Genomic DNA, 189,934 nt, shown 5'->3' with positions numbered 1-189,934 from the left:
AGCGAGGCGCAGGCCATGAGTGAGCGAAGCGAGCGAATCATGGACACAGCTGCCACAGCAGTCATGCCGGAGGCGAGCGCCAGCGAGGCGCAGGCCATGAGTGAGCGAAGCGAGCGAATCATGGACACAGCTGCCACAGCAGTCATGCCGGAGGCGAGCGCCAGCGAGGCGCAGGCATGAGTGCTGAGATGGACGCGTTGGTTGCCAACGCGACGGCGAAACTGGAAGCCCTCGAGGCCGCACTGTACGGCCTCAAGCAGGTGCATGGCCGGTTCCGGACCGAGGACGGGACGGTCAGCGTCGAGGTGAACAGCGACGGCGCGCTGGTCGCCCTGAGCCTGTCGGAGTCGGTCACTTCGCTGCCGCCTGCCGAGGTCGGTCAGCTGATCGTATGGGCCTGTCGGCAGGCCGCTGAGGACGCCGGCACGCAGCGATCGAAGGTCGTTGCGACACTGAACGAGTCGTTCGCGGTCGCGCCGGAGGGTGATTCGGGAAGAGTTGGGGGCGGGCCGGATAGTCACTGACTCGGAAGGTCGATAGGCTTCCGCACATGGCTTCTGGAGACATCGTCCCGATCGAGCTCGGCCTGACCGACGGCGATCTCGTCACCCTGTGGGCACCGCGCTGGCGCGACGGTGATGACGAGTGGGAGGCGTTCCTCGGACATGAGGACTCCCTCTACGGTTTCGAGACCGTCGCGGAGCTGGCCGCGTTCATCCGGACCAACTCCGATAACGATCTCGTGGACCATCCGGCGTGGAAGGTCGTGGCCGGGCTGTCGGCGGCCGAACTGGAGCCGGAGGAGAACTTCACCTTCGATCTGGTCGGGGTGCCGGAGCTGGTCGCGGGCGATCCCGACGTGGACACCATCGCCGAGCTCGACGACACGCTCAGCATGGTGCGCAATATCGGTGAGGTGTGCGAGCTGGAGACGGTGACCAAGTTCTTCGGCTCCCATCCGGTGGTCGGCGCGCTGGCCAGCGGCGTGAGCGCCTTCGTCGGGCGCGACGGCGAGGAGCTGTGGGATCAGATCGGCGCTGCCATCGCCAAGGGCTGGGACGACGTCCTCGACGCCATCGACTCTGTGGTGCAGACCCCCGAGGTCGATGCCGAGGCGGTCGCGGTCGCGGAGGCCGAGTTGCTCGCCGCGGAGGAGAACGTCGTCGACGCCGATGACGCGGCCGACAGCGAGGAGGACGAGGAGTTCGAATCCGTCGACCTCGATGCGGAGGACGAGGAGGAGGACGAAGAGGGGGAGGACGAGGAAGACGAGTCGTTCTGGCATGAGGTCGGCATCGACCCGGTCAAGATTGTCACCTCCGACGGCACCTACTTCACGCTGCGCTGCTACCTCGACGACGAGCCGATCTTCCTCGGCAAGGACGGCTCCATCACCGTTTTCGGCTCCGAGCGCGCGCTGGCCCGCTACCTGGCCGATGACCATGAGCACGAGCTGGCGCGGGTGAGCACCTACACCGATGTGCAGACCGCCGCCGTCGACGGTTCGCTCGAGGTCGAGGTGACCGACGAGAACGTCTACGTGCTGCCCGGTCTCGCCGACGACCTGGCCGAGGGCCCGGAGGCGGTCGATATCGAACAGCTCGATCTTGCGGTCGAATTGTTCACCGACGCAGCCGATTACGCCGACGACGACACGGTGGAGCAGGCGCTGGCGCAGTCCACCCCGCTCGGTTGGTATGTCTCCTACCTGCTGAACCCGGACCCGACCCGCCTGGCCCCCAACCCGCCGTTCGCCGCGGAGGCCCAGAGCTGGCGGGACCTGGAGCGCAACTTCGAGTCCCGGCTCACGCAGGAGAAGTAACTAGCCGAGCAGCACGGCATAACCGGGTTTGATGATGTCGTCGATGATGCGCAGGCGTTCGGGGAACGGGATGAACGCGGACTTCATCGCGTTGATGGTGAAGCGTTCGAGGTCGCTCCAGCCATAGCCGAAGGTGTCGACCAGCTTGAGCATCTCCTGGCTCATGCTGGTGTCACTCATCAGGCGGTTGTCGGTATTGACGGTGACGCGGAAGCGCAGCCGCGCCAGCAGATCGAACGGATGCTTGTCGAGTGAGGGAACCGCGCCGGTCTGCACATTCGAGGATGGACAGAGCTCGAGCGGAATTCGCGCATCCCGCACATAGTTCGCGACCAGGCCGAGCTGCGCGTCTTCGATCGCGCCGGAAACGGTGATGTCATCGGTGATCCGCACACCGTGGCCGAGCCGGTCACATCCACAGAATGCCAGCGCCTCGTGGATGGACGGCAGCCCGAACGCTTCACCCGCGTGAATGGTGAAGTGCGCGCTATTGGCACGCATGTATTCGAAGGCGTCCAGGTGGCGGCTGGGCGGGAAGCCCGCTTCCGCGCCCGCGATATCGAAACCGCCGACGCCACGATCGCGCCACCGCACCGCGAGTTCGGCGATCTCGCGGGAACGTGCCGCATGCCGCATGGCGGTGAGCAGGCAGATCACCACGATCGGGTGACCGTCTCGGGCCGCGGCTGCCGCGCCCTCGCGGAATCCGGCGAGAGTGTGCTGGACCACCTCGTCCAGGGTGAGGCCGTCCTCGAGATGCTGTTCGGGAGCGAAGCGCACTTCGGCATAGACCACACCGTCGGCGGCGAGGTCTTCCGCACATTCCCGAGCCACGCGGCGCAGGCCCTCGGGGGTCTGCATTACCGCGACGGTATGCGCGAAGGTCTCCAGATAAAGTTCGAGCGAGCCGCTGTCGGCCGCATCGCGGAACCACGCCGCCAGCTCGGTCTCATTGTCGGCGGGTAGGTCGTCATAACCGCAATCGGCGGCGAGCTCCAAAACCGTCGCGGGCCGCAGACCACCGTCGAGATGATCATGCAACAACGCCTTGGGAGCTTGGCGGATCGAGGCAAGGGTCAAAGGCATCGGTCCTGTCATGACCACACGTTAGCCGCACCAACCCATTCATGCGGCTGTGATTGCGCTCTCCGCCATCCCCACTCGAGACATAATCGGCAACTTCCCTGCTCGAGTAGCCGATTGCCACACCTCGAGTACCGGAAAGCCCCTTTGACCAGCCAAGAATTAACGTAGCGGTCGGTTTCCTGCCTGCTTGCCGCAAACCTTTGCCCACCACCTCGGTGCGTTCGAACCCCCCGGGCAAGTCCGTCCGCAGCAGCCGAGTCCGAGTCCGAGTCCGCCGAGCAAAAGTTCGTGTGTGCCGGACGGGTTCACGCGCGCCGGGGATTCGGGCGTGCCATGCGAATTCGCGCGCCGACGAAATTGCGCGCCGGGCGAACTCGGGTGCGGTGGTGTCAGGGGGCGATGCGGTCCAAGATCAAGGGGGCTTGCGGTGGGGGCGCGGTCCCGATGGTGAAGGAGTTCTCGAGGGCGGCGAGGGCGCCGGGGAAGGCTTGCGTGGTGTCGGTGTGCAGGGTGAGAAGGCGTTGGCCTGTGGTCACGAAATCGCCTGGCTTGGCGTGCATTTCGATGCCTGCGCCGAATTGGACGGGATCGCCCTGGCGGGCTCGGCCCGCGCCGAGTCGCCAGGCGGCCATGCCGACGGCCATCGCATCGAGGCGGGTCAGCACACCGTCGTGTGCGGCCCACACGGTCTCGGTGTGCTTCGCACGCGGCAGGGGCGCGTCCGGATCGCCGCCTTGGGCTTGAACCATGGCGCGCCAATGGTCCATTGCGCGACCATCGGCGAGGGCGTCGGCCGGGTCGATATCGAGTCCGGCCTGAGCGACCATCTCGCGGGCGAGGGTGAGTGTCAGCTCGACGATATCGGCGGGGCCACCGCCGGCGAGCACCTCCACCGATTCGGCGACCTCTAGTGCATTGCCCGCGGTGCGTCCGAGCGGAGTGTCCATCGCGGTCAGCAATGCCACCGTCCGCACCCCGGCATCGGTGCCGAGTTCGACCATGGCCGTTGCCAATTCGCGCGCACCGTCCAGGGTTTTCAGGAAAGCGCCGGAGCCGACCTTCACATCGAGTACGAGCGCGGCGGTCCCTTCGGCGATCTTCTTGCTCATGATCGAGCTGGCGATCAGCGGTATAGATTCGACGGTCCCGGTGACATCACGCAACGCGTACAGCCGCTTATCGGCGGGGGCGAGATCGGCACCCGCCGCGCACACCACCGCGCCGATGCCGGGATCGGACAGGATCTCCCGCATCCGCGCCACCGGCACATCGGCCCGCCACCCCGGGATCGCCTCCAACTTGTCCAATGTCCCGCCGGTATGTCCCAACCCGCGCCCGGAAAGCTGCGGCACGGCAGCCCCACACGCCGCGACCAAGGGCGCCAACGGCAACGTGATCTTGTCGCCCACCCCACCAGTCGAATGCTTGTCCACCGTCGGCCGCGGCAGATCCGTGAAGTCCATCCGCCGCCCCGACGCGATCATCGCATTCGTCCACCGCGCTGTCTCTCGACGCGTCATCCCCCGCCACACGATCGCCATCGCCAACGCCGCCATCTGCTCGTCGGCCACCACCCCCTTGGTGAATCCATCCACCACCCAATCGATCTGCGCATCCGACAGCTCTCCGCCGTCCCGCTTGGCCGTAATGATCGAAACCGCGTCCACTGCCGTCACACCGGCAAGTCTGGCACGTGGCACGCTCGCCGCCTGGAACTTGTCGGTGCTCTCCGATAGCCTCTGCGCATCATCGAGTCGACGATTGGGGGAGCGACGTTTTGGGGGAGAAATGACGCATGCACACCTGGACCGCCGCGCGACGGATCTCGAGGCCCGCATCCGCCAGGCCGACGAGCGCTTCGGCGAATCCCAGTTGAAGCTGACGCGACGAGTCACAGGACTGGATGGGGCTCCCACCGACTCAGCTCGCGGACGTCGAGAGGTCGACGGAAGCCGAAATCGTCGAAGAGAATTGCTGAGGACAACCTAGGTCTGTCCGGCATCCAGATCGTCAGGTCCGAAGGCGTCGGGGAGCAGGGTTCGAAGCGGAACCGGTCCGGTCTTGTGGTCCACCAGAAGATCGGCCCCGCCGTGTTCGTAGAGCAACTGTCGGCAACGCCCACAGGGCATCAGGATTTCGCCCCGGGAATCGGTGACCGAGAGCGCGAGCAACCGGCCACCGCCGCCCGCGAACAGGTTCCCGATCAGTACGCATTCGGCGCACAGCCCTAATCCATAGGAGACATTTTCCACATTGCACCCGACGACCACTCGCCCGTCGACCAGCCCGGCCGCCCCGACCGGGAATCGAGAATACGGCGCGTACGCCCGCTGCATGACCTCATATGCGCTGGTCCGCAATAGTTTCCAGTCGATATCCACGTGTTCGCTACCTTCCATGGTCTTGGGGCGGTTTCGGTATGGCGGGCGACTCGGCTGGTCGAATTCTCCCGGCCATGCTCGATGTCGCCCGGTTCGCCCCACACCTGATCGTCGGCCTGACCAGATCTCGATGCGCGGCAACAGATTTCGGATATCATCGAATTCCCTTCAGCCCCTCCGGAAGGTGGCATCGGTGTCCAGCCCGATCAGCGACGGCCTGTGGAATTCGCACGTCACGCCAGAAAGCTATGCGGGCCGGTACCAGGACGCGGTGCTCGAACAGTACAAGCTGTATGTCGAGATGGCCGACCGGATCAGCGCCCGCCGCAGCCTGACCAACAGCTTCTTCCTCACTCTCAACACCAGCGCCTTCACGATCATCGGCGTGATGCTGCAACTCCATCCGAGCCGCGCGGTGTGGACGCTGGTGTGCCCGACAGTGGCGCTGGTCGTGCAGTGCGGGGCCTGGTACTACCTGCTGCGGTCCTACCGTCAGCTCAATGCGGCCAAATATCAGGTCGTCGGCGCGCTGGAGGAGCGATTGCCCGCGTCACCGTATTGGCGGGCGGAGTGGACCGCACTCGGTCAGGGCCGAAACCGGCGTCTCTACCGGCCGCTCACCCACCTCGAGCAGTGGGTGCCGGTGATATTCGCGCTCACCTACGTGATCACCTACGTCGTCGCCGTCCTGAAGTGATGCCGGCATGACCGCGGAGGACCTTCGACAACGTGTGCGCGCGACGGAATCGAAGGCACTGTGGTCCGGGCTCGGCAACACCGCACTTGCGCTGCCGTGGGCGGCGGCACTCATCGGACTGATCTTCTTCGCACCGGATTTTCTGTACAGCGGTATGCCGCAGGTGCCCTTGTCGGGATGGCGTCAGTTCGTGCTGTTTCTGGCGCCCCTGTGTGGGTTCGGGTTGTGGGAGCGCGGCTCCGAAGGGGCGCGCAACTGGCATGCCTGGTACAGCGCGCATCGGGTGCGCCGGAAGGTCGAACGTCATCCCGATCGCGCCGCACTTTTGGTGCCGCCGCTCGAGGCGCATTTGAACGAGTTGCGGGTAATCCGGGGGCACCGTCAGGTCGCGCTGCGGCGGGTGCGGTGGGTCGTGATTCCGATCGGGCTGATCATTGCGGTGCTGCTGTTCGGCGTGCAGACCGAGGACCCCGATGGCACGCTGCGCGATGCTCCGGAGGCGGTGGTGCCGATGGTCGCGATACTCGCGGCCATATCGGTGGTCATCATCGCGTTCGCACTACCACGCTGGCGACGCTGGTACGCGGCTTATATCGCCGAAAAGTGGTCCGGTGACCCGGCATACGCCGCGGCGCTAAGTCACCTCGGGCCCGATCCCCGCTACGTTCGCGCCTCCGAGATCCCCCCGTTGCGAGTGCAGTTCGTCAAACCGAAGTCGGTCGACTACCGGTTGACCGTGGTGTCGGCCGCGCGCAACGTGTTCAAATCACCGCCGCTGGAGATCGCCTATCTGCGACTGTTCGAGAATCAGGCCAGAGTTCGCAATTTCCTGCACGGCGCGTGGCGTGAATTCGGCTATGTCTACATTCTGCGTAGCTCGGGTTCGGTCAGCCCGGCGGAGGTTGCCCGAGCGCGGGCCGACAACGCGATACGCACCATGTTCGCCGCATCGCCGCGCACCTTCCGCACCGCGCTGGCCGGATTCGGATCCGAGCCGCTGCCGCCGGGTAAGCACCGGCTGACCGGGATCACCAATATGCCCGAACGCGTGCACGATCCGGCCGGTAGCTACCCCGTCCGCGCGCTGCTGTGCCACGGCAGTTTCTGGAAGAGCGCGGTCGACCTGCTGTTGGCCAGAGTCGACCTGGTGGCGGTCGATCTGTCGGGATATGTCCCGGCCAACACCGGAACACAGTTCGAACTGCAGCGGGTGATCGACCGCTTTCCGATCAATCGCGCGGTGCTGCTCTGCGATGCGGGCAGCGACCACACTTTCATCGAGGCTCAGGTGCGCTACCACTGGTCGCAGATGGCTTCGGGTTCACCCAACGCCGGGGCCGCCGAACGCTCGATCCTGGTCGCCGTCACGGGCGCGGGGCGTCCCGCGGACCGCGAACTCATGACGCGGTTGCTGGAACGACGCCGATGGATGTCGTCGTAGCGAATTTCGGCTGTCGCCGATCGGAATCTGCGATAGTTTTCTGTTACCGATGAGTAGGTTATCGTTCGTCGAATGAGACATTTTCCACATTGCCGACGCTCACAATTCGGCCCGTCGAACTGAGAGCCCCGGCGCCGACCGGAAACCGCGAGTTCGACACATAGGCATTGCACATAACTTGAATTGCCTTGTCGCACAAGATTTTTCGGTCTCAGTCTGATATCGGCGGCCCCTCAGGGACCGAGCCGCACTTGCCCGCGCAGGGGCCACGGCACAACCCATTACGCATCAAGAAAGGTAAACCTAACTCGCTCGACTGTAGCGCAACGCACGGCCTGCCGAATTAGTTCCGCGATTGCGAGGGGATTAGAGTCCAGATCAGATCGGTTCAGGTTCCCGGCGGCGGGCCCCGCGCGAGCTATTTGGAGCAGCAAAGCGCAGCCACCTGGGCATTTACATCCACGTCGCCTGCCTCGGACTTGCAACCGGGTCCATCAACGACGTTGGAGGCACCGCACTCTATGACCACGACAGAAGCTCCGGCACAGCCGAAGCGGAAGACGCTGTACCGAGGCGACCCCGGAATGTGGTCCTGGGCGCTACACCGGATCACCGGTGTCACCATCTTCTTCTTCCTCTTCGCGCACGTCTTGGACACCGCACTGGTACGGGTCAGCCCCGACACCTACGACCACGCCATCGAGACCTACAAGAACCCCATCGTCGCCCTGATGGAGATGGGTCTCGTCGTCTGCGTGCTGTTCCACGCGCTCAACGGCGTACGCGTGATTCTGGTCGACTTCTGGGGCAAGGGCCCGAAGTACCAGAAGACGATGCTCTGGGTGATTCTGGCCGTCTGGTTCCTGCTGGTGGTTCCGGCCGTCGGCCGCCAGTTCTTCTACCTGTTCACGGAGCACTGATCCCATGAGTGAGCGAAGCGAACGAATCATGAACACAGCCGCCAGTGCGGTTATGCCGGAGCCGAGCGCCAGCGAGGTGCAGGCATGAACGCACCTATTCTCGGTAAGTCCTACGACCGGCCCGCGAGCCTGGATCTGCCCCGCTCGCCGCGTGCCCGCTCCAACAACAACTTCGAGAAGTACGCGTGGCTGTTCATGCGCTTGTCCGGCCTGCTGCTGATCGTGCTGGTCCTGGGCCACATGACGATCATGCTGCTGCTCGACGGCGGCGTGAAGCGCCTGAACTTCGCCTTCGTGGCGGGCCGCTGGTCCAGCCCGTTCTGGCAGTTCTGGGATCTGACCATGCTCTGGCTCGCCCAACTGCATGGCGGCAACGGTTTGCGCACCGTGATCGCGGACTACTCGCGCAAGGACTCGACCCGGTTCTGGCTGAACACCCTGCTGGCCATCTCGATGATCCTGATCGTGGGCGTTGGCACCTACGTCATCTTCACCTTCGACCCCAACATCAGTTAGGAACAGGCGAACTCCGATGAGTGAGCGCAGCGAACGAATCATCGACACAGCGTGTTTCACACATGCCGGAGCCGAGCGTAGCGAGGTGCAGGCATGAGTGAATCCCGGATTCAGGAGCACCGCTACGACGTCGTCATCGTCGGTGCCGGTGGCGCCGGTATGCGCGCGGCGATCGAGGCCGGTCCCCGAGCCCGCACCGCCGTCCTGACCAAGCTCTACCCGACCCGCAGTCACACCGGCGCGGCCCAGGGCGGCATGTGCGCCGCATTGGCCAATGTCGAAGAAGACAACTGGGAATGGCACACCTTCGACACCGTCAAGGGTGGTGACTACCTGGTCGACCAGGACGCCGCGGAGATCATGGCCAAGGAAGCCATCGACGCGGTGATGGACCTGGAGAAGATGGGTCTGCCGTTCAACCGCACGCCCGAGGGCAAGATCGACCAGCGCCGCTTCGGTGGTCACACCCGCGATCACGGTAAGGCCCCGGTTCGCCGCGCGTGCTACGCCGCCGACCGCACCGGCCACATGATCCTGCAGACGCTCTACCAGAACTGCGTCAAGCACGACGTGGAGTTCTTCAACGAGTTCTATGTGCTCGACCTGGTCATGTCCGAGACTGATCGGGGTCCGGTCGCGACCGGTGTGGTCGCCTATGAGCTGGCCACCGGCGAACTGCACGTGTTCCACGCGAAGTCGATCATCTTCGCCACCGGCGGTTCCGGCCGGATGTACAAGACCACCTCGAACGCGCACACGCTGACCGGTGACGGTATGGCGATCGTGTTCCGCAAGGGTCTGCCGCTGGAGGACATGGAGTTCCACCAGTTCCACCCGACAGGCCTTGCCGGTCTGGGCATTCTGATCTCCGAGGCCGTCCGCGGTGAGGGCGGCATCCTGCGCAACGCCAGCGGTGAGCGCTTCATGGAGCGCTACGCCCCCACCATCAAGGACCTCGCGCCGCGCGATATCGTCGCCCGCTCCATGGTGCTCGAGGTGCTCGAGGGTCGCGGCGCCGGACCGAACAAGGACTACGTCTACATCGACGTGACCCACCTCGGCGAGGACGTGCTCGAGGAAAAGCTGCCCGACATCACCGAATTCGCGCGCACCTACCTGGGTGTGGACCCGGTGAAGGAACTGGTGCCGGTCATGCCGACCTGTCACTACGTGATGGGTGGCATCCCGACCCGGATCCGCGGCGAGGTGCTGCGCAACAACACCGATGTGGTGCCCGGCCTGTACGCCGCCGGTGAGTGCGCGTGCGTCTCGGTGCACGGCTCCAACCGCCTCGGCACCAACTCGCTGCTCGACATCAATGTCTTCGGCCGCCGCTCCGGCATCGCCGCCGCGGAGTACGCCCAGCGTACCGAGTTCGTCGAGATGCCGGCGAGCCCGGCGCAGATGGTGCAGGACTGGCTGGCCATGCTGCTGTCGGATCACGGCAACGAGCGGGTCGCGGATATCCGCACCGAACTGCAGTACACGATGGATATGAACGCCGCGGTGTTCCGCACCGAGGACACCCTCAAGCAGGCGCTCACCGATATCCACGCGCTCAAGGACCGCTACACCCGAATCACGGTGCAGGACAAGGGCAAGCGTTACAACAGCGACCTGCTCGAGGCCGTCGAGCTGGGCTTCCTGCTGGAGTTGGCCGAGGTCACCGTGGTGGGCGCGCTCAACCGCAAGGAATCGCGCGGCGGCCACGCCCGCGAGGACTACCCGGACCGCGACGACGTCAACTTCATGCGGCACACGATGGCCTACAAGGAGGGTGCGGAGCTCATCTCCGATATCCGCCTCGACTTCAAGCCGGTGGTGCAGACCCGCTACGAGCCGATGGAGCGTAAGTACTGATGACTGCCGTACTCGAAACACCCCCGCAGAAGGCCGCACCGGTGCCCGAGGGCTCGGTCATGGTCGACGTCAAGGTCGCCCGGTTCAACCCGGAGGACGACAAGGGCGCGCACTGGGAGACCTTCCAGGTGCCGGTACTGCCGACCGACCGCTTCCTGAACGTGCTCATCTACATCAAGTCCTACCTGGATGGCACGCTCACCTTCCGGCGCTCGTGCGCGCACGGTGTCTGTGGTTCGGATGCCATGCGGATCAACGGCGTGAACCGGCTGGCCTGCAAGGTGCTGATGAAGGACATGCTGCCCAAGAGCGGCAAGTCCCTCACCATCACCGTCGAGCCGATCCGCGGCCTGCCCGTGGAGAAGGACCTCGTGGTCAATATGGAGCCGTTCTTCGACGCGTTCCGTGCCGTGAAGCCTTACCTGATCACCTCGGGTAACGAGCCCACCCGCGAGCGCATCCAGAGTCAGGCCGACCGCGCCCGGTTCGACGACACCACCAAGTGCATCCTGTGCGCCTGCTGCACCACCTCCTGCCCCGTGTACTGGAGCGACGGCAGCTACTTCGGCCCGGCCGCGATCGTGAACGCACACCGCTTCATCTTCGACAGCCGTGACGAAGGCGCCCGCGAACGCCTCGACATCCTCAACGACGTCGAAGGCGTCTGGCGCTGCCGCACCACCTTCAACTGCACCGATGCCTGCCCCCGCGGCATCGAGGTCACCAAGGCCATCCAGGAAGTCAAACGCGCACTGCTGTTCGCACGCTGACCCGAGGCACCCGAAGGCCGCCCGCATCGAAAGACGCGGGCGGCCTTCGTCGTCTGCGCAATAAACGGCGGTACGGATGCGTTCCACGGGGCATGAGCGAGCGAACAGTAAACAGAGCCGAACCGAAAGTAGAGGTAGTCGGCGTTCCGGCGCGCAATGCGTACGAGATCCGACTCGATGGCGCGACTGTCGGCGAGGAGTTGTATTTCGATGCCGGTGTGCACCGTGTCTTCTATGCGACCGAGGTCGATCCGGCGTTCGGCGGCCGGGGATTGGGCAGCGTTCTGATCCACGACGCGCTGGCGGACACCGTGGCGAGCGGCCGCCGGATCGTGCCGGTGTGCCCGTTCGTGGTGCGGTGGGTCACCAGGCACGACGACTTCGCGGCGAGTGTCGACGAGCCGACGCCCGCACTGCTGCAACGCATTCCGGTACTGCCCCGCTGACCGCAACACACCGGATCAGCAGGCTGCAGCTGTTCTCACATAGGATGCATGCGGTCTTATGCCATTCCTATTGCGCCGCAGCATCATTGCGTTGACCGGTGCAGCGGTGCGGCGCTGGCCCACCTCTCCCCCGCAATCACCACGTGGTCCAGGAAGCGCAGGCCGACGGTATGGGCGGATTCGATGAGCAGGCTGGTCGCTCGACGGTCGTCGAAGCTGGGGACCGGATCGCCGGAGGGGTGATTGTGCACGACCGCGAAGGCGCGACCGTCGTGGCGCAGCACGGTATTCAGGATTTCGCGGACCGGGACGGCGACCTGATCGATCGCACCCTCGGCGACGAATACCTTGTGCCGCAATCGATTCTGCGCATCGCACACCAGCACCAGCAGCCGTTCGACGCGGGCACCGGCGAACAGCGGCAGCGCCACCCGGACGATATCGGCGACGCCATCCAGACGCGGGGCGGTTTCCGGACTGTTGCGGGCCCTGGTGGCGAGGTGGAAGGCGGCGATGATGGCCGCGGCCTTGGCCTCCCCGACGCCCGCGCGCCGCGATAATTCCTCTGGCCGCGCGGCAGCCAAACCGGCGATGCCGCCGTGCTCGGCGATCATTTCGGCGGCCATATCCAGTGCGCTTTCGCCCTTGCGTCCCTGGCGCAGCAGCACGGCGAGTAATTCGCTGTCGCTGAGCGCGTGCGGTCCGAGCGTCAGCAGCCGTTCCCGTGGACGTTGCCCGGATGGCAGTTTGGTGATGGGTACCGACATCATTCCCCCTCGAATGCGGTGCGATCTTGCGCATCATGCCAGCCCCCACCGACAGGTCGAACGCGATGGCGACCATGGTCTGCACACCTGTGACGAGGCAGCTGATTTGTCACCGGGCACGTGGTCGGCGACCGAGAGGAGGAGGTGTTGCGGTCGCACGCTGTTCGCGGTCCACGCGCTCGAGCTTCGTCCACCCGGTCCAGCCTCGCTTCGTCAGTAGCTCGACCAGTCGACGCGCCGGCGGCGCGGTATCGAGTGCCAGTGTGTCCAGCAGCATGGCGAGCGGCGGCTCGATGTCGACATCGCCGATGTGTTCCTCGCCCTGCTTGTCGGCCAGCTGCGTGAGGTAGGCGGCCGTATTGTCGGCCAGCTCGACCAACCGTGGGTCGTGGTCGGACCAGTCGAGTGCCTGGCCCAGGGTGAGATAGAAGTCGATGAGCTGCGGGACGGCGAGCTGCTCCCGCTTGCGTGCCACCCATTCCGGGACTCGCTCGGGTGAGTGCGCGGCCAGCGGAATCCACCCGTCCCGTTCGACCCGGACGATCCGCTCGTCGACCCCGAGCGCCCGCAGCCGGTCGAGAAACTCGACTACCTCCCGCGGCAGCACCAGGTTGTCCCCGGCGGCGAGGCGAGCGATCCGCTCGCGGTGCCGCTGCCGCTCCCGGATCTGCGCCCGTAGCCGCTTGTCGATGTCAGCGACGGCCGCGACGAACTCCTCCTGGTCGGCCTGCAGCAGCTCACGCACGCGTGTCAGCGGAACCCCCGCCTCGGCGAGGGTTCGGATCTTGATCAACTCGACCAAGTCGCCAGCGCCGTACCTCCGATAGCCGGAGTGGTCCCGCTCCGGCTCCGGCAACAGCCCCTTGGCGTGATAGTGCCGCACCGCCCGCACCGTCACTCCGGCGTACGACGCCAGCTCGCCGATGGTCAGCATCGAGCCCGTCTCCTGAACCTGGGAGCTATTCACGAAGTCGCCTGACCGGCTGAGCCTGCGTATTCCCGATAATCTGGGCGATCTGCGGGGCGTGAGTGATGACCAGCCCGTGACCGGCGTCGAGCCAGGATGTGGAGATGTGCGGCCGCTCGCGGACGAGCCGCTCGACGCCGGCACGCCAGTTCTGGTTGCGCCACAATGTCCGCCCGTCACTACTGTCGCCCGCCATCGAGGTCGACATGACCATGCTGATCGGACACTCGATCTTTCGATACTGGTCAAGGATTCCGGACCGGATCACATCCAGCTCGAGATTGAGGTCAAGAATGTCCTGCGCGGTGAGCGAGACCTGACGTGAGGAGCCCTTGGTGGCCTCCTGGCGCGTTGCAAAGTCCTCCCACATTGCACGGAACTCCGGTAGGTCGGCCTCGCTGATGAACGGTTCGGGCACCGGGTTCGCTCCGTCTATGAGAACGAGCTCGGCCACGGCGCTTGGATACGCGCAGGCGTAGTGCACGATCAGGTCCGCGCCCAGCGAGTGGCCAACGAGCACGGGCGGCGAGGGTAGGTCGAGGCGCTGCAGCTTCGCCATGACGGCGACGAAATCACTCAGGTACGAATCGAAGGTGTACCGGTCGGCGGCCGAAGTGAGGCCATGGCCCCGCAGATCGAAGGTCACTACGTCGTGGTCGCGTCGCAACAGCTCGGTCAACTCATGCAGATCGGCCTGTGCCGTGAGCAGCCCGGGCAACAGGATCAGCGGTCGTCCCCCGCCGCCGCGACACACCGGGATTACGACCCCGTCGTGGTGAACCGCGAAATGCTGCATCGCAGTGGTTTTCGTAATCATGCCGACCATACTGAGGGGTTTCCCCTGCGTCAGGGTCAATCGCTGGGACGACAGAGTTCCGCTCAGCCGTCGGCAACCGCGATCTCGGGACCGGGCAGGGCACACAGCACACCGGCAGCCAATCGCTCCAGATGGTGAAGTTGCCGCTCGTGCACAACGATTCGGCGCAGCGCCTCGTTGATGGTGGCGCTGCTCGTCGACGTGCCCATGATGGCGGCCGCGGCGGCGAGCAGTTTCTGGTCGAGATCGATCCGCACGGATTTCATGCGCCCTCCTTCGTACATTCGCCATATTGCTTTATCCGGCTCGCCCACGTCTGGCAAATCGGGCACAACAGCCGGAATCCGTGTTGACTAATTACCCTACCGGGGTATAGTTCCCGACATGGAGCACGAGCACGGAACGTCCATCGGACACCACGAACATGCTGGGCATGCAGCACATTCCGCGCATGCGGCAGCCGCCGAGCACACTCGGCACGCAAACCCCGAGCAGCAGGCTCCAGCGTCCTGGCAAATGGCCGCTCAGGCCACGCTGCACTGCCTCACCGGTTGCGCGATCGGTGAAATTCTCGGCATGGTGATCGGCACCGCGCTCGGCTGGAACAACACCGCGACAATGGTGCTAGCGATCGCGCTGGCCTTCTTCTTCGGCTACGCACTGACCATGCGCGGCGTCCTGAAAGCGGGTCTGCCGCTGGCTGCCGCGATCACCACCGCGCTGGCCGCGGATACGGTCTCGATCACGGTCATGGAAATCGTCGACAATGCCATCATCCTGGCTGTGCCCGGTGCGATGGATGCGCACCTGGATACGGTCATGTTCTGGGCGACACTCGCCTTGTCCCTGGCGGTCGCCTTCATCCTCACCACACCGGTCAACAAGTGGATGATCGGCCGCGGCAAGGGCCATGCGGTGGTGCACGAAATGCACGGCCACCACTGATCAGCTCGCCGCAGCCCCAGCCGGTCTACTGCCGGTAATAACGCGAATAAGTCCGCCCAGCTAGGCAGTTTGTCCAGCTGGACGGGCTTTTGTTGTCGCAACCGACCGGCGGTGCTTGCATCGAGGTATGTTCACCGAAGCTCAGCTGTACTCGCCGGTAACCCGATCCGGCGACGGCGATGTCATGGTGCACCTGAGCGACGAGCACCCAGGCGTGCACGATCCGGATTACCGCGCCCGCCGCAATGCGATCGCCGCGCTGGCGCTGGATTACGCACCGGATAAAGCGTTGCCGCATATCGACTACACCGATGAGGAACAACAGGTGTGGCGCATCGTGTCGGCCGAACTCGCACGCAAACACCAGAAGTACGCCGCCACCGAAGTGCTCGCGGCCGCGGCCCGGCTCGATTTGCCGAGCGACCACATTCCGCAGCTCGACGAGGTTTCCGCGGCACTGACCCCGCTGACCGGATTCCGGTATGTGCCTGCCGCCGGCCTGGTGCCGCTGCGCGAGTTCTTCGGTTCCTTCGCCGATCGAACCTTCCACTCCACCCAGTACATCCGGCACCATTCGGCCCCGCTGTACACCCCGGAACCCGATGCCATCCACGAGATCATCGGACACGCCAATCAGATCGCCAGCCCGCGCTTCGCCGCTATCTACGAGGCGGTCGGCGCGGCCGTCGCCCGGCTGACCACCGAGACTGCGCTGAAGTTCCTCGCCGATGTCTTCTGGTTCTCCATGGAGTTCGGTGTGGTCCGCGAGCACGGCGAAATCCGTTGCTACGGAGCCGGATTGTTGTCCTCCTACGGCGAGATCGAGGAGTTCCAGCACGCCGAGCTGCGACCGCTGGACGTGGCGACGATGGGCACCGCCGTCTACGACATCACCCACTACCAACCGATTCTGTATTGCGCACAGTCGATTTCGGAGATCGAGGATGTGATCGGCGGCTTCTTCGCCACCATGGACGACGATTCGCCGCACCGCGCACTGCACACATCCGGTAGAATGTGACACATCATCATTTAAAACTCGAAAGTTGCTGGGAGACATTAGAGTTCGGCAAATTCCCGTCCTCGACACTCCTGCCGCGACAACAGACCAACCGGCTGTTAGCCTGCCTCGCGTCCGATCTCTTCGAAGGGGCGAGAGCCGAGATGACAGTTGATACACCGGATTCCACAACCGAGACGCCGCTGTGGCTGCAGGGCCGGGACGCGGTGGTCGCCGCGACGCGGGCCGAGGATTGGCGCAACGGCGCGCCCGACTACCACCTGACCAACGAAACCGTGCCGCGCGAGCGCACCACCGACCACGCGGCGGGCTCGCTCGAGGCCATCGTCGAGGATCTGGTGCGGGTCTTCGAGATGGAGGTCTCACACAAGAAGGACCCTGCGACCTGGGTGTCGCTGGTCGCCGAGCACTACCGGGGCCGGGTCAACGGCGGACCATGGCAGGACGCCGAGGAATTCGCGCGGATCGGCAGCTACAACATCCTGATCGGCGATAACCCCTACTACGAGGTCGAGCGGGAGACCTTCGAGTCCTCGCACGCGACCTTCCACACCGCCTTCCCGAACGGCTTCTTCTGGGAGGTGCTCGAGGTGCTGGCCGGACCACCCGCTGTCACCTTCCGCTGGCGGCACTGGGGTCGCTACGACGGTGAATACAAGGGCCACCAGCCCACCGGCGCATTGATCGAGATGTTCGGCGTGACGATCGCCAGGGTCAGCGACGACCTGCGCATTCTCGAACTCGAGCATTTCTACGACAACAACAAGCTGCTCGGCCCATTGGCACATGGGTGCCCGGTTACCAAGTCCGCCTAGGATTTTCGGCCGCTCGGCAGCACTATTGCTTGCCGAGCGGTAACCCCGCCTCTAGAAAATCCAGTGCGCGATTGAGGTTCTCGGCATTCAACGGGTTGAACCTCGCGATGCCGAGCGCGACCCCCGCGATAGCACCGGCGGTCACGCGAATCTCGAAATCGTCCGCATCCCGACCCATCTGCTCGGCGAGCAGGCCCGCCATCAGGTCGATGCCGCGTTGCAGTTCCAGTCCGATGGCGGCGCGCAGCTCGGGCACGTGATACAGCAGCGCCTGACGCTCCTGTTCGAATGCCAGCTCGGCCACGGGCAGATTCGCGAATACCTCCCCGACCGCATTGCGGAACGCCGTCATCGGCGGGATGTCGTGCGGTTGGGCTCGTATCGCGTCGATCATCAGCGGATCGAGATCGTCGGCGAGCACCAGCTGTTCCTTGGTCGGAAAATAGCGGAAGAAAGTACTGGGTGATACCTCGGCCGCCGCGGCAATCTGCTCGATGGTGGTCTCGGTGTAGCCCTGCTCACGGAACAGCCGGAACGCTTCTTCGCGAATCGTCCGGCGGGTCCGTTCCTTCTTCCGCTCGCGCAGGCTCTGCGCGGCCGTCCCGTCCGCGGGCAGCTCAACCGACATATGTCGATTCTGGCCCATCAACCGGCACCAGCGCGTCCGGTATCGCCTCCGGGCTTTGCGGCGCGGCCGTCGACCGCCGTGGCAACACCCGCAGCGCGAGCGGCACCGCCACCGCACAGATCGCCGCACACACCCACAGCATCGCGCTCATCCCGCCGACGAACGCCGACTGCACCTGCTCCAGCATGGCGGCATTGCCGGTCGACTTCGCGACTGCCACACCGGAATTCACGCTGTCGCGGATCGGATCGACATTCAGCACCCCGAGATCGTCGCGGTACACGGTAGCCAGCACGGTGCCGAGAAGCGCCACCGCGATGGTTCCCGCCGCCTGACGCAGCGCCTGCACCAGCGCCGAGCCGACGCCCGCGCGGGCCACCTCGAGATTGTCCAACGCGACCGCCATACCGACCGGCAGTCCGAGGCCCATGCCCGCGCCGGTCAACCCGACCCACAGGGCCACGAACCAGTACGAGGTCCCCAGCTCGGTCAGCCCGCCCAAGCCCATGCCGACTGCCAGCACCGTCAGGCCGAGCGCCACCATGAGCGCCGGTCCCAGTTTCGGCAGCAACCGATCACCCAGCCGTGATCCGACCAGCAGTCCGGCGATCATCGGCAGCAGCCGCACTCCGCTGCCGAGCGCGTCGACGCCGAGGACCGCCTGGAAGTACTGCGGCACGGTGAAGAACAGGCCGAACAGGCCGAAGGTAATGATCACGGTGAACGCCGCGCCCCAGCGGAAACCGGGGCTGCCGAACAGGCCCAGATCGACCAGCGGGAAGCTCGCACGCCGCTGCCACGCGATGAACGCCGCGACGATCACGACACCACCGAGCAGCGCACCCCAACCGAGGCCGTTGCCCCACCCCTTATCACCGAGCCGGATGAATCCGTAAGTGACGCCGACCATGCCGAGGATCGACAGCACAATGCCCGGCAAATCCATCGGCCGCTGATCCGGGTTCCGCGATTCCGGCACCAGGGCCGCGACGGCCGCCGCACCGAGCACCACCATCGGAACGTTGATCAGGAATACCGAACCCCACCAGAAGTTATCGATCAGCCAGCCGCCGAGGATCGGACCGAGCGGCAGTCCCAGTGCGGTCGAGGTGACCCAAATGTTCATGGCCTTGGCCCGCTGCGCCGAATCCGGGAACAGCACCGGCAGCACCGCCATCGATAGCGGCATCATGACCGCCGCCGCGACGCCGAGTACCACGCGGGCCGCGATGAGTTGACCGGCGGTGGTGGCGAAGGCGCAGGCCAGCGAGGCCGCACCGAACAGCACCAGCGCGCCGAGCAGCAGCTTCTTGCGGCCGTAGCGGTCGCCGAGCGCGCCCGCGGGCAGCATCACGGCCGCGAGCGCCAATGTGTATGCGGAACTGAACCACTGCAGCGCGCCGGTATTCGCATTCAGGTCGACGGCGAGCGTGGGCAGCGCGACGGTCAGCACGGTCATATCCAGGCCGATGGTCAGCATTGCCAAGGCCAGCGCCCCCAGCGCCAACCAGCGGCGAGTCGAGTCTGTCTTCATAACCCCTCCATAAAATGATAGTTACAACTTTTTGATAGTAACTCTCATTTAGTAGTTCCTGTCAATACTAGATCCATCCGTGCCTCTTCCCCGCCCACAACGCGGCCGGTCAGTAGGCTCGCAGCCGATGAGCACCCGGGACCTTCGCCTCCTCGTCGCACTCTGCCTCGGTTCTGCACTGGCCGTAACAGCCGTGACCTGGGGCCCTGCCGCGACCGTTTCGCAGGCAACGCCGACTACCGCGACGACGACGCCGTTCAGCACCCCGAATACCGACAGCTGCCCGCAGAAGACGAAGCCGCCCAATCCGATCGACGAATCCGAGGTCCCCGAACCCGGACAGCCGACGCCGACCGCGCTGGCCGTACCGATTCCGCCGGTCGGCGGCTCACGCCTGGGGGAATGCGGCGTCGTCATCCCGCGCGGCGCACCACCAGTGCCGCAGGACATTTCGGCCACGGCCTGGCAGGTATCGGATCTCGATACCGGTGAGGTGCTCGCCGCCAAGGACCCGCACGGGCGCTACCGGCCCGCCAGCACGATCAAGGTGCTGCTCGCGACCGTCGCACTGCGCAACCTCGACCTGAACAAGACCGTCACCGGGACACAAGAGGACGCGAACGCCGATGGCACCCGTGTCGGCATCGGTCCCGGTGGCCGCTACACCAACCGACAGCTCATGCAGGCGCTGATCATGGCGTCGGGCAACGATGCCGCGCATGCCATCGCCGCCCAACTCGGCGGCGAGGCCGGTGCCGTGCAGAAGATGAACGAGCTGGCAAAGTCGTTGTACGCCTTGGATACTCGCACCGCCAGCCCGTCCGGCCTGGACGGTCCCGGCATGAGCACCTCGGCCTACGACCTGTCGGTGTTGTTCCGCGAGGCCATGACGATTCCCTTGTTCGCCGAACTCATCCACACCGAACAAGTCGACTTTCCCGGCTACCCCAAGGACCCGAAAAACCCTGACGACAAAGACCATCCGGGTTTCCCCGTCGCAAACGACAACCACCTGCTCTACGACTACGACGGTGCGCTCGGCGGCAAGACCGGTTACACCGACGATGCCAGACAGACCTTCGTCGCCGCGGCCCAGCGCGATGGCCGCCGACTCGTCGTGACGCTGTTGAAAGCCGATGTGCTGCCGCTGCGTCCGTGGGAACAGGCCGCGCGCCTGCTCGACTACGGTTTCGCCCTGCCGAAGAGCGCCACCGTCGGCAAGCTCCCCGAAACCAAGTCCGCATCCACGAAAGTCGCTGCGGGACTCGCCTCCCCACCACCGAAAGACACCGACCACGAGGCACAGCCCGCCGATGAACCCGACAACCACACGGGTACCCGCACGCTACTTTTGGCGGGTGGCGTCATCCTGGCCCTCGCACTGCTGCTCGGCGCCCGCCGCCAGCGACAACAGCGCTGAGGCCGGACCCCGTCGTCCTGCACATCGCCACGCGAGGTACAGCGCCCGGACGTGCGCGAGCGCACCGGCGCCGTTGTCGGCCGCGACAGTACCGATGGAGAAGTCAGGGTCACTTATGCGAGACATGATCCGCCAGTCGAGACGGAGTATTCGAGAGAAACGCTAGGAGCGGTTGCGGTCCCTGAGTCCGTCGAGGACGATCTGCAGGTTGCGGCGCCACTGACCGCTGTCGGCCTGAAGCCCGATGGTGTGTGAGTCGGTCGAGACTCCCGCGAGCAGAAAAGCTACGTCCTGCCAGGCGATATCCCGTCGCATCTCGCCCGTGCTCTGCGCGGCTTCGACCAAACGCCTGATCCGTGCACGTATTTCGGCCAGCAATCGATCCAAACCCGGGAAACCGGCGCCGCCCAGCGCCTCGTTGGCGCCGCAGCTTTCGGTGCGCAGTTGCACATACACGGAGGCGAAGTCGGTGAACCCGCGCCATGGATCAGGGTCGGCGATCGCGCGATCGGCGCTGAAGATCATCTCGTCCAGCACTTCCTCCAGGACGACCTGCAGCAGCGTCTCCCGCGAGGGAATCCGCCGATAGAAGGTGCCCTTGCCGACTCCGGCACGCTGAGCGATCTCCTGAGCGGTGACCTCAACCCCGATCTCGGCCAGTGCCGACCGCGCCGCTGCGACCAAGCGCTCGAGGTTGCGCCGAGCATCCGCACGGGGTGCCTGGCCAGACTCGTCGGCGAGTAGTCGGTCCACGGCACTGATCACGTCCACCAGCTTAACAACTGGACTCAGCGAGTCCGGTTAGCTATAAACGGACTCGACAGGTCCGCTTATCTCAGGAGTGATCATGGACCCTATTCGGGTGGGTATCGTCGGCGCCAGTCCCGACCGCGGCTGGGCACGTGCGCGCACATGTTCCCGCACTTCAGGCGCTCGAGGACTTCCGTATCACCGCTGTCGGCACGAGCCGTGCGGAGAGTGCGCAGCGGGCGTTGCGGATATTCGGCGCGAGGCACGCCTTCACCGATCCACGCCAACTTGCGGAGGATCCCGAGGTCGATCTGGTGGCGATCACGGTGAAGGTGCCCGCGCATGCGGAGCTGATCCGCATGGCGCTGGCGGCGGGCAAACATGTCTATTGCGAGTGGCCGCTCGCACTGAACACCGCTGAGGCCGAATCGTTGGCCGAGCTCGCCTCGGACGCGGGCATCCACCACGTGGTCGGCCTGCAGACCCGATACTCGCCGGCGATCGCCCGTGCCCGCCAGTTGCTCGCGGAAGGTTATGTGGGCAACGTTGTTTCGGCAACCGTGTACTCCGCACGTCACCTGGGTGCGGGCACGCAGGTACCGGCTTGGGCGGCCTACACTCTCGACCAGCGCAATGGTGCGGGAATCGTGGAGATTGTCGGCGGCCACACGCTCGACGCGGTCGAGTACCTGATCGGCGATTTCACCGACCTGTCGGCACGGCTCGCCATCCGCCACCCGCATGCCCTGATCCAGGAAACCGGCACGGCAATCGCTGTCACCACGCCGAACCATCTGCTGTTCGACGCCGTAACCGCAGACGGAGTCGTGGTGTCGGCTCACATCCACGATTCCAAGGTGACCAACGGTCACACTCGGATAGAGATCTCGGGCACCGCAGGGGATCTGGCGATCGTCTCCGGCGCCAACGGGGCGGGCGGCATTTCGTTAAGCGAACTGCGCCTGCAAGGTTCCCGCGGTGCGGGCTCCTGGCAGCCGCTGCAGGGCGAGGACCCGCTGGCGGGAATGACGCTCGGCACCGAAGTCGGCAATGTCGCGAGACTGTATGTGGCATTGGCACAGGACATCCGAACCGGCGCTACTACGGTCCCGACATTCGATGACGGGGTCCACATGCACCGGCTACTCGACGCCATTCGTAGTTCGGCAGACATCGCGACACGGGTGCCAACTGCCTGAGAAACCCCAGCCACGTCTGTGGCCGGAACGCTGGACCCGCGATTCGGAAGACACCGCCTAGGCACCTGGGGGTGCACTCGACACCGTCCGTGTGGATGCTACCGGATCCAAAACTCTGTGATGTGAGCCCCTTTCGAACACGTCATCGCCAGCACCTTCCGCGTCACACTCCCACTGTTCCCGCGCACCCATTCACGCGCCGCGCACGTTTTCGCCCGCGAATTCATGCGCGCCGCGAGAATCCGTGCGCGCCGCGAGAAGGTCACCGCCGAGCGCGAGACTTCGCAGCACTGGATATGCCGAGATCGTCGATATGGGGATCGTCGGCCGAGGGTCGCAGTGGGTCGACGACCATCTGGATTGCCCGCCCTGCATCCGACCATCCGGCAGTCGAAACGCGGGGCTCCTCGAGCGGCGGATCAGGGGATCGGCTGCGCCATGCGGGTGATTTCGCGGCGGATCGTGGACTGGTCGTAGGGGGCGATGTGGAATTCGTTGTACTGGTGGCGGTAGCGGTAGCGGCCGTCCCCGTCGATGTCGAACCAGTTCAGGTATTCGGGTGGGGCGGGATGTGAGTCGCGGAGGCCGCGAAGGATTTCCACGGTTCCGGAACCGGAGCGTGGGGCGCGCAGCAGGCGGTATATCTGGTCGGACGGCGTCTCTTTCAGACCGGTCCAGGACTCGAGATTATCGACCAGGCATTGGACATCCTCGACGACGGCCGGATGGCGTCCGGACGGCACATCGCCGAGCACCGCCGTGAACACGGCGGGCACGATCGCGGCGGTGCCGACCTCGAGCACGACGTTGCCGCCGAATTCGGGGGTTGGGCCCGGCCGTTGCACCAGGGTGACGCCGACATCGGCGTCGATCGCGCCGAACGCACGAAGCGGGCGGCGCCGAGTTCCGATGAGCGTCAATGCGATTCGCGGATCGGCTGCCACTCGCAAGGCGGCGGAAAGATCCGGGTTGGCATGCAGCGGCAGGCGGCGGTCCAATTCGCGGGTGAGCTGCTCGAATTCGTCCTCCCAGCGCACCGAGGCGATCAGCCGCAAGGGAAAGGGGTATCGATCCGACCGCGTCTCGCGCCAGATGTGCATGAACTCATCGGGCGCGAACTCGAACTTCACCCGCGCCCGTCCCCCCTGCTCGGGTGGGCCGGTTGCGCCGAGGGCGCGTCGGCGCCGATCGACGGGGGCGCCGCGGGATCGTCCGGGCCGATCAGTTCTTCGTACTGGCCGATCAGGTAGTCGGGGACCTTGCGGCTCGACTCGTCTTCACCCGATTTGCGCCCCGCGCCGGGTGACGACATGCCCGACATGCCGTTGCGTCCGGTGCTTGTCGCGCTTTTCGCGGCAGTGGAAACCGTTGCCGCGCTGGCATTTCCGGTCGTCGGCATGCCGGCGACGCTGCGGCCTGGGCTAGGTGTGGTGCTGCTGCCGAGTCCGGATGCGCCGCCCGGCCCAGAGGTGCCGAAAAGGCCGGACTGTCCCGGTGTCACCGCTTGGGTGCCAGGGATGCCGGTAGTCGCTGCGGGCGAGGTGGCGGTGGTGCTCGCGGCCGTCGTCGGGGACTGCGTCTGTTGTCCGGTAGTGGAATTCGAGTCGAGGCCCGTGGGGCTCACCGTGCCCTGATCGCTCCCCGATTTCCCCGATCCGTTCGACTCGCCGTTGCTACCGCCGGTGTTTCCGGTGCCCGATCCGGTGGTGCCGCCATTGCCGCCGCTACTTCCGCCCGGCCCGCTAACGCCCTCGTTGCCCCCGCCCGGCGACGTGACCGGCACGAATGTCGGAACTCCGGACCCGGCAGGACCATAGGACGGTTTGTAGTTGTTGTTCATGGTGTCGATCGCCGTGCGATACAGCGCCTCAGTACCACGCTGATAAGCGACCTCCTGGCTGTCACCGTCTCCGACCAGGCCCGCGCCGACCGCGGAAATAATGACCTGCGCGGGGTCCAGCGAGGTCGCCGAACCCCTACTCCCCTGCGCCGCGGACGGTGGCGGCACCGTCATCTTCACCACTTCGGCGGCCGACGCCACACCCTTTACCCGATGCCCGCAGGCATTGATCACCTGCTCGACATCACTGGCCTGCCGATAAAACGTCTGCGCCGCAGCAAGAGCCGCATCGGCCATGGCGCCCTCGATACCCGACGCCAACGCCTTCTGAATCGCAAGATTCGCGCCGAACAGTCCACCGCTCAGCGCGGTGGCGATGCTGATCCAGGTATCGGCCTGATGATGCATGATGCCCGGACTCATCTGCTGCGCATGGGTATAGATCTCCTCATGCGTGATGCCCTCGAACTGCTCCATCCGAGTGATGTACGCCGGATCCTGGCCATCAGCGGAAAGTTTCGTACCGTACTGCTCCGCACCCTGCTGCTGACCGCGCGCAAGCGTGCTCGGCTGAGTGGTGTCGGGCTTGCGGCTCGAATCGAATGCACCGAGGGCTGAGGGGACACTGTTGATGTCGAGGCCGGTCATCGTCAGTTGTCCTTACCGATTTCCGGTTCGATGGTGGAGGCGATGTCGGTGATGCCGTCGCAGGGGTTGAGGGTTTGGGGGGCGCGCGTCGTCAGATCGACCGCTATCTGCACGAACCCCACCTTTGTACGCAGATCGACCTGACAGCCGCGATGGGTGTCGGGATCGTGGACGAGGAGAGCTTCACGGCCGTTCACGGTGATCGGCTCGCTGTAGGAGCCGACCTTCCTGAGATCTTCTTCCCAGGTCGCGTTTCCGGACAGAACGCTCAGGTCACGCATTTGAGAAGAGAAGTGGCAGACAAGGAAGCTGTACTCGGCAATGAGATCTTTGCCGCGCTCGCGTGAGGTCCCGTCGAATCCGGCCTTTTGGATGGTCTCGTCGCTGATCCATGTGCACGGGTCAAAGACGATTTTTGGACGTCCGGTGCTGGCGGTGTACTTGTTGTCCTGCGACGGCGGCTGAAGTTTCGGGCTGGTCAGTGTCGGCCTAGCCGACTGAGTTGCAGTGGATGACGTGGCCTGATCTGAGCCGGCCGGGTGGTGCGGGTTGTCGCTGCCGGATGAACAGCTCGTCGCAACCGGCGCGATCACTATCACCAGTAGGGCCAGCAAGATATTCCGGATTCGCCTCATGACGACTATGCCTCCGAGGTGACTGTGGCGATCGACTGCGCGTACATGGTGTCGGCTTCCTCCACCAGTTGTCCGGCTCGTAGGTAGGCCGCAGCCATCTTGAACGCCGCTTCCCTCATCCCTTCGAGCGCTTCCGTCATCTTCTTTGCCTTGCCGGAAAACCCGTTTTGCAGCTCCTGAGCGGACTCGAATCCACCAAAGCCTTCCATCCGGTGCAAATCCCGCGAAGCCTTGATCTGTGGTTCCAGTGTGGTCTCGACCAGCCTGGTATAGACCTCGGCGCACCGCCGTGCTGCGTCGGCCTCCATCCGAAATGTTCCCCCAGTGGCCTTCTGATACAGCGCATTTGCGGCCGATTGTCCCACTTCCATCGGCTATCCCTCCCTGTTCGTCCGCTTACTGTACTGGACGCGTGAAACGGTCAATCGGTTCCGTTGGGACGCAAAACGTTCTCGATTGGTTTCGATCCTGCGGGTTCGGACCGGTCCCGCCAGGGTCTGCCCGAGCGTTCCCCACAGCCGTGTGCAGCTCCCCAGGTGCATGACGGGCCCCACATTCCCAAGGATCGGGACGCGCTGGTGTTGACCTAGACCCACGAATATGCCACCGGATGCAACTTGTCCTGGGGTTATACCTTGATCGCATGGAATTCCGTCATGTTGCCGCCGACTGGATCGCAGCGTGATCTCCTGATCCGAACAGTGAAACCTGAAGGGAGGCAGGCATGTCGGAGGACGGACCAAGCCTGGCACGGCGTCAGTTGGGGAAGTATCTGCGCAATGGGAGGCAGGAACGCGGGCTCACGCTCCACGAGGCGGCCAGGCTGATACAACGCAGTGGCAGCACGCTCCACCGCATGGAGAAGGGGCAGGTGGCCGAACTGCGCGAGATCGATATCGAGGCGCTGTGCACGATCTACGAGTTCGATGCCGACCACACTGCGGCAATGAAAGCGCTTGCGGTACAAGGTAACGAGCTGGGCTGGTGGTATGAGTACGCCGACCTGCTGCCGAGGAACTTCGACTTCTATGTCGGCCTGGAGGCATCGGCACAGCGGCTGACGACCTACGAGCCTGAACTCGTACCAGGGTTACTGCAAACGCCAGCGTATGCGAGCGTGCTCATCCGATCGGGCTTTCCTGACGACGACGCCGACGAGCATGCACGCAGGGTGAGATTGCGAATGCGACGGCAAACCAGAATCACCCGCAAGTATCTTCCGGCATCGCTCGACGTAATTCTTCGAGAGTCGGTTCTCCGGGGAATGGTTGGCGGGTCGAATGTCATGGCGACTCAGATGAGGCACCTAGCCGACATGAGCACCCGCCCCAACGTGAAATTGCAGATCCTGCCGTTCAGCGCTGGGTTCCCCGTTGGAGTCGCGGTTGGGCCGTTCGTCATCCTGGGGTTCGGCACGGATAAAGATGGGCAGCCGATCGAGCCACCCGTGGTGTACACAGAAAATTTCACGGGTGGCTTGTATCTCGCAAAATCAACCACGGTTCAGCGATACGATCATACGTACGAGAGTCTTCGGCGAAGCGCGATGGATGCCGCTGCCAGCCGGGCTCTGTTGAGGCAGATGGCGAAGGAGTATGCGTGAACAGCGATTTGGCCGGTGCCGCATGGTTCAAGAGTAGGCACAGCGGCGCCGCCGAAAACTGCGTCGAGGTCGCCTTCCTCCCGAACACCCTTGTCGGCGTCCGTGATTCGAAGAACCCATCCGGCCCCGCACTCGTGTTCACCCCAACCGAATGGTCAGCATTCACCGCCGCGACAACCCGCGGAGAGTTCGACCGCTGACCTCAGAGGGGCAGCACATGGCGAACCACTCGGACACGAAGTGGTTCAAGAGCAGCCACAGCGGTGCCCACTCGAACTGCATCGAAATCGCCTTCCTCCCGAACAACCATGTCAGCGTTCGTGATTCGAAGGACGCTCCGGCCCAGCACTCGGGTTCACCTCGGCCGCTTAGTCAGCGTTCACCGCCGCGACTACCCTGTGGCAAGTTCGCCCGCTGACAGTCCCGGCCTGGCTTTACTCTGCCGCCTACCCACTGACTGGCGATGGCACGAGCGGACCCAGGCACCGGCTCTTTTTCAGTGGGGTCGATGTGGTCGAGGCCGATCGACATGGGGAGATGGCTGCAGAGCAATAGGCGTAGCCGACAACCGTATGGACGCCTGAGGCAGAGCGCCGTTATGGTCGGGTGATGAGCGCTAGCGGGGGGCTTTCCAACCAGAATCTGTCTGTTGTGCCTGATGATATGCAGCCGATCGGCCAGTACGTCTACAACATCGCCGACACCATGAAACAGGCCCTCGATTCCGCCGCCCGCGAGGTCGAGACCCTACTCACATCCGACTGGACCGGCGACGCGGCCGACGAGTTCTCCACAGGGTGGACCGAAACCCGTGACGGTGGAACACAACTCATGCAAGCCTTGACTTCCCTCGCCGAGAAGCTGGGCATCACCGCGGCCAACTACAAGAACACCGACACCGGCAACGCCTCCGGTATCTCCAGCCTGGATCTGCCATGAGCTCCCAATTCAGTGTCGACCTCCACCAACTCGACCAGATCGTGTCACGCCTCAACGGCCTGGCCGGGTTCCTGCACGATCACCTCGACGAACTCGACCACAAAGTCGCCGCCTTGCACAGGGGCAGCTGGGAATCTGCAGCAGCCAGCGCTTATGCCGACGCCCACAGCCAATGGCTCGCGGCCGCAAGAGAATTCACCGAAGGCGTCGCAACCGTAAGCGATGCCGCGCAGAAAGCGCACGGCCGCTACACCCGCGCCATCGACGTCAACCGCCGCATGCTGCAGTCGGGACAGCCGTGATCGTCGACTGGCAAACCTACTACGACGCCGCCAAGAAATGCCACGACCTCGCCGACGACCTCCGCAAAGCCGACAAACCCGTCCATGACGCGGTCAAAGGCGAATGCGTCGGGATGGCCGGGGACGCCCCCGGCTGCCAACAGTGGGGTGAGGCCTACGACAAAGCCGCCCGGCAGACCATGCAGGCCTGCTCCAGCCTGGCCAACGCCCTCACCAACTACGGCGCCGTCCTGTATGCCATGGGCTACAACTACGGCACCGCCAACAAAAGCAACCCCGCCCCAACACAACCCGACATCAGCCAGGTCGACCAGTACAAGGTCAGCATCCCGTCATCGGTGGGCGACAATGGGATCGGCTTCACCGGCCACGGGGGCCTGAAGGAGTTCTTGGACAAACTCGTCGCCAAAGTCCTCGCCGCCTTCGGAAAACTCCCCAACGGCGATCACACCAAACTCGACAAAGCCCACACCACCTGGAACACCTTCGCCACCCACGGCACCATCACCGGCGCGCCCGCCCGCATCTCCGCCATCTCAGCATTGTTCGACGGCATGGACGACGCCACCAACCGGCAACTACTCCAAGACCACTTCACCACCCTGAAGACCGGCGCCGACACCGTCGCTACCGCCTCTCAGAAGATGGCCGCACCTGTCGGCGACTATCACGACGCGACCATCGCCCTGGGCAACGACAACGCCAGCGCGATCAACGCACTGGAACTGTCCATCAGCCTGATCGCCATCACCGCCGGGGTCGCGTTCCTGTTCAGCCTCGGCTCCTCCGCCGTCGCCGCAGCCGCGGCCATCGACGCCGACGTTGCCCTCACCATCAACGCGATCCAAACCTCTTACCGCGCCAGCCAAATGGTCCGAATCATCGGCCTCACCAGCCTCGCGGCCGGTGCCGTCGGCACCATCGACGCCTTCCACGCACTGCCAACTATTGACCTCGACAAAGCTATCGCCGGCCTCGCCGCCATCATCGGTATGAAGGCCCTGATCGACGACGCAAATGATCTCGGGGAGGCGGACAAGGCAGGGCAGTCCACACCGACAGATCGCATTAAGGAACATCTGACCGACAGGGATCTCGATGCGGCTCGGCGTGAACTCAACGGCGAAGTTGTGGCGGAAAAGTCGGATGGAACGCCATGGGATCACGTCAATGAGGTCAAGGACGCTCAAAACGGCCTCATCAAACGAATCGGCCAGCTCAAACGCAGATTGAGCTGGCCTGGCTTGTCCGACGCGGAACGTCCGCTGGTAGAGCAAGAGCTCTCAGAGGCCAGCCGCCTGCTCGACTACAGTGAGCAGTTCGTGCCGAGGTAATGCGTATTGCCTATCAGAACCAGGGAAAGCGTGAACGACGATATTTCGAACCAAACCTTAGAGCAAGTAGACGGCGTCGTCTGGCCGGACCCGCCGTCCAATGCAACGCGGCTGATGAAGACGGTGCACACATTGCGTCGGAAACCGATTGGCTCCTTCACTGCCGAAGATCTTCGCATCATGTTGGGGCAGCATGAAGGAACGTCCGCTCTCCTGCCGCGAGTACTCGATGTGCTGGAGCGGAACCCGTTGGCTGAAGGTGACTATTATCCCGGCGACCTCTTGGTGTCAGCGTTGAAGATCCCTCGAAGCGATTGGACCGCGAATCCGACGGCGGTTATTCGCCTCCGCGCAGTGGTTGATCGGCTGATGCTACGGGACGATCTGGATGTCTACTTTCCATCGGACGATGAAATATGGCAACGAATAGAGGAATTGAAGACCTCCGGCATATTGTGAGGAATGGGACCCACAGGAGCCACGACCCACTCGACAAGGCCCACACAACCTGGAACACCGGTCGGCGACTCACAACACTTCGCTGTCAGCGACCGCGCTCAGCGACGGCGCAACCCCGAAAGCACAAGAAGCGTACGACAGCAAGGGAAACCATTTGGGTTCGACTGACCCGATCACCGGTCAAATATACAAGCCTGCTGTTCCCGGACGAACGATACAAGTAGATGAAATTATCAACCAACGGAGCCCGCCATACTTGCGAAGGAATGGATGCCTGGCTCGCCGATGATTCGATTTCTATCGGATATGCCCGAAATTCAGGGAATATCATATCGCCATGTCGGCACCCCTTCCGAAGACAGCATCGGAAATATCCATGATGCACTGGAACACTGACGGGAGGCGAAGGAATGCAGCGAGAAATCATAGAACACGAGGATAGATGGATTATCCTGCCGCTGAGGCAAAGCCGTATCGTCGCTACCGAATGGCACTCGAACCAAGTCGATCTCATTCTCGACACAGGCTTCAAAGTAGTCGTCGGATATGACGCAGAATTGTCTTTGCGAACCAGCAAGGAGGAATCACCCGGCCGTCACGAACTAACCCATTGGTCGAGCGAGGAAGCAGAAAGAATTCTGGAATCCGAAATACTCTCGCCAGTATTCTTCAAATCCGGCGGTGCCAGGATTGCTCTCCGAAATGGATGGCTCTTGCTTCTCGCTGATCGACCGGCGACATCACCAGCGGCAGTTTACTCCCAATCCTCTCTGCTGTGGACTCGCGATGGGCTGTCGAGCCAAACCGAGTATCCGGTGCTCAGAATAGATCCGTGGACGGGACAGTTGGTCACTACACTGGAATGGCCGCCCCGCCCATCCGACCTGGCCATCAACTACGAATCCGACGATATCAACGAATAACCGCTTGGGAAAATGGTAAAAGGTCACGCGGCAGTGGCAGTGTTTGCGGATATGAGCGCTTCAAGAAATTGCTTACCGAGTAGGAGCACGGTTAGCCTCAATCCACCGACCCGCGTTTAGGGTTGGTCTGCGCATCGAAGGCGAGCGGAGCAGTGTGTTTCAGGTGCGAAGTAGCCGCTGGTCTGTCCAGCTTTTCCACTTTGGTTTCGTTCGGGCCGGTTATGGCGCGGCGGATGAGTTAGGTTGCGATGGCGGTGGGCGGTACCCGATTGTGTTGTGCCAGAGGAGAAGCCAGGTATTGGCCCAGGGCCGATGGCCGGGCAGCTGTAGGGCCGCGCGGCGTTGCGGGCGAGCCAGCCGAGCTGGAATTGTGATCAGCTTGCGACGCAGTGTCGATCCCCGGGGCCGGTCGTAGGCGCCGCCAGCGAGGATCCCGGTGGCGCGTAGCAGGTTGTGGGCGATTGCGGTAAAAGACCGGCGGAGTTGGCGCCGAAACGCCCGGAGGGGATGCGTGCCAGCGCCCCGTCGATGAGGTCGGCGAGGACGGTTTGGATGATGGCGTGTTTGCGGTGTGTGATGTCGACGGTGGATTCGGTCTTCGAGCACGAAGCCGCTACACACCCCCGACCACGAGTTGCGGGCAGGCCACAGGGCAGCCCGGTCGAACCGCGCGCCCCCGCCATGCCTCGGTTGACAAGTCGGTGGGGCGGGAGAGGGTCGGAACAGGCCATCGCAGCTCGGAAGCGATACAGCCCGAGCTGAAATTTGTTGATTGCCAACCTGATCGCCTAGCGGATGCACAGATGTATGTGGCCCACAGTGCACTGGGACGTGATCGCCGATCAGACAGGTGGTCCCGCGGTTTTCCGGCACGAGCCGGGTTGTCAACGACCTGATATGTTTTCGGAAACCTGCGGTATCGGGGCGGGCACGAGATGATCGGGTGGTTGGGGGCGAAATGAGCGAGGACACCGAAGAGTTGGCCGCGCGGATCAAGCGGATCAATGAGGCGACCGAGCGGGTGCGCGGCCGTGCCCAGTCTGCGGACGGCAGCGTGTACATCGAAACCGATGCCCGCGGGGCGATTACGGATCTGCGGCTCGCGCCCCATGCTGTGGAGCATGGAATGAGCCGACTGGCCATGCTTATCGTCGATCGGCATCGGGCGGCATATACGAATGCCGAAGCCGAGGCTCAACAGGTGTTCACGGAGGTGTCGCGGGAGTACCCGCGCGTGGACAGCGGATCCGGCGACACTCGGGACGAACAACTTTCGATCCGGAACTCGGAGCCGTCCGCGCCGCCAACGTATGTCCCAACGCATCTCCGCGGCGACAACGGCACTGGCCGCGGTTCGTATGGCGACCACGATTACGTCATCTGAGGTTGGGGGATGTTCGAGATCGATCCTGTGCGAGTTCGTGAACTCGCCAACAATGTGCGCGGACACTCGACCATCATTGCGGGCAAGGCCCCAGTGGCCGTCCCCGGCCGCGATGAGGCCCGAGCCGGAGCGAGAGAATCGCTGGCACTGACTCGGGCCGAGGAGACTCTGAAAGCTCTCGATGGAGTCCTGAAGTTCCACGCCGGGCGGTTCAGTGGGATTGGGGATCTCGCGGAGAAAGCGGCGAACGAATTTGAGGAATTGGACCGGCAGCGCGCCGTGAAACTCGATCAAGCAGGGCCGCGATGAGTGAATCGGAACCGCTGACGATCTCGCAGGTACTGGCGTGGAATCTCAATCCAGCCGACGCCCTGTCCGTAGCACTGAGTCGTGCTGCCGAGGAAATCGAAGCGGAAGTCGAAGCCGCCGCCAGCGCGCTCGCCGGCTCGTATGAGTACTTCAACAGCGAGTCCGGCGAATCCGCTCGCCAGCGTGCCCAGGACGACCGTAAAGATGCGCTCACCACCGTCGATATCTACCAGGAACTTTCACGGGTCATCGCTTCCACGACAGCGGTGTTCGAGGGCATGATCCTCCTGATTCGCGCGGCGATCAAGGAGATAGAAGACTCCGAATGGGACCTTTTCTACACCGATGACGGGGAAGTGAAGTCGAGGAAGTCCAATTGGGAGTGGATGAAGAAGTACTGGTGGTCGCCCGGGACTGCAATCGCGAGCAAGGAGCTCGAGGAGGCCAGGCTCGCCGGAGGGCTGCGCGTCGCCTTGAACCGAATTCAGGAAGCGGATCTGATGGCAGAGGGGACGATCCAAGGAGCGCTCGAGAAGGTCCCGATTTCGGCGCGGCAGGCCCTCATCGCCGTACCCACCGATACCGAGCTGGCGAAGATTCTCACCGACTATCAAACCGACGCCACCAAGGAAACCGTGGTGTGGCCGAGCGGCTGGCTCCTCGATATCGTCCGTGGCTGGGACCCGACCTTCAAAGCTGGGGCGATGCCGCGCGAGGAAGCCACCGCACTGGAAAACCTGGTGAGCAGACATGGACTCCTCGGTCTCAAGGAGTTCTATGACATCAAGACGGAGGCGGAGCAGGCCGCTGCGGACCAATTCTCTGGATTTAATTTGGAAGAGCATAGGAACGTGCTTGCCGACGGTCATGGTGATGCGTTCCGGCACGCGTATTGGAACGCGCGGATGACCCAAGAATTCGGTGCGGAATGGACTCAAACCTATACAACAGCGCACGAAAAGACAGGCGGGAATCCGCCAGCGCGCGAGGCAATGGACCTCTACAACAATAAGCTTGGCCGTCAGATCGCACTCGATAACCCTGACGCAAGTTCTGAACAGCTGCGGACCAAGATTTCGGAGGCTATTCAGGATGGGCATGCTGTCGTGCTCAAAACGCCGGATGGGCAATCTCAGCCCCAGATAACCTGGAGCAATCAGGTGGCGGTCACTCGTACCGATATTCAATCCGGGGTGGGGCTTCCGCTGCCCGGGAAGCGATGAGGAGTGATATGAAGATCCGATATTTTGCCCTCCTCGCGGTAGTGATGCCGATGATGAGCGCGTGCTTCGGGAAGGTACCGCCATCCGCCCAGGAAGTATGTGGCTCCAACATCTTCAACTTCCACGGCAACGATCAGCCGCTCGGAGATGGTCGGCGTCTCGAGGAAGAGATCCGTAATGCGGCCGCCGCCGGTGCTCCGACCACCCTTGGCGATATCACACGCAGTGCCGGGTGGTCGGATAATTGGGACCGGATGGTCGAGGTCTATCCAGATGAGAAGATCGATCGATTGAATTCGGATGCACAGACAGACCTGCCCGAACGCTGCTGGCAGGGACTACCACACCGTAGGGACTGGGATGACCCTTCGGTGGGCTACTATCTCTTTCTCTCGAACGGAAGACCAGTTCAGGCCGTGGAATGGGATGGCTACGAACAACCGCCGCTGAGTCGGTACCGTAAAATATCGCCACTTACGCCGCTATCCACGCTGGTTGTCGACAAGGATGGCAATCTCATACCCGCCGATTGACAGCCATCACAAGGAGACTCCCGATTCTCGGGGTGGCCCCGCTCCACGACGGAGCAATACAGTACTGATCGACAAGAATATGAATCTGAACTGGACCAACCAGGTGAAGATCGGCGAGGCCGTTAACTCGGCAGCCTTCGACGACCAGCCGGGCCGCCGCTTGCCGGGCGCCCCTGTGGCTGAGAAATGACTATCACCCAAATGATCTAGCTCAGTTAGGAATTCATGCGGAGTAATCTGTACCCCCGTATGCGTCTACTCGCTGCACTTGGGCTGGCGACCATCCTGCTCCTGCCCGTCGGCTGCGATCTGTCGTCCACCGACGAAAAAGTCATCGTCGAACAGGAGAGTCCAGCTCTGGCGGAAGCATTCGAACGTGTTCGGGACTCTCACGGCACAGCTCGACTCGGGGCCCTCATTACCGAATCCGGGATTCCGGTGGGTTCGTGGGACCGAATGTACAGCTTTTCGTCGGCCACCAAGGAAAGTATCAACGATCGTCTCGGGACGAAGGGATTGGACTGGTGGGGTCTCCCTTTCGCCTCCGACTCTCTCATACAAGTATTCGTCAGTAATGGCAAAGTCGTGTACGCATACAGTGACCGCAACCCACGGTACGCGGCATATAGGGGTGCAACACCAGAGTCCGAGGTGAAAGCCGTGGCGCGAACGGCAGCGGGGACAATGGAAAGCGACACCTACTGGAGCATTCAAATCGAAGAGTTCCCAAAATAGGGTAGGCGCAATGCTATCCATGCAGCCTTACTATTCCACAGGCGGCCTGGCGTTTGTTTAGATTGTTCGCCCAGAAGCGATGAGGACGGGAATGAAGATCCAATACGTTGCCCTTGCTGCGGCGGTTGTGTCCATGATGAGCGCGTGCGGGATGCCACCATCCGCAGAGGAAGTATGTGGCTCGAACAACCTTTTCACCTTCGATATCCGGAATGAGCCATTGGGATCTGGTTCACGCCTGAAGACGGAGATCAGCAAGGCGGCCGCCGCCAAAGCTCCGACTACCCTGGGCGATATCGCACGCGATGCCGGATGGTCTGACAACTGGGATCGAATGATCACCGTCTACTCGGATCCGGATATCCACGAACTGAACACGGCGGCACAGATCGACCTACCCGAAATCTGTTGGCAGGGACTACCGCATCGGACGAACTCCGATGGCCCATCGACAGCCTACTACCTCTTCCTCTCGAACGGACGACGCGTTCAGGCCGTCATTTGGGATACCACTACCGCTACCCGGCCTCCATTGAAACTGCACCGTCAACCATCACTCACACCGCTATCCGCGCTGGTTGTGGACGAAGGCGGCGATCTCGTACCCGCCGGTTGACATCGCCAATTTCGCGATGAGCACCCACTTCACCGCAGATTGACCTTCTGCGCCAACTCTTCAGCAGATGCGTTCGAGTTCGCTGAGCCGATCTTTCGCCGCTGTTCATTGTTGTACAGATCCATAGGCTCGTGATGCCGCAGGTTCCCATCGACCTTTTCGTGGCTCGTCGTCTAGGTCTGGGTCAAATCCTCGCCGAACTTTTGCGTAGTCAACGGATTCGCCTCTTGATGGCGCTGCGCGAAAGTGGTGGCTAAGTCTCCAGCCGAGTTCACTGCATGTTTTCGAGGTGCGGGTGGTCGAAGGACGTGGGGCAGATGTAGATCTGCATGTTGTAGCCGCGGCCGATCGTCACCATCGGTGGATCCGACGGCTTGCGCAGCCCGATGGGGCCCGAAGGGGCCTCGCGGTCTTCGAGAGGGATCCAGCTACCACTTCCTCCGTCCCATTCTCCAGAACTGATGGTGAGCAGCGGCTGGTACTTGGCGTTGCAGATTTCGCAGTTCATTGGCCACGGGTCACAGAAGCTCCACGGTCCCCAACCGCCGACCTTCCACCCCGGAGCGACGGCGTGCTCGTACTGGTAGTAGGCGGAGCCGGGGTTCAACTCCTCCGGATCCTCCTCGGGCCATTGCCTGTGCCCCCAGTCGTACAGGCGCTGCGCGAGTTCCTTCGGCAACTCGTGCGGTGCTGGGTACTCGCACACGACCTCGGGATGCAGGATGCACGGCTCGGGAACGTAGTTTCCGTAGTGCTCGACATCGGCGGGCTCTGGCGGGTCGGTGAGCAGCTGGTTGACCGTGCTGGAGTCTCGCCAGACGAGGTGGGCCGCGGGAAGTCCCTCTTCGTGATCGATGGGGCACCACAGCACTTGCAGGAGGTCCGTTCCTTCGGGGCCGGCTAGCCCAGGTATGTCGCGAAGGTAGAGCTGAGCGACTGGGAGCAGCGCATTCGGCTCGGTGTGAGCAGGATGGCCTGCTTCGAGTTCGGCGAGGTATGCCGACTCTTCGGAATCGAGGAACGCCTCGCCGGGCGCGCAAGGACGAAGCCACGCCGCTTCCAGTAGTGCCCGGTATCGGCGGACATCAGCAAGGGAGACGGGAAGCTCCCCGTGGTCATGTTCTTTCGCACAGACCGGCCATTGCTCGTCGGCAGGCCACAGGAGCGGACCACCGATGGAACTCCCGTGAACAGTCGGCTGGCCAGGACGGGGGTGCAAGCGGACTGCCTGCCGCACCAACGTAGCCAGCTCTGGGAACACCGACGCGATATCAACCGGCCGAGGCGGGGTGGTTCTCGCCATCGGAACTCCTCCAAACGGTCACCAACGAGTTTCGGGCGGCACTCTATACGTATGGCCTGACAGCCTTTCAGCGAGCAACTAGATTGCTCGGTGATCGTTGATGCGGCCGTTGCTGTTAGGTGTTCGGACGCATGTCCTATCTCTGTGGGTGGTAGGAGCTGATACGAATGTCGTTGCGGCCGAAGGATTTACCCGCGACCCCCGCGCAAGACGGCGGCGGTAGCACGCGCGGCGTTCCCGATGAATACACTGGCGATGCGGCTGCGGGATCGTCTCGTGAGGTGTTCGCCGACGAGCCATTCACCTGGTGCTCCCGCGCACGGTTTCTCACGCCGCGCCCGAAATCGCGGGGCAAAACCATGCGCGGCGCGCGAATTGGTGCGCGGGAACCGAGAGGGGTTCAGCGGCGGCGCAAACCCGAAAGCACCAGCGCCGCAAGGGCACCCACGCCGAAGTAGGCCGCGCCGGTGCCCATGGAGAGACCGGCCGGGCTCATGCGGGGCTTGATTACGGCGGGGGCGGGTGGGGGGATTTCGGCTTCGATCTCGTTTTCCGATGCCGTTGCGGCCCAGGCGGTTGCGAACAGGATGATGCGATAGGTCGTGTAGCTGAACACCATCAGGCCGATGATCGATCCGAATACCGCGCCCGCGGGGCTGTGCAGCACCATCTGCAGGTAGAACGATGCGACGTATTTGAAGATTTCGAAGACCACTGCGGCGATCGCCGCGGCTCGGGCGGCACTTCGCAGGGTGACCGGCTCGCGGGGCAGGCGTGCGATCACCCAGACGAACACCGCCCACGAAGCGAGGAAGCCGAGCAGTATCGAAATGAGGACCAGGATCAGCCGCGCACCGGGCAACTCCGACAGGCGGAACGTCTTCAGCAGTCGCGCGCCGAGGGTGCTCGACGCCAGCGTGGACAGGCCGATCGAGACCACGAAGGCCAGACCGAGACCGATCAGCGCGCCGAGGTCGGAGAGCTTGCTGAGGAACCAATTGCCTTCCGGGGTCTTCTGTTCCCATTGTTCGGTCAGTGCTGCCCGCAGATTCGCCATCCAGCCGAGTCCGGTGTAGACACCGACGAGCAGACCGAGCGTACCGACCGTGCCGCGCGATCGGACGGCCTGATCGATCAGATCATTGAGTTGGCCGCCGAGTGATCCCGGAATGTTCTCGATGATCTTGTTCCGCACTTCGGTGAGCATTTCCGGGTCGCCCGACAGCACGGAGCCCGCGATCGCGAAGGCGACCATCAACATCGGAAACAGCGACAGCACCGTGAAATACGTGATCCCGGCCGCGTAGTAATCACCGCGTTGCCGTTGATAATTTCCGCCCGCGCGAATCAGATGATCCAGCCATGGCCGCGACTGGATCCGCCGTTCGAGCGCCGCCTTGATGTTGTCGATCACCTGCATCTGTCACGCCCCTTCAACAGAGACCGCGCGCGGTGCTGGTCGACGAGCGGTCGCTAGCGGTATTCCCCAGCTAGCGAGCCAAAAACCCCACCCGGTCGTAAACCTGCGCCAGAGTGTTGCCGGCAATCTCGCGCGCTCGCTCGGCACCTGCGTCGAGGATGCGGTCGAGTTCACCCTGATCTGATAAATACTCTTCCACTTTCGCCCGCAGCGGGGTGACAAATTCGACCAGCGCGTCGGCGACATCGTATTTCAGATCGCCGTAGCCCTTACCGGCATAGTCGCGTTCCAGCGTGACGATCGGTGTGCCGCTGAGCGAACTCAGGATCACCAGCAGGTTGCTGACGCCCGCCTTGGTTTCCGGTTCGTAGCGGATTTCGCGCTCGGTATCGGTGACGGCGGAGCGAATCTTCTTGGCGGTGATCTTCGGATCGTCGAGCAGGCTGATCAGACCGGCGTCGGTGGAGGCCGATTTGCTCATCTTCGAGGTCGGATCCTGCAGGTCGTAGATCTTCGCGGTGCCCTTGACGATATGCGCCTCCGGCACCACGAAGGTCTTCTTGAACCGAGTGTTGAAGCGCTGGGCCAGATTTCGGGTCAGCTCCAGATGCTGGCGCTGATCCTCGCCGACCGGCACCTGATGCGCACGGTAGAGCAGGATGTCCGCGGCCATCAGGACCGGATAGGTGAACAGTCCGACGCTGGCGTTCTCCGCGCCCTGTTTGACCGACTTGTCCTTGAACTGGGTCATCCGGCTGGCCTCGCCGAACCCGGTGATGCAGCTGAGCACCCAGGTCAGCTCGGCATGCTCGGGCACCTGGCTCTGCACGAACAGGGTGGAGCGCTTGGGGTCGATGCCGAGCGCGAGCAGCTGCGCGGCCGCGGCCTTGGTGCGCCGGCGCAGTTCCTTCGGATCCTGCGACACGGTGATCGCGTGCATATCCGGGATGAAGTAGAGCGCGTCGTAGTCGTCCTGCATGGTCACCCAGTACTGCAGCGCCCCAAGGTAGTTGCCGAGATGGAAGGACGCGCTGGTGGGCTGGATCCCGGACAGCACCCGCTGTTTACGTTCAGCGGCCGGGTTCGTCTGAGCAGGACTGGACATATCCCGATCTTCGCATGCGGTGTTCGCTCAGCGGCGTGCGCGGGTCCCTCCGTGGCTACGCTCCGCTACCACCTCCAGGCCCGTCGCTCACGCCGCAGTGTTCGACCAGCGACATGCGCGGGTACCTCCATGGTTACGCTCCGCTACCGCCTCCAGGCCCGCCACTCACGCGCAGTGTTCGACCAGCGACGCGCACGAGTCCCTCCATGGTTACGCTCCGCGACCGCCTCCAGGCCCGCCACTCACGCCGCTGTATTCGACCAGCGACGCGCACGAGTCCCTCCATGGCAACACTCCGCTACCACCTCCAGGCCCGCCACTCACGCCGCTGTATTCGACCAGCGACGCGCACGAGTCCCTCCATGGCCACACTCCGCTACCACCTCCAGGCCCCGCCACTCACGCCGCTGTATTCGACCAGCGACGCGCACGAGTCCCTCCATGGCCACACTCCGCTACCACCTCCAGGCCCGCCACTCACGCCGCGGTCACGCGGAATTTCGCGCCGCCCAGTTGCGGGGGTCGACACCGGGCATGCTCGGGCGGCCGGTGCTGTGCAGTTCGCGTTCCCGCTTGGACAACAGTCTGTAGACCGGCGCGCTCGGACCGGCCAGCGTCCCGCGCAGCACCGGCGGCAGCAGCGGCGGTGCGATATGCGCGGTGCGCACGCCCTGGGCGAGCGCTCGGAAGGCGAGTTGCTCGGGAAGCCCCCAGCGCATCCCGTACATATCGCGGATGCGCGGCGGCAGACTGCCCTGCACCAGCAGGTAGAACGCGTCGACGACCTGGCGGATCGGCCCGCGCTGCCGATAGGGCATGCGCTGACCGGCCAGATACGAACCGACCAACCGTGCCTCATCGGTGAGGAACAACTCGTCCGAGGCGAGGTAGTCGTCGAAGGATTTCCGGAACAGCGGGTAGCTGCCGGGCGCGGCCTCGCGCGGCATGCCGAACAGCTCGCCCCAGCGGACGTAGTCCTGGTAAAGACCCTCACGTTCGCCGTCGGTGAGCGGGCGGACCAGCAGATCGTGCATTACTTCGGCCGAGTCGAAGGCGAAGGCCATGGTCATGTACATCAGATGCGGGTCGAATGCGGAGTAGCCGGTGCCCGCCGGATGGTGCGGGCCCGCGTCCTCGGGCAGTTCGCCGACGACCTTCACATGCTTCTTGGTGGTGAAGGCGAGCGCGCGATCCGCCTCATCCTTACTGCCGAGGAAGACGGCCTCGAAGAGCTTGCCGGTTAACGCGAGTCGCGTGTACGGGGTCATCCGATGCTCGGTGTTCTCGGCGGTTCCGACGTAGAGCAGCGGATTGACCGCGCCGATCACCAGGGCACGCTGACCGTAGGTGAGGCCAACCGCGCGTTTGCTCATGACGCGTCGGGCCATCGAATGTTCGGCGAAGTAGCCGGGCTCGGACATCGCTGCCTCCTCGTTGAGCGCGTGCCGTGGGGCGCGTTTGCCCCGCCATCCCTGGCATCGGGATGCACAGCATCTGACAACAGAATCCACCAGATTTCATAATCTGGCAATATCCCATGCCAGATTGCTGTCGTGCTCGGCTACCACGATCCGGTCGACCGGAACCACAGCCATGCCAGAATCGCGGTATGAGTGCATCGCGAAGCGATTCCGTGGGGGCGGTGGTCACCCAATCAACCGGACTGCATCGCGGAACGATTCCGTCAGGGGGCGTGGTCGGGCAACCGGCGGACCTGCATCGCGCAGTGAATCCGGTCGGGCGACGAGCGAGCAAGCATCATGAAACGACTCCGGTGTGGCGATGAGCGGCCCGACGAAACGTGCCTACGGCGGCGTCTCCGCCGATGAACGCCGCGCCCAGCGACGCACGACACTGCTCGATGCCGCACTGGAGATCATCGGCACCCAGGGCATCGCCAAGCTCACCGTCTCCGGGCTGTGCGCACAGGCTGGACTCAATGAGCGCTACTACTACGAAAGCTTCGACAGCCGCGATGCGGTGCTGGCCGCACTCATCGATCGGATCGCGGAGGAACTGGCCGGGGCGATCATCGGTGCGTTGCAGACCGCACCGTCCGATACCCGAGCCAAGGCGCATGCCGCGATCTCGGCAGGCATTCATCTGCTCACCGACGATCCGCGCAAGGCGCACGTCGCACTGGTCGCGGGCATGGCGACGCCGGAACTGCGCGCCCGCACGAACCAGACGGTGCGGGTATTCGCCCGCATCGTCGCCGCCGAGGGCATCGACTTCTACGGCATTACCGACCCGAATCCCGATCCCACCATCGACTTTCGCGCCACCTACCTGGTCGGCGGCCTGGTCCAGACCCTCACCGCCTGGCTACAGAACGACCTCCCGCTCACCCGCCAAGAACTGATCGATCACACCACCGACGTCTTCGTACTCCTCGCCGATGACCTCGCCAGCCGCCTCACCTGAGCCAGACCGGCATGAATGGTTGTTCCCCGCGAGACCGACAGCCAGCATTCGACTGTGCTCGGCGCTACGGGCTCAGGCGGACGATTTCCGGGTCGGATGGTTCGCCTTGGAGCACGACCCGGAAGGCCAGGCCCTTGGTGGACCAGTATTCGGCGGCCTCGCGCATGGCTTCGATGAACCATGCGCGTTCTTCCAGTTCATCGATCAGTAGCTCGGCCGAATCGCGGATCACGGCAACATACCCGGCGGCGGGGCCGACGAAATCGTCGAGATCGCGCAGACATTCGTCGAAGGCGTCCTTATTCGCGCCGAAGTAGTACGGGAATTGAAAGGCGGGCGCGAATTCGTCGAAAACGCCTGCGGTGGTGCGCATTTTGGGCCCCCGCAGTTCGCGTACCGCGTAGTCGACGGGTGCGTCGTAGCGCACGCCGCTGAGCGTCGGCGCGTCGACGGGAAGGGCACCCACCACCGAGGACGGCGCCGAAGCCGCGGCGTCGGTGGACCGCCGGGCCTCGGGGCGGGCAAGGAACTGCGATAACGGAACTGTCATCAGCGCATCCTCGTGAAGGTTTCGTAGTGGTCACCGGTGTACCAGGCCGAACCATCGCTGCCGGTGACGATGCGTTCGGCATCGCGGGAACGGTTGGGCTGCTTCGGGTTCACATCCCATTCCTGGTAGGTGACGGCTTTACCCGCCGAATCCTTGGCGGGCAGCGTGCCGCCGCGGTTCATCCAACGGTCACCGCCCTTGGTTCCGGACGCGTTCGCCGAATCCGGCCAGCGGCCCGCGTCGATTTCGGCCAGGGTCGCATAGGCGCGATCCGGCACGCCGGGGGCTCGCACTGTGGATGTGGTGGTGACATCCGGGCCGCGCGCCGGAACAGCCACGCTGACGCTGCGCGTGGTCGAGGTGACCGATGCCCCGTTCGGCTTGCTGTCCCCGCCACCACGCGAAGCGAGCAGTGCGATCACCAAGGCCAGCAGGGCCACACCCAGCGCGGCGAAGGCGCGAACCCGCTTCGAGGAAATATTCATGCGATCCCGATCTCCAGCGCTGCCATATCGCGAACCTTATCGGTATTGCACCGTGACGGGCGCGTGGTCGGACCAGCGCTCGGCATAGGTGGCGGCGCGCTCGACCACGGCCTGCTTCGCCCGTCCAGCCACCTCGCCACGTGCCAGGTGGTAGTCGATGCGCCAGCCCGCGTCGTTGTCATAGGCGCGGCCGCGATAGGACCACCAGCTGTACGGGCCCGCGACGCCGAGATGCAGGTTGCGCACCACGTCCACGTATCCGGCGGCGAGCATGCCGTCGATCCAGGCCCGCTCCTGCGGCAGGAAGCCGGAGTTCTTCAGGTTGCCCTTCCAGTTCTTGATATCGAGTTCGGTATGCGCGACATTCCAGTCGCCGCAGATCACGAAATCGCTGGTCTGGGCACGCATATGGGCGCCGATCTCGTCGAGGAAGCGGTACTTTTCGTCCTGCATCGGCGTATCGGCCTCGCCGGTATGCACGTACACGCTGGCCACGGTCAATTCATCGAATTCGGCCTCGACATAGCGTCCGGTACCGGCGAATTCGGCGCTGGGATGCCAGGTTCGGTCCTGCCAGCACCCGAGTCCGATGCGCACGGCACGCGGTTCGCGACGAGACAGGATGCCGACTCCGGCGCGTCCCTTCGCTCCCGGTTCCGCATGCGTCAGATACCAGCCCGCATCCAGTGCGGGCGCGAGCGCGGCGCGGGTCTGCTCATCGGTTGCCCGGGTTTCCTGCAGGCAGATGATGTCGGCTTCGGTGACCGCCAGCCACTCGAGCATCCCCTTGCCCGTTTTGCCCGTCGCCGCACGGACCCCGTTCACATTGATCGACGAGATGATATAAGGCACCAGACGACCGTACAATGCTGGTCAGACGAACTCCCCCGGGACATCGCAGTCCAGGAAGGGGTGAATGACGATGAAGTCAGGCACCACCAACTCTCCCGCCCCCATCAAAGCGCTGCATATCGGCTCCGGTGATCCGGTTCTGCTGCTGCACGGGTTCATGCTTTCGCCGCACTGTTGGGAACAGGTTGCGCTGCGGCTTTCCGCGCATTGCGAGGTATTCGCCCCCGCCTTCGCCGGCCACTGGGGTGGTGAATCGATCGACGGCTGGTCGACCGATGTCCATGCCCTCGCCGACCGGATCGAGGATCAACTCGACGAACTCGGTTGGCGTACCTGCCATATCGCGGGCAATTCGCTCGGCGCCTGGGTCGGCTTCGAACTGGCCCGACGCGGCCGGGCCCGCACCCTGACCGCGATCGCACCGGCGGGCGGCTGGCAGTCGCCCTCGCTCATCCAGTTCCGCGTCGGGGCGAAGTTCCTGTCGCTGGTGCCGATCGTCCAGGTGGGTAAGCGGCTCGGCGGGCTCGCGATCAACAATCCGATCGCGCAACGCTTCGCACTTCTGCTGCTCAGCAAGAACGCCGCCGCCGTCTCGCGCCGCGATATCGCAGCCGTGATCACCGCCGCTCTGCATTGCGACGTCATGATCCCGTTGATCCTCGGCACCGTGCGCGCTCCCGCCCTGGAAGACCTGTCCAACCTTCCGACCCCGGTGCGCCTGCTGATGGCCGAATACGACCGAATCATCCCCAACCGCGTATACGCCCGCCGCTTCCTGCAGGAACTGCCCGACTCCGCCGACCGCATCCTGGTCAACGGTGTCGGGCACGTCCCCATGCTAGAAGCTCCGGACCGCATCGCGACCCTGATAGCCGAACATATCTACGCCAGCCGCACACACTTGCGCGCGGTCTGAACACGTGCCGTTCGGCATGTGCTGTGCCGACGGCAAAGTTCGCGCTACTGGGCGAGCAGACCCTTGGCTATGTGGGTGACCTGGATTTCATTGCTGCCCGCGTAGATCATCAGGGACTTCGCATCACGGGCGAGTTGTTCCACTCGATATTCGGTCATGTAACCGTTACCGCCGAAGAGTTGGACCGCGTCCATGGCTACCTCGGTGGCGGCCTCGGACGCGTAGAGCTTCATGGCCGAGGCCTCGGCGAGGTTCGGCGGTTTACCGGCCTTGCCGCGCTCGAGGGTGTTGAAGACCATGTTCTGCACATTGATTCGGGCGATCTCCATCTTGGCCAGCTTGAGCTGCACCAGCTGGAAGCGGCCGATCTCCTGGCCCCACAGCTTGCGGCTCTTGGCGTAGTCCAGGCACAGCCGGTGACATTCGTTGATGATGCCCAGCGCCATGAAACCGACACCGATGCGTTCGGCGGTAAAGCTGGAGCGGGCACTCTCCCGGCCGTCGCCGCCCTTGTGCTCCTCGGTCTCACCGAGCAGCCGGTCACGACCCAAGCGCACATTGTCGAAGAACAGTTCACCGGTCGGCGAAGCGTGCAGGCCCATCTTCTTGAACGGCTTGCCCTGGGTGAGGCCGTCCATACCCTTGTCGAGCACGAAGGTGAGCACCTTACGCTCGCGCTTGTCGCCGCCATCGCCCTCGTCGAGCTTCGCGTAGACGATCATCACATCGGCGAACGGACCATTCGTGATGAAGGTCTTCTGACCGTTGAGGATGTAGTCCTCGCCGTCGCGCCTGACGTAGGTCTTCATGCCGCCGAACGCATCCGAACCCGAGTCCGGCTCGGTAATCGCCCATGCCGCAACCTTTTTCATGGTCACGATGTCGGCGAGCCAGCGCTCCTTCTGGGCCAGGGTGCCCCGCGACATGATGGTGGTCGCACCGAGGCCGATGGACACGCCCATCGCGGTCACCAAACCCATGCAGACGCCCGACAATTCGGCGATCAGCACGGCCATCAGCGACTCCTGGCCGCTGAACGGGCCACCGCCGGAAACCTTTTCCTTCTTCTCCGGCTTCGGCTCCCCGGCCGCGATGGCCGCCGCACGAGCCTTCTGCTTGGCGAGCAACTTCTCGATCGCCTCACCACCCATGGCGTCGATTCCGAACTCGCTGAACAGCTTCCGGATGATCGGGTACGGCGTCATCTCACCGCTGTCGAGCGCGTCGAGGTGCGGACGTATCTCCTTGTCGATGAAGGTCCGCACAGCGTCGCGGATCATCACATCGGTTTCGGACCATTCGAACATCGTTGCTCTCCTAACCAGGGGGTGGCAGTCGGCGAAGCCGACGGGGTGCGTCAGCTCAGGGCAGCCGAGCGGCGATGTCGTCGATGAGCCAGGGGCCCTCGGCCTCGATCGTCTTCACGTCGTGCCAACCGGCGAGTTCGGAAATGGCACCGCCCTGTACCGCGAACACCTTGCCGGTGATCGCACACTTATCGGAAGCCAAGTATGCGACCAACGGGGAGATATTGGCCGGACTGAAGGCGTCGAAACCGCCCTCTTCCTCGGCCGCCTCGGCCTCGGCGGCCATCATCGCGCCCATGCCTGGAGTGGCCAGGGTGAGGCGGGTACGCGCGATCGGCGCGATGGCATTGACCCGCACGCCGTAGCGCGCCAGTTCCTCGGCCGCGACCAGGGTCAGCGCCGCGATCCCCGCCTTGGCGGCGCCGTAGTTGCTCTGACCGGCATTCGGCACCGTGATACCTGATGCCGATGCGGTGTTGACGACCGCCGCATTTGGCTGGTTGCCAGCCTTGCTCTGGTCCTTCCAGAACGCCGCGGCGTGATGCAGCACGGCCGCGTGGCCTTTCAGGTGTACGGCAACGACCGCGTCCCACTGTGCCTCGTCCATGCCCGCGATGAAGGCGTCGCGCAGAATGCCCGCGTTGTTGATCACGATATCCAGGCCGCCGAACTCCGAAACCGCCTGATCGACGAGCTTCTTCGCGCCGTCCCAGGTCGCGATGTTCTCGGTGTTCGCGACGGCCTTGCCGCCGGCCGCGACGATCTCATCGGCGACCTCCTGCGCGGGACCGACATCGGTACCCTCGCCGGAGTTGCTGCCGCCCAGGTCATTGACCACGATATTGGCGCCCTCGCGAGCGAACAGCAGGGCGTGCTCGCGGCCGATACCACGGCCCGCGCCTGTAATAACGGCGACTTTTCCTTCCAGTGCACCCATGTGCGTCGACTCCTGTCCTCTGCCCCGGTATCCCGTGGCGAAATGAATGTCGCGGCTCTCGCCGGGGACATGTGGCTAATCGGCGATCTCCGCGAGGCCGTCGCTCAGTACGACGTCCCCGCCACGGACCGTTTCGAAGGCGTAGATGGTGACGCCGTCGGCCGAGCCGACCTTCCAGATCCGGGTCTCCAGGTCGTCACCGGGGAAGACCATCTTGGCGAATCGAACGGCAAATCGCTTCAGCCGGTGGACATCCGAGCCCGCGGCCTCGGTCAGCACGGCCCACGATGCGAAGGCCATGGTGCACAGTCCGTGCGCGATGATCCCGGGCAGACCCGCATCCTTCGCGACCTGCTCATCCAGATGCAGCGGCACCGGATCACCGGAAGCGGGCGAATAGCGGTAGGTCTGATCGAGATCGACATGCTGCGGCACCACCGCGACCGGATCATGTGCCCGCAGGTTCTCGTCGAATTTGTGCGCCGGTGCGGCGACACCGACCGTCTTGCCCGCCTCGATATTGCGGAAGAAGGCCGTCAGGTACTGCTCGTTCACCAATTCCCCTGCCTCGGTGCGGCATTCGATGAGAATGGTGATGGTGCTGCCATTCGAACGGCTGGCGTAGCCGATCGCCTTCGCCCGCGAGACCAGCCGGTCCCCCGGCAGGATCGCGCGGTAGAAGTGGAAATCCTGCTCCCCGTGCATGACTCGGCCGAAGATGTCCATCGGCGCGACATCGATCACCGGCATCATCATGGCCTCGAACACCGGGACGATGCCGAAGATCGGCGAGGCCACCTTGCCCGCCAGATGCGCCTCGATCGGATCATTGGTTGCGGCGGCGTATTCGGCGATCCGTTCCTTCGTGACCTCGAAATGTTCATCGTCACACCAGGTTTCGAGCCCGCTGTCGTCGAATTCCACTGGCCGGGCCACAGTGGCCTCCGTTTTCATCGCCGGCTCCTTCTCAGGCCGAGGCAAGAGCGTCGAGCTGTTCGAGCGACCGGTCCAGCTGCTTGAGACCGTCCTTCTCGACCGCCTTCCCGAGTGCGCCCTTGATCAGCGCGCCCTCGAAGTCCCCCGAGACCAGGACGGTGCTGCCGCCATCGCCCTTGGGCTGGATATCGAAGGTGAATTCGGTCTTCACCCCGGCCATTCCGGTGCCGCCGAGGGTGAGCTTGTTCGGCTGCTCGACCGCGACAACGGTCCATTCCAGCTTGTTCGCCATGCCGAGCATGACGATCTTCGCGACCAGCTTGGCCCCCTCGGCCAAGGTGGCGGGCGGCTCCTCCATGAAGCGCTCGTGGATGGTGAACCACTTGTCCCAGGTCTGCGGATCGGAGACGACCGCCCAGAGCGCGTCGGGGGTGGCGTTGACGTCCTTGGTGGCTTCGATATGGCCCATGAGTTACTCCTTGTCGAATGAATATCGTTGCTGCATCGAGGCTTTCGCGAAGCAGAGCGGTCAGCGATCGGCCCGCTGGTAGGCCGTGACGACAGCGGCGCCGCCGAGGCCGATATTGTGCTGCAACGCGGCGGTGACGTTGTCGACCTGGCGCTTGTCCGCGGTCCCGCGCAGCTGCCAGGTGAGTTCGGAGCATTGCGCCAAACCTGTTGCACCCAAGGGATGCCCCTTGGAGATCAGTCCGCCGGAGGGGTTCACCACCCACTTGCCGCCGTAGGTGGTCTGGTTGTCGTCGATGAGCTTTCCGGCCTCGCCTTCGCCACAGAGCCCGAGGGCCTCATAGAGCAGCAGTTCGTTGGCGGAGAAGCAGTCGTGCAGCTCGATGACCTGAAAGTCCTCCGGACCGAGGCAGGCCTGCTGGTACACCTGTTGCGCGGCTTGGACATTCATGTCGTAGCCGATGAGGTTCTTAGCGGTGTTGTCGAAGGTGGAGGCGAAGTCGGTGGTCATCGCCTGGCCGACGATCTCCACCGCCTGCGCCGCGAGGTCGTGCGAATTCACGAATTCCTCGCTGGCCAGCACGACCGCACCCGAACCATCCGAGGTCGGCGAACATTGCAGCTTGGTGAGCGGGTCGTAGATCATCCGCGAGGCCAGGATGTCATCGAGCGAATACGCGTCCTGGAACTGCGAATACGGGTTGTTCACCGAATGCTTGTGATTCTTGTAGCCGATCTTCGCGAAATGCTCCGCGGTGGTGCCGTATTGCTTCATATGCTCGCGCCCGGCCGCGCCGAACATCCACGGCGCCACCGGGAAAAGCACCTCGGAGATCTCCGCGAGCGCCATGACGTGCTTGGCCATCGGCTGTTCGCGATCGTCCCAGGTTGAACCGAGCGAGCCCGGCTGCATCTTCTCGAAACCCAATGCCAGCGTGCAATCGGCCAGACCGCCCCGAATCGCCTGTGCCGCAAGATAAAGTGCCGTGGATCCGGTCGAGCAGTTGTTATTGACGTTGACCACCGGAATGCCGGTCATCCCCAGTTCGTAGACCGCGCGCTGCCCGGAGGTGGATTCGCCGTAGACATAACCGACGTAAGCCTGCTCGACTTCGCGATAGTCGATCCCGGCATCGGCGAGCGCCTTGGTCCCCGATTCCCGCGCCATATCCGGGTAGTCCCACGCGCTGCCGTCCTCGTTCTTACGGCGGCCCGGCTTTTCGAACTTCGTCATGCCGACGCCAACGACGTAGACCTTGTTCGCCATCGAACTCCTCACGTAGTACCTGACCCGGGGTGACCATGCGCCGTAGACGACAGCCCACAGTGATCGATAGCGCCGGATCGAACAGAAACAAACATACAGAGCTGTATGTAAATCTGCAAGGGTACAAGGAATTCCATGCCGCGAAATACGAGAACTACCAGCTCAGGGCGATCGGGAGCGCCATGCCGCGGGTAGCGCGCATCGCGCCATCCACCAAGGGCAACGGCAAGCCTTCCGGCGTGCTGGGGCATGAAGCGCAGATAGTTGACGCGCTCGGCGATCTACGCCATAGGTGACGGGCGGACGCCGCAGCCAGCAGCTCGCCGGACATTCGGACGCCGGAACCAAGCAGATGATCAACGCCGGATGCCGCTCGCCCGCCCCTATGCGCGCACCCTTCGGTGCGATCACGCACGAAATGGAGTTCGAGCGGCCGGACATGATCGCCTCGGCGGCGCCCGGACCCGGAGGGCCGGAACCAGGTACATCACTGAGGCTCTCAACCAACAAGCAGGGGCGCACGTATTGCCGCCAACACTGAGATGCCGGCAGGCAGCCGGGTCGAAAAGCCCGATGGCCGTTAGCTATTCGGCGGCACCCAGCATCGGACGCGCGGCCAGTGCGGCGCTCGCGATCTCTCGCAGATGCACCGACGCCCGCCGCCAACGCCGGTGTGCCCGTTCCGAATCCGGATCGATAAAGTTGGAGACCAAAATTCCGCGCAGCGCATCCATTGCGGTGTAGACGAAATCGCGAGCTTCCTTGCGCCGCATCTCATCCGGGACGAATCGAGCGACCGCCATCAGCACGGCATTATTGACGAACGGCTCGACCTTCTCCATGGCCGAGGCGAGAACCGGATCAGTCCGACCCGCCACCCACAGCTCAGCGGTGGCGATGAACAGTGGCCCCTGATGTAGCTCCCAGAGGAAGTCCAAGGCCGCCCCGACCGGATCGCCGCCGCCCTGAACCTTGGACATCTCCCGCATCGCGGTCTCCGCACGCAACTGCGCCAGATGACTGATCGCCGCGACCACCAGATCGGTCTTGGACCCGAAATGGTGCACCTGGGCCCCACGGGTGACCCCGGCCAGCTCGGCGACCCGCGGCGTCGTCGTCCCCGCATACCCGTATTCGACCAGGCAGTCGATGGTGGCATCGAGCAACCGCGTGCGCATCTCACTACTGCGCTGCTCCTGCGTGCGGCGCTTGGGCGCTTCGGACCTGGTCATTCCGGCGATTCTACACTTACATACAGATCTGTATGTTCATCGCCAGACTTCGAACGCTAACCTTAGCAGCGCGTTCTGTCGAAAAATGGTCTGATTGGCTGGCGTAACCAATCAGGAGCACCACGATGGAACTGAGAGATATCGAAATCTTTCTGGCGCTGGCCGAGGAGTTGCACTTCGGGCGGACCGCGGAACGGATGTATCTTTCCCAAGCTCGGATCAGCCAGTCGATCAAGAATCAGGAACGACGTATCGGTGGACGTCTCGTCGACCGCGGCAACCCGCGCAATATCCAGCTCACCGCACTGGGCAAGCAGTTGCTCAGCGACTTGCGCCCGGCATACCACGAGCTGACGCAGGCCATCGAGAACGCGCGCTCGACCGCACAGGGGGCGGCCCGGATTCTTCGCATCGCCATGATCGGCTTCAATTCGTATGACTACCGGCCATTTTGGGAGCTTTTCCGTACTCGGCACCCGCAGTGGGAACTACAGATCCGCAATATCGAGTTCATCGAACAATTCGACCCGTTGCGACGTGGCGAGGCCGACGTGGTCATCGCATGGTTACCGGTCGAGGAACCCGATCTGACTGTCGGGCCGATCATCTCCACCGAACCCATGGTGGCGATGATGGGCGACGACCACGAGCTTGCGGACGAAAAGCATTTATCCCTGGAGGTTTTCGGCGATCGCGGGGTACTCGCTCCGAGCAAGCCGATGCCCGACTACTGGGAGGACGCCATCAGCCCCTTCTATACACCCCGGGGCCGTCCCATCGAACGCGTTTGCACCGTCTCGACGGTGGAAGACATCCTGACGGTCGCCAGCACCCGCAGCGCCTTCACCATGGGCATGAGCCATGTCGCCCGTTACTACAACCGCCCTGGTATTCGCTACGTGCCGATCAGCGATTCACACCTGGTCCGGTGGGCGCTGGTCTGGCGCAGCGGCGGTGAAACCCAGCAGATTCGCGCGCTGGCGAGCGTTGTTCGTGAGCTGGGGCCACTGGAGCAGAACTGACGCCGCGGTCGGACGCCTCCGAGCTGATGGCGGCGCGGCCGAAGACAGTCGGTGACGCGACGAAGGCAGACGGCATGGCAAAGGCCCGCCGCAACGATGCGACGGGCCACGGGCCACGGGCCACGGGCCACGGGCCACGGGCCACGGGCCTCAGGCTCGGCCAACGTAGGCGAGCAGCCGACGGTGCGCGGGAGCATCGCAGGGCGCCTCAACCTCCGGACCGAACATCCCTGGTACGCGGAAGTTTTCGATGCCCATCTCATGCATGATCGCCAGCATCTCCGCACACAGCTGCTCGTCGACCAAGTCGTCCTGTCCGGTGGCGACCGCCAGATCGACACCATGCACGACGAGTTCGGTCAGGTGGATCACCGCCGCCATCGGGCCGGGCACCTCGCCGAAGCCGAGACGCACCTTCTGCTCGAGTGCGTCGGGGCGATGCCAGGCCGCGCGGTCGAGCACGGCCGCCTCGGCGTAGGCGCCCTGCGGGTCGGTGTCGAGCCAGTCGTCGTGGTGGTCGCGAACCGGGGTCAGGCCCTGTAGTTGAGCGGCAAAGATATTCATGCCGCCCACCAAGTGATTGAGCAGTTCGCGCAGATCCCATTCCCGACACGGCGTGGATACGTTCATCTGTTGTGTGGCAATGCCTTTGACGATGTCACCGGTCATATCGATGGCGCGGTCGATGCGGTTGATCATGTTGATCTCCTGAAAGTCTCGAGCAGTTGGGGAAGGGTTACGCCCGGTCGAAGGTGTCGTCGAGCCAGTCGTAAATGCGAGCGAATGCGAAACGCTGCGCGCCGGACTGGCAGTGGGCGTCGGCACCCTCTTCGACGGTGAATTCGAGCAGCGTCTTCGGGCAGGTCAGATGCCGTCGACGGCGATCAGGGCGGCCACCCGCTGATCGAAGGCGGCGGCGCGCGGCGCGAGGACACCGCCCATGCTGACCCCGAACAGGGCGATCCGGTCGGCATCCACCTCGGGCCGGGCAGCGACATAGTCGAGCACGGGCCCGACCACGTTCTCCCAGTCCGGACGGAAGGCCAGACCCTGGTGGTGCCTGGTGCCCGGCTGGCCCGGACCATCGAAGCTGAGCACGTGGTAGCCGCGCTCGACGGCCGCGACCGCGCCGAAGAAGTGCATTTCCTCGACCGTGCCGTCGAATCCGTTGTGCATCACCACCGTTGGACGCGGCTCACCCGATGTGCCGTGCGCGCCGCACCCGCCACCCGATCGGCGGTAGCCAGCCACTCGTCGTACCAACTGTCGTAATCGTCGGGGACGATCCGCTGGGCGGTGACCGCGACTTCGCCGAAATCGGCTCCGCCATAAGCGATGTGACCGAAGATGCGCAGGGTCTCGTACCAGAACGAGTGGTTATCGGGAAAGAAGATCGGTTCCATTGCCAGCTCCTAAACGCAGTTCGTTGCGGCGTTAAGCACACGATAGCGGCCGCCCACACACAAACGCAAGTCTCGACTGCTTTAAGATGGGGGCATGGATGAACAAGCCCGCGCCCGCCGTCCCGGAGGCCGCAGCGCCCGCGTGCGCGCGGCGGTACACCAGGCGGTCACCGAACTGGTCGCCGAACGCGGCTACGGCAACTTCACCGTCGCCGATGTCGCGGCGCGCGCCGGCGTCGCCGATACCAGCATCTACCGGCGCTGGGGCAATCTCGAGGCGCTGGCCATGGAGGTGACCGTCGATCGGCTCGGCACCGAGTCGGCGATACCGAATACCGGTTCGCTCGAGGGCGATCTGCGCGCCTACGCCGCCAAGGCAGCGCGCGATGTCAGCGGACCCGACGGATTGGCGCTGCTGCGCACGATTCTCGCGCTGCTCGACACCGGCACGGCGGGCGAACAGACGCGCGACCGCTTCCTCAGCGAACGCGCGAACCAGGTCCAGGCCATGCTGGATCGAGCCACCGCCCGCGGCGAACAGACACCCGATGTGCTGGAGGTGGTCGACATCATCCTGGCCCCGCTCTACACCCGCACCCTGTTCGGCACCGGCCCGCTCACCGACGATTACGTCGATACGCTGGTCGACCGGCTATTGCGCGCGGCGGCCGATAAGCGAAAGTAATCGAATGACAGTCGGATTCGGCGTTGTTCCGGCCGTCCGACTCTCGCAGGCTGAGTCGGTGTCCGAGATCAAGCCCTTCCGAATCGCGATCCCGCAGGCCGACCTGGACGACCTGGCATACCGCCTGACGCACACCCGGTACGTCGCGGAACTGCCCGCTCGGGAGATCGCGGGCCGGGTGTACCCGGGCGTGCCGGTGCGGCCCGGCTGGGAGTACGGCGTTCCGCTGTCATTCGTCCGCCCGCTGCACGAATATTGGCGCGACAGTTTCGACTGGCGCGCACAAGAGCGGCGGCTCAATGCATTTCCGCAATACACGACCGAAATCGACGGGCAAACTATTCATTTCGTGCACGTCACTTCGCCGGAGCCCGACGCGATGCCGCTGCTACTCGCGCACGGTTGGCCGAGTTCGTTCACCGAATTCCTCGGCCTGGTAGGCGAATTGACCGATCCACGTGCACACGGCGGCGATCCGAGCGACGCCTTCCACGTGGTGATCCCGTCCTACCCCGGCTTCGCCTTCTCGGGACCGACCCACACCGCCGGTTGGCGCCCGACACGCATGGCGGCGGCATTCGACGAGCTGATGAACCGCCTCGGCTACGACCTCTACGGTGTGCACGGCAACGACTGCGGCGCCATCGTGGCACCCGAGCTGGGCCGACTCGCCCCGGACCGAGTCGTCGGCGTGCATGTGACCCAGCTCTATTCTTTTCCCAGGCGCGAGCCGGGCGAGCTGGACGGACTCAGCGAATACGAGCTGATCCTGGTGTACTTCGGGCAGAAATTCCGCGCGCACGCCATCCACAACGCCACCCAGCAAGCGCAACCGCAGACCCTCGGCCACGCATTGTCGGATTCACCGGTCGGCCAACTCGCTTGGAGCGGTCAAGCGCTGGTGAAGGCGATGAGCACCGACGAATTGCTCACCAATGTGGCGATCTACTGGTTCACCAATACCTCGGCGCCCGCGGCCCGGTTCTACTTCGAACACCATCGCTCGACCGAGGCGACGAAGCCCACCAGGGTGCCGATCGGGCTGGCCTCCTTCGGTTTCGACTTCAAACCGCCACGCAAATTCGCCGAACGCGACCATCGCAACCTCGTGCAATGGCACGAATACGACCGCGGCGGGCACTGGGCCGCACACGAAACCCCCGACCTGTTACTCGCCGACCTGCGCGGATTCTTCAAAAAGGTGATCTGAGCGGACCATCCATCGGCGACGATTACCTCGACCCGATCTCTCGATCCGAGGAGTGCAGATGGCCAACGATTGGAACCAGAACATCATCGCGGAGTTCCGTGCGAATGCGGGCAAGGTCGGCGGCCCGTTCGAGGGCAAAGATCTGCTGCTGCTCACTACGACCGGCGCGAAGACCGGACTGCCGCGCACGAATCCCGCGGCCTACATCCGTGACGGCGACCGTCTGGTGATCATCGCGTCCAAAGCTGGCGCACCCGATAACCCGGACTGGTATCACAATCTGCGGGCGAATCCGAAGGTCACGCTGGAGATCGGCACCGAGACCGTCGAGGCGACGGCTACCCCGATCACCGAGGGCCCGGAACGCGATCGGCTCTACGCGGCCATGGTGGAGGTTATGCCGGGCTTCGCCGAATACGAGACCAAGACGGATCGGGTGATTCCGGTCGTCGCGCTGGAACCCAGCACCTAAGCCACTGAGCGGCGAGCGGTCCATACGGTCACCGTGAACAGCAGAACGCCGAGCACGGCCAGACCCGCGCCGAGGGCAGCGGGCGCGGTGTAGCCGAGATCTGCCGCGATGACGAGCCCGCCCAGCCACGCGCCCGCCGCGTTGGCGATATTGAGGGCCGCGTGATTGAGCGCCGCGGCGAGGGTCTGGGCGTCGGCGGCGACATCCATCAGCCGGGTCTGCAGACCGGGCGCGAGCGCCGCACCCGATGCGCCGATCAAGAAGGCGCCGATGGCGGCCGTGTACGGATTGTGCGCGGCGGCAACGAATACCGCCAGGATGACGACCATGGCGATCATCGAAGCGTAGATCGCCCGGTCGACGCCGCGATCGGCCAGAATGCCGCCGACGATATTTCCCGCGACCATCCCGAGCCCGAAGAGCATGAGCACGAACGGCACCAGACCGAGCCGCAGACCGGCCACGTCGGTCAGCGTGGTGGTGATATAGGTGTAGACGGCGAACATACCGCCGAAGCCGATCGCGCCGACCAGCAGGGTCAGCAGCACCTGCGGGCGACGCAGTGCGCCGAGTTCGGTCATCGGGTTGGTGATCCGGATACCGTGCAGTTCCGGCACGAATCGGATCAGGGCCGCGACGGTGGCGACACCGATCACCGCGACCACCACGAAGGCATCGCGCCAGCCGAGATGCTGGCCCAGCCAGGTCGCGCCGGGAACGCCGACAACGTTGGCGGCGCTCAATCCCAGCATAACCGCGGCAATCGCCTTGGCGCGCTGCCCCACTGGCGCCAACGTGGCAGCGGCCAGCGAGGCGACACCGAAGTAAGCGCCGTGCGGCAGGCCCGAAACGAACCGTGAGATGACCAGAGTTTCGAATGTGGGCGCGATAACCGTCGCAGCATTTCCGATGGTGAACGCCACCATCAGGGCGACCAGCAGACGTTTGCGCGGCACCCGCGCGGCCAGTGCGGCGATCAGCGGAGCGCCGACGACAACGCCGAGCGCATAGGCCGATACCGCATGACCTGCCGTCGGCTCGGATACGCGCATGGCACTCGCGATATCGGGCAGCAAACCCATGGTGACGAATTCGGTTGTGCCGATTCCGAATCCACCGAGGGCCAGCGCCAGCATCGCCGGAATATGCCAGTCCGTGCGCTCGGCATCGGCGGGTGCTGGGGTCTGCGTGGCAACGGTACCGGTCACGTATTCATGTAACCGCCCGGCGATACCTTCTGCTTCCCGGGCAGGCGTGAGTTCCCCCACGTCAGCGTCAGGAAATCGACTGCGCCGCCCGCATACCGCCCATTCCGGGCACCGCCCGAGCAAACGCGCGTCGATTCCCGCTCCAGCTATCGCGATCCGACCACTTCGCATGGATGCCCGGACCTGCGCAACGCCGACGACGGGTACGACAGTCACACATGGGTCGCGAAACAGTGCGGGCACCCGTACCACCGGTGTGGTGCGGGTGCCCGTATGTCGCGCCCGGCGCTGGCTTTCGTACCCAGCGCCGGGTATTCGGTCAACCTGTCAGCGCAGGGCGCGGGCCAGGTTGGCGTCGAGCGCACCGAGGAACTCCTCGGTGGTCAGATAGCCCTGATCGCCGCCGACGAGCAGCGCCAGGTCCTTGGTCATCTGGCCGCCCTCGACGGTCTTGATGACGACATCCTCGAGTGTCTGCGCGAAGCCGATCACCTCGGGGGTGTTGTCCAGCTTGCCGCGGTGCTCGAGGCCTCGGGTCCAGGCGAAGATCGACGCGATCGGGTTGGTCGAAGTCGGCTTGCCCTGCTGGTGCTGGCGGTAGTGCCGGGTGACGGTGCCGTGCGCGGCCTCGGCCTCACAGGTCCGGCCGTCCGGGGTGAGCAGCACCGAGGTCATCAGGCCGAGCGAGCCGAAGCCCTGGGCCACGGTGTCGGACTGCACGTCGCCGTCGTAGTTCTTGCACGCCCAGACGTAGCCGCCCTCCCACTTCATGGAGGAGGCGACCATATCGTCGATCAGGCGGTGCTCGTAGGTGAGGCCCGCCGCGTCGAACTGGGTCTTGAACTCGGCTTCGAACACCTCCTGGAAGGTGTCCTTGAACATGCCGTCGTAGGCCTTGAGGATGGTGTTCTTGGTCGACATGTAGACCGGGTAGTTCTGCTGCAGGCCGTAGTTGAACGAAGCCCGCGCGAAGTCCTCGATGGACTTCTTGAAGTTGTACATACCCATCACGACGCCGCCGTCCTCGGGCATCTTCACGACCTCGTGCACGATCGGCTCGCTGCCGTCGTCGGGGGTGAAGGTGAGGGTGACGGTGCCGCCCTGGAACACCTTGAAGTCGGTGGCGCGGTACTGATCGCCGAACGCGTGACGGCCGATGATGATGGGCTTGGTCCAGCCGGGGACCAGACGCGGCACATTCGAGATGATGATCGGCGCGCGGAAGATTGTTCCGCCGAGGATGTTGCGGATGGTGCCGTTGGGCGAGCGCCACATCTTCTTCAGGCCGAATTCCTCGACCCTGGCCTCATCCGGGGTGATCGTGGCGCACTTGACGCCGACACCGTGCTCTTTGATCGCATTCGCGGCGTCGATCGTGACCTGGTCGTCTGTCTTGTCCCGATATTCGATGCCGAGGTCGTAATACTCGAGGTTCAGATCGAGATACGGGTGGATCAGCTTGTCCTTGATGAACTGCCAGATGATCCGGGTCATCTCGTCGCCGTCCAGTTCGACGACGGTGCCTTCAACCTTGATCTTGGACATGGATCTTCGTGTCCTCCTAGGATGGTGCCCTTATTGCACGGCCAGGCGAACACGCTTGTGAGCGGACCCCAGCTGTTCCAACAGACAACGTATATGTCCCGCGTTGTCGGCGAGACATGTGGTGCAAACAAGACAAGCGTACTGCTGCCATTGACCTCACCGCGCGGGCAGCCCCCTATGTGAAGCCGCCCGAAATAGTTACCGACAAGTAGGTCGGCGGTGCCGACACCCTGCCGAAATAGCGATGTCCGGGCATCCCCACGGATACCCGGACATCGCTATTTCAGGATCAGACCGCGACCGGAATCTGTACGTCTTCCTCGGATCCCTCGATCAGATTTTCCGGCTTGTCCCGAATCATCAACGCGATCACCGGAATTGCCGCGAGGAAGAATCCGGCGCCGACATAGAACGCCACGTCGTAGCTGTGGATCGACGCGCGGGCCATCAGGTTGTCGACCGTCGGATTGTTCTGCGCGAAGGTCTTGGCCGTCTGCACCGAGATGGTGGTGAGCAGTGCGGTGCCCACCGCGCCGCCGACCTGCTGTGCCGCATTCAACAGCGCGCTGGCCACACCGGAGTCCTCCTGCTCGACCTGATGCAGCGCGACGGTCTGCATCCCGACGAACAGCGGGCCCATACCGAGCGCGATCAGCACCTGCGCCGGCAGCACGCTGGCCGCGTAGCTGTCGCCGTAGCTCAGCTGCGCCAGCCACACCAGACCGAGCACGCCGAGCACAGCGCCGGCCACCATCAGCGGGCGCGGCCCCAGCTTCGGCAGCAGCGCGCTGGTGACACCGGCCGAGATCGCGATGCCAGCCGGGAACGGCAGGAAGGCGAAACCGGCCTTCAGCGACGAGTAACCGAGCGTGATCTGGAAGTAGTAGCTCAGGAACAGGAACATCGCGAACATCGCGATCGGGATCAGCAGCGCGGCCAGGAAGGCGCCACCGCGGTTGATCTCACCCGGAATATGCAACGGCAGCAGCGGATTCGACGAGCGACGCTCGATGGCGACGAAGGCGATCAGCAGGGCGACGCCGATGACCAGCAGCCCGAGGGTGCTGCCGGCCAGCCAGCCGTCCTCGGCGGCGCGGCTGAATCCGTACACGATGGCGATCAGGCCGAGCGTCACGGTGACCGCGCCGGGCACGTCATAGCCGCCGGTGCGCGGAGTCGGCACATCCTTCACCACGAATGCCAGCGCACCGAGCAGCGCGAGCAGGGCGATCGGGGTGTTCACCAGCAGGCACCAGCGCCACGAGGCGTATTCGGTCAGCGCGCCTCCGGCGATCAGGCCGAGTGCGGCACCACCCGCGGAAATACCGGCGAAGACGCCGAACGCGGTCGCGCGCTCCTTGGCCTCGGTGAAGGTCACCGAGAGCAGTGACAGCGCCGCGGGCGCGAGCAGCGCCGCGAACGCACCCTGCAGTGCTCGTCCGGCGAACAGCTCCGCGCCGTTCTGCGCCAGACCCGCCACCGCGGATGCCCCGGCGAAGCCGACCAGGCCGACGATGAAGATCCGACGCCGCCCCAGGTAGTCGGCCATCCGCCCGCCGAGTAGCAACAGGCCGCCGAAGATCAGCGTGTAGGCGGTCAGCATCCACTGCCGATTGCCGTCGCTGATGTCGAGATCCTGCTGGGCGAAGGGCAGCGAAATGGTCACGATGGTGGCGTCGAGAACCACCATGAGCTGGGCCAATGCGATCACCCCCAGGGCCCACCAGCGCGCCGAACTCGTTGGTTTCTCCAGAACTTCTAACGCTGTCGCAGTCTCGCTCACCTTGGTCTCCTAGTCCGAAGTTCGTGCAGCCATCCTGTCATCGACAGACATTTGTCGTCAAGAGAAAAATGTCGCACTACGACATTTGGCCGTTAAGGACACGAACCGGCCCGATTGCGCTAACATGAGGCCATGCTCGAGTCATCGACGCCGATCGGCGCGAGCGCCACAGCCGAGGACGCTGTGCGCGCCCCAGCGAACCCAGGGCCCAGTGCGCCCGGCGGTCTGGGGTTGCGCGAGCGCAAGAAGCAGCAGACCCGGTTGCGCATCATCGAGGTGGCGCTCGACCTGTGCGACGCCCAGGGATTCGACGCGACGACGGTCGAACAGATCGCGGACCGCGCGGATGTGTCCCCGCGCACGATCAACCGGTATTTCGACAGCAAAGAGGCCATCATCCTCGGGCCGGTCAAGGACTTCGGACTCGCGATCGCCGAGTGCCTGCGCGGACTCCCGGTCACCGGCAATGAGCTGCAATCGCTGCGCGAGGCCTTCCTGCTGGTCGTCGACCAGGCCGCGGTGAATACCGAGGGACCGCTGTCGTTCCGGCGCTTCCAGCAGATGCAGCGGATTCTGCGCAGCAGTCCGACGGTCAGTGCGCAGAGCATGGAACTGGCCGACGATAAGAACGCCGCGATCGCCGACGTGATCGCCGAGCGACTCGGCACCCAGCCCGATGCGCTGCCGGTGCGGCTGGTCGTCGGCGCCTGGCAGCTGATCGGCCACCTCAGCATGGAATGCCAGAACTCGATCCTCGACGAGGAGGACACCGCTGCGGCCGCCGCGGACGCCCGCACCGGATTCACCACATCGTTCGATGAGTTCATACGCGTGTGCACCGGGCAGCCTGCGACCGAACCGGCGGAAACCCGGTAAGGGATTTCAGTCGCCGACCGCCCGCCGGTTACCATGTCCGTCAGGTCATGAGTGCCAGCGCGAAGCCCCGGCTTGCTGGACGGCAACCCTCCAGCAGCGGTGGGGTGCTCCGGGTGATGACCGGGCTCTCGATGGTCGAGGGCAAGCGCGCACTTCAGGAGGTTTTTCCGATGAGTTGTTGTCCGTCACCCGCACTCCGATAAGACCTGCCGGCGAACAACCCTTTGGAGCACGACATGAGTGACCCCATCGCGTCCGCGGCCGATCGGTTCGTCGCGAGCGCGCAGAGCACCGGCGCACGCACCCAGCCGATCTACCGGACCGCGGCCCGGTTGAGCCGGGTAGTTAACATCGGGGACGTGCGTTCTCTCGTGATTCACCCAGCGTCGGCGACGCGCAGTTTCACGGGGACGACGTCATGAGCGAACGAATCGGCGATACCGCGATCGCGACGGAGCCGGACGTCGGCGAGGCGGACGTGAGCGAGCGAACCGTCGATGCAGCACCCTCGGTCGCGACGGAGCCGAGCGCTGGCGAGGCGGAGTCGTGACCGTGACAGATCCCAGTACCACGCGTTCGTCCGTGGTGGCCCTGCCGCCGCCGGACGGAAGCCTCGGCATCATTGCCATCGGGGATGTGCGTCTCGAAAGCGGCGCGGTCATCCCGGACGTTCATCTGGCCGTGCAGCGCTGGGGCGAGCTCTCTCCCGCATTGGACAATGTGGTGCTCGTCGAGCACGCGCTGACCGGCGATTCGCATGTGGTCGGGGTACCCGACGATATCCATCCGCTGCCCGGCTGGTGGGACGGCATGGTCGGGCCAGGCGCCCCGGTGGATACCGACGAATGGTGCGTCATCGCGACGAACGTGCTCGGCGGCTGCATGGGCAGCACCGGTCCCTCGACGCTGGCGCCGGACGGAAAGCCTTGGGGTTCAAGGTTTCCGGAGATCTCGATCCGTGATCAGGTGACCGCGGAAGCGGCACTGCTCGATCTGCTCGGCATCGAACGCCTGGCCGCCGTCGTAGGCGGTTCGATGGGCGGTATGCGGGTGCTGGAGTGGATGGCCGGCGCGCCGGAGCGGGTCGTTTCCGCACTGGTACTCGCCGTCGGCGCACGCGCCACCGCCGACCAGATCGGTACGCAGACAACGCAAATCGCCGCCATCAAGGCCGATCCCGACTGGCAGGGCGGCGATTACCACGACACCGATCGCGCCCCGGTGACCGGCATGGGCATCGCCCGACGCATCGCACACCTGACCTACCGCACCGAGGGCGAACTCGATCACCGCTTCGAGAACAACGCGCAGGACGACGAGGATCCACGCGACGGCGGACGCTACGCGGTGCAGAGCTACCTGGACCACCAGGCCGAAAAGCTTTGCAGCCGTTTCGATCCCGCCACCTACGTGCTACTGACCGAGGCGATGAACCGACACGATATCGGCCGCGGGCGCGGCGGTATCGCGGCCGCCCTCGCCGCCACCCCGGTACCGTGCGTGGTCGGCGGTGTCGACTCGGATCGCCTGTACCCGTTGCGAACTCAACAGGAATTGGCCGACGGCTTGCCGGGCTGCGAGGGTCTGGAGATCGTGCACTCCCGCGACGGTCACGACGGCTTCCTCACCGAAGCCGCGGCGGTATCGAAATTGCTGACCGAAACAATGCGATTGGCACGAGTGGGTCGCACCAGCTGAAAGTCCGCTGCCTACCAGGCCACCTGTGTCGCAGACGATCACTCGGCTTGTTCAGCGCGCTCCTCGCGGAGCAACTCTTCCGACTTGCCCGCGAGATCGGGCTCGGCGTGCATCATGCCCGCAAACGAGAGGTGCCGACGCCGCTCGGCCCTTGGGCTCGGTGATCGGGTCTCGCCGAGGGTGTCGGGTGACAACCAATTGCAACGCGACGGCCTGCAGCGCCTGCGCTTGGTCCGGCGTAAGCCGATCGATCGGGCGATGTAGGTCTTCGTAGGCGTGCGCTGCGGTCATGGCGTCGATGGCAGTGGTCCTCCGGTCACGAGTTTCAACTCATCCAAGGCCGCGCGAATGTGTTGCGACAGAGTGCGCTTGCCGCTGCCCTCGACCCAGCTCTCGAAGGCGATCTTGAATACGGCGACCCCGGCTTCGGCGGCCAGACTCGCGGCCGGATCGGTTACGCCGCGCTCGCGTAGCGCCTCGGCCAGCGCGGCAGCCAGTGTTGCCAGCTTGATCAGCTCGCGCTCCTGAAGTTCGGCATTGGCCGCAATAACGGCTTGCCGTTGCCAGGCGAACTCGCGGCGCTGCTCGAAAAACGTATCGGCGACCTCGGTGAGCGCCGTGGCGATCGCCTCGATCGGCGGCATGGCAGCGGGCGCGTCGCGCACCCCGCGCACGAGGGCCGCTTGGAGCGCGCTCGCCCCCGCGAACAGGACTTCGCGCTTATCGGCGAAATGCCGGAAGAACGTTCGCTCGGTGAGCCCCGCACGCTTGGTGATCTCCGCGACGGTCGTGCTCTCGAACCCGTTCTCGCGGTACAGCTCCAGAGCCGATTTTTCGAGGCGACCGCGCGCATCAGGCTCCCATCGACTCATGTGCAGATCCTATCTGATGACAGTGGCTGTCATCACGTGTACGTTGATGTCAGTCACTGACATCACTGCCTTCGCGCTGGCGAGGACATCAAGAGACTTGGAGTACTTCCGTGCGGATTTTCATTACCGGAGCATCGGGACATATCGGCTCTGCGGTCATCCCCGAACTTCTCGCCGCCGGACATGAGGTCGTCGGCCTGGCCCGGTCGAATGAAGCCGCCGCCACGGTGGCAGCAGCCGGTGCCGACGTGCACCGAGGAGATCTCGACGATCTCGACAACCTGCGCGCAGCCGCCGCAGCAGCCGACGGCGTCATCCACCTGGCCTTCAAACACGACGCCATGCAGACCGGCGACTTCGCCGGAGCGATCGCGGCCGATCTGCGTGCCATCGAGACGATCGGCGATGCGCTCGCGGGCAGCGGCAAACCCTTCGTGAGCACATCGGGCACGCTCATGCTCGCGTTCGCCGGGCTGGGCAGGGTGGGAACCGAAGCCGACGCGCTCGATGCGGGACCGCGGGTCGACGCCGAGAAAACGGTAGTCGCGCTCGCGGACCGCGGTGTCCGATCGTCGGTCATCCGGCTCCCACCGACCGTGCACAGCTCACTCGACCATCACGGCTTCGTGCCGACCTTGATAGCCACCGCCCGCGAAAAGGGCCTCGCCGCCTACGTCGGCGACGGAAACAACCGCTGGCCCGCCGGACACACCCTCGATGCCGCGCACCTGTACCGATTGGCGCTGGAGACGGCCCCTGCTGGGGCGCGGTTACATGCGGTCGATGACGAAGGCGTGCCCTTCCGTGAGATCGCCGAAGCAATCGGTCGCCATCTGGATCTGCCGGTGATCAGCATCCCGCAGGAGCGTGCGGATGCGCACTTCGGTTACCTCGGTCCCTTTGTCGCGCTGGACAATCCGACCTCGAGCGCGCGCACCCGGGAACTTCTCACCTGGAAGCCGACACATCCCGGCCTCATCGAGGATCTCGGCCAAGGCCACTACTTCAACGCTCTTTAGCGACCAGCTCCGGGATGGCGCACGCCATGCCCTCCGCCATCCCGGTTGGGCGCACGCCGAGCCCCTGGTTATGGCGGGCACGCTGGTTTTCCCAGGCGATGGTGGCCGTTAGTTCGGCGAACTGCCCTTTGGACAGGTGGTTCAGCAATTCAGTGCGCAGATCCGCGAGTTCGACGGCCGGTGTGGCGGTCATGGCCTCGGCGAAGGAGATGACAAGTTTTTCCAGGTCGCTGTAGACGTCGCTGGTGCGATAGCGCGGCAGGTCGCGCAGTTGTTGCTCGGTGAGTCCGCTCGAGTGCGCCAGTGCCGAGCCGATATCCAGGCAGAACTCGCAGTTCACAAGTCCGGCCGTCTTCAGTTCGGCCAGCTCCTTGAGCTTGGGATCCAGTCTGTTGCTGAACAGCAGCGCTGTTTCGTACCCGAGCGTGCCGAAAAGGAGCTGTGGTCGGCGGGCGAGCCAGCCGAACAGGTCGGATCGGTTCCGCTTCGCCTGCCGCATCGCTTGCACGTAGTGCCGAATCCGGGAAAGCGCTCGCATTGTCCGTGCCCCCTTGTGCCGGATGGATCTCTTCTCGCTGAAACTACGCCTGGTAGTAGTCGGAGGCAATGCCTGATCGAGTGTCGCGAAACCTGTTGCGGAGCAGTAGCCCTGCCTCGAGGCCCGGCAATCGGGTGCGCGGCTGCGTCGCACTGGTGTGAGCGGCCGCATGCCGTCTGCAAGAATCGGGGCGTGACCGACGTTGACTCGTCTGCCGCTGAACGGCAGTCCGACCGGACCAGCCCGGGTGCGCAGTTCCTGCGCTGCCACCTGCCCATGCTGGTCGTGACGGCGGTCATCCTGCTTGCGGTCGTCTTCGTGGCCTGGGACCGCTGGCGTCGCGGCGCGCTGTTCTTCGGCGGTGCGGCCCTGCTCGCGGCCACCTTCCGGCTCTGCCTGCCGACGGCTCGGGTCGGACTGCTCGCGGTGCGCAGCAAGCCGTTCGACGTCGCCGCGCTGAGCCTGCTCGGCACTGCCATCGTGTTCATTGCCGCCACGATCAACACCCTCGGCGTCGGCTGATACCGCGACGATTACCCCACGACACGACACGAGACAAACCCCGCCCGACCGCACACGAAAGCGGTCCCGGCAACCGACGTTACCGGGACCGCTTTCACCTGCCACTTGACAGAACAGGCCTACATATCAGTTGTGGCAGGTGTCCCGGTCGTTGTAGAGCATCAGCTGGGTGACCCTGGCATCGGCGGGCATATCCCGGTAGATGCCGAGGAACCCGTAGCGCGCGGGTTGATCGGGGACCGCGGCCGAACTCCAGTTGTAACCGATCTCGAGCGTGGGATAGGCGGCGCGCACTTCGTCGACCGTGGAGCCGACCGCAATGCCCTCGGGCGTACGGACGGGAAGTTTGCCGGGCATGATCGCGACTATTTCGCCCTTGTTGGTGAAACCCTGCCAACCGGCTCGTGCGGTATAGCGGCCGCAGCCGGGCGGATCGTTGGTGTCATCGAAGGCCGCGATTTCGCTGGTGGCCTCGGCCTCGCTTCGGCTCATCCCGAGCCGTAGCTTGCCGAAGCCGAGCGGGCCGAGCACGGTCGGTGCCGATGGCACCGTGGTCGTCGACGCCGCTTCCCGAGTGGTCTCGGTCGGCTCATCAGAGCACGCCGTTGCGCCGGTGAACACCGCACTGAGCAGCGCGAATGCCAGTACGGCACGGTGAATACGCATGGTCTTACCCCCGATGTCGTCCATGAACCGGAATGCCCGCCGAACCGAGACGGGTGCGATGTCGGCCCAGTCTGCACAGCGGCGACTGCCCGAGTCAAGGCGGCATCCATCGGCCGAGGTACACCTTATGCGTCACCACTTCGGCCGCGATGCCCGCTGAGGCGCAACAACTTTCGGTGCGGCGGCTTCCGATCGAGCGTGGCGGAATGGCGACTCCCATGATCTTGCGGATCCGCCGTTTCGCCGGCGCCGTAGCGCGATGTCAGCTCGACGGGTATCGCTCGGTGAAGACTGCGCGCTCGCGGGGACGGCGACCCGGATGCGGCGGAGCGCTGTCGCCGTAGCCGATCGCGACCATGACCGCGATGGCGAGGTCGGGGCGGTCATCGATGCCGATGGCCTTCTTGACCAGGTCCGGGTCCCAGCCGTTCATCGGAGCCGAGGACAGACCGAAGCTGGTGGCGGCGAGCATGACATAGGTCGCGGCGATCATCGCATTCTTCACGGCGTTTTCGCGAGTGAGTCCGCGCTGCCGCAATGAGTGGAATTCGTTGCGCGAGTTGAACATTGCGGTGAACTCCGCATTCCACGCGCCGTTGCGTCCGGCCAGTTCGACGATATCGGCATTTTCGGCCTGCCATGCCGCCGTTTCGGCGACGAAGACCAGCACGACGGGGGCCTCCAGCGGTTGTGGCTGACCGAAGGCGGCGATCGACAGGTCGCGACGCCCGGCCGCACTGGTGATTACCACGATCGACCGGTCCTGCATATTCCATGCGCTGGGCGCCTCGACGGCCAGATCCAGCAGTTCGTCGAGCAGTTCGCGCGGTACTGGATCCGGACGGTAGTGGCGAGTGGTGCGTCGGGCGCGAATCGCGTCGGGAACCGAAAGTATCTGTGCGTTCATGATTCTTACTATCGGAGAGTGACGAACTAATGGGAAGACAGCACTTAATGGTGCGCTACACTCCGAAAGGTGCGTACGGTGATCGAGGCCAGCGGGCTGCCTGCCGATGTCTACTCGGCGAAATGCCCCACCCGACAGGTACTCGACCACGTCGCGGGCAAATGGACCGTGCTGATCGTGGACGCACTCGCCGAGGGCACGATGCGCTATACCGATCTACACCGCCGCATCGAGGGCATCTCACAGAAAATGCTCACGCAAACCCTGCGGCAGCTGGAAACCAACGGATTCATCACGCGCACAGTGCATCCCACCGTGCCGCCGCGCGTGGACTACGATCTCACCGACCTCGGCCACAGCTTGCGCGGCCCGATCGCGGCACTGCGCGACTGGATCGAGGTCAATATCAACCGCATCGAAGCGGCGCGTCGCGCCGCCCGCTAGCCGACCTCGGCTGCGGTGCGCCGCCCACAGGCGCTGTACAACTGCCGCGCCCGACTCGGCGTAATCGTCTCCAGTCGCATCGGCGGCTCGCCCTTCAGATGCTGCTCCAGAATTCGACCCGCCATCGGGGCGATGAACGGCGCGGCGACGATTCCATCGTCCAACTGCTGCTCGGCGCCCCCGCCGCACCGTCAGTCGAATGATGTCCGCCCGCCGTGCCGCCGTGGATCAGGCGGGATGCAAGTCTCCAGCGCGAACATGACAAGCTGATGCGTTGTGTTCCGTTTGATGTTTCACGAGCCCGCGATTCCCGGAAATACCGGCAATGCGATTCGACTTGTCGCGGGGACCGGGTGTGAGTTGCATCTGGTCGAGCCATTGGGGTTCGACCTTTCGGAGGCGAAGTTGCGGCGGGCCGGATTGGACTACCACGATCTGGCCTCGGTGACGGTGCACAAGAATCTCGCGGCGGCATGGGAGGCGGTACGGCCCGAGCGGGTGTTCGCGTTCACGACCCAGGCGAGCACGCGGTATACCGATGTGGCGTACCGCGAGGGCGATGTGCTGCTGTTCGGCACCGAACCGACGGGATTGCCGGCAGAGGTGCTCGACGATCCGCACATCACCGATCGACTGCGCATTCCGATGCTGCCCGGCCGCCGCTCGATGAACCTCTCCAATGCCGCCGCCGTCACCGTCTACGAGGCTTGGCGCCAGTTCGGATTTCCCGGCGCTGTGTGACCGTGTCGCTCAACCCAATTCGGCGATGGCGATCTCGTGGTCGGTGATGAACCTCCCGTGCGGGAGCTCAGAGGTCCAGCTCGAACCGTTTGAAGCGGGAGGTGGCGCCCGCGATGAGGCGGACGGCGGATTTGGGGACGCCGTAGTGGTCGGCGAGCAGTTCGATGGCAGCCTTGTTGGCCTTGCCTTCCACGGCGGGGGCGCGGACGTACAGCTGCAGGGTGCCGTCGTCGAGGATTTCGACGAGTGGGCCCTTACGGCTGTTCGGTTTGATCGTCGCCCTTACGACCGTCGGCACCTGTATCTCCTGTCGTCCCAGTGCCTTTCGCCGCCCCAGTGCCTTTCCCGGTCTCAGTGCCTGCGCCTGTTCCAGAGCCAGCACCAGTTCCCGCGCCTGCACTCTGTCCAGCGCCCGCCGTCTTTCCAGCGCCCGCACCAGTCTCAGCACCAGCACCGGTCCCAGCGCCCGCACGAGTCCCACCGCCCGCACGAGTCCCAGCGCCCGCATCGGTCCCAGCGCCCGCACCGCTCCCAGCGCCCGCACCGCTCCCAGCCACCGCACCGGCACCGGTCTCAGCGCCCGCACTCGATCCTGCACCCGCACCTTCAGCCGCTGTCGTGTCCGCACCGGTCGAGGCACCGACCGCAACCGGAACGGCCTTGCCCTCCTCGGATTCTCCCGTCTCCGACGAACTCCGCTTCCGACTCCGCGCCATCCGCACCACACCCCACACCACCGCGGCAATCACTACGACGAACCCGAGCCACGGAATCGCCTTGCCGGTGAACACCACCGCATCCTTCAGCCAATCCACCAGCGAATGCCAACCGGAGACGATGCCGTCCCAGAAATTGGTCGGCCCCTCGTCGGAATCCTTGTCCTCGGTGGTGATGTCGATGGTGAGCGTGGACAGCGCGACCTGATCGTCGAGGTGCCGCTTCTGCGCGGTGAGGCTGTCGAGCTCGCCCTGCCGGCTCGACAGCGCCTGTTCGGCGGCAATGAGATCCGCGGTGTTGGTCGCCCCGGCGATGAGCGTGCGCAACCGGTCGACCGAGGCCTGCAGCGCCTTGATCCTGGCGTCGAGGTCCTCCCACTGCATGGTGACGTCGTCGCGGTTGGTGCTCATCCGGGTTACCCGGCCGACGCCGCCGAGGCCGTCGATGAACTTGTCGGTCTTATCCGCCGGTACCCGCACGGTGAGCGTTGCCTGCGGATCGTTGCCATCGGTCCCCGGCTGCTCAGTACGGCTGTCGACCCGGCCGCCGACCTCGCGCACCTGATCGGTGACCTGACCGCCCGCCTTGATCGGATCGTCCGCGGTGATGTCGACGCTGCCGGTGATGACCTCCTTGCGCGCCTGGACCGTGGTTCCGCCGGTATCCCCCTTCGCCGGGGCGCCCTCGCGCAGGCTCGGCGGCGGCGCCATCGGCGCGACGGTCGCCATGCTCGACCGGCCCGGACCGGCATGGTCGTCGTTGTCATCATCACAGCCGACCAGCAACGTCAAACCCAGCAGGCCGATCACCAGCACAGCAAGCTTCCGCATGGACGCAGGTTAGCCGCTGCGGCGAATTCGGTCACGAAGTCCGATGCGGACCATTCCCGAATGCCGAAGCGACGCCAACCAGTTTCACGAGAAATCGTTCGATCTGCTCGGCGAGCGGCGGCCAGGTCTGGCCGGGTTCGTTGAGCCGCATCGACACCGCGCCGTGCACCGCTGCGCGCAGGTCCAGCATGACCGAGACCGGGTCGTCGACGGGCACGAGACCGGCATCCATACAGCGCCGGATCGAGGCGGCGGTACGTTCGGTCAGCTCCCGCTTGAACGGCATGTCCACACGCTGATTGATGGTGCTCTCGTGTAGCACCTTGTACATGCCCGGGTGTCGATAGGCCCAGTCGCCGAGGACGCGGATGCGAGCGCGCAGTTTGTCGACAGGATCATCGACCCCGGTCTCCGCGTCATCGATCGCGCGCACCAGATCGCCGTGATAGCGCTCCAGTGCGGCCGACACCAGCGCGTCTCGATCGGCGAAATGCAGGTAGACCGACGTTGCGGCACTGCCGATTTCGCGTGCGACCGCACGCATGGACAGGGCCTGATCATCACCGAGTTCATCCAGCAGTCGGATCGCGGCGTCGACGATCTCCGCACGCAGTCGGCCACCGTGGCCGCGCGGATTGCGACCGCGTCGGGGCGTCGGATCGGAGGTCATGCGGGGATTGTAGCCGGACATGCGTAGCGCTACAGTTGTAGCGCTACAGCTGTACTGTTTCCGCTAGCGACTGCTCGCAGGTCGCCCGACAAGGAGAAAACGCTGATGACCAGCACTTCCGTCGACCCGAAGCTCGAATCGAATAAGCAGACCATCCTCGCGTTCTACGAAGCCGCGTTCAATGCCAAGGATTTCGAGGCCACCGCCGAGTTCTTCGGCGCGCGCTATATCCAGCACAATCCGGAAATCGCCGATGGTTTCGACGGACTACTCGCCCGACTCACCGGCCTGAAGGAAGGCGCGCCGAAACTCCGCGTCGAAGTGAAACACATTGTGGCAGAGGGTGATTATGTTGTCGCCCACGTGCACGGTGTGCGCGAGCCCGGCGATCGCGGGCTGGCGATCATGGATATCTTCCGCCTCGACGACGGAAAGCTGGTCGAACACTGGGATGTCATTCAGCCGGTTCCGGAGCAGGCCGCCAATGCGAACGGAATGTTCTGATTCTCAACGGAAGTCGCGAGAGCTCGAGTCGACGCGCAGGTCCATGCGCTGCAGGTATTCAGCGACGACGCTGACCGCGCCCTCGGCATTCTGGACGCGGCCGCGAACAAGCAGGGCGGGGGCGCTCTGGGCCAGGCGGCGATAGCGGGTCCACAGGCCCACTGAGCAGACGATGTTCACCATGCCGGTTTCGTCCTCGAGATTGAGGAAGGTGACACCGGCGGCGGTGGCGGGGCGTTGGCGATGTGTGACGGCGCCGCCGACCAGAACGCGGGAGCCGTCGGGTACGTCGAGCAAGCCGGCGGCAGGGATGACGCCCAGCGCATCCAATTGCGGGCGTAGGAATTCGGTGGGATAGCTGCCTGGAGAAATACCGGTGGCCCAAACGTCGGCGGCGGCAAGTTCGAGTTCGCTCATACCGGGTAGGGCGGGGGCGGTAGTGGCGGCACCGGTGCCGGGGAGGCGGTCGGGGCGTTCACCCGCTGCGGCGCCCGCCGCCCACAATGCTTCCCGTCGGGTAATGCCGAGACAACCCAAAGCGCCTGCGGTGGCGAGGGATTCGGCTTGGGCGACAGAAAGTTCCACACGACCGGTCAGGTCGAGGAAGGAGGTGTACGGACCGGTCGAGCGGGCGGCGACAATGCGTTCGGCGAGGTCGGTGCCGATGTGGCGGATGGTCGCAAGCCCGAGTCGCACCTCGTCACCATGATTTTCGAGGGTGGGATCGGCGCGGCTGGCATTGATATCGGGCCCGCGCACCGGAACGCCGTGCCTGCGGGCGTCGGCGACCAGCGACTGCGGGGAATAGAAACCCATCGGCTGGGCGCGCAGCAATCCGGCACAGAAGGCCGCCGGATAGTGCAGTTTGAACCAGGCCGAGTAGTACACGATCGAGGCGAAACTCTGCGAATGGCTCTCCGGGAAGCCGAAATTCGCGAAGGCGTACAGCTTCTCGTAGATGCGATCGGCGACTTCGCCGGTAATGCCGTGCAGATCGCGCATGCCCTGATACAGCCTCTCCTCGAGGCGTTCCATGCGTTCCGGTGAGCGTTTGGAGCCCATGGCGCGGCGCAGCTGATCGGCCTCTGCGGCGGTGAAACCGGCCACGTCGATGGCCATCTGCATGAGCTGTTCCTGGAACAGTGGCACACCGAGGGTGCGTTTCAGCGAATTCTTCAGCGCGTCATGGTCATAGGTCACTTCCTCGTCCTCGTTGCGGCGACGGATATAGGGATGCACCGAACCACCCTGGATCGGGCCGGGGCGAATCAGCGCCACCTCTACCACCAGGTCGTAGAATTCCCGCGGCTTCAGCCGGGGCAGCGTGGCCATCTGCGCCCGCGACTCCACCTGAAAAACCCCCACCGAATCGGCCCGCGAAAGCATCTCGTAGACAGCGGTTTCCTTCAGGTCGAGTTTGTGCAGTTCGACCGTTTCGCCCTTGTGCTCGCGCACCATATCGATCATGTAGTGCAGTGCGGAGAGCATGCCGAGACCGAGCATGTCGAACTTCACCAGATTTATCGCGGCGCAATCGTCTTTGTCCCACTGCAGTACGCTGCGCCCGGGCATTCGCGCCCATTCGACCGGGCAGACATCGGCGATGGGCCGGTCGCAGATCACCATCCCGCCGGAATGAATACCGAGATGCCTTGGCAGACCCTCGATTTCGGCGGCCAGCTCCAGTACTTCCGCGGGAATATCCGTGCCGGTTTCGGCGGCCACGCCGGTCCAGCGGCTCACCTGTTTACTCCAGGCATCCTGCTGTCCGGGCGAAAAGCCAAGTGCGCGTGCGGCATCACGGACCGCGGACTTACCGCGATAGGTGATCACATTCGCCACCTGAGCGGCGTATTCGCGACCATATTTGGCATAGACGTGCTGAATCGCTTCCTCCCGGCGATCGGATTCGATATCGATATCGATATCGGGCGGACCGTCGCGCTCCGGAGCGAGGAAGCGTTCGAACAGCAACTCGGCGGCGACCGGGTCGACATTGGTGATGCCGATCGCGTAGCAGACGGCCGAATTCGCCGCCGAACCCCGACCCTGGCAGAGGATGTCGTTTTCCTTGCAGAAGCTGACGATATCGTGCACCACCAGGAAGTAGCCGGGAAACTTCATCTCGTCGATGATCGCGAGTTCGTGCTCGACCTGCCGATACGCCTCGGGATTTTCCGACGGCGGACCGTAACGCCGAGCCGCGCCCTCGAGGGTGAGCTCACGCAGCCAGGAAGCCTCGTCGTGGCCGTCGGGCACGTCGAACGGCGGCAGGCTCGGCGCGATCAATTTCAGATCGAAGGCGCATTCACGGGCGAGCGTCACCGCATTCGCCACCGCCTGCGGACAAGCGGCGAACAACTGCGCCATCTCCGCACCGGAACGCAGATGCGCGCCACCGGTCGGCGCCAACCAGCCCGCGATATCGTCCAGGCTCCGGCGCGCCCGGATCGCCGCGAGCGCCATGGCGCGGCGACGCTGGGCGGGCGCGGCGAAATGCGCACCGGTGGTGGCCACCACGGGCAGACCGAGACGATCGGCCAGGGCAATGAGGTGGGCGTTGCGTTCGTCGTCCTCCGGAATGCCGTGATGGGTGAGTTCCACACTCACCCGGTCGGCGCCGAAACGCTCCGTCAGGTCGCGCAGGGCGGCCTCGGCTCGCCCGAGACGGGTGTCTCCGGCCCGCAGATCGCGCTCGAGGGCTTGGCGCACATGGCCTTTACGGCATCCGGTCAGAATGTGCCAGTGCCCGTCCGCCGCCGCGGTGAGCGCGTCCAGGTCGTAGCGGAGGATGCCCTTCTCCCCCGCGGCCATATGCGCTGCCGCGATCTGGCTGGAGAGTCGGCGATAGCCCTCCTGACCGCGGGCGAGCACCAGCAGATGCGGCCCAGCCGGGTCCGGCGAACCGGTGCGCGGCGCCGAATCGGGTGCGCCGACATGGCCGAGCGAATTCCCCAGTCGCGGTGCGTCTTGCGCGGTGCCGAGCGACAATTCGGCCCCGTAGACCGTCGGCATACCCAATTCCCTGGCCGCCTCGAAGAAGCGCACGGTTCCATAGAAGCCGTCGTGATCGGTGAGCGCGATCGCTTCCAGCCCGAGCCGCACCGCCTCCTCCACCAACTCCTCCGGCTGACTCGCACCATCGAGGAAGCTGTAGGCCGAATGCGTGTGCAACTCCGCATACGGCACCACCGGGCCGCCGCTAGCGACTGCTTGCAGGTCGCTCGAAACAGCACTACCCGGTTCGACCGGTTCGGGTCGGTAATCCCCGCGCTTGCGCGACCACGCCGGACTGTCGCCGCCGTCGCCCGGATACATCGCGTCCGGATTCGTCGGCCCGGGGCGACCGGACAGCACCCGCTCCAGCTCCGCCCAGGTAGGCGGGCCGTTGCTCCAACCCATGACATATCACCTCCGCTATAGTCGAACATACATTCGAATCTTGAAGGAGGTGTGGACACCCGTCGAATCAGGCGGCCGGGAGCGGTTCCACCGACTTCTCACCCAGTGCCGCCTCGACCTTGTCCAGGCTGGAGCGAATCACGGCGCCATAGGCGTCGTTGGCGAGGACATCGAGGTGGCCGCGCGCGATGGTCAGCTGCATGTAGGCCACATCGAAGTCGCCGACGCGGCGGTGACTGTCGGCGAGATTGAGGTACAGCGAGGGCAGGAATCCGCGTAGCCCCTCATCCAGCGGAACACCCGGGCCGAAGACCGCGGCCAGCGCGCGTTGGTCCCAGCGCAGCGCATCTTCGGCCGTGTCCTGAAGATCGGCGAGATGGTGCGCAATTACACAGCGCTGCAACGGATCTCCACCGTCACCGAGCTCGCCCCACAGTTCCGCCAGCATCCGCCGCGCCGCCTCCGGATCACCGCCGGAGAGCCGCACCGCGGCAAAGATTTCCGCCATCCGATCGTCCGCCATGCGCAGAGTATCGCACATATGTTCGATAGATTCGAGGACGGTTCGAACACCTCGGCGTGGTCGGATTCGAACGCTCGACGTGACACAGCGGCGTGGACGAAGGGCCGGAGGCGGTAGCTTGCGTAACCCACCGACAGGGCCCGCGAATGTCGCCATCGAACAGAGCACACTTGGCAGGTAAACTTACTTCAGAGTAAGTTCATGCCAACTCGACCTGCAAAGGAGCAGCGATGACCCGAGCTTCCGCTGACGAGGCCGACCTGCGCGGGCAGGTACGGCGCGATCGCCGCAACCGCGACCTGACAGGGCGGCATGTGCTCATCACCGGCGCGTCCTCCGGCATCGGCCGGGCCGCCGCGCTGGCCGTCGCGGATAAGGGCGCCATCGTCTTCCTGCTCGCCCGGCGCGCCGACGAACTCACGGCCGTGGTCGAGGAGATCCGGGCCGAGGGCGGCAGCGCCTACGGATATCAGTGCGACGTAACCGATTCCGACTCCGTCGACCACGCCGTCAAAACCATCCTGGACGAGCACGGCCACGTCGACATGTTGGTGAACAATGCGGGCCGCTCGATCCGTCGCGCCATCCACCGCTCCACCGACCGGCTGCACGATTTCGAACGCACCATGGCGGTCAACTACTTCGGCGCCGTGCGATTGACGCTGGCGCTGCTGCCGCAGATGCGCGAGCGCAAGTTCGGCCACATCGTCAACATCAGCAGCGCGGGCGTGCAGGTGGCCACGCCGCGCTTCGCCGCCTACCTCGCGAGCAAGGCGGCGCTGGATAAGTTCGCCGAGGTCGCGGCGGTCGAAACCATGGCCGACGGCGTCAGCTTCACCACCATCCACATGCCGCTGGTGCGCACCCCGATGATCACCCCGAGCGGCGATCAGGGTCCGTCGGAGTCCCCCGAATGGGCGGCCGCCACCATCGTGCGCGCGCTGAGCGAGCGGCCCAAGCGCATCGATGTCCCGCTCGGCACCTTCGCCGAATACGGCGCATTGCTCACCCCGAAGCTGCGCGACCGCATCCTGCACCGCTACTACCGGGCGCTGCCCGACTCCCCCGCCGCCAAGGGCGAGCAGGCGGATACCGAGGAACCAGCGGAATCCACAGTGCCGCAACGTGATCCGCGTCATCAGTCGACGGCCCGCCGAGTCACCGGCACCGCCCTGCGCCGCGCCGCCCGCTGGGTGCCGGGCACCCACTGGTAAGCCCGCGACCTTCATCCCGCAGGGGGCGATAAAGGTCGCCGCGAACGGGACATGGTTGCGGTGGATTCCGCCGCAACCATGTCCCGTTCGGCGTTCTCGGCCGAGCACGAGGCAACGGCCAGCGCACCACCCTCCACATTGAACGCGCACGGTGTCGCGCACCGTCGACCGCAAATCGGGGCCGGGCACATCCGGCAGACGGGTCAGGCGTCCCCAGCGCGATCCAGCCGTTGGACCACGATCAGCCCGTGATCAAGCGCTGTATCCGATCGGCCACGACCGCGGTGACCGGTTTCGGTACGGCACCGCAACTGGCCTGGCGCGGTGGAAGTTCGACCGTGCGAGTTGTCACCTGCCAGCGGCGGCCGTCGCGATGGGTAACCACGGCCAGAGCGGAATCGGTTGCGGTGGAATCGGTTTCGAGACGGACGGTGAGATCATCGAGTCTTGCCGAAACTTGGTCGCGCACCGCGATTTCCGCGACCTGCTCGACCGGATGGTGACCACTGCGACCTCGCAATCCAGCCAAGGAAACCGCACCGCGTTCCACGGCTTCGACCGCCGCGATGGCGGCCGCGGTATCGACACGGCCGTAGGTCAGGCCGGAGGGCAACAACACCATGGCAGGCGCGAAGCGATGGCCGCCGGTGTGCGAGCACTCCCAGACCCGGTCCGGATAGTCGGCGGCCAGATTCGCCGCGATCGGACGGCCGAACAGCGCACAGCACTGATCGCGTTTTCCGTGCGCGCACACCAGGACCAGCGAATCACGCACGGGTGCGCCGATTCCCGGCGGCGGGCCGTTCAGCAGGTCGAGGTCCAGGTCCAGCAGCTGCTTCAGGTCGGTGATCTCGAAACGTTCGCACCAAAAACCCTGCGGGCGCGAGCTGGCGATCAAAACCGTTCGAACACCGGCGAATTCATTGCGGCCCGGTCGCCGGATCAGCGTCGGACGAACCCTGGCGGCAACGGTACGGGCGGCGAGCTCGGCAGTGATCTCCTGGCCGAGCACTTCGTCACCGATCACATCCCGGCCCCACGCCCCCGGCTGCTCGACGCACAACCACCCCGACACCCGAGTCGCCGTACCGGGCAATGGCACATCGACCGCGGCCGCCGCCGAGCACAGCATCCCTTCGAATCCGGTCATCAATCCAACGTCTGTCCGTCGGCGAACGCCACGTCCCAGCGGCCGTCGGCCTTGGCCCGATCGATCTCGGCCTGTCCGGCCGGGTGCATCAGCCCCTGCTCGATCAGCTCGGCGACCAGGCCGATATTGCGCAGCGACCATGGGCTGCGCTTGCGCCGCGGAGTGAAGCCGACCTGCCAGAACTCCGCATCCTCACCGCGCGCCTGCCCATCGATCCAGCCGAAGCACAGTGCCTGCCGCAGCGCGCCGGCATGATTCAGCGACGCGCGTCCGGAGCCCTTTTTGGTGAAGCGCAGCCAGACCCCGTCCACCGTGGCGTGGTTGGCCAGGAGCCAGTCGCGGAACGACTGCTCGTCAGGGAAGAACAGAACCGGACGGTCTTGCGCGGACACCGCTTCACTCTAGATAGCGGCGGGTGGGAGCGTCGCGAGGAACGGCAGCACGGTCGCCTCGAATTTCCGGTAACGGTCGCGGTGGATGCTGTGGCCGCAGGTGAAAGCGGTCACCGCGCATTCCGGGATGGTGTCGCGCAGAATGGCCAGCTTCTCCGGATCGACCATGCCGCCGGGGCCGCCGCGCAGCACCAGTGTGGGCGCGGCGATATCGGCGAGCCGATCCCACCACTCCGGATGCGGCTTGCGGAACTGTTCGAGCGCGGTCCGCGTCATCGAGCGATCGAAGGCGAGCACCGCGCGCGGATGCCGGATCAGGCTGGTGGTGGCATGCCAGAGTTCGGGAATGGTCGGGAAGCGACGGGTCAGCTTCACCTCTTCATCGCCGGAACGCAGCGGCATCGGACACTCCTCGATGACCAGTCGCCGCACCAGTTCGGGCCGTTCCTGCGCGACACAGGAAACCGCGAAACCGCCCAGCGAATGTCCGACCAGATCCACCGAAGCCAGCTCGAGCCGGTCACACAGGTTCAGCACGTCGGCGCCGAATTCGGCGAAGAGATAGGACTCGGTGTGCGCGCTACGGCCGTGCCCGCGCAGATCGGGAATGATGACCCGCCGCCCGGCCCGCACCAAGGTATGCGCGAACCGATCCCAGGTATGCCCGTCCCCGCCCATACCGTGCACCAGCACCACCGGCGCGCCATCGCCCACCACGGAGTCCCGATAGGCGATCTGCACGCCGTCGAGCACAGCCCTGGTCAACGCCAAATCCACGATTTCCGAGGTTACCGGTATTGTCATGCGCCCACCCCGACTTGTCACACGCATCACTCCCCATCGGCCCCACTAGCCCCAGACATCCCCCGCCGCCACAACCACATGCGGCGGCTCGACGAAGTCGTTCTCGGGTACCGAAATTGGCTGGCAAATGCCGGGGTGTCGCGACAATACTGCGGCCATGCCCTCCTTCGCCGACTTCGATCGCCGCAACTATCACACCGTCGACGTCGCCGCCGGATACGACGGATGGGCGCCGACGTATGAGCAGACCGTCATGGACGAGATGGATCTCGCCTTGCTGAATCGGCTGCGGCAACCGGATTGGGTTGGGGTACAACGCGCCGCGGATCTCGGCTGCGGGACCGGGCGGACCGGAGCTTGGTTGCGGGAGAAGGGAATTCGCCATATCGATGGCGTCGACGTGAGCGCCGGAATGCTGACGCGCGCACGGGAGCGCGGGGTGCACACCACCCTTGCCCAGGCGGACGTGCGTGACACCGGATTGACAAGTGGCGCATACGATTTGGTGATCTCCTCGCTGATCGACGAGCACCTGGACGATCTGACGCCCTTCTACGCCGAAGCCTGGCGGCTGGCCGCACCCGGCGGCATTTGTGTCACGGTCAGCTATCACCCGCAGTTCATGATGGTGACCGGCATGCCGACGCACTACACACCCGCGTCCGGTGAGCCGGTCGCGATCAGCACACATCTGCATTTGATCAGCGAGCAGGTGTCTGCGGCATCGGCGGCGGGCTGGGTGCTCACCGAGATGGTCGAGGCGCTGGTGGATGACGCGTGGATCGCGGCCAAACCGAAATGGGCGCAGCTGCGCGGACATCCGTTCACGCTGGCGCTGGTGTGGTCGCGCACGTAGTCAGTCGTAAAGCCCCTCGGCGCGCCAGGTCTGATCGTTGTAGATGAGCAGCAGCACACGGACATCGGCTGGTTCCCCGGCGAGTTGCACTTGAATGCGGGCGGCGATGCCGGCGCAGAGGGTGGCGGATTCCGGGGTCCACCAATGTTCGTCCACCGGCCATGGACCAGCCCAGCCCGCAAGAGGCCACTGCTTGCTGCCCCAGCGCAGCAGGGCTGGGTCGGTGGTGAAAAGGCCGCGGTCGGTGACCTGCACGGGCGTCCCGTCGGCGGCCTCCAGACACACCACCGGCCGGTTCACCAGGATCACCGCTGGTGCGGGGCGGGGCAGGCGACCGGGCCACGGCAGGGCCGGGTCGGCGGCCGGAATCGGCTCGTCACCGAGGGCGACCATGGTGATGCGTTCGGCGGGTCCACGACCGCCGCTGAGCACGCCGACCTGGACCGCCTCGCCGCCGAGCAGACCCTGCACCCGGATCAGGGCGCGGCGGGCCCGCTCGTCCTGCTCGCCGACGCCGCCCCATAGACCGAGCTGAAGTGCGCTCGCCGCAACGACTTCGACGGGTTCCAGGCGCAGCAGTGTGATCGGTGCGGTCGGCCGGTCGCGGCGGGTGAGCCAGCCGTCCAGTTGCCAGCGCACCCGATCTGCGGTGCCCTCCGGGGTCAGCGGTTCGGCGCACCGCCAGATGCGCGACAGTTGTTCGCCCGCCTCGGTTTCCGCGAACACCGACAACCGGGTGCAGGCCATCGAGGCTTTGGACAGCGCCTCGTGCAACTGGGCGGCGAGCATGCGTCCCGCGAAGGCAGCGGAATCGACCCGATCGATCGGCGGATCGCAGCGGTACTGCACCGTCAGATCCTTCGGCGGCCGACGCGCGGACGGCGGACGCTCCGGCACGGCCCTTGCGCAGCGATGTGCCAGCACGGCATCGGCGCCGAAGCGCGAGGTGACCTCGCTCGGGGTCAGCGCGGCGAAATCACCGATCCGCCGTAATCCCAAGCGGTGCAACAGATCAACCAGATCGGTGCGCTCCGGTGCGGACAGACTCGGTTCCAGTGCGAGTTCGCGCACCGGCAGCGGCGCCAGAAAACGCGCACCCCCGCCGGGCGGCACGATCGCGGTGAAACGCGCCGCGATCACCGCCGTGGACAACTCGTCGGCAATGCCGATCTGCGCCTCCACCCCCACCGCCGCGGCCGCGTCGAGGAGCCGTTCGGCCGCCGCCTCCTCGGACCCGAAAAACCGTGCCGCACCCCGCGCACCGAGCACCAACAGCCCCGGACGCAGCACCTCCACCCCCGGCACCGTCGCATCGATGGCCGCCACCACCGGCTCGAACAATCGCGCATCGCGATCCGGATCCACCTGCGCGACATACACATTCGGACACCGCGCCTGTGCCTCGCGCTTGGTCAGCCCACGCCGCACCCCCTCGGCCCTGGCAATGGCCGAACACTCCACCACCTTATTGGCGAACAGCACCGCGACCGGCCGCGTAGCGGGCACCCGCGCCACCGCCGCCGTCACCGCCGACCAGTCCGGACACCACAGGGCCAGCACCCGCGCCCCACCCACCCGACTCGGCCGGATCACCACCCCACCCCTCCGGGCACCCCGCACAACAACTGGGCACCCCGTGACGGACCATCGGCCCCAGTGCTGCCGCACCGTCCGAATCCGGGACCGATGCGACAGTCGGCCGTTGTTCGCCAACGACCGTTGCTTGTGGCAGCGAGTGTCACTGCGTCCGAATCACGCCAGCGCACCGAACGTCACCTCACTCGCGGGCGGCACTGCGCTCGCCTTGGCTCGCCGCCGCGTCGAACTCCGAATCGACGGGGAAGGCCGCTTCGCGCAGCAGAACTCATGACGCGCAGTCGCCGAGGACCGACTCATGACGCCGCACCGTGCGCCTCGACGGTCGCTTCATCGGCCGCGGCGACCGTTTCCAGTGCCACCCATTCCACTCTGCTCGAACCGGAACGCAGTTCGATTCGGCCGTGGCAGGGTGGGCCGGCCTTGCCGCGGACCGCGACCTCCAGGCGGAGCGAGCGGAGGCGGCCCCGGCCCGCGCCGAGTCCGCCGTACCCGGCGATGCGGGTATCCACGCGCAGGGACGGATTGGGCCAGCGGCCGTCGGTAACTACCAGAGTGGCCCCTTTGCTGCGCGCACGTGCGGCGATGACGCGGGTGCGGGACGGAGCGACGGCGGCGCCGGCGAGGCCGAGCACCACCAGATCGAGGCCGTCGAGCAACACCGCGGCCACCTCTACCGGATCCGGCCCGGGATCGGCGACGACGGCGAGACGCTGCAACTGCGCCCCCATCTCGACCGCGGCGAGCAGCCCGAGCCGCGGCATTCCGACCACCGCGGCATGCCCACCGCCCTCGGTCACCGCGGCGAGTAGGCCAGCCAGCAGCGAACTCGCACCCGAATAGGCCACCACCGACCCCTTGACCAGGCCGCCGTCAGGCAACAGCTCGGCAAGGGCGGGCGGCACCGCGAGCGCTTCCCTGCGCAATTCGGCGGCGCGCGGAATCCGCTCGGCCGCCGCTTCCCCGCGCCCGGGGATCGCCGCCATCCGTCGGCGCAGCTCATCCAGTGTCGGTTTATCCCTCGGCGGCGTCCTGTCCCGCCGTCTCCCCGCCCCTGAATCCTCATCCGAACCCATCACAACCACCTACTTCCAACGATGGACCCGAGGCGAAGGCGCGGCCCGAACCTCCACGAACAAGAGTTCAGCACCGATCCAGCTATCGATCGCTATCGAATATACGTTCGATACTCGCTCAGTAGAAACCCACCCCCGACTTCCGTCAAGTACGCGCGTGGGCCTCGATCACTTCGCAATGCTGCTGTTGTTTTTGAGTTGAACTCAACTTAAGATCGGATCATGAACGAGCGAGACACAACCGACATGTCGGCCATAACGGAGGCGAGCGCCAGCGAGGCGCAGTCATGACCGACCAGGAATGGACCGGACGCGGCGCGACAGCACGCAGACGGCTACTGGAGGCGGCGCACGCGGAGCTGAGCGAGACCGGCGAACTCGAGGTTGCCGCCGTCGCCCGCCGCGCCGGGGTCAGCGTCGGGCTGCCCTACCGATACTTCGGCTCGCGCAGCGGCCTGCTCACCGCCGTCATCACCGACTTCTACGACCGACTCGGCGAAAACGTCACCTATGCGGAATTCGCCGGAAAGGATTGGCGCGAACGCGAACACGCGCGCGTGGTTGCCTGGGTGAACTTCCTCTACGACGATCCGCTCGCCCCCGTCGCACTCGGACGATTCGGTGACGCCGAGGCGGCGGGCGTGGAACGGCAACGGCTGCAGCAGGCGATCGAGGTCGGCATCCGAAATATGGCGCAAGGCCAGCGCCAGGGCATGGTGCCCGCGGACCGCGATCCGGAATTGCTCGTCGCGGCCGTCCTCGGTGGTGTGCATATGGCCGTTGCGGTGGCGCTCACCCGCAGTCCGCGCCCGGACCGTGCCGTCGTCGCCGATCAGGTATGGGAATTCGTGGCCGGGGCAACCGGCGCAGGGAAGGAAGAACAATGAGCTATACACAACCGGAGGTCGAACGACTCGAGGACCTCGCGGGCAACCTGTCTCGAACCCATCGCGCGATCCACGAAGCACGCGATGTCCCCGCCGCGCAGATGGACGCCGATCTCACCGCGCTCGATCGCGACGGCTACGTGATCCTCGAGGGCCTGCTCGACTCGGCGCAGTGTGCGGCACTGCGCGCAGAACTCCTGCCCCTGCTCGGCCCGAACGGGCGAAATGCGTTCGAGGGCCACCGGACTCAGCGGCTCTACAGCGTGCTCGGCAAGACGCGCATGGTCGATCAGCTGGTCGACCATCCCCGCGTGCTCGCCCTCTTGGATCGACTTCTGCTGCCCGGATATCTGCTGTCGCAGTTGCAAATCATCAATATCGCCCCCGGCGAAAACGCCCAGCTCCTGCATCCCGACGACGGCTTCTATCCCGTGCCGCGACCACGAAAGGCATTGTCGGCGGCCACCATCTGGGCGCTCGACGAATTCACCGCCGAAAACGGCGCGACGATGCTCATCCCGGGCAGTCATCGCTGGCCGGACGGTCGGACGCCACAGGAGGACGATGTGCGCGTACCCGGCGTCATGCCCGCCGGATCGTGCGTATTCTTCCTCGGCACCCTCTGGCACGGCGGCGGCGCGAACCGCTCGGCTAGCACGCGATTGGCCGCCACCGCGCAGTACTGCGAGCCGTGGTTGCGCACCCAGGAGGCCTTTACTCTCTCGACCGATCGCGATACGGTGCGCGCGGTATCACCCGAAATCCGGCGCATGCTCGGCTACAGCATTCATCCGCCCTTCATCGGCATGGTGGACGGTATGCACCCGGATCGTCTGCTGACGCAATAACCGGCACGGCGCGAATCAGGCCAGCTGGCCACGTTTTCCGCTAACCTGCACCCGTGACCGAACGCGCTCGTCCTATTGTCGGCCCCGATTATCTGGTTGCCGGCCGCTACCGTCTGCAGTCGAAGCTGGGCGGCGGCGGTATGGGTGCGGTATGGCTCGCACACGATCGCCTGCTCAACCGGGACGTCGCGATCAAACAGGTGCTTTCCACCGCCGGACTCCCGGAGGCGCAGGCCAATGAGATCCGCAACCAGATCATGCACGAGGGCCGGGTCGCGGCCAAGCTCTCGCATGAGCACGCCATCGCCGTCTACGACGTGGTGCTGGAGGCCGGCGAACCTTGGCTGGTGATGGAGCATCTGCCATCACGCAGTGTCGCAAGGGCATTGGCGCTGGTGAACGCGCTGCCGCCGATCGAGGTGGCGCAGATCGGGGCGCAGGTCGCCGATGCGTTGGCGGCCGCGCACGCCGCGGGCATCGTGCACCGCGATATCAAACCGGGCAATATTCTCGTCGCCGACCGCGGACCCGTCGTCGGGATGGCCAAGCTCAGCGACTTCGGCATCTCGCGTGGTGCGACCGAAAACCCCGACGAACCGGACGGCGTGATCACCGGCACCCCTGCCTATCTCCCCCCTGAGGTGGCGCGCGGCGCGCAGCCGACCACGGCCAGCGATGTGTTCTCCCTCGGCGCCACGCTCTACACCGCGATCGAAGGACAACCGCCGTTCGGTATGGACGACGACACCGATGCCGTGGTCTATCGCGCGGCCATGGCCCAGATCATCCCGCCCAGCCGCAGCGGCATGCTCACCAACGCGCTGCTGCACATGATGGAACCCGCCCCGCAGCGCAGGCCGACCATGGCTGAGGCGCGCGACGAAATCCTCACCGCCGCATTCGGTCCCGGCACCGGACCGTATATCCTCGGCGCTCCGGTGCGCACCGAGGACGGCACCATTCCGGCATGGGCCGCCCGCAATTCGGCATCAGGCCTGCGCAGTCCGCACTCGACTCCGCTGCCGCGCCCACACCGCAGCAACACCTCCGGCCCCGCGGCCGCGGCACCCCAGCGCCCGAAGGCGAAGTCGAAGGAAGCGAGCAACGCCCCGCTCGCCATCGCCATCGGCCTGCTGATCGGCCTGGTCCTTATCATCGCCATCATCATCGCGATGATGTAATCCGCTGCGCCGCAGCCTTTCAGCTGCCGCATGACTGCGCAGCAGGCACGCTTCGAGTACGCAACCTTGCACTACGTACGAAATGGCACCACGCCACAAATTGCACCGCGCCGCGAACGAAATGGCGTGGCGTGCATGCACCAACTCTGGCACCGAGCGGACGAGCTGGGCTCGCCGCGCACAAACCGGCCCGCCGCAGACCGGCCCGGCACGCACGAACCGCCCGTCGTGCACAAACTGACCCGCACGCACAAATTCGCCCGGCACGCACAAACGGCCCGCCGCCCACAAACCGACCCGGCACGCACGAACTTGTCCGCAGCGCACCAACTTGCCGGGCGAAACCGTGCGCGGCGAGCGAATACGTACGCGGCGCGCCAGAATGCGCGAAGTCAGTCGATGCGGCGCCGGTGGGCCCAACGGGTGAGCGCGTTGCGGTTGGACTGCTGGGTCTTGCGAAGCACGTTGGAGGCGTGTGTCTCAACGGTTTTCACCGAGATAAAGAGCTTCTCCGCGATTTCCCGATAGGTGTAGCCGCGGGCGAGCAGCCGCAGCACCTCCAGTTCGCGCGGGGTGAGCGAATCCAGTTCGGGATCCAGCGGCGGCTCCGGCACCGGCGATTTGCCGGTGAACGAGTCGAGTACGAAACCGGCCAACCGCGGGCTGAACACTGCATCGCCACCGGCGACCCGTCGAATACCATCGGCCAGTTCGGATCCCGAAATCGTCTTGGTCACATAGCCGCGCGCACCCGCACGGATCACCGCGATCACATCCTCGGCGGCGTCGGAGACGCTCAATGCCAGGCATACCGGACCGTCATCGATGCCCGACAGCACCGCGACCCCGCCACCGTCGGGCATGTGCACATCGAGCAGTACGACATCCGGACGCGCGGCATTGATTCCGGCGACCGCCTCGGCCACGCCCCCGGCCTCCCCGACGACCTCCATATCGGTCTCCCGGCTCAATTCGGCCCGCACGCCCGATCGGAACACGGCGTGATCATCGACGAGAAAGACCCGCACGGCCACCTACTTCTCCTCACCCTCGGTGGAGCGACCCACCCTGACGCACGGACCGCCCGCAGGCCGTCCGCACTTCATCGGTACCACAACTGCCACCGCATCTGTCGTCATCCAAAGTCACCAACCGTGCCGCGTCATCGGAGCGACCGATGCGACGCCTCGAATGCGCTTCCCACCAACCGGACCGCTCGCGCGAACGGCCCGATCCGAACGCCTTCGACAGCGTCCCGAGTTCCGGCGATGCGACATCATCGGCCCACGGCAGATCATGTAACCCGTCTCACGGCCGAACGCCGTCAGCACGGAGCCCGTCGCACGACGGGCACGATCATTGACGATTGCGAACCGACTGTCGCACCTCATCACACTGTTCGTCCCCCACCGACGCCTCGTCGGCCCGATCCTGATCACCGGAATCGGTTCGCGGCATAATGATCCGCACCTCGGTGCCCCGACCGGGCGTGGACAGTATCTCCACTTGACCGCCGCGCCGCTCGATCCTGGCCCGAATAGATTTCGCGACACCCCGCCGATCCTGTGGCACCGCCGCGATATCGAATCCGGCTCCGCGATCGCGCACGAAGATGCTCACCTGATGCGGTTCCGCCTCGGCGAACAGATCGATCTCCGGGACGCCCGCATGTTTGGCGGCATTCACCAGCGCCTCCCGGCTCGCGCCGAGCAATGCGGTGAAATGCTCCTTCGGCAGGCCGGATCCGCTGTCGGCGCCGTCCATCGTCACATCGCCGACGGTGACCGGAGTCACCTTCACTCCGTGCTGATCCTCGACCTCGCCCGCGATCGTGCGCAGCGCCACGGCCAGGCTCGACTGTGCCGGCCCGGAATCCTCGAAGAGCCAGCGGCGCAGTTCCCGCTCCTGACTGCGCGCCAGCCGGGCAACCTCTTGCGGATCGTCGGCTTGACGCTGGATGAGCGCCAAGGTCTGCAGCACCGAATCATGCAGGTGGGACGCGATTTCCTCGCGTTCCTCATTGCGAATGCGGGCCGCGCGCTCGGCATTCAGCGCGCGCATCATGCGCAGCCACAGCGGCACCGTCAGCAGACCGGCACCGATCAGCGTGACCGCCACCGCGATCAGCGCCGAGCCGAGCGAGCTCAGATCGATCCTCGCCAGCACCACCACACCGAGTCCGAGCACGATCATGGTGATCCCGGCGACGATGCGCGCCCAAGTCACCACCGAGGGACGCGCTGGCAGGCCGAGCAGCGACCGCGGGCCGTCGGTGTCATATTCGCGCCACACCAGCGCCGCACCCACCGCCACCACGACGATCGGCACGATCACCTTCGCCGCGGTACCGCTGAACAGCCACGACACCCCGACCGCGAGCCCGAGTCCGAGCAGGGCCAACCCGATCGCCTGCCGACGCTCCTTACCGGTCGGCTTCACCGCATCGTGGCCGCCCGGAGTGAAGATCCACAGCATCCCGTAGGCGACGATCCCCGCCCCCGCGAGCGCGGACAGCAATACGAATGCCATCCGCACCTTGAATACATCGAGCCCGAGATGATCGGCGACACCGCCGGCCACACCCCCCACGATCCGGCCACCCGAACGCCGCACCATCCGCGGATACGGCGGTGTGGGCGCGAGCGCCGGCGCGGCACCGAAGCGGCCAGGACCGGGCGTGAACCCGGGCGCGGCGCCGAACCCCCGTGGATCGGCCCCCCGAGCAGCATCGAACGCGGGCACGGACGGGTACATGCCTTCGATACTGGCACGGCCCACCGACAACCGACCATCAGGAATCACCCTGATCTTCGCCGGTGACAGGGCCCCGTAGCGGTCGATCAGGCGGAGTAGTCGATAGCGGGCCCGAAGGTGCCGTCGCCGTTGCCGTAGCGCAGGGTGATGTTCCCCGAGCCGGTGTTGCCGATGACCGTGTCGATCTTTCCGTCGCCGTTGAAGTCGGCGAGAATCGGGGTGGACAGGGGGACGAGCCCGCCGGAGGGGTAGGTGTGCGGCGGACCGAAGGTGCCGTTGCCGGTACCGAGCAGCACGCTGAGGCTGGAGGTGCCGCCATTGGCAACCACCATGTCGAGCATGCCGTCGCCGTTGAGGTCGGCGAGGTCGAAGCACTGCGGGAGCAGACCACCGGTTTGATATGCCGCGAGCGCGCCGAAGGTGCCGTCACCATTGTTGAACAGCGTGGATACGCTGCCTGCGACAAGGTTGGAGAAGAGGATGTCGGGCTTGCCGTCGGCGTTGATGTCGCGCGCCATGCCGTACCAGGCGGTCAGGGCACCGTCGCCGAACGTGGTCGGGGCGGCGAAGGTGCCGTCACCGCGACCGCGGTAGATCTGGATGGTGCTGTTGACGTAATTGCCGCGTAGCAGGTCGAGGTTGCCATCCCCATCGAAGTCTGCGATGTCGGCGGACCCGGAGCCGACACCCAGGTTGCTGGAGACGGTGTATGCCGAAAAGAAAGTGCCATCGCCCTTGCCCCGGAGCACCGACCATGACGGGGCCTGATTGGAGGTGGCCAAATCAGGGTTGCCGTCGTGGTCGAAGTCGCCGACGACCACAGCCCCGGGGGCCAGGTCCGTCGCGTAGTCGACGGCCTCGGCGAAGGTGCCGTCGCCGTTGCCCATCAGTATGGAGACATCGCTCGTGGTGAAGTTGGTGACGGCCATATCGAGTTTGCCGTCGTGGTCGAAGTCCGCGATGGCGACATAGTCCGCCTGACCGCCGGTGGCGTAGCGGACGGCGGGCTGGAAGCCTCCGCCGGGCCTTCCCAAGAAAACCGACACTCCGAATCCGAGCACGAAATCACTGAATACGACGTCGGTGTAGCCGTCGCCGTTGAGATCGGCGATCGCGGGAACCGCTGGGCCCGTCAGATTGGGGAGCAAATCCGCGGATGCTGGAGTGCTGGGGAAGGCGGTACCCGCCAATGCCGCAGCGACGCAAGCGCTGACGACGAATCTGGTGCGTAACACTTGTCTCTCCCGTAGGACCGATATCAGCAGAACGCTACGGCGTTCTCAGACGTGGTGATCTTGCACAGGCCGCCGATTCCTGTCCGGTCCGGACAAGAAAGCCACGCTGAACTGCCGTTCTTCTCTCGAGCTAGACAGCTTGCGACGTCAGCAGCGGACAACCGACGGATCCGCCGCCGCCCCGGGCACCGCCGGACCGGATAACTGCCGCAAGGCATGTCTACCAGTGCTTTTCAGATCGAATACCGATCAATGGCTTAGGCAGCTCACAGTCCCACGCCATACGTTTCTTCCGGGTCGGAAACGTCCCACTGAACACCGGGACTCGCGCCGCAGGGGGCCGAGCACAGGTTCGGGGAGGAATCATGAACATCAAGTCGGTACTGCTCACCGCCGCCACCTTGGTCGGAATCGCCGTGGCGGGTGCGCCATTCGCCGCCGCCCAGGGGATGGCGCCGCATGAGAAGAACTACGCGGGCCCAGGGGGGTTCGAGCTCACCGTGGGCCATATGGACGAGCAGTTTCGCCCCGTCCCCCCGCTCAACGGAATGCCGACCAACCGAGAGGTGTTCCTGGACAACACCTTCTACGGCACCATCCCCGCTAATGCGAGGGGCACCATGAAGGCGGGCTACCTCGTCGCCTGTGCGGTCGATCTCGATCTCACGGTCGATATCCAGGCCGGGATCGGCTTCGACGCCGGGTTCAGCATCGGTGTCAGCGGCAGTGGCGATTCGACGTCACCGAACTTCGATGCCAGCATCGGCCCGAAGATCTACGCCGGAGTCAGCCTCGACATGTCGATCAGTCCCGGCGAGATCAAGCCGATCGAAGTGGGCACCAAGGACCTGGCTCTCGGCGGCACCGGCTATCTGGTCAGTCACGACTACCACCTGCTGGTCAAGAATTGCGGCGGAGGGCTCACCATCCAGTCCTATGTGACCCTCACGGCCGACACACCCGATGTCACCGCCGCCGACGCGGTGACAGGAGACCGGATCTTCCTGTAATTCGGCAGCACCACAGCGGCCGTGTGATCGACGATCGCACGGCCGCTCGACCGGTCATGCACCTCGAACCGGCTAAGTTGTCCCTATGTCTGTGTCGCCCAAAAAGATCGGGCGCACGTGGTGACCGAGGACACCACCGCCGAGGCTCGGGGGGAAATCCGATCACCGCGTGCGATTTTCGCGCATCGATTCGCCGATCTCTATGCCGCCGCGGGCAATCCGACGCTGCGACGGGTCGCTATGGCGGCTGAAACGCGGATGCGGGCCGCGCAAGGTAAGCGGGCCGCCCCGAGTGCTTCGGTGCAGCGGATCAGCGATTGGAAGGCGGGGCGCAATGTTCCGGCTCGCTTCGAATCGATGCTTCCGGTCGTACTCACCCTGATCGACCTGGCCAAGAAGGCCGAGTCGCAGGCCAGTCGGCAGTTGCTGGAAGTGCGTGAGTGGCAACGGCTCTGGCAGGCCGCCATCACCTGGACACCGAATGACGAGGACGACGCGGCCTGTCCCTACCTGGGACTCACCTCCTATCGCGAGCAGCACCGGGACATCTTCTTCGGCAGAACCCGATCCACTGCCGAACTCGTCGATTTGCTCCAGGACGCCGCCGCCGACGCGGATGGAGTCGTCGTGCTGATCGGCGCATCGGGTGCGGGCAAGTCCTCGCTGTTGGCCGCGGGACTCATACCCGCGGTCACCGACAACTGGTCGACCACCGCGATGACACCCGGGGCGAGGCCACTGCTCGCACTGGCCAAGGCTTTTCACGCGGACAAGGCGATAGCGAAGCCATCCGCCGACGAGGTGTGCGCGGCTCTCGACCAGTGGAGCGCCGATCAACGTCGGCTGCTGATCGTGGACCAGTTCGAGGAGTTGTTCACCGCCTGCTCGGATGAACGCGAGCGCGAAGCTTTCCTGAATGTCTTGGACCGCTGCGCGACTCGAGCCGACGATGCCCTCACCGTCGTCATCGCCCTGCGCGCCGATTTCTATGCCCAGTGCCTCGACTACCCGATCCTGCAGCACGCTCTCGAACACCGCGGCTATCTGCTCGGCCCCATGCGGCTGGACGAACTGGCCCAGGCACTCATCGGGCCGGCCAACCACGCCGGGCTCGAACTGGAGTCCGGCCTGGCAGAACTGGTGATCACCGAACTCTGCGGAGTCGGCGATCACGAGAACCGCCAGAGCTACGATCCGGGTGCACTCCCGCTGCTCTCGCACGTCATGGCCGCCACCTGGCAGCACCGCGAAGGCCGCAAACTGACCGTCGCCGGATATCGCAAGGCGGGCGGTGTCATCGGCTCCATCGCCGCCACCGCCGAACAGGCATGGAGCGAACTATCCGACACCCAGCAGTCCTGCGCGAAGGATGTGCTGCTCGGACTCGTTGCCGTCGCCAATGATTCGCGCGATACCCGGCGCATCGCTGTCCGTCCGAACCTGCTGCAACGCACCACCGACCCGGTATCCGCCACGGCCGCACTGGAGCTGCTGGCCCGCACCCGCCTGATCACCCTCGACTCCGACTCGGTGTATCTGACCCACGAGATCGTGCTGGACGCGTGGCCGCGACTGCATACCTGGATCGATGAGGACCGCGTCGGCTACCTGGTCCGGCAGCGGTTGGAAGCCGATGCCGCGGAATGGGATTCGACCGGACAGGATCCCTCACTGCTTTATCGGGGCACCCGGCTCGAGACCGCTCTCGGTCATGTCGATCCGCCCATGGTCGGCGGCCAGATCCGCAGCTTCCTCGAGCGTTCCCGAGCCGCGCGAACGCATACCCGCAGAAGGTCGTCGGTGACCCGGGTAGTCCTCGCCATGCTCGGCGTCGGCCTACTCGTACTCGGCACATTCGCCTACGCGCAGGTCGAGCTCACCAAACAGCAACGCAACGACAAGAACTTCGGATCCGTACTGGCAGAGGCCGATCGACTACAACAAATCGATCCATCGCTGTCCGCGCAGCTATATCTCGTTGCCGGACAACTCAGGCCGGGCGATCCGGAAGTGCGGGCGCGGTTGCTCGCGACCCAGAACGTCGCCCTCGCAACACCATTCGTCGCCCACGACGAGGGGATCAGGACCATCGCGTACCGACCCGACGGCCGGGTGCTGGCTTCCGCGAGCAACGACAACACCATCCGCCTCTGGGACGTCGCCGATCCGCGACATCCCCACCCGCTCGGCGAGCCGTTACGCCAATCCCCTTCCGGGGCGGCGTCCATGGCATTCAACGCTGCTGGCACGGTGCTCGCCACCACCGGCACTTCGGCGCGACCGCAGCTGTGGGATGTCCGTGATCCGGCGCATCCCCGGCTGTTCGGATCACCCCCGACGACCACCAGCGATACGGGTTATCTGGTGTCCTTCAGCCCGAACGGACGGACCCTGGCAGTCGGGTCCACGCGCGACAAAGGCATCACCCTATGGGATGTCGGCAACCCGGACGAACCGATCCAGGGTCGGTTCGTCCCCGCGCCGCACAATCGGGACCTGTCCGCGTTCGCGTTCAGCGGCAATGGAGGACTACTGGCGGTCGCGACCAGCGACTGGGACCACAGTATCGCGACGGTCGAATTGTGGTCCGTTCCGGACGCGGGGGAAATCACCCGCGCTGGAACACCATTCGAGGTGACCCACGATGTCGAAGCAATCCGGTTCAGTCCTGATAACACCACCTTCGCCCTGGCCGGTCCACGCCTGACCATACGACACACCTACGTCAGCGTGACCCAGTTATGGGCCGTCGAAAATCCCGCCCATCCGCGCCCGCTCGGAAATCCGTTGGTCGATAACGTGGTTCAGCAGCCCGTCCCCCTGCTCGCCTTCAGCCCGGACGGCCACACATTGGCGACCGGTGGTGCCACCGGCGCGAAACTATGGAATATCGCCGACCCCGCGCAGCCGACCCCGCTGGGCGCCCAGCTGTCGGCGATTCCGGCTCGCTGCCTCAACGACGCGAGAATTCCCACCCGCTGTACCGGTGAACCGACGGGACTGGCATTCAGCTCGGACGGCAAGATATTGGCCGTGGGCGGCACGGAGGGCGTCGTGCGGCTGTGGTCCCTGGCTCCGGCGGTTCTCACTGGACACACCGATTGGGGCAGGAGTCCGATATTCGATGGCACCGGCACCCGAATGGTGAGCGATTCCAGCGACGGCACATTCGCCATATGGGATACCGGTAATCCCCGGGAACCGGTCCGGATAGGGGAATTCAGGGCGAAACCGGGATCATCGATCCGGGCCCTGAGCCCTGATGGGAGGTCCCTGATAGCTCGGGACGGTCCGACGGGCCCGATGGTCCTTGTCGACATCTCCGACCCGAAGCGCATTCGGATATCGGGTGACTGGCAGGCATCGTCGCAATGGTCGCGCCTGGGCTTCAACCGCGACTGGACCCTGGCGGCGCAAACTCTGGCTCCCGAGGTAGACACCTTCCAACTCGCGAACATTACGGATCGCTCCCGCCCAGTGCTATTAGGGACACCGACATCCGTGGCACCCGCGCAGGTCCAAGCCATCGGATTCAATCCGACCGGCCCCACCCTCGCGATCATCGAATCGACCCTGTCCGAACCGAGTTCGCCGGCGATGGCCCTGCGAACCAGGCTGGCCCTGTGGGATATCTCGAACCCGGACCACCCTGTCCGGGTGGGTACATCCCCGCCGGAGCACTCGCCGCTGATGCTCGATGTGATCATGCACCCCGACGGCCGCACCGCCGTCACCGTGGCGAACGAAACCTTCCAGGTCTGGGACATCAGCAACCCGGCATCGCCCGAACCGATCGGTGACCGGGTCACCGCACATAATCTGGCGATCATCTCGACCTCGTTCAGTCCCGACGGCAAGACCATGGCCACCAGCGGAAATGACGGTTCGGTGCGGTTGTGGGACTTCACCGATCGCCGTCATCCCCGCCTTATGTCCAGCTCCATCGCGCCACCCGGCCCCAATGTCTGGTTCATCCAGTTCCATCCACACGGCGACTATCTGTCCGCGTCGAGTAGCGGTGGCGAGCGTCGACTGTGGGATCTGGACGAGCAGCACGCGATCGCACGCATCTGTCATGCCACTGCCACCCTCATGACTCCCGAACTCTGGCAGCGCTACCTGCCCCAACTCCCCTACCGTCCGCCATGCGACTAAGTAACCAAGAGACCGATTGGTCCTAAAGGATCAGCAATAGTTTCAGGGTTCCCCCCGATGTGCCGAAGCGCTGGTCACGCCCAGTATGGAAACCATGACGAAAACGAGCTTCGGCGATCAGATTCACCAGATGTGGCAGTCGCGGCCCGTCCGGTTGCCGCGGCAAGGTCCGATCGCGGGCGTCGCGGCCGGATTCGGGCAGCGATACGGGATCGATCCAGTGCTCGTGCGGGTCGCGCTCGTGGTGTCGACGATCTTCGGCGGAGCGGGCATTGTGCTGTACCTGCTCGCCTGGCTGCTGTTCAGCGAGGCGGGGGATCAGTCCTCGGCGGCCGAGTCGCTATTCGGCAAGGGGCACAGCTCGCAGTCGCAGACCAAGACCATCGTTCTGCTCGTGGCACTGGCCATCGCGGTCAGCACCATCGGACCGGTCGGCGTCGGACTGGCCGGCTCCGGCATGATCAGCATGGCGCTGATGCTGGCCGGTTGGTGGATGCTGCATATGCGAAACCCACAGCCGCCACCCGGCACGAGTTCACTCGGCGGCTTCGACGGCGGTCTCACCGCGACCGGCTACCCCGGGGCCGTATTCCCGCAGCGCACGATGCCCGGCGACTTCTACGCGCCGGAGACCAGCATGTACACGCCGTACACGAAGTTGCCGGACGCATATGTTCCGGACGCTCCGGCCCAAGCGGCACCTAATACCCCTGCGCAGCAGCCAGGTTCGGACACAGTTCGCTTGCCGGACGCCGAAAATGGCGACGCCGAAACCGAACTGATCGAAAATGACGGCACGCCAATCGACGCGGGCGCTACGCCAGCCGATCCAGACACCGTCCTGCTGGGTAAGGAAGATGCCGACACCGTCCTGCTCGACAAGGGCAACGCGGAAACCACGGCACCACCCACCGAGACCACAACGTCCGACAACGGAACAACGCCGGGAATTACCGCCTCCGCCTCGCCGCACACGACCGGCGGACCGTCCGGCGCGAGCGCAACGTCCAACACGAGCGCAACGTCCAACACGAGCGCGACCTCCGGCGCAAGCACAACCTCCGACGCAAGAACGACGGCCGACGAGAGCACGGCGTCCGGCGCAACAGGTCGCGACACCGCACAACCTGCCGCAACGTCCGGCGCGAGCGACACCGACTCGGAAAGCGGCGGTAGCTCATCGCGAACCGAATCCACTTCGCGCACAAGCACTCCCCCATCCCGTACAACGGCCGCGACACCTGCGCACCCCGCCGGACTCACCCCACCCTCCTGGGACCCCCTCGGCGTAGCCCCACTCGCCTGGGATCTCCCCGAACCCACCCCGACCCGCACCATCGTCGCGCCCCCGCCGAAGCGCCCCCGCTCCCGGCTCACTCCCGTGGTCCTCGGCCTGGCCATCCTGGCCGCCGCCGGCGCGGGTGCGCTGGCCGCCTCCGGCGTCGAATGGATGACTCCCGGACGCATCGCCGCAGTGGCGCTGGCGGTGATCGGGTTGGGTCTGGTCATCGGCGCATTCCTGCGCCGCGGCTTCGGCCTGCTCGTACTGACCGCACCACTGGCCGGATTCGTGGTGCTGGCCTCGATGCTCGGCCCGATCGAATTCGACAGCGCGACTATCGGCGATCGCACCTGGGCGCCGACCTCGATGACCGACCTTTCCTCGAAGTACGAGTTGACCATGGGAACAGGCACATTGGATCTGCGGTCGCTGAAACTGACCGAGAACCGGGCCGTCGAGGTCGCGGTCGGGCTCGGCGATGCCGAGATCCTGCTGCCCGAGGGTATGGCGGTACGCACCGATTGCACCGTCAACCTCGGAGATGTCAACTGCCCCACCGGTATTACCGGTCCGCATGCCGACGGCGCACCGGTGCTCGACCTGAAAGTCCATGTCCGGACCGGCAATGCGGAGGTGCACCGTGGCTGACCCCACCGATGACAATGTCACCAAGCGAGGGCCGTCCGTCTCCCTGCTGATCGTCGGACTGCTCGCCCTCGGCGTGAGCATCTGGGCCTTCATCGGCCCGGCCACCATGACCGCCACCGGTGTGGCCTCACTCGGCTGGGTCGTCGTGATCTCCGCCATCGTGGTCGGCATCCTGCTGGTCATTTCCCCGCGCAGCCCCCGCTGATCACACGAATGGCCCGTCCCCGGACGGGCCATTTCTTTCTGGAGGAGCAGAACACCAATGCCCAAGGAACAGTTCGACATCGACGACGACCCGACCGACCATACGGGAATCCCGATCGGCCGCTTCATGCCACTGACACCGAGCCGCAGTTACCTCGGCGGCGGCTTATTACTCGGGCAACTCATCCTCGGCCGCACACCGCCCGCCCACAACGAATCCCGAGACCACTACTCCATATAAGCCGGGCAGCCCAAATGCTCACTGATCCGGTCGAGTAGCCGCTGCATACTCACCCGCTGCTTGCCTTCGACACCCCGTGCGATCATCGGCACTATCCACCGCGCACTGGTCGCGACGTTGAACATCTGCTGGATCACCCGAGCACCCTTCGGATGCGGCAACACTCGACATTCGGCGCGAAACCATCGCTGCCCCTCGACGGCGAGCATCGCCTGCGCCCGATCCACCTGGACCCGAATCCCATTGGGATCGCCGGCGATCGCGGCCCGGAATTCACTCGGGCCGCCGCGCAACCGCATCCCGGGATCGGGCCCGTCGGCGAGGAAGAAGGCGTTGTCCGGACCGACCGGGCCGGCGCTCACCGCGGTGAGCAGCGCGGCCACCACCCCACACGGTGCCTCGACGACCGCGTTGACGGTGCAGAGCGGCTTCTTCGCTGCCATCCGGACCCCCTGGGGAACTGGTCTACCCGGCTGACGGTACTCCCGGAATCCGGCAAATCAGGCCCGATTGCGGGGTCACTCCCATTCGATGGTGCCCGGCGGCTTGCTCGTCACATCGAGGACAACCCGATTGACCTCGGCCACCTCGTTGGTGATGCGGGTGGAAATGCGCTCGAGTACGTCATAGGGAAGCCTGGTCCAATCCGCGGTCATCGCGTCCTCGCTGGAGACCGGACGCAGCACGATCGGATGACCGTAGGTGCGGCCGTCGCCCTGTACACCGACACTGCGCACATCCGCGAGCAGCACCACCGGGCACTGCCAGATCTGGCGGTCCAGTCCGGCGGCGGTCAGCTCCTCGCGTGCGATGGCGTCGGCCTGCCGCAGCGTCTCCAGACGGTCCGCGGTGACCTCGCCGACAATGCGGATAGCCAGGCCGGGCCCCGGGAAGGGCTGGCGGGCAACGATTTCCTCGGGCAGCCCGAGTTCGCGGCCGACCGCGCGTACCTCGTCCTTGAACAGCAACCGCAGCGGTTCGACGAGGTCGAACTCCAGATCGTCGGGCAGACCGCCGACATTGTGATGGCTCTTGATATTCGCGGTGCCGCTGCCGCCACCGGATTCGACGACGTCCGGGTAGAGCGTGCCCTGCACCAGGAACTCGACCTCGGGCTTGGCGCCGCCGCTCTGTTCGACGACGACCTCGGAGACCGCATCCTCGAACGACCGGATGAACTCCCGGCCGATGATCTTGCGCTTCTCCTCCGGATCGGTGACGCCCTTCAGCTCACCGAGGAACTTGTCCACCGCGTCGACGGTCACCAATTTGGCACCGGTCGCGGCGACGAAGTCCTGCTGCACCTGCTCGCGCTCCCCCGCCCGCAACAGGCCGTGGTCGACGAATACGCAGGTCAGCCGGTCGCCGATGGCGCGCTGCACCAGTGCGGCGGCGACCGCGCTGTCCACACCGCCGGAAAGCCCGCAGATCGCGTGGCCGTCGCCGATCTGCTCGCGCACCGAAGCGATCAGCGATTCGGCGATATTGGCCGGGGTCCAGGTGGGAGGGATTCCGGCGAGTTCGTGCAGGAAACGGCTGAGCACCTGCTGACCGTGCGGCGAGTGCAGCACCTCCGGGTGGTACTGCACACCGGCCAGCTTGCGGGCCCGATTCTCGAATGCGGCGACCGGAGCACCCGCGCTGGTGCCGGTGACCTCGAAGCCCTCGGGCGCGTCGGTAACCGCATCGCCGTGGCTCATCCACACCGGCTGTTTGGTCGGCAGGCCACCGTGCAGCAGGCCGCCGTCAGCACTGAGCTCGGTGCGGCCGTATTCGCGGGTGCCGGTATGCGCGACGGTGCCGCCGAGCGCCTGGGCCATGGCCTGGAAGCCGTAGCAGATGCCGAAGACCGGAATGCCGAGATCGAACAGCCGCGCGTCCAGCTGCGGCGCGCCATCGGCGTACACGCTGGATGGTCCGCCGGACAGAATCACCGCGAGCGGCTGCTTCTCGGCGATCTCATCCACGGTGGCGGTATGCGGGATCACCTCCGAATACACACTCGATTCACGGACCCGCCGGGCGATCAGCTGGGCGTACTGTGCGCCGAAGTCGACGACGAGGACCGGTCTCTGAGTTTCTGCCACTCGAACAGTTTAGTGAGGGGCTGAAATCGTCCCGCGCGGCCCCGCACCGCTGGTTATCCTCATGCCGTGCCCTTCGCCCGCGCGATAGACGCCGACATCCACTACGAGGACAGTGGCGGCGACGGTCCGGTGGTCTTACTAGCACACGAATTCTTCATGGACCGAACGATGTTCGCATCCCAGATGGCCGCGCTCGCACCGGAATTCCGGATCGTGTCGTGGGATGCGCGCGGACACGGCCGCACCAGGGACGAGGGGCTACCGTTCACCTACTGGACCGCCGCGCGCGACGCCCTTACCGTGCTCGATCATCTCGGCGCCGAACGCGCCGTGTTCGGCGGCACCGCGCAAGGGGGCTTCACCGCGCTGCGCACCGCGCTCATCGCACCCGAGCGGGTTTCCGCACTGATCCTGATCAGCACCGAAGCGCACGGCCCGACGCCCGAACAGTCCACTGCGACCCAGAAATTCCTGGACGAGTGGTACGACGACGGCTCCCGGCAGGAGGCCGTCGAACAGCTCGCGTACTGGCTGATCGGCGATGACGAGTGGTACCGGGCGATCTGGACCAAGCGCTGGCTGGCCCGCGACCGCAGCGGCATCGAGGTCGCCGCGGGCTGTCTACTCGGCCGCGATTCGGTATCGGACCGCTTATCCGAAATCACCTGTCCCGCCTTGGTGATTCACGCCACCGACAGCGGTATCGCCCGCGACCGCGCCCAGCAGCTGGCCACCGGTCTCCCCGCAGCGCAGTTCGTCGAGATCGCCGGCGCACGACTCGCGGTCACCATGACCCACCCCGAACCGGTCAACCACGTCATCCGACAGTTCCTCCGCGAGCAGTCCGTCCCCACCCACGCCCGCTGACCCCGCCGGCTCGGAGAGCCACCGTTCGACTACTGTCGGCGAATGGTCAGGCGTGGACGCTCAGGCCGACCCGCTGGAATTCCTTGAGGTCGGAGTAGCCTGCCTTGGCCATCGAGCGACGCAGGCCGCCAACGAGATTCAGTGAGCCGAACGGGTCGTCGGAGGGGCCGTACAGCACCCGCTCCAGGCTCGGACGCACCGTCTCGCCGGTATCACCGGACAGCTCGCCGCCCAGATCCCACGGATCCTCCACGTGCAGCAGCGAACCGCGCGGCACCGACGGATGCGCGGCCGAGGACGGCCAGTACCAGCCGCGGCCCGGCGCCTCTGCGGCCAGGGCCAGCGGCACACCGAGCATGGCGGCATCGGCGCCACAGGCGATGGCCTTGGCCAGCTGACCCGAGGTGGCGATATCACCGTCGGCGATCACGTGCACATAGCGTCCGCCGGTCTCGTCCAGGTAGTCGCGACGCGCGGCGGCGGCATCGGCGATGGCCGTCGCCATCGGCACCCCGATGCCGAGCACCTCGCCGGTGGTCGTCGCGCCCGGATAGGAGCCGTAGCCCACGATGACGCCCGCGGCGCCGGTGCGCATCAGATGCAGCGCGGTCTTGTGATCGCTCACGCCCCCGGCCACCACCGGCACATCCAGTTCGGCGATAAAGGTCTTGAGGTTCAACGGCTCACCGTCGCCGACGTGTTCGGCGGAGATGATGGTGCCGTGCACCACGAGTAGGTCGATCCCGGCCTGCAGCAGCGCGGGGGTCAGCGCGCGTGCGTTCTGCGGGCTCACCCGCACCGCCACCGTCACACCGGCGGCCCGCACCTGCGCGACCGCGGCGGCCAGCAGATCCGGCTGCATCGGCGCGGCATGCAATTCCTGCAGCAGCCCGATGGCACGTTCGTAACCACCCTTGCCGACAAGTTCGATCAGCTGGTCGATCTTCGCGGCGACATCGGCGTGCCGGGCCCACAGTCCCTCGCCGTTGATGACGCCGAGTCCACCGAGCCTGCCGAGTTCGATGGCGAACTCCGGCGAGACCAGCGCATCGGTGGGGTGTGTCAGGAACGGGATCTCGAATCGGTAGGCGTCCAACTGCCACGCCAGAGATACCTGCTTCGACGAACGAGTCCGCCGCGACGGGACGATATCGACATCGTCCAGTTCATAGGTACGCCGGGCGGTCCGACCCATACCGATCTCGACCATGTCGCGCACGCGTGCTCCTTAGTTTCGGCCGCGCGCGGCGCGGCGTGTTCACGACTCTGTTGGATTAGCAGCACCCGCAGCACTGCGTGTTCGCTCGCCCGTGGTCCCGCTGACCCGGTCGAGCGACCTGCGTGCAGTCGCCGCGTCCGAGCCGTCGAGACTCGCGACTGCGTCGCATGGGCTTCGACGATCCGGCTGCCACGCCGCGAGGGTCGCTCGCAAGGACCCGCTCCGTCGTGGTCGCATATCGAGCCGTCGATCGCGAACAGGCGACTACGTCCGGGGGCGCGGGCCGGGACTCGTGGTCCCGTCCCTACGCCGCGCGAGGCCGTGGGTTATGCACCTCGATGACCGCGAACACGGTCAATCATGCACGGACCATCCCGTCCAGTACACAACCCGTCAAGCAGGCTAGCCGCGACCAGTGTAGTTGGGCGCCTCGACGGTCATCGTGATGTCGTGCGGGTGGCTCTCCTTGAGCCCCGCCGCGGTGATCTGCACGAACTGTGCCTCCTGCAGATCCGCGATGGACTGCGACCCGGTGTAGCCCATGGCCGCGCGCAGCCCGCCGACGAGCTGATGAATCACCTGGTTGACCGGTCCACGGAAGGGCACCCGCCCCTCGATGCCCTCGGGCACCAGCTTGTCTTCGGCGAGCACGTCGTCCTGGAAGTAGCGGTCCTTGGAGTAGGACTTGGCCTGCCCGCGGCCCTGCATGGCACCCAGCGATCCCATGCCGCGGTAGCTCTTGAACTGCTTGCCGCCCACCAGGATCAGCTCACCCGGCGACTCGGCGGTACCGGCCAGCAGCGAGCCGAGCATCACGGTGGACGCGCCCGCCGCGATGGCCTTGGCGATATCACCGGAGAACTGGATGCCGCCGTCGGCGATCACCGGAACGCCGTACGGCTTGCACGCGGCAACGGCCTCGAGAATCGCGGTGATCTGCGGGGCGCCGACACCGGCGACCACGCGGGTGGTGCAGATGGAGCCGGGACCGACACCGACCTTCACCGCATCCGCACCCGCCTCGACCAGCGCGGCCGCACCGGCCCTGGTGGCCACATTGCCGCCGACGATCTGGATGCGATCGCCGACCTCGGCCTTGACCTTGGTCACCATCTGCAGCACACCGGCCTGATGACCGTGCGCGGTATCGACGATGAGTACGTCGACCCCGGCATCGGCCAAAGTCATAGCGCGCGACCAGGAGTCCTCGCCGACACCGATCGCGGCGCCGACGAGCAGGCGGCCGTCACGGTCCTTGGTGGCGTTCGGGTACTGATCGGTCTTGACGAAGTCCTTGACCGTGATGAGTCCGCGCAGGCGGCCGTTACCGTCGACGATCGGCAGCTTCTCGATCTTGTGGCGACGCAGCAGACCGAGCGCGGCCGCGGCGGTGACGCCCTCCTGCGCGGTGATCAACGGCGCCTTGGTCATCACATCGGCGACCCGACGGTTCTGATCGACCTCGAAGCGCATATCGCGGTTGGTGATAATGCCCACAAGCGCGCCGGTCTCATCCACCACCGGCAGGCCGGAAATGCGGAAGCGGGCGCACATCGCGTCGACCTCGGCGAGAGTGTCGGTGGGGCGACAGGTCACCGGGTCGGTAACCATGCCTGCCTCGGACCGCTTGACGGTCTCGACCTGCGCGGCCTGATCGGCGGCGGCCAGATTGCGGTGCAACACACCCATGCCGCCTGCGCGCGCCATTGAGATGGCCATCCGCGCCTCGGTCACGGTGTCCATGGCGGAACTGCAGAGCGGGGTGCGCAACCGGATCTCGCGGGTCAACTGGCTGGAGGTTTCCACCGAGCTCGGGATGAGATCCGAAGCGGCCGGCAACAACAGCACATCGTCGAACGTGAGGCCGAGCATGGCGATCTTGTTCGGATCGTCACCACCCGTAGGAGGGCGGACCGCGATTCGTTCGCCCGATACGGGATTACTCATTCGGATCGACTCCTCCTGGACGTCGAAAGCAACGAACGCCGGGGTGGCCGGCGTCGTGGAAGCTGATGGGATGGACGGTGGCGGCGCCGGCAGCGCTGTCGGATACTGGCCGGGGCCTGTCACCATGGTATCTGTCCCGCAAACACGCCGATGAACTGAGCCCACCACCGAAACTGGCGCGCCACATAGCTGGCGAAGACCACCCTGTTCTGCGTACCGTGGGGGTGTGCGTGACCATCTACCACCTGGCTTGCCGCCGGATCCGTTCGCCGGAGACCCCTCCGACCCGTCCGCCGCGCTCGATGCCATCGAGCCCGGTGAACCGCTGGATCCCCACGAGCGCCTTGCGGTCGAGGAGGATCTCGCCGACCTTGCGGTGTATGAGGCACTACTAGCGCACCGCGGCATCCGAGGACTCGTGGTCAGCTGCGAAGACTGCAGACAAGATCACTACCACGACTGGGATATGCTGCGCGCCAATCTGCTTCAGCTGCTGGTCGACGGCACGGTGCGCCCGCACGAACCCGCCTACGACCCGATGCCGGAAGCGTATGTCACCTGGGATTACTGCCGGGGATACGCGGATGCCTCGATGAATGAGGCCTTCCACGGCGACGGATTCGACGGGTTCGACAGCTGACATCGCGCGCGCCCACACAGTGTGCTGACGCGCGCGCGATGTGAAATAGCTGACATACAAGAAGCCGACCGCCGGTCGGCGATCGGTTCATGCACGATTATTCGGATGCCCGCGCACCCACGCACGCGCGGAAGTGGCGGATATACATCCGCCACAGCGCTTCTACTGGATCGAGCGCTTTTCACGAACCGAAGCGCTGTTGGAGTGTCGACTCCGATTAAGTGGCCGGCCCCGATCCGGGCAAACCCGGCAAAGTCGGCAAACCGGTGGGGACCACGAAGGGCGGCGGCTGCTGATGAGTCGGGGGTTGCACGGGCGGGCCACTGTCCACGCTCGGCACGACCCCCGTGGGCTGGGTCCCCACCGCGGTGCTCGGCGGAGCCTGGCTCGTGTGACTGGGCTGTGTCGGCGGTTCCGGAGTAGTCACCGGCGGCTGGGTTGTCGGCACTGTCGACTTACCCGGTGTATTCGGTTCCGTCGTCGGCGCCTTCGTATCGACCGGCGGTGCCACCGCGGAGGTCGAACCAGTACCGTCCGAAGGCTTGATGGTCGACGAGTTGGTGCCATCGGTTGTTGCCGGATTGGGCGTCGTCGTCGATGTCGTGCTCGCCGCGAACGACTTCCCGATCTCCGGAGCGATCTTGTTCAACTCCGCGAGCAAGGCGTTGAATTCGTTGATTCGCTTGTCCCGCTTCACCGGATCGTCGATCAGCTCGGCATTCGCCTTGGCGCCCTCCAGCCTTGCCCTCGCCTGCTCCGGATTGTCCTGAGCGAGCATCACTTTCGCATTGGCCAGATCGCTGTCGGCGCGCTGCACCACGGTCGACTGCGCCTGTTCACTGAAAACGACTTCCTTGACCCGCCAGAGCGGATCGCCGGGAGCGGCGCCATAGGAGAACGCCGACAGACCACCGATGACCAGAGCCAGCGCGGCAGCCGTCCCGAGAATCGGACGGATAAGCCGTAGTCGCCCACCGGACTGCGCACCGATACGGACCTGCCGGGCACCGATCTCCTGGTTGACCGCCGCAACGATCTCATCGAGGTTCGGCCCGCCGGGCAGCGGCGGAGAAATCAGCTCCGCTCGCCAGTCCGCAAGCAGCGAGGCGAGCTGAAACTCCTCCGCGCTGTCGGTCTGTACCTGCCCGTTGCTAGCAATGGCATCGATCAGCGCATCGTCTCTGCGCACCGCAGCGATGTCCACCGGACCGGTGTCACCACTCCCGGCGTAGGGACCGCTATTTCGCGATCCACGTCGCGCCTTCCAGTCGCCCCGACCGCGCTCGCCATCCCTAGCCATACATTTCACCTGCCCTCGCCACTTGTGACTTCAGTTTCGCGAGCGCCCGGTGTTGGGCGACGCGTATCGCACCCGCCGTACTGCCCACGGCGACTGCGGTTTCTTCTGCTGACAAACCCATGACCAAACGCAGGATCAGAATCTCTCGATGCTTCTCCGGAAGCGTCGCGAGCAGGGTGTTCATCTGCCTGCTCGTTTCGGACTCGAGAGCTCGCTGTTCCGGCCCCTGGTCGGTGGATATGACATCTGGTACTTCGGCCATTGCCTCCGCCTTGTTACGGGCGGCGTTGCGATGAGCGTCGGCAACCTTGTGCGAAGCGATTCCGTATACGAAGGCCATGAAGGGCCTGCCCTGGTCCTGATACCGGGGCAGAGCTGTCATCACGGCCAGACATACCTCCTGCGCAACGTCGTCCGCGGAGAGCTGTCCACGCTCCGCGGCGCCGATCCGCGCGCGGCAATAGCGCACCACCAACGGGCGGACCAATTCGAGTACCTGGGCTAAAGCGGATCTGTCGCCCTGCGCAGCGGCAGCGACGGCGAGGTCCAACTCTTCGCCCGTGTTCGTCATCGTCAGAGAATTTCCTGGCGTTACAAGTGGCACCGGCGGTGATGACCAGTGCTTCCGCCGAAGGGGCGGAACGGGTCTAACAATAGCGATACAACCCGTGGATCCGGGCAACACGGTGGTGTCTTGATCAGACGCGGGAATCACTCATGGGACGAAAGCGCCCGCCACGACGGCCGATGGTCTGCGCGCACCCCTGCGCCTCGGCCGCGGCCGCGCTTGCGTGAGCCCCCGTGCACACCCCGGAGCGCAACATCGAACTGGCCCAACGCAATGGGAGCAACCCGTGCTCGCGGCACTGCTCGGCTACCGCATCGGCGAGCGTGCGCGCGCGTTCGGTATCGCCGGATGCCGCGGCGGTCGCGGCTACCAAGAGCCGGGACTTGACCCGGTGTCGGACCGACGGTGCGTCCTCGGCCAGCGCGAGGGCCGTCGCGGCGTGGGGTGCGGCGGCGCCGGCGGCGCCGGAAGCGAGTGCGGTCTCCGCGCAGACCCAATGCCAGCGGATCAGGGTCCGCCAGCCGTGCGGCGACTGCACCACGGTCATCGCGTCATGGCTGCGCCGGAGCAGGCGGGTGGCGAGCGCCAGGCGGCCGGTGCCCAGCGCGTCGGCCGCGAGACCGGTCAGCGCGTCACAGATCGCGTCCACGCGAGCGGGCCCGAACGCATCGCCCGTAGGCAGGATCAACGCTGCCGCGCGACCGTCGTGGACGGCGGCGCGAGCATGCCAGCCGAGCTGACGCAGAAACGAGCCTTCGGTACTCGCGGCCAGCGCCAGCAACACCGGATCGGTGGTGCGCTCGCGCAACGTCCGCAACTCTGCGCGTGCCGCGGCATACCAGCCCTGACCACCGAAAATCACCGCCCGGTACCAGCAATCGAGCGGGTTCGTGGCGGCTGGCAACTCGGTAGCGGCACGGCCGGGGTGGGTACCGAAAGCCGCGTCGGCAAGCATGGCGGACTCGATATATATAGGGGAAGCAGGCACGAGCACGGCCGAACTCTAACCCGAGCGCCGCATGTGACCCCGCACGAGAAACCGTCCGTCAGGTACTTCCGGCTAATATTGAGCATTTCATCGCCGTAGCCATGTTTCCACCAAGTAAAAGTACTTCCGGCAATCACTTAGCTTGTGTGACCGGAATTCACATGCGTTTCGCGCAATTAACCTGAGCGCCCCGTTTCTGCCATCTCCGATCGACCGGACATCGCAACGGCCCGCCGACGGTGTGATAGGACCCACGTTCGCGCCAACTCGCTACCAACCGGGGATGCAACCGCCTACCCGTTCCCACCTGCGGGAATGCGGAATACTGACGCCATGCGAAGACACCCCAGCCTCTGGTCAACCGATCAGTATTACCGGACGGTCCCAAAAAGTAAACAGCTTCGAGGTTAAATTTCGCAGCTTAAGATTTAGAAAACTGCTGCATCGAACTATTGACGGAATTTCGCGGCTGGACCTAACGTAGCTCATCGCCACGGTCGGCGCCGCGCGAAATTGCAGCGACCGCAATAGGCGAGCCCATGGCACGCCGCCGACCCAGCGCCGTGGCCACAACTGTTGCAGAACAACTGCTCGACAACGCTGACGAGCTCGCACCACGAGGAGTTCACCATGCCCATGCCGACTCACCTCCCCGGACCGAACGCGGACGTCTGGGACTGGCAGATGCGGGGATCCTGCCGAGGCCAGGATTCCGCGGTGTTTTTCCACCCCGACGGTGAACGCGGCCGCGCGCGTACCGCACGCGAGATGCGCGCCAAGGAGATCTGCCGGGCCTGCCCAGTGCTCATGCAGTGCCGCAGCCACGCGCTCAAAGTCAGCGAGCCCTATGGCATCTGGGGCGGTATGTCCGAAACCGAGCGCGAGATGCACGCCCGGCGCAACCGTCGTCGCATGGCCGTTTGAGACCAACTTCTTCCCATCCATGTGGCGCGGCGCGCCGAATGCCTAGCAAACACCCGGCGCTGGCCACAAGCCGAAGTCGGTTGTACATACGGTGTTTCGCGAAAACCATCGGCGTGTCACGGCGTGTTCCCGCCAGAAACGTCTGGCGCGTCGAGGTTTACAGGGAAGTTGCTGGCCCGCATACGGTCCGCTGATACCCCACCGCACGGGGTTCGATAGCGGCCCGCTACGGTAGTGACCGATGACACAGAATGGAGCGTTGTGACAACGCGGCCGCCGGCCGCAGAGGGCGACTCGTTCCGAAGAGAAGCCATCCCACCCACCGTTGCTTTCAACGGAGTGGAATCTGCGGTAACGGCACGCGCCGCCGAAAGTATCGAGCTCGCCGCACTTCTCGAACGTTGCGGCCGGTCCGACCAGCAGGCATTCGCCGAGCTCTACGACCGAACGTGCGCTCGCGTGTTCGGCCTGGTGCTACGCGTCCTGCACGATCCCGGCTACGCGGAGGAGACCACCCAGGAGGTGTATCTCCAGATCTGGCGGACCGCGTCCAGTTTCGACGCGAACAAAGGATCCGCGGTGACGTGGTTGATGACCCTCGCACATCGACGGGCCGTCGACCGTGTCCGCGCCGAACAGGCCCATACCCTGCGCGAAGTCGCGTATGGCATAAGGGTTCTCGGTAACGAGTTCGATGAGGTCACCGAAGAAGTGGAGCGGAGGCTCGAGCAGCAGGCCGTCCAGGCGGGTCTAGGGACATTGACACAGACTCAGCGGGAAGCCATTTCGCTCGCCTACTACGGCGGGCGAACCTACGCGGAAGTCGCCGACTTCCTCGGCGTAGGGTTACCGACCGTTAAGTCCCGTATACGGGACGGATTGACACGACTGAAGAAAAGTTTGGGGGTGACGTGAGATGAACGAAGCTCGGATCGATCTCGCGCACGCCGTCGCGCTCGGATCGATCGACGACGAAGACCACAATGCGGTACAGGAAGTGCTCGACGGCGAGGACCCCGCACTACGTGCGGAATTCGTGACCGAAGTCCAGCAAACGGCCGAAGTCCTCGCCGCTCTCGCGCAGGCGTCGGCGGCCACGCCGCCCGCCGCCCTACGCGCCAGATTGCTCGCCGCCATCGCCGCTGAGCAGCCACCCGTCGCCTCTTGATCCGCTCTTCCCGTCATCCCCCACGGGATAATTGATTTCGCTGGCACATGGGTAACTCGTCGGGTATGCCCAGAAGTCGGCTCGAGACCAACCGTCGGCCAGCGACGAAACTCTCGACGCCACCCAACTCGTCGGGAACAGGCCCGGGGGTGCGGGGAGCCGCGATTGATATTTTTCGACTTGTTGCGCGGTATTGCGTTCATATTGTTCACAAAACGAAGGCCCCCGGGACGTACGGTCCCGGGGGCCTTTTGCCGTCGGCCTGCGCTCAGTGCGCGTGACCGTGGTGGCTGTGGTCGTGCTCCTCTTCGGCGGGCTTCTCGACCACGGCGCTCTCAGTGGTGAGGATCATCCGGGCCACCGACGCCGCGTTCACGACAGCGGAACGGGTCACCTTGACCGGGTCGACGACACCGTCGGTGAGCAGATCACCATAGGTGAGGGTGGCGGCATTGAAGCCCTCCTTGCCCTCGGCGACCTTGCTGACTACCACGGAACCGTCCACGCCAGCGTTGGTGGCGATCCAGTACAGCGGCGCCCGCAGTGCGGTACGCACCGCCTCGACGCCGATGGCCTCGTCACCGGAGAGCGAGTCGCGCAGTTCGACGAGCTTGGCGGCGGCGTGCACCAGGGCGGTGCCACCACCGGGCACGATGCCCTCGTCGACGGCGGCCTTGGCCGCGCTCACCGCGTCCTCGACCCGGTACTTGCGCTCCTTGAGCGCGGTCTCGGTGGCCGCGCCGACCTTGATCACCGCGACGCCGCCGGCCAGCTTGGCCAGGCGCTCCTCGAGCTTCTCCCGATCCCAATCCGAATCGGTGGCCTCGATCTCGCGTCGCAGCTGCGCGCCGCGGGCCGCGATGTCCTCGGCGGTGCCGGCACCATCGATGATCGTGGTGTCATCCTTGGTGACGACCACGCGACGCGCCTTGCCGAGCACCTCGATGCCCGCCTCGCGCAGCGAGATCCCCAGATCCGGGTTGACCACGGTGCCCGCGGTGACGACGGCGAGGTCGTCGAGGAAGGCCTTGCGCCGGTCACCGAAGAACGGCGCCTTCACCGCAACGGCCTTGAGGGTCTTGCGGATCGAGTTGACCACCAGGGTGGACAACGCCTCGCCGTCGACGTCCTCGGCGATGATCAGCACCGGCTTGCCGGATTCGGCGATCTTCTCCAACAGCGGGAGCAGATCGGGCAGCGAGCTGATCTTCTCCCGGTTCAGCAGGATGTAGGCGTCCTCGAGGACGGCCTGCTGGCTGTCGGCATCGGTAATGAAGTAGGGCGAGAGGTAGCCCTTGTCGAACTGCACGCCCTCGGTGACAACGAGTTCGGTCTGCAGCGTCGAGGATTCCTCGACGGTGACGACGCCGTCCTTGCCGACGGTGGTCAGCGCCTTGCCGACCATTTCGCCGATCTCCTCATCGCGCGAGGAGACGGTGGCGACCTGTGCGATGGCCTGCGCACCGGAGACCGGGGTGGCCAGCGCGAGCAGCGCCTCGGAGACCGCGTCGGCGGCCTTGGCGATACCCGAACCGACCGCGATCGGATTCGCGCCCGCGGCAACGTTCTTCAGACCCGCGCGCACCAGCGCCTGGGCCAGCACGGTGGCGGTGGTCGTGCCGTCACCTGCGACATCGTTGGTCTTGGTGGCGACGCTCTTGACCAGCTGCGCGCCGAGGTTCTCGAAAGGGTCCTCGAGGTCGATATCGCGCGCGATGGTGACACCGTCGTTGGTCACGGTCGGGCCGCCGAAGGCTTTGGCGAGCACGACGTGGCGACCACGCGGCCCGAGGGTGACCTTCACCGCGTCGGCGAGCTTGTCGACGCCGCGCTCGAGAGCACGACGAGCCTTCTCGTCGAACTCGATCTGCTTTGCCATGTGTTTGTCAGCTCCTGTGTGTTCTGGGCCGAACGCACTCCGCCCCGGGTCGCGAAAGACACCGGGGCGGAACGCATGTGCCTATCGGCTACTTGGTGACGACGGCCAGGATGTCGCGCGCCGACAGGATGAGGTATTCCTCGCCCTGGTACTTGATCTCGGTGCCGCCGTACTTGCTGTAGATGACGACGTCGCCTTCCTTGACGTCGACCGGGATGCGGTCACCCTTGTCGGTGACGCGTCCTTCGCCGACGGCGATGACGGTGCCCTCCTGCGGCTTCTCCTTCGCCGTGTCGGGGATGACCAGGCCGGAGGCCGTCGTCGTCTCGGCCTCGTTGGCCTGGACGAGGATCTTGTCCTCGAGCGGCTTGATGTTCACGCTCGCCACGTTGAGCCCTCCACTTTCAGGGGATTTACGGTCGTCCGGAACTGTTGTCCCGGACCATCGGTATCGGTGTTGTATCGAGCGCCCCGCATACAGTCGCCGGTCACTCGAACTCGACCCTGCGCATCAGCCCCGTCGTCGCGGGTGCCGGGACCCCTGCTCAGTAGTCGAACTGGCACGCACATCACACAGTGCCGACTAGCACTCTATACATGAGAGTGCCAGCGCTCAAGGTTGGACTGTGCCAAAACCGTTGGTCCCCGCCCAAGCGTGTCGTTTTCCGACACGTGTGCGCCACGCCACGCCCAGATGTCTGAGGGCTTCCCAAGACTTCGGCAAATCTGTAACGTTCGGATAACGGATTGTGACAGTATTGACGACGGCCGTGTTCCGCTCGCCGTGTTCGTCACGAACCGGCGCCATGGGGGAGCGCAAAGCGTCACGAAACACCCAGTGCCACAGAGCAATACCCGCTCCGCAAGAGCAAGATCAGCGTCAGTACCGAGTTCCAACAGCGTCACAACACCAGCGTTTTTCCACAAGAAGCTTCACCAGAGGGCAAGACCACACGTGATCCATGGCCGTCCCAGCGACCCATCCGGACAACGGGTCGGCCCGGTCCCGCGTCCGGATCGCTCGCCATCCACGCGAGCTGTCCGGCTGTCCATTCGAGATGGTCGGCGACACCATGACCATCCGCTCGAAGGGAGGTGACATGCGAACATCCCTCGGCATATCGGCCGGTAACGAGGTCGTGTGCTCGGCGCTGGTCGCTACCGCGTCCAACGGCGCACAGAGTTTCGACTACCGAGTGGTTTCCGCGGACGCGGCCCACTCCGATCTCGGCGATCTCGTGGCGTCCTCGATCGAGCTGATGACCACCCAGCTTCCGACCACGCAACTCTCCTATGACGTGGCGTTTCCGGCGCATCCGGTCGGTGCGCGCTTCGCCGGTGCGAAATCGATCGGTGTCGATTCCGCCGCCGGTCGCCCGCCCACCAGCGTCGCGGTCGCCTACCGCAGCAAAGAGCAGGCGCAGGTGATCCGGTCGGCCACCGGCAAACAGCGCGACCTGCGGCTGGTGCCGGAAGGTACTGCGGCACTTACGTATTTGCGGCACACCGGACTCGTGGACCGCTACGATACGGTCGCCATCGTCGATCTCGGCGCGACCGGTCTCAGCATCACAGTGGCCGACCGGGCCGACTCCACCATCCTGCGCACCGAACGCACCCCGGCGGTCAGCGGCAACGCCATCGATGAGCTGATCTATCACCATCTCGTCGATCTGCACTACGCCCGGCGCGGCACCCGACCCAACCGGGGCATGCTGACCAATCGCGGCCGCGCCGCCAAGGAACATCTATCGATCGCGCCCGCCGTGACCATCGACCATGTCGCCGGGCAGCCGCTCAAGCTGACCAGGGCCGACTTCGAGGAACTGATCTCGGATCTGCTACGCGAGACCGCCGTCTTCGCCGCTGCGGCATTCGCGCGGGCCCCGAAATTGCCACAGGCCGTAATCGTGATCGGCGGCGGGGCCAATATTCCCGCCGTCCTGTCCACCCTCGAACACGCGTTGGACATTCCGGTGCACACCATCGACGATCCGGAGGCGGTGATCGCGAAAGGCGCCGCGCTGGTGGCGGATTCGGCACAACCGTCGGTATTCCCGGTGGTCGGCGCCGCCGACGCGCCGGTCGGTACCTTCACCAAGGTCGTCGGCACGCTGGCGGGTGCGATCGTGGTGGTCGGGCTGGTCATCGGCTACGGGGTGAAAACCTTCGCGCCGACCGGGGACGACGAGATCTCCCCCGCGGGCACCACGAGCAGCGCCCAACTACCCACGGCGCCGGTGACGGTGGTGCCACCGACCGGTGCGGGCACTTCGACCACCGGCCCGAACCGGGAGAGCACCAACCGGCCCTCCGGCGCCAATATCCCCTCACTCACCCCGGACCGTAGCCAACCGGCCACCTCGACCGCCTCGTCGCCCGTCGGGACCACCCCCGCCGCGCCGACGCTGCGCCCGGATCCGAACCTGCCGCCGATCCCGTTCCCCGAGTTACTCGGACCGCTGTTCGGAAATCCGAACTCGCCGGGTGCAGGGTCGTCGGGGCAGGACCGCGGTCCGGCGTCAGCGCCGCAATCGGGGCCGACACAAACACCTGCGCAGTCACGAATCCCATTCCCGCCCAAGGCGAATTCGGGGTCGAGTGCGGGGCAGTCGGGGCACCAGGTCGGGCCCGACGACTGAGGTCGCGCTCCGTAGGACCAGGGCAGCGACCGAGCGGGCACTAAGGACCGGGTGCAGTTGCTCCGTGGCCGCGTAGGGCGCGACCGTCCCTGCCAACGGGCACCCCCCAGGGCGCACGACTGGACAGATGATCACGTGGAAACCCTGGCGGCAAACCGCGACCGCCCTCAGTGCCATCTGATCTTGATTGTGTCAGCGCTCCCTAGCGCAGGGGTCAGCCGACTTGGCTGACGGAGACCGGGAGGCCGGGGTCGGTGGCGACGGTCAGGGCGGATGGGAGTGCGCCGCCGGCGATTACGTGGGCGCCGAGCGCGGCGATCATTACGCCGTTGTCGGTGCACAGGCGGGGTTTGGGGACGCGCAGGCGCAATCCGGCTGCAGCACAGCGATCTTCGGCCATCGAACGGATCCGGGAGTTGGCGGTGGCGCCGCCGCCCAGGACCAGGGTGTCGACGCCGACGTCCTGGGCCGCGCGCACTGCCTTCATGGTGAGTACGTCGGCGACCGATTCCTGGAACGATGCCGCGATGTCCGGGATCGGCAGTTCATCGGCGGTGAAACCGTTGCGCTGAGCCGCCTCGACGTAGCGGGCGACAGCGGTTTTCAGGCCGGAGAAGGAGAAGTCGTAGCGGGGATCGCGCGGGCCGGTCATGCCGCGCGGGAAGGCGATGGCCTTCGGATCGCCATGTGCCGCAGCGGCATCCAGCGCCGGTCCGCCCGGGAAGCCGAGGCCGAGTAGCCGGGCGACCTTGTCGAAGGCTTCGCCCGCCGCGTCGTCGACAGTGCTGCCGAGTTCGACGATCGGCTCGGCCAGATTCGTGACGTGCAGCAGATGCGTGTGCCCACCGGAGACCAGCAGCGCGACGCACGGCGGCATCGGGCCGTGCTCGAGGGTGTCCACCGCGACGTGTCCGCCGAGATGATTCAGCGCGTAGAACGGTACATCCCACGCCGCCGCATAGGCTTTCGCGGCCGCGACGCCGACCAGCAGCGCACCGGCCAGTCCGGGTCCGATGGTCACTGCGAGCGCATCGGGCTTGCTGATGCCCGCGGCGGCGAGTGCTCGGCGCATCGCGGGCACGATGGCCTCGAGGTGTGCGCGAGAGGCGATCTCCGGGACCACACCGCCGAAGCGGGCGTGCTGTTCGACGCTGGAGGCGACCTCGTCGGCGAGCAGTTCGCAGGTGCCGTCGGGGTGTCGACGCACAATGCCGACTCCCGTTTCGTCGCAGGAACTTTCGATGCCCATGACGATCACGACAGCACCTCGTTCGGTTGTGCCGATTCGGCAGGCCGCGGGCGCCAGGCCGGGTTCGCCGCTAGTTCCGGTCTGCGCATGGTGTAGGCATCGGCGCCGCTGGGGTGGTAGTAGTTCTTGCGCAGGCCGATGATGTGGAAGCCGTGCTTGGCGTAGAGCGCGATGGCGGGGGCGTTGTCGGTGCGCACCTCGAGGAAGACCGGCCCGCCGCGCTTACCGGCCTCGGCGAGCAGCGCCTCGAGCAGCATCGTGCCGATACCGCCGCGATGGCAGCCGGGATCGACACCGATGGTGTGCACCTCGGCCTCGGGATGTTCGGCATCACCGAGTAGCGCGATACCCGCATAGCCGACCATCCGCCCGGCCTCGTCGCGCGCGACGATATAGCGGTTGTGCGGCCCGGCCAGTTCCGAGCGGAAGGACACCGCCTGCCACGGATCGTCCTCCGGGAACAACAATTGCTCGAGTTCGACACAGCGCTCGATATCCACAACGTCCATGGGCTCGATGCGCATCACGGATCTGCTCGGCTGCACGGCCGTCACGCTCCCGTCCGGTCGAGCGTGCGGTAGCTGCGTTCGACCGCATCCGGTCTGCGCAAGTACAACGGGACCAACGGTTCCGGCACGGTGCGCGCCAGCAGTTCGGCAGCCGCGACTCGCACCAGACCGGCCGGCGACGGCGTCTCGGCCGGAAGCACGGGCAGGTCGAACAGGTCGACGTGCGAGGCGGATCCTGCGATCATGGTGGCCTGTACGGGATCCAGGTCACCTGGCTTGCTCACCTCTGGGCCGTCGATGCGATATCCGTCACGGTAGCGAGCCCAATACACTTCGCGGCGGCGCGCGTCGGTGACCACGAGCAGTTCGCTCTCGGGTGTGATGTCCGGCAGCAGGGAGGGTTCGAGCACCGCGTCAGCGGCGATCGCATCGAGGCTGCATACGCCGTAGACCGGGACGCCGAGCGCGTCACCGAAGGCGGCGGCGGTCGCCATGCCGACCCGCAGTCCGGTGAACGGACCCGGCCCGATGCCGACCACGACGGCCTCGATATCGGCCCTGGAACGATCTGCCTCCGAGAGGCATTCGAGGATTTGCGGGGTGAGCACCTCGGCGTGGGCGCGGGCGTCGACTCGGACGCGAGCGGCGAGGGTGCGCACCCGCGCCGGGGCGACGGTGCCGGATGCGGCCTGCTCCAGTTCGACCAATCCCGCTGTTACGGCGGGTGTCGCGGTGTCGACGGCTAATACAAGCATGATTGACCCAACGATACCGGGTGGTACCTGCGCGCGGTGCGGAGCTACTCGGTCGTTATGGCGCAAGGAACATCCACCATTTCGCGAGCTAGCCGACCCATTCCCAGATCGCGGTGCGGACTTCGGAATTCGGTTCGCGCGAGAGCAGCACGTACAGGTGTCGCTCGGCGAGGTGTTCCACGACACCCTTGCCCCACTCCACCACCACGACTGCCTGATGCAGATCGGTGTCGAGATCGAGGGCGTCCAGTTCGTCCAGATCGCCGGCGAGTCGGTAGGCGTCCACATGCACCAGCGGCACCGGCGCGGCGCCCTGGCGCTGTCCGGCCCGATGCTGGCGGGCGATGATGAAGGTCGGCGAGCTGACCCGGCCCTGCACACCGAGGCCCTCGGCGATGCCGCGAGTCAGGGCGGTTTTGCCCGCGCCGAGCGGCCCGTCGAGTACCACCAGATCACCCGCATCCAATCCGGCGGCGAGTTCGCGACCGAAGGCCTCGGTGTCGGCGACCGTGGGCAGAATCCGTTGCTGCCGTTCAGCCACCGGCGACCTCCGCGGTTGATGGGGTGTCCTCGATCACGCCGGCGCGCATGAGCAGCCGGTCGAGTGCGGCGTTGACGATATCCGGGAATTGCATATGCGCCATATGCGCGGCGTCATCAAGGCGGACGAGTTCGCAATCGGGCAATTCGCGTGCCAGCGCGCGCGCATTTCGGAACGGGATGACGACATCGTGCGCGCCGCCCATCACCAGCACCGGCAGGCCCGCGAGCGTCGGCAGTGCGGCCGATTCGTCGTGCAGTTCGATTGCCTTCAGGAATCTCACGATCGTTTCGACGGGTGTGCAGTCGATCATGAGCGTGGTGAAGCGCGAGAGGGTGGGACCTACGTCCCCGTGAAACGAGCTGACGTGCAGTATCGGCGTGATCACATGCCCGACGGTGCTGCGCCCGGCCTGCACCAATGCGGGGGCGGTGTGCACGGCCAAGCGGAAACCGTCGACGGCCGGATTGCGCAGCAACTGCGTGATGCCCGCCGAGGTGACCTCGGCGGCGGCGGTCGAGAGCAGTCCGACTCCGATCACTCGCGCCGCGAACAACTCCGGGAACTGCGCCGCCGCGGCCAGCACCGCCATGCCGCCGAGCGAATGACCGACCAGTGCGACCGGACCGGTCGGGGCGGTCGCCTCGATAACGGACGCCAGATCGCGACCGAGTTGGGCGACAGTGCAACTGTCGGTAGTCGGGGTGCCGGAGCGGCCGTGGCCGCGCAGATCGAAGAAGACCAGGCGAACGCTTGCGCCCCAACGCTTTTCCAGATCACGGCGCTGGAAGTGGTAGGACTCCATGGTGTTGCAGAAGCCGTGCACGAAGATCACGGTGACCGGAGCATCGGGCGGACCGCATTCCCGGGTGGCCAGGCGCACACCGTCTTCGGTGAGCACCGCACCGGAACGGTCCTCGTCGAGCAGGGCGAAGTTCTCGTCGCGATATTCATCGACGCGAGCGGGCCAGAGCACGCGGGCACCGGCGCGACGCAAAGCGTGGGCACCGGCCAGCGCGGCGACCACACCGGCGGTTGCCAGTCCGCCCCGGACGACTGATCTCATCGGATTCCCCCTATATGGCGCCGCACCACCCGGCCGTGCGGCGCGCACACGATCTCGTAATGGATGGTGCCGAGCAGATCGGCCCAGTCTTGGGCGCGGGGTTGGTCCGCGCCGAACAAGATCGCGGTGTCGCCCTCGGTGACGCCTGCGGCATTGTCGCCCAGATCGACGACGAACTGGTCCATGCAGATGCGCCCCACATTGGGGCGCAACGCGCCGCCGAGCCACACCGTGAAGCGGTTGCTCAACGGGCGGAACACACCGTCAGCGTATCCGGCGGGGATAAGGGCCACGGTGGTGTCGTGCGGTGCGATCCACTCGTGGCCGTAGGAAACGCCCTCACCAGCAGCGACCTGTTTGACCAAGGCGACTCGCGCTTGCAAAGTCATCGCCGGGCGCAGACCGAACTCACCGAGTTCGGGTATCGGGGTCAGTCCGTACATCGCGATACCGGGCCGGACCATATCGAAGGCCAGATCCGGGCGGGTCACCGTTGCGGCCGAGTTCGCGAGGTGCACCAGTTCTGGTTCGAGGCCGTGCTCCTTGGCGGCGGCGATGGCCTCGACGAAGCGGTCGCGCTGGACGTCGAGGAAGGGGTGTTCCGGCTCGTCGGCGTGTGCGAGGTGGGAGAAGATCGCGCGGAATCGCACCACCTGTTCGTCCACCAGCGTGCGCAAGGCCACCAGCACCGCCGGGTATTCGGACGGTGCAATGCCGTTGCGGTTGAGGCCGGTGTCGACCTTGAGCGAGACGACCGCGGTCCGGCCGGTTGCGCGCGCCGCGACCTCGATCGCACGCAGGTGCTCCAGGGAGGAGACGCCGATCTCGATATCCTGCTCGATCGCGGCGCCGAAGTCGGCATCGGAATTATTGAGCCAGCACAGGATCGGGGCGGCAATCCCGGCGGTGCGCAACTGCACCGCCTCGGCGACCGTGGTGACCCCGAGTTCCGCCGCTCCTGCCGCCAGCGCGGCCCGCCCGACCTCGACGGCGCCATGGTTGTAGCCGTCGGCCTTGACCACCGCCATCACCGCCGCATCCCCCGCATATTCACGCAGGACCCGCACGTTGTGGGCAATGGCATCCAGATCGATAACCGTCTCCACTTGCGCCTCCACGCTTAGTGATCCTGCCATTCGGCGACTGGCTCGCGCGAGGGCGTCGGTTCATGTCCAAGGGGGGAGGGCGCGCACGACGCGTGATGACGAGGCGGCAGCGGCAGTTGGCGGCGAGCGCAGGTAGAACGCGAACGGCCGCGCGGTTACCGAGACCAGCGCGTCTGGTGGGTCGTCGAAGTGGCGTCCAGGCCAGCACACGTCACTTCGTGTCGAGCGTGGGTGAGGTGCGGATTGCCGCACGAAGGTGGTCGAGTGAGAGCAGACGCGAAGGTGGGTGTTCTCATGGGCGGCGATGGCATAGAGGCCGCCGGTTGCGGTTGCCGAGACCAGTGCATCTCGCCGGGGTCGCCGATGCGGCAATGAAGGAGCGGGCCGGGCCAGCGCGCGTCATTTCCCCGCAACCGGGCGCAACGTGCGGATTGCCGCACGCAGATGGTCGAGGAGAGAAGGCACGGAGATGTGGTTCTCATGGGCGGCGAAGGCGTGGACGTCGTTGGTTGCCAGTCGCCGGTCCCGTTCCCTGCTGCCTGTCCCGTTCCCGGTCGCCGGTCGCCGGACGCCGGACGCCGGACGCCGGACGCCGAGACCAGCGCATACCGCGAGGCCATCGAGGCGGCAATGAAAGTGGGCCGGCGCGCGTCACTTCCCCGCAACCGTGCGCAAGGTGCGGATTGCCGCACGCAGGTGGTCGAGGAGAGGGGATGCGGAGGTGGGGGCGGCGGATGGGTGGTTTTCATGGGCGGCGAGGTTGGCGGCGAGGGCGTGGACGCGGGCGGCAGCGGCGGCGGACCAGGCGGGGTCGTAGCCCGCGGCGAGGAGGGCGCCGATGATGCCGGACAGGACATCACCCGCACCGGCGGTGGCGGCCCAGGAACCACCTGCTTCGTTGACGAGTACGGGGCGACCGGGGCTGGCGATGAGGGTGGCTCGGCCTTTGAGCAGGACGGTCAGTTGCCAGGATTCGGCGAGGTCGCGGACGGCGGCTACCCGGTCCTGGCCGAGCTCTTGTCCGGTCAGGCGGGCGAATTCGCCTGCGTGCGGGGTCAATACAGTGGGGGCGGTGCGGCTGCGGACCAGGTCGGGGTCGCTGGCGAGCAAAGTCAGGCCGTCGGCGTCGACGACGACAGGAAGGTCGGTTGCGAGGATTTCGGCAAGTCGTTTGTGGGCGTCGGTATCGGTACCGGCGCCAGGGCCGAATACCCAGGACTGCACTCGGCCGGTGGACGCGATGGTCTGGGCGGCAATTACTTCGGGAAAATGGCCGAGGACCTCGGCCGAGCCGGTTCCGGCGTAGCGAACCATGCCGGAGGTGGCCGCGACGGCGGCGCCGGTGCACAGTACAGCGGCGCCGGGATACGTCGCGCTGCCCGCGCAGATACCGGTGACGCCCTGGGTGTACTTGTCGTCGGTTGGTCCCGGAATCGGCCACCGCGCACCGATCTCCGCTGGCTCCAGCGCCGCGAGATTCGGTTCGGGTAGTCGTAAACCGATGGGTACCAATTCGATTCGGCCGCAGTAGGGCGCGGCCATGGCATGCACCGGCTTATAAGCGCCGAATGCGACCGTGACCTCAGCGCGGACAGCAGGGCCGGTGACCGCGCCGGTGTCCGGATCGACTCCGCTCGGGAGATCGGCGGCGATGATCGGAACATCCAGAGCGGCAACGAGTTCCGCGGCGCTTGGACGGAGGGGGCCACGGCCGGAGATGCCGACGATGCCGTCGATCACGAGGTCGGGTGCAGCCGAATTGATTTCGTAGTTCGCGCCATCGGCACGCAGAACATCCGATGCAGTTCGGACCCGACCGCCTGCCTTGCGCAGGGCAGCAAGGCCTTTCGCGTGCGCGCGTTCCGGATTCAGCAGCACGGCAGTGACAGCGGCGCCGCGGCGGCGGAGCATCGATCCAGCCCAGAGCACGTCCCCGCCGTTATCGCCGGAACCGACAAGCAGCAATACCGACCTGCCCGTGATACCACCGGTCCGCGCCCGCAACTCGCTCGCGACCACCGTCGCCAATCCGTAGGCCGCCCGATGCATCGGCATACCCTCGGGGACGCGGGTGAACAGCTCGGCCTCTGCCGCGCGCACTTCATCTGCGGTGAAATAGCCCCGCTGGCTGGACATGAACGCTCGCCTCCACTGCGTCGATCGGGCACTGCGGTTCCGCTGGTACGGGATACGCCGAAGCGGCAACGCCATGGCGCTTCGCGGACCCGCACCGTCAGCAGACTACGCTTGGCGGTCATGCCGATGGTGCGCCGCGCGATGTCCACCCGGATCGCAACCGGATCCGTCCTGGCTGCGATGCTATTGCTGACAGGCTGCGGCTCCGGCGATACGAACTCGACCGCCACATCGACCACCGCGAAGTCCGGCCACACGACGACCCCCACCAAGTCCGGCGATTCGAAACCCGCCGCCGTCACTGTCGGCGTCACGGATATGAAGTTCTCCCCCGCCGATGTCACCGTCAAGGTCGGCGAGACCGTGACCTGGAAATTCAAGGACTCCGTCCCCCACACCGTCCAGGGCATCGGCGATAAGGCCATGGGCCTCAACAGCCCGATCTTCGACAAGGGCGAATGGAGCTACACCTTCTTCGCCCCCGGCACCTACCGCTATCTGTGCTCCCTGCATCCTCAGATGCGCGGCACCGTCACCGTCGAATAGCCGAGCCGCCTTCTCCGGCTCTCCGAAAGCGCAGATGCAGGGGTAATCGCGCTCGGATGGATCGAGCACGAAGGCATTTCCGCACACCAACGTCGAGCCAGCCTTCCACAGCGGGATGATGGGAAGTTGAACAGATGATGCCCGCAAGCACAGCCCCAGCAGAATGCCTCTTTGCCACGATCACGGCCCAACCACCGCAGGGGCATCATCTGCCGCCCGATATACATTCCGGCGTGAGCGCAGACGACCTATCCTGAGCCGCACCATCACCATCGAAGTAGCCGGGCCAGATCCCCCAGACGTCTCCGCCACGGTCACACCCCCGCTGGCACCGACCATGACACTCGATACACGTTCCGAGCCGAGCGTGGGGGTCGGATCATCACGTCGTTCAACCCGCGAACCATGTTGAGCCGGTTCGGACCACTCGCCCCATGGCAGCAGGCACATGCGACCAGCGGGAGGGGCAGTGTGCCCGTCACTGGCGCGCCGACGAAAGGTTACGCCTGCGGGATCCGGGCAGCGTTGGTGTTCATCGCTTCCACGGCGGCGACCAGCGGGGCAAGTTCGGGGTCGGCGGCGGCTTGGCCCAGAGCGCTGGACAGGGCGGTGTCATGGGTGGGGCGGGCGCGGGTCAGTAGTTCCAGGCCCGCGGCGGTGACGTCGGTGTAGATGCCGCGGCGATCGTCGGGGCAAAGGTAGCGCTGTAGCAGGCCGCGGTCTTCGAGGCGGGTGACCAGGCGGGTCGTCGCACTCTGGCTGAGCACCACGGCTTCGGCGACTTGATTCATACGCAGGTGACCGCCGGGTCCGTCGTGCTGGCGGCTGAGCACGACGAGCAGCGAAAACTCGCGCACGCTCAGCTCATGACCGGATTGCAGGGCGCGTTCGATATGCGCCTCGATCCGATCGTGCAGCAGCGACAGTGCGTACCAACCATCGGCCAGGCCGGTCAGGGCGGCATCCGCGGTCATGACGTTCCTTCGCATCGGGGCTCGTACGTCCAGGATAGATGACGTGCGCAATAGCCCGCGTTTGCAATTAACACGCGTCTGCAATTATTGTTGACGCTTGTAAAGCTCAGGTGCAACATCACGTGGAGGCTCGCGCTCATGCCGCTCGCACTACTCGCCCTGACACTCGGGGCCTTCGGAATCGGCACCACCGAATTCGTTGTCGTCGGACTGCTGCCCGACATCGCAGACACCTACACGGTGTCGATCCCCACGGCAGGTCTGCTGGTCACCGGGTATGCGCTCGGCGTGCTGGTCGGCGCGCCGATCATGACCGGGCTCGGCACCCGGGTATCCCGCAAGCGCATGCTGCTCGTCAGCCTGTTGCTGCTGATCGCGGGCAATGTATTGTCCGCGCTCGCACCGACTTTCGGTCTCATGCTGACCGGACGCATCGTTGCCTCGCTCGCACACGGCGCCTTCTTCGGCATCGGATCGGTGGTCGCCGGAAATTTGGTCGGCCCGGATCGCAAGGCCGGTGCGATCGCCATGATGTTCACCGGACTGACCGTCGCGACCATCGTCGGTGTGCCGCTGGGCACCCTGCTCGGCCAGCAGTTCGGTTGGCGACTCACCTTCCTCCTCGTCGCACTGGTCGGCTTGGCAGGTCTGATCGGTGTCACCGCGCTGGTGCCGGAACAGCCCGCGCCTCATGACGCGCGCCTACGTCACGAACTCGCCGTACTCACCAACCCGCAGGTGCTGCTCTCGATGGCCATGACCGTGCTCGGCTTCGGCGGCGTCTTCGCCGCGATCACCTACCTCGCACCGATGATGACCGAGGTCACCGGCTATGCGGAGAGTTCGGTCACCTGGCTGCTTGTCCTGTTCGGCATCGGCTTCTTCCTCGGCAATCTGATCGGCGGCAAATTCGCCGACCGCCATTTGATGCCGATGCTCTACACCACCCTCGGCGGCCTCGCGCTGGTGCTCGCACTGTTCACGCTCACCGCACACAACACGGTCGCGGCAGCCATCACCGTCGTCCTGATCGGCGCCCTCGGCTTCGCGACCGTCCCGCCGCTACAGAAGCGCGTCCTCGACCAGGCAGGCAATGCGCCGACCCTGGCCTCGGCCCTCAATATCGGCGCCTTCAACCTCGGCAACGCGATCTCCGCCTGGCTCGGCGGCGTTGTCATCGCCGCGGGATACGGGTACACCTCACCCAACTGGGTTGGAGTCATCCTGGTCGTGAGCGCGCTGGGTCTGGCGGTCATGTCGGGCAATCTCGAACGTCGCGGTGCCGAAACGCCAAGCGAGACAACCGAAACCCTCGTCGCGGCTAACCGGTCCTGAAGACCTCGTAACCGGCGGCGCTGATCGATCGTCGCCGGTCACGACTGTCCACGCCGAACTACATCCAGGCCGCAACGGCGCAGCACAGGCTTCCGCTCTCGCCGCAGTGCCCTCGCCCTTGGCGAAGGTTTCACCGCCGTCCTGTCGAGCAAGCCACCGCAACTCCCCCGCCGACAGCACATATACGAGCCTTCTCGCTATTCGACGGTGACGGACTTCGCCAGATTGCGCGGCTTATCGATGTCGTACCCGCGAGCCTGAGCCACTTCGGCGGCGAATATCTGCAGCGGAACGGTCGACAGTAGCGGCTGGAAAAGCGTTGGTGCCGAAGGGATTTCGATGAGGTCGTCGGCGAACGGACGCACCGTGTCATCGCCCTCCTCGGCGATCACGATGGTACGGGCGCCGCGGGCCTGGATCTCACGGATATTGCTGAGCAGCTTCGAGTGCAGTACCGCGCGCCCCTTGGGTGAGGGCATGACGACGATCACCGGCAGCCCCTCCTCGATCAGTGCGATCGGGCCGTGCTTGAGCTCACCCGCCGCGAATCCCTCGGCGTGCATGTACGCGAGTTCCTTGAGCTTGAGCGCACCCTCCAGCGCCACCGGATAGCCGACGTGGCGGCCGAGGAACAGCACGGTCGGCACGTGCGCCAGTTCCCTGGCGATCGCGCGCACCTGCGGAGCGGTATCCAATACCCGCTGCACCAGGTGCGGCATCGCCTCGAGTTCGGCGAACTCGCGCGCCACCTCATCCGGATACTTGGTGCCGCGTGCCTGCGCCAAGGCCAGCCCGACCAGGTAGTTCGCGGCCACCTGCGCCAGGAATGCCTTGGTGGACGCGACACCGATCTCCGGTCCGGTCCTGGTGTAGAGCACCGCGTCGGACTCACGCGGAATCTGTGCGCCATTGGTATTGCAGATGGCGAGCACGCGCGCCTTCTGCTCCTTCGCGTGCCGAACCGCCTCGAGAGTGTCGGCGGTCTCGCCCGACTGTGAGATCGCCACTACCAGTGTGGACCGGTCCAGAACCGGGTCGCGGTAACGGAATTCGCTGGCCAACTCGACCTCGACAGGCAGCCGGGTCCAGTGCTCGATCGCGTACTTGGCCAATAGTCCGGCGTGATAGGAGCTGCCACAGGCGACGACGAATACCTTGTCGAAGTCGCGCAGTTCCTGATCGGCGAGGCGCTGCTCGTCCAGCACGATCCGGCCACCGGCCTCGTCGTGGGTGAAGTGGCCGATGAGCGTATCGGCGACACCGGCGGGCTGCTCTTCGATCTCCTTCAGCATGAAGAAGTCGTGCCCGCCCTTCTCGGCGGCGGCCAGATCCCAGTCGATGGTGAACGGTCGGGTCCGCGCCGAGCCGTCGTTGCCGGCGAAGTCGGTGACCGTGTAGGTGTCGGCGGTAATCACGACGGCCTGGTCCTGGCCGAGCTCGACGGCCTCGCGGGTGTGCTCGATGAAGGCGGTGACATCGGAGGCGATGAACATCTCACCCTTGCCGACACCGACCACCAGCGGCGTCGAGCGGCGGGCGGCAACAATGACGTCCGGGTGGTCGGCATGGGTGAAGACCAGCGTGAACGCACCCTCCAGCCGACGCAGCACGGCCAGCGCGCTAGCCGCGAAATCACCCGCGGTCGGTCCCTCGGCATATGCGCGCGCCACCAAGTGCACGGCGACCTCGGTGTCGGTATCACTGCTCAGTTCGACACCGGCGTCCTCGAGCTCCCGACGCAGCGGCGCGAAGTTCTCGATGATGCCGTTGTGCACCACGGCCACCTTGTTGGTGGTGTCGCGGTGCGGATGGGCGTTGCGGTCGGTCGGCGCGCCGTGGGTGGCCCAGCGGGTGTGCCCCATGCCGGTGGTCCCGGCGAAGTGGTCGGTCCCGATTTCGGCGAGTTCGGCCTCGAGATTGGCCAGTTTGCCCGCCTTGCGCTCCACCGCCAACACGCCCACGCCATCCAGGATCGCGACGCCTGCCGAGTCGTATCCTCGATATTCCATGCGGCGCAACGCGTCAACGACAACGCCGAGGGCATCCCGGTATCCGACGTATCCCACGATTCCGCACATGGCTCATCAGAGTACTTATCGGATAACGTTCACGTCGTGTCGGCGTCTGTGAAATCACTCGTGAGCACCCTGACCAGCCGGGGGCCCCACCGCGTACTGCGCGGCAATCTCGCCATCGCCGGTCAGCCCGGCGTGGTGTTCACCCCAGAGTCCGGACTGAATCTACCCGCGATCGCCTTCGGCCATGGCTGGCTGACCGGCGCCGCGAACTATCGCGCCACGCTCGAACACCTGGCGTCCTGGGGTTTTGTGGCCGCCGCCCCAGATACCGAGCGGGGGCCGATTCCGTCACACCTCGGATTGGCCACCGATCTGCTGACCACGCTCGATATCTGCACCAGCGTCCGGCTCGGCGACGGCACGATCAGCGTGCATCCGGACCGGCTGGCGCTGGCCGGACACGGCATGGGCGCGGGCGCCGCGGTGATCGCCGCCGGACAGCGTCGGGTCGCCGCCGTTGCCGCCCTCTACCCCGCTCCGACCGCGCCGTCCGCCGAGACCATCGCAACCGATATCGACACGCCCGCGTTGGTGTTGGCGGGGGCGACCGATATCGAATCGGTCAGCTCGAATGCGATCCCGCTGACCGCAGCATGGGCCGGACCGGTGGTGTTGCGGGCAGTCGACGGGGCGTCACATAACGGCATTGTCGAAGGGCGGCGTGCGCTGGCCGCGTTGGGTGCGGGCAAGCATGAGTCCAAGACGGCGCGGACCACGCGGGCCCTGCTCACCGGATACCTGCTGCACAAACTATTGCGCGACAAGACGTATGCCGCGTTTTCCGATCCGGAAGCGGTTATCCCGCACACCACTGTTATCGATCCGGAAGCGCCGCACGAGGAGGAGAAGCCGAAGCTCTCGGTCCTGCAGCTCGCACAGCTGTTGCGCAAGTGATCATGGCCGGAGGCCGTCGAGCGCGAGCTCGATGAACCGCCGCCAGTCGCCGAATCCGTCGCGACTGATCGTGGCGACCGCGCCGACGATCATATAGAGGTCGGCGACGGTCGCATCCGCGCGAATGCTGCCATCGGCTCGCCCCCTGGCCAGCAGTTCCGCGCCGAGTTCGGCCAGGTCGTCGCGGACCGTACCGCGCGGTTCGGTATCGCCCAGTACCGATTCGATGGTGCCGGACAGCGCACGCCCCTGCTCGTGCACTTCGGCGACATGGCCGAGGAAACCGGCCAGCGCCTGCCGCGTATCCGGATTCGGGAGGCAGGTGCGTCGCACATGCTCGAGAATTCCGGCGAAACGCTGTTCCGCGGCCGCCTCGATCAGGGCCCGGCGGGTCGGGAAATGCCGGTAGACGGTGCCGACCCCGACCCCCGCGGCACGTGCCACATCGGCCATCTGCACCTCGTCACCGTGTGCGGCGAACAGCGCCGTCGCAGTGGCGAGGACCTGGTCGCGATTGCGGGCGGCGTCGGTGCGGAGTTTGCGGTCGGTCATCGATCTCCCTGTCTGCTGGCCGTAGGTTAGCCCCGGATCGGTGCGCGGGTGCGCTCGACAACGATCGCTAGCGTCAAGGCAATCAGCATTACCAAGGCGATGAATAGTTGCGGGTCCATACCGATGACCCTGGTGGCGTCGGCCGCGTGCTCGGGGTCCTGAGCTGCGGTGCCGGGGAACAGCAGCGCGCCGAACATGGCCAGCCAGGTGACCGATCCGAGTGCGGCCGCCAGCAAGAACTGGGCGCGGAGGTTTCCCGATCGCTGCCACAGGACCACCAGTCCGATCGCACCGATGAGTGCGCCCATGCCGATGTATTGGGCGTCGTGGAATTTGGCGTGCGGAGGCCATGCGGGGTTGTGCAGGTGGAGGTCGGCGACGTCGGGGATGACCAGGTCGGCGAGGAGCGGGCCGATGAGGGTGTTGAGGAGGACGGCGCCGACAAGGATTCGCGGGAGGGTCCAGTGGGTGGTCATTGGGAGTCCTATCGGTCAATCAATGAACCGGAATCCGATTCCGATTCCGATTAGACGGTAGCGCTGTGCGATGCGGACTGTCAACGGGCCGTTGGCATTCCGGGTGTTCGACCAGGTTGCGGACCCTTGACCAGCAGCGAGAACCCAGGGCGAGATCGCGCGCACGTCCCCGGCGGCGCAATCGGCAAAAGATCCGGACCCACCGTCCCCACCAGTCCGCACCTGGCCACCGCACAACCACCCGCTCCGGCCAGCCGCACGACGCATTCGCAGGCCTGAATCGTCGGCGCGGCCGGAGCGAGCCGCGGCGAAACCGAAACTTGTGGGCTGAAACGCCACGGACGCGCCGCACTCGGTCACGAACCACCTGCACGATCGATTGGAATCTCCAGATGGCTGAATGCCCCAGGGAGCCAGATGATTTCGCCCGCACCGTGGTTCAGCCCAGCGAACGGCCGCTTCCCCAATCCACTCCGCTACACCTGCCGTTTCGCCTACCGCGACGACTTCGACACCCACCGAGTCACCATGCGCGAGCGCTACTCCCCCGACGAACTCGAAGAGATCCAACTCGCCGTGCACACCCTCACGAGCTCGACGATCCGCGCCCAAATCTTCGGCGGCACAACCCAACACAAGAACCCGGCGATCAACCAACCAACCCAACGCCTCCGCGAAGCCGAAGAAGACCGCTGGTAGCCCCGGCAATCCTCAGATCAACCAGCTCTGACGGCGGTAATACTCGGACTCCTCGTCGCCCTCCTCGTCGATGGGGGTCACAACATCGTGTGCTTTGCGAGCCGCAATCGACCGCGCAATCGCCTCACGCTGCTCGCGGGCATCCGCCTCCAGGCGCTCTCGCTCGGTCTGCGCCTCGACCTCGAGCCGCTCCTTCTCTTCCGCCTCAGCCTTTGCCTTCGCTAGCTCTTCGGCATGGTCTTCCCAAAACCGACTCATTTCTATGGCGGACTGTTCGGCGAGTTCACGGTCCTTGTCGGCGGTCCGCCTATTGATCTCCTCGAACTCGTCCAGCAGCATCGTTGACCGTCGACGGATCTCCTCGACGATTTGTTCCATTTCGTCCGAATAGTTCACGATGACACCCCTCCTCGACGGTTACCGATCACGTTGGCGCGGACCGACTTCACAGCGGCCCCGCCTCCGCCAGTTCGGCACCGCTGTCGGCAGGCTCTTCCGGTTGCGGATCTGCTTCCGGCACCAGTTGAGGTTTATGCTCGCCGTCCTCTTCCTGCTTGCCAGCCGAGGGGGCGCCCGGCACGGTACCTGGACTGCCGCCGTTGTTGTCGTCGGTAGCCGGAGTTCCCGTATCGGGCTTGTCAGTGGAGGTCGATTTGTCGTCGTTCCCGTTCGATCCGTCGGTGGAGATGACTGGATTGCCATTGTCATCCAGCGTCACGCCGTACTCATGCGATTTGCCGTCACTGTCGGTCATCACGAGCTTTGGCTGACCATCCGCACCTATCTCGACCTTCACATGCTTTCCACCCAGGTCGAACTCGGCTGCGGTCTTGTTCGTGTCCCCGTCCGGCTTGCCGTCGCCGTCCTTGTCCTCGGTTTCCGTTGTCTCGAAGGCCTTCGTCAGCTGCTCTATCGCATTGTCGACGCTGTCCTTGATCGAGGTACCCAATGAGGTGAGACCTTGACTCACAGACTCGCCGAGCGATGTCAATTGCGAAGCTGCCGACGTCAACGATGACAACCCCGACAGGAGGCTGCTCGCCGTAGTGGTGTTCGTCGAAGTCGGATTCGTTGTGCCCGGCGTACCGGGAGTGCCCGGCGTACCGGGAGTGCCCGGCGTACCGGGAGTGCCGGGTGACCCTGGAGTCCCAGGGGTGCCTGGCGTACCGGGAGTACCTGGAGTGCCCGGAGCCTCGGTCGGCACTCCTGCCGGGCGGTCGTACCGGGCATCCGAGACCTTGTCCAGATCCTGGATAATTTTGTCGTATACCTGCTTGACACCGCGGTCTGCCGAGTCGCACGAATCAGTGAAGATCTTGATCTTGGCCGCATAATCAGGTTTGAAGACATTGTCGAGCCAGTGCCTGCAGCGCGATTGAATGTGCTGCTGGTAATCGGATCCCGGCAGAATTCCGAGAACGTTATCCGCCGTCCAAGCATCGAATCCCCCCTGTAGATCAGGAAAGATTCTGCGCAGCTTGCTCAGCAAGCTATTACTTTGCCAACCGTTACTTACCGCAATACTCGTGCCGGAGATAATGTCATCAATATCCTCTGGCGTCTTCTCCGCGATACGAATACCGTCGCCGTTCTCGAGGATATAACGGACGGCCTCGGCTTTGATTTTCGCGGCCGCACGCAGGCCTTCGAAAGCGCCTGCGATGGACTTCCATGCATCCCCCGCTGCTTTCCAATTCGCGTCCGCTTGACCTATCTGTTTGTTCAGCATGTCAAGCGCCGCAGTTCCAGCCTCCCCTGACCAGAGCGTCGGCATTGTCTTCGCGTATCCACGCTGAGCATCCAACTGCGTTCCGCACTCCTGGAGCACCACCTGCAGCTTTGTCGAGGTGTTCAGGAGCTTGTCTTCGTTCAACCCGTTCTGCTCGTAATAGCGCTTATGGAGTTGCGAATAGTCTGGAAAATCGGCTGGCAAATTACCTCCAAAAGCGCGTTTATAGCGCGGCTGGAAGTACTCGAAGTACAGCAGAGCTCGGGAGCCGATGTCGAGATATTGTTCGACCGATCCGTTCGCAGGTACCTCAAATGCCATACTAACGACCCCCTCGGGCTACTTCTCGACTGCTCGAACGCAGCTACGATTTTTTGTCATTGCCGATCTTTGCGATATCGCGAGAGTTTTCGTCGTCAGTACTCGAGTACTTGACAACCGACGCCCCGATAACGTCCGACGTCGCCAATGTTGCCTCGGACCAATTACCCAACCATGTGTAGATCTTCTCCAGTCCGTCCTGGATCTTCTTCCCACGGTCGTGGTAGTTTTCACCAGCATCGGCAGGCCCGAACAAATAGTCGGCCACATCCTTGGCGCGATTTCGCACCGCTTGGCCCGAACCTCCGAGGTCATTTGCGAATCGCCCGAGTTCCCCAGTCTTGACGCCGAGCATGCTTGAATCGCCCACTATCCAGTCCCCTCCTTCTCCGGTTGCCGACCAGACCGACTTCAGCTCGCGACACTGATGCCGCCATACTTCCTTCGACGCACGCGGCTGACGTTCGGTTCCATCGGATCCGTCGGCTGATTCTGTCAGCAGAATCTACTGGTTGGGCGAACCAGCTACAACGGACAATGGGCCATCGAGGAGAGCATCACCACAGCCGTGGCGGTCAGCGGGTGCAGGGTTCCGCAGGTTCCAATGATCCGCACATGAACCGCACGGGTCATCGCAGCCTACGGCCGGGTGGGCCCACGAAGATCTGGGATGTGGAGGCCGTTGTCCGACAGTGTAATTGGGGTCAGCCGGACAGCGAAGGCGTCGAGGCAGTCCGACAGTTACGGCTAGATGTCACCGAGTCGATTCGGGACGGCCTCACCCGGCGAACGAGGCTGCGCCAAAAATCGATACCGCTCAGCGACTAGTGTCCGATCTTCCCCTGATCGGTCCGCACCCACTCCGAGGTTCCATCCGGATGCCGATGGAACTCCCATGCGGAGTAATCGCCGTCCTTCTCGACCACGGTGACCTGGTCGGCGAAGCCGTCGTGGTCCCAGTCGGTCCAGACCTGCATGGCCTCGGGGCCGGTGGTGGTGATGGTGTCGAGGGTGCCGTCGCCGTCGATGTCCTGGGTCGGATGGTGCAGTTCGACTTCACCGAGGCCGTCCAGGGAAGAGGATGCGTCGATGCCGGGTAGATCCATGCCCGGGAATTCACCTGAGGTGATCATGACTCCTCCTGGTCGGGACTCGTGTGGGTGACACGGCGGTCGATCGGTGGGTACCGGTCCATAGTGTCATCCGCGAGTCCCGGACGCAGCTCCCAGCCCCTATTTATCGGGGATCATTTTTTCGGAATGATCAGCCACAGAACCAGATACACGACGAACTGCGGACCCGGGAGCAGGCAGGACAGCACGAAGAGCAACCGGACGACGTTGGCGTTCCAGCCGAAGTATTCGGCGATGCCGCCGCAGACGCCGGCGATCCACTTGTCGTTGTGGGAGCGGTTGAGTCGGCGGGTGGGCGCGGGGGCGGTCATTGTGTTCCCTCTCTGGTGATGTGCGGTACGACATCAACTCTGCCGGGGTAAATCGCGCCTGACATCGGTCGCATGACCTATCCCGACCCTGATTTCCGCAGGCTATGGACTCAGGGTGTAACCCCGAGCACGGACCCGCGGTGCTGACGTGCGGCACCGACACGGCAGACTCATGCTGGTGAGCACCACTCTGCACGCGCGCGGACTGTCCGCGGGCCACGGCGAACGCACCCTGTTCGACGACCTCGATTTCACCCTCGCGCCGGGTGATGTGATCGGTTTGGTCGGCATGAACGGTGCCGGCAAGTCGACGCTGCTGCGCATGCTCGCGAACCGATCGACACCCACCGGCAGTATCACGTTGTCCCCGCCCGACGCCACCGTCGGGTATTTGGCGCAGGAGCCCGAGCGGATTGCCGGGGAGACGGTGCTCGAATTCCTCGGCCGCCGAACAGGTGTCGCCGAAGCACAACGCGAAATGGATGCTGCGGCCGAACGTTTGGCCGACGGTGGCGAGGACGAATATTCACCGGCCCTGGAGCGCTGGCTCGCGCTCGGTGGTGCCGATCTGGATCAGCGCGCAGAGGAGGTCGCGGCGGATCTCGGACTCGCGGAAAGCCTGCCGAACGGCCTCGACACCTCGATGACCGGACTTTCCGGCGGCCAGGCGGCCCGAGCGGGACTCGCATCGGTCCTGTTGTCTCGCTTCGACATTCTGCTGCTCGACGAGCCGACCAACGATCTCGATCTTGATGGTCTCGCCCGGCTGGAACAGTTCGTGACCGGCGTGCGGGTACCGCTGATGGTCATCAGTCACGACCGAGAGTTCTTGTCGCGCACCGTGAATCGGATCGTCGAACTCGATCTCGCGCAGCAGCGGGTCGGGATCTACGACGGCGGCTACGAGGCGTATCTGATGGAGCGCGAGATCGCCCGCCAGCACGCGCGCGAGGCCTACGAGGAGTATGCCGACACCAAGGCCGGTCTCGAGTCCCGCGCCCAAATGCAGCGCAATTGGCTCGAGCACGGCGTTCGCAATGCGCGCCGAAAAGCCCGCGACCCCAAGAAGGTCGACTCCGACAAGGCGGGCCGCAAGATGCGCGCTGAATCCACCGAGAAGCAGGCCGCCAAGGCCCGCCAGACCCAACGGCGCATCGAGCGCTTGGATGTGGTCGAGGAGCCGCGCAAGGAGTGGGAGCTGCACATGTCCATTGCCGCGGCCCCACGCAGCGGCTCGGTGGTCGCCACTTTGTCGAATGCGACCCTCACCCGAGGGGATTTCGAGCTCGGCCCGATCACCACCCAGGTCGACTGGGCCGACCGCATCGTGCTGACCGGCGCCAATGGTTCGGGTAAGTCCACACTCCTGGCCCTGCTGCTCGGAAAAACCCAGCCGGACAACGGAACGGCCGCGCTGGGTTCCGGCGTGGAAATCGGCGAGGTCGACCAGGCACGCGGGCTCTTCAGCGGAAGTACCGCCCTCGCAGAAACTTTCAGCGCTGAAATGCCCGAGTGGCCCGACGCCGAGGTCCGCACCCTGCTGGCCAAATTCGGCCTCCGTGGCCCACATGTCCTGCGCCCCTGCGAAACCCTTTCCCCCGGCGAGCGCACCCGTGCCGCCCTCGCCCTGCTCCAAGCCCGCGGCGTCAACCTGCTGGTCCTGGACGAACCAACCAACCACCTCGACCTCCCCGCCATCGAACAACTCGAGCAGGCCATCGAATCCTTCGAAGGCACCATGCTTCTGGTGACCCATGACCGCCGCATGCTCGACTCGATCACCGCGACCCGCCGCTGGCACATGAGCAACGGCCACCTCACCGAAAGCTAAGAGCATGCCGGTGCCCATGATTTCCAGCCACGGGGCTCAGTCGCGCCGATCGGGAGCGTGTCGAGTCGGAGATGGAATGCCGGTTTTCCGGAGCGGATCAGTGAATCGCAGCGAGCTCAGTCCGGTACTGGTGCATTCCAGGCGGGTGGAGAGGGGGCATTTGGGCTCGGGGGCGGTCAGGGTGATCAGTTCAGCGGCTTGGGTGTAGCCGCGGCGTCTGTGGTGGCGTTGGAGTTCGGTGGCGAGTGCTGCGCGGGAGATGCCCAGGCACAGTGCGGATTCCAGGGTGGCCAAGGCTTCGCGGCGGTGGGCGGTGCGGGCTAGGTCGATCGCGGTGCGGGTGGGGTTTGTGGCCACTATGCCGTGGATCAGTTCTAGTTCGGCTTTGTCGACGTGGTCGCGATGCACGAGAAGGCGGCAGGAGCGCGAATCCCGAATGCCCAGTACGTGGGTGGATTGGCTATGCGGTATTGCGAGACCGTGCAGTTCGGCGGCGGTGTGATAGGCGGCGACAAGGGTTGGTACCCCCATGGATAGTCGGGCTGCCTCGACGCGGAGTTGCGCGGAGGGTTGGGTGGTTGCCTCGCGGAAGACGCCGCGGAAGACCCGGACCCATTCGCCTCGGTCGAGCAAGGTTCGCATCTCCGCGCGGGTGTACTCGCACAGCACCTGCCATGCGGTGAATACCCCGAATTGCTTATCCCGTACTTCTTCCAGGCCTGGTCGCATACGCCAACTATCGGCGAAACCAAACGCCGCCCTCAGCACCTGACCAGTGCAAACCAGAAAGTCTGTGGATAAGCGATTCGCTGTGGACAACTCGCCGCGCGCGAGCACGCAGCAGCCACTCGAGCCCAGCGGCCATGCGGCTGTCATGCCGAGCGCGCAGCTTTGATGCGGTGTGCGACGCCGGGACGCGCGGCCGATCGTGCCGCTGACCCAACTACACTGCGGCGACGCGCTTAGCCAGATCCTCGGCCAATTGCTGGGCTTGAACCGGGTCGGTGGCCTCGACCATCACCCGGACCAGCTGCTCGGTTCCACTGGGGCGCAACAGGATCCGCCCGGAGTCACCGAGGGCCCGTTCGGCTTCCGCTACCGCCTCACGGATTTCGGGGGCCGCAGCGACCGTGGCCTTGTCGGTAACCGGAACGTTCACCAGCACCTGTGGCACGGTCTGCAGCACCGAAGCCAAATCGGCCAGCGTGCGGCGAGTCTGCGCCATACGAGCCATCAGTTTCAATCCGGTGAGGATGCCGTCGCCGGTGGTGCCGTAATCGGGGAACACCACGTGGCCGGACTGTTCGCCGCCCAGGTTGTAACCGCCGCGACGCAACTCCTCGAGGACGTACCGGTCGCCAACGGCGGTGGTACGCAAGGTGATTCCAGCTTCGCGCATCGCGATGTGCAGACCGAGGTTGCTCATGACGGTGGCGACCAAGGTGTTCTGGACGAGCGAGCCGGTCTCGTGCATGGCCAGCGCGAGAACGGCCAGGATCGCGTCACCGTCGACAATCGCACCGTTGGCGTCGACGGCCAGGGTGCGGTCGGCATCGCCGTCGTGTGCGATGCCGAGGTCCGCGCCGTACTCACACACCGCGCGCTGGATCTGGTCGAGATGCGTCGAGCCGCAACCGTCGTTGATATTCAGGCCGTCCGGCTCGGCGTTGATCGCGACCACCGTGGCTCCGGCGGCGCGGTACGCGGCAGGACCGACCTCGGCAGCCGCGCCGTGCGCGCAGTCGACCACGACGGTCAGCCCGGACAGATCCTGCCCGGTCGCCTCGACCAGATGCTCGACGTAGCGCTCATGCGTTCCGGCCACGCTGTACTGATCAGGGATGACCTGTCCGTGGTCCCTGGCGCCTGATGCATTCAATACCCGACCGATCCCCGCGCCGACCGGACGCAGTGGCGCGCCCTGGGCGATCAGCGCCTCGATCCGGTCTTCGATCGCGTCATCGAGCTTGTGCCCGCCCGCCGCGAAGATCTTGATCCCATTGTCCGGCATGGGATTATGTGAAGCCGAGATCATGACGCCGAGGCAGGCGTCGTACAGACCGGTCAGATATGCCACGGCGGGTGTCGGAAGTACCCCGACCGAAAGCACATTCACGCCTGCGGCGGTCAGGCCTGCGGTCACCGCGGCCTCGAGCATCTCGCCGCTGGCGCGTGGATCGCGACCGACCACAGCGAGCGGGCGCTCCTTGCCGCGGCTCAGGATCTGCGCCGCCGCCCCGGAAACCTGTAGCGCCAGTTCCGGACTCAGTGATCCATTGGCAAGCCCGCGGACTCCGTCGGTGCCGAACAAACGTCCCATTCCCTCGCCCATCATCGGTGGATCCGCGCGGCGCGCCCGAAGGCGGCGGCCGGTGCGACCGGGAAGTGCCCCGCGAATGCCTCGAGTTCATACAGCACGAGAGCAGGCGCCCAGCTGTCTGGAAGCCTGCTCTCGCACAGGTGCCCCGCCGACCGTACCGTCTCCGACACCTCGAGGGTGCCGGATGACGGCGGCCGACGTAGCCAAAATCAGCGCTTCGAGTACTGCGGCGCCTTGCGGGCCTTCTTGAGGCCGTACTTCTTACGCTCGGTGGCACGCGGGTCACGTGTCAGGAAGCCGGCCCGCTTCAGGGCGGGACGGTCATCCGGGGTGACCTCGATGAGCGCACGGGCGATGGCCAGACGCAGCGCACCGGCCTGGCCCGAGGGGCCACCGCCGACGAGACGCGCGTGGATGTCGAAGGACTCGGTCCGCTCGACGGTCACCAGCGGCGACTTGACCAGCTGCTGGTGCACCTTGTTCGGGAAGTAGTCCTCGATGGTGCGGCCGTTCAGCACGAAGTTGCCGGAACCCGGCAGCAGGCGCACGCGAACGACGGCTTCCTTACGACGACCGACGGTCTGCACCGGGCGGTCGATCACGACCGGGGCGTAGCTGGCGGGCTCGGCCTCGTAGCCGTAGTCCTCCTCGACGACCTCGACGTTGGCGTCCTCGGTGTAGTCCTCGTTGAATTCCTCAGGAGCGGTCACTGGGCCACCTGCTTGATCTCGAACGGAATGGGCTGCTGGGCGGCGTGCGGATGCGTCGGGCCCGCGTAGACCTTCAGCTTGCCCGCGATGGCGTTGCCGAGCTTGTTCTTCGGGATCATGCCCTTGACGGCCTTCTCCACGAGACGATCGGGGCGCGACTCCAACACCTGACCGACAGTGCGCGACTTGAGGCCGCCCGGGTGTCCGCTGTGGTGGTGGATCAGCTTGTCCGCCTTCTTGTTGCCGGAGATGGCAACCTTGTCGGCGTTGATGATGATGACGAAGTCGCCACCATCGAAGTTCGGCGCGTAGGTCGGCTTGGTCTTGCCGCGCAGCAGATTCGCTGCCTGGACGGCGAGACGGCCGAGCACTACGTCAGTGGCGTCGATGACGTACCACTTACGGGTCACGTCACCCGCCTTGGGGCTGTACGTAGGCACAGTGGTTCCCTGTCTGTAGTCGGTGTTGCCAGCCACGGCGTGCAGTCGAGTGAGTTCCCGGCGGCCGGTGGAGACCCGGGGCTCGACGCAGTTCCACACGCCAACGGGCAACGATACCAGCCATGCCCCAGCGGTATGAAACCGGTCAGATCTCGATCGGCGGCCCATGGTCGATGGCGCCGGGCGGGCCAGGGACCACGTAGCGGGGGACGTCGATGCTCGGCTGCGCGCACTCCGCGCCCGCGGCGTCGAATCCGGAGTCGCCCTGTTCCGTCACCAGACCCGGGTCGTACCCGCGAGCCGCGGCAATGCCCTCACGCTGCTCATTGGTGACGTATGGAGTCAATGGGCAGGAGACCGGCGCCCCGGCGAGCGAAGCGGCCAGTTCGACGCGGTCACCACCGGACGGCATGGCCATCGCGGCCAATGCGGCGGCGCCGGCCACCGCGGGCGCGCCGAACAACTTGCCCCAGCGCTTGCCCTTACGCGGTTTGTCATCGTCGTCCGATTCGCGGGGGCGCCATTCCGAACCGCTCTGTGGCGGTTGGTCTTGCGGCGGTTGGTAGGGAGCTCGCGGCCCCGGCGGTGGCACCGACCCTTGCGACGGCGGCCCCGGGGGCGTGGGCGGGCGACCGATAACGGTGGGCCGCTGTTCTTCGTGATACTGCCCGGGCGGGCGGGTGAATCGGCTACCCAACTCGGCGAGGTTCGGTGGTAAAGACTCCCGGCTGACCCGAGTGGTCGGCTCTTCCCCAGTCGGCTCGGTCGCCGGCCGCACCGTCGGATATCCGGGCCCGTACTGCACGACTGGCGGATGTGTCCGACCGGTGTCATGAGGCCCCTGCCCCCGGTCAGGCCGGACTTGCCCCTGATCGGGAGGGCCCTGCCCTTGCTCCGGACGCACCTGCCCCTGATCAGAATGGACCGGCCCTTGGTCGGGACGCCCCTGTTCCGGCCTGCCCTGCTCCGAACGAGACGACACATCCCGCCCCTGCAACGCCTCCGCCTGCCGCTGCGCCGACAATGCCTGCGCGGCCTCCACCTGCCACTGCGTCAAGGCCTGCTGCTGTGCCGATTCGGCCTGATACTGCGCCGACTCCACCTGCCGCGCCCGCGGCGGCGGTGCCGGCTCGGCATGCCGCCCCGCCGACTCCGGCTCACCGTTCTCGTTATCGGTCACCAGCAGGTGCGAGGCGCCGAGCACCAGCGCGTGCATCGGGTGATCGGCCACGTGCAGCCGGTGCCCGAGATGGTTCTGGAAGGCCAACCGCAGCGCGTCGTTGAAACAGACATTGCCGGACAGCAGCAACGTCGAGGTGTCGGCACCGATCGAGCGGGCCGCGGCCATCACCTCGATCACCACATTGTCGGCCGAACGCGCATCGCGCATGGCCTCCGCGGTGACCGGCACGTCGACCGATTCGGTCGGCTGCTCGTCGTCGCCGTGCACCGCGACGACCAGCATGGTCCGCCCGTCGGAGTACACACCGGTCGCGCCGATGCCCTGCGGATTGCGATCGTCCGGGGACCGCACCAGCCCGAGCGCACGCACATATCCGGACAGCGCGACGCTTTCCGGCAGCGGTTCGACCGTGACATCCAGCCGCTCGACCAGGTCGACGTACACATCGACCTTCGCGTCCGGCCAGCCGTCCGGGAACGGCAGCGCGACCAGATCCGGTTTACCGCGCAGATATTTGCCGACGGCCGCGAGTGGGTTGTACATGCGGGCACGAAAGACCAGCTCTGCGGGCCAGGTCGCACCGGCCACCACGATCTGCGGATGGCCGAGGATGTCGCGCACATCGGCGATCGCCATCCCCAGATCCGGCCGCTGCCGCTCCACTCCGGCGGTATGCAGCCGACCCGAAGAATCCGCAAGCAGATATGCCGGCGGCGTGTATGTCCCTTCTACCTGCACGGGGCGGATCGGTGTCCCACCGCCGCCCGCGGCAACAGACACCACATCCCACCCGAGATGTACTGCCCCAACTCGCACCGTCACAGGCATAAGTGTGCCTGTTGCGCGAGCGACATGCTCACCACATCCGGTGAGAACCCGCCTGAGCAGCCCGTCACGCGTTCGACTTCCGCAACCGCAACCGGCGCCAGGTGATAATCGCCAACACCGCGGTTATCCCGACGAGCAGGCCGATATCGAGATACCAGATATTCGGCTCGTGCTTCCACAACGCATCGGGTTGCGCATTGGCGAACAGTGTCCGAATATCCACCGTCGACGCCCCGGCCGCATATCCCCACCGTGCCGGGAACAGCCACGAGATCTGCTCGAGCACCACCCGGTTGGTCACCGGAATCAGACCGCCCGCCATCACCAGCTGGACCATGATCATCACCACGAGCATCGGCATGACCTGCTCGTTGGACCTCGCCAGACTGGACAGCAGCAAGCCGAAGACCACACAGCACACCGCGGTCAACGCGATATCGAGATAGAGCTCGGCGGGCCCGTTCGGGATCACCGAACCCTCCAGCGGCGGCTTCTTACCGACCAGCGTGATGCCGACCAGCACCGCCGCCTGCAGGAATGCCGTAACGCTGAATATCGCGATCTTGGCGAGAAGGTATGCCGAAGGCAGCAGCCCGACCGCGCGCTCGCGATAGAAGATGGTGCGCTCGCCGACCAGATCGCGCACGGTCAGCGTCGATCCCATGAAGCAGGCGCCCAGAATCAATACGACGAGCAACTGCTGCGTCTCGCTGCCCCCGGACGGGACGAAGAACACATCGTTGCCGCTCTGCACCTGCTCCAGCGGACCGCTCTGGAAACCGTTGCTGCCCGGCACCACCAGCGACAGCGCACCGAGGATGAAGGGCAGGATCACCAGGAACGCCAAATAACCGCGGTCGGCGAAGATCAACCGCACCTGCCGTCGCGCCAAGGTGGAGAACTGCTTGGCGCGCCCGGATTGCGGCGGACTGCCCGCCGACCCCTGCCGCGGCGGTGCGGGCGGTGGTGGCGGTGGCGCGAAGGCCAGCCTGGACCGATACGCGGCGAATGCCTGATCCGGATTCGCGGCCACCCGCCCGAAGATCTCGGCCCAGTCGCTGGTGCCCATGGCCGCGCCGACGCTGGCCGGATGACCGCAGAAGGCGGTCTTGCCACCGGGCGCGAGCAACAGCACCTGATCACACATGTCCAGACAGGCCACCGAGTGGGTGACCACGATGACGGTGCGTCCGGCATCGGCCAGTTCGCGCAGCATCGTCATCACCTGACGATCCAGCGCCGGATCCAGACCCGAGGTCGGTTCGTCCAGAATCAGCAGCGACGGACCGGTGAGCAGTTCCAGCGCCACCGACGCGCGCTTGCGCTGACCACCGGAGAGCCGGTCGACCCTGGTGTCGGCATGTTCGGTGAGCGAAAGTTCTTGCAGTACACCGTCGATCACCTGCTGGCGGTCGGCCTTCGAGTTGTCCGGCGGCAGTCGAAGCTCCGCCGCGTAGCCGAGGGCCTGACGCACCGTGAGCTGACGGTGCAGCACATCGTCCTGCGGCACCATGCCGATGCGGGAACGCAGCGCCTCGTATTCGGCGTGCAGGTTGCGGCCTTCGAAGGTGACCACACCGCCGGAGGGGTGGGTGCTGCCCGCGATCAATTTCGACAGCGTCGATTTGCCCGCGCCGGAGGGTCCGATCAGTGCGGTGAGGGTGCCCCGCCCCGCCTGCATGTTCACATCGACGAGCAACTGCTTATTGCCCTCGACGGTGAAGCCGACGCCGTGCACGTGCAGACCCTGCTCGGCGACCGGCTTCTGCCGATGTACCAGTGCGCCCTGCTGGACGACGAAGTCGATATTGCCGATGGTGATGATGTCGCGCTCACGCAGCACCGTGCGCTGCTCGCGATGGCCGTTGACGAAGGTGCCGTTGGCCGAGCCGAGGTCCTCGATGGTCAGGCCCTCGGATGCCGCGACCAGGCGGGCGTGCTTGCGCGAGGCCAGCGGATCGTTGACGACGATCTGATTGTCAGAGGTACGACCGATATCGAGTCCGCCGGGGGGGAGGCGATCGGCCCTGGCAATCGGCGCTGTGGATGGTCGCGTGCGGACCGGGGGCAGCATCGAGGTGTCGGCCTTGAAGGTCATATTGACATTCGGCTGCTGCGGTTGGGAGGGCGGTGGCTGCTGGGGTTGCGGCTGCGACGGTGGCTGTGGGGGGTGCTCTGGGCGTTGCTGCTGCGGGGGTTGCTGCTCTGGACGTTGCTGTTGCGGACGCTGCTGGGAGGGGGCCGGTGCCTGCGGTGTCCGTCGCGGATGTTGATAACCCGGCGGCACCGACGACTGCGGTTGCGACGGTGGCGGTTGCGCCGCCGGCGGCCGCTGCTGCCGGGCCGGCGTCGCGGGCAGCAGATGCAGTAACGGACCACTTATCGCATCACCGAGGCGCACCTGCGTCGGCCGATTGATCGGCACCGGCTGACTCAACCGACGCGCATCCACGAAAACGCCGTTGGTGCTGCCGTTGTCGGTGAGTACCCAGTTGTTGCCTTGCCAGGCGAGCGTCGCATGCACCCGCGAGACCAGCGGACTGTCCACGAAGAGCGTCACTTCCGGTGCGCGACCCATCGTGACCTGTTGATTCGAATCGAAGACCCGTTCGGTTCCATCATGGCGCACGGTGATGGTCTGCGCCCCCGGTAAAGACATGCAGCGGATACTATTCCATCACCCGGACTTCGGCGGTGCCCCCGATGCGCCTTTTGCCCCGATCCGGAGACCGTTATGAACGTGCGACCGGCCGACTAGGGGGAGCCTTGCCGAAACTCCGAGCGACCGCAGTCGTTGCCGCAGTGCTATGTGTAATCGCAATGTTGGCGGGCTGTACTCGCGCGGTGCACGGTCGAGCGGTTTCGGTCTACGACGATCCGTTCAAGGTCGCCGGACTGCCCACCACGAGCGGTCCCAGCGGGCCACGCGAAGGCATTCCCGATAGCTCGCTCACGGCAGTCAACGGCGACAGCGGCGAGGTGGATGCCCTGGCGCTCAACGCGATCGACGATATTCAGACATATTGGCGCGCCGAGTACAGCAAGGATTTCGAAGGGGAATTCAAGCCGGTCGACAAGCTGATCTCCTGGAGCGCCAAGGCGCCGCGCAGCCAGGCACTCGAATTCTGCAAGGAATCCACCTATCACCTGGTGAACGCCGCCTACTGCCGACTGGACAACTCGATCGGCTGGGACCGCTCGGTGCTGTTGCCCACGATCGAGGACACCTTCGGCAAGATGGCCGTGATCATGGTGCTCGCCCATGAATACGGACACGCCATCCAGACCCTGGCGAAAATCGTGCAGACCAAGGATCCGGTGATCGTCAAAGAGCAGCAGGCCGACTGCTTCTCGGGTGCGTTCATTCGCCATGTGGCCGAAGGCAAATCCAAGCACTTCACCATCAATACCTCCGATGGCCTGAACTCGGTGCTGGCCGCGACCGTCGCCATTCGAGACTCCAATCCGGATGATCCGGAGAGCGTGCACGGGTCGGCATTCGAGCGGGTCACGGCAGTGCAGATCGGCTTCACCGATGGTCCGAAGGCGTGCAAGGCCATTGATATGCACGAGATCGAGCGCCGCCGCGGCAATTTGCCGCAGAGCTTCAAGGACGATCCCGGCCACGGCGAGAATCCGATCGACAAGGACAGTCTGATCGAGCTCAGCAAGGCACTCGCGGTGATCCTGCCGCTGAAGCAGGCGCCGACCTTCGACTACTCCGGCGCGAAGATCGACTGCAAGAACGGCGTTGCCACACCGCCGGTTTCGTATTGTCCGGCCAAGAACACCATCGTTACCGATGTGCCCGCGCTCGCGCAGCGCGGCACCTCCGATGCCGATGACAATGATCCGTTGCCGCTCAAGGTGACCGGCGATTACAACGGCTACGTCGTCTTCATCTCGCGCTACACCCTCGCCGTGCAGCAGGCCGACGGTCAGCAGCTCGTCGGCGCCAAAACCGGATTACGCGCGGCCTGTTTGTCGGGGGTGGTCACCGGCAAGCTCGCGCAGCCGGGGCGAACCCAGGCAGAAGGCGATATCGTCTTGGCCGCAGGCGATCTCGACGAGGCGGTCTCCGGACTGCTCGCCGACGGGCTCGCGGCCAGCGATATCGAGGGCAAGACCGTGCCGAGTGGGTTCTCCAGGGTCGACGCGTTCCGCGCCGGAGTGCTCAACGGCGAGCACACCTGCACGTCACGGTATTCCTGAGCTCCCCCTTTTTTTGCCGGACGTTGAGTGCCACGCAAGCCGCGTGCTCGGGTCGGCGTTCTGGCTGCGAGTTACTCAATCCGCACGAAATCAGTTGTTGGGTCGGGCAGATTCCCCAGGACGGCCGAGCATGTCAGCCGAATGGTGGCGGAGCGGCGGGTTCGAATCGCAGCACCCGGTTGCCGATCATGATTTCGGTGCCGGGTATCAGGCCCATCGGCTGGTTGGGTGGTAAGCGGATCCAGTCGCGGTAACCGGGTAGGCGGGTGCGGGTGCCATTGGTTGAACCCCGATCCACCAGGGACACATCCCAATTCAGCAGCAGCACCTCCGCGTGCGCGCGAGACATGCCGCCCGAGGAATCCTCGACCTTCAACGGCACCATGCCGCGGCCGGCCTGTTCGGAATGTTCCGGATCGCGGCCGAGGACCGCGTCCGCGGCCAGCATGTAGGTCATGCCGTCGTCGAGGACCAGCATGCCCAGCGGCGGGCGGACCACCTCGATCAGCTGCTGCGTCTGATCAACCGGCATCCCGCAGACCGTGCAGAACGCCGAGCGCGGATCGCTGGGATGCGCACGCGCGCACTTGAATCCCATCACCTTGACGGTGAGGGCGGTGGCCTTCGCGGTGGCCTCCAGCCTGCGCTGTAGATCCGGATCCGGGCGCGGGGCCGGATTGGTGCCACCCATTTGGGTCGGCGCGTGATGCGGGTCGACCGGTTGCTGCTCCTGGACCGAATCGAGCATCGCGGTCGAGGCGCGGGTTTCGGTCGGCTCGGGCTCGGGCTCGGGCTGGGGTTCGGGCACGGGACGCTGGGTCGGTCCCGAGTCGATGCGCGCGGTCGGTGGCCTCTCGGTCGGTGGCCTCTCGGTCGGTGGCCTCTCGGTCGGTGGCCTCTCGGACCGCAACGGTTCGGATCGAGCACGCACCGCATCGGACCAGACGATCGCGCCGCCTGCCTGTGCGATCCCCTCGACCAACCAGCCGATCCCCCGCTCGGCGGGCAGTTCCGGAATGCGGCCCTTGGGGTCGTCGACGAAGAGCGCGACCGCTCGCGCGGGCAACGATGCGACCCGGTCCACTGTGAAGGCGGCGTCGCTACCCCGATAGCGCTCGAGCGTTCCGTCACCGGCGAGTACCGCGGTGACCGCACCGTGCAGGAAGATCGCCATCCCGCCGGTCTCGGCGGCGGACAGGATGCCGAAATCGATCGGCGCACCGGGACTGATCCGCTCGGCATGCGTCATCAGCCAGCGTGTCGCGGCGCGCGCGACCAGTGCCCCCGGTCCCTGCGGATGCTGTTCGGCGGCGTCGCGCACGAGTTCGGCCAGCGATTCCAGCGCGATGACGGCAGGTGCGTCCGGAGTCGGGCGCCCATGCCCACGATGTGTGACGACCACTACCGCACCCGCGACCCGGGCGACGGCGTGACCTCCGACAACGACCTCAACCTGCCGATCCTTCAACGGTATCGGCCTTCCAGAGGTGCGCATCGCGGGGTCGTCGCCACATCGACAAGGGTATTGCAAACCAAGCCCTAAGGGGTCCCCGTCCACGGCGTCCGTCCGGTAACTTCAAATGCACATCGGGAGGAACGAGGGGCCGTCATGGTTAGGACTTCGCGCATCGCGCTCGCCGTGGCTTGTATCGCGGTGACCGGGGTGTTGACCGGCTGCAGCGGGGTGCAGGGTGCGCCGTTGGCGGCCGAGCAAGACGTGCGCAAGCTCGAGGTCGGCACCTATCCGGTCGATCGACACAAATACGACCAGGACGCCGGCTCGAACGGGGCGCTGCTCGAGGGCATGCGGATGTCGGAGGCCGTGGTCGCCAGTTCGAAGATCGACCCGTCGCTCACCTACGGACGCGAAGGCAAGGTGCTCAGCAGCATCGACGATGCAGTCGAACACGTGGCGTCCGCATCGAAACCGGTACTGGTGAACCGCAACTACCTCACCGGATACGCCACCAGCGGTTCGGATAAGCCCGATCCGCCCGGTCAGACCCGGCCGTCGGCCGACACCACCGCGATCACCAATGTCGTATTCCGGTTCCCGGACGAGGCCACCGCGAAGATCGCAGCGCGCGAACTCGAGGACGCCGATATCAATATCTCCCCCGAGAACCGCAAACTGACGTCGACCAAATATCCGGACGCCTATATCCATTGGCGCCCAGGCGTTCCCAACGTCGGAACCTTCATGGCGCACAAGGAGTTCGTCATCTCGCTGTTCGTCGGGCGGCCCCGCGCGGACAGTTCGGACTTGCTGAGCTGGGTCGAGAAAACGCTCGATACCCAGACCCGCGCGTTGGACAAGTTCCAGGCAACCCCGCAGGACAAATTCAGCAGCCTGAAGGTCGATCCGGAGGGCATGCTGGCGCGCGTGGTGGTCGCGGATCGTCGTGGGCACACCCCGAATGCCGATAACTTCGCTGTCTACGGGCCGAGTTACTTCGTACAGTCGGCCGAGGACGAGAGCAAGACCCAGAAGCTGGTGGACGAGGCCGGGGTCGACCGGTTCGCCGTCGTCGACAACGGTTCGGTCACCCGTGTCCGGGACTATCCGGCCGGGCAGAAATTCATCGACGGACTGATCGAAGAGGTGCGCGACACCTTCGACCCGATCGACGCACCCAAGGATGTTCCGGGCGCGAAGTGCTTGCAGCTCAACAGCAAAGGCGATCCGGAGCGGCAGTACAAGTACCGCTGCTACGTCCCGTACAAGCGGTATGTCGGTGTGGTCACCAGCGATAAGGAACCGGATGTGCGACAGAAGGTGACCGCGCAGTACGCACTTTTGGCCAACAGCTTCTGACAGCGCTCCGACCTCCGTGGGGAACCCGGACGGTGAAGTAGGATCCGCGCGGAGATACGCGAACGATCGGGTGGGACGTGAGATTCGACGCGAAATCGAAACTTCGAACAGCAGCGGTCGCCACCACGGTGGCGGTTCTCGTCGTCGGCGTTGTCGCGGGATGTGCCGCCGACGTTCCCGGTCACGCCGGCCCCGGCATGACCGCGGTGGATCCGAACAGCCTCAACATCGGGCCCTATCCGTCCGCGCCACAGGATTACTCGTTGGACGGCCTCGACAAGGACGATGTCTTCCGCATCGAATCCCGGCGCATGCTGGGCTATTTGGTCCTGCCCTACGACGTCGACAGCGATATCAGCCACCTCGTCGATACCCGTCTTGTGGAGGCGACCTCGACGAATTTCGACGACGGTTTGCTCGGCGTGCTGCCCGGGCAATACCTACCGGTCGTCGAGCGCAACAACTTCATCGCCGGGGTGTACACCCAGCGGTCCAACGACAGTCTGCGCAGCATCAAGAACCTGGCCATCGCGTTACTTCGCTTCCCGTCGGACGCTGCGGCACGCTCCGCAGCGGCGGAACTCGACCGGGCAACCGATGAGTTCAAGCCGGGGCGGCACCCGGTCGCGATCGACGGCTATCCGGATATCCGAGCCTCATCGGATAACGATAAGAAGGGCTATGTCTTCGTCGCGCGTGGTCCGTTCGTTCTGCTGAGCATGATCACCATGCCGGGGCCCGACCCGAAAGCCCTTGCAACGCAATTCAAGAAGATGCTCGATCTGCAGCTTCCCAAGCTGGACAGCTTGGTCCCGACACCAGTGGATGACATCCTCGACCTGCCGCTCAACCCCGACGGGATCATGCGGCGCACGCTGCCAGCCGGGAAAGAGACGCGGGACTACTCGCGGGACAAATACATCGGCATCTATGACGGACTCGGTCAGTTGCACTTCGAGCGCAACGGTCTCGATCTGAAACGGACACTGCAGGAAGCCGGTACCGATCTCGTCGCACAGAACCAGTCGACCCTCTTTCGCACTCGCGACCTCGCGGCATCGTTCCGGCTCCAGAACGCATTGGCGCAGTTGGGCAAGGACGACGAAGCCTTGAGCAGCCCACCGGGTCTCGCCGACGCACGCTGCCTGAAGATGGACGAGACGGAACCGATCTTCAACAACAAATTTCTGTGCATCCTCGTGCACGACCGCTATGTCGCGGTGCTCGGTTCCCAGGGACAAGGTCTCGGGAAATTCGACCCCGCGCTGTACCAGGCGACCGCCGCACAATATTCGATCCTGGCCAAGACCCAGTGAGCGCACCGATGAACCTTCGATACCGAAACGGCTTGCTCTGTCTCGCGATAGCGGCCATACTCGCGATGACCGCCTGCGGCGGGTCCGACGACCCCGCCCCCGCGGTGGATGTGTCGAAGCTCGAGGCCGGAAACTATCCGACGACACCGCGCGACATCGACAAACAGCGCACCGCCGAAACCGGTGCGGTGCAGGAGTCCATCCGACTCGCCGAGTTCGTGCCGCTGATAATGGATCTGGACGGTCGCCTGATCTACAACCAGCGCCCGTTCTACTTGCATCCGTTCACCCCACAGAATCCGCCGCGAAACGGCTCGCTCGGCGGATCCGTCGAGAACTTCGCCGAGGCAGCCCCCGGTCTCGTCGCGGGCTGGACCACCTCTGGGCACCGCAGGAAAGACCGCTCGCTCGGGCTGAACATCGACCTCACTCTGCTGCGATTCTCGAACAACGCGCAGGCAAAGACCGCCATGGACGTGTTCTCCGATGAGAAGAACGAAAAATACCCTCGAAAGGGGCCGTTGGCGATTCCCGGCTACCCGAATGCCAAATCCGCACTGACCCAATATGATGCCGTCGAAACCTGGATCGCGCGCGACGACTACTTGCTCTACACCTACCTCGGCAACAGCCTCGCGACCCCACCGGATCCGGCCCCGCTGATCGACTTCACCAAGCAGCTGTTCGACAAACAATTCGAACTGCTGAAGGGCTACACCCCGACCCCATCCGACAAGGTCGCGCAGGAACCCGCCGACATCGACGGCCTGGTCGCCCGAACCCTGCCGAACCAGCCTTCCGCGGGTTATGCCGACATCACCGGGGCCTACACCCCGCACGCGGCCCTGCACCTCGAGGAACGCCCCGACATCACCAAGCGCGCTTTCGACGACGCCGAGGTCGACCTGATCGCGCATAGCGACTCCTCGATCTACCGCACCGCCGACTCCGCCGCCGCCGCCCGACTCACCGCAAGCCTGCTCGACCAACTCACCGGGCTCTTCCAAACCACCGACAGCCCACCCGGTCTCCCGGCCGCGAAATGCTCGAAGAAGCTCGACAACGACGCGACCAAATCCCGCAACCTCGTCGAATTCATCTGCTACCTACCGTATAACCGCTACGTAGCCGCCATCACCGCCAACCAGCGCCAAGACCTCGACCAAAAACTTGCGGCGCAGTACAAACTGCTGGCCTTCGGCAAGTAGCTGCCGATCCGGACAGGCTGACACCGGCAAACTGGCCCCCGGTGCTGGTGGCTTGCGTCGAGTAGGATCCCGCGGGAAGTATGCGAACGGGGAGATGGAACGGGGGAAGTATGAGGTTCATAGGCGGATTCGTCGCGTTGCTCGCCGTGGTGAGCGCGGGTTGCGCGGCGAGCGTGACGGGGCATCCGGGGCCGGGGTTGGCACCGGTGGACGTGGCGACGTTGAAGACGGGGGCGTACGCCCTGGAGCCGACCACCTATGACCCCCGCATCAGCAGCATTCCCGACATGCGGCTGATCGAAGCGCGCCGGATGCTCAACTACCTGGTGCATCCCTATGAGATCGACAGCGAAATCAGCGACACGTCGAATCAGAAGTTCATGTCCGACGCCGAGTCGATGATCGGCGAGAAATACTTTCCAGAGAAGTACCGACCCGTCGCAACGGACAACAACCTGCTTGCCGGGGTTTATGTCGTGGGCGGCAACGACAATCTCCGCAACCACAAGAAGTTGATCATCTCGGTTCTGCGCTTTCCTACCGACGCGGCCGGTCGTGCCGCTGCCGACCAGTTCGATCAGGTCGCGAACAGTGATCCTGGCCGGCATCCGGTGCCCATCCCGGGGCATACGGATGCTCGGGCATCGTCCGCGGACGACCGAACGATCATCTCGTTCACCGCGCACGGCCCCTATGTGGTCGTGGTGAATCACGCACTGCCCCAACCGAACCAGGCGGCAATCGCGGACAATATCGAAAAGACGATCGACCTCCAGTTCACCCGATTGGACCAGCAGAAGCCCATACCGCTGGACGATCTCCTCGACCTGCCCACTGATCCGGACAGCATCATGCGGCGAGCCCTGCCAGAGGCCCCGGACTACAGCGACCCGTTCATCGGCAAGGCGGACTTCGGCTACTTCGACCCCTCGGGTGAACTGCACTTCGAGCGCAACCCGATCGATATTCGCAAGGCATTCGAGGAGAGCGGGGTCGATCTGGTCGGCCGCCGCGGCGCGATCATCTACCGTGCTCGTGACCTCCCCGGCGCCTTCCACCTACAGTCCGCGCTGGCCAAGACTGGTAAGAACGACGAAGTACTTGCACCGCCACCGGGTCTCCCCGACGTCCGGTGCGTCAAGCTCGATACCGCCACTGCTAACAGGAATTTCGACCAGTTCTGCGCTGTGGTCTACGGGCGATACGTAGCCGTCGTCGTCGCAAGAGGATTCGCAGGGGCGGTAGACCCGGTGCTGTACCAACGTGCCGCCGCTCAGTACGCGATTCTGGCGAAGAGTGAATGAGTCCGACCATGCGATTGCGACACAGTCTGTACGCCATCATCGCCGTGGCGCTCGCGGCGACCACTGCCTGCGGTGACAGCCAGGGCACGACCACGCCGACCATCGACGTTGCCAAACTGGATTCCGGCAACTATCCGACAACACCGCGCGATATGGAAACCACGCGCAATGCCGACTCGGGGGGCTATCTAGAGTCGGTACGGCTCGGAAACTCGGTACCACTACCTTTCGATATAGATGGAAAATTCGCTTTCCAACGCCTGGCAACGATCGATGGGCGGACCACCCTGAAATCCCCGGCAACCATCTCATCGATCGATAACAAGGAATTCCCTGATCTCGCACAAGGACTCGTCGCCGGGTGGGAGACGACGGGTGAGCGCCGGAGCCCGTTCTGGCTCGGCAGTTCGGTGATCATGGATACGCTCCGGTTCTCGGACCAGGGCAAGGCCGAGACCGCGGCTCGTCGCCTCGCGGACCGTCAGACCGAAGTGCTGCCCGGCGAGACCGTGACGATCCCTGGGCATCCGACTGCTCGTGCGAAATGGTCGCCAAGCAAACGGACCCTGGACTCGTTCCTCGTACACGACGCCATGCTGCTATACGTGCATATCGACGATCCGGTTAGTGAACCTGTCGACACCGCACCGCTGATCGCTTTCACCCAGGCGGCCTTCACTGAACAGATCGAGATGCTGAAGGACTACTCGCCGACTCCGGTCGATCAAATCGCATCCCTCCCTATGGATGTGGACGGATTACTCGGACGGACGCTACCGCTCGAAGAGCGGCAGAAGAGCGTATCCGGAATCGACCGCACGGTGCTGATGCCCGGACACGTCGCGCTGCATTCGGAGAACTTCCCCGCACTCGCCAAGGCGGCTTACGACGATGCGGGCGTCGATCTGGTCGCGTACGCCGGTGAGAAGGTATATCGCACCCGGGATTCGAGCAGCACAGTCCGTCTCATCGCCGCCATGATCGATCAGAAGGCCGATAAATACCGTCCGGTCGACGCACCCCCGAATATGCCCGACGCCAAGTGTTTCGATGTCAAGGATAAAAAGAGCCCTTCGCTTACATATCCGCCCGTGTGCTATCTCGCATACGACAGATACGTCGCGCGAGTCGTGGGAACCAACGTGCAGGAGGCATATCAAAAGGCCGCCGCGCAATACAAGTTACTTGCTTACGGGCGTTAGGGGAGGCATGAAGCTCGCGACGAAGCCGACGGCCGTTCGATGGGTGGCGGCACTGTGCACGGCCGCGGCGTTGACGACCGCGTTGTCAGGGTGTGGTGCCCAGGTGACCGGCGAGCCGGTCCGCGTGCAACCCGATGTATCGAAGCTCGATGTAGGCAACTATCAGACCAAGCCGCGCCAAGTGGGTAATGCCAAGAGCGACAAACAAGCTCGGGCGCGGGAGGCACAACGACTGGCCGACTATGTGGCGCTGCCGTACGAAGCCGACCCCGTTTACGTTGAGGACGCCTGGGGCATCGCGACACATATTGTCCTCAACCGCAAGACCCTCGGCAGCCTCGTCATCAACGACACCTTCGATGATGTCGCGAAGGACTTGGTCGCGGGCTGGGTCAACGCATGGCGAAGCGGGGGCGCGCAGGAGGACAAGCGGCGAACGCTGAATGTCGCGGTGCTGATGTTCCCGGATGCGCAAACCGCGTCGGCAGTCGGACCGACCCTCGAACACGACGACTTCACCTACAACGCCGACAATCAGCCTGTTCCGATCGCGCAGCCGAATACGTACGCACATTGGCGACCGGATATCTCCTCGGTCGGCTCGTGGACGGTGCACGACCGATATGTCGTCTACATCAAAGTGGTGGACGATACCTCGGCACCCGATCTGCCCGCGTTGGCATCGCAGGTCGAGAAGATGCTCGGAGTGCAACTCCCGCTGCTCGACAAGTTCCAGCCGACTCCGGCCGGCGAGCTCTCACGTATCCCGCTCGATCCACAGGGTTTGCTCGGCCGAACCATACCCAGCAATCCGGAAAGACCCATTCGCGCAGAGCCCGACGGTGTTTTCAGCGGCCGCGGGACGGTGTCGTTGATGAATGCCGGTCAGGCAACACTGCCGGAACTGGAGAAGCACGGCGTCGATCTGGTGTCGTTCGGTGATGCCGTCGTCTTCCGAACCAAATCCCTGAAGGACGCCGACGACCTCTGGACGAAGTGGCAGCCATTGAAACCGGATCAGAAGATGGTCGGCGCCCCGGCCGGACTCGGCGAACATGTCCAATGTTTCGCGGATGGAGTAACCGATAAGAATCCGACCGGCTCGATGAATCTGTGTATGTTCCAGGTCGATCGGTACGTCGTGCAGGCGTTCGGCAAGCAGCTGCAGGATCTGCACCAGAAGGTCTCCGCGCAGTATGTCCTGCTGCAGAGCCGTTGAGGACGGTTCGGATGCGACTCGAATACCCACCGACGACTTGCTAGATTTCTGACGGAGGCTCGCATGTCCGGGCGTTCGACATCATCGAGGAGGACCGAATGGCGTTGCGGCCCGGCGCAATCGTAGGTGGCTACCGGGTACTTCAAGTTCTCGGCAGCGGCGGTATGGGCACGGTGTACCTGGCCCAGAACCCGATCCTCCCCCGTCGTGACGCATTGAAGGTTCTCAGCGCCGACCTGTCCACCGATGACGAATTCCGCGCCCGCTTCGAGCGCGAAGCGAATCTGGCCGCCGGACTCGATCATCCGAATATCGTCGCGGTGTACAACCGCGGCGAGGAGAACGGCCAGCTGTGGATCGCCATGCAGTACGTCGACGGTGTCGATGCCTCGGACGAGGCCAAGAAGGGGCCCTCCGTGATGACCCCGCAGCGAGCCCTGCGGATCGTGTCCGAGGTGGGCAAAGGGCTCGACTACGCGCACCGACGCGGGCTGCTGCACCGAGATGTGAAACCGGCGAACTTCTTGCTCTCCGCCGCCGAAGCGGGTGATGAGGAACGAGTACTGCTCACCGACTTCGGTGTCGCGAAGTCGTCCGAGGACGGCCAAGACCTCACCGCGACCGGCAATTTCATGGCCACCGTCGCCTATGCCCCACCCGAGCAATTGGTCGGAACCAGCCTGGACAATCGCGCCGATATCTACAGCCTGGGCTGCTCGTTCTTCAAGCTGCTGACCGGGCAGAACCCGTATCCGTCGACCATGCCGGCCGTCGTCATGATGGGCCATCTGCACGAGCCGCCGCCGAAATTGAGTGCGGTTCGACCGGGCCTGCCGCCCGCCTTGGATGCGGTGATCGAGAAGGTGATGGCCAAGGATCCGACACAGCGCTACGCGACGTGTCGGGAGTTCACCCAAGCCGCAGAGGCCGCCTTATACGGCACTCAATTCCGCGCTCCGGAGGCCGGATATTCGACCGATAACCGCATGCCTGTCGCGGGATATTCGACCAACCCGACCATGCCGGTCACCGGGGGTCCCCACGCCCCCGGCTACCACACCCAACCCCGAACTCCTGCTACCGGATTCGCGCCGCAGGAGAATACGGACCAAAGCTTGATCGCGACGCAGCGAAATCACTCCCCACGGTCGGCCATCCGCCGAATCCTGGTACCAGCGGCTCTCGCGGTTGTCGTCATCGCCGCCGTCGCGGCTGGAACCTTTTTCCTCACCAACGGTAAATCCGACTCCGGCGGCGGTGGCGACAAGGTGGCCGAAGCGCGGAACGCCAATCCGCAATTCTCGGGAAAGACTGTCACCGCGTTCAATTTCGGCAACTCGACCCTCTCGGTGGTGCTCAACCCCAGCGACCAATCCAAGTTCCTGCAGAACCTCGGCTTTGCCTACAGCACCAAATACAAGGCCGTCGGCGACGAGAAGTCACCACGCGCACTTTCGGCCGCGAGTTATTCGGCAGATGTCGATTCCGAGGTCGTGATCGTGCTGCGGACCGATAGCCAGGCAGGGAACGGCGGACTGCGTGGCTTGCCGGGGAGCATTCTGTCAAGCAACGCGAAGATCGTTGTGGTCGATGATCCGTCGACAGTGCAGGCGTTCCAGGTGTGGACCGCACAGTCCCAGGACACACTGGCGGACAAGATGGTTCCGACGATCGCCAAGGTCGTCAAGTAGCGCAACGCCAGGGTTATCCACAGCTCTTATCGAACTGGGATCTGTCTTGTAGACGCGAGAGCGCGCTGTTCGGTAGGGTGTTCGCAGCCAGCCCACTCGCCAGTTCAAGTGGCCGCGAACAGGGGGAAGGAGGGGATCGGTGTGCTGGTGGCGACCGAGACGACGACATTGCGGTCCGAGACATCCGGGGGGATCTCTGAGGCCCTCCGACCGTGATGTAGCCGGTCGACAACGCTACAGCGCCCGTGCGACGCGGTGGATCTATCAGATTCTTTCGAACTGGATGGAACCGAACGGGCCGAGGACGCGTCCAACCGTATGAACGAGGTCAACTCGCACTTGGATTGACCACAACCAGAACCAGGAGCAGAAGCGATGACTTCACCAGGGAATTTCGCTGCGGATACCGAGGGTATCAATGCGAAGGCGAAGGAATTCCAGGAGCAGCACAACAGCCTGATGATGGCCATCCGGCAGTTGAAGACCGATGAAGACAACGTGACGAACGGCGCCAACTGGCAGGGTGCGGCCCGCGACGCGTTCAACGCCTTCATGGAGCGCTACTACTTCCAGGCCGACAAGATGAACGACCAGCTGATGGAGACCTCCGAGAAGCTGCTCAAGATGAGCAACTCGTTCTCTGATCAGACCGACGACTTCGCCTCCAAGGTGCAGGCGCAGGTTTCCAGCCTCGACCTGCCTGCGGTCTAAACTCCAAAACCACGCAGCATAGGAGCCTGAACAATGAGCAGTGGCAAGCCCATCTCCGCTAATTTCGACGGTGTTGCAGACGGCGCGCGTCAGATCATCAACCGCGCCGAGACCATCCGCAACGAGCTCGAGGCCTTCGAGAAGAAGGTGAAGGCCTTCTTCGACACCCAGGGTGGTGCGGCGAAGGAAGCGTTCGACCAGTACCAGACGACCTGGAACCAGCATGTCGTTCAGCTGAACACGACCCTGCACGGCGCCGCTCAGCTCGTCGACAAGGGCAACTCCGAGCTTCAGGGCACGGACACCGCGCTCGCTGGCCTCTTCTGAGATTCGACTCGGAACCATTCGTGCCCCCGGCAGTTTGCCGGGGGCACGAATTATTTGGGCGGAACAGCGATTACGGCGTCGTCTGAATGGATGCCGCGAACTGCGCACAGGTCTGCGCGATCGAGTCCCAGCTACCGAAGTACTGGCACCCGGTGCTGATCTGAAGTCCCTGCTCCACCAATACATGCCAGTTCACAGTTGAGCCATCACCGGGCTGTTCGGTGTAGGCCAGGCCCGATTTACCGCCGAATACTATGTCGCGCTTCAGCTCGCCGACCGTACCACTCGGCCGCTGCTTCATCTGGGCCTCGAGATTCGCCGCGACCTGCTCGTATCCGGCGCCCGTTGCGACCGGGGTCTGGATCACGGTGATGCGCATCCGAGTTCCGTCCGACGGGACGAGATCGACCCGAGACTTGTTCGGGTCAGGCGCCTGCGCGAATCGCCATCCAGCCGGTATCTGGAAGCGTACGCGCCCAACGGTTTCCGATGCTCGGGCCGTCGTCGATGGCTGCGCGCTGGTCGACGGCGGCGTGGGACGCACGGAGACAGCTGTGCTCGCCGGTGCGGCGGTTGGGTGGTCATCCGAGCCGCCGAACGCGAACACTGCCCCGACGGCCGCAGCGGCCACCACCGCAACCGCAGCCACGGCACTCACCACGTACACCTTCGTATTGCGCCCAGGCGGCTGCATCGCCGCTGCCCGCTGCCGCAGCGGCTGCATCCACTCCGTGGTCGGCAATGGCGCGATCTCGGGCTGGTACTCCGGTTCCAGCCGCGACCCACGCACGAGATCAGCGCCCGCGACCGGACGGACTTCGACCGCCGGTCCGCAGAACCGCTGTGCCACCGACCTGATCACATCAAGCTTCGCCGAATCCGAAACACCCACCGCCTGAACGACATCGGCAGGTTGCCCGCCGAGCAGACGATCGAAAAGAGTGGCCAGCTGTTCGTCCCCCGCCGCATCCGGCGCGATGTCGGCAATCGCGAGATTCGGTTCATGCTCACACGATTCGATGTGAGTGCCCTGATGGCTGCGCACGACAGCGGTCGCTGTGGTCGAGAGCGGGCCGAACTCCAACACAACGGTGCGCCTGCTGCGCGCGGTACCCGCATCGGTGACAACGGCGCGTATTGCCATGTCCTCGAACACGATATCGGTGGCGAAGCGCCGAACAGCATCGTCGATGACCGCACGTCGCCGCCTGCCCCATTCGGTCGGGCACACCACGGTCACCTGTTCGCACGGAATCGCCGCACCGAGGTTCCGCAGGACTGTTCCGACCACCGCCGTCATCGCTTCGGCGACGGCCGGAACACGCGGCAGCAGGGCTATGCGGTCCCCGCCCACATACTGGACCGCGGAGCTCACCTGTGTCGGCGGTGTAAGCGGCTCTCCGACAACGAGATCCCCGTCGCTACCGAGCACCACCGAAGGCGGCGTATCCCAATGGGTGGCCGGACCGCGCGCCCATACGCGGGTGTCCGTCACCACTAGATCGACGCTCGGCATCACTCCGCCGGAGGCATCCAGGCCAACTGGATCAGACCTTCGCTGTTACGCGTGACGTAGGTACCACGCCCGGGGGGTTTGATACCCGGACGCGTGTTACCGAACAAAACGCCCTCATCCTTATTGCAGCTCATGACCAGAGCGGCCGATCCGAGGTCCTTCATGCGCGCGACCGTCGCTTCGTACAGTGCGCGACTCGCGCCACCGGAGCGCCGCGCGATGATCACGTGGAAACCCAGATCTCGGGCATGCGGAAGGTGTTCCAACAGCGCCGATACCGGGTTGCCGCTGGATGAGGCGACCAAGTCGTAGTCGTCGACGATGACGTACAGTTCCGGACCCCGCCACCAAGAGCGATCACGCAGTTGCTGCGGCGTGACGTCGGAGCCGGGGGTCCGCTGGGCCACATAGGCGGCGAGATCGGCCATGTTCTGGGTGAATTGCGGTGCGGTGGAACCGTATCCGGCGAGGTATCCGTTGGGCACGAGTCCCAGCATCGACCGTCGGTAGTCACCGAGGATGAAACGCGCCTGATCCGGTGTGTTCGAGGCCGCGATGCTCTCGATAATCGACCGGAGCAGTGTCGTCTTACCGCTTTCGGTATCACCGATGACGATGAAGTGCGGGCTCTCGTTGAAGTCGAGGTAGACGGGCGCAAGCTCGGATTCGTTGATGCCGAGTGGAATTCGCATGCACTTGGCTTCCGGGTCGACCTGGGAGGGCCAGTTGCCCGCGAGCTGCAGCAATTGCTCGCGCGGCAACATTTCCGGAAGCATTCTGGCGGCCGGAGCGGGCCTGCCAGGAGTCAGACGGGCAATGGTCGCCACCGCGTCCGCCACTGCCTGGCCGAGGTTTTCCTGGGCGGCACTGCCATCGATGCGCGGCAGACCGGTCAACATGTGCAGGCATTCGGGGGTCATGCCGCGACCCGGGCGCCCCTGGGGTACCAGGGCGGCGAACTTGCGGCCGAGGTCGGAATCCATGGGGTCACCGAGACGGAGTTCGATGCGGGTGCCGATCTGGTCTTTCAGGGCGGGACGCGCTTCGGCCCAGCGGGCGAGGGCGATGACCACGTGGACGCCGTAGGACAGGCCCTGGACCGCGAGGTTCATGATGGGCTGTTCGAGAGGGTCGAAGTCCTGGCGGATGGAACCGAAGCCGTCGATGACCAGGAAGACGTCACCGAACGGATCCTCGTGCGCCCCAGCCGCACCGGGACTGCTGGCCGGGTCCATGGCGCGCAGACGGCGGAATTCGGTCATCGACTCGATGCCCAGTTGGCGGAACCGCGCTTCGCGCTGACGGACGATGGTCGTCATTTCGGCGATGGTGCGCCGGACCTTGTCCTCATCGAGACGGCTGGCCACCGAACCCACATGCGGCAGGCCTTCGAGGCTGGCCAGGGTACCGCCACCGAAGTCGAGGCAGTAGAACTGCACCTGTTCGGCGGTGTGGGTGAGGGACAAGGCCATGATCATCGTGCGCAGGGCCGTGGATTTGCCCGACTGGGGGCCGCCGACGACTGCGACATTGCCTCGTGAACCCGACAAGTCCACGACGAAGGGGTCGCGGCGCTGGTCGTAGGGGCGGTCGACGATGCCCATGGGGGCGCGCAGGGTGGCGACGGCGGAGTATTCGCCGGTGAGCACGCTGCGCGGGATGAGTTGGTCGAGGGTCGGGGCCTCGTCCAGGGGCGGGAGCCAGATCTCGTGGGCCGGGCGGCCGTGGCCGCGGATGCGGGAGGCCAGCATATTGAGGTTGGAGATCTGTTCGCCGTCTTCGGACTGCGGTTCGGGATCGTGTGTCGGCTCGGACGGCAGTGGGATGCGGTCGATGGCGCGGAAGTCGACGTGGGTGGCGGTGAACGGCCTTGCCTTGATATCGATTTCGCCGCCCGCGACGCCGGCTTGGGTGACCTCGCGTTGGGAGCCGCCGCCGACGTAGGGGCCGGAGACGTAGGAGGCCTGGAAGCGCTGGATCTCGCCGGAGTCGGACTTGAGGTAACCACCGCCGGGGATGCCGGGCAGGTTGTAGGCGTCCGGGACGCCGAGGACCTGGCGGGATTCGTTGGCGGAGAATGTCTTCAGACCGATGCGGTAGGAGAGGTGGCTCTCCAGACCCTTCAGCTTGCCCTCTTCGAGGCGCTGCGAGGCCAACAGCAGGTGCACATGCAGCGAGCGGCCGAGGCGGCCGATCATCACGAACAGTTCGGCGAAATCCGGGTGCTGGGTGAGCAATTCGGAGAACTCGTCGAGCACGACGAACAGTGCCGGCAGCGGGTCCAGATCGGCGCCCGCGGCGCGCGCCTTTTCGTATTCGGAGACGTTGGCGAAGTTGCCCGCCTGACGCAGTACCTCTTGGCGGCGGTTCATTTCACCGGCCAGGGCGTCGCGCATACGGTCGACGAGGTCGGCTTCCTCTTCGAGGTTGGTGATGACGGCAGCGACGTGCGGGACACCGTCCAGGCCGAGGAAGGTCGCACCACCCTTGAAGTCGACGAGCACCAGGTTCAGCTGGTCCGGCGAATGCGTGGCCAACAGGCTGAGCACCAGGGTGCGCAGGAATTCCGATTTACCGGAACCGGTTGCGCCGATGCACAATCCGTGCGGACCCATACCGCTTTCGGCGGCTTCCTTGATATCGAGTTCGATGGGCGCGCCGTCCGCGCCCACACCGAAGGGCACGCGCAGCCGCTCGCGGCCGTAGCGGGGACGCCAGGCGTGCTCGGGATTGAATGTGCCGATGTCGCCGAGCTTCATCAGCTGGGTCCAGGTCGAGATCACTTCGGCGTCATCGTGTTCGGCATCGCTGCTGCGCTGGGTCGCGGCGCGATACGGCGCGAGGCGGCGTGCGACCTGCTGGGCCTGCTGCGGACTGATTCGGTCGATGAGCGCGAAACGCTCCTGGTTTCCGGTGGCGCCGCGACCGACGCATTCACCGTTCTCGACAACCATCTTGATGCCGCGCGAAACCGCCAAACGCGGTGCGTAGCCGCACAAGTCGATGATGGTCACGCCTTCGTAACCGGATTCGCGAAGTTGGTCTTCTTCGGCCTCGAGCAGGCCGCCGTCGACGACAATGACGATATGCACCAGGTTGGCATTGGCGGGCTGGTTGCGCGAATAGCGAACGCGGTTGGCCAGCAACGGATGCAGCCCCGCGGTGGCCTCCCGGATCGAGCCGTAGAACATTCGCTCGGTGCCGATGCCGTCCTGCGCGTCCGGATGTTGAGTGTGCGGCAGCCACTTGGTCCATTCCCATTCGCGGGCGGTGTCCGGGCCGCAGACGACGGCGATGAGCACCTGGTCCGGTGCCTGGAACATGCACAGCTGCAACAGCATTGCGCGGGTCATATCGCGAGCTTCGGCGCGGTCGCCGTCGAGTGCGATGGTCGCGAAGCCCTTGACCGCGATCGCCGTCGGCAGATCCGGAACCGTGGAGTGCGCGCGCACGAAGCGGCGCAGCGAGACCGCCGCGATCGGCTCCAATTCCTCGACCGGGCCGGTCTCCGGCGCGACCAGACGGGTGGCCAGACGCTGTCCGCCGATGCCGATGCGGGCGTGGCAGAAGTCCTTGTCCCCGGCGCGACGTTCCCACATGCGGCTGGTGCCCGCCAGCATCCAGATGAGACCCGGCTCGGGATGGCTCCATTCGACCGAGGCGCGCTGCTGGGTGGCGGTCTGGTCGACATCCTTGCGAACCTGGTCGAGGTAGCGCAGATAGTCCTTGCGGTCCTCGTTCGCCTCGGCTGCCTTCTGTCCCTTGCCGCCCCCCTGACCGGCGAACATGCCGACCATGGAGACGACCATCATCATCGGGAACATCATGCTCATCGGGTTCGACGCGATGCTGCCACCCTGGGTGAACAGCAGCGCCATCATGCCGACCATGCCGACGACCATCACGACCGGCATCAGCTTCGATACCAGGCTGCCCGGTGTCACCCTTGGGATTTCGGGCGGCGGCTGCAGCGTGACCTCGCCACCTGGCGTGCGCGGCATCTCGCGACGCGCACGCCGCTGGAACCGGACAGTACTCATCGGACGAGATCCCCCTCTTCGCAAGCTGCACTTTTTCGGCCTCAGTGTAGAGGGCACAGCTGACATGTCGTACAGTTCGACCAGCATTCTGCTGCCCGAACGGTGGGTTCGCAAGCTCGGCCCCCTCGCTCACGGGACGCGGAAATACGAGGTAGAGACCGAGTTGGGGGAAGCTTGACGCACGCGCGACTTGACCACATCGACGAAGAATCCTCGCGCGGCATCGTCCGTGCGCCCGATCTTGCCCGGGTCACGATTCTCGCGAAGCACACTCAGGTTGATATGGCGATTCCGGTCGATGTGCCGGTCGCGCTGGTGATTCCGAGTGTCGTCGATATGGTCGCTCAACACAGCCGCACCAACGATTTCGACAATGAGGGCGAGCGTTTCGAGCCCGCCGAATGGGTGCTGGCCCGAATCGGCCATCCCCCGTTCTCCAATTCGCTGAGCCTCGGCGAGCACGGCGTGCGCGACGGCGAACTGCTCATGTTGGAGAGCGCCTCGCATACCGCACCGACGCCGCTGTTCGACGACATCATGTACAACGTCGCGATCGCCGACGCCGATCACTATCGCAGCTGGACACCGAAGGTCGCGCGGATCACCGGGTCGGTGCTGGCCGCGCTCACCATGATCGTCGGTTGCCTCGGTCTGCTGCTGTCCAAAGGTGCACTGCCAGGCTGGGTTAGCGGTTCGCTCGCGTTGACCGTGGCGATTCTGCTCGTGGTCGCCGGCATGGTGCTCAGCAGGATGTACGGCGATACCTCGACCGCGCTGGTACTCGGGGGCTGCGCGCTGCCCGCCGCGTTCACCGCCGGAATGCTTTATGTGCCAGACGATTACGGCTGGGCGCATCTGCTGCTCGGATCGGTATTGGTCGGCGCGACAGCGGTTCTCGCGTGGCGCGTCACGGGCGTCGGCCTCGCGCTGTTCATCGGCGCGGCCACGCTCGCCGTGTACGCGGTACCGGCCGCGCTGGTCGGCGTGCTGACCGACCAGCCGGAGAAGGCCATCGGCGCCGTCGTCGCCGCGCTCGGGCTCGCGGGTCTTTCGCTCGCGCCGCGGGTTTCGATGCTGCTGGCCAAACTGCCGCTGCCGCCGGTGCCCTCCCCCGGCACCCCGATCGACCCGACCGAGGACGATCCGGACGATCACCGCGCGCTGCCGACCATGGACGCGCTCCGGGTGAAGTCCGAACGGGCCCGGATGTACCTGGCCGGACTCGTCTCGGCGACCACGCTGCTCTCGGTGGGGGGAGCGTTGGCGGGCACCGATCCCAGCGCCGGGGATCCGTACTGGCCGGGTATCGCGCTGGCGCTGGTGACCGCCGTGGTGCTGATGTTCCGCAGCCGGACCTACGCGGGCGCGGAACAGGCCGTGGTGCTGATCGCCGGCGGCGCGGCAATCGTGCTGATCATGATGGTCGGCGTCGCCATCGGCATGGAGCAGCCGCTGGCCGTCTTCGGGGCGGCGATGGTAGTGCTGGTCGCCGCGTTGATTCTCGGAATCATCATTCCGAACCAGTCCGCGACACCGCCGATGCGCCGTGGCGTCGAATTGCTCGAGTACGCGTTCGTGGCCGCCGTGCTGCCGCTGGTGTTTTGGGTGGCCTCGCTCTATTCGCTCGTTCGCGGGCTGTGAAGCCGCAACTGCGCGTCGCGGCGGCGGTCGTGGCGTTGGGCCTGAGCGCGTCGTTGGGGCTGGGGGCCGGTGCGGCTGCCGCGGATCACCCGCCCGCGGTGAATCCTGGTCTGCTGCCCGCGGGCGATCCGGCCGCGCCGCCCGAAAAGACCGAGCGGCCAGCGAATTCCGATTGCTCGAATACGGTCTCCGGTGGTGAGGGCGCGACGATTCCGACCGCTCAGCGCTCCCTCGATCTGGAAAGTGCGTGGCGGTTCTCCAAGGGTGAGGGCCAGACTGTCGCGGTCATCGATACCGGTGTCGCGCGGCATCCTCGCCTGCCCGGATTGATCGCCGGTGGCGACTTCGTAGCGAACTCGGGCGACGGCACCGAGGACTGCGACGGGCACGGCACCTTCGTCGCGGGATTGATCGCCGCTTCGAAGATCGATAGTCAGGGGTTCTCCGGTGTCGCGCCGGAAGCGCGCATCATGACCATCCGCCAGACCAGCAAGATGTATCAGAGGGAAGGCCGGGCCAGGGAGCGCAATCCCGACGACCTGCCCGAGGGCTACGGCAATCTGGCCACCATGGCCTCGGCGATCCGGCGTGCGGCCGATGCGAACGTGAGCGTCATCAATATCTCCGAGGTGTGGTGCGGCTCGTCCAATGACGTCGACGGATCCATCGGCGCGGCAGTGCGATACGCGACGCTGGAGAAGGACGTGGTCGTGGTCGTGGCCGCCGGAAACCAGGACGGCTCCTGCAAGACCGAACAGCAGATCATCGATCCACTCAATCCGTCCGCCGATCCGTGGAGCAACGTCAAGGTCAATGTGAGCCCCGCCCGCTGGGACGACTATGTGCTCTCGGTGGGCTCGATCGATTCGAACGGCGCGCCGTCGAAGTTCACCGTGCCCGGCCCCTGGGTGAGTGTGGCCGCGCCGGGCGAGAATATGGTTTCGCTCGACCCGCGCGGGACCGGGACCGCCACCGGCACCGTGAATCAGCAAGGGCAGCAACAGGCGATGAGCGGGACGAGCTTCGCGACGCCGCTGGTCTCCGGGGTGGTCGCGCTGGTACGTGCCCGTTTTCCGGAGCTGAGTGCGCTGGAAGTGGTCAAGCGGATGCAGGCCACCGCGCATGCGCCCGCCGAGGGGTGGAGTCCGTATATCGGCTACGGCGCGATCGATCCGGTCGCGGCGCTGACCGATGAGGTGGGCAGCACGCCGCTGCCGCCCAAGCGGCCGAGCCCGGCCAAGAACGCCCAGCTCGCGGTGCCGAAACCGGCTCCGCCGCCGGACAATCGGGCTCGCAATGTCGCGCTGATCGGCACCGGGATCATCGGGGGCGCCTTGGTGCTCGGCTACCTCGCCTCGTTCCCGATCCGCCGCCGGTTCGGGGTCAACTCCGACGATATGTAGCGTCGTCGTGGCAAACGGCGGTACATAGGGTGTCGCGCCCGATCGAAACAGGTAGTTCCCATGCACCCAGCACACAGCCACCCGAGCCGTAGACAAAACTGGGAACGCGCGACCGGTGTTCCGATGCTGGTGCTTGCCGTGCTCTTCATCAGCGTCTACGCCTGGCATGTGCTGGATACCGGAGCGTCACCGCAGCTCGATGCCTGGCTCGAACGGATCGACATCATGATCTGGGCGGCATTCGCCGCGGACTTCGGCATCCGGACCTGGTTGTCCAGCGATCGTTGGCGGTTCGTGCGCACACATCCGCTGGAGCTGTTGATCGTGCTGTTGCCGCCGTTCCGGCCGGTGCGGCTATTGCGGGCGGCGCTACTGGTGCTCGACCAGCTCAACCGCAATCGGGTGACGCGCGCCCGGCTCGCGATATTCGTCGGCACCAGTTCGGCGCTCACGCTGGTGCTGTGCAGTCTGGCGTTCTTCGATGCCGAATACGGCGCACCCGATAGCAAGATCCACAACTTCGGTGATGCCCTGTGGTGGTCCATGGTGTCGGTGACCACGGTCGGCTACGGCGATGTGTATCCGGTGACCGTGCACGGCCGCCTGATCGCGCTGATCCTGATGACGCTCGGCATCGGCCTGATCAGTTTCGCCATCGGCACCACGACCAGCTGGGTAATGGATCAGCTGAAGGCCGTCGAGGTGAGCGCCGACCGCACCGAAGGGGAGATCACGGTGCTGATCGACGAAATCCGCGCGCTACGCAGCGAAGTCGCCGAGTTGCGCGCGGCCTCGATGTCCGAGGACTGACTCAATTCGCCGAGGCGACAGGCGATTTCGAGGGCGAGGGATCCGCGGAGACGCCGTCGTGGGCGACCATGGCATCCGCGCGGGCCAGGCTCGGACCGGCCGCGAGCAGGCCGACGATCGGCCACGGCGCTGGTTCGGCCTTGGTGCCCGAATCCGAATCCATGCCGAGCGCCTTTTCAGCATCGGAGTCCTTGATGCCGTAGCGGACACCGGTGTCGGCGATGTAGAACTTGCTGTCTTTACGGCGACTGTCGGGTTCGATACCGGTGGTCTGGACGAAGGCGCCGGTGCCCGGCGGGATGTAGACCGAGTCGGCATTGGGGCCGGTACCGTCTGCCTGGGCCAGCTGCACGAGTTTGGCGTTATCCGGAATCGGCAGGGCCACACCGGTGAGCACCGTCAGTTCGGCGCGATTGCCACCGTCCTTGTTGTCCGCGGCGGCGGCCAGCGGCTTCCAGGACAGGCAGCTGACCGGCTGGTCCTTGTAGTCGACGATGGACGGCACGGCCTGTGGGTACGTTCCGACCTGCAGTGTGCTCGACACCGGCGCATAGGTCTTGTCGATCTGATCGACGACGTCGTTGCCCGACGTCGAGCGGACTCGGTTGCGGATGATCTCGGCGGTCACCGGCGAGATCGGCTGCAGACCGTCTTGCAGCACAACGTATTCCGTATTGGGCTGCGCGGGAACGTGGACGACGTCGCCGATGCGGTGGCTGCCGACCGAGTAGGTCACCGGGCCGCCCGGATTATCGATGTGGGGCGGAATGATCGGCAGCACTTCGGGAATCGTATTGAGCAGGCCCTCGCTGATCGGCCGGGCGGTCGCGCCGGTGATCTTCAATGCGTCGGTGACAGCGCGGTCCTTGAGGTCGACGCGAGCGCGCTTGCCCTCGTACACCAGATACGCCGAATCCTTGCCCTGCACCAGCAGCGCCCGGTCCCTACCCATCACCGACGCCTTCTCGCCGAGCGAGAGACTTCCGGCGAGCACCGAGGTGGTGAGGTCCCTGCTGCCGTCCACCTTCAACTGGTCGCAGACGGTCCAGATCCGGCCCTTGCCGTCCTTGTCGAAATGCAGTGAGGTAGGTGCGCCCGGTATGCCGATCAGCTGGCCGCGCGCCTTCTTGCCGATCTCGGATTCCTTGACGATGACGGCCTTTTCCGGCGATCCCGCGGCCAACCGGGCCGAGGCGAGGTTCAGCGTCGGATGCGCCACATCGTTGATCATCACGTAGACGGCGCCGGATTCCTTGCCGATCAGGATCTTGCTACTGCCTACCTTGTCCTGTGGACGCAGTAGTGCGAGCACGCCACAACCGGCCAGCACCACGATCGCCATGATCAATCCGGCCGCGTAGGCACGGGACTGGGAGCGCATCGGATCGTGCAGCATGCGCACGTCCCGGCGCACCAGCGCGTGTTCCATCCGCCGGACCAGGAAGCGGTAACCGCTCACCTGCCAGCGTGTAGTGGGTTTTGAAGGCATGTTTCCCTCCCCGAACAATGCTCGCGTTCGCGGAACACAGTACAGTTCCCGAGGACTATTGTTCAGCTCGGCCGCTGCGATACGGCCGATACCGGGTACTTGGGGGACGACGATGGCCGAACAAGCCGGCGCGGGACCACGCCCGCTGCTCGGGCGCATCTCACTGCCGAATCTGCTGATAGCGCAGGTGATCGGGCTCGTTGCCGGACTGCTCGCCTTATTGGTCGGGGTTGCCGCCTGGCCCGCGTTGGGCGTCGCGGTGGTCGTCGGACTGCTGCCGCTGATCCCGGTCGCCAAGCGCACCATCCTGGATTGGATCGGGACCTGGTGGCGCTATCTGACCCGCGGCGATTACCAGCTCGGGGATACCGTCGACTTCCGCGGCTCCGACGGTCGCTCGCTCGGGTTGTATTGGGACGGAACGAGAGTCGTCGCGGTCGTCGAGGTGCTGGCCCCCAAGGGCGGGCTTACCCGGATCGCTCGCACTACCGTGCACGCCTCGCATCTGCTGCCGCTGCCGGAATTGGCGAAATGCCTGAACCAGCACGACATTCTGCTCAGCGGTATCGACATCATCAGCCATGGCCACCGCAGCCGTTCGGGTACGCCCGCGGGCAAGATCTACGAATCGCTACTGGGTCCGCTGCCCGCGACCGCGCACCGGAATGTGTGGCTCGCCATCAGCTTCGACGCGATCGCGTGCCCGGAGGCAGCGGCCCGGCGCGGTGGCGGTAGTGAGGGTGCGTCGCGGGCGGTAACCATTGCGACGCAACGCATTATGCGCACGCTGGAGGACGCCGACTGCAGCGCTCGCATCCTCACCGCACCCGAGATCCGCAAGGCGGTTCTGCAGGTCACGCAGGGCTTCGATCCGCGCACGCTGACCCACCGCTGGCGGTACGCCGAAATCGGCAACAGTGTGAATATCGGTAGCGCGGTCGACCCCAAGCGGCTCGGCTCGGATCTGCTCTCGCAGCTGTGGGTTGCGCCCTCGCGCGGAACGACCGTCGCGGTGCGGCTGCGTCCGGGTAGTTCGGCCGAAGCGGTGAGCGTCGGTGCGGCCTGGCGGCTGACCACGCGGGAGCTGCCGGAGCGCACGAAACTCAAGGGTCTGATCTCGATGAACGGGCGACAGCGTGATGGTCTGCTCGCGCATCTGCCGCTGGGCATTCCGGATCTCGACGATGCGGTTCCGGTGACCGAGTACCCGATCGATGTGATCAGTGCGCTGCATCTGCCGTCGTCGGGGTGCGGTCAGCTGATCGGGTCGGATGACGAGGGTCAGGGTGTCGCGGTCCGGATTGTCGGTACCGGTATCTCAACGGTGTATGTGGCCGGTGAGCTGTATTTGGCCCAGCAGTTGGTGTTCCGTGCGTTGGCGGTCGGCGAGCGCATCCTGATCCGTACCGATCGGACGCACGCTTGGGAAAATTTGGTGACGACCATCGGGAATCCGGAGCGCCTGCAGCTCGCGGTGGAGACCCATCAATCCGATGCCGGATTCACCGCGACGGTGGTAGACGGTGTGCTGGCGCCCGCGCCGCACGCCGGTGTCACGACTATCTATGTCACCGGAGATCCGATGGGCTGGCCCGCGACTCGGCCGGACCTGTCGATTCACCAGCCGGGGGCCATCGGGAACCATGTGGTGCTGCGAACCGGAACCGCCCAGGTCGACCTGACCCTGGTCTCCATCCCCCGCGAGGCAACATACATCGGCCACCCCCGCGGCCGCCGCGCGATGGCAGACAGCGCGCAGTAGTCCCGTTGCCATGATGCTCGCGACAGATTGTGTCGGGAGAGGTGTGGGTTCAGCCGGGGTAGGGGTTGGTGGTGCGTGCTTCTCGCAAAACGCGTGCCCACCAGGTCAACTGGCGGATCAGGCGGTCGGCGGCGTCGATGGCGGCGCCGTCTTGGGTGTTGCCTGATTTGTCGAATTGCTTTTTGGCCTGGTGGAAGCTGACGGTTTCGCGGATGGAGACCATGTGGATTTCGGCGACCACCTGACGGAGTTGTTCGACGGCCCGCAGGCCGCCGGACAGACCACCGTAGGAGACGAAGCCGATGGGTTTGGCGCGCCATTCGTGTTTCGCGGTGTCGAAGGCGGTCTTCAGGGACGCGGGGTAGCCATGGTTGTACTCGGAAGTAATGGCGACGAAGGCGTCGGCGGCGGCCAGGCGCTGGCGGTAGGCCTCGACCTCGGCGGTGACGGTCAGGTCCGTCGGCAGCGGGGTGGTGAGGAGATCGATGACGCCGGTGTCGAATTCGGGGGTCGCCCGGAGCGTGCGCAGGAACCAGTCCGCGACCACCGGAGCGAATCGCTCCGGGCGCGTGCTGGCCACGATGACCTCTAGCCGTAGCGGAGTATCCACTGCGCGAGCCTAACTCGGTGTGCCGACGGTACGGTCGAGGCGGATGCGGCGATCTCGATTTCATTCGCGGGGATCGGTCGATGATTCCGAATGATGGACGGGGCAACCCGGTGCGACTCTGGAGGAGACGGCATGATCCTGGTGACCGGCGCGACCGGCAATATCGGCACGGAACTGGTTGCGGCACTGAGTGACTCCGGCGCAGACGTGCGCGCGCTGGTCCGCGATCCGGCACGGGCGCAGCTGCGCGCCGATGTCGAAGCGGTGACGGGTGATTTGAATCGGCCGGAAAGCCTGACCGAAGCCCTGGACGGGGTCACCGGAATGTTCCTGCTGCCGGGCTATGCCGACGCCCCCGACCTGCTCGCCCGCGCGAAAAAGGCGGGCGTCCAGCGCATCGTCCTGCTTTCGGGTGGTTCGGCGGCACTCGAGGATATGAACAATGCGGTCTCCGCGTATATGACGCAGGCCGAGCGGGACGTGCGCGAATCCGGCCTGGCGTGGACCTTTCTGCGCCCGCGCTCGTTCATGTCGAATGCGCTGCGCTGGCTGCCGCAACTCGAACAGGGCGATGTGATCCGCGCCCAATTCCCCGACGTACCCGTCGCCGCAATCGATCCCGCCGATATCGCGGCCGTCGCGGCGGTTGCCCTGACCAGCGACGGGCTGGCCGGGCGTATTCTCGAGCTGACCGGCCCGCGAGCGCTCGTGCCCGCCGATCAGATCGCTGTGCTCGCCGAAGTGCTCAACCGGCCGCTGGTCTGCCAAGGCTTGACGAATGCGCAGACGCGGGCCGAACTCGAGGCCTCAATGCCGCAGCACTATGTCGACGCATTCTGGAGCTTCTTCGTCGACGGCACCCTCGACGAATCCCAGGTCTACCCCACCGTCCACGAGGTGACCGGCCGAGAACCGCGCACCTTCGACCAGTGGGCCCGCGCACACGCCGACGCCTTCGCCGAGGCGTGATCGATCGCAGTATTCGACCTGAATACAGTCCGTCCCGAACGACGCGTACCAAATGGGCCGCTCCGGAACCGATGACGTCGTAGCGCCGGGCAGATGCGCGACGCCCAGCGAGTCCGCCCAAGGCAATGCCCGCTTGCTGGACGGTCCAACGCGTCAGTCGCGAACACGGCGCTGAGGCGCAACCGCAATCACATCGGCGAGCCCGCTCCGGCCTCCGGTTTCGCCAACTCAGGCTGGGACGGCGGCGCCGCCACGTCCCGCCCGGCACCCTCTACCGCTGGCTCCGGTCCGGGGGCGGTCGTCTTCGCGCTCGGCACCAGAGCATCCGGGCGGGCTTCGGGTCGCACGATCGGCGCGGCGGGCCGAGGTTCCGGATGAACCCGATGCTCGGGTGTGGTCGGAGGATTCGGGGCGGCGCGCACGTGTAGTGGGGCGGATTCCCGTTGGGGTGTGGTGGACTCGACTGCGGGAGCGGCGAGTTCGGCCAGGCCTTGGGTGGGTGAGATCCGGGCGGTGAAACCCAATGTGCGCCTGGCTCGTTCGGGGTCTGCGGCCAGGTGGCGGGCGTCGCCGAGGTGGTAGCGGCCGGTTACTACGGGGGCGGGGCCGCCGCGGGCTTTGGCCATGATCGAGGCGACCTCCCACATGGTGACGGGGTGGCCGGAGGCGATATTCAGGGGGACGAAGCCGGGTGGGCGGCGGTCGACGGCGGCTACGGTGGCGGCCACGATGTCGTCGACGTGCACGACGTCCCTGACCTGCCCGCCGTCCTCGCCTACCAAGGGTGGGCGGCCCTGGTCCAGTGCGGTGAGGAAGTTTCCGATGAAGCCGGTGCGCGCGCCCTCGCCGTAACCGTTGTGGTAGCGCAATGCCGTGACGGCCGCGCCCGTGGCCAAACCCCAAGCCAGCGCATAGTTTTCCTGCGCCAACTTGCTCGCACCGTAGAAGCCGCGCGGACGCAGCGGCGCGTCCTCGGTGACCGGCTCCCAGGTGAGCAACTCGCCGGTGCGCGGCGCCAAGTGGTCGAACATGCCGCGGTCCAGATCGGCCCGCCGCCGAAGTCCCGGATAGAACGGCCCGCTGTTCATCCCGCGATAGCGCCCCTCGCCGTACACCACGACGGACGAGGCGAGCACCAGATGACGTATCTTCGCCCGCCCCATCACATCGAGCAGCACCGCCGTCCCGAGATCATTGTTCGCGGCGAACACCGCCGATTCGGGTCCGGATGTGACGGCGGCAAGGTGACAGACCGTATCGATGCCATGCAGCAACGGCTCGAGCGCATCGGCATCGCGCACGTCCACCCGCGAAACGCCCTCCGGCACTTCCACATCCGCCCCGAGTAGATCGACCCCGACCACCTCGTGCCCGGCGGCGGCCAGCGCCCGCCGCAACCGCGCCCCGACGAACCCGGCTGCCCCGGTGACCAGCACTCTCATCGCATCAGCACCCCGCGTTTCGGCTCCGAACCAACTTGATTCACGGTAGTTCGAACGGTAGTGATACTCCCGCATGGACACGGCAACGTTCGCAGGTATCGGTTCCGGTGACCGCCGAAACCGAGCGCCTGATCAGCTCCTTGAACGGTCCCAGGTTCTTCTTGAACTCGGCGAAGACCTCGACCGCGTGCACACCGCCACCCTCCTCCAGTCCGGCATCCAAATCGGTCACCAAAGCGACTGCGGCATAGCACATTTCGAGTTCACGGGCGAGCACGGCCTCGGGATGTCCGGTCATATTCACCAGCTCCCAGCCCTGTGCGGCGAACCACCGGCTCTCGGCCCGGGTGGAGAAGCGCGGGCCCTGTACCACGACCATGGTGCCCGAAGACTTCATCGGCAGCGCATCCGTGGCGGATTTCGTTGCCGCGGAGCGCAGTTCGTCGCAGTACGGGTCAGCGAAGGAGACGTGCACGCCACCGCCGTCGAAGTAGGTCTGCGAACGGCCGGAGGTCCGGTCGACCAGCTGATCCGGCACCGCCACGGTCCCCGGCCCCCAGTCCGCGCGCAAACTGCCGACCGCGCACGGCGCGAAGATCCGCCGCACCCCGATCGAGCGCAGCGCCCACATATTGGCCAGGTAGGGCAGTGTATGCGGCGCGAATTCGTGCTGTTTGCCGTGTCGGGGCAAGAAGGCCACCGGGCGACCCTCCACTTCGCCGACCGCGATCGGCGCGCTGGGCTTGCCGTAGGGTGTCTCGACCTCGACGGTGGTCGCCTCGCTATCGAAGAAATCGTAGAAGCCACTACCGCCGATCACGGCGAGCGCGGGCCGAACATCCAAACTCATGCACCGATTCTCTCGCTCGCCCCGGATTCCCGACCAGACGGGTCCACATCTCACCCACTGAACCTTCGTTCATCATGACCGATCCGAGCGGATTGCGCGGCAGCCCGCGCCACCTGCGCACCGTCGGCGGGGTCGGTGTGATCCCGGTCGCCTGGGGTGCGGGCCGGCTTCTTGCTTTCGCCGCCCTACCCGCAGGTCGGCGTGACCCTGATGATCCAATTCATGGCCCCGATCGCGATGATCGCATGGAACTGGGCAGTGCGTGGACGACGACCCGACGTGGCGCATAGCGCGGTAACCTGACAACACCCTCGCGACACTGTACCCTAGGGGGGTATTATCGAGGCCGGTCCAGCCGGTGAGCAGCGAGGAGCAGTCGGTGACATCCATCCCGTCGCACAATGACACCGCGCCCGCGCCGGGCAGTGACTCGGCGGGCACCCACGACCACGCCGCGCACGGCCACGGCTACATCACTGCCAAGGACGATTACCTCAAGCGCCTACGCCGGATCGAAGGCCAGGCCCGCGGCCTGCAACGCATGGTCGAGGAAGAGAAGTACTGCATCGATATCCTCACCCAGGTCTCCGCGATGACGAAGGCACTGCAGGCCGTGGCGATGGGCCTGCTGGAGGACCACATCAGCCACTGCGTGGTGGACGCGGCGGTCGCCGGTGGTCCCGAGGCGGACGCCAAGATCAAAGAGGCCACCGACGCCATCGCACGCCTCGTGCGTTCCTGACACTCAACCGTGTCGCCGTCGGTACACCGCCGCCGCACCCGGATGCAAAGGGACGGAATCGGTTCCGATGAGTGAGCGGCTATCCAGGAATTGGGTGCCAGCCGCCTCGGCGGGCACCAGCCGGTCCGCACGCGAAACCAGTAGCTCGACGATCGCCCCGGCCGCCGCGTCGGACATGGTCGGGGCGGCGAGCAGCAGATTCGCGACGCCGACCGTGCGGACCGAACGACCGCTGTCGTAGGCGTCGGCCGGAATCTCGACCAAATCGTAGAGGTGTCCGAAGCGTTCGCGCATCGGCGCGGCCAACTCACCGAGTTCCACCAACCGCAGCCGCTGCGGCACATCGAGAGCGTCGGTGGGCACGCCGCCTGCCCATAGCAGCGCGTCCAGCTCACCGGATTCCACACCCGCCACCGCATCTCGCAGCGGTCGATGCGAAATATCCACATCCGAAACGGGATTCACGCCCGCCGCCCACAGCAGTCGCTCCCCGGTCACCGCCGCGCCGGATCCCGCAGCCCCCAGATTGACTCGGGTCCCGCGCAAATCGGTGACCTGTTGAATCGGCGCATCCGAGCGCACGGCCAACTGCAGATAGTTCTCGTACACCCGACCGAGCGCGACCAACGGAGCCCGTTCACTCTGCACCGAATCTGCAAGCGCCAGTGCGGCATCCACCTGCCCGTTCGCCAACATCCCCAGATTTTCCTGCGATCCGGTTGTCGTCACCGGTTCGATCCGCACCGTGCCCGCCTCCTGGGCCACCGCCGCGAGCAGTTCCGCGAATGCGTGATAGAAGCCGCCGACCTCACCCGAGGCCAGCCGCACCAGCTCAGGCCCCTCACCGCATCCGACAGTACCGGCCGCGACACCGAGGACGGTGAGCGCCAGGAACTTCCGCCGCCGCATCACGACCGCACCACCTGCGGCAGCCGGATTTGGATCGCGAGACCGTGCGGCTCGACGGGCAGCACGGATAAGGTGCCGCCGCGCGCTTGGGCCAATGCCATTGCGATCGGCAGACCGAGACCCGAGCCGCCGGCGGACGCACCGGAGCCGCGGAAGAACCGGGTGGTCAGCTTGTCGATCTCGGCAGGTTCGACGCCAACGCCATTGTCACGCACGGTCACGGTTACCCAGCCCGGCTCGGCGTCGACCACGATGATGGTCTGCGTGCCGGACCCTGCATAGCCGCACGAATTACTCAGTGGCACATCGAGAATCTGAGCGAGAACATCAGCGGACACAGCTATATCGGCCTCGGCAACCTGCGGTTGCGCCCGCAATTCCTGTCCGGCGTTCTCATAGGCGGAGTACCAGGCGTCGACCCGATCAGCAGCCACTTGTACCGCGTCGCAATGGTTTTCGGTATCGGAGGGAGTACGCGCTGCCTCGAAGGCAGCTGGGGTCTCGGCGACCGCCAAACTCAGCAGACCATCGAGCAGCGCGGTCAGCCGCTCGACTTCCGCACCCGCGCTACGGAAGGTGGCCACTGCGGTTTGCGGAATGGCAGCCTCCAAGGAGTCGAGACGGATGGTCAAGGCGGCGAGCGGATTTCGCATCGCATGCGCCGTATCCGCAACGAGCTGACGTTGCGCATCCGCCGAATCGGCGACCGCCAATGCCATAGCATCGAAAGATTCCGCCACCGCCCGCATCTCCGGCGGTCCGCCGTGGTGGCGGGCGATCGAGACGTGCGCGGCGGCCTCCGCGCGCGGCTTCGGCAGGGTCGCGGTCAATTCGGCGACCGCCTGCGATAGCGCCGCCAGTGGGCGCAGCACCCAGCGCGCCAAGCTCAGCGCCAACATGGTGAACACCACCATGGCCAGCACCGCTCCGACCGCGATCACCGCCCACGCGCGGGCGATATCGCGCCGGGCACGCGCGGTGGATGCCTCGATCACTACCGCGCCGTTGACCTGCACCCCGGTGCCGACCGGGCGGGCAATCAACACCGTCGACCCACTCCACGGGGTGAGCCGATAGACCGGCTGGGGACGCTGATTGCGGCGAGCTGCGGCAACGGCGGCCTCGACGGGCGCGGCGGCCGCATCGACGCCCGCATTCACCGTCCGCGCGCCACGCGCATCGACCACGAGCACATTTTCGCCGTACAGATCGTGGTATCGCCCGGCCTCATCGGCCAGTGCCCGACTGTCCCCCTCGGCCACCGCGGCATCGGCGAGGCTGGCGAACCGGTCGGCATCGCCGGACCGATCGGCCACGAACTCCTGGGTGCGGCTGGTCGCGAACGTCAGCGACAGCGGTACCGCGAAGGCGAAGACGGCGATCGCCGCGAATACCGTCAGCGCGACGAGTAGTCGTCTGCGCATGCCGGGCTCCGCTCCTAGGTCCGTCGGGCCGGCACGATCACTGGCCCCAGCGGTAACCGTAGCCGCGAATAGTCGTTATCAGCCCAGGTCGGTCCAATTTCGCCCGCAGTCCGGTCATATGCACATCCAGTGACCGGGATACCGCGACGAACGCGTCACCCCAGATCCGATCCATCAGCTGTTGGCGGCTGACCGCGGCACCGGGCCGCTCCACCAATGCCTCGACCAACTCGAATTCCTTCTGGGTCAATGGGATCGGCCGCCCGGCAACCTCGACCACCCGGGCCGCCAGATCGACCCGCACATCCCCGGTGACCACCTCGGCCCGCTCCGGCTGCGATCCGGCGGCCGCGCGGCGCACCACATTCTCCAGCCGGGCCATCAATTCCGCGATCCGCGGCGGCTTCACCAGATAGTCGTCGGCGCCGCCGCGCAACCCGCGCACAATCGAGCGTTCGTCACTGCGCGCGGTCAGGATCAACACCGGCACCGAGCTCACCTCGCGCAACTGACGCAGCACGTGCAGGCCATCGCCGTCGGGCAGTCCGAGATCCAGGATGACCGCGTCGTAGCCGCGGTGGGCGGTGAGCAGATCCGCGCCGCGGCGTTTGCGCTCGGCCTGATAGCCGCGGGCGTTCAGCGCCTCTACCAGCGCGTCGCCTACGCCGTCATCGTCCTCGACCACCGCCAGCCGCACACGCCGATCCTCCCATAGCGGCGCTGCGGCGTGTGCGGTCGGGCCGTCAGGGTCGAGCCGCCGCGAGGTCACGGTCCGGCTCGGTGGGTGAGGTATCCGCCTTGGTGAGCGAAATACCGTCCGTGGCAGCGGCATCGGCGTCGATGGCCGATCCGCTCGAGGTCTCCCGCATGAACCAGTAGGTCAGCAGCGAGATTCCGATGCATCCGGCGACGTACCAGAAGTACAGCGATTCGTGGTTCGCCTGCTTCAACGACAGTGCGATGGTTTCGGCCGTGCCGCCGAAGATCGCGACGGTCAGTGCGTACGGCAGGCCGACGCCGAGCGCGCGAATCTTGGTCGGGAACAGCTCGGCCTTCACGATGGCATTGATCGAGGTATAGCCGGTGATGATGACCAGTGCGCCCATCATCAGCGCCCAGGCGGCGATCGGGTTCTTGGTGTGCGCGAGCACGGTCATGATCGGCACGGTCAGCAGGGTGCCCGAGACGCCGAAGAAGATCAGCAGCTTGCGTCGTCCGACGCGGTCGGACAGTGCGCCGGCCAGCGGCTGTAGCACCACGAAGACCAGCAGTGCGATGAAGTTGATCCACGAGACCGTCGACTTGGAGATGCCAGAGGTGTTGATCATGAACTTCTGCATGTACGTGGTGTAGGTGTAGAACGCGACGGTTCCGCCGAGCGTCAATCCCATCACCAGCAGGCATTCCCGCGGATACTGCAGCAGCATCCGCAGCGAACCGCGCGCGGGCTGCTTCGCACCGGCGCTGCTCGCAGCGGGATCACGCTCGGCCTCGACCTCTGCCTCGAAGTGCTCGGATTCGTCCATGCTGCGTCGTAGCCACATTACGATCAGCGCGGCCGCCGCACCGATCACGAACGGAATGCGCCAGCCCCAGTTGTTCATCTGCGCGTTGTTCAGGAACTGCTGCAGGATGATCTGCACACCGAGCGCCACCAACTGTCCGGCGACCAGCGTGACGTACTGGAAGCTCGAATAGAATCCGCGCTTACCTGTCGAGGCCACCTCCGACAAATACGTTGCACTGGTTGCGTATTCGCCCCCAACCGAGAGGCCCTGCAGCAAGCGGGCCAGCAAAAGCATTATCGGGGCGGCGATTCCGATCGTCTGGTATCCGGGCGTCAGCGCGATCAGCAGCGAACCCGCCGCCATCACCGTCACCGATAGCGTCAGCGCCGAGCGACGTCCGAACTTGTCGGCATAGCGCCCCAGCGCCCAACCGCCGAGCGGCCGCATGAGGAAGCCGACCGCGAAAATCGCTGCGGTGGAAAGCAATTGCGCGGTCGAATCGCCCTTGGGAAAGAACGACTTCGCGAAATACACGCTGAATGCGGCATAGACATACCAGTCGTACCACTCGACGAGATTGCCGATGGAACCACGCAATACATTCGCGACCACCCGGCGCTCGCCGACAGGCTGTGTCGTAGTCACAAGATCTCCTTCTTCGACGCGGCCTTGCGTCGGTCGGAGACCAGTGTGTGCGCAGTCACAGCGCCGATGGAAGCGCGGGGCGCCCTTTCTAACGCAGTCTTAGGACGATTGCCGTCGGTCGGCGATCGCAGGGCTGCGATCTCCCGAACGAATCGGGGGAACCGATGTTCATCCCGTGCCGAACCGACGACGCCCTAGGAAAGCGTCGCGTCCGCTCGAGTTGTTCGACCCGCTTCAACAGACCCTTACGGCGATCGGCCGGTAACGCGGGCCGATCGCCAGCGCAGGACTAGTTCGCGAGCAGCGGGGCGAGGGTGCGCAGAGTGGCGGCTTCGTCGGCGAGGACTTGGAGTACGACGTGGTCGGCGCCCGCGGTCAGGTGGGTCGAGAGGCGATCGACGATCGAATCCGCGTCGCCGTGGGCTACCAGGGCGTCTATGAGGCGGTCGCTACCGGGTTTGGCCAGGTCGTCGTCGGTGAAACCGAGGCGACGGAGGTTGGCGACGTAGTTCTGCAGGTCGAGGTAGAACTCGACGCGCGGGCGGGCAGTGGTGCGGGCCCGGACCGGGTCGTCGTCGAGGACCACCTTGTGTTCGGTGGCCAGTAGGACACCCTCGCCGAGCAGCGCGCGGGCGCGGGCGGTGTGTTCGGGGGTGACGTTGTAGGGCAGCGCGCCCGCGGACCGTTCCGCCGCCAGCCCCAGCACGCGCGGGCCGAGCGCGGCGAGAGCGCGACGCTGCTCGGGTACGCCCGCGGCATCCAATTCGTCGAAGTATTCGACCAGCGCGTCGTAGGGCTTGCGATACTCGCCTTGGTGTTCGGGATGGCCCGCACCCAAGCCGAGCAGGAACCGGCCCGGAAAGCGCGCATCGATCCGGTGGAACGACTCAGCGACCTGCTTCGCGGGTGCCGTCCATATATTCACGATGCTGGTGGCGACGGTGATCGACTCGGTTGCCTCCAGCAGCGATTCGATCACGGGCAATTCGGCGGGTGGGGACCCGCCGAGCCACAGCGTGCCGTAACCGAGTCCTTCCAAGTCCTGCGCGTCCTGCGGGGTGAACCCCCCGTAGTAGCGCCATACGCCGAACTTTCCGAGGTCTCCGATAGCCATGTCCGGAATGAACGAGGCCGCCGCCGTCCATATTCCGTCCGGGGCCGCACTCCGATCCGAGGCGGTCGCCAAATTTCGAGCCGACCGTTAGCACTCTCATAACGCGAGTGCTAACTTGGATAGTGCACAGCTTCCGGCGCCCGCCGCCGTGGCAGGCGTCACCGCTAGTGAAATGGAGGTGATTGCTGTGCTTCGGTTCGATCCATTCCATGACATCGACACCGTTGCCCGCCAGCTGCTCGGCGAATCCATGGGGACATCGCGCGCACCACGATTCATGCCGATGGATCTGTTCAAGGCAGGCGATCATTACGTACTCAATGCCGACCTGCCCGGTGTGGACCCCGGCTCGGTGGATGTGAGTGTCGACAACGGCACCCTCACCCTGCGCGCGCAGCGCAGCCTGCCGAGTGACGAAGGCGTCCAATGGATCGCGTCCGAGCGCTTCGCCGGCACCTATATGCGCCAGCTCAGCCTCGGCGACAATGTCGATGCCGACAAGATCAGCGCGACCTATAACAACGGCGTGCTTTCAGTGACGATTCCGATCGCCGAACGGGCCAAGCCGCGCCGTATCGAAATCTCCGGTTCCAACCAGCCGCGGACGATCGAGGCGGGTTCGTCCAGCAAATAGCTGGTCATGCTCCCGCACCGCACCGCGCCCGCCGAATCGCGGTGCGGGAGCCCCGCCTTCACACGGGGGCACATAGGTTGTGGTCGCCGCGCTCAGGTTAGACCTTCTGTGCGATGTCAAGATGTGATGCGCCGAGCTCAGCTGCCACAGCAGCCTTCATCAACAGTTGGGACCGTACGCATTTCGCGGGTTTCGGCATTGCGCGCGGCGAGGTCGGCAACGTCCGGATAGTCGACGGCGATGAGACTCAGGCCGTGCGCGGGCGCCACGGTGACCGAGCTGGAGCGCTCGGTTTCGTTCAGTAATGCGGCGACCCAGTCGGGCGTGCGACGCCCCTCCCCGACCGCGAGCACCGCGCCGACGAGGCTGCGAACCATGGACCAGCAGAACGCATCCGCGCTCACATAGGCGGTCAGCAGGTCACCGTCACGCTCCCAGTCGAAGCGCTGGAGTTCGCGGACGGTGGTCGCACCATCACGACGGCGGCAGAATGCGGCAAAGTTGTGCAGGCCCAACAGCTTTCGCGAGGCCGCGCGCATGGCCTCGAGATCGACGTCGTGACGACAGGCGACAACGCTGCGGGCCCGCAGCGGCTCGGCCCCATAGGGCGCGGTGGTCAGCCGGTACGCATAGTGGCGGCGGATCGCCGAGAAGCGGGCGTCGAATTCGGGCGCGACGACGCGAATATCCTTGATCCGCACGTCTTTCGGCAGGAACCGTGCCATGCGATGGATGAGCTTGGCCGCCTCCGGTTCGGTGCGGGTATCGAAGTGCGCGACCTGCCCCTCGGCGTGCACACCGGCATCGGTGCGCCCCGCGACCGTCAATTGGATCGGCTCGCGGAACACTTTGCTCAGCGACTCTTCGAGCACACCCTGCACCGTGCGCAGTCCGGGCTGTCGCGCCCAACCGATGAAATCGGTGCCGTCATAACTGATATCGAGCCGAATTCGAACCGAGTCGACAGCGGACTCCGGCCGAGCATCGGCTTCGGCGGTTCGCACGACTCCCGTCGAAGCCACCGGCGCAGGCTCGTTCGACGCCGTCGAATGCCGGGTCGAATCCACCGAATCCTCGGTCGCAGCTCCGTCCTCGCCGACGCTCGGCTCCGCGGCGACCGGCGGTGTCGTGCCTTCGGTTCCCTCGCTGCGCTCGGTCACAGACGATCTCCTAGTCGATACGAACGCCGGCAACGTTCCGGCCGGCACCACTCACCACGCGAAACCCGATACCAACGCGGCGATCTCGGATACGAATGAGCCCGCCGACCCACAAGGGGCGGCGGGCTCGTTCGAGAACTCCAACGCGAGCGTCAGGCGTCCTTCTTGTCCTCAGCGGCCTCGTCGGCAGCGGGGGCCTCGGCCTCGACGGTCTCGGCGACTGCCTCTTCGGCCTTCTCCTCGACCACGGTCTCGGCGGCGGGCGCCTCGGCCTTCTTGGACGCGGCAACGCGACGGGCGCGGTCGGCCTCATTGGTCACGGTCTTCTCCCGGACCAGCTCGATAACCGCCATCGGCGCGTTGTCACCCTTGCGGGGCAGCGTCTTGGTGATGCGGGTGTAACCACCCTCGCGGCCCTCGAACGACGGACCGATCGAGGCGAAGAGCTCGTGGACGACATCCTTGTTGCGGATGACCTTGAGCACCTCGCGCCGGTCGGCCAGGGTGCCGGCCTTCGCCTTGGTGACCAGCTTCTCGGCGTAGGGGCGCAGCGCCTTGGCCTTGGACTCGGTGGTCGTGATACGACCGTGCTCGAAGAGCGCCGTGGCCAGATTGGCGAAGATCGCCTTCTGATGCGACGCCGACCCGCCGAAGCGGGCACCCTTCTTGGGCTTGGGCATTGTTTGTTCTCCTGTGTCTTATTGCGGCGCTCCCGGCGCCCTGCGTGGTTACGCTCCGCTACCGCCTCCGGGCGCGTCGCTCACGCCGCGGGTGCGAGGCCGGGCCGGGGTGCCTACCCCGACGACCTAGAGCTGTTCGGTCTCGGCGTAGTCCTGCTCGCCGCCATCGGTGTCACTGAACGTGCCGCTATCGCTCCACGTTCCGGTGCTCGCGTCGTAACCCACCACGGACGAAGGATCGAACGAGGCCGGGCTGTCCTTCAGCGAGAGGCCCAGCGCATGCAGCTTGACCTTGACCTCGTCGATGGACTTCTGGCCGAAGTTGCGGATGTCCAGCAGATCCGATTCGGTGCGGGCAACGAGTTCGCCGACCGTGTGCACGCCCTCGCGCTTGAGGCAGTTGTAGGACCGGACGGTGAGGTCCAGGTCCTCGATCGGCAGACCGAACGAGGCGATGTGATCCGCCTCGGCCGGCGAAGGGCCGATCTCGATGCCTTCGGCTTCGACATTGAGCTCACGGGCCAGGCCGAACAGCTCGACCAGGGTCTTGCCCGCCGAAGCGAGCGCGTCCCGGGCGGTGATGGAGTTCTTGGTCTCCACGTCCAGGATCAGACGGTCGAAGTCGGTGCGCTGCTCGACACGGGTGGCCTCCACCTTGTAGGTCACCTTGAGCACCGGCGAGTAGATCGAATCCACCGGGATCCGACCGATTTCCGCGCCGGACGCCTTGTTCTGCACCGCCGGGACGTAACCGCGACCGCGCTCGACGACGAGCTCGATCTCCAGCTTGCCCTTGTCGTTCAGAGTGGCGATGTGCATATCCGGGTTGTGCACGACAACACCGGCAGGCGGCACGATGTCACCGGCGGTGACGGTGCCCGGGCCCTGCTTGCGCACGTACATCGTGACCGGCTCGTCCTCCTCCGAGGACACGACCAGACCCTTGAGGTTCAGGATGATGTCGGTGACATCCTCCTTCACGCCGGGAACGGTGGTGAACTCGTGCAGGACGCCGTCGATGCGGATGCTGGTGACCGCGGCCCCCGGAATCGAGGACAGCAGGGTACGCCGCAGCGAGTTGCCGAGGGTGTAACCGAAGCCCGGCTCGAGCGGTTCGATGGTGAACTTCGAGCGGTTCTCGGCGACGACCTCTTCGGTCAGCGTCGGACGCTGTGAAATCAGCATTTTGGATCATCCTCCTGTACGGGCGCCCACTATTTGACGCCCACGTCTTGGGGGTTGTGCGTGGTCGCGGGCAATGCCGACGACCACGCACCAGCAGCGGTGAGCTGTTACTTCGAGTAGTACTCGACGATCAGCTGTTCCGACAGCGGCACATCGATCTGAGCGCGCTCGGGCACCTGGTGCACCAGGATCCGCAGCCGGCCCGGGATCACCTGCAGCCAGCCCGGAACCGGGCGGTCGCCGACGGTCTCACGCGCGACCTGGAACGGCAGCGTGCCGAGCGACTTCTCCTTGACATCGATGATGTCGTACTGGGTCACCTGGAAGCTGGGGACGTTCACGGCCCGGTTGTTCACCAGGAAGTGACCGTGGCTGACCAGCTGGCGAGCCTGCCGACGGGTGCGCGCCAGACCGGCGCGGTACACGACGTTGTCCAAGCGGCACTCGAGCAGACGGAGCAGGTTGTCACCGGTCTTGCCCTTGAGGCGGTTGGCCTCTTCGTAGTACCGGCGGAACTGCTTCTCCATGACGCCGTAGGAGAAGCGCGCCTTCTGCTTCTCCTGCAGCTGGAGCAGGTACTCGCTCTCCTTGATCCGCGCGCGGCCGTGCTGACCGGGCGGGTACGGACGACGCTCGAACGCCTGGTCGCCTCCGACGAGGTCGACCCGCAGACGACGCGACTTGCGGGTGATAGGGCCTGTGTAACGAGCCATTTTTCGTTATTCCTTTCCCGCTAGACGCGACGCCGCTTGGGCGGACGGCAGCCGTTGTGCGGCTGCGGGGTGACATCGGAGATCGTGCCGACTTCCAGGCCTGCGGCCTGCAGCGAACGGATCGCGGTCTCGCGGCCCGAACCCGGGCCCTTGACGAACACGTCGACCTTCTTGACGCCGTTCTCCTGCGCCTTGCGGGCAGCGTTCTCGGCGGCGAGCTGCGCGGCGAACGGGGTCGACTTGCGCGAACCCTTGAAGCCGACGTGGCCCGAGGACGCCCACGAGATGACGTTGCCGGACGGGTCGGTGATCGACACGATGGTGTTGTTGAACGTGCTCTTGATGTGCGCGTGGCCGTGCGGGACGTTCTTCTTTTCCCGGCGACGCGACTTCTGGGTCTTCTTGGGGCCGGAGGCCCGACTCTTCGGAGGCATCCTTATATCCCCTACTTCTTCTTGCCTGCGACGGTGCGCTTCGGGCCCTTGCGGGTGCGCGCGTTGGTCTTGGTGCGCTGGCCACGCACGGGCAGGCCACGACGGTGGCGCAGACCCTGGTAGCAGCCGATCTCGATCTTGCGTCGAATGTCGGCCTGCACCTCGCGGCGCAGGTCACCCTCGACCTTGAGGGCCGAGCCCTCGATGTAGTCACGCAGCTGCGTGACCTGCTCGTCGCTGAGATCCTTCGAGCGCAGGTCGGGGCTGACGCCCGTTGCCTCGAGGATCTCCTTGGAGCGGGTACGGCCGATGCCGTAGATGTAGGTCAGCGCGATCTCCATGCGCTTTTCGCGCGGGAGATCAACGCCCATGAGACGTGCCATGTGGCAGGTTCCTTAATCGTTGCGGAGGTCTGCTCCCTGTCCGTCCCCTCGTCTGGTGGGGCACCGGCCTCCGTACCGGTGGTTGGCTCGCACACCTTCCGACCTTGCGATTCCGAGGAACCGCGCGATCCGAATATCCGCAGTGTGCGGCTGGAGCTGGGAGTTCTTCTTTAGTTGGCCAAGCCGATCAGTGATCGGTGCCCGGCTGGTGCCGCGAAAATCAGCCCTGGCGCTGCTTGTGGCGCAGGTTCTCGCAGATCACCATGACCCGACCGTGACGGCGGATCACCTTGCACTTCTCGCAGATCTTCTTGACGCTCGGCTGAACCTTCACGTCCGTCCAATCTTGTTCGGTTCACACGGGTGTGAACACAGTTTTTCCCCAGCCGGGAGACTGGGGAAGCCTTTGCCGCCGCACTGGGCGCCGTGCTCGATGGGCAAAGCCCAGGCCCTGATGGGGGTCCGGGGCGAAGCCCACTCGATTCACTTGTAGCGGTAAACGATGCGGCCGCGTGAGAGGTCGTAGGGCGAAAGCTCGACGACCACACGGTCCTCAGGAAGGATGCGAATGTAGTGCTGCCGCATCTTTCCGCTGATGTGCGCGAGAACCTTGTGCCCGTTCTCGAGCTCGATCCGGAACATCGCATTGGGCAGCGGCTCGACAACTCGACCCTCGACCTCGATGGCCCCGTCTTTCTTCGCCATGTCCTCCGCGATCCCGGTTTACGCTCAAACCTGGTTTGATTGCCTTGTATCTGATTCCATGTAACTCATCGGTCGAACCGATCAGTGGCATGCAAACAGTCGGCGCGTAGGTGCACCGCCGACCAAGCTTACCGGTTTAATTGCTGGCAGGCCAATTCGCCCTGGTCACACGGAGCGGGGCTCCTACTGTTTCGCCTCTGGTGCGCGTGTGGCGGTGCGTCGACCCGCAGTTGCCAGCGTAGTCATGCTGCCCGCAGCTGCGTCAGAGCCGTGATCCTCGCACAGCAGCCACTGTCGGTGACGAGACCGGAAGTCGGTGATGCTCTGATTGTCGTGGAGTCGAGTCCAGCGGCTTCTCCGGCGCGGGCATCTCATCTGACACGGTTCCCCATCTTCCTCGGCATGCTTACTCGGCATGGGCACGGCAACGGCATCCAGTTTCGTCGCCATTCCAGCGCGGCCGAACGGGAGGATGGCAAGTACTTCGTGAATAGGTCGCACCGGAAGCGGCGGGCGCACTCGCGGAGGCGACCACCGGTGCCGCTGATGCGATCGAGGGGGTTCGCCACTCCGGCAGGTGCGAGGGGAGCGTTGCGGGAAGACGTTGCTTGCCGGGATGCATGAAGCCATTGCCGGATATAAGAGGCCGTCGGAGGCCGGGTCCGAGGCGGGACGCCGGTGGCGAAGCAGACGCGCGGCAATCGACCGCGCAGTCAGCCCGTACACCCAACGCGGGCCATTTTCGGCCTATCTCATCGAGTGGTGCATGGGGCCCAACAGATCCCGCGAGGGAAGTGCTCGAAAACCCGGCCGTTCGGGCCACTCCCCAACCGTGATGAGGCAGACTCGTCGCGTAAACTGACCACAGCCCAAAAATAAAGGTCGAGCAGATCAAGGGGGACATGTGAGCCGTAATAACGACGGCCTCCCCATGCTGCCCCCGTGGCTATCCGAGAGCGATGTCACCGGCGGCTACGAAGCGCCCGTACAGAACCTGCCACACGACGACCTCATCGATGAAGCGCCTTCGCGGCGTGGACGTTCCAAGCGCGCGCCGGAGACCGAACGTCCCGAAGCCGCGCGCCGGGACAAGCGCCGATTCGGCCGACGCAAAGGTAAGGACGAGCAGCCCGAGGAGCAGAGCCCGCGCCCGGGTTCACCGGGGCGCGAATTGTCCGGGCCCGGTTTCGAACTACACAGCGGACCGGGTGGCTTCCAGGGCCCGAACGCCTTTCGTGGACCCGAGCCCCAACGCGGCCCCGAGCAAGGGGACCCGCGCCAGGGGCCACCGCAGCACGACTCCGGCCCACACGCGCGCCCGGCTGGACCAGCTCAGGGTTCGCCGCATCCGGAAAACGGCTGGCAAGGCAGCAATCCGCTGCCGACCCGCAACCCGCGGCAGCCCTCCGCCGCCTTCGACCCGCTCGGCAGCAGGCCGCCGACGCCACCGTCGCAACCGCTGGTGCCGCCACCCCCTTCCGGCCCGCAACAGCCCGCTGCCGACTACCAGCAGCCGGGCGCTACCCGAACGTCTCCCGCCCAGCAGTTGGGCGCAGGCCAACCGCCTGCTTTCCAGCAGCCGCCCGGTTTCCAGCAGCCAGGTACGGGGCAACCGACTGTCACAGAGCCGCCCGCGTCCGTCGAGGAAACGGTGCGCTACCAGACGTCGCGCCCCGAGCTGACGCCCCCGCCGAACCAGGCCGCGGCACAACCGTATTCGCCTCACGCACCGAAGCCGCCGACGAGCGAGCACCCGGGCATGCCGCCGACCGGCGACTTCGACGCTTCGACGCCATGGCTCGATACGCCACGCCCCGAACAGGGCCGTCCGACCCCCGAACCCGCCGGTATAGGCCCACACACACCCGCAGACTCGGCACCCGCGCAATCCGGCCATCCGTCGACGCCCGAAAACCGCTCGGACAATGGCCAACTCACGCCGCCCCCACCGGTCGGCGCACCACACGCATCGACCTCGCATGGCACCGACGGGCTCGACGAACCGCACGCGCGCGGAATCGACGACCCGTCCGCGCAGCTCACCCCACCGCACTCACGCGGGACCGATGACCCACCTTCGCGACTCGATGAACCGCGCCCACCGGGCGCTCATGGTGTCGACGGACCGCCGACCCGGCACGACGAACCACGGCCGCACGATCCGCGCGGAATCGACAGTCCACCTTCGCGACTCGACGAGTCGCGGCCGGGCTCTCGTACCGACAGCTCAGGCCCGGGACTCGACGAGTCGCACCTTGGCTCGGACGGTGGCCAAGGCTCGGCGCGGCAGATGGACGAGACTGTTCAGCCGGGCGCACAAGGTGACGATGGTCCGCCGCCCTGGCTTACGCCGCAGCAGTCGACTGCGGATCAGACCGCTGATGCACAAGCGGCCACCCGTACCGGCCAGCGGCCTGAATTGCCGCCGCCACCAGCGGAATTCGATGCGCCGTCGGCTGTGGATTCCAGCGTACCTTCCGACGCCGGCGTCGCAGGTGGTTCCGGCTCGGCAGCCGGGGCAGCGACGGATGAACCAGGGGCAGCAAGCCGTACGGACCAGGACGACTCGGCGCGAGCGCCGGGTGCCGAGCAGGCCGCGAACGACGCAGTCGGTTCCGTCGAAGACACGGGCGATCGCGCGGAATCCCAGGGTGCGACACCGATATTCGATTCCGCCACGGTCGATCCGACGAGGCGACCGGGCAGCTCCCCACGGGTTACCAACACCGGCCACCCCACCGCGAGCGGATCACCTTCGGGCACAACATCGTCCGCGAGTGGCAATGCACCGCACGACTACGGCCAATACGGTCAGGCACCGCGAACGGCCAACGACGATCCAGCCTCCGCGCAGGCACCCAGCTCGGGGCCAGCACCAAAGACGCCGGGCCAGTTCCATCGCCCCGCGTCCGCACTACAGGCACCCGGCAACGACTTCCAACGACCCCCATCGGCACCACACGCACCCGGTGGCGAGTTCGACGCCCCCGCGGCCGCAGCACAAGCTCCGGGCGGCGACTTCCACCGACCGGCATCGACACCGCAGGCACCGGGCGGCGAGTTCCGCCAGCCGCCGTCAGCTCACGGAGCTGATTTCCAAGGGGCTACCGGCACCGGAGAGTCGGAATCCGATCGGCCGCAAGGTGATAGCGGCTCGGCGGCGCCCGAATGGGTCACCGGCTCCGATCCCGCCGGTTCTGAGCTCCAAGGACCGGCGGCGACACCGCAGGCATCGGACGAGGAGCTCGGACGTCCAGGCTCGGGACCGCCGGGAACGGTAGCCGAATCCCAGCTGCCGATCGGGACCGCCGCGCAGTCGGGATCCGCTGCGGCGCAACGGGAACGTGGCTTGGCCGCGCCTGCCTGGACCGCGCACCCCGTGCCCGGAACGACGGACGCACCGACGCCCATCGGTGGACGACACCGGTTGCCATCGGAAATCGACGCGGCCGCCGCGGCAAGTGAGTTCAGCGGTGATCCCGCAGGGGCGACCGACACAGCTGGCGATCAGCAAGTTCCGACCGGCGAGCGGTCGGCACCGCATGGGCCGCACGACCAAGGAAACGCGGCCGGAACGGAACAACCCGACGTAGCCGAAGGGCGGATCAGCGACCGCGATGCGCCTGGGTTCGCGCAGCCCCCAGCGGGACCGCAAGCACCGGGTGCCGACCAGCCGAATGGTCAGTGGCACAACGGTCCTGGGTATGCGCAAACGCCCAGCGGCCAGGCACCGGTCGGCGATCAGGCAGGCCCACTTCGGCAGAGCGGAGCCGGACCCTCGGGCCGAGCACCCGGCAGCGACCAAGCGCCATGGCAGAACGCACCCAGCCCCACGGCGCAAACGCCCAGCAGCGACCCGGCGGGGCCGTGGCAGAACGGACCCGGGTACGCGCAATCGTCTATCGGGCAGGCACCCGACGGCGATCGCGCACCTTGGCAAGGCGGACCGGCGCCCACGGGGCAAGTCCCCGGCAGCGACCATGCGCCATTGCAGGGCGGACATGGAGCAGCGGGGAACGCATCTGGCGACCAGGCACTGCGGCAGGGCGGTCCGGTGCCCACGGGGCAGGCTCCCGGCGGCGACCAGGCACAGTCCCAGAGCGGCCCCATCGGACGTACACCCGCCGGCAACCAAGACCCCCCGCCGAGCGGCCTCGGCCCTGCGGGGCAAGCCGCTGGCAGTAATCAAGCCGCGCAGTGGCAGAGCGGGCCCGCGTACACGCAACCGCCTATCGGGCAGGCGCCGGTCGGTGATCAGGCTGGCCCACCATGGCAGAGCGGCCCCGTAGGGCAAGCCCCCGGCGATGATCACGCACCATGGCAAGCCGGACCCGCGCCTACGGGCCAAGCACCCGGCGGCGACCAAGCACCGCAGCACGGCGAACTCGGACCGACAGGTCAGCCCCCCGGCGGCGAGGCACCGTGGCACGGCGGCCCCGGGCACACTGGCCAAGCGCCTGACGGCGATTACGCAGCGCGGCAAGGTGCGCCTGGGTATGGGCAGCCGCAGATCAGGCGCGCACCCGAGGGTGAGCAGTGGCAGAATCCGGCGGCGCGGGCATTGGGGCCGCAGTCGCCGACGGGTGAGCCTGCTGACCAATGGCAGCATGGGCCGGGGCCGATGGGACAGCAAGCGCCCGTTGGGGATCCGCAGGGGTACGGCCAACCGCCAGCTGGGCCGCAAGGGCCGGGGTATGGGCAGGGGATGCCGCCCGGGTATCAGCAGGGTGGGCAGTATCAGCCGCAGCATCCGCATGGGCCGCAGCCTTCGCTGGATGACGTGCCGTTGCGGCGGGCGAAGAAGTCGCCGAGCAGTGGGTGGCGCAAGGCCGTGCACCATGTTTCCGGTGGCGCGATCAACCCCGGGTTGTCCGCGGAGGAGCTGCGGCTGCAGGAGTTGGTGGCGCGGATCCGGCAGCCGGTGCGTGGTGATTATCGGATCGCGGTGCTCTCGCTCAAGGGTGGCGTCGGAAAGACGACCACGACAATGGGTCTCGGGTCGATCTTCGCCTCCATCCGTGGTGACCGGGTGATCGCGGTCGATGCCAATCCGGACTTCGGCACGCTGTCGCAGCGGGTGCCGTTGCAGACCCGCTCGACGGTGCGTGATCTCCTGCTCGATCCCGCGATCCAGCGCTATTCGGATGTGCGCAGGCATACCTCGCAGGGCACCAGCCGATTGGAAGTACTTGCCAGCGAACGGGATCCGGCGGCGTCGGAGGCGTTCAACGACGAGGAGTACCGCGCGGTCGCGCGCATCCTGCAGCGGTTCTACAACATCATCCTGACCGACTGCGGTACCGGACTGATGCATTCGGCCATGGGCGGCGTACTCGACCTCGCGCATTCGCTTGTGCTGATCTCTTCGGCCGCGATCGATGGCGCGCGGAGTGCGGCGGCGACGCTCGACTGGTTGTCCCTGCACGGCCACGACCATCTGGTTCGCAATGCGGTCGTGGTGATCAACCTGCCGCGTGAGGGTTCCCCGAATGTCGGCATCCAGCAACTGCGCGAATACTTCCTGTCGCGCTGCCGCGCGGTGCACATCATTCCGTACGACTCACACCTGTCCGAGGGCGCCGAGATCGATCTGCACCGCCTGCACAAAACCACCAAGCGCGCCTACGTCGAACTCGCCGCGACCGTCGCCGACGAATTCGGAATCGACCACCGCCGCTATAGCGTCTGATTTGCCGCGCCCGCCGCGCGGCGTATTCGCGGCCCCTGGTGTCTCGCGTCCGACCCTGTCTAGCGACCGCAAGCGTTCGCTGGCGGCCCCTTTCGAGTGACCGCAAGCAGTCCTAGCGGCCCCCTTTCGAGCAACCGCAAGCAGTCCCAGCGGCCCCCTTTCGAGCAACCGCAAGCAGTCCCAGCGGCCCCCTTTCGAGCAACCGCAAGCAGTCCCAGCGGCCCCCTTTCGAGCAACCGCAAGC

186 protein-coding genes, 2 pseudogenes and 1 riboswitch are annotated in these 189,934 nt (G+C 65.3%); of the genes and pseudogenes, 85 read left to right on the top strand and 103 right to left on the bottom strand.

Features of this window, described 5'->3' with window-relative positions:
- The 3 genes from AB0J47_RS17520 to AB0J47_RS17510 all read left to right on the top strand — a co-directional run.
- Positions 1-180 (top strand): hypothetical protein (locus AB0J47_RS17520; protein ID WP_364346515.1); only part of this gene is annotated, 180 nt, incomplete at its 5' end.
- Positions 177-524 (top strand): YbaB/EbfC family nucleoid-associated protein, encoded by a 348-nt coding sequence (locus AB0J47_RS17515; RefSeq protein WP_364346513.1) that lies wholly within the window; start codon positions 177-179, stop codon positions 522-524. The genes AB0J47_RS17520 and AB0J47_RS17515, both read left to right, overlap by 4 nt.
- Before the next feature lie 26 nt (positions 525-550).
- On the top strand, positions 551-1,822 hold the full coding sequence (locus AB0J47_RS17510; RefSeq protein WP_364346511.1) for a primosomal protein: 1,272 nt from the start codon (positions 551-553) through the stop codon (positions 1,820-1,822).
- Here the strand turns inward: AB0J47_RS17510 and AB0J47_RS17505 are convergent, their stop codons facing one another.
- From AB0J47_RS17505 to AB0J47_RS17495, 3 genes are all read right to left on the bottom strand, one after another.
- Positions 1,823-2,920, bottom strand: a complete 1,098-nt coding sequence (locus AB0J47_RS17505) for an adenosine deaminase (RefSeq protein ID WP_364346509.1) — start codon at positions 2,918-2,920, stop codon at positions 1,823-1,825.
- Positions 2,921-3,297: 377 nt separating this feature from the next.
- The gene (locus AB0J47_RS17500; protein ID WP_364346507.1) at positions 3,298-4,584 is read right to left on the bottom strand and encodes a thymidine phosphorylase; all 1,287 of its coding nucleotides are present in this window, start codon (positions 4,582-4,584) and stop codon (positions 3,298-3,300) included.
- A gap of 309 nt (positions 4,585-4,893) precedes the next feature.
- Positions 4,894-5,307: a cytidine deaminase gene (locus tag AB0J47_RS17495; protein ID WP_364346505.1), complete on the bottom strand. Its 414-nt coding sequence runs from the start codon at positions 5,305-5,307 to the stop codon at positions 4,894-4,896.
- A 175-nt stretch (positions 5,308-5,482) separates the two neighbouring features.
- Here AB0J47_RS17495 and AB0J47_RS17490 point away from each other — a divergent pair, with 175 nt between their 5' ends.
- The 7 genes from AB0J47_RS17490 (at position 5,483) to AB0J47_RS17460 (ending at position 11,939) form a co-directional block, all read left to right on the top strand.
- Positions 5,483-5,986: a hypothetical protein gene (locus tag AB0J47_RS17490; protein ID WP_364346503.1), complete on the top strand. Its 504-nt coding sequence runs from the start codon at positions 5,483-5,485 to the stop codon at positions 5,984-5,986.
- A gap of 7 nt (positions 5,987-5,993) precedes the next feature.
- On the top strand, positions 5,994-7,427 hold the full coding sequence (locus AB0J47_RS17485; RefSeq protein WP_364346501.1) for a hypothetical protein: 1,434 nt from the start codon (positions 5,994-5,996) through the stop codon (positions 7,425-7,427).
- 521 nt (positions 7,428-7,948) lie between these two features.
- The gene (sdhC, locus tag AB0J47_RS17480) at positions 7,949-8,347 is read left to right on the top strand and encodes a succinate dehydrogenase, cytochrome b556 subunit (RefSeq protein ID WP_364346499.1); all 399 of its coding nucleotides are present in this window, start codon (positions 7,949-7,951) and stop codon (positions 8,345-8,347) included.
- A gap of 84 nt (positions 8,348-8,431) precedes the next feature.
- Positions 8,432-8,863 (top strand): succinate dehydrogenase hydrophobic membrane anchor subunit, encoded by a 432-nt coding sequence (locus tag AB0J47_RS17475; RefSeq protein ID WP_364346497.1) that lies wholly within the window; start codon positions 8,432-8,434, stop codon positions 8,861-8,863.
- 93 nt (positions 8,864-8,956) lie between these two features.
- Entirely contained in the window at positions 8,957-10,723 is a 1,767-nt protein-coding gene (gene sdhA, locus AB0J47_RS17470) for a succinate dehydrogenase flavoprotein subunit (protein ID WP_364346495.1), read from the top strand.
- The gene (locus AB0J47_RS17465; RefSeq protein ID WP_364346493.1) at positions 10,723-11,493 is read left to right on the top strand and encodes a succinate dehydrogenase iron-sulfur subunit; all 771 of its coding nucleotides are present in this window, start codon (positions 10,723-10,725) and stop codon (positions 11,491-11,493) included. The genes sdhA and AB0J47_RS17465 overlap by 1 nt, the downstream gene beginning before the upstream one ends.
- A 92-nt stretch (positions 11,494-11,585) precedes the next feature.
- Positions 11,586-11,939 (top strand): GNAT family N-acetyltransferase, encoded by a 354-nt coding sequence (locus AB0J47_RS17460; protein WP_364346491.1) that lies wholly within the window; start codon positions 11,586-11,588, stop codon positions 11,937-11,939.
- A gap of 83 nt (positions 11,940-12,022) precedes the next feature.
- On the opposite strand, the gene radC is transcribed toward AB0J47_RS17460, so the two are convergent.
- The 4 genes from radC to AB0J47_RS17440 all read right to left on the bottom strand — a co-directional run bounded on the left by radC (position 12,023) and on the right by AB0J47_RS17440 (position 14,756).
- Positions 12,023-12,706, bottom strand: a complete 684-nt coding sequence (radC, locus tag AB0J47_RS17455) for a DNA repair protein RadC (protein WP_364346489.1) — start codon at positions 12,704-12,706, stop codon at positions 12,023-12,025.
- Between the two features lie 109 nt (positions 12,707-12,815).
- Positions 12,816-13,673, bottom strand: a complete 858-nt coding sequence (locus AB0J47_RS17450; RefSeq protein WP_364346487.1) for a MerR family transcriptional regulator — start codon at positions 13,671-13,673, stop codon at positions 12,816-12,818.
- A complete protein-coding gene (locus AB0J47_RS17445; protein WP_364346485.1) occupies positions 13,666-14,529 on the bottom strand; it encodes an alpha/beta hydrolase in 864 nt (287 codons plus the stop codon). Before AB0J47_RS17445 ends, AB0J47_RS17450 begins: the two co-directional genes overlap by 8 nt.
- Positions 14,530-14,552: 23 nt before the next feature.
- Complete coding sequence (locus AB0J47_RS17440; protein ID WP_364346483.1) at positions 14,553-14,756, bottom strand: type II toxin-antitoxin system VapB family antitoxin; 204 nt, start codon at positions 14,754-14,756, stop codon at positions 14,553-14,555.
- Positions 14,757-14,874: 118 nt separating this feature from the next.
- On the opposite strand from AB0J47_RS17440, the gene AB0J47_RS17435 reads away from it, so the two are divergent.
- From AB0J47_RS17435 to AB0J47_RS17425, 3 genes are all read left to right on the top strand, one after another.
- Positions 14,875-15,435 (top strand): DUF4396 domain-containing protein, encoded by a 561-nt coding sequence (locus AB0J47_RS17435; RefSeq protein ID WP_364346481.1) that lies wholly within the window; start codon positions 14,875-14,877, stop codon positions 15,433-15,435.
- 127 nt (positions 15,436-15,562) lie between these two features.
- The gene (locus tag AB0J47_RS17430; protein ID WP_364346479.1) at positions 15,563-16,456 is read left to right on the top strand and encodes a phenylalanine 4-monooxygenase; all 894 of its coding nucleotides are present in this window, start codon (positions 15,563-15,565) and stop codon (positions 16,454-16,456) included.
- Positions 16,457-16,599: 143 nt separating this feature from the next.
- A complete protein-coding gene (locus AB0J47_RS17425; RefSeq protein ID WP_364346477.1) occupies positions 16,600-17,271 on the top strand; it encodes an ester cyclase in 672 nt (223 codons plus the stop codon).
- Positions 17,272-17,293: 22 nt separating this feature from the next.
- Here the strand turns inward: AB0J47_RS17425 and AB0J47_RS17420 are convergent, their stop codons facing one another.
- Together AB0J47_RS17420 and AB0J47_RS17415 are read right to left on the bottom strand one after the other, a co-directional pair.
- Positions 17,294-17,899 (bottom strand): TetR family transcriptional regulator, encoded by a 606-nt coding sequence (locus tag AB0J47_RS17420; protein ID WP_364346475.1) that lies wholly within the window; start codon positions 17,897-17,899, stop codon positions 17,294-17,296.
- Positions 17,889-19,433, bottom strand: coding sequence for an MFS transporter (locus AB0J47_RS17415; protein WP_364346473.1), 1,545 nt, complete (start codon positions 19,431-19,433; stop codon positions 17,889-17,891). Before AB0J47_RS17415 ends, AB0J47_RS17420 begins: the two co-directional genes overlap by 11 nt.
- Before the next feature lie 127 nt (positions 19,434-19,560).
- On the opposite strand from AB0J47_RS17415, the gene AB0J47_RS17410 reads away from it, so the two are divergent.
- A complete protein-coding gene (locus tag AB0J47_RS17410; protein ID WP_364346471.1) occupies positions 19,561-20,853 on the top strand; it encodes a D-alanyl-D-alanine carboxypeptidase family protein in 1,293 nt (430 codons plus the stop codon).
- Positions 20,854-21,015: 162 nt separating this feature from the next.
- Here the strand turns inward: AB0J47_RS17410 and AB0J47_RS17405 are convergent, their stop codons facing one another.
- On the bottom strand, positions 21,016-21,618 hold the full coding sequence (locus AB0J47_RS17405) for a TetR/AcrR family transcriptional regulator (RefSeq protein WP_364346469.1): 603 nt from the start codon (positions 21,616-21,618) through the stop codon (positions 21,016-21,018).
- Between the two features lie 137 nt (positions 21,619-21,755).
- Here AB0J47_RS17405 and AB0J47_RS17400 point away from each other — a divergent pair, with 137 nt between their 5' ends.
- Positions 21,756-22,802, top strand: coding sequence for a Gfo/Idh/MocA family oxidoreductase (locus tag AB0J47_RS17400; protein ID WP_364346467.1), 1,047 nt, complete (start codon positions 21,756-21,758; stop codon positions 22,800-22,802).
- A 419-nt stretch (positions 22,803-23,221) separates the two neighbouring features.
- Here AB0J47_RS17400 and AB0J47_RS17395 read toward each other — a convergent pair whose 3' ends face one another.
- Genes AB0J47_RS17395 through AB0J47_RS17380 form a run of 4 tightly spaced genes read right to left on the bottom strand, consistent with a single transcriptional unit; the run spans position 23,222 to position 26,296 of the window.
- Entirely contained in the window at positions 23,222-23,932 is a 711-nt protein-coding gene (locus tag AB0J47_RS17395; RefSeq protein WP_364346465.1) for an ESX secretion-associated protein EspG, read from the bottom strand.
- Positions 23,929-25,290: a hypothetical protein gene (locus tag AB0J47_RS17390; protein ID WP_364346463.1), complete on the bottom strand. Its 1,362-nt coding sequence runs from the start codon at positions 25,288-25,290 to the stop codon at positions 23,929-23,931. Before AB0J47_RS17390 ends, AB0J47_RS17395 begins: the two co-directional genes overlap by 4 nt.
- Positions 25,291-25,292: 2 nt before the next feature.
- On the bottom strand, positions 25,293-25,925 hold the full coding sequence (locus AB0J47_RS17385) for a DUF3558 domain-containing protein (RefSeq protein ID WP_364346461.1): 633 nt from the start codon (positions 25,923-25,925) through the stop codon (positions 25,293-25,295).
- 5 nt (positions 25,926-25,930) lie between these two features.
- Positions 25,931-26,296, bottom strand: coding sequence for a hypothetical protein (locus tag AB0J47_RS17380; protein WP_364346459.1), 366 nt, complete (start codon positions 26,294-26,296; stop codon positions 25,931-25,933).
- A 353-nt stretch (positions 26,297-26,649) separates the two neighbouring features.
- Between AB0J47_RS17380 and AB0J47_RS17375 the strand changes: the two genes are divergently transcribed.
- From AB0J47_RS17375 to AB0J47_RS17335, 9 genes are all read left to right on the top strand, one after another.
- The gene (locus AB0J47_RS17375) at positions 26,650-27,528 is read left to right on the top strand and encodes a helix-turn-helix transcriptional regulator (RefSeq protein ID WP_364346457.1); all 879 of its coding nucleotides are present in this window, start codon (positions 26,650-26,652) and stop codon (positions 27,526-27,528) included.
- Positions 27,525-27,728, top strand: a complete 204-nt coding sequence (locus AB0J47_RS17370) for a DUF397 domain-containing protein (RefSeq protein WP_364346455.1) — start codon at positions 27,525-27,527, stop codon at positions 27,726-27,728. Before AB0J47_RS17375 ends, AB0J47_RS17370 begins: the two co-directional genes overlap by 4 nt.
- Positions 27,680-27,946: a DUF397 domain-containing protein gene (locus tag AB0J47_RS17365; protein ID WP_364346453.1), complete on the top strand. Its 267-nt coding sequence runs from the start codon at positions 27,680-27,682 to the stop codon at positions 27,944-27,946. The genes AB0J47_RS17370 and AB0J47_RS17365 overlap by 49 nt, the downstream gene beginning before the upstream one ends.
- Positions 27,947-28,137: 191 nt before the next feature.
- Positions 28,138-28,467, top strand: a complete 330-nt coding sequence (locus AB0J47_RS17360; protein ID WP_364346450.1) for a WXG100 family type VII secretion target — start codon at positions 28,138-28,140, stop codon at positions 28,465-28,467.
- Positions 28,464-28,769 (top strand): WXG100 family type VII secretion target, encoded by a 306-nt coding sequence (locus AB0J47_RS17355; protein WP_364346448.1) that lies wholly within the window; start codon positions 28,464-28,466, stop codon positions 28,767-28,769. Before AB0J47_RS17360 ends, AB0J47_RS17355 begins: the two co-directional genes overlap by 4 nt.
- Entirely contained in the window at positions 28,766-30,103 is a 1,338-nt protein-coding gene (locus tag AB0J47_RS17350; protein WP_364346446.1) for a polymorphic toxin type 28 domain-containing protein, read from the top strand. The genes AB0J47_RS17355 and AB0J47_RS17350 overlap by 4 nt, the downstream gene beginning before the upstream one ends.
- 30 nt (positions 30,104-30,133) lie before the next feature.
- Positions 30,134-30,562 carry a contact-dependent growth inhibition system immunity protein gene (locus tag AB0J47_RS17345; RefSeq protein WP_364346444.1) on the top strand — a complete coding sequence of 143 codons (429 nt, stop codon included), beginning with the start codon at positions 30,134-30,136 and terminating at the stop codon, positions 30,560-30,562.
- 49 nt (positions 30,563-30,611) lie between these two features.
- Positions 30,612-30,851 (top strand): colicin E3/pyocin S6 family cytotoxin, encoded by a 240-nt coding sequence (locus AB0J47_RS17340; RefSeq protein ID WP_364346545.1) that lies wholly within the window; start codon positions 30,612-30,614, stop codon positions 30,849-30,851.
- 121 nt (positions 30,852-30,972) lie between these two features.
- Positions 30,973-31,485 carry a hypothetical protein gene (locus AB0J47_RS17335; RefSeq protein WP_364346442.1) on the top strand — a complete coding sequence of 171 codons (513 nt, stop codon included), beginning with the start codon at positions 30,973-30,975 and terminating at the stop codon, positions 31,483-31,485.
- A 219-nt stretch (positions 31,486-31,704) separates the two neighbouring features.
- Here AB0J47_RS17335 and AB0J47_RS17330 read toward each other — a convergent pair.
- Positions 31,705-32,072, bottom strand: a pseudogene (locus tag AB0J47_RS17330) (IS1380 family transposase); the annotation flags it as partial.
- A gap of 371 nt (positions 32,073-32,443) precedes the next feature.
- Here AB0J47_RS17330 and AB0J47_RS17325 point away from each other — a divergent pair.
- The 6 genes from AB0J47_RS17325 (at position 32,444) to AB0J47_RS17300 (ending at position 36,285) form a co-directional block, all read left to right on the top strand.
- Complete coding sequence (locus tag AB0J47_RS17325) at positions 32,444-32,869, top strand: YbaB/EbfC family nucleoid-associated protein (protein WP_364346440.1); 426 nt, start codon at positions 32,444-32,446, stop codon at positions 32,867-32,869.
- Positions 32,870-32,878: 9 nt separating this feature from the next.
- Entirely contained in the window at positions 32,879-33,178 is a 300-nt protein-coding gene (locus AB0J47_RS17320; protein WP_364346438.1) for a hypothetical protein, read from the top strand.
- Positions 33,175-34,401 (top strand): hypothetical protein, encoded by a 1,227-nt coding sequence (locus AB0J47_RS17315; RefSeq protein WP_364346436.1) that lies wholly within the window; start codon positions 33,175-33,177, stop codon positions 34,399-34,401. Before AB0J47_RS17320 ends, AB0J47_RS17315 begins: the two co-directional genes overlap by 4 nt.
- A gap of 8 nt (positions 34,402-34,409) precedes the next feature.
- Entirely contained in the window at positions 34,410-34,934 is a 525-nt protein-coding gene (locus AB0J47_RS17310; protein ID WP_364346434.1) for a hypothetical protein, read from the top strand.
- Between the two features lie 249 nt (positions 34,935-35,183).
- Positions 35,184-35,669, top strand: a complete 486-nt coding sequence (locus tag AB0J47_RS17305) for a hypothetical protein (RefSeq protein ID WP_364346432.1) — start codon at positions 35,184-35,186, stop codon at positions 35,667-35,669.
- A gap of 91 nt (positions 35,670-35,760) precedes the next feature.
- Positions 35,761-36,285 carry a hypothetical protein gene (locus tag AB0J47_RS17300; RefSeq protein ID WP_364346430.1) on the top strand — a complete coding sequence of 175 codons (525 nt, stop codon included), beginning with the start codon at positions 35,761-35,763 and terminating at the stop codon, positions 36,283-36,285.
- Between the two features lie 271 nt (positions 36,286-36,556).
- Here the strand turns inward: AB0J47_RS17300 and AB0J47_RS17295 are convergent, their stop codons facing one another.
- The 4 genes from AB0J47_RS17295 to AB0J47_RS17280 form a co-directional block, all read right to left on the bottom strand.
- Complete coding sequence (locus tag AB0J47_RS17295) at positions 36,557-37,156, bottom strand: hypothetical protein (RefSeq protein ID WP_364346428.1); 600 nt, start codon at positions 37,154-37,156, stop codon at positions 36,557-36,559.
- Between the two features lie 832 nt (positions 37,157-37,988).
- Positions 37,989-39,008, bottom strand: coding sequence for an inner membrane protein YhjD (gene yhjD, locus AB0J47_RS17290; protein WP_364346426.1), 1,020 nt, complete (start codon positions 39,006-39,008; stop codon positions 37,989-37,991).
- 70 nt (positions 39,009-39,078) lie between these two features.
- Positions 39,079-40,113 (bottom strand): tryptophan--tRNA ligase, encoded by a 1,035-nt coding sequence (trpS, locus tag AB0J47_RS17285; protein ID WP_364346424.1) that lies wholly within the window; start codon positions 40,111-40,113, stop codon positions 39,079-39,081.
- 488 nt (positions 40,114-40,601) lie between these two features.
- Complete coding sequence (locus AB0J47_RS17280; protein ID WP_364346422.1) at positions 40,602-41,534, bottom strand: oxygenase MpaB family protein; 933 nt, start codon at positions 41,532-41,534, stop codon at positions 40,602-40,604.
- A gap of 361 nt (positions 41,535-41,895) precedes the next feature.
- On the opposite strand from AB0J47_RS17280, the gene AB0J47_RS17275 reads away from it, so the two are divergent.
- The gene (locus tag AB0J47_RS17275; RefSeq protein WP_364346420.1) at positions 41,896-42,537 is read left to right on the top strand and encodes a TetR/AcrR family transcriptional regulator; all 642 of its coding nucleotides are present in this window, start codon (positions 41,896-41,898) and stop codon (positions 42,535-42,537) included.
- 64 nt (positions 42,538-42,601) lie between these two features.
- Here AB0J47_RS17275 and AB0J47_RS17270 read toward each other — a convergent pair whose 3' ends face one another.
- From AB0J47_RS17270 to AB0J47_RS17260, 3 genes are read right to left on the bottom strand one after another with little or no spacing between them, the layout of a single operon-like run.
- The gene (locus tag AB0J47_RS17270; RefSeq protein WP_364346418.1) at positions 42,602-43,087 is read right to left on the bottom strand and encodes a barstar family protein; all 486 of its coding nucleotides are present in this window, start codon (positions 43,085-43,087) and stop codon (positions 42,602-42,604) included.
- Complete coding sequence (locus AB0J47_RS17265) at positions 43,087-43,572, bottom strand: ribonuclease domain-containing protein (protein ID WP_364346416.1); 486 nt, start codon at positions 43,570-43,572, stop codon at positions 43,087-43,089. The genes AB0J47_RS17270 and AB0J47_RS17265 overlap by 1 nt, the downstream gene beginning before the upstream one ends.
- Positions 43,573-43,608: 36 nt before the next feature.
- A complete protein-coding gene (locus tag AB0J47_RS17260) occupies positions 43,609-44,424 on the bottom strand; it encodes an exodeoxyribonuclease III (RefSeq protein ID WP_364346413.1) in 816 nt (271 codons plus the stop codon).
- A gap of 64 nt (positions 44,425-44,488) precedes the next feature.
- On the opposite strand from AB0J47_RS17260, the gene AB0J47_RS17255 reads away from it, so the two are divergent.
- Positions 44,489-45,340 (top strand): alpha/beta hydrolase, encoded by an 852-nt coding sequence (locus tag AB0J47_RS17255; protein ID WP_364346411.1) that lies wholly within the window; start codon positions 44,489-44,491, stop codon positions 45,338-45,340.
- A 44-nt stretch (positions 45,341-45,384) separates the two neighbouring features.
- Here AB0J47_RS17255 and AB0J47_RS17250 read toward each other — a convergent pair whose 3' ends face one another.
- The 5 genes from AB0J47_RS17250 to AB0J47_RS17230 all read right to left on the bottom strand — a co-directional run bounded on the left by AB0J47_RS17250 (position 45,385) and on the right by AB0J47_RS17230 (position 50,255).
- Positions 45,385-46,647 (bottom strand): acyl-CoA dehydrogenase family protein, encoded by a 1,263-nt coding sequence (locus tag AB0J47_RS17250; RefSeq protein WP_364346409.1) that lies wholly within the window; start codon positions 46,645-46,647, stop codon positions 45,385-45,387.
- Positions 46,648-46,702: 55 nt separating this feature from the next.
- A complete protein-coding gene (locus AB0J47_RS17245) occupies positions 46,703-47,584 on the bottom strand; it encodes an SDR family oxidoreductase (RefSeq protein WP_364346407.1) in 882 nt (293 codons plus the stop codon).
- A gap of 75 nt (positions 47,585-47,659) precedes the next feature.
- Positions 47,660-48,538 (bottom strand): MaoC/PaaZ C-terminal domain-containing protein, encoded by an 879-nt coding sequence (locus AB0J47_RS17240; RefSeq protein WP_364346405.1) that lies wholly within the window; start codon positions 48,536-48,538, stop codon positions 47,660-47,662.
- A 13-nt stretch (positions 48,539-48,551) separates the two neighbouring features.
- Positions 48,552-48,989, bottom strand: a complete 438-nt coding sequence (locus AB0J47_RS17235) for an SRPBCC family protein (protein ID WP_364346403.1) — start codon at positions 48,987-48,989, stop codon at positions 48,552-48,554.
- 60 nt (positions 48,990-49,049) lie between these two features.
- Positions 49,050-50,255, bottom strand: a complete 1,206-nt coding sequence (locus AB0J47_RS17230; protein ID WP_364346401.1) for a lipid-transfer protein — start codon at positions 50,253-50,255, stop codon at positions 49,050-49,052.
- Between the two features lie 59 nt (positions 50,256-50,314).
- On the opposite strand from AB0J47_RS17230, the gene AB0J47_RS17225 reads away from it, so the two are divergent.
- Positions 50,315-50,551, top strand: coding sequence for a hypothetical protein (locus AB0J47_RS17225; protein ID WP_364346399.1), 237 nt, complete (start codon positions 50,315-50,317; stop codon positions 50,549-50,551).
- Positions 50,552-50,839: 288 nt separating this feature from the next.
- Here the strand turns inward: AB0J47_RS17225 and AB0J47_RS17220 are convergent, their stop codons facing one another.
- Positions 50,840-51,487 (bottom strand): helix-turn-helix domain-containing protein, encoded by a 648-nt coding sequence (locus AB0J47_RS17220; RefSeq protein ID WP_364346397.1) that lies wholly within the window; start codon positions 51,485-51,487, stop codon positions 50,840-50,842.
- Positions 51,488-51,612: 125 nt separating this feature from the next.
- Between AB0J47_RS17220 and AB0J47_RS17215 the strand changes: the two genes are divergently transcribed.
- Positions 51,613-52,509 (top strand): LysR family transcriptional regulator, encoded by an 897-nt coding sequence (locus AB0J47_RS17215; protein WP_364346395.1) that lies wholly within the window; start codon positions 51,613-51,615, stop codon positions 52,507-52,509.
- Positions 52,510-52,659: 150 nt separating this feature from the next.
- Here the strand turns inward: AB0J47_RS17215 and AB0J47_RS17210 are convergent, their stop codons facing one another.
- From AB0J47_RS17210 to AB0J47_RS17200, 3 genes are all read right to left on the bottom strand, one after another.
- Complete coding sequence (locus AB0J47_RS17210) at positions 52,660-53,208, bottom strand: TIGR03086 family metal-binding protein (RefSeq protein WP_364346393.1); 549 nt, start codon at positions 53,206-53,208, stop codon at positions 52,660-52,662.
- A 165-nt stretch (positions 53,209-53,373) separates the two neighbouring features.
- Positions 53,374-53,685 (bottom strand): alpha/beta fold hydrolase, encoded by a 312-nt coding sequence (locus tag AB0J47_RS17205; RefSeq protein ID WP_364346391.1) that lies wholly within the window; start codon positions 53,683-53,685, stop codon positions 53,374-53,376.
- Positions 53,685-53,912 (bottom strand): hypothetical protein, encoded by a 228-nt coding sequence (locus AB0J47_RS17200; protein WP_364346389.1) that lies wholly within the window; start codon positions 53,910-53,912, stop codon positions 53,685-53,687. The genes AB0J47_RS17205 and AB0J47_RS17200 overlap by 1 nt, the downstream gene beginning before the upstream one ends.
- Before the next feature lie 94 nt (positions 53,913-54,006).
- On the opposite strand from AB0J47_RS17200, the gene AB0J47_RS17195 reads away from it, so the two are divergent.
- From AB0J47_RS17195 to AB0J47_RS17185, 3 genes are read left to right on the top strand one after another with little or no spacing between them, the layout of a single operon-like run.
- Positions 54,007-54,597, top strand: a complete 591-nt coding sequence (locus AB0J47_RS17195; protein ID WP_364346387.1) for a TetR/AcrR family transcriptional regulator — start codon at positions 54,007-54,009, stop codon at positions 54,595-54,597.
- Between the two features lie 58 nt (positions 54,598-54,655).
- A complete protein-coding gene (locus AB0J47_RS17190; RefSeq protein ID WP_364346385.1) occupies positions 54,656-55,807 on the top strand; it encodes an epoxide hydrolase family protein in 1,152 nt (383 codons plus the stop codon).
- A gap of 58 nt (positions 55,808-55,865) precedes the next feature.
- Positions 55,866-56,279: a nitroreductase family deazaflavin-dependent oxidoreductase gene (locus AB0J47_RS17185; RefSeq protein ID WP_364346383.1), complete on the top strand. Its 414-nt coding sequence runs from the start codon at positions 55,866-55,868 to the stop codon at positions 56,277-56,279.
- On the opposite strand, the gene AB0J47_RS17180 is transcribed toward AB0J47_RS17185, so the two are convergent.
- The 3 genes from AB0J47_RS17180 to AB0J47_RS17170 all read right to left on the bottom strand — a co-directional run bounded on the left by AB0J47_RS17180 (position 56,276) and on the right by AB0J47_RS17170 (position 60,815).
- A complete protein-coding gene (locus AB0J47_RS17180) occupies positions 56,276-57,415 on the bottom strand; it encodes an MFS transporter (protein ID WP_364346543.1) in 1,140 nt (379 codons plus the stop codon). The two genes, AB0J47_RS17185 and AB0J47_RS17180, sit on opposite strands and share 4 nt — an antisense overlap.
- Before the next feature lie 399 nt (positions 57,416-57,814).
- Positions 57,815-59,032 carry an NADP-dependent isocitrate dehydrogenase gene (locus AB0J47_RS17175; protein ID WP_364346381.1) on the bottom strand — a complete coding sequence of 406 codons (1,218 nt, stop codon included), beginning with the start codon at positions 59,030-59,032 and terminating at the stop codon, positions 57,815-57,817.
- A gap of 289 nt (positions 59,033-59,321) precedes the next feature.
- On the bottom strand, positions 59,322-60,815 hold the full coding sequence (locus tag AB0J47_RS17170; RefSeq protein ID WP_364346379.1) for an MFS transporter: 1,494 nt from the start codon (positions 60,813-60,815) through the stop codon (positions 59,322-59,324).
- Positions 60,816-60,947: 132 nt separating this feature from the next.
- Between AB0J47_RS17170 and AB0J47_RS17165 the strand changes: the two genes are divergently transcribed.
- From AB0J47_RS17165 to AB0J47_RS17155, 3 genes are all read left to right on the top strand, one after another.
- Entirely contained in the window at positions 60,948-61,691 is a 744-nt protein-coding gene (locus AB0J47_RS17165; RefSeq protein ID WP_364346377.1) for a TetR family transcriptional regulator, read from the top strand.
- 43 nt (positions 61,692-61,734) lie between these two features.
- Positions 61,735-61,845: riboswitch (SAM riboswitch) on the top strand.
- Between the two features lie 264 nt (positions 61,846-62,109).
- A complete protein-coding gene (locus AB0J47_RS17160) occupies positions 62,110-62,241 on the top strand; it encodes a hypothetical protein (protein ID WP_364346375.1) in 132 nt (43 codons plus the stop codon).
- Positions 62,238-63,389 carry a homoserine O-acetyltransferase gene (locus AB0J47_RS17155; RefSeq protein WP_364346373.1) on the top strand — a complete coding sequence of 384 codons (1,152 nt, stop codon included), beginning with the start codon at positions 62,238-62,240 and terminating at the stop codon, positions 63,387-63,389. Before AB0J47_RS17160 ends, AB0J47_RS17155 begins: the two co-directional genes overlap by 4 nt.
- A 287-nt stretch (positions 63,390-63,676) precedes the next feature.
- Here AB0J47_RS17155 and AB0J47_RS17150 read toward each other — a convergent pair whose 3' ends face one another.
- Positions 63,677-64,261: a helix-turn-helix domain-containing protein gene (locus AB0J47_RS17150; protein ID WP_364346371.1), complete on the bottom strand. Its 585-nt coding sequence runs from the start codon at positions 64,259-64,261 to the stop codon at positions 63,677-63,679.
- A gap of 110 nt (positions 64,262-64,371) precedes the next feature.
- On the opposite strand from AB0J47_RS17150, the gene AB0J47_RS17145 reads away from it, so the two are divergent.
- Positions 64,372-65,280 carry an SDR family oxidoreductase gene (locus AB0J47_RS17145; RefSeq protein ID WP_364346369.1) on the top strand — a complete coding sequence of 303 codons (909 nt, stop codon included), beginning with the start codon at positions 64,372-64,374 and terminating at the stop codon, positions 65,278-65,280.
- Here the strand turns inward: AB0J47_RS17145 and AB0J47_RS17140 are convergent.
- Positions 65,267-65,818 carry a carboxymuconolactone decarboxylase family protein gene (locus AB0J47_RS17140; RefSeq protein ID WP_364346367.1) on the bottom strand — a complete coding sequence of 184 codons (552 nt, stop codon included), beginning with the start codon at positions 65,816-65,818 and terminating at the stop codon, positions 65,267-65,269. The two genes, AB0J47_RS17145 and AB0J47_RS17140, sit on opposite strands and share 14 nt — an antisense overlap.
- 276 nt (positions 65,819-66,094) lie before the next feature.
- Between AB0J47_RS17140 and AB0J47_RS17135 the strand changes: the two genes are divergently transcribed.
- Entirely contained in the window at positions 66,095-66,340 is a 246-nt protein-coding gene (locus AB0J47_RS17135) for a DUF3017 domain-containing protein (protein WP_084508289.1), read from the top strand.
- Positions 66,341-66,466: 126 nt separating this feature from the next.
- Here AB0J47_RS17135 and AB0J47_RS17130 read toward each other — a convergent pair whose 3' ends face one another.
- Both AB0J47_RS17130 and AB0J47_RS17125 read right to left on the bottom strand, forming a co-directional pair.
- A complete protein-coding gene (locus AB0J47_RS17130; protein ID WP_364346365.1) occupies positions 66,467-67,030 on the bottom strand; it encodes a hypothetical protein in 564 nt (187 codons plus the stop codon).
- A gap of 238 nt (positions 67,031-67,268) precedes the next feature.
- Positions 67,269-67,913 (bottom strand): nitroreductase family protein, encoded by a 645-nt coding sequence (locus AB0J47_RS17125; protein ID WP_364346363.1) that lies wholly within the window; start codon positions 67,911-67,913, stop codon positions 67,269-67,271.
- Between the two features lie 69 nt (positions 67,914-67,982).
- Here AB0J47_RS17125 and AB0J47_RS17120 point away from each other — a divergent pair, with 69 nt between their 5' ends.
- A complete protein-coding gene (locus AB0J47_RS17120; RefSeq protein WP_364346361.1) occupies positions 67,983-68,357 on the top strand; it encodes a helix-turn-helix domain-containing protein in 375 nt (124 codons plus the stop codon).
- On the opposite strand, the gene AB0J47_RS17115 is transcribed toward AB0J47_RS17120, so the two are convergent.
- Positions 68,354-68,521 (bottom strand): hypothetical protein, encoded by a 168-nt coding sequence (locus AB0J47_RS17115; RefSeq protein ID WP_364346359.1) that lies wholly within the window; start codon positions 68,519-68,521, stop codon positions 68,354-68,356. The two genes, AB0J47_RS17120 and AB0J47_RS17115, sit on opposite strands and share 4 nt — an antisense overlap.
- A 112-nt stretch (positions 68,522-68,633) precedes the next feature.
- Here AB0J47_RS17115 and AB0J47_RS17110 point away from each other — a divergent pair, with 112 nt between their 5' ends.
- A complete protein-coding gene (locus AB0J47_RS17110; RefSeq protein ID WP_364346357.1) occupies positions 68,634-69,098 on the top strand; it encodes a tRNA (cytidine(34)-2'-O)-methyltransferase in 465 nt (154 codons plus the stop codon).
- Positions 69,099-69,165: 67 nt separating this feature from the next.
- Here the strand turns inward: AB0J47_RS17110 and AB0J47_RS17105 are convergent, their stop codons facing one another.
- Genes AB0J47_RS17105 through AB0J47_RS17095 form a run of 3 tightly spaced genes read right to left on the bottom strand, consistent with a single transcriptional unit; the run spans position 69,166 to position 71,315 of the window.
- A complete protein-coding gene (locus AB0J47_RS17105) occupies positions 69,166-69,396 on the bottom strand; it encodes a DUF167 domain-containing protein (protein ID WP_364346355.1) in 231 nt (76 codons plus the stop codon).
- A complete protein-coding gene (locus AB0J47_RS17100) occupies positions 69,353-70,645 on the bottom strand; it encodes a DUF4349 domain-containing protein (RefSeq protein ID WP_364346353.1) in 1,293 nt (430 codons plus the stop codon). The genes AB0J47_RS17105 and AB0J47_RS17100 overlap by 44 nt, the downstream gene beginning before the upstream one ends.
- A 31-nt stretch (positions 70,646-70,676) precedes the next feature.
- The gene (locus AB0J47_RS17095; protein WP_364346351.1) at positions 70,677-71,315 is read right to left on the bottom strand and encodes a TetR/AcrR family transcriptional regulator; all 639 of its coding nucleotides are present in this window, start codon (positions 71,313-71,315) and stop codon (positions 70,677-70,679) included.
- Between the two features lie 105 nt (positions 71,316-71,420).
- Between AB0J47_RS17095 and AB0J47_RS17090 the strand changes: the two genes are divergently transcribed.
- The gene (locus tag AB0J47_RS17090; protein WP_364346349.1) at positions 71,421-71,819 is read left to right on the top strand and encodes a nuclear transport factor 2 family protein; all 399 of its coding nucleotides are present in this window, start codon (positions 71,421-71,423) and stop codon (positions 71,817-71,819) included.
- 3 nt (positions 71,820-71,822) lie between these two features.
- On the opposite strand, the gene AB0J47_RS17085 is transcribed toward AB0J47_RS17090, so the two are convergent.
- Both AB0J47_RS17085 and AB0J47_RS17080 read right to left on the bottom strand, forming a co-directional pair.
- Positions 71,823-75,221: an error-prone DNA polymerase gene (locus tag AB0J47_RS17085; protein ID WP_364346347.1), complete on the bottom strand. Its 3,399-nt coding sequence runs from the start codon at positions 75,219-75,221 to the stop codon at positions 71,823-71,825.
- A gap of 67 nt (positions 75,222-75,288) precedes the next feature.
- Entirely contained in the window at positions 75,289-75,744 is a 456-nt protein-coding gene (locus AB0J47_RS17080; RefSeq protein ID WP_364346345.1) for a hypothetical protein, read from the bottom strand.
- Between the two features lie 230 nt (positions 75,745-75,974).
- Here AB0J47_RS17080 and AB0J47_RS17075 point away from each other — a divergent pair, with 230 nt between their 5' ends.
- On the top strand, positions 75,975-76,958 hold the full coding sequence (locus AB0J47_RS17075) for an SDR family NAD(P)-dependent oxidoreductase (RefSeq protein ID WP_364346343.1): 984 nt from the start codon (positions 75,975-75,977) through the stop codon (positions 76,956-76,958).
- Between the two features lie 241 nt (positions 76,959-77,199).
- On the opposite strand, the gene AB0J47_RS17070 is transcribed toward AB0J47_RS17075, so the two are convergent.
- From AB0J47_RS17070 to AB0J47_RS17060, 3 genes are read right to left on the bottom strand one after another with little or no spacing between them, the layout of a single operon-like run.
- A complete protein-coding gene (locus AB0J47_RS17070) occupies positions 77,200-78,108 on the bottom strand; it encodes a sucrase ferredoxin (RefSeq protein WP_364346341.1) in 909 nt (302 codons plus the stop codon).
- Positions 78,108-78,500 carry a hypothetical protein gene (locus AB0J47_RS17065; RefSeq protein WP_364346339.1) on the bottom strand — a complete coding sequence of 131 codons (393 nt, stop codon included), beginning with the start codon at positions 78,498-78,500 and terminating at the stop codon, positions 78,108-78,110. The genes AB0J47_RS17070 and AB0J47_RS17065 overlap by 1 nt, the downstream gene beginning before the upstream one ends.
- A 9-nt stretch (positions 78,501-78,509) precedes the next feature.
- Complete coding sequence (locus AB0J47_RS17060; RefSeq protein WP_364346337.1) at positions 78,510-79,304, bottom strand: alpha/beta hydrolase; 795 nt, start codon at positions 79,302-79,304, stop codon at positions 78,510-78,512.
- Positions 79,305-79,461: 157 nt separating this feature from the next.
- Between AB0J47_RS17060 and AB0J47_RS17055 the strand changes: the two genes are divergently transcribed.
- A complete protein-coding gene (locus AB0J47_RS17055) occupies positions 79,462-80,160 on the top strand; it encodes a class I SAM-dependent methyltransferase (protein ID WP_364346335.1) in 699 nt (232 codons plus the stop codon).
- On the opposite strand, the gene AB0J47_RS17050 is transcribed toward AB0J47_RS17055, so the two are convergent.
- Positions 80,161-81,753, bottom strand: coding sequence for a DNA polymerase Y family protein (locus AB0J47_RS17050; protein ID WP_364346333.1), 1,593 nt, complete (start codon positions 81,751-81,753; stop codon positions 80,161-80,163).
- Positions 81,754-82,052: 299 nt separating this feature from the next.
- Entirely contained in the window at positions 82,053-82,742 is a 690-nt protein-coding gene (locus tag AB0J47_RS17045) for a hypothetical protein (RefSeq protein WP_364346331.1), read from the bottom strand.
- A gap of 377 nt (positions 82,743-83,119) precedes the next feature.
- On the opposite strand from AB0J47_RS17045, the gene AB0J47_RS17040 reads away from it, so the two are divergent.
- From AB0J47_RS17040 to AB0J47_RS17030, 3 genes are read left to right on the top strand one after another with little or no spacing between them, the layout of a single operon-like run.
- Positions 83,120-83,719 carry a TetR/AcrR family transcriptional regulator gene (locus AB0J47_RS17040; protein WP_364346329.1) on the top strand — a complete coding sequence of 200 codons (600 nt, stop codon included), beginning with the start codon at positions 83,120-83,122 and terminating at the stop codon, positions 83,717-83,719.
- On the top strand, positions 83,716-84,567 hold the full coding sequence (locus AB0J47_RS17035) for a phytanoyl-CoA dioxygenase family protein (RefSeq protein ID WP_364346327.1): 852 nt from the start codon (positions 83,716-83,718) through the stop codon (positions 84,565-84,567). The genes AB0J47_RS17040 and AB0J47_RS17035 overlap by 4 nt, the downstream gene beginning before the upstream one ends.
- A gap of 53 nt (positions 84,568-84,620) precedes the next feature.
- The gene (locus AB0J47_RS17030; protein WP_364346325.1) at positions 84,621-85,748 is read left to right on the top strand and encodes a serine/threonine-protein kinase; all 1,128 of its coding nucleotides are present in this window, start codon (positions 84,621-84,623) and stop codon (positions 85,746-85,748) included.
- Positions 85,749-86,140: 392 nt separating this feature from the next.
- Here AB0J47_RS17030 and AB0J47_RS17025 read toward each other — a convergent pair whose 3' ends face one another.
- The 3 genes from AB0J47_RS17025 to AB0J47_RS17015 all read right to left on the bottom strand — a co-directional run bounded on the left by AB0J47_RS17025 (position 86,141) and on the right by AB0J47_RS17015 (position 89,737).
- Positions 86,141-86,776, bottom strand: a complete 636-nt coding sequence (locus AB0J47_RS17025) for a response regulator transcription factor (protein WP_062983336.1) — start codon at positions 86,774-86,776, stop codon at positions 86,141-86,143.
- Between the two features lie 328 nt (positions 86,777-87,104).
- Complete coding sequence (locus AB0J47_RS17020) at positions 87,105-88,364, bottom strand: PspC domain-containing protein (RefSeq protein ID WP_364346540.1); 1,260 nt, start codon at positions 88,362-88,364, stop codon at positions 87,105-87,107.
- A 224-nt stretch (positions 88,365-88,588) separates the two neighbouring features.
- Positions 88,589-89,737: a VCBS repeat-containing protein gene (locus tag AB0J47_RS17015; protein ID WP_364346323.1), complete on the bottom strand. Its 1,149-nt coding sequence runs from the start codon at positions 89,735-89,737 to the stop codon at positions 88,589-88,591.
- Between the two features lie 365 nt (positions 89,738-90,102).
- Here AB0J47_RS17015 and AB0J47_RS17010 point away from each other — a divergent pair, with 365 nt between their 5' ends.
- From AB0J47_RS17010 to AB0J47_RS16990, 5 genes are all read left to right on the top strand, one after another.
- On the top strand, positions 90,103-90,747 hold the full coding sequence (locus AB0J47_RS17010) for an MspA family porin (RefSeq protein ID WP_364346321.1): 645 nt from the start codon (positions 90,103-90,105) through the stop codon (positions 90,745-90,747).
- Between the two features lie 120 nt (positions 90,748-90,867).
- Positions 90,868-94,902, top strand: a complete 4,035-nt coding sequence (locus tag AB0J47_RS17005) for an AAA family ATPase (protein ID WP_364346319.1) — start codon at positions 90,868-90,870, stop codon at positions 94,900-94,902.
- 85 nt (positions 94,903-94,987) lie between these two features.
- Positions 94,988-96,832, top strand: a complete 1,845-nt coding sequence (locus tag AB0J47_RS17000; RefSeq protein ID WP_364346317.1) for a PspC domain-containing protein — start codon at positions 94,988-94,990, stop codon at positions 96,830-96,832.
- Positions 96,825-97,037, top strand: a complete 213-nt coding sequence (locus tag AB0J47_RS16995) for a hypothetical protein (protein ID WP_364346315.1) — start codon at positions 96,825-96,827, stop codon at positions 97,035-97,037. The genes AB0J47_RS17000 and AB0J47_RS16995 overlap by 8 nt, the downstream gene beginning before the upstream one ends.
- A 57-nt stretch (positions 97,038-97,094) precedes the next feature.
- Positions 97,095-97,277: a hypothetical protein gene (locus AB0J47_RS16990; RefSeq protein WP_364346313.1), complete on the top strand. Its 183-nt coding sequence runs from the start codon at positions 97,095-97,097 to the stop codon at positions 97,275-97,277.
- Here AB0J47_RS16990 and AB0J47_RS16985 read toward each other — a convergent pair.
- A complete protein-coding gene (locus AB0J47_RS16985; protein WP_364346311.1) occupies positions 97,265-97,720 on the bottom strand; it encodes a hypothetical protein in 456 nt (151 codons plus the stop codon). The two genes, AB0J47_RS16990 and AB0J47_RS16985, sit on opposite strands and share 13 nt — an antisense overlap.
- 75 nt (positions 97,721-97,795) lie before the next feature.
- Positions 97,796-99,364, bottom strand: coding sequence for a glutamine-hydrolyzing GMP synthase (gene guaA / locus AB0J47_RS16980; RefSeq protein ID WP_364346309.1), 1,569 nt, complete (start codon positions 99,362-99,364; stop codon positions 97,796-97,798).
- 66 nt (positions 99,365-99,430) lie between these two features.
- On the opposite strand from guaA, the gene AB0J47_RS16975 reads away from it, so the two are divergent.
- Positions 99,431-100,231 (top strand): alpha/beta fold hydrolase, encoded by an 801-nt coding sequence (locus AB0J47_RS16975; protein ID WP_364346307.1) that lies wholly within the window; start codon positions 99,431-99,433, stop codon positions 100,229-100,231.
- A 46-nt stretch (positions 100,232-100,277) separates the two neighbouring features.
- Here the strand turns inward: AB0J47_RS16975 and AB0J47_RS16970 are convergent, their stop codons facing one another.
- The gene (locus AB0J47_RS16970; RefSeq protein WP_364346305.1) at positions 100,278-101,450 is read right to left on the bottom strand and encodes a GuaB3 family IMP dehydrogenase-related protein; all 1,173 of its coding nucleotides are present in this window, start codon (positions 101,448-101,450) and stop codon (positions 100,278-100,280) included.
- 402 nt (positions 101,451-101,852) lie between these two features.
- A complete protein-coding gene (gene guaB, locus AB0J47_RS16965) occupies positions 101,853-103,397 on the bottom strand; it encodes an IMP dehydrogenase (protein ID WP_364346303.1) in 1,545 nt (514 codons plus the stop codon).
- A 226-nt stretch (positions 103,398-103,623) separates the two neighbouring features.
- On the opposite strand from guaB, the gene AB0J47_RS16960 reads away from it, so the two are divergent.
- Entirely contained in the window at positions 103,624-104,037 is a 414-nt protein-coding gene (locus AB0J47_RS16960; protein ID WP_040686729.1) for a DUF5319 domain-containing protein, read from the top strand.
- 217 nt (positions 104,038-104,254) lie between these two features.
- Here AB0J47_RS16960 and AB0J47_RS16955 read toward each other — a convergent pair whose 3' ends face one another.
- From AB0J47_RS16955 to AB0J47_RS16945, 3 genes are all read right to left on the bottom strand, one after another.
- Positions 104,255-105,337, bottom strand: a complete 1,083-nt coding sequence (locus AB0J47_RS16955; protein ID WP_364346300.1) for an anti-sigma-D factor RsdA — start codon at positions 105,335-105,337, stop codon at positions 104,255-104,257.
- Positions 105,330-105,908 carry a sigma-70 family RNA polymerase sigma factor gene (locus AB0J47_RS16950; RefSeq protein WP_364346298.1) on the bottom strand — a complete coding sequence of 193 codons (579 nt, stop codon included), beginning with the start codon at positions 105,906-105,908 and terminating at the stop codon, positions 105,330-105,332. The genes AB0J47_RS16955 and AB0J47_RS16950 overlap by 8 nt, the downstream gene beginning before the upstream one ends.
- Before the next feature lie 127 nt (positions 105,909-106,035).
- On the bottom strand, positions 106,036-106,899 hold the full coding sequence (locus AB0J47_RS16945; RefSeq protein WP_364346296.1) for a hypothetical protein: 864 nt from the start codon (positions 106,897-106,899) through the stop codon (positions 106,036-106,038).
- Positions 106,900-107,523: 624 nt separating this feature from the next.
- Between AB0J47_RS16945 and AB0J47_RS16940 the strand changes: the two genes are divergently transcribed.
- The 3 genes from AB0J47_RS16940 to AB0J47_RS16930 all read left to right on the top strand — a co-directional run bounded on the left by AB0J47_RS16940 (position 107,524) and on the right by AB0J47_RS16930 (position 108,985).
- The gene (locus AB0J47_RS16940) at positions 107,524-107,817 is read left to right on the top strand and encodes a WhiB family transcriptional regulator (protein WP_014981828.1); all 294 of its coding nucleotides are present in this window, start codon (positions 107,524-107,526) and stop codon (positions 107,815-107,817) included.
- 339 nt (positions 107,818-108,156) lie between these two features.
- Positions 108,157-108,732, top strand: coding sequence for a sigma-70 family RNA polymerase sigma factor (locus tag AB0J47_RS16935; protein WP_364346538.1), 576 nt, complete (start codon positions 108,157-108,159; stop codon positions 108,730-108,732).
- Between the two features lies 1 nt (position 108,733).
- Entirely contained in the window at positions 108,734-108,985 is a 252-nt protein-coding gene (locus AB0J47_RS16930; protein WP_364346293.1) for a hypothetical protein, read from the top strand.
- 268 nt (positions 108,986-109,253) lie between these two features.
- Here the strand turns inward: AB0J47_RS16930 and groL are convergent, their stop codons facing one another.
- On the bottom strand, positions 109,254-110,864 hold the full coding sequence (gene groL, locus AB0J47_RS16925) for a chaperonin GroEL (RefSeq protein WP_364346291.1): 1,611 nt from the start codon (positions 110,862-110,864) through the stop codon (positions 109,254-109,256).
- Positions 110,865-110,952: 88 nt separating this feature from the next.
- Positions 110,953-111,252, bottom strand: a complete 300-nt coding sequence (gene groES / locus AB0J47_RS16920; protein WP_040686722.1) for a co-chaperone GroES — start codon at positions 111,250-111,252, stop codon at positions 110,953-110,955.
- 712 nt (positions 111,253-111,964) lie between these two features.
- Between groES and AB0J47_RS16915 the strand changes: the two genes are divergently transcribed.
- The gene (locus AB0J47_RS16915) at positions 111,965-113,506 is read left to right on the top strand and encodes an Hsp70 family protein (RefSeq protein ID WP_364346288.1); all 1,542 of its coding nucleotides are present in this window, start codon (positions 111,965-111,967) and stop codon (positions 113,504-113,506) included.
- Positions 113,507-113,720: 214 nt separating this feature from the next.
- On the opposite strand, the gene tsaD is transcribed toward AB0J47_RS16915, so the two are convergent.
- The 7 genes from tsaD to AB0J47_RS16880 all read right to left on the bottom strand — a co-directional run bounded on the left by tsaD (position 113,721) and on the right by AB0J47_RS16880 (position 120,868).
- Positions 113,721-114,764, bottom strand: a complete 1,044-nt coding sequence (gene tsaD / locus AB0J47_RS16910; RefSeq protein ID WP_364346286.1) for a tRNA (adenosine(37)-N6)-threonylcarbamoyltransferase complex transferase subunit TsaD — start codon at positions 114,762-114,764, stop codon at positions 113,721-113,723.
- Complete coding sequence (gene rimI, locus AB0J47_RS16905; RefSeq protein ID WP_364346284.1) at positions 114,761-115,279, bottom strand: ribosomal protein S18-alanine N-acetyltransferase; 519 nt, start codon at positions 115,277-115,279, stop codon at positions 114,761-114,763. Before rimI ends, tsaD begins: the two co-directional genes overlap by 4 nt.
- 26 nt (positions 115,280-115,305) lie before the next feature.
- Positions 115,306-116,019, bottom strand: coding sequence for a tRNA (adenosine(37)-N6)-threonylcarbamoyltransferase complex dimerization subunit type 1 TsaB (gene tsaB, locus AB0J47_RS16900; protein ID WP_364346282.1), 714 nt, complete (start codon positions 116,017-116,019; stop codon positions 115,306-115,308).
- 88 nt (positions 116,020-116,107) lie between these two features.
- Positions 116,108-116,560: a tRNA (adenosine(37)-N6)-threonylcarbamoyltransferase complex ATPase subunit type 1 TsaE gene (gene tsaE, locus AB0J47_RS16895; protein ID WP_364346280.1), complete on the bottom strand. Its 453-nt coding sequence runs from the start codon at positions 116,558-116,560 to the stop codon at positions 116,108-116,110.
- Positions 116,553-117,626: an alpha/beta hydrolase gene (locus AB0J47_RS16890; RefSeq protein ID WP_364346278.1), complete on the bottom strand. Its 1,074-nt coding sequence runs from the start codon at positions 117,624-117,626 to the stop codon at positions 116,553-116,555. Before AB0J47_RS16890 ends, tsaE begins: the two co-directional genes overlap by 8 nt.
- A complete protein-coding gene (gene alr / locus AB0J47_RS16885; RefSeq protein ID WP_364346276.1) occupies positions 117,623-118,762 on the bottom strand; it encodes an alanine racemase in 1,140 nt (379 codons plus the stop codon). The genes AB0J47_RS16890 and alr overlap by 4 nt, the downstream gene beginning before the upstream one ends.
- 621 nt (positions 118,763-119,383) lie before the next feature.
- Positions 119,384-120,868, bottom strand: a complete 1,485-nt coding sequence (locus AB0J47_RS16880) for an NAD(P)H-hydrate dehydratase (protein ID WP_364346274.1) — start codon at positions 120,866-120,868, stop codon at positions 119,384-119,386.
- A 120-nt stretch (positions 120,869-120,988) separates the two neighbouring features.
- Here AB0J47_RS16880 and AB0J47_RS16875 point away from each other — a divergent pair, with 120 nt between their 5' ends.
- Entirely contained in the window at positions 120,989-121,414 is a 426-nt protein-coding gene (locus AB0J47_RS16875; RefSeq protein WP_364346272.1) for a cupredoxin family copper-binding protein, read from the top strand.
- Positions 121,415-121,914: 500 nt separating this feature from the next.
- Here the strand turns inward: AB0J47_RS16875 and AB0J47_RS16870 are convergent, their stop codons facing one another.
- Entirely contained in the window at positions 121,915-122,388 is a 474-nt protein-coding gene (locus AB0J47_RS16870) for a MarR family transcriptional regulator (RefSeq protein ID WP_364346270.1), read from the bottom strand.
- 138 nt (positions 122,389-122,526) lie between these two features.
- Between AB0J47_RS16870 and AB0J47_RS16865 the strand changes: the two genes are divergently transcribed.
- Positions 122,527-123,723, top strand: a complete 1,197-nt coding sequence (locus AB0J47_RS16865; protein ID WP_364346268.1) for an MFS transporter — start codon at positions 122,527-122,529, stop codon at positions 123,721-123,723.
- A 197-nt stretch (positions 123,724-123,920) separates the two neighbouring features.
- On the opposite strand, the gene glmS is transcribed toward AB0J47_RS16865, so the two are convergent.
- On the bottom strand, positions 123,921-125,801 hold the full coding sequence (gene glmS, locus AB0J47_RS16860) for a glutamine--fructose-6-phosphate transaminase (isomerizing) (RefSeq protein ID WP_364346266.1): 1,881 nt from the start codon (positions 125,799-125,801) through the stop codon (positions 123,921-123,923).
- A gap of 36 nt (positions 125,802-125,837) precedes the next feature.
- On the opposite strand from glmS, the gene AB0J47_RS16855 reads away from it, so the two are divergent.
- The gene (locus AB0J47_RS16855) at positions 125,838-126,695 is read left to right on the top strand and encodes a dienelactone hydrolase family protein (protein WP_364346264.1); all 858 of its coding nucleotides are present in this window, start codon (positions 125,838-125,840) and stop codon (positions 126,693-126,695) included.
- Here the strand turns inward: AB0J47_RS16855 and AB0J47_RS16850 are convergent, their stop codons facing one another.
- Positions 126,696-127,247 carry a helix-turn-helix domain-containing protein gene (locus AB0J47_RS16850; RefSeq protein ID WP_364346262.1) on the bottom strand — a complete coding sequence of 184 codons (552 nt, stop codon included), beginning with the start codon at positions 127,245-127,247 and terminating at the stop codon, positions 126,696-126,698.
- A 26-nt stretch (positions 127,248-127,273) separates the two neighbouring features.
- Positions 127,274-127,723, bottom strand: a complete 450-nt coding sequence (locus tag AB0J47_RS16845) for a DUF6640 family protein (protein WP_364346260.1) — start codon at positions 127,721-127,723, stop codon at positions 127,274-127,276.
- A gap of 417 nt (positions 127,724-128,140) precedes the next feature.
- Here AB0J47_RS16845 and AB0J47_RS16840 point away from each other — a divergent pair, with 417 nt between their 5' ends.
- Positions 128,141-128,422 carry a hypothetical protein gene (locus AB0J47_RS16840; protein WP_364346258.1) on the top strand — a complete coding sequence of 94 codons (282 nt, stop codon included), beginning with the start codon at positions 128,141-128,143 and terminating at the stop codon, positions 128,420-128,422.
- A gap of 12 nt (positions 128,423-128,434) precedes the next feature.
- On the opposite strand, the gene AB0J47_RS16835 is transcribed toward AB0J47_RS16840, so the two are convergent.
- The 5 genes from AB0J47_RS16835 to AB0J47_RS16815 all read right to left on the bottom strand — a co-directional run bounded on the left by AB0J47_RS16835 (position 128,435) and on the right by AB0J47_RS16815 (position 131,916).
- Positions 128,435-128,800 carry a hypothetical protein gene (locus AB0J47_RS16835; RefSeq protein WP_364346256.1) on the bottom strand — a complete coding sequence of 122 codons (366 nt, stop codon included), beginning with the start codon at positions 128,798-128,800 and terminating at the stop codon, positions 128,435-128,437.
- A gap of 67 nt (positions 128,801-128,867) precedes the next feature.
- Positions 128,868-130,472 (bottom strand): hypothetical protein, encoded by a 1,605-nt coding sequence (locus AB0J47_RS16830; RefSeq protein ID WP_364346254.1) that lies wholly within the window; start codon positions 130,470-130,472, stop codon positions 128,868-128,870.
- 43 nt (positions 130,473-130,515) lie between these two features.
- Entirely contained in the window at positions 130,516-130,842 is a 327-nt protein-coding gene (locus AB0J47_RS16825) for a hypothetical protein (protein WP_364346252.1), read from the bottom strand.
- Positions 130,843-131,296: 454 nt separating this feature from the next.
- Entirely contained in the window at positions 131,297-131,605 is a 309-nt protein-coding gene (locus AB0J47_RS16820) for a DUF6802 family protein (RefSeq protein ID WP_364346250.1), read from the bottom strand.
- Positions 131,606-131,718: 113 nt separating this feature from the next.
- The gene (locus AB0J47_RS16815; RefSeq protein ID WP_364346248.1) at positions 131,719-131,916 is read right to left on the bottom strand and encodes a PspC domain-containing protein; all 198 of its coding nucleotides are present in this window, start codon (positions 131,914-131,916) and stop codon (positions 131,719-131,721) included.
- 178 nt (positions 131,917-132,094) lie between these two features.
- Here AB0J47_RS16815 and AB0J47_RS16810 point away from each other — a divergent pair, with 178 nt between their 5' ends.
- Entirely contained in the window at positions 132,095-133,747 is a 1,653-nt protein-coding gene (locus AB0J47_RS16810; protein ID WP_364346246.1) for an ABC-F family ATP-binding cassette domain-containing protein, read from the top strand.
- 36 nt (positions 133,748-133,783) lie between these two features.
- On the opposite strand, the gene AB0J47_RS16805 is transcribed toward AB0J47_RS16810, so the two are convergent.
- The 6 genes from AB0J47_RS16805 to AB0J47_RS16780 all read right to left on the bottom strand — a co-directional run bounded on the left by AB0J47_RS16805 (position 133,784) and on the right by AB0J47_RS16780 (position 141,887).
- Positions 133,784-134,476 (bottom strand): hypothetical protein, encoded by a 693-nt coding sequence (locus tag AB0J47_RS16805; protein WP_364346244.1) that lies wholly within the window; start codon positions 134,474-134,476, stop codon positions 133,784-133,786.
- A gap of 214 nt (positions 134,477-134,690) precedes the next feature.
- A complete protein-coding gene (gene glmM, locus AB0J47_RS16800; protein ID WP_364346536.1) occupies positions 134,691-136,067 on the bottom strand; it encodes a phosphoglucosamine mutase in 1,377 nt (458 codons plus the stop codon).
- A 209-nt stretch (positions 136,068-136,276) separates the two neighbouring features.
- Entirely contained in the window at positions 136,277-136,777 is a 501-nt protein-coding gene (gene rpsI, locus AB0J47_RS16795) for a 30S ribosomal protein S9 (protein WP_364346242.1), read from the bottom strand.
- Positions 136,774-137,217, bottom strand: coding sequence for a 50S ribosomal protein L13 (rplM, locus tag AB0J47_RS16790; protein ID WP_040686710.1), 444 nt, complete (start codon positions 137,215-137,217; stop codon positions 136,774-136,776). The genes rpsI and rplM overlap by 4 nt, the downstream gene beginning before the upstream one ends.
- Positions 137,218-137,362: 145 nt before the next feature.
- Positions 137,363-139,222 carry a hypothetical protein gene (locus tag AB0J47_RS16785; RefSeq protein WP_364346239.1) on the bottom strand — a complete coding sequence of 620 codons (1,860 nt, stop codon included), beginning with the start codon at positions 139,220-139,222 and terminating at the stop codon, positions 137,363-137,365.
- 70 nt (positions 139,223-139,292) lie between these two features.
- Positions 139,293-141,887, bottom strand: a complete 2,595-nt coding sequence (locus AB0J47_RS16780; RefSeq protein WP_364346237.1) for an FHA domain-containing protein — start codon at positions 141,885-141,887, stop codon at positions 139,293-139,295.
- A 161-nt stretch (positions 141,888-142,048) separates the two neighbouring features.
- Between AB0J47_RS16780 and AB0J47_RS16775 the strand changes: the two genes are divergently transcribed.
- Complete coding sequence (locus AB0J47_RS16775) at positions 142,049-143,440, top strand: metallopeptidase (protein WP_364346235.1); 1,392 nt, start codon at positions 142,049-142,051, stop codon at positions 143,438-143,440.
- 133 nt (positions 143,441-143,573) lie between these two features.
- Here AB0J47_RS16775 and AB0J47_RS16770 read toward each other — a convergent pair whose 3' ends face one another.
- Complete coding sequence (locus tag AB0J47_RS16770; RefSeq protein ID WP_364346233.1) at positions 143,574-144,908, bottom strand: FHA domain-containing protein; 1,335 nt, start codon at positions 144,906-144,908, stop codon at positions 143,574-143,576.
- A gap of 141 nt (positions 144,909-145,049) precedes the next feature.
- Between AB0J47_RS16770 and AB0J47_RS16765 the strand changes: the two genes are divergently transcribed.
- The 9 genes from AB0J47_RS16765 (at position 145,050) to AB0J47_RS16725 (ending at position 155,233) form a co-directional block, all read left to right on the top strand.
- A complete protein-coding gene (locus AB0J47_RS16765; RefSeq protein WP_364346231.1) occupies positions 145,050-146,255 on the top strand; it encodes a hypothetical protein in 1,206 nt (401 codons plus the stop codon).
- Between the two features lie 77 nt (positions 146,256-146,332).
- Positions 146,333-147,571: a hypothetical protein gene (locus tag AB0J47_RS16760; RefSeq protein ID WP_364346229.1), complete on the top strand. Its 1,239-nt coding sequence runs from the start codon at positions 146,333-146,335 to the stop codon at positions 147,569-147,571.
- Positions 147,572-147,579: 8 nt separating this feature from the next.
- The gene (locus tag AB0J47_RS16755; protein WP_364346228.1) at positions 147,580-148,779 is read left to right on the top strand and encodes a hypothetical protein; all 1,200 of its coding nucleotides are present in this window, start codon (positions 147,580-147,582) and stop codon (positions 148,777-148,779) included.
- A 110-nt stretch (positions 148,780-148,889) separates the two neighbouring features.
- On the top strand, positions 148,890-150,083 hold the full coding sequence (locus AB0J47_RS16750) for a hypothetical protein (RefSeq protein WP_364346226.1): 1,194 nt from the start codon (positions 148,890-148,892) through the stop codon (positions 150,081-150,083).
- Positions 150,084-150,091: 8 nt separating this feature from the next.
- Positions 150,092-151,285: a hypothetical protein gene (locus tag AB0J47_RS16745; RefSeq protein ID WP_364346224.1), complete on the top strand. Its 1,194-nt coding sequence runs from the start codon at positions 150,092-150,094 to the stop codon at positions 151,283-151,285.
- A gap of 7 nt (positions 151,286-151,292) precedes the next feature.
- Positions 151,293-152,504 carry a hypothetical protein gene (locus tag AB0J47_RS16740; protein WP_364346222.1) on the top strand — a complete coding sequence of 404 codons (1,212 nt, stop codon included), beginning with the start codon at positions 151,293-151,295 and terminating at the stop codon, positions 152,502-152,504.
- A gap of 98 nt (positions 152,505-152,602) precedes the next feature.
- Positions 152,603-154,195: a serine/threonine-protein kinase gene (locus AB0J47_RS16735; protein WP_364346220.1), complete on the top strand. Its 1,593-nt coding sequence runs from the start codon at positions 152,603-152,605 to the stop codon at positions 154,193-154,195.
- Positions 154,196-154,570: 375 nt separating this feature from the next.
- Positions 154,571-154,906: a WXG100 family type VII secretion target gene (locus AB0J47_RS16730; protein WP_364346218.1), complete on the top strand. Its 336-nt coding sequence runs from the start codon at positions 154,571-154,573 to the stop codon at positions 154,904-154,906.
- A gap of 33 nt (positions 154,907-154,939) precedes the next feature.
- Positions 154,940-155,233 carry a WXG100 family type VII secretion target gene (locus AB0J47_RS16725; RefSeq protein WP_364346216.1) on the top strand — a complete coding sequence of 98 codons (294 nt, stop codon included), beginning with the start codon at positions 154,940-154,942 and terminating at the stop codon, positions 155,231-155,233.
- A gap of 70 nt (positions 155,234-155,303) precedes the next feature.
- Here the strand turns inward: AB0J47_RS16725 and AB0J47_RS16720 are convergent, their stop codons facing one another.
- Both AB0J47_RS16720 and eccCa read right to left on the bottom strand, forming a co-directional pair.
- Positions 155,304-156,728 (bottom strand): type VII secretion-associated protein, encoded by a 1,425-nt coding sequence (locus AB0J47_RS16720; protein WP_364346214.1) that lies wholly within the window; start codon positions 156,726-156,728, stop codon positions 155,304-155,306.
- A gap of 20 nt (positions 156,729-156,748) precedes the next feature.
- Positions 156,749-160,789 (bottom strand): type VII secretion protein EccCa, encoded by a 4,041-nt coding sequence (eccCa, locus tag AB0J47_RS16715; protein WP_364346212.1) that lies wholly within the window; start codon positions 160,787-160,789, stop codon positions 156,749-156,751.
- A gap of 174 nt (positions 160,790-160,963) precedes the next feature.
- Here eccCa and eccD point away from each other — a divergent pair, with 174 nt between their 5' ends.
- From eccD to AB0J47_RS16700, 3 genes are read left to right on the top strand one after another with little or no spacing between them, the layout of a single operon-like run.
- Positions 160,964-162,430, top strand: coding sequence for a type VII secretion integral membrane protein EccD (gene eccD / locus AB0J47_RS16710; RefSeq protein WP_364346210.1), 1,467 nt, complete (start codon positions 160,964-160,966; stop codon positions 162,428-162,430).
- Positions 162,427-163,833, top strand: a complete 1,407-nt coding sequence (gene mycP / locus AB0J47_RS16705) for a type VII secretion-associated serine protease mycosin (RefSeq protein WP_364346208.1) — start codon at positions 162,427-162,429, stop codon at positions 163,831-163,833. Before eccD ends, mycP begins: the two co-directional genes overlap by 4 nt.
- Before the next feature lie 60 nt (positions 163,834-163,893).
- On the top strand, positions 163,894-164,643 hold the full coding sequence (locus AB0J47_RS16700) for a potassium channel family protein (RefSeq protein ID WP_364346206.1): 750 nt from the start codon (positions 163,894-163,896) through the stop codon (positions 164,641-164,643).
- Between the two features lies 1 nt (position 164,644).
- Here the strand turns inward: AB0J47_RS16700 and eccB are convergent, their stop codons facing one another.
- Positions 164,645-166,132 carry a type VII secretion protein EccB gene (eccB, locus tag AB0J47_RS16695; RefSeq protein ID WP_364346204.1) on the bottom strand — a complete coding sequence of 496 codons (1,488 nt, stop codon included), beginning with the start codon at positions 166,130-166,132 and terminating at the stop codon, positions 164,645-164,647.
- Between the two features lie 112 nt (positions 166,133-166,244).
- Here eccB and eccE point away from each other — a divergent pair, with 112 nt between their 5' ends.
- Positions 166,245-167,894 carry a type VII secretion protein EccE gene (gene eccE, locus AB0J47_RS16690; protein ID WP_364346202.1) on the top strand — a complete coding sequence of 550 codons (1,650 nt, stop codon included), beginning with the start codon at positions 166,245-166,247 and terminating at the stop codon, positions 167,892-167,894.
- 49 nt (positions 167,895-167,943) lie between these two features.
- On the opposite strand, the gene AB0J47_RS16685 is transcribed toward eccE, so the two are convergent.
- Positions 167,944-168,504, bottom strand: a complete 561-nt coding sequence (locus tag AB0J47_RS16685; protein ID WP_364346200.1) for an NAD(P)H-dependent oxidoreductase — start codon at positions 168,502-168,504, stop codon at positions 167,944-167,946.
- A 132-nt stretch (positions 168,505-168,636) separates the two neighbouring features.
- On the opposite strand from AB0J47_RS16685, the gene AB0J47_RS16680 reads away from it, so the two are divergent.
- Entirely contained in the window at positions 168,637-169,473 is an 837-nt protein-coding gene (locus AB0J47_RS16680) for an NAD(P)H-binding protein (protein WP_364346198.1), read from the top strand.
- Positions 169,474-169,946: 473 nt separating this feature from the next.
- Here AB0J47_RS16680 and AB0J47_RS16675 read toward each other — a convergent pair.
- Positions 169,947-170,915, bottom strand: a pseudogene (locus tag AB0J47_RS16675) (NAD-dependent epimerase/dehydratase family protein); the annotation flags it as partial.
- A gap of 40 nt (positions 170,916-170,955) precedes the next feature.
- Entirely contained in the window at positions 170,956-171,765 is an 810-nt protein-coding gene (locus AB0J47_RS16670; RefSeq protein ID WP_364346196.1) for an S-methyl-5'-thioadenosine phosphorylase, read from the bottom strand.
- 74 nt (positions 171,766-171,839) lie between these two features.
- On the opposite strand from AB0J47_RS16670, the gene AB0J47_RS16665 reads away from it, so the two are divergent.
- On the top strand, positions 171,840-172,055 hold the full coding sequence (locus tag AB0J47_RS16665) for a hypothetical protein (protein WP_364346194.1): 216 nt from the start codon (positions 171,840-171,842) through the stop codon (positions 172,053-172,055).
- 182 nt (positions 172,056-172,237) lie between these two features.
- The gene (locus AB0J47_RS16660; RefSeq protein ID WP_062983353.1) at positions 172,238-172,507 is read left to right on the top strand and encodes a metal-sensitive transcriptional regulator; all 270 of its coding nucleotides are present in this window, start codon (positions 172,238-172,240) and stop codon (positions 172,505-172,507) included.
- 3 nt (positions 172,508-172,510) lie between these two features.
- Here AB0J47_RS16660 and AB0J47_RS16655 read toward each other — a convergent pair whose 3' ends face one another.
- The 5 genes from AB0J47_RS16655 to AB0J47_RS16635 form a co-directional block, all read right to left on the bottom strand.
- Positions 172,511-173,416: a TAXI family TRAP transporter solute-binding subunit gene (locus AB0J47_RS16655; RefSeq protein WP_364346533.1), complete on the bottom strand. Its 906-nt coding sequence runs from the start codon at positions 173,414-173,416 to the stop codon at positions 172,511-172,513.
- Entirely contained in the window at positions 173,416-174,840 is a 1,425-nt protein-coding gene (locus AB0J47_RS16650) for a HAMP domain-containing sensor histidine kinase (RefSeq protein ID WP_364346192.1), read from the bottom strand. Before AB0J47_RS16650 ends, AB0J47_RS16655 begins: the two co-directional genes overlap by 1 nt.
- Positions 174,841-174,877: 37 nt before the next feature.
- Positions 174,878-175,537: a response regulator transcription factor gene (locus tag AB0J47_RS16645; protein WP_062983355.1), complete on the bottom strand. Its 660-nt coding sequence runs from the start codon at positions 175,535-175,537 to the stop codon at positions 174,878-174,880.
- 46 nt (positions 175,538-175,583) lie between these two features.
- Positions 175,584-176,993 carry an MFS transporter gene (locus AB0J47_RS16640; protein ID WP_364346190.1) on the bottom strand — a complete coding sequence of 470 codons (1,410 nt, stop codon included), beginning with the start codon at positions 176,991-176,993 and terminating at the stop codon, positions 175,584-175,586.
- A gap of 289 nt (positions 176,994-177,282) precedes the next feature.
- Positions 177,283-178,107, bottom strand: coding sequence for an LLM class F420-dependent oxidoreductase (locus AB0J47_RS16635; RefSeq protein WP_364346188.1), 825 nt, complete (start codon positions 178,105-178,107; stop codon positions 177,283-177,285).
- Between the two features lie 187 nt (positions 178,108-178,294).
- On the opposite strand from AB0J47_RS16635, the gene AB0J47_RS16630 reads away from it, so the two are divergent.
- Positions 178,295-178,741 carry an Hsp20/alpha crystallin family protein gene (locus tag AB0J47_RS16630; RefSeq protein WP_364346186.1) on the top strand — a complete coding sequence of 149 codons (447 nt, stop codon included), beginning with the start codon at positions 178,295-178,297 and terminating at the stop codon, positions 178,739-178,741.
- Between the two features lie 137 nt (positions 178,742-178,878).
- Here the strand turns inward: AB0J47_RS16630 and truA are convergent, their stop codons facing one another.
- From truA to infA, 8 genes are all read right to left on the bottom strand, one after another.
- Positions 178,879-179,745 carry a tRNA pseudouridine(38-40) synthase TruA gene (gene truA, locus AB0J47_RS16625; protein ID WP_364346531.1) on the bottom strand — a complete coding sequence of 289 codons (867 nt, stop codon included), beginning with the start codon at positions 179,743-179,745 and terminating at the stop codon, positions 178,879-178,881.
- A 308-nt stretch (positions 179,746-180,053) separates the two neighbouring features.
- Positions 180,054-180,581: a 50S ribosomal protein L17 gene (rplQ, locus tag AB0J47_RS16620; protein WP_364346184.1), complete on the bottom strand. Its 528-nt coding sequence runs from the start codon at positions 180,579-180,581 to the stop codon at positions 180,054-180,056.
- A gap of 126 nt (positions 180,582-180,707) precedes the next feature.
- Entirely contained in the window at positions 180,708-181,766 is a 1,059-nt protein-coding gene (locus AB0J47_RS16615; RefSeq protein ID WP_040686662.1) for a DNA-directed RNA polymerase subunit alpha, read from the bottom strand.
- 107 nt (positions 181,767-181,873) lie between these two features.
- Positions 181,874-182,479 (bottom strand): 30S ribosomal protein S4, encoded by a 606-nt coding sequence (rpsD, locus tag AB0J47_RS16610; protein ID WP_327095488.1) that lies wholly within the window; start codon positions 182,477-182,479, stop codon positions 181,874-181,876.
- Positions 182,480-182,499: 20 nt separating this feature from the next.
- Complete coding sequence (gene rpsK, locus AB0J47_RS16605) at positions 182,500-182,913, bottom strand: 30S ribosomal protein S11 (protein ID WP_014349147.1); 414 nt, start codon at positions 182,911-182,913, stop codon at positions 182,500-182,502.
- A gap of 11 nt (positions 182,914-182,924) precedes the next feature.
- The gene (rpsM, locus tag AB0J47_RS16600; RefSeq protein WP_040686660.1) at positions 182,925-183,296 is read right to left on the bottom strand and encodes a 30S ribosomal protein S13; all 372 of its coding nucleotides are present in this window, start codon (positions 183,294-183,296) and stop codon (positions 182,925-182,927) included.
- Positions 183,297-183,516: 220 nt separating this feature from the next.
- On the bottom strand, positions 183,517-183,630 hold the full coding sequence (gene rpmJ / locus AB0J47_RS16595; protein ID WP_040686659.1) for a 50S ribosomal protein L36: 114 nt from the start codon (positions 183,628-183,630) through the stop codon (positions 183,517-183,519).
- A 149-nt stretch (positions 183,631-183,779) separates the two neighbouring features.
- Positions 183,780-184,001, bottom strand: a complete 222-nt coding sequence (gene infA, locus AB0J47_RS16590; protein WP_003418601.1) for a translation initiation factor IF-1 — start codon at positions 183,999-184,001, stop codon at positions 183,780-183,782.
- A 904-nt stretch (positions 184,002-184,905) separates the two neighbouring features.
- On the opposite strand from infA, the gene AB0J47_RS16585 reads away from it, so the two are divergent.
- Positions 184,906-189,690: an AAA family ATPase gene (locus AB0J47_RS16585; RefSeq protein ID WP_364346179.1), complete on the top strand. Its 4,785-nt coding sequence runs from the start codon at positions 184,906-184,908 to the stop codon at positions 189,688-189,690.
- Positions 189,691-189,934 lie beyond the last annotated feature (244 nt).

The sequence above is a fragment of the Nocardia sp. NPDC049737 genome (assembly GCF_040674755.1).
GTDB lineage: Bacteria > Actinomycetota > Actinomycetes > Mycobacteriales > Mycobacteriaceae > Nocardia.
Note: the sequence above shows the minus strand (reverse complement) of the source record. Positions and strands in the feature narration are given on the sequence as shown.

Coding starts and splice junctions, on each gene's coding strand:
- AB0J47_RS17080 (WP_364346345.1), bottom strand. CDS start 75,744: ATGGCGGACGATCGGATGGCGGAAATCTTTGCCGCGGTGCGGCTCTCC.
- AB0J47_RS17240 (WP_364346405.1), bottom strand. CDS start 48,538: ATGAAAACGGAGGCCACTGTGGCCCGGCCAGTGGAATTCGACGACAGC.
- AB0J47_RS16750 (WP_364346226.1), top strand. CDS start 148,890: ATGAGGTTCATAGGCGGATTCGTCGCGTTGCTCGCCGTGGTGAGCGCG.
- AB0J47_RS16835 (WP_364346256.1), bottom strand. CDS start 128,800: ATGGAACAAATCGTCGAGGAGATCCGTCGACGGTCAACGATGCTGCTG.
- AB0J47_RS17185 (WP_364346383.1), top strand. CDS start 55,866: ATGGCCAACGATTGGAACCAGAACATCATCGCGGAGTTCCGTGCGAAT.
- AB0J47_RS16650 (WP_364346192.1), bottom strand. CDS start 174,840: ATGCGCAGACGACTACTCGTCGCGCTGACGGTATTCGCGGCGATCGCC.
- AB0J47_RS17280 (WP_364346422.1), bottom strand. CDS start 41,534: ATGTCCGAGCCCGGCTACTTCGCCGAACATTCGATGGCCCGACGCGTC.
- AB0J47_RS16700 (WP_364346206.1), top strand. CDS start 163,894: ATGCACCCAGCACACAGCCACCCGAGCCGTAGACAAAACTGGGAACGC.
- AB0J47_RS16865 (WP_364346268.1), top strand. CDS start 122,527: ATGCCGCTCGCACTACTCGCCCTGACACTCGGGGCCTTCGGAATCGGC.
- AB0J47_RS17020 (WP_364346540.1), bottom strand. CDS start 88,364: ATGGTGCGGCGTTCGGGTGGCCGGATCGTGGGGGGTGTGGCCGGCGGT.
- AB0J47_RS16850 (WP_364346262.1), bottom strand. CDS start 127,247: ATGACCGACCGCAAACTCCGCACCGACGCCGCCCGCAATCGCGACCAG.
- AB0J47_RS17375 (WP_364346457.1), top strand. CDS start 26,650: ATGTCGGAGGACGGACCAAGCCTGGCACGGCGTCAGTTGGGGAAGTAT.
- AB0J47_RS16725 (WP_364346216.1), top strand. CDS start 154,940: ATGAGCAGTGGCAAGCCCATCTCCGCTAATTTCGACGGTGTTGCAGAC.
- AB0J47_RS17510 (WP_364346511.1), top strand. CDS start 551: ATGGCTTCTGGAGACATCGTCCCGATCGAGCTCGGCCTGACCGACGGC.
- rplQ (WP_364346184.1), bottom strand. CDS start 180,581: ATGCCCAAGCCCAAGAAGGGTGCCCGCTTCGGCGGGTCGGCGTCGCAT.
- AB0J47_RS17325 (WP_364346440.1), top strand. CDS start 32,444: ATGAGCGAGGACACCGAAGAGTTGGCCGCGCGGATCAAGCGGATCAAT.
- AB0J47_RS17235 (WP_364346403.1), bottom strand. CDS start 48,989: ATGGGCCATATCGAAGCCACCAAGGACGTCAACGCCACCCCCGACGCG.
- AB0J47_RS16985 (WP_364346311.1), bottom strand. CDS start 97,720: ATGGCAGCGAAGAAGCCGCTCTGCACCGTCAACGCGGTCGTCGAGGCA.
- AB0J47_RS17465 (WP_364346493.1), top strand. CDS start 10,723: ATGACTGCCGTACTCGAAACACCCCCGCAGAAGGCCGCACCGGTGCCC.
- AB0J47_RS17515 (WP_364346513.1), top strand. CDS start 177: ATGAGTGCTGAGATGGACGCGTTGGTTGCCAACGCGACGGCGAAACTG.
- AB0J47_RS16955 (WP_364346300.1), bottom strand. CDS start 105,337: ATGGCTAGGGATGGCGAGCGCGGTCGGGGCGACTGGAAGGCGCGACGT.
- AB0J47_RS17060 (WP_364346337.1), bottom strand. CDS start 79,304: ATGACAATACCGGTAACCTCGGAAATCGTGGATTTGGCGTTGACCAGG.
- AB0J47_RS16635 (WP_364346188.1), bottom strand. CDS start 178,107: ATGGCTATCGGAGACCTCGGAAAGTTCGGCGTATGGCGCTACTACGGG.
- AB0J47_RS16930 (WP_364346293.1), top strand. CDS start 108,734: ATGAACGAAGCTCGGATCGATCTCGCGCACGCCGTCGCGCTCGGATCG.
- AB0J47_RS17010 (WP_364346321.1), top strand. CDS start 90,103: ATGAACATCAAGTCGGTACTGCTCACCGCCGCCACCTTGGTCGGAATC.
- AB0J47_RS16890 (WP_364346278.1), bottom strand. CDS start 117,626: ATGAGATCAGTCGTCCGGGGCGGACTGGCAACCGCCGGTGTGGTCGCC.
- AB0J47_RS16840 (WP_364346258.1), top strand. CDS start 128,141: ATGATTTCGCCCGCACCGTGGTTCAGCCCAGCGAACGGCCGCTTCCCC.
- AB0J47_RS16940 (WP_014981828.1), top strand. CDS start 107,524: ATGCCCATGCCGACTCACCTCCCCGGACCGAACGCGGACGTCTGGGAC.
- AB0J47_RS17410 (WP_364346471.1), top strand. CDS start 19,561: ATGAGCACCCGGGACCTTCGCCTCCTCGTCGCACTCTGCCTCGGTTCT.
- radC (WP_364346489.1), bottom strand. CDS start 12,706: ATGTCGGTACCCATCACCAAACTGCCATCCGGGCAACGTCCACGGGAA.
- AB0J47_RS17495 (WP_364346505.1), bottom strand. CDS start 5,307: ATGGAAGGTAGCGAACACGTGGATATCGACTGGAAACTATTGCGGACC.
- AB0J47_RS16735 (WP_364346220.1), top strand. CDS start 152,603: ATGGCGTTGCGGCCCGGCGCAATCGTAGGTGGCTACCGGGTACTTCAA.
- AB0J47_RS16775 (WP_364346235.1), top strand. CDS start 142,049: ATGTTGGCGGGCTGTACTCGCGCGGTGCACGGTCGAGCGGTTTCGGTC.
- AB0J47_RS16805 (WP_364346244.1), bottom strand. CDS start 134,476: ATGCGACCAGGCCTGGAAGAAGTACGGGATAAGCAATTCGGGGTATTC.
- glmS (WP_364346266.1), bottom strand. CDS start 125,801: ATGTGCGGAATCGTGGGATACGTCGGATACCGGGATGCCCTCGGCGTT.
- eccE (WP_364346202.1), top strand. CDS start 166,245: ATGGCCGAACAAGCCGGCGCGGGACCACGCCCGCTGCTCGGGCGCATC.
- AB0J47_RS17390 (WP_364346463.1), bottom strand. CDS start 25,290: ATGACCGGCCTCGACATCAACAGTGTCCCCTCAGCCCTCGGTGCATTC.
- AB0J47_RS17200 (WP_364346389.1), bottom strand. CDS start 53,912: ATGGAACCGATCTTCTTTCCCGATAACCACTCGTTCTGGTACGAGACC.
- AB0J47_RS17485 (WP_364346501.1), top strand. CDS start 5,994: ATGACCGCGGAGGACCTTCGACAACGTGTGCGCGCGACGGAATCGAAG.
- AB0J47_RS17165 (WP_364346377.1), top strand. CDS start 60,948: ATGCTCGAGTCATCGACGCCGATCGGCGCGAGCGCCACAGCCGAGGAC.
- AB0J47_RS16820 (WP_364346250.1), bottom strand. CDS start 131,605: ATGATCACCTCAGGTGAATTCCCGGGCATGGATCTACCCGGCATCGAC.
- AB0J47_RS16655 (WP_364346533.1), bottom strand. CDS start 173,416: ATGCGGCGGCGGAAGTTCCTGGCGCTCACCGTCCTCGGTGTCGCGGCC.
- AB0J47_RS16845 (WP_364346260.1), bottom strand. CDS start 127,723: ATGACCACCCACTGGACCCTCCCGCGAATCCTTGTCGGCGCCGTCCTC.
- AB0J47_RS17205 (WP_364346391.1), bottom strand. CDS start 53,685: ATGCACAACGGATTCGACGGCACGGTCGAGGAAATGCACTTCTTCGGC.
- AB0J47_RS17250 (WP_364346409.1), bottom strand. CDS start 46,647: ATGTTCGAATGGTCCGAAACCGATGTGATGATCCGCGACGCTGTGCGG.
- AB0J47_RS17355 (WP_364346448.1), top strand. CDS start 28,464: ATGAGCTCCCAATTCAGTGTCGACCTCCACCAACTCGACCAGATCGTG.
- sdhA (WP_364346495.1), top strand. CDS start 8,957: ATGAGTGAATCCCGGATTCAGGAGCACCGCTACGACGTCGTCATCGTC.
- AB0J47_RS16950 (WP_364346298.1), bottom strand. CDS start 105,908: ATGACGAACACGGGCGAAGAGTTGGACCTCGCCGTCGCTGCCGCTGCG.
- AB0J47_RS17430 (WP_364346479.1), top strand. CDS start 15,563: ATGTTCACCGAAGCTCAGCTGTACTCGCCGGTAACCCGATCCGGCGAC.
- rimI (WP_364346284.1), bottom strand. CDS start 115,279: ATGCGCATCGAGCCCATGGACGTTGTGGATATCGAGCGCTGTGTCGAA.
- AB0J47_RS16875 (WP_364346272.1), top strand. CDS start 120,989: ATGCCGATGGTGCGCCGCGCGATGTCCACCCGGATCGCAACCGGATCC.
- AB0J47_RS17435 (WP_364346481.1), top strand. CDS start 14,875: ATGGAGCACGAGCACGGAACGTCCATCGGACACCACGAACATGCTGGG.
- AB0J47_RS17210 (WP_364346393.1), bottom strand. CDS start 53,208: ATGATCAACCGCATCGACCGCGCCATCGATATGACCGGTGACATCGTC.
- AB0J47_RS16730 (WP_364346218.1), top strand. CDS start 154,571: ATGACTTCACCAGGGAATTTCGCTGCGGATACCGAGGGTATCAATGCG.
- AB0J47_RS17055 (WP_364346335.1), top strand. CDS start 79,462: ATGCCCTCCTTCGCCGACTTCGATCGCCGCAACTATCACACCGTCGAC.
- glmM (WP_364346536.1), bottom strand. CDS start 136,067: ATGGGACGTTTGTTCGGCACCGACGGAGTCCGCGGGCTTGCCAATGGA.
- eccB (WP_364346204.1), bottom strand. CDS start 166,132: ATGCCTTCAAAACCCACTACACGCTGGCAGGTGAGCGGTTACCGCTTC.
- AB0J47_RS17125 (WP_364346363.1), bottom strand. CDS start 67,913: ATGAACGCACAGATACTTTCGGTTCCCGACGCGATTCGCGCCCGACGC.
- AB0J47_RS16745 (WP_364346224.1), top strand. CDS start 150,092: ATGCGATTGCGACACAGTCTGTACGCCATCATCGCCGTGGCGCTCGCG.
- AB0J47_RS16830 (WP_364346254.1), bottom strand. CDS start 130,472: ATGGCATTTGAGGTACCTGCGAACGGATCGGTCGAACAATATCTCGAC.
- AB0J47_RS17275 (WP_364346420.1), top strand. CDS start 41,896: ATGAGCGGCCCGACGAAACGTGCCTACGGCGGCGTCTCCGCCGATGAA.
- eccCa (WP_364346212.1), bottom strand. CDS start 160,789: ATGAGTACTGTCCGGTTCCAGCGGCGTGCGCGTCGCGAGATGCCGCGC.
- AB0J47_RS17150 (WP_364346371.1), bottom strand. CDS start 64,261: ATGAGTCGATGGGAGCCTGATGCGCGCGGTCGCCTCGAAAAATCGGCT.
- rpsM (WP_040686660.1), bottom strand. CDS start 183,296: ATGGCACGTCTCATGGGCGTTGATCTCCCGCGCGAAAAGCGCATGGAG.
- guaB (WP_364346303.1), bottom strand. CDS start 103,397: ATGAGTAATCCCGTATCGGGCGAACGAATCGCGGTCCGCCCTCCTACG.
- AB0J47_RS17135 (WP_084508289.1), top strand. CDS start 66,095: ATGCTGGTCGTGACGGCGGTCATCCTGCTTGCGGTCGTCTTCGTGGCC.
- AB0J47_RS16665 (WP_364346194.1), top strand. CDS start 171,840: ATGACCGATCCGAGCGGATTGCGCGGCAGCCCGCGCCACCTGCGCACC.
- AB0J47_RS17085 (WP_364346347.1), bottom strand. CDS start 75,221: ATGGGTTGGAGCAACGGCCCGCCTACCTGGGCGGAGCTGGAGCGGGTG.
- AB0J47_RS17100 (WP_364346353.1), bottom strand. CDS start 70,645: ATGCGGAAGCTTGCTGTGCTGGTGATCGGCCTGCTGGGTTTGACGTTG.
- AB0J47_RS17245 (WP_364346407.1), bottom strand. CDS start 47,584: ATGGGTGCACTGGAAGGAAAAGTCGCCGTTATTACAGGCGCGGGCCGT.
- AB0J47_RS16870 (WP_364346270.1), bottom strand. CDS start 122,388: ATGACCGCGGATGCCGCCCTGACCGGCCTGGCCGATGGTTGGTACGCA.
- AB0J47_RS17320 (WP_364346438.1), top strand. CDS start 32,879: ATGTTCGAGATCGATCCTGTGCGAGTTCGTGAACTCGCCAACAATGTG.
- AB0J47_RS17035 (WP_364346327.1), top strand. CDS start 83,716: ATGAGCTATACACAACCGGAGGTCGAACGACTCGAGGACCTCGCGGGC.
- AB0J47_RS17315 (WP_364346436.1), top strand. CDS start 33,175: ATGAGTGAATCGGAACCGCTGACGATCTCGCAGGTACTGGCGTGGAAT.
- AB0J47_RS16780 (WP_364346237.1), bottom strand. CDS start 141,887: ATGTCTTTACCGGGGGCGCAGACCATCACCGTGCGCCATGATGGAACC.
- AB0J47_RS17335 (WP_364346442.1), top strand. CDS start 30,973: ATGCAGCGAGAAATCATAGAACACGAGGATAGATGGATTATCCTGCCG.
- rpsD (WP_327095488.1), bottom strand. CDS start 182,479: ATGGCTCGTTACACAGGCCCTATCACCCGCAAGTCGCGTCGTCTGCGG.
- AB0J47_RS16915 (WP_364346288.1), top strand. CDS start 111,965: ATGCGAACATCCCTCGGCATATCGGCCGGTAACGAGGTCGTGTGCTCG.
- AB0J47_RS17220 (WP_364346397.1), bottom strand. CDS start 51,487: ATGACCAGGTCCGAAGCGCCCAAGCGCCGCACGCAGGAGCAGCGCAGT.
- AB0J47_RS17505 (WP_364346509.1), bottom strand. CDS start 2,920: ATGACAGGACCGATGCCTTTGACCCTTGCCTCGATCCGCCAAGCTCCC.
- AB0J47_RS16615 (WP_040686662.1), bottom strand. CDS start 181,766: ATGCTGATTTCACAGCGTCCGACGCTGACCGAAGAGGTCGTCGCCGAG.
- AB0J47_RS17075 (WP_364346343.1), top strand. CDS start 75,975: ATGACCCGAGCTTCCGCTGACGAGGCCGACCTGCGCGGGCAGGTACGG.
- AB0J47_RS16670 (WP_364346196.1), bottom strand. CDS start 171,765: ATGAGTTTGGATGTTCGGCCCGCGCTCGCCGTGATCGGCGGTAGTGGC.
- AB0J47_RS17365 (WP_364346453.1), top strand. CDS start 27,680: ATGGTCAGCATTCACCGCCGCGACAACCCGCGGAGAGTTCGACCGCTG.
- AB0J47_RS17475 (WP_364346497.1), top strand. CDS start 8,432: ATGAACGCACCTATTCTCGGTAAGTCCTACGACCGGCCCGCGAGCCTG.
- AB0J47_RS17000 (WP_364346317.1), top strand. CDS start 94,988: ATGGAAACCATGACGAAAACGAGCTTCGGCGATCAGATTCACCAGATG.
- AB0J47_RS17140 (WP_364346367.1), bottom strand. CDS start 65,818: ATGCGAGCGCTTTCCCGGATTCGGCACTACGTGCAAGCGATGCGGCAG.
- AB0J47_RS17045 (WP_364346331.1), bottom strand. CDS start 82,742: ATGGCGGCGATCCCCGGGCGCGGGGAAGCGGCGGCCGAGCGGATTCCG.
- AB0J47_RS17095 (WP_364346351.1), bottom strand. CDS start 71,315: ATGACCTCCGATCCGACGCCCCGACGCGGTCGCAATCCGCGCGGCCAC.
- AB0J47_RS17130 (WP_364346365.1), bottom strand. CDS start 67,030: ATGGACGACATCGGGGGTAAGACCATGCGTATTCACCGTGCCGTACTG.
- AB0J47_RS17305 (WP_364346432.1), top strand. CDS start 35,184: ATGCGTCTACTCGCTGCACTTGGGCTGGCGACCATCCTGCTCCTGCCC.
- infA (WP_003418601.1), bottom strand. CDS start 184,001: ATGGCGAAGAAAGACGGGGCCATCGAGGTCGAGGGTCGAGTTGTCGAG.
- AB0J47_RS16815 (WP_364346248.1), bottom strand. CDS start 131,916: ATGACCGCCCCCGCGCCCACCCGCCGACTCAACCGCTCCCACAACGAC.
- AB0J47_RS17420 (WP_364346475.1), bottom strand. CDS start 17,899: ATGTCGGTTGAGCTGCCCGCGGACGGGACGGCCGCGCAGAGCCTGCGC.
- AB0J47_RS16680 (WP_364346198.1), top strand. CDS start 168,637: ATGATCCTGGTGACCGGCGCGACCGGCAATATCGGCACGGAACTGGTT.
- AB0J47_RS17175 (WP_364346381.1), bottom strand. CDS start 59,032: ATGTCCAAGATCAAGGTTGAAGGCACCGTCGTCGAACTGGACGGCGAC.
- trpS (WP_364346424.1), bottom strand. CDS start 40,113: ATGTCCAGTCCTGCTCAGACGAACCCGGCCGCTGAACGTAAACAGCGG.
- AB0J47_RS17360 (WP_364346450.1), top strand. CDS start 28,138: ATGAGCGCTAGCGGGGGGCTTTCCAACCAGAATCTGTCTGTTGTGCCT.
- AB0J47_RS17310 (WP_364346434.1), top strand. CDS start 34,410: ATGAAGATCCGATATTTTGCCCTCCTCGCGGTAGTGATGCCGATGATG.
- alr (WP_364346276.1), bottom strand. CDS start 118,762: ATGGCAGGATCACTAAGCGTGGAGGCGCAAGTGGAGACGGTTATCGAT.
- AB0J47_RS16765 (WP_364346231.1), top strand. CDS start 145,050: ATGGTTAGGACTTCGCGCATCGCGCTCGCCGTGGCTTGTATCGCGGTG.
- rpsK (WP_014349147.1), bottom strand. CDS start 182,913: ATGCCTCCGAAGAGTCGGGCCTCCGGCCCCAAGAAGACCCAGAAGTCG.
- AB0J47_RS17160 (WP_364346375.1), top strand. CDS start 62,110: ATGAGCGAACGAATCGGCGATACCGCGATCGCGACGGAGCCGGACGTC.
- AB0J47_RS17440 (WP_364346483.1), bottom strand. CDS start 14,756: ATGAAATCCGTGCGGATCGATCTCGACCAGAAACTGCTCGCCGCCGCG.
- AB0J47_RS17385 (WP_364346461.1), bottom strand. CDS start 25,925: ATGAGGCGAATCCGGAATATCTTGCTGGCCCTACTGGTGATAGTGATC.
- AB0J47_RS17040 (WP_364346329.1), top strand. CDS start 83,120: ATGACCGACCAGGAATGGACCGGACGCGGCGCGACAGCACGCAGACGG.
- AB0J47_RS17255 (WP_364346411.1), top strand. CDS start 44,489: ATGACGATGAAGTCAGGCACCACCAACTCTCCCGCCCCCATCAAAGCG.
- AB0J47_RS16740 (WP_364346222.1), top strand. CDS start 151,293: ATGAAGCTCGCGACGAAGCCGACGGCCGTTCGATGGGTGGCGGCACTG.
- AB0J47_RS17070 (WP_364346341.1), bottom strand. CDS start 78,108: ATGACCGGATTCGAAGGGATGCTGTGCTCGGCGGCGGCCGCGGTCGAT.
- AB0J47_RS17180 (WP_364346543.1), bottom strand. CDS start 57,415: ATGCTGGCGCTGGCCCTCGGTGGATTCGGAATCGGCACAACCGAATTC.
- AB0J47_RS17265 (WP_364346416.1), bottom strand. CDS start 43,572: ATGAATATTTCCTCGAAGCGGGTTCGCGCCTTCGCCGCGCTGGGTGTG.
- groL (WP_364346291.1), bottom strand. CDS start 110,864: ATGGCAAAGCAGATCGAGTTCGACGAGAAGGCTCGTCGTGCTCTCGAG.
- AB0J47_RS17300 (WP_364346430.1), top strand. CDS start 35,761: ATGAAGATCCAATACGTTGCCCTTGCTGCGGCGGTTGTGTCCATGATG.
- AB0J47_RS17380 (WP_364346459.1), bottom strand. CDS start 26,296: ATGGAAGTGGGACAATCGGCCGCAAATGCGCTGTATCAGAAGGCCACT.
- AB0J47_RS17425 (WP_364346477.1), top strand. CDS start 16,600: ATGACAGTTGATACACCGGATTCCACAACCGAGACGCCGCTGTGGCTG.
- tsaB (WP_364346282.1), bottom strand. CDS start 116,019: ATGCTTGTATTAGCCGTCGACACCGCGACACCCGCCGTAACAGCGGGA.
- AB0J47_RS17215 (WP_364346395.1), top strand. CDS start 51,613: ATGGAACTGAGAGATATCGAAATCTTTCTGGCGCTGGCCGAGGAGTTG.
- AB0J47_RS16755 (WP_364346228.1), top strand. CDS start 147,580: ATGAACCTTCGATACCGAAACGGCTTGCTCTGTCTCGCGATAGCGGCC.
- sdhC (WP_364346499.1), top strand. CDS start 7,949: ATGACCACGACAGAAGCTCCGGCACAGCCGAAGCGGAAGACGCTGTAC.
- yhjD (WP_364346426.1), bottom strand. CDS start 39,008: ATGCAGGTGATCGACAACATCAAGGCGGCGCTCGAACGGCGGATCCAG.
- AB0J47_RS17270 (WP_364346418.1), bottom strand. CDS start 43,087: ATGACAGTTCCGTTATCGCAGTTCCTTGCCCGCCCCGAGGCCCGGCGG.
- AB0J47_RS17415 (WP_364346473.1), bottom strand. CDS start 19,433: ATGAAGACAGACTCGACTCGCCGCTGGTTGGCGCTGGGGGCGCTGGCC.
- AB0J47_RS17460 (WP_364346491.1), top strand. CDS start 11,586: ATGAGCGAGCGAACAGTAAACAGAGCCGAACCGAAAGTAGAGGTAGTC.
- AB0J47_RS17195 (WP_364346387.1), top strand. CDS start 54,007: ATGGATGAACAAGCCCGCGCCCGCCGTCCCGGAGGCCGCAGCGCCCGC.
- AB0J47_RS16990 (WP_364346313.1), top strand. CDS start 97,095: ATGCCCAAGGAACAGTTCGACATCGACGACGACCCGACCGACCATACG.
- AB0J47_RS16880 (WP_364346274.1), bottom strand. CDS start 120,868: ATGTCCAGCCAGCGGGGCTATTTCACCGCAGATGAAGTGCGCGCGGCA.
- AB0J47_RS17230 (WP_364346401.1), bottom strand. CDS start 50,255: ATGGCGAACAAGGTCTACGTCGTTGGCGTCGGCATGACGAAGTTCGAA.
- AB0J47_RS17090 (WP_364346349.1), top strand. CDS start 71,421: ATGACCAGCACTTCCGTCGACCCGAAGCTCGAATCGAATAAGCAGACC.